145 protein-coding genes and 15 tRNA genes (1 of these 160 only partly in view) are annotated in these 167,645 nt (G+C 43.4%); 69 read left to right on the top strand and 91 right to left on the bottom strand.

Going from position 1 to position 167,645, the window contains the following annotated elements; all coding sequences use genetic code 11:
* Window positions 1-996, top strand: partial view of an EAL domain-containing protein gene (locus ABMY45_RS16945; protein ID WP_349289223.1) — the end only. It extends 3,459 nt beyond the left edge of the window; 996 of the gene's 4,455 nt are visible here — the last part of the coding sequence; its start codon lies off the left edge, out of view; its stop codon occupies window positions 994-996.
* Window positions 997-1,011: 15 nt separating this feature from the next.
* Here the strand turns inward: ABMY45_RS16945 and ABMY45_RS16950 are convergent, their stop codons facing one another.
* Both ABMY45_RS16950 and ABMY45_RS16955 read right to left on the bottom strand, forming a co-directional pair.
* Entirely contained in the window at window positions 1,012-1,959 is a 948-nt protein-coding gene (locus ABMY45_RS16950) for an ion transporter (protein WP_102056235.1), read from the bottom strand.
* Window positions 1,960-1,991: 32 nt separating this feature from the next.
* Window positions 1,992-4,661 (bottom strand): bifunctional acetate--CoA ligase family protein/GNAT family N-acetyltransferase, encoded by a 2,670-nt coding sequence (locus tag ABMY45_RS16955; protein WP_010607382.1) that lies wholly within the window; start codon window positions 4,659-4,661, stop codon window positions 1,992-1,994.
* Window positions 4,662-4,806: 145 nt separating this feature from the next.
* On the opposite strand from ABMY45_RS16955, the gene ABMY45_RS16960 reads away from it, so the two are divergent.
* Entirely contained in the window at window positions 4,807-5,517 is a 711-nt protein-coding gene (locus ABMY45_RS16960; RefSeq protein WP_349289224.1) for an SIMPL domain-containing protein, read from the top strand.
* Between the two features lie 501 nt (window positions 5,518-6,018).
* Here ABMY45_RS16960 and ABMY45_RS16965 read toward each other — a convergent pair.
* Window positions 6,019-7,929, bottom strand: coding sequence for an aminotransferase class V-fold PLP-dependent enzyme (locus ABMY45_RS16965; RefSeq protein ID WP_010607380.1), 1,911 nt, complete (start codon window positions 7,927-7,929; stop codon window positions 6,019-6,021).
* Between the two features lie 300 nt (window positions 7,930-8,229).
* On the opposite strand from ABMY45_RS16965, the gene ABMY45_RS16970 reads away from it, so the two are divergent.
* Window positions 8,230-9,225 (top strand): YncE family protein, encoded by a 996-nt coding sequence (locus ABMY45_RS16970; RefSeq protein WP_349289225.1) that lies wholly within the window; start codon window positions 8,230-8,232, stop codon window positions 9,223-9,225.
* 80 nt (window positions 9,226-9,305) lie between these two features.
* On the opposite strand, the gene nth is transcribed toward ABMY45_RS16970, so the two are convergent.
* The 12 genes from nth to ABMY45_RS17030 form a co-directional block, all read right to left on the bottom strand.
* Window positions 9,306-9,941 (bottom strand): endonuclease III, encoded by a 636-nt coding sequence (gene nth, locus ABMY45_RS16975; protein ID WP_039491909.1) that lies wholly within the window; start codon window positions 9,939-9,941, stop codon window positions 9,306-9,308.
* Window positions 9,942-10,040: 99 nt separating this feature from the next.
* Window positions 10,041-10,739: an electron transport complex subunit E gene (locus tag ABMY45_RS16980; RefSeq protein WP_174170854.1), complete on the bottom strand. Its 699-nt coding sequence runs from the start codon at window positions 10,737-10,739 to the stop codon at window positions 10,041-10,043.
* Window positions 10,736-11,371, bottom strand: coding sequence for an electron transport complex subunit RsxG (gene rsxG / locus ABMY45_RS16985; RefSeq protein WP_174170853.1), 636 nt, complete (start codon window positions 11,369-11,371; stop codon window positions 10,736-10,738). The genes ABMY45_RS16980 and rsxG overlap by 4 nt, the downstream gene beginning before the upstream one ends.
* Window positions 11,368-12,429 (bottom strand): electron transport complex subunit RsxD, encoded by a 1,062-nt coding sequence (gene rsxD / locus ABMY45_RS16990; protein ID WP_010607374.1) that lies wholly within the window; start codon window positions 12,427-12,429, stop codon window positions 11,368-11,370. Before rsxD ends, rsxG begins: the two co-directional genes overlap by 4 nt.
* Window positions 12,426-15,119, bottom strand: a complete 2,694-nt coding sequence (rsxC, locus tag ABMY45_RS16995) for an electron transport complex subunit RsxC (RefSeq protein ID WP_349289226.1) — start codon at window positions 15,117-15,119, stop codon at window positions 12,426-12,428. The genes rsxD and rsxC overlap by 4 nt, the downstream gene beginning before the upstream one ends.
* A 9-nt stretch (window positions 15,120-15,128) precedes the next feature.
* Window positions 15,129-15,683: an electron transport complex subunit RsxB gene (gene rsxB / locus ABMY45_RS17000; protein WP_010370380.1), complete on the bottom strand. Its 555-nt coding sequence runs from the start codon at window positions 15,681-15,683 to the stop codon at window positions 15,129-15,131.
* 2 nt (window positions 15,684-15,685) lie between these two features.
* On the bottom strand, window positions 15,686-16,267 hold the full coding sequence (rsxA, locus tag ABMY45_RS17005) for an electron transport complex subunit RsxA (protein ID WP_010370383.1): 582 nt from the start codon (window positions 16,265-16,267) through the stop codon (window positions 15,686-15,688).
* Window positions 16,268-16,865: 598 nt separating this feature from the next.
* Entirely contained in the window at window positions 16,866-18,809 is a 1,944-nt protein-coding gene (locus ABMY45_RS17010) for a GGDEF domain-containing protein (protein ID WP_102056243.1), read from the bottom strand.
* Between the two features lie 187 nt (window positions 18,810-18,996).
* A tRNA-Asn gene (locus tag ABMY45_RS17015) sits at window positions 18,997-19,073 on the bottom strand.
* 47 nt (window positions 19,074-19,120) lie between these two features.
* Window positions 19,121-19,197 (bottom strand) — tRNA-Asn (locus ABMY45_RS17020).
* Between the two features lie 34 nt (window positions 19,198-19,231).
* Window positions 19,232-19,308 (bottom strand) — tRNA-Asn (locus tag ABMY45_RS17025).
* A gap of 19 nt (window positions 19,309-19,327) precedes the next feature.
* A tRNA-Asn gene (locus ABMY45_RS17030) sits at window positions 19,328-19,404 on the bottom strand.
* 1,261 nt (window positions 19,405-20,665) lie between these two features.
* On the opposite strand from ABMY45_RS17030, the gene ABMY45_RS17035 reads away from it, so the two are divergent.
* Both ABMY45_RS17035 and uvrB read left to right on the top strand, forming a co-directional pair.
* Window positions 20,666-22,042 (top strand): MATE family efflux transporter, encoded by a 1,377-nt coding sequence (locus tag ABMY45_RS17035; protein ID WP_349289227.1) that lies wholly within the window; start codon window positions 20,666-20,668, stop codon window positions 22,040-22,042.
* Window positions 22,042-24,045 (top strand): excinuclease ABC subunit UvrB, encoded by a 2,004-nt coding sequence (gene uvrB / locus ABMY45_RS17040; RefSeq protein WP_102056245.1) that lies wholly within the window; start codon window positions 22,042-22,044, stop codon window positions 24,043-24,045. The genes ABMY45_RS17035 and uvrB overlap by 1 nt, the downstream gene beginning before the upstream one ends.
* 55 nt (window positions 24,046-24,100) lie before the next feature.
* Here uvrB and ABMY45_RS17045 read toward each other — a convergent pair whose 3' ends face one another.
* Window positions 24,101-24,694: a porin family protein gene (locus ABMY45_RS17045; RefSeq protein WP_010607368.1), complete on the bottom strand. Its 594-nt coding sequence runs from the start codon at window positions 24,692-24,694 to the stop codon at window positions 24,101-24,103.
* Window positions 24,695-24,831: 137 nt separating this feature from the next.
* A complete protein-coding gene (locus tag ABMY45_RS17050; protein WP_349289228.1) occupies window positions 24,832-25,203 on the bottom strand; it encodes a hypothetical protein in 372 nt (123 codons plus the stop codon).
* A gap of 261 nt (window positions 25,204-25,464) precedes the next feature.
* Here ABMY45_RS17050 and ABMY45_RS17055 point away from each other — a divergent pair, with 261 nt between their 5' ends.
* Both ABMY45_RS17055 and ABMY45_RS17060 read left to right on the top strand, forming a co-directional pair.
* On the top strand, window positions 25,465-25,971 hold the full coding sequence (locus ABMY45_RS17055) for a winged helix-turn-helix domain-containing protein (protein WP_235368895.1): 507 nt from the start codon (window positions 25,465-25,467) through the stop codon (window positions 25,969-25,971).
* Window positions 25,972-26,000: 29 nt separating this feature from the next.
* Window positions 26,001-26,729 (top strand): Sir2 family NAD-dependent protein deacetylase, encoded by a 729-nt coding sequence (locus tag ABMY45_RS17060; protein WP_235368896.1) that lies wholly within the window; start codon window positions 26,001-26,003, stop codon window positions 26,727-26,729.
* 18 nt (window positions 26,730-26,747) lie between these two features.
* Here the strand turns inward: ABMY45_RS17060 and ABMY45_RS17065 are convergent, their stop codons facing one another.
* Entirely contained in the window at window positions 26,748-27,407 is a 660-nt protein-coding gene (locus ABMY45_RS17065; protein WP_010607364.1) for a hypothetical protein, read from the bottom strand.
* A gap of 101 nt (window positions 27,408-27,508) precedes the next feature.
* Between ABMY45_RS17065 and ABMY45_RS17070 the strand changes: the two genes are divergently transcribed.
* Window positions 27,509-29,665, top strand: coding sequence for a tetratricopeptide repeat protein (locus tag ABMY45_RS17070; RefSeq protein WP_349289229.1), 2,157 nt, complete (start codon window positions 27,509-27,511; stop codon window positions 29,663-29,665).
* Window positions 29,666-30,050: 385 nt separating this feature from the next.
* Here the strand turns inward: ABMY45_RS17070 and lnt are convergent, their stop codons facing one another.
* Genes lnt through miaB form a run of 5 tightly spaced genes read right to left on the bottom strand, consistent with a single transcriptional unit; the run spans window position 30,051 to window position 35,491 of the window.
* Window positions 30,051-31,628, bottom strand: coding sequence for an apolipoprotein N-acyltransferase (gene lnt / locus ABMY45_RS17075; protein WP_010607362.1), 1,578 nt, complete (start codon window positions 31,626-31,628; stop codon window positions 30,051-30,053).
* The gene (gene corC, locus ABMY45_RS17080; protein ID WP_010607361.1) at window positions 31,606-32,484 is read right to left on the bottom strand and encodes a CNNM family magnesium/cobalt transport protein CorC; all 879 of its coding nucleotides are present in this window, start codon (window positions 32,482-32,484) and stop codon (window positions 31,606-31,608) included. Before corC ends, lnt begins: the two co-directional genes overlap by 23 nt.
* 22 nt (window positions 32,485-32,506) lie before the next feature.
* The gene (ybeY, locus tag ABMY45_RS17085) at window positions 32,507-32,965 is read right to left on the bottom strand and encodes an rRNA maturation RNase YbeY (protein WP_010370421.1); all 459 of its coding nucleotides are present in this window, start codon (window positions 32,963-32,965) and stop codon (window positions 32,507-32,509) included.
* 3 nt (window positions 32,966-32,968) lie between these two features.
* Window positions 32,969-34,003, bottom strand: coding sequence for a PhoH family protein (locus tag ABMY45_RS17090; protein ID WP_010370423.1), 1,035 nt, complete (start codon window positions 34,001-34,003; stop codon window positions 32,969-32,971).
* Window positions 34,004-34,057: 54 nt separating this feature from the next.
* Complete coding sequence (gene miaB, locus ABMY45_RS17095) at window positions 34,058-35,491, bottom strand: tRNA (N6-isopentenyl adenosine(37)-C2)-methylthiotransferase MiaB (protein ID WP_010607359.1); 1,434 nt, start codon at window positions 35,489-35,491, stop codon at window positions 34,058-34,060.
* A 230-nt stretch (window positions 35,492-35,721) separates the two neighbouring features.
* Here miaB and ABMY45_RS17100 point away from each other — a divergent pair, with 230 nt between their 5' ends.
* The gene (locus tag ABMY45_RS17100) at window positions 35,722-36,888 is read left to right on the top strand and encodes an FAD-dependent oxidoreductase (protein WP_227387372.1); all 1,167 of its coding nucleotides are present in this window, start codon (window positions 35,722-35,724) and stop codon (window positions 36,886-36,888) included.
* 317 nt (window positions 36,889-37,205) lie between these two features.
* Here the strand turns inward: ABMY45_RS17100 and ABMY45_RS17105 are convergent, their stop codons facing one another.
* The 18 genes from ABMY45_RS17105 to lolB all read right to left on the bottom strand — a co-directional run bounded on the left by ABMY45_RS17105 (window position 37,206) and on the right by lolB (window position 45,092).
* The gene (locus ABMY45_RS17105) at window positions 37,206-37,760 is read right to left on the bottom strand and encodes a hypothetical protein (protein WP_206471296.1); all 555 of its coding nucleotides are present in this window, start codon (window positions 37,758-37,760) and stop codon (window positions 37,206-37,208) included.
* 86 nt (window positions 37,761-37,846) lie between these two features.
* Window positions 37,847-37,931 (bottom strand) — tRNA-Leu (locus tag ABMY45_RS17110).
* Window positions 37,932-37,972: 41 nt separating this feature from the next.
* Window positions 37,973-38,047: transfer RNA gene (locus tag ABMY45_RS17115), tRNA-Gln, on the bottom strand.
* Between the two features lie 217 nt (window positions 38,048-38,264).
* Window positions 38,265-38,349 (bottom strand) — tRNA-Leu (locus tag ABMY45_RS17120).
* 9 nt (window positions 38,350-38,358) lie between these two features.
* Window positions 38,359-38,435 (bottom strand) — tRNA-Met (locus ABMY45_RS17125).
* A 2-nt stretch (window positions 38,436-38,437) separates the two neighbouring features.
* A tRNA-Gln gene (locus tag ABMY45_RS17130) sits at window positions 38,438-38,512 on the bottom strand.
* A 36-nt stretch (window positions 38,513-38,548) separates the two neighbouring features.
* Window positions 38,549-38,633: transfer RNA gene (locus ABMY45_RS17135), tRNA-Leu, on the bottom strand.
* Window positions 38,634-38,712: 79 nt separating this feature from the next.
* Window positions 38,713-38,787 (bottom strand) — tRNA-Gln (locus ABMY45_RS17140).
* A 162-nt stretch (window positions 38,788-38,949) separates the two neighbouring features.
* A tRNA-Leu gene (locus ABMY45_RS17145) sits at window positions 38,950-39,034 on the bottom strand.
* Between the two features lie 41 nt (window positions 39,035-39,075).
* A tRNA-Gln gene (locus ABMY45_RS17150) sits at window positions 39,076-39,150 on the bottom strand.
* 162 nt (window positions 39,151-39,312) lie between these two features.
* A tRNA-Leu gene (locus tag ABMY45_RS17155) sits at window positions 39,313-39,397 on the bottom strand.
* A gap of 276 nt (window positions 39,398-39,673) precedes the next feature.
* Window positions 39,674-39,750 (bottom strand) — tRNA-Met (locus ABMY45_RS17160).
* Window positions 39,751-40,060: 310 nt separating this feature from the next.
* A complete protein-coding gene (ychF, locus tag ABMY45_RS17165) occupies window positions 40,061-41,152 on the bottom strand; it encodes a redox-regulated ATPase YchF (protein WP_010370435.1) in 1,092 nt (363 codons plus the stop codon).
* Window positions 41,153-41,248: 96 nt separating this feature from the next.
* A complete protein-coding gene (gene pth, locus ABMY45_RS17170) occupies window positions 41,249-41,833 on the bottom strand; it encodes an aminoacyl-tRNA hydrolase (protein WP_010607356.1) in 585 nt (194 codons plus the stop codon).
* A gap of 19 nt (window positions 41,834-41,852) precedes the next feature.
* Complete coding sequence (locus ABMY45_RS17175) at window positions 41,853-42,461, bottom strand: 50S ribosomal protein L25/general stress protein Ctc (RefSeq protein ID WP_010607355.1); 609 nt, start codon at window positions 42,459-42,461, stop codon at window positions 41,853-41,855.
* 161 nt (window positions 42,462-42,622) lie between these two features.
* Window positions 42,623-43,570 (bottom strand): ribose-phosphate pyrophosphokinase, encoded by a 948-nt coding sequence (locus ABMY45_RS17180; protein WP_010370444.1) that lies wholly within the window; start codon window positions 43,568-43,570, stop codon window positions 42,623-42,625.
* Window positions 43,571-43,662: 92 nt separating this feature from the next.
* A complete protein-coding gene (gene ispE, locus ABMY45_RS17185; RefSeq protein ID WP_349289230.1) occupies window positions 43,663-44,511 on the bottom strand; it encodes a 4-(cytidine 5'-diphospho)-2-C-methyl-D-erythritol kinase in 849 nt (282 codons plus the stop codon).
* Window positions 44,508-45,092 carry a lipoprotein insertase outer membrane protein LolB gene (gene lolB / locus ABMY45_RS17190; protein WP_158299104.1) on the bottom strand — a complete coding sequence of 195 codons (585 nt, stop codon included), beginning with the start codon at window positions 45,090-45,092 and terminating at the stop codon, window positions 44,508-44,510. Before lolB ends, ispE begins: the two co-directional genes overlap by 4 nt.
* Window positions 45,093-45,175: 83 nt before the next feature.
* On the opposite strand from lolB, the gene hemA reads away from it, so the two are divergent.
* The 12 genes from hemA to rlmM all read left to right on the top strand — a co-directional run bounded on the left by hemA (window position 45,176) and on the right by rlmM (window position 56,595).
* Window positions 45,176-46,432 (top strand): glutamyl-tRNA reductase, encoded by a 1,257-nt coding sequence (gene hemA / locus ABMY45_RS17195; protein ID WP_069022217.1) that lies wholly within the window; start codon window positions 45,176-45,178, stop codon window positions 46,430-46,432.
* A gap of 7 nt (window positions 46,433-46,439) precedes the next feature.
* Window positions 46,440-47,528 carry a peptide chain release factor 1 gene (gene prfA, locus ABMY45_RS17200; protein WP_010607352.1) on the top strand — a complete coding sequence of 363 codons (1,089 nt, stop codon included), beginning with the start codon at window positions 46,440-46,442 and terminating at the stop codon, window positions 47,526-47,528.
* Window positions 47,528-48,370, top strand: a complete 843-nt coding sequence (gene prmC, locus ABMY45_RS17205; protein WP_138583245.1) for a peptide chain release factor N(5)-glutamine methyltransferase — start codon at window positions 47,528-47,530, stop codon at window positions 48,368-48,370. The genes prfA and prmC overlap by 1 nt, the downstream gene beginning before the upstream one ends.
* Window positions 48,371-48,417: 47 nt before the next feature.
* Window positions 48,418-49,959: a response regulator gene (locus ABMY45_RS17210; RefSeq protein WP_102056258.1), complete on the top strand. Its 1,542-nt coding sequence runs from the start codon at window positions 48,418-48,420 to the stop codon at window positions 49,957-49,959.
* 8 nt (window positions 49,960-49,967) lie between these two features.
* On the top strand, window positions 49,968-50,342 hold the full coding sequence (locus ABMY45_RS17215; RefSeq protein WP_029215915.1) for a SirB2 family protein: 375 nt from the start codon (window positions 49,968-49,970) through the stop codon (window positions 50,340-50,342).
* A 149-nt stretch (window positions 50,343-50,491) separates the two neighbouring features.
* Window positions 50,492-51,358, top strand: coding sequence for a tetratricopeptide repeat protein (locus ABMY45_RS17220; protein WP_017217935.1), 867 nt, complete (start codon window positions 50,492-50,494; stop codon window positions 51,356-51,358).
* Between the two features lie 35 nt (window positions 51,359-51,393).
* Window positions 51,394-52,644 carry a DUF819 family protein gene (locus ABMY45_RS17225; RefSeq protein ID WP_102056259.1) on the top strand — a complete coding sequence of 417 codons (1,251 nt, stop codon included), beginning with the start codon at window positions 51,394-51,396 and terminating at the stop codon, window positions 52,642-52,644.
* A gap of 10 nt (window positions 52,645-52,654) precedes the next feature.
* A complete protein-coding gene (gene kdsA, locus ABMY45_RS17230) occupies window positions 52,655-53,509 on the top strand; it encodes a 3-deoxy-8-phosphooctulonate synthase (protein ID WP_239422529.1) in 855 nt (284 codons plus the stop codon).
* 85 nt (window positions 53,510-53,594) lie between these two features.
* Window positions 53,595-54,500 carry a transcriptional regulator GcvA gene (locus ABMY45_RS17235; RefSeq protein ID WP_088531408.1) on the top strand — a complete coding sequence of 302 codons (906 nt, stop codon included), beginning with the start codon at window positions 53,595-53,597 and terminating at the stop codon, window positions 54,498-54,500.
* Entirely contained in the window at window positions 54,497-55,135 is a 639-nt protein-coding gene (locus tag ABMY45_RS17240) for an alpha/beta family hydrolase (RefSeq protein WP_045989837.1), read from the top strand. The genes ABMY45_RS17235 and ABMY45_RS17240 overlap by 4 nt, the downstream gene beginning before the upstream one ends.
* A complete protein-coding gene (locus tag ABMY45_RS17245; RefSeq protein ID WP_239422530.1) occupies window positions 55,128-55,496 on the top strand; it encodes a DUF423 domain-containing protein in 369 nt (122 codons plus the stop codon). The genes ABMY45_RS17240 and ABMY45_RS17245 overlap by 8 nt, the downstream gene beginning before the upstream one ends.
* 13 nt (window positions 55,497-55,509) lie before the next feature.
* A complete protein-coding gene (gene rlmM / locus ABMY45_RS17250) occupies window positions 55,510-56,595 on the top strand; it encodes a 23S rRNA (cytidine(2498)-2'-O)-methyltransferase RlmM (protein WP_239422531.1) in 1,086 nt (361 codons plus the stop codon).
* Between the two features lie 918 nt (window positions 56,596-57,513).
* Here rlmM and pilB read toward each other — a convergent pair.
* The 7 genes from pilB to nadC all read right to left on the bottom strand — a co-directional run bounded on the left by pilB (window position 57,514) and on the right by nadC (window position 64,580).
* Window positions 57,514-59,190 (bottom strand): type IV-A pilus assembly ATPase PilB, encoded by a 1,677-nt coding sequence (gene pilB / locus ABMY45_RS17255; RefSeq protein ID WP_239422532.1) that lies wholly within the window; start codon window positions 59,188-59,190, stop codon window positions 57,514-57,516.
* Between the two features lie 109 nt (window positions 59,191-59,299).
* Window positions 59,300-59,929, bottom strand: a complete 630-nt coding sequence (gene coaE, locus ABMY45_RS17260; RefSeq protein ID WP_239422533.1) for a dephospho-CoA kinase — start codon at window positions 59,927-59,929, stop codon at window positions 59,300-59,302.
* A 9-nt stretch (window positions 59,930-59,938) separates the two neighbouring features.
* Complete coding sequence (locus ABMY45_RS17265) at window positions 59,939-60,817, bottom strand: A24 family peptidase (RefSeq protein WP_239422534.1); 879 nt, start codon at window positions 60,815-60,817, stop codon at window positions 59,939-59,941.
* A 133-nt stretch (window positions 60,818-60,950) separates the two neighbouring features.
* A complete protein-coding gene (locus tag ABMY45_RS17270; protein ID WP_239422535.1) occupies window positions 60,951-62,183 on the bottom strand; it encodes a type II secretion system F family protein in 1,233 nt (410 codons plus the stop codon).
* Window positions 62,184-62,186: 3 nt separating this feature from the next.
* Window positions 62,187-62,660 (bottom strand): prepilin-type N-terminal cleavage/methylation domain-containing protein, encoded by a 474-nt coding sequence (locus tag ABMY45_RS17275; RefSeq protein ID WP_239422536.1) that lies wholly within the window; start codon window positions 62,658-62,660, stop codon window positions 62,187-62,189.
* Window positions 62,647-63,069 (bottom strand): prepilin-type N-terminal cleavage/methylation domain-containing protein, encoded by a 423-nt coding sequence (locus tag ABMY45_RS17280; RefSeq protein ID WP_239422537.1) that lies wholly within the window; start codon window positions 63,067-63,069, stop codon window positions 62,647-62,649. Before ABMY45_RS17280 ends, ABMY45_RS17275 begins: the two co-directional genes overlap by 14 nt.
* Window positions 63,070-63,737: 668 nt before the next feature.
* The gene (nadC, locus tag ABMY45_RS17285) at window positions 63,738-64,580 is read right to left on the bottom strand and encodes a carboxylating nicotinate-nucleotide diphosphorylase (protein ID WP_239422543.1); all 843 of its coding nucleotides are present in this window, start codon (window positions 64,578-64,580) and stop codon (window positions 63,738-63,740) included.
* Between the two features lie 1,027 nt (window positions 64,581-65,607).
* On the opposite strand from nadC, the gene ampD reads away from it, so the two are divergent.
* Together ampD and ampE are read left to right on the top strand one after the other, a co-directional pair.
* The gene (gene ampD / locus ABMY45_RS17290) at window positions 65,608-66,150 is read left to right on the top strand and encodes a 1,6-anhydro-N-acetylmuramyl-L-alanine amidase AmpD (RefSeq protein WP_102056267.1); all 543 of its coding nucleotides are present in this window, start codon (window positions 65,608-65,610) and stop codon (window positions 66,148-66,150) included.
* Between the two features lie 6 nt (window positions 66,151-66,156).
* The gene (gene ampE, locus ABMY45_RS17295; protein WP_095727228.1) at window positions 66,157-67,008 is read left to right on the top strand and encodes a beta-lactamase regulator AmpE; all 852 of its coding nucleotides are present in this window, start codon (window positions 66,157-66,159) and stop codon (window positions 67,006-67,008) included.
* Window positions 67,009-67,080: 72 nt separating this feature from the next.
* Here the strand turns inward: ampE and ABMY45_RS17300 are convergent, their stop codons facing one another.
* Window positions 67,081-69,582 (bottom strand): PilZ domain-containing protein, encoded by a 2,502-nt coding sequence (locus ABMY45_RS17300; protein WP_349289231.1) that lies wholly within the window; start codon window positions 69,580-69,582, stop codon window positions 67,081-67,083.
* A gap of 128 nt (window positions 69,583-69,710) precedes the next feature.
* Between ABMY45_RS17300 and radA the strand changes: the two genes are divergently transcribed.
* From radA to ABMY45_RS17330, 6 genes are all read left to right on the top strand, one after another.
* Window positions 69,711-71,081 carry a DNA repair protein RadA gene (gene radA / locus ABMY45_RS17305; protein WP_010370516.1) on the top strand — a complete coding sequence of 457 codons (1,371 nt, stop codon included), beginning with the start codon at window positions 69,711-69,713 and terminating at the stop codon, window positions 71,079-71,081.
* A gap of 15 nt (window positions 71,082-71,096) precedes the next feature.
* Window positions 71,097-72,020 (top strand): DUF945 family protein, encoded by a 924-nt coding sequence (locus tag ABMY45_RS17310; protein ID WP_349289232.1) that lies wholly within the window; start codon window positions 71,097-71,099, stop codon window positions 72,018-72,020.
* A gap of 196 nt (window positions 72,021-72,216) precedes the next feature.
* Window positions 72,217-72,780: a UPF0149 family protein gene (locus ABMY45_RS17315; protein WP_174170830.1), complete on the top strand. Its 564-nt coding sequence runs from the start codon at window positions 72,217-72,219 to the stop codon at window positions 72,778-72,780.
* 1 nt (window position 72,781) lies between these two features.
* Complete coding sequence (gene pepP, locus ABMY45_RS17320) at window positions 72,782-74,092, top strand: Xaa-Pro aminopeptidase (protein WP_174170829.1); 1,311 nt, start codon at window positions 72,782-72,784, stop codon at window positions 74,090-74,092.
* 12 nt (window positions 74,093-74,104) lie between these two features.
* On the top strand, window positions 74,105-75,277 hold the full coding sequence (gene ubiH, locus ABMY45_RS17325; protein WP_235368615.1) for a 2-octaprenyl-6-methoxyphenyl hydroxylase: 1,173 nt from the start codon (window positions 74,105-74,107) through the stop codon (window positions 75,275-75,277).
* A gap of 10 nt (window positions 75,278-75,287) precedes the next feature.
* Complete coding sequence (locus ABMY45_RS17330; protein WP_174170827.1) at window positions 75,288-76,457, top strand: FAD-dependent monooxygenase; 1,170 nt, start codon at window positions 75,288-75,290, stop codon at window positions 76,455-76,457.
* 413 nt (window positions 76,458-76,870) lie between these two features.
* Here ABMY45_RS17330 and ABMY45_RS17335 read toward each other — a convergent pair whose 3' ends face one another.
* Together ABMY45_RS17335 and ABMY45_RS17340 are read right to left on the bottom strand one after the other, a co-directional pair.
* The gene (locus ABMY45_RS17335; protein WP_349289233.1) at window positions 76,871-77,338 is read right to left on the bottom strand and encodes a transposase; all 468 of its coding nucleotides are present in this window, start codon (window positions 77,336-77,338) and stop codon (window positions 76,871-76,873) included.
* Between the two features lie 430 nt (window positions 77,339-77,768).
* The gene (locus tag ABMY45_RS17340) at window positions 77,769-78,614 is read right to left on the bottom strand and encodes a LysR family transcriptional regulator (RefSeq protein WP_349289234.1); all 846 of its coding nucleotides are present in this window, start codon (window positions 78,612-78,614) and stop codon (window positions 77,769-77,771) included.
* A gap of 129 nt (window positions 78,615-78,743) precedes the next feature.
* Here ABMY45_RS17340 and ABMY45_RS17345 point away from each other — a divergent pair, with 129 nt between their 5' ends.
* The 6 genes from ABMY45_RS17345 (at window position 78,744) to ABMY45_RS17370 (ending at window position 87,195) form a co-directional block, all read left to right on the top strand.
* A complete protein-coding gene (locus tag ABMY45_RS17345; RefSeq protein ID WP_174170825.1) occupies window positions 78,744-79,319 on the top strand; it encodes a hypothetical protein in 576 nt (191 codons plus the stop codon).
* 85 nt (window positions 79,320-79,404) lie between these two features.
* Entirely contained in the window at window positions 79,405-80,487 is a 1,083-nt protein-coding gene (gene gcvT, locus ABMY45_RS17350) for a glycine cleavage system aminomethyltransferase GcvT (RefSeq protein ID WP_174170824.1), read from the top strand.
* A 76-nt stretch (window positions 80,488-80,563) separates the two neighbouring features.
* Complete coding sequence (gcvH, locus tag ABMY45_RS17355) at window positions 80,564-80,953, top strand: glycine cleavage system protein GcvH (RefSeq protein WP_349289235.1); 390 nt, start codon at window positions 80,564-80,566, stop codon at window positions 80,951-80,953.
* Between the two features lie 182 nt (window positions 80,954-81,135).
* Complete coding sequence (gcvP, locus tag ABMY45_RS17360) at window positions 81,136-84,036, top strand: aminomethyl-transferring glycine dehydrogenase (RefSeq protein WP_349289236.1); 2,901 nt, start codon at window positions 81,136-81,138, stop codon at window positions 84,034-84,036.
* Window positions 84,037-84,334: 298 nt separating this feature from the next.
* Window positions 84,335-86,026 carry an AAA family ATPase gene (locus ABMY45_RS17365; protein ID WP_349289237.1) on the top strand — a complete coding sequence of 564 codons (1,692 nt, stop codon included), beginning with the start codon at window positions 84,335-84,337 and terminating at the stop codon, window positions 86,024-86,026.
* Window positions 86,023-87,195 (top strand): hypothetical protein, encoded by a 1,173-nt coding sequence (locus ABMY45_RS17370; RefSeq protein ID WP_349289238.1) that lies wholly within the window; start codon window positions 86,023-86,025, stop codon window positions 87,193-87,195. The genes ABMY45_RS17365 and ABMY45_RS17370 overlap by 4 nt, the downstream gene beginning before the upstream one ends.
* Here ABMY45_RS17370 and ABMY45_RS17375 read toward each other — a convergent pair.
* Genes ABMY45_RS17375 through ABMY45_RS17385 form a run of 3 tightly spaced genes read right to left on the bottom strand, consistent with a single transcriptional unit; the run spans window position 87,148 to window position 93,005 of the window.
* Window positions 87,148-89,379 carry a DEAD/DEAH box helicase gene (locus tag ABMY45_RS17375; protein ID WP_349289239.1) on the bottom strand — a complete coding sequence of 744 codons (2,232 nt, stop codon included), beginning with the start codon at window positions 89,377-89,379 and terminating at the stop codon, window positions 87,148-87,150. The genes ABMY45_RS17370 and ABMY45_RS17375 overlap by 48 nt on opposite strands.
* The gene (locus tag ABMY45_RS17380) at window positions 89,376-90,683 is read right to left on the bottom strand and encodes an ATP-binding protein (RefSeq protein WP_269408919.1); all 1,308 of its coding nucleotides are present in this window, start codon (window positions 90,681-90,683) and stop codon (window positions 89,376-89,378) included. The genes ABMY45_RS17375 and ABMY45_RS17380 overlap by 4 nt, the downstream gene beginning before the upstream one ends.
* 3 nt (window positions 90,684-90,686) lie before the next feature.
* Complete coding sequence (locus ABMY45_RS17385) at window positions 90,687-93,005, bottom strand: TerB N-terminal domain-containing protein (RefSeq protein WP_349289240.1); 2,319 nt, start codon at window positions 93,003-93,005, stop codon at window positions 90,687-90,689.
* 695 nt (window positions 93,006-93,700) lie between these two features.
* On the opposite strand from ABMY45_RS17385, the gene ABMY45_RS17390 reads away from it, so the two are divergent.
* Window positions 93,701-94,681, top strand: a complete 981-nt coding sequence (locus tag ABMY45_RS17390; protein ID WP_349289241.1) for a 5'-nucleotidase — start codon at window positions 93,701-93,703, stop codon at window positions 94,679-94,681.
* On the top strand, window positions 94,681-95,391 hold the full coding sequence (locus ABMY45_RS17395; protein WP_349289242.1) for an amino acid adenylation: 711 nt from the start codon (window positions 94,681-94,683) through the stop codon (window positions 95,389-95,391). Before ABMY45_RS17390 ends, ABMY45_RS17395 begins: the two co-directional genes overlap by 1 nt.
* A gap of 213 nt (window positions 95,392-95,604) precedes the next feature.
* Here ABMY45_RS17395 and ABMY45_RS17400 read toward each other — a convergent pair whose 3' ends face one another.
* A complete protein-coding gene (locus tag ABMY45_RS17400; protein WP_010607301.1) occupies window positions 95,605-95,919 on the bottom strand; it encodes a hypothetical protein in 315 nt (104 codons plus the stop codon).
* A 410-nt stretch (window positions 95,920-96,329) separates the two neighbouring features.
* On the opposite strand from ABMY45_RS17400, the gene ABMY45_RS17405 reads away from it, so the two are divergent.
* Window positions 96,330-96,767: a thioesterase family protein gene (locus ABMY45_RS17405; protein ID WP_349289243.1), complete on the top strand. Its 438-nt coding sequence runs from the start codon at window positions 96,330-96,332 to the stop codon at window positions 96,765-96,767.
* Window positions 96,768-97,365: 598 nt separating this feature from the next.
* Window positions 97,366-98,373 carry a fatty acid desaturase gene (locus ABMY45_RS17410; protein ID WP_349289244.1) on the top strand — a complete coding sequence of 336 codons (1,008 nt, stop codon included), beginning with the start codon at window positions 97,366-97,368 and terminating at the stop codon, window positions 98,371-98,373.
* 21 nt (window positions 98,374-98,394) lie between these two features.
* Here ABMY45_RS17410 and ABMY45_RS17415 read toward each other — a convergent pair whose 3' ends face one another.
* From ABMY45_RS17415 to ABMY45_RS17425, 3 genes are all read right to left on the bottom strand, one after another.
* Window positions 98,395-98,898 carry an RNA methyltransferase gene (locus tag ABMY45_RS17415; protein WP_266071457.1) on the bottom strand — a complete coding sequence of 168 codons (504 nt, stop codon included), beginning with the start codon at window positions 98,896-98,898 and terminating at the stop codon, window positions 98,395-98,397.
* Window positions 98,899-99,136: 238 nt separating this feature from the next.
* Window positions 99,137-99,451: a DUF6172 family protein gene (locus tag ABMY45_RS17420; RefSeq protein WP_349289245.1), complete on the bottom strand. Its 315-nt coding sequence runs from the start codon at window positions 99,449-99,451 to the stop codon at window positions 99,137-99,139.
* A 237-nt stretch (window positions 99,452-99,688) separates the two neighbouring features.
* Window positions 99,689-100,462 (bottom strand): hypothetical protein, encoded by a 774-nt coding sequence (locus ABMY45_RS17425; RefSeq protein WP_349289246.1) that lies wholly within the window; start codon window positions 100,460-100,462, stop codon window positions 99,689-99,691.
* Between the two features lie 63 nt (window positions 100,463-100,525).
* Here ABMY45_RS17425 and ABMY45_RS17430 point away from each other — a divergent pair, with 63 nt between their 5' ends.
* Complete coding sequence (locus ABMY45_RS17430) at window positions 100,526-100,687, top strand: hypothetical protein (RefSeq protein WP_158299106.1); 162 nt, start codon at window positions 100,526-100,528, stop codon at window positions 100,685-100,687.
* A gap of 62 nt (window positions 100,688-100,749) precedes the next feature.
* On the opposite strand, the gene ABMY45_RS17435 is transcribed toward ABMY45_RS17430, so the two are convergent.
* Both ABMY45_RS17435 and ABMY45_RS17440 read right to left on the bottom strand, forming a co-directional pair.
* Complete coding sequence (locus ABMY45_RS17435; protein WP_010607296.1) at window positions 100,750-101,058, bottom strand: hypothetical protein; 309 nt, start codon at window positions 101,056-101,058, stop codon at window positions 100,750-100,752.
* A 280-nt stretch (window positions 101,059-101,338) separates the two neighbouring features.
* Window positions 101,339-102,820 carry an alpha/beta hydrolase gene (locus ABMY45_RS17440; protein WP_349289247.1) on the bottom strand — a complete coding sequence of 494 codons (1,482 nt, stop codon included), beginning with the start codon at window positions 102,818-102,820 and terminating at the stop codon, window positions 101,339-101,341.
* Between the two features lie 146 nt (window positions 102,821-102,966).
* On the opposite strand from ABMY45_RS17440, the gene ABMY45_RS17445 reads away from it, so the two are divergent.
* Entirely contained in the window at window positions 102,967-104,490 is a 1,524-nt protein-coding gene (locus ABMY45_RS17445; protein ID WP_349289248.1) for a LytTR family DNA-binding domain-containing protein, read from the top strand.
* Between the two features lie 14 nt (window positions 104,491-104,504).
* On the opposite strand, the gene ABMY45_RS17450 is transcribed toward ABMY45_RS17445, so the two are convergent.
* Entirely contained in the window at window positions 104,505-104,936 is a 432-nt protein-coding gene (locus tag ABMY45_RS17450; protein ID WP_349289249.1) for a hypothetical protein, read from the bottom strand.
* 147 nt (window positions 104,937-105,083) lie between these two features.
* Here ABMY45_RS17450 and ABMY45_RS17455 point away from each other — a divergent pair, with 147 nt between their 5' ends.
* Entirely contained in the window at window positions 105,084-105,653 is a 570-nt protein-coding gene (locus tag ABMY45_RS17455) for a hypothetical protein (protein ID WP_174170816.1), read from the top strand.
* 24 nt (window positions 105,654-105,677) lie between these two features.
* On the opposite strand, the gene ABMY45_RS17460 is transcribed toward ABMY45_RS17455, so the two are convergent.
* Window positions 105,678-106,583 (bottom strand): LysR family transcriptional regulator, encoded by a 906-nt coding sequence (locus ABMY45_RS17460; protein ID WP_010607291.1) that lies wholly within the window; start codon window positions 106,581-106,583, stop codon window positions 105,678-105,680.
* A 158-nt stretch (window positions 106,584-106,741) separates the two neighbouring features.
* Between ABMY45_RS17460 and ABMY45_RS17465 the strand changes: the two genes are divergently transcribed.
* The 3 genes from ABMY45_RS17465 to ABMY45_RS17475 are packed head-to-tail and all read left to right on the top strand — an operon-like array spanning window position 106,742 to window position 109,152.
* Entirely contained in the window at window positions 106,742-107,434 is a 693-nt protein-coding gene (locus ABMY45_RS17465) for a type 1 glutamine amidotransferase domain-containing protein (RefSeq protein WP_349289250.1), read from the top strand.
* Between the two features lie 24 nt (window positions 107,435-107,458).
* Window positions 107,459-108,520: an NADP-dependent oxidoreductase gene (locus ABMY45_RS17470; protein ID WP_349289251.1), complete on the top strand. Its 1,062-nt coding sequence runs from the start codon at window positions 107,459-107,461 to the stop codon at window positions 108,518-108,520.
* 23 nt (window positions 108,521-108,543) lie between these two features.
* A complete protein-coding gene (locus tag ABMY45_RS17475; RefSeq protein WP_237116811.1) occupies window positions 108,544-109,152 on the top strand; it encodes a glutathione S-transferase family protein in 609 nt (202 codons plus the stop codon).
* A gap of 68 nt (window positions 109,153-109,220) precedes the next feature.
* On the opposite strand, the gene ABMY45_RS17480 is transcribed toward ABMY45_RS17475, so the two are convergent.
* The gene (locus ABMY45_RS17480) at window positions 109,221-110,405 is read right to left on the bottom strand and encodes an acyltransferase family protein (RefSeq protein ID WP_349289252.1); all 1,185 of its coding nucleotides are present in this window, start codon (window positions 110,403-110,405) and stop codon (window positions 109,221-109,223) included.
* Between the two features lie 200 nt (window positions 110,406-110,605).
* Here ABMY45_RS17480 and ABMY45_RS17485 point away from each other — a divergent pair, with 200 nt between their 5' ends.
* Complete coding sequence (locus ABMY45_RS17485) at window positions 110,606-111,271, top strand: hypothetical protein (RefSeq protein ID WP_199539684.1); 666 nt, start codon at window positions 110,606-110,608, stop codon at window positions 111,269-111,271.
* A gap of 267 nt (window positions 111,272-111,538) precedes the next feature.
* Here ABMY45_RS17485 and ABMY45_RS17490 read toward each other — a convergent pair whose 3' ends face one another.
* Entirely contained in the window at window positions 111,539-113,578 is a 2,040-nt protein-coding gene (locus ABMY45_RS17490) for a prolyl oligopeptidase family serine peptidase (protein WP_349289275.1), read from the bottom strand.
* Between the two features lie 1,006 nt (window positions 113,579-114,584).
* On the opposite strand from ABMY45_RS17490, the gene hsdR reads away from it, so the two are divergent.
* The 5 genes from hsdR to ABMY45_RS17515 all read left to right on the top strand — a co-directional run bounded on the left by hsdR (window position 114,585) and on the right by ABMY45_RS17515 (window position 122,557).
* Window positions 114,585-118,103 carry a type I restriction-modification system endonuclease gene (hsdR, locus tag ABMY45_RS17495; RefSeq protein ID WP_349289253.1) on the top strand — a complete coding sequence of 1,173 codons (3,519 nt, stop codon included), beginning with the start codon at window positions 114,585-114,587 and terminating at the stop codon, window positions 118,101-118,103.
* Window positions 118,104-118,237: 134 nt separating this feature from the next.
* On the top strand, window positions 118,238-119,893 hold the full coding sequence (locus ABMY45_RS17500) for an N-6 DNA methylase (RefSeq protein WP_349289254.1): 1,656 nt from the start codon (window positions 118,238-118,240) through the stop codon (window positions 119,891-119,893).
* Complete coding sequence (locus ABMY45_RS17505) at window positions 119,890-121,314, top strand: restriction endonuclease subunit S (protein ID WP_349289255.1); 1,425 nt, start codon at window positions 119,890-119,892, stop codon at window positions 121,312-121,314. Before ABMY45_RS17500 ends, ABMY45_RS17505 begins: the two co-directional genes overlap by 4 nt.
* A gap of 126 nt (window positions 121,315-121,440) precedes the next feature.
* Window positions 121,441-121,824 carry a hypothetical protein gene (locus tag ABMY45_RS17510; RefSeq protein ID WP_349289256.1) on the top strand — a complete coding sequence of 128 codons (384 nt, stop codon included), beginning with the start codon at window positions 121,441-121,443 and terminating at the stop codon, window positions 121,822-121,824.
* Between the two features lie 31 nt (window positions 121,825-121,855).
* Window positions 121,856-122,557 carry a hypothetical protein gene (locus ABMY45_RS17515; RefSeq protein WP_349289257.1) on the top strand — a complete coding sequence of 234 codons (702 nt, stop codon included), beginning with the start codon at window positions 121,856-121,858 and terminating at the stop codon, window positions 122,555-122,557.
* Window positions 122,558-122,694: 137 nt separating this feature from the next.
* Here the strand turns inward: ABMY45_RS17515 and ABMY45_RS17520 are convergent, their stop codons facing one another.
* The 4 genes from ABMY45_RS17520 to ABMY45_RS17535 form a co-directional block, all read right to left on the bottom strand.
* Window positions 122,695-123,711, bottom strand: a complete 1,017-nt coding sequence (locus ABMY45_RS17520; RefSeq protein WP_174170796.1) for a helix-turn-helix transcriptional regulator — start codon at window positions 123,709-123,711, stop codon at window positions 122,695-122,697.
* A 121-nt stretch (window positions 123,712-123,832) separates the two neighbouring features.
* Complete coding sequence (locus ABMY45_RS17525; protein ID WP_349289258.1) at window positions 123,833-125,074, bottom strand: lipase; 1,242 nt, start codon at window positions 125,072-125,074, stop codon at window positions 123,833-123,835.
* A gap of 9 nt (window positions 125,075-125,083) precedes the next feature.
* Window positions 125,084-126,034 (bottom strand): alpha/beta hydrolase, encoded by a 951-nt coding sequence (locus ABMY45_RS17530; RefSeq protein WP_349289259.1) that lies wholly within the window; start codon window positions 126,032-126,034, stop codon window positions 125,084-125,086.
* 2 nt (window positions 126,035-126,036) lie between these two features.
* Entirely contained in the window at window positions 126,037-128,307 is a 2,271-nt protein-coding gene (locus ABMY45_RS17535) for a TonB-dependent receptor (RefSeq protein ID WP_349289260.1), read from the bottom strand.
* Between the two features lie 445 nt (window positions 128,308-128,752).
* Here ABMY45_RS17535 and ABMY45_RS17540 point away from each other — a divergent pair, with 445 nt between their 5' ends.
* Both ABMY45_RS17540 and ABMY45_RS17545 read left to right on the top strand, forming a co-directional pair.
* Complete coding sequence (locus tag ABMY45_RS17540; RefSeq protein WP_349289261.1) at window positions 128,753-131,041, top strand: hypothetical protein; 2,289 nt, start codon at window positions 128,753-128,755, stop codon at window positions 131,039-131,041.
* 212 nt (window positions 131,042-131,253) lie between these two features.
* On the top strand, window positions 131,254-131,436 hold the full coding sequence (locus tag ABMY45_RS17545; protein ID WP_010607278.1) for a hypothetical protein: 183 nt from the start codon (window positions 131,254-131,256) through the stop codon (window positions 131,434-131,436).
* 160 nt (window positions 131,437-131,596) lie between these two features.
* Here ABMY45_RS17545 and ABMY45_RS17550 read toward each other — a convergent pair whose 3' ends face one another.
* Together ABMY45_RS17550 and ABMY45_RS17555 are read right to left on the bottom strand one after the other, a co-directional pair.
* Window positions 131,597-132,211: a response regulator transcription factor gene (locus ABMY45_RS17550; RefSeq protein ID WP_010607277.1), complete on the bottom strand. Its 615-nt coding sequence runs from the start codon at window positions 132,209-132,211 to the stop codon at window positions 131,597-131,599.
* On the bottom strand, window positions 132,208-133,344 hold the full coding sequence (locus ABMY45_RS17555; RefSeq protein WP_349289262.1) for a histidine kinase: 1,137 nt from the start codon (window positions 133,342-133,344) through the stop codon (window positions 132,208-132,210). Before ABMY45_RS17555 ends, ABMY45_RS17550 begins: the two co-directional genes overlap by 4 nt.
* 154 nt (window positions 133,345-133,498) lie before the next feature.
* Here ABMY45_RS17555 and ABMY45_RS17560 point away from each other — a divergent pair, with 154 nt between their 5' ends.
* From ABMY45_RS17560 to ABMY45_RS17570, 3 genes are all read left to right on the top strand, one after another.
* Window positions 133,499-133,807, top strand: coding sequence for a hypothetical protein (locus ABMY45_RS17560; RefSeq protein ID WP_235368635.1), 309 nt, complete (start codon window positions 133,499-133,501; stop codon window positions 133,805-133,807).
* A 232-nt stretch (window positions 133,808-134,039) separates the two neighbouring features.
* On the top strand, window positions 134,040-134,288 hold the full coding sequence (locus ABMY45_RS17565) for a hypothetical protein (protein WP_010370628.1): 249 nt from the start codon (window positions 134,040-134,042) through the stop codon (window positions 134,286-134,288).
* A 128-nt stretch (window positions 134,289-134,416) separates the two neighbouring features.
* Window positions 134,417-134,983 (top strand): hypothetical protein, encoded by a 567-nt coding sequence (locus tag ABMY45_RS17570; protein WP_017217868.1) that lies wholly within the window; start codon window positions 134,417-134,419, stop codon window positions 134,981-134,983.
* Window positions 134,984-135,179: 196 nt separating this feature from the next.
* On the opposite strand, the gene ABMY45_RS17575 is transcribed toward ABMY45_RS17570, so the two are convergent.
* On the bottom strand, window positions 135,180-135,728 hold the full coding sequence (locus tag ABMY45_RS17575; RefSeq protein WP_206473643.1) for a carbohydrate binding domain-containing protein: 549 nt from the start codon (window positions 135,726-135,728) through the stop codon (window positions 135,180-135,182).
* A gap of 242 nt (window positions 135,729-135,970) precedes the next feature.
* Between ABMY45_RS17575 and ABMY45_RS17580 the strand changes: the two genes are divergently transcribed.
* Complete coding sequence (locus ABMY45_RS17580) at window positions 135,971-138,652, top strand: DUF2339 domain-containing protein (RefSeq protein ID WP_349289263.1); 2,682 nt, start codon at window positions 135,971-135,973, stop codon at window positions 138,650-138,652.
* A gap of 11 nt (window positions 138,653-138,663) precedes the next feature.
* Here the strand turns inward: ABMY45_RS17580 and ABMY45_RS17585 are convergent, their stop codons facing one another.
* The gene (locus ABMY45_RS17585; protein ID WP_248298757.1) at window positions 138,664-138,900 is read right to left on the bottom strand and encodes a hypothetical protein; all 237 of its coding nucleotides are present in this window, start codon (window positions 138,898-138,900) and stop codon (window positions 138,664-138,666) included.
* Window positions 138,901-138,990: 90 nt separating this feature from the next.
* Window positions 138,991-139,215: a hypothetical protein gene (locus tag ABMY45_RS17590; RefSeq protein WP_227387340.1), complete on the bottom strand. Its 225-nt coding sequence runs from the start codon at window positions 139,213-139,215 to the stop codon at window positions 138,991-138,993.
* Between the two features lie 52 nt (window positions 139,216-139,267).
* On the opposite strand from ABMY45_RS17590, the gene ABMY45_RS17595 reads away from it, so the two are divergent.
* Window positions 139,268-139,516 carry a hypothetical protein gene (locus ABMY45_RS17595; RefSeq protein ID WP_130126743.1) on the top strand — a complete coding sequence of 83 codons (249 nt, stop codon included), beginning with the start codon at window positions 139,268-139,270 and terminating at the stop codon, window positions 139,514-139,516.
* Window positions 139,517-139,616: 100 nt separating this feature from the next.
* Here the strand turns inward: ABMY45_RS17595 and ABMY45_RS17600 are convergent, their stop codons facing one another.
* Window positions 139,617-141,002, bottom strand: coding sequence for a hypothetical protein (locus tag ABMY45_RS17600; RefSeq protein WP_102056308.1), 1,386 nt, complete (start codon window positions 141,000-141,002; stop codon window positions 139,617-139,619).
* A gap of 133 nt (window positions 141,003-141,135) precedes the next feature.
* Here ABMY45_RS17600 and ABMY45_RS17605 point away from each other — a divergent pair, with 133 nt between their 5' ends.
* Entirely contained in the window at window positions 141,136-142,506 is a 1,371-nt protein-coding gene (locus ABMY45_RS17605) for a hypothetical protein (protein ID WP_130126742.1), read from the top strand.
* Window positions 142,507-142,558: 52 nt separating this feature from the next.
* On the opposite strand, the gene ABMY45_RS17610 is transcribed toward ABMY45_RS17605, so the two are convergent.
* The 7 genes from ABMY45_RS17610 to ABMY45_RS17640 all read right to left on the bottom strand — a co-directional run bounded on the left by ABMY45_RS17610 (window position 142,559) and on the right by ABMY45_RS17640 (window position 150,237).
* Window positions 142,559-143,281: a hypothetical protein gene (locus tag ABMY45_RS17610; RefSeq protein WP_102056310.1), complete on the bottom strand. Its 723-nt coding sequence runs from the start codon at window positions 143,279-143,281 to the stop codon at window positions 142,559-142,561.
* 100 nt (window positions 143,282-143,381) lie between these two features.
* On the bottom strand, window positions 143,382-144,464 hold the full coding sequence (locus tag ABMY45_RS17615) for an MBL fold metallo-hydrolase (RefSeq protein ID WP_227387338.1): 1,083 nt from the start codon (window positions 144,462-144,464) through the stop codon (window positions 143,382-143,384).
* 132 nt (window positions 144,465-144,596) lie between these two features.
* Window positions 144,597-145,295 (bottom strand): response regulator, encoded by a 699-nt coding sequence (locus ABMY45_RS17620; protein WP_010607267.1) that lies wholly within the window; start codon window positions 145,293-145,295, stop codon window positions 144,597-144,599.
* Between the two features lie 12 nt (window positions 145,296-145,307).
* Window positions 145,308-146,780: an ATP-binding protein gene (locus ABMY45_RS17625; protein WP_211868191.1), complete on the bottom strand. Its 1,473-nt coding sequence runs from the start codon at window positions 146,778-146,780 to the stop codon at window positions 145,308-145,310.
* A 20-nt stretch (window positions 146,781-146,800) separates the two neighbouring features.
* A complete protein-coding gene (locus tag ABMY45_RS17630) occupies window positions 146,801-148,297 on the bottom strand; it encodes a cytochrome c peroxidase (protein ID WP_349289264.1) in 1,497 nt (498 codons plus the stop codon).
* Between the two features lie 244 nt (window positions 148,298-148,541).
* Window positions 148,542-149,174: a hypothetical protein gene (locus tag ABMY45_RS17635; RefSeq protein ID WP_227387336.1), complete on the bottom strand. Its 633-nt coding sequence runs from the start codon at window positions 149,172-149,174 to the stop codon at window positions 148,542-148,544.
* A gap of 154 nt (window positions 149,175-149,328) precedes the next feature.
* Window positions 149,329-150,237, bottom strand: a complete 909-nt coding sequence (locus ABMY45_RS17640; RefSeq protein WP_227387335.1) for a hypothetical protein — start codon at window positions 150,235-150,237, stop codon at window positions 149,329-149,331.
* Window positions 150,238-150,405: 168 nt separating this feature from the next.
* Between ABMY45_RS17640 and dctP the strand changes: the two genes are divergently transcribed.
* Entirely contained in the window at window positions 150,406-151,518 is a 1,113-nt protein-coding gene (gene dctP / locus ABMY45_RS17645; protein WP_227387334.1) for a TRAP transporter substrate-binding protein DctP, read from the top strand.
* A gap of 71 nt (window positions 151,519-151,589) precedes the next feature.
* On the opposite strand, the gene ABMY45_RS17650 is transcribed toward dctP, so the two are convergent.
* Window positions 151,590-152,426, bottom strand: coding sequence for an SPFH domain-containing protein (locus ABMY45_RS17650; protein WP_349289276.1), 837 nt, complete (start codon window positions 152,424-152,426; stop codon window positions 151,590-151,592).
* 102 nt (window positions 152,427-152,528) lie between these two features.
* Between ABMY45_RS17650 and ABMY45_RS17655 the strand changes: the two genes are divergently transcribed.
* Complete coding sequence (locus ABMY45_RS17655) at window positions 152,529-152,942, top strand: GNAT family N-acetyltransferase (RefSeq protein ID WP_349289265.1); 414 nt, start codon at window positions 152,529-152,531, stop codon at window positions 152,940-152,942.
* 39 nt (window positions 152,943-152,981) lie between these two features.
* Here the strand turns inward: ABMY45_RS17655 and ABMY45_RS17660 are convergent, their stop codons facing one another.
* On the bottom strand, window positions 152,982-153,167 hold the full coding sequence (locus ABMY45_RS17660; protein ID WP_010607259.1) for a hypothetical protein: 186 nt from the start codon (window positions 153,165-153,167) through the stop codon (window positions 152,982-152,984).
* 204 nt (window positions 153,168-153,371) lie between these two features.
* Between ABMY45_RS17660 and ABMY45_RS17665 the strand changes: the two genes are divergently transcribed.
* From ABMY45_RS17665 to ABMY45_RS17675, 3 genes are all read left to right on the top strand, one after another.
* On the top strand, window positions 153,372-154,010 hold the full coding sequence (locus ABMY45_RS17665) for a TetR/AcrR family transcriptional regulator (protein ID WP_349289266.1): 639 nt from the start codon (window positions 153,372-153,374) through the stop codon (window positions 154,008-154,010).
* Between the two features lie 78 nt (window positions 154,011-154,088).
* Window positions 154,089-155,075 carry an MDR family oxidoreductase gene (locus ABMY45_RS17670; RefSeq protein ID WP_349289267.1) on the top strand — a complete coding sequence of 329 codons (987 nt, stop codon included), beginning with the start codon at window positions 154,089-154,091 and terminating at the stop codon, window positions 155,073-155,075.
* A 91-nt stretch (window positions 155,076-155,166) separates the two neighbouring features.
* Complete coding sequence (locus ABMY45_RS17675) at window positions 155,167-155,415, top strand: DUF3297 family protein (RefSeq protein ID WP_017217850.1); 249 nt, start codon at window positions 155,167-155,169, stop codon at window positions 155,413-155,415.
* A 55-nt stretch (window positions 155,416-155,470) separates the two neighbouring features.
* Here ABMY45_RS17675 and ABMY45_RS17680 read toward each other — a convergent pair whose 3' ends face one another.
* The gene (locus ABMY45_RS17680) at window positions 155,471-156,112 is read right to left on the bottom strand and encodes a response regulator transcription factor (RefSeq protein ID WP_174170781.1); all 642 of its coding nucleotides are present in this window, start codon (window positions 156,110-156,112) and stop codon (window positions 155,471-155,473) included.
* An 11-nt stretch (window positions 156,113-156,123) separates the two neighbouring features.
* Window positions 156,124-157,218 carry a histidine kinase gene (locus tag ABMY45_RS17685; protein WP_349289268.1) on the bottom strand — a complete coding sequence of 365 codons (1,095 nt, stop codon included), beginning with the start codon at window positions 157,216-157,218 and terminating at the stop codon, window positions 156,124-156,126.
* Between the two features lie 192 nt (window positions 157,219-157,410).
* On the opposite strand from ABMY45_RS17685, the gene ABMY45_RS17690 reads away from it, so the two are divergent.
* Entirely contained in the window at window positions 157,411-158,157 is a 747-nt protein-coding gene (locus tag ABMY45_RS17690; RefSeq protein ID WP_349289269.1) for a hypothetical protein, read from the top strand.
* The gene (locus tag ABMY45_RS17695; RefSeq protein ID WP_349289270.1) at window positions 158,157-159,143 is read left to right on the top strand and encodes a tetratricopeptide repeat protein; all 987 of its coding nucleotides are present in this window, start codon (window positions 158,157-158,159) and stop codon (window positions 159,141-159,143) included. Before ABMY45_RS17690 ends, ABMY45_RS17695 begins: the two co-directional genes overlap by 1 nt.
* Window positions 159,144-159,204: 61 nt before the next feature.
* Here the strand turns inward: ABMY45_RS17695 and ABMY45_RS17700 are convergent, their stop codons facing one another.
* The 5 genes from ABMY45_RS17700 to ABMY45_RS17720 all read right to left on the bottom strand — a co-directional run bounded on the left by ABMY45_RS17700 (window position 159,205) and on the right by ABMY45_RS17720 (window position 164,394).
* Window positions 159,205-159,375 (bottom strand): hypothetical protein, encoded by a 171-nt coding sequence (locus tag ABMY45_RS17700; protein ID WP_099642116.1) that lies wholly within the window; start codon window positions 159,373-159,375, stop codon window positions 159,205-159,207.
* A 397-nt stretch (window positions 159,376-159,772) separates the two neighbouring features.
* Window positions 159,773-160,402 (bottom strand): SDR family oxidoreductase, encoded by a 630-nt coding sequence (locus ABMY45_RS17705; RefSeq protein ID WP_239421913.1) that lies wholly within the window; start codon window positions 160,400-160,402, stop codon window positions 159,773-159,775.
* Between the two features lie 179 nt (window positions 160,403-160,581).
* The gene (gene dbpA, locus ABMY45_RS17710) at window positions 160,582-161,970 is read right to left on the bottom strand and encodes an ATP-dependent RNA helicase DbpA (RefSeq protein ID WP_130126731.1); all 1,389 of its coding nucleotides are present in this window, start codon (window positions 161,968-161,970) and stop codon (window positions 160,582-160,584) included.
* A 98-nt stretch (window positions 161,971-162,068) separates the two neighbouring features.
* Window positions 162,069-162,878: a peptidase S8 gene (locus ABMY45_RS17715; RefSeq protein WP_349289271.1), complete on the bottom strand. Its 810-nt coding sequence runs from the start codon at window positions 162,876-162,878 to the stop codon at window positions 162,069-162,071.
* Window positions 162,879-162,972: 94 nt separating this feature from the next.
* On the bottom strand, window positions 162,973-164,394 hold the full coding sequence (locus ABMY45_RS17720; RefSeq protein ID WP_349289272.1) for a DEAD/DEAH box helicase: 1,422 nt from the start codon (window positions 164,392-164,394) through the stop codon (window positions 162,973-162,975).
* Window positions 164,395-164,674: 280 nt separating this feature from the next.
* Between ABMY45_RS17720 and ABMY45_RS17725 the strand changes: the two genes are divergently transcribed.
* Together ABMY45_RS17725 and ABMY45_RS17730 are read left to right on the top strand one after the other, a co-directional pair.
* Window positions 164,675-165,685 (top strand): catalase family peroxidase, encoded by a 1,011-nt coding sequence (locus ABMY45_RS17725; protein ID WP_349289273.1) that lies wholly within the window; start codon window positions 164,675-164,677, stop codon window positions 165,683-165,685.
* On the top strand, window positions 165,678-166,205 hold the full coding sequence (locus ABMY45_RS17730) for a cytochrome b (RefSeq protein WP_227387326.1): 528 nt from the start codon (window positions 165,678-165,680) through the stop codon (window positions 166,203-166,205). The genes ABMY45_RS17725 and ABMY45_RS17730 overlap by 8 nt, the downstream gene beginning before the upstream one ends.
* Before the next feature lie 32 nt (window positions 166,206-166,237).
* Here ABMY45_RS17730 and ABMY45_RS17735 read toward each other — a convergent pair whose 3' ends face one another.
* Window positions 166,238-166,540: a hypothetical protein gene (locus ABMY45_RS17735; RefSeq protein WP_349289274.1), complete on the bottom strand. Its 303-nt coding sequence runs from the start codon at window positions 166,538-166,540 to the stop codon at window positions 166,238-166,240.
* A gap of 361 nt (window positions 166,541-166,901) precedes the next feature.
* Here ABMY45_RS17735 and ABMY45_RS17740 point away from each other — a divergent pair, with 361 nt between their 5' ends.
* Window positions 166,902-167,366 (top strand): hypothetical protein, encoded by a 465-nt coding sequence (locus ABMY45_RS17740; RefSeq protein WP_010607246.1) that lies wholly within the window; start codon window positions 166,902-166,904, stop codon window positions 167,364-167,366.
* The last annotated feature ends 279 nt before the right edge of the window (window positions 167,367-167,645 follow it).

Below are 167,645 nucleotides of genomic sequence, written 5' to 3' on the forward strand. Positions count from 1 at the left end.
AACCCTGAACAGGTTCATCAGTATGTTGAGTGTTTGGTTCACTCATTTAGTACTCCAATTGAAGCCGCAGGGCATACCGTACTTATGCAACCTGCCATTGGTATTGCAATGTATCCCGACGATGCGTCAGACGCTTTTGAGTTAAACCAAGCAGCAAAGGCTGCGCTTGAGCATGTTAATGTACAGCAAATTTCCAGTTATCAGTTTTTTCGCGAAGAAATGAATGGCAAGGTTAGGCGTTCACGAGAAGTCGAGCAAGCACTTATGAGGGCCTTAAAAAATGGTGAATTTAGTAATCATTATCAGCCTATTGTCGATGTAGAAAGCGATACTCTGCTTGGCTTTGAAGCGCTATTACGCTGGCCTGAAAATAGCGAGTTTTGTGCGCAGGAGTATGCGCTTGCTGCTGAACATGCCGGTGTCGTTACCGAGCTTACCTTACAAACCCTTTCTCGGGCATTAGTTGAATTGAGACACTGGCAAACCATGAAGCAAGACCTATATATATCCATTAATCTCTCGGCCATTGATTTTGAATCCTCAAGCTTAGTCGAGGATATTCAACAAGCACTGTGCCGCAGTAAAGTGTCGGGTCATTCTGTGGCCTTTGAGATAACAGAAACAGCTCTGCTTTCTAACGTTGAGAGCGCGGTGAAAGTGATGAAAGAAATAAAAGCACTGGGCTGTCGTATCTATATGGATGACTTTGGGACGGGGTATGCCTCTTTGACCTATCTGCAACAATTGCCTATTGATGTCATCAAGATAGATAAAAGCTTTGTACAGCAAATTGCTGAGGATCCTGAAAGCTATTTAATTATTCGCTCATGTGTAAATTTAGCGCATGGATTGGGATTAAAATGTGTCGCAGAAGGGGTGGAAAACGATCTACAGTATCAACGCATCAAAGCAGAGCAAGTTGATTATTATCAAGGTTACCGTTTCAGCTCGGCGATTAGTGGCGAACAAGTCGCGCAGCTACTCTCTGAAATTTAGCTGTAGTCTCTTTGGCTACAGCTTTTTACCACAGTGACGACAGTACATATGATGGACGCGTTGACTACTCATTAGTTTAATTGCTTGGTTTGCTTCCAATTGACTTAAGCCAAGCTCTATACGAAGAGCTTCTAAATGGGCTTGTTCACTTTTGTCGACATCACCATCGACTAACGCATGCAATACCGCCTCATTGAATGCATCTCGACGTTTGCGCATTTGGTCCGCAAAGCTTGAGGCCAAGAGGCCGGTGGGGATCGCGACCATGCCCATACTGAGTAAAGTGATAAGGCCACCAAAAAATTGTCCAAGCGGGGTGATAGGCACAACATCGCCATAACCCACGGTGGTTAGAGTAGCCATCGCCCACCACATCGCTTTAGGAATGGAGCCAAATTTATCCGGTTGCACATCGTGTTCAATAAGATAAATTCCGCAAGAGGCCATGATTAGCACAACGCTCATGATAAAAAAGGCGGCAAGTAATGAACTCGATTCTTCTTTAAATGCTGCGAGTAGCAACTGCATGGCCCGAGAGTAGCGCGTCAGCTTAAAGATCCTGAGTAATCGAATAACACGTAAAAAACGCAGATCAAAGGTGATAAAGGCCATTAATATGGTTGGCAAAATAGCGATGAGATCAATCACCGCCAGCGGTGATATCAGATACTTTAGGCGCTTTTTCCAATTTGGTATATCCAAATGGCGGTAATCAAGCTTATCGACACAGCACCAAAATCTCAGTAAGTATTCAATGGCGAAGATGGTCACACTGACTAACTCTAGGGTGAGAAAGTAGTGATGGTACACAGTTGCTAAGTCGCGCTCAGATTCCAACACGATGGCAACGACATTGGTTAAAATCAGGGTGATGAGGAAGATATCAACTGCCCGCCCGAGTCGGCGGTATTGCCCTGTAGCCTCGAGCACCGCAGCCGTTTTTTCTCTGATGTGAAGTTGCATCAAGTTGCCAGCATCCCTTATCTTTTTTGTGTTTAGTTTAAGTGTAACACCATCTGAATGGTGCCTTCCTCAAAATCTCGAGATACGGTGAATCCGAGCTTTTTGGCAAGACCTATCATACCGCTATTTTCTGGCAGAGTGATCCCTTCTATACTTTGTACGTTTTGTTTACGACAGTGTTTTATAGCAGCTTCCATGAGTATTCGTCCAAGCCCAAGTCCTTGGCAGTCTGAGCGTACCACTACGGCAAATTCAGCCACTTGGTTATCTGGGTCCATCAATACGCGTGATACCCCAAGCGTTTGGTAGCTAGATTTATTCGGCACAGTGACGATAAACGCCATTTCTCGGTCGTAGTCAATTTGCGTCATTTTGGCGAGTTGCTCATGATTAAATTGCGGCAGCTCGCCAAAAAAGCGGCGGTATCTATCTTCTTTACTTAAAGACTGGTCAAATTCTTGGTGCGCTCTTTCATCCTCAGGACGAATAGGTCTCAAGGTTGCAGGGCGGCCATCTTTTAATGTCACGGTTTTTACCAACTCTCGGGGGTAAGGCCGGATGGCCAAGCGTTTACGGCCTGATACTGGCTCGTATCGTCTTAGCGTAATACTGGCGTCGAGCACTTGGAACTGACCCGAACAGGCCAGAATAGGGTTGAGTTCCATATCAATAATATCGGGTTGGTCGACTACCATTTGAGAGACACGAGTGAGTAGGGCGCACAGACGGTATTTATCGACCTTTTCAGGCAGTGCTCGCTCCTTGATAAAGCCTTTGTCATGGGCGGCTGCAATCAGGTACTTTGCAAGGTTCATATTCAGTGGCGGTAATGCCACCGCAGCTTGCGAGAAATTAAGCCCGGTGCCCGCTTCACCCAGTAAAATAACAGGGCCAACACCAGGTTCGGTTTTTACTGCTATCCGTAATTCTTGTCCTCCTGCGCGTTTTGCCATGCGTTGTAAAGAGAAGCCTTCTATTTCAGCTTCGGGGGCAGCCTCGCGGATCCGTAGTAACATCGAAAATGCGGTTTGCTCTACTTCTTCGGCATCATTGAGGTTGAGCACAACCCCACCCACTTCCGACTTAGAGGGGATGTCATGACTTATCAGCTTAAGTGCAACGGGAAAGCCAAGCTGCTGAGCTTGCTCTTTTGCTTCTGAGGGGGTGAGTGCGATTTGCGTCTCTATACATTCTATATCGTAATTAGCCAGCACTTGAGAAGCTAAATGGGTCGCGAGTTTATTGGCGCCAGAGTTTAAAAAGTCATTGATTAAACGTTTGCTTTGCAGGTGTTGCAGCTGGTCTTCATCACTGTAGGATTCTGGTGTCTGTGTGAGATGTTTTTGGTTTCGGCGGTAGCTCACCAAGTGCATAAAGGCACCAACTGCACCTTCGGGTGTACGATAAGTTGGGATCTTAGCATTTGCGCATACAAGCCTTGCAGCGTAGGCCGCTTCTTCACCCATAAAATTCGTCATCACATAAGGGCGCGCCATTTTTGGAATTTTGGCTAGGGTTTGTGCAATGATCTCGGCATAAGCGGTACTTGGCGCAAGCGCTGAAGGAGTATGAATTATCAATAAGTTTTTGACTTCGTCAGCTTTTAACAGAACTTCTAGTGCTTGTTGGTAACGTTTTGGCGAGGAATCACCAAAAATATCTATAGGGTTACAAGCATGATCCGTTTGTGGGATCAGGGCGCTGAGCGCTTGCTTGGTCTGCTCGCTTAGTACCGCCAGTTTGCCTGAGTTCTGTAGTAAGGTATCGACCGCCATAATGCCAGGGCCGCCACCATTGGTTAAAATGGTCAGCTGTTCTACTTGCAGCAATTTGGGGTGTAAAGCAAGGGTTTGAGTGGCAGCAAATAGCTCCCTAAGATCGTTTACCCTCAGCATACCTGCACGTTGGAACATGGCATCATAAACTGCGTCATCGGAGGTATTGCCGCCGGTGTGATTCAGCGCAGCGATTGCGCCAGCCTTGGTTTTACCGGTTTTTATGGCGATGACGGGCTTACTAAATGCAGCGGCTCGAGCTGCGGAAATAAAGCGCCTAACATCGTCGATATTATCAATATAAAGCAAAATAGCTTGGGTTTTTGGATCCCGTCCGAGGAAATCGAGTAGTTCGTCGAAATCGATATCAAGGCAATCCCCAACGGAAACAAAGTAAGAAAAGCCGATTTTTTTATGTTGTGCCCAGTCCAGTATGGTTGAACATACCGCCGCCGATTGTGAAATAAAAGCAAGCTTACCGGGTGCTGCAACCGTATGAGAAAAACTAGCATTAATACCCAAGTGAGGAATGAGTAAACCGAGGCAATTAGGACCAAGCAAGGTGACTTTGGCTATTTTGGCGGCTTCTTTTAATAGTTGTTTATGCTGATTATCGAGACCTGCTGCGATGATGATTGCATGCTGACAACCAATTTCGCCAAGCTCATTGATGATTTGCACTAGGGTTTGTTTGTTGGTACAAATAACAGCGAGATCAGGGACTTTGGGTAACTGTCTAATAGTATTGTAAGCAAGTACTCCATGCACTGCGGTATGTTTTGGGCTGACGGGCATAATGGGCCCTTTAAAGCCGCCTTGCAGCAAGTTACGCATTACAATAAAGCCGGCGCGATCTGGATTGTTAGAAGCACCAATCACCGCAATAGATTGGGGGTTAAAAAATTGGCTAATACGCTTTACGCTCATACTGTTTCCTAGTTCAGCCGCAGCTCATAAGCACCACTCTACCATTTTGCTCGCAGTTTTCGAGTGCAATTAAGGTAGACTTTGATCTATCCCTATAATAATTGTACGAAAACCATGACTGAGGCGTAACGTTGAGGACAAAGATATGTCTACTATGAATAAATATTTAGCTCCTGCGGCTTTGCTATCACTGGCGGTGATAGTGAGTGGCTGGATGGTAAAATCGACCATTCTAGAAGTAAAAGGAATGGAGCGAACGGTAAGTGTAAAGGGGTTATCGGAAAAGGAAGTAACGGCAGATACGGTGATTTGGCCTGTATTTTATCGTGATGCAGATAACGATCTGGAAGCGTTGGTTGAGCGCACTGAAAAGAAAAACGCAGCTATCCGCGCGTTCTTAACCTTACATGGCTTTGATGCTTCCGAGCTTTCGATATCAGCGCCTTCTATTACAGATAAATACGCCCAAGAGTACGGACAAAACAATCAGGGATTTCGGTATGTGGCAAAAGCTGGTGTGACAGTGTACTCCAATAATCCAGATAAGGTATCGCAAGCGCTAGGGCAGTTAAGTGAGCTGGCCAAACAAGGTATTGCCATCACCAAAGATGATTATCAAAATCGAGTTGAATATTTGTTTACTGGCCTTAATGATATTAAGCCTGAAATGGTGCAAGAAGCCACACAAAAAGCACGAGAAGTGGCGGTCAAATTTGCTAAAGATTCCGACTCTGTACTTGGCAAAATAAAATCAGCAAGACAAGGGCAATTTAGCATTCGCGATAGAGACAGTAATACACCGCAGATCAAAATTGTACGTGTGGTCACGAGCGTAGAATACTATTTATCGGATTAGTATTAGCGCTAACTGCATTGAATTCACTCCCTATGCCAGCTATTGGTGCGTAAATTTGCCTTGCCTACAGGAAGCAGTGTTACCACTAAAACTCTCTGGCTGGACAAGGGGGAAATTAAGGTGAACTTTAAAAACAATAAGTTAGCTTATTCCTTATCCAAGACTCAGGTTGATTACTTTGTATCATCAGTGGAATATCTTAAGCTGAGCCAAAGATAGTGCCTTTCTATCAGCGTGTATTGATTAGATGGGTAGAGCTAGTCAATTTAGGCTAAAGGGTAATAATACAGGACTTGATGGTAACGATTTGATTTTTAAATTTTTATGTGTTCTCAGGTGGATCATAATTCTTAGTAGTAATTAGCCTGATAAACAAATTGTTTCTCAGTTAAGGCTATACTCAGTGAGTTAACAGCTCTTTATAATCTTTTATGTAATGCTGGTGCAGCAATGTCTAATGACATCGCTGCTCAGTGAGTCAACTAACGATAGTGGCTCGCTTTATTTTTCCTCTTGCTCCTTAAGCACGTAGATCTCACCATCGAAACTACCTTGAATGGTCAATCCTTGGCCTGCCAGTTCCTTGAGATATTCAATATGCTCTTGGGTAATATGTTGACCCGGCACCAAAAGCGGAATACCCGGAGGATACGGGGTGACTAAACCTGCACAAATACGGTTGTTGCTCTTGCTAATAGGTACAGATTCACGTTCACCGTAGAAGGCATCACTAGGAATACAAGCAAGGTCAATAGCGGGTAAATTCTCAGGCAAGCGCGAGCGTCGCGTTGACTTCGATAGTTTTACCTTGCCGCCATCGAGCTTTTTTAAGGCATTGTATAAACGAATGATCTTTGAGCGTGTACCACCCAAGGTTAGTAAGACTAAGATGGTACTGTGCGTGTATTTCTCAATCTCCAGCCCAATTTCGTCTAGCAGAAACTTATGAATATCCTTTAATGAGTATGGCAGTTCACTAATATCGATGAGGATTTTAAGCGGATCATGACCCATATTATCGCCACTAAAATGTGGGAATATGTTCATAAAATCTTGCTTATCAAGCACTTTTATATGTTTGAGCGAGGCCATCTGCTGTTTGAATTCTGCAACATGGTTCAGCAGTGCATTGAGTAATTTATAGCCTTCCATCTCCAACTGCTTTTGGCACACATCCAAAGACGCTATAAGTTGGTATTTGGGCGAGGTGCTGGCGTAGATACTGTAAATCTCACGGAAGAAATCAGCATCAAAATCAGGGTCATTAATATGGATATAAGACGCCTGCGAAAATGCCGATACGACTTTATGCGCCGAATGAGTAACATAATCGGCACCTGCATGAATGGCGGAATAATGGCGCAAACTGGGATGAAATAGCGAGTAAGCAAACCAAGCTTCATCAATAAAGACTTTGATGCCATGCTGATGGGCGAATTCTACGACTTGTTTCAGATCGCTCAGCAAACCATCATAGGTACAGCCTGTGAGCACCAGTAGTTTTGCATCGGTATTTTGTTCAATCGCTTGCTTGATGTCAGCCAGTGAAGGCGGTGCGAATATGCCATATTTGGGATTTAAGATACTCGATAAATAGATAGGGAAACTGGCCGATTGCAAAATGCCATAGTGCACAGACTTATGACAGTTGCGGTCGATGATCACCTTATCACCTTTGCGAAGTAGGGTTTGCAAAATAATTTTATTCGAGGTGGACGAACCGTTGGTCACGAAGTAGGTGCGTTTAACCTCAAACGTTGCTGCTGCGGATTCCTGAGCGCGGCCAATGGTATTGGTGCTGTCTGACAGTGAACCTAACGAATCAACCGATACAGACAAGTCTCCGACAAATACATTACGGCCATAGAATTGATAAAAATCTTTGATATAAGGAGAGTTTCTAAAGCTTGAACCGCCGCTGTGACCTGGAGTATGCCAAGAGTCGTTCGCTTCGCCGACATAACTGCGATACGCCGTCCAAAATGGCGTCTCGGCTCTGTCATCAAAGTCGTTGATCATATAACCTAAAATGGCTTCAGGATCTGAGATAACTTCATCTTTAAAGAAGAAAGACTCGATTTCCTCGGATTCGTTGACTATCTCAAGCCCTTTAGTGTCATCACCAATAACATAAACCGGTAATTCTAGACGAATACTTTTTAATTGCTCGATAAAGCGACTATAGGTTTGTTCGCCACTTTTCTGTTGCACATCCCAACTCAGCACGACAGCTTGAATATCACCATCTTCAGTGACATGCTCCAAGGCTTTTGAAAGTTCGAGACATTCAATAATATCGATTTGAACATCCTCTCGCTCAAAATTAGGGATCGTTTTTGACAGATTGCTTGAGAGCGCTTGCAATACGGCTGGCTCTTGTTCTATTAACAAGATACGAAGGACAGGTAGCATAATGATATTCGCATTAAAATTTAAAGACTTTCATTAGCATAAAGAAAGCGTAGTGATTTGTGAAATCAATACTTTGAAAATGCTCTAGAAATTGTAAAACGGATGTAGGCGAGGGAGTTGTTGCGAGTGATGGAAAGTGTGCTATTCAACATAGGAAACAGGAAGGTTTCGAGTATCAGGCGTGTCTGAGTTAAATTTGGGATAGGGTGTTTTTGACGGCTGTATTACGATTGCTTTTCAATGATAAATACAGTAGTGATAAAAACAACAGTACTAGCTAACAGATCAATAGGAGTCAAAATGAGATTGGTTAATTATGTTGTGTATGTGTTCTTATTTGGGTGTTTAATCAGCTTCCCTTCATGGGCTGATACAAATAACTTGTCGGGAACATTGGTTGTTGTAAATAAAAAGGGGGACTCGGTTGATTTCATCGATCTTAGTAGCCGAAAAATTAAGCTGACGCTCGCAACCGGCAGAGGACCACATGAATTAGCAATGAGTGCCGACGGGCATACGGCTGTTGTCACTAATTATGCACGTGGCAATAGTCTAAGTGTTTTTGACGTTCGGCAAGCAAAAAAAGTTAAAACCATTGATTTTTCTCGTTATCCAAGGCCACATGGCGTGTTGTTTTTAAAAGACCAAAAACGCGTTGCAGTATCGTCTGAAGGCTCCGACAGTGTGGTAATCGTTGATATAGAGTCGGGGAAAATTGATAAAGTAATAGCAACAGAGCAAAGAGGCTCTCATATGGTGGCGCTGCCGGCGTCTAGCGAGCGTGTTTACACCACAAATATGCGCGCAGATTCAGTGTCTGAATTAGATGTAAAGTCAGGTGCCTTACTTCGCAAAATTTCAATGCCAAAAGTACCAGAGGCTATCACCATAAATAAAAGTGGCTCAGAGCTCTGGGTTGGTAGCAACGATGATGGCTTAGTTACCGTGTTTGATGTAGCAAATGAGCGTATAATTAAGCAATGGAAAGGCTATAGCTTTCCATACCGTGTGTTACTTACCCGCGATGAGCAGTTTGCTGTGATCTCAGACTATTGGAATCACACCCTTGATGTGATCGATGCAATGCACAAAGAAAAGCTGCGTCAAATAAAGTTTGAGCCGGGAACAGGACCAAAAGGCGTGATCCTCCATCCAGACGATCGCACTTTATTTTTATCCGCTTACCAAAAAAATAAGGTCCTTGTTATAGATATTGTATCTGGCAAAACCTTATTTGAACTCCCTACTGGTAACGGACCAGATGGAATAGGGTATTCAGCAGTGGTATTGCCTTAGGCTAACCATCACGTCGATACGAATGTGGCGTGAAGTAGGAGCTGCTACAAATAAAAGTTGTGCTTATGCTAAAACAAAGATTAGCTATCAGTCTTCTCTTTAAACTCACACAAATCTTCAATCAAACAGCTGCCACATTTAGGTTTACGCGCGGTGCACACATAGCGGCCATGGAGAATAAGCCAGTGGTGGACATCTACCTTAAACTCTTTTGGTACCACCTTTTCTAGCTTTTGCTCGACTGCCACTACATCTTTACCCATAGCAAATTTGGTGCGATTGGAGACGCGGAATATATGGGTGTCTACAGCAATAGTCGGCCAGCCAAAAGCGCAGTTTAAAACTACGTTTGCGGTTTTACGACCAACGCCTGGCAGTGCCTCTAGCGCTTCACGGTTTTCAGGAACTTCGGAGCCGTGTTTGTCGACGAGGATCTGACACATTTTATAGACGTTATTGGCTTTTGAATTAAATAAACCAATGGTTTTGATATAGTCTCTTAAGCCCTCAAGGCCAAGCTCCAGAATTTTCTCAGGTGTGTTGGCAACAGGGAAGAGTTTGCGCGTTGCTTTGTTCACCCCAACATCAGTGGCTTGTGCTGAGAGGGTAACGGCAACTAAAAGCTCGAATGGTGACGAGTATTCTAGTTCGGTTTCAGGGTGCGGATTTTCGTCCCTAAGTCGCGTGAGTATTTCTATACGTTTTTGTTTATTCATAAGATTTACTTGCTAAATTCGATGACGGTAGCATGCAGTTACTTTCATTAAGCAGCGATAGTGACGGTATCGCTGCAAATTGGCATTATTATTACCGCATTAGTTTAAGTTAGTGACCCGTGCTCTAGGACCTTTTACTTCTTCGGCTGTTGGCGCTGCTTTGGCTTTGAGCTGAGCGTCGATAATGTTTTTAGCGGCAATCAAAAAACCAAGGCCCAAAAAGGCGCCTGGTGGCAGGATTGCAACTAAAAATTGATGATCGAATGAGAAGATCTCAATACGCAATACACTTGCCCAGTTGCCAAGGAGTAGCTCGGCACCATCAAATAGTGTTCCTTGACCAATCAATTCGCGCATTGCACCCAGTACAAATAGCACCAGTGCAAAACCCAGCCCCATCATTAAACCATCCCAAACCGATAACAACGGACTATTCTTCGAAGCGAATGCCTCGGCACGACCAATAATGGCGCAGTTGGTCACGATCAACGGTATAAATATGCCAAGGGACTGATACAGACCAAAGGTATAAGCGTTCATGAGTAGTTGAATAACCGTAACAAAGGCGGCGATGATCATCACAAACACGGGAATACGAATGTCTTTTGGCACCCAGTTTCTCACCACCGATACGGTAAAGTTAGAACCAACCAGTACCAGTAATGTGGCAATACCAAGCCCCAAGGCATTGGTTACCGTTGAAGTTACTGCAAGGAGTGGACACAGCCCTAAAAGCTGTACCAGTGCAGGGTTATTTTGCCATGTACCTTCTTGAAAGAGCGATTTAAACTGACTCATTGCGACACCTCGCAAGTATTAGGCGCGTTAAATAGCGCATCAAAATGCGTTTTGGCAAACCATGCGGCCTGATTTACCGAGGTTACCACGGCACGTGGGGTAATGGTTGCGCCAGTAAATGAATCAAATTGACCGCCGTCTTTTTTCACATTCATTTTAGGATCTGCTTCACCTTCAACTTGAACACCGTTGAAAGTCGTTACCCAAGCCGATTTTGCCAGCTCGACCTTATCACCAAGGCCTGGGGTTTCTTCATGGCGCGTTACACGCACACCTGAGATCAGACCTTGTCTATCGATAGCGGTTAAGACATCAATATTGCCACTGTAGCCTTTGGGGGTGATGTGTCTCACTAACAGGGCTGAGGGTTCGCCATTGAGTCTGGCTCTGTAAATGGTGTGCGGGCCGCCAGGGCCGAGTTCTAGTGCGTTGCTGGTGGTGCAATCCAAATACAGTGTATTGTCGTACTTACCTGCTGCAATCACCTGAGAAAGCAGTTGCATCAGGTGCTGCTGCTCTTGGCTGGCAATTTTATCTTTGGTGAGGTCATTAATCAGTGCGACCGCCCCTGTTGTTGCCAGTGCAAATGCCGCGAGGATGAGGCCATTTTTCTGCATCGATTGAATTATCATGATTTTGCTCCATGACCATAAGTACGAGGCTGAGTGTAATGATCGATAAGTGGTACGGCCATATTCATGATCACAACTGCAAATGCAACGGCGTCTGGATAGCCACCAAATTGACGAATAACATAGACTGTTAAGCCGATTGCCGCGCCGTAAATCAGGCGACCTAAGTTAGTGGTAGAGGCCGACACCGGATCGGTGGCTATAAAAAAGGCACCAAGCATAGCGCCGCCACTTAACAAATGGAATAGGGTGCCCGGCTCTGATTCAGGGGCAATGATATAGCCAATTGCGCTAGCAAGGCCAAGACTGGCAATAAAGGCTACAGGAATATGCCAGTTGATCACTTTGGCTTTTAGCAGATAAAGACCACCTAGCAAAAAGGCCAGGTTAACATATTGCCAACCAAGTCCCGCAAGTGCTCCAAAACCCTGCTTATTCATCGCCTCATTCACGGTTAAGCCTTGCGAGACTGCGGTTTTTACCGAGTCTAATGGCGTGGCACCAGTCGCACCGTCAATCACCCCTGCACGCCATACGTCAAGTGAGACACCTTGGCTGGTGGACTCGGTAAAGATCATCGCGAGTTGGTCGACAAAGCTTAGCGACTCTAGCGTGAGCGCTTGAATAGGTGACCATGAAGTCATTTGTACAGGGAAGGAGATCAGCAATAATACATAGGCCGCCATGGCCGGGTTGAAAAGGTTAAAGCCTAGGCCACCGTATAGCTGTTTTACAATTGCGATGGCAAAAAATGCGCCAATGACAGTTATCCACCAAGGGGCTAGTGGCGGAATACTGATGGCCAGTAGCACAGCAGTGAGCCAAGCACTACCGTCGCTGAGGCTGTGCCATATCGCTCGACCTCTTAGCTTTAGCACTAGCGCTTCAGCAAGGCTTGCGGTAATAAGCGCCAAAGCCAACTGGATCAATACACCAAAACCAAAATAGTAGGTTTGGACTAAGATCCCGGGAATACAGGCTGCCATGACGGTCATCATGATTTTGTTGACCGACTTATGGCTATGATTGTGCGGGGATGAGGCCATGGTTAGTTTCATGACGGTTCATTTCCTTCTTGTTCTTTCGCTTGCTTCTTCGCTTTTGCTCTTGCAATTGCGGCTTTAACGGCGGCTTTTTTACGTGCTTCAGGGCTGGCTTGTTGCTGCTCAGATGTGCCCTCAGCACCTTGCTCTGTACCGCTGGAGTCTGTTTCTGATCCCGCCGTTGGCTCATTTGTTTCTTCGCCTTGCTCACTCACGCTTTCGCCAGCTTCTTGTGCCTCTTTAGCGGCTTTTTTGGCCTTAGCTCTGGCAATTGCGGCGGCAACGGCAGCTTTGCGTGGATCTTCCTCGGCGCTTGCCGTTGGAGCGGCTTCTGCTTGTTCGCTCACGCTTGCGCCAGCTTCTTCCGCCTCTTTAGCAGCTTTCTTGGCCTTAGCTCTGGCAATTGCGGCAGCAACGGCGGCTTTACGTGGATCTTCCTCAGCGCTTTCCGTTGGAGCAGCTTCTGCTTGTTCGACTGTGCTCTCGCCAGCTTCTTCAGCCTCTTTAGCTGCTTTCTTGGCCTTAGCTCTGGCAATTGCGGCAGCAACGGCGGCTTTACGTGGATCTTCCTCAGCGCTTTCCGTTGGAGCAGCTTCTGCTTGTTCGACTGTGCTCTCGCCAGCTTCTTCAGCCTCTTTAGCTGCTTTCTTGGCCTTAGCTCTGGCAATTGCGGCAGCAACGGCGGCTTTACGTGGATCTTCCTCGGCGCTTTCTGTTGGGGCGGCTTCTGCTTGTTCGCTCACGCTTGCGCCAGCTTCTTCCGCCTCTTTAGCAGCTTTCTTGGCCTTAGCTCTGGCAATTGCGGCAGCAACGGCAGCCTTTTTATCGCTTGGCGCTGCATTGGCTTCAGGCTCAGCTGTGTCTTCTGCGGCTGCTTTTTTGGCTTTAGCCCGGGCGATTGCAGCAGCTACGGCTGCCTTTTTATCATCTGTTGCTGCTGGCTCAGACTCAGATGATGCTTGGGCTGCGGCCTTTTTCGCCTTTGCACGGGCAATGGCGGCGGCTACTGCGTCTTTTTTATCTGTGCTTTCAGGCTGATCAGTTTTTTCTTCTTTATATTTACGCGCCTGCGCTTTGCGTTTTTCACGCTCTTCTGCAATGGCGCTGTTATCCGGCTCTAATTCGCCGTTCTCACCTCGTTTGGCTTTGGCGCGTGCAATCGCAGCTTGGACTGCGGATTTATCTGACTGCTTATCCTTAACGCGTGAGAGTGCTTCTTGCACTTTTTCTTTATCTGCGGCTCTCGGCGCAGCACCTGCCGAACGGCGTTTATGTTTATTTTGGCGTTCTTCTTGTTCGCGCTCTAAGCGCTCTTTTCTTGCCTCAAAACGCTCTTTAGCACGCTCTGCTTTGACTTGTTCGAGCTTTTGTTCGCGAATGTCGGCTTTGGCTACACGATAGTATTGCACTAAGGGGATTTCGCTTGGACAAACATAAGAGCACGCACCACATTCGATACAGTCAAAGAGGTTGTATTCCTCTAACTTTTGGTACTCTTTGCCTTTAGCAAACCATTGTAACTGCTGTGGTAATAAGCTTTGAGGGCAGGCATCTGCACAGGCACTACAGCGAATGCATGCCTTTTCGTCCCCCGGGATCGCAAGTTCTTGGTTGTCTGGCGCGAGTATACAGTTGGTGGTTTTGACCACTGGGATCCTAACCGATGGCAAGGTAAAGCCCATCATTGGACCGCCCATGACTACGCGCTGCGCCTCTACTGGTGAAAAGCCTTGTGAGTCTAGCAGGTGCTTTATTTCAGTGCCGAGTAAAGCCCACACGTTGCTTGGCTGACCAATGGTATTACCGGTCACGGTAACTACACGCTCAATAAGTGGTTTACCCTCAAAAATGGCTTGCCAAATTGCGAACAGTGTTCCAACGTTCTGCACTAGAACGCCGATATCCGCTGGTATTCCAGCACTTGGTACTTCTTTGGAAGTTAATAGCTTGACCAGTTGCTTTTCACCACCTGAGGGGTATTTGGTTGGCACACTACGGACTAAGATATCCTGATTATGCTGAGCCGCTGCGGTGATCGCCACAATGGCTTCTGGTTTATTATCTTCAATGCCAAACAACACTTTTTGTGGCTTCAATATACCTTGTAGCACTTCGACGCCTGCGATGATTTCTTTGGCGTGCTCACGCATCAAACGATCATCGGCTGTAATATATGGTTCGCACTCAATGCCATTGACGACTAAAAACTCAATGGGCTTTGGGCTGTCTGCTTTGACATAGGTTGGGAATCCCGCACCGCCCATACCGGCAATACCAGCTTGGTGGATAATATCGATAAGCTGTTTGTTATCCAGCGTGCTAATGTCGCTAATTGGGTTCAGTGGTGTCCACTTATCTTCACCGTCTGGGCGCAAAATAATACTGAGCTCAGGTAGCGCGGATGGATGCGCCGACGGCATCGGTTTTATCGCTTCAATGGTGCCAGATGTGGGGGCGTGAATGGGCAGCGACCAGTTCGTGCCTGGAGCCGTCAATGCTTGACCCTTAAGGACGTGATCGCCAGAGTTAACTAACAGGCTACCATTGGCACCAATGTGCTGCTTTAGTGGCAGGATTAGTTTATCAGGCAAAGGTAAACGAGCAATCGGTTGTTGGTTGGATAATGTCTTTTGCTCTGGTGGATGGATGCCACCTGGGAACTGCCACAGTTTTCCGCTTTCTATTTGTTCAAGTAATGTTTCCACTTAAACCTCTTAATCAATCTGTGTCACAGGAATGGCGTCTAGCTGCCACTTCCACGTTTGCTTGGTCTGTGCAACCGGGATCATATCAATACAATCGACCGGGCAGGGCTCGACACACAGATCGCAGCCTGTGCACTCGTCGATGAGCACGGTGTGCATTTGTCTGGTTGCACCAACGATAGCATCCACGGGGCAAGCTTGAATGCATTTGGTACAGCCAATACATTCGTCTTCACGAATGTAAGCCACTTTCTTGACCGGCTCTGCGTCTTCTCCGCCAGCCAGTGGCTTTGCTTCTACGCCCATTAAGTCCGCCAGTTTTTTCACTGTAGCTTCACCGCCGGGAGGGCATTTATTTACGTCATCGCCATTCGCAATCGCTTCAGCGTAAGGTCGACAGCCGGGATAGCCACACTGGCCGCATTGAGTTTGTGGCAGAATAGCGTCTATTTGTTCAACAATTGGGTTGCTTTCAACTCGGTATTTCACTGCTGCATAGCCAAGCACAATACCAAAAATAAGCGCCAGCGCACCCAGTGCAAGTAATGCGTAAAGTAATGTCATATCTAAAACTTAACCAATCCAGAAAAGCCCATAAACGCAAGCGACATAAGTCCTGCGGTGATCATCGCTATCGATGCGCCTTTAAAGGGTGTCGGCACGTCAGCGACAGCCAAACGCTCACGCAAAGCGGCGAATAGCACCAAAACCATAGAAAAGCCAACCGCAGCGCCAAAACCATAGACTGCAGACTCTAAAAAGGTGTGGTCTTTTTTGATATTAAGTAGTGCGACGCCTAGTACAGCGCAGTTGGTGGTGATCAAAGGTAAGAAAATTCCCAGTAACCGATACAAGGTTGGACTGGTTTTACGTACCACCATCTCTGTAAATTGCACAACCACAGCGATAACCAAAATAAAGCTCATCGTTCTTAAAAAAGTGAGATCGAGCGGCAATAAAATATACTGATTGACCAAATAGCTGGTGACTGAGGCTAGCGTAAGAACAAAGGTGGTCGCTAACGACATTCCCACTGCGGTATCCAATTTTCCAGATACCCCCATAAATGGACATAAGCCCAAAAATTGGACTAAAACGAAGTTATTCACCAGCACGGTGCCAATGAGCAACAAAATGTATTCGGTCATTCCTGCCTCTATAACTTATTCACTTTATGCGGGTTTTCCCGTCAAATCGAGGTGATAGTTAACTGTATTAAAGAACTTACTAGGTGCAAGTTTTGACTGGATTTAATTCTGCTAAAAATACTTTTTAGTAGAATTAAACCGATAGCACCGTTCCGCTTTGAATTTTTTAAGTGAAAACATGTGCCTTGCTATCATTTAAGCTAGCGTCTCACATTTTATGAGGCTGTAGCTTGTCATGTAATGCTGACAGTTTTCATTCAGTTATTAGCAAGTAATCCTAATTCAGAGTTTGCTTATCAGGCTAAATATATGATTCTTTAGCAATAAAATCATAGTGATAGAGTGATTTTATTGCTAGATATTGGATTACCGCTAGCGCCGAAATAATCTTCAAGCTTATCTTTGTGAACTTCTTAAGATCCCATGGACAAACTTGAATGATAATTCCTGCCAATAGTAACACAGATTGTAACTGGTGTGGCAAATGATAGTGTGTGAAAGTCAGCGCAATGGCAGCGGGAAAGGGAAGGGCAAATACGTTGCCCTTGGAACTTTCGTTAAACTTGGATAAGGGGAGAATTATCCAAGCTCAGGTTACTTAGATTTCTTTTGGTTTTTCGATGTAATAGCCTTGTACACCGTCCAAACAAAGCGTTTCGACTATGTGTTTTTCTTCTTGGCTCTCGATACCTTCGGCAAATACGTTGACACCGATACGGTGCGCAAGGTCAACCATTAAGCGCATAAAATATTGATTATTCTTGTCTTCTTCAAGACCACGAGTATAGCTTGCATCCATTTTGATATAGTCAGGCTTTAAGTCTCTAAAAAACTTAAACGACGTTAAACCCACACCAAAACGCTCAACGGTGATACGAGCGCCGGCACGATGCACCATATCAATAAAGCGCTTACTGGCTTTAATATTTTGCTGTAAGCCAAACTCGCTAACTTCAAATACCAGTTTAGAGGCGAGATTGGTTTCTTTTAACAAACGACGCTCTAACCAGATCACAAATTGATCGTTATGAGCGCTCGATGCGGTGACATTGATCCCAAAATACTTTTCATTAAAGTTACGCGTTTTGATAAGTTCTAGCGAGGTGTCGATGATCAGCTGATCAATCTCGATGGCCATTTCCAGCTTTTCCGCCATGGCAAGGAAAGAAGCCGTTGGTAGCATCTGTCCTTCTTCAGTTTTGAAGCGAGACTGGATCTCAGCATAGGCCTTAGAATTTTTACCAATTGGCATGATATTTTGCATCATCAAGCTAACACGTTTGCTGTTGATCACATCGCGGATCACGCGACGCCAGTTTTGGTTGCCAAATCCAGCACTAACATTATTCACTAGGTCAGATTCACGCTGAATATGCCAAGCATTGGCTTGCTTGCTTTGTGCCATACTCATGGCATTATCAACAACCGAGAGTAGCTCTCCAAGTGGTTTACCGTTCTCGTAAGGTACAATCCCAGTGTTTGCAACCGATGATAGTTCTTGGTTTTGCTGGAACTGAGTAAAACGCGCTTGCAGTGTTTCACCAAACTCTTCCGCTTCTTTACTTGGCACATTGGGTAAGATCACTGCAAAATCGGAACTATTTAAACGGAACACCTGGCTGCCGGCATAAGTACCTGTAACGTGTTTGATGATATCCGATACCGACTTAATGTATTCATCACCTTTTTGATAACCACGAGTTTGGTTAATGACCTGCAATTCAGAACAGCGGATCATCGCCAACGAGCCAAATGCCTTTTTAGCTGATGACTCGATATACTGCTCGTAATGTTCAACGAACATATTGCGGTTGCCAAGATCGGTGACTACATCTTTATACGCTTCTTGCTTGATAGTGTGAGCGGCATTTTTAATGTCTTCTTGCTTTGACTTTAAAAAGCTAGCTAATCGTTTAAAAGAGGGGACTAAATCATGCCCGAGTTCCGCCACTTTGCCATCATTAAAATCAAACTCAATATTGTCGGTAACTTGGTTTTGTGTGATGTATGAATCTACCGCACTGGCCACGGTCATACTGACGTTGCGATTGAGCTTCTTATAGACGCCTTGCATAAAGAAAACAGGAATAAAGGCAACTAGCGCTGAAATAACGATAAGTAGCAGTAGGGCTTGTTGTAGTAATTGCGCCTGACTTTGTGCATTGATCAAGAATTCAATTTTGATGTCTTTGGTATCGTTAACAGCAAATTGGGGGCGAATAGCATTGATATTTGATTCTATGAGTTCGGCGATAAAGGGGAGGTTGCTTGGTGTGTTGACTTGCAAAACAGTTTGGCCGTCAAAGTCTCGTACGATAAAAGTTGAGAAAACATCCCCGCTATTTAAGGCCTGACGGATATGTTCAGGAGTAACTTCAGTGAGTTTCTTATCCTTTATATACTCTGTCACCATGGTATGGGCACTTTGTTGTGCTTTGTTGATTGCAGAGTCAAAACTTGTTGCGAAAAAAAAGCTACCAATCAAGGAGAATAATAGCCAAGAGGTGACTTGGAGTACGATAAGTTTTTTAAAACCAGCCATAGTACGCTTCTTAAAGAGAGTTATTCCATAGTATCGGGTGCATTGCCAATTTCTTTATCAAATTCATCGGTTTGATTTTTGTCTGGTCGATAAATTGCAGAGAAGGTTGTTATTTGGGCAAATGCAGTGAGAATATTGCTTGTAGAGTAGTGTAAATGCTGGAAAAAGTCTAATGCTTTCGTGGAATTGGCTCCCCCTCCCCGACTCGAACGGGGGACCTGCGGATTAACAGTCCGTCGCTCTAACCAACTGAGCTAAGGGGGAACAATTTGGAACTTTAGGAATGCTCTTTTGAGCACTATCTTATTGATTGGCTCCCCCTCCCCGACTCGAACGGGGGACCTGCGGATTAACAGTCCGTCGCTCTAACCAACTGAGCTAAGGGGGAACTACAATAAAATGTTGACTTTCCGGTGAAGGAGTGGCTCCCCCTCCCCGACTCGAACGGGGGACCTGCGGATTAACAGTCCGTCGCTCTAACCAACTGAGCTAAGGGGGAATAGTCAAGTGTGAGAATTTGGCTCCCCCTCCCCGACTCGAACGGGGGACCTGCGGATTAACAGTCCGTCGCTCTAACCAACTGAGCTAAGGGGGAAGCGTATCTCTCAACGGGGCGAAATATTAATGACGACATTGCAAGGTGTCAACCACTAAAATCACAGAAACGTAAAAAACTCTACTAAGCGATGAATTAATGCGCTATTTGTTGGCTTTTTAGCTTGTTTAGTATTATTGATATAGGTCCTGTTGACCTTTGCGGTTTGATTTTTGTTCCCCTGAGTGGGTTTTGAGCGCGGCGCTCGACTTGCCGCCTAGTAATCTAAGCAAAAGTTGAGTGATAGGTAATTTATCATCGTTAATATAATGACTCTTAGCGAGTTTCGGTTTCAAAAACCTCATATCATGAAGAGCTGCAAAATATGAAATAGAAGCTGTTGTATAAAATTCCTAAATCATCATGTAGGGGGATGTCGAATAAAATTAACATATACAGTGTTTACTGTTTATCTATACAGTGATATATTCTGTTTAATGTATTTTTTGAACGTTTTGTTTGAATTATATCCCTAACTGCTCATTTTATGATGTTTTCTTGAGATCTTTAAATCATTGCAATTGTCACGTGAATGAGATCAATGAGCATGAATAGTGTGATATTGATAATCTCTATTTAAACGCGGTGTAGCAAACAGTAAGTAGTTACTATCGTCAAAGTGAGAATCAATAAATTAATAAAAAGTTCAATTAAAACAGTTGTATATGTGATCCTCGTTATTTTTAGTAGCTAGATGCTTTTTACTTCCAGAAGCAAGGTTAGTCTAGAGATCTAAATTGATCCAGTTGTTGTTTTAAGAATGATCACACTAAACTCGCCGTTGATCAAAATTACTCCAAGCTGAAAACCTTTATTCTATTGGCTTGGAGCGACTTATCCACGGAATCTGTGGATAACATTGTTTATTATTATTTGAGAAGTATTGCAAGACTATGAAATTAGGGCGCTGCAGCCGTTTCAAGTAAAATTCGATAAATATTTAATTTCAACAATATCAATAGGTTATATTTGATTGGTTATTTTTGTTTATTTGTTGCTCAGTGTGAAGCTTTTATGAACTTTTTACCTTTTTGGTTGTGCAAAAAACATGCTACTTTGCAAGCGAGGTTGTAACTTTTTTGTCAAAACTTACTGAATCGTTATTTTCAACACTAAACCTTAATCCTGTGACGTAACACAAGCTTTTTATAGGTAACTGTTGCTAATTTAGACTTTATAACGACTCTTAACGTTTCCCGCATAGCGTCAACATCTTGAATAGCATACAATGAGCCGCTTAAAGTATCAGAAATAGGTTGTTATGACTCAAGCTAAGTCAAATTCCAATGGCAACGATATCCTTTTTGGTGATATTGGGGCGACTTTAAAGCGAATGACGATCCCCATGATATTCGGGATGATCACGCTGATGATGTTTAATCTCGTTGATACTTTCTTTATTAGTATGCTTGGCACCGAGCCGCTCGCAGCAATCAGCTTCACCTTTCCTGTTACCTTTACTGTAATTAGCTTAGCCATCGGGCTAGGTATTGGCACATCCGCCGTTATCGCGAAGGCTTTGGGTAGCAATTTGCTCGACGAAGCTAAGTTTGATGCCGCAGTGGCTATTATTATCTCTGCCATTTTTGTTTCGCTGCTTTCTATTCTTGGTTTTATTTTTGTCGATGAGATCTTTATTCTCCTCGGGGCAGGTGAAGCGGTTATGCCATTTATACACGACTATATGTCGGTGTGGTTCATTGGCTCGATTTTATTGATAACGCCGATGATTGGTAATTCAGTACTGCGTGCCAGTGGTGATACCAAAACGCCAAGTTTAGTCATGGGACTCGGGGGATTAGTAAATGCGGTGCTGGACCCGATATTAATCTTCGGATTTGGGCCAATTGATGCAATGGGTGTAAAAGGGGCTGCAGTGGCCAGTGTGTTATCTTGGAGTCTTGGGGTAACTATTATTTTATATTTGCTGATAGTTAAAAAACGTCTTATCTCACTGTCTGCAAAATACACCAGCTTCACAAATGCGGCAAAAAAAATTCTCACCATCGGCCTGCCTGCAGCTGGCGCAAATATGCTGACGCCGTTGGCAATGGCGGTAATGACCGCACTTATTGCCAGTTATGGACCAGAAGCTGTGGCCGCATTTGGCGTTGGGAGTCGTATCGAGTCTATCGCAAGTCTCGTGGTTTTGGCGCTTTCTATGACTTTGCCTCCTTTTGTAAGTCAGAACCTTGGTGCAAAACAATACCAGCGTGTGTCTGATGCCTATACCCAAACACTTAAATTTGTGCTTGCTTTTCAATTTGCGGTCTATCTATTACTGGTATTGAGCGCTTACTACATCAGTCATACTTTTGGTAATGAACCTGCTGTCGTTGAAACCATACAGTTATTTATTTATATCATGCCGCTAGGATACGGCCTTCAAGGCGTGATCATATTAACCAATTCGTCATTTAATGCGTTGCATAAACCGATGAATGCGCTCATTCTAAGTGTGATCCGGTTGTTCATATTTTATGTACCTATTGCTTATATAGGCTCACAGTTGGCAGGATTACCAGGGCTATTTGCAGGCGCTGCTTTGGGGAATTTATTTACCGCAGCCATAGCCTACAATTGGTTTAAGAAAGTAATTAATGAAATTGCAGCAAGCGAGGTTCAAAAGGAGGCGTAATGGAAGATAAGTTTCAGCTAGTTTCTGAGTTTCAGCCAAACGGAGATCAACCAACTGCGATTGCTCAGCTGTGTGATGGTTTAGAATCGGGCCTTGCACATCAAACCTTGCTGGGGGCTACGGGGACAGGTAAAACCTTTACCATGGCCAACATCATTAATAATCTTAACCGTCCTACAATCATTATGGCGCATAACAAAACACTAGCGGCGCAATTGTACGGCGAAATGAAAGAGTTTTTCCCTCATAATGCGGTTGAGTATTTCGTCTCTTATTACGATTATTATCAACCCGAAGCCTATGTCGTTGCCAGCGACACTTTCATTGAGAAAGACGCGTCTATCAATGATCACATTGAGCAAATGCGTTTATCTGCGACCAAAGCCTTGCTTGAGCGCAGAGACACTATCATCGTCGCCTCAGTTTCAGCTATTTACGGCCTTGGCGATCCCGACTCTTATATGAAGATGATGCTGTTGCTGAAAGTCGGTGAAACTATCGATCAGCGCGACATGTTAAGGCGTTTGGCAGAACTACAATACACGCGTAATGACATGGATTTTAGCCGTGGTACCTATCGAGTTCGCGGTGAAGTTATTGATATTTTTCCTGCCGAATCGGAAACCATTGCGGTACGGGTTGAGATGTTTGACGATGAGATAGAGCGGATCAGTTTGTTTGATCCCTTGACTGGTGCCGTTGAGAAACACCTAGTTCGCGCAACTATCTATCCAAAAACCCACTATGTGACGCCAAGAGAAAAGATCCTTGATGCCATTGAGCGTATCAAGGTGGAATTAAAAGACCGCCGTACTCAATTATTGGATAAAAATCGCCTAGTCGAAGAGCAGCGCATTGCTCAACGTACACAGTACGACATTGAAATGATGACCGAGCTTGGCTATTGCTCTGGTATTGAGAATTACAGCCGATATTTATCGGGACGTGCACCAGGCGAGCCACCACCAACTTTGTTAGATTATTTGCCGGATGATGCGCTTATGATCATCGACGAGTCTCACGTTACTGTTTCGCAGGTTGGTGCGATGTACAAAGGCGATCGCAGTCGTAAAGAAAACTTGGTTGAATATGGTTTTAGATTGCCGTCTGCGCTAGATAATAGGCCACTAAAGTTTGAAGAGTTCGAAGCGATTTCGCCGCAAACTATTTATGTTTCGGCGACTCCTGGTGATTATGAATTGAACAAATCTGCGGGTGATGTTGCCGAGCAAGTGATCCGTCCAACAGGACTATTAGATCCAGAAGTAGAAGTGCGTCCAGTTGCAACTCAAGTTGACGATTTGCTCTCTGAGATCTACAAACGGGTGGAAGTGAATGAGCGTGTACTGGTTACTACGCTAACAAAACGCATGTCAGAAGATCTGACCGATTATCTTAACGATCATAATGTTAAGGTACGTTACTTACATTCTGACATCGATACCGTTGAACGTATGGAGATCATTAGAGACCTGCGCAAAGGTGTCTTTGATGTACTCGTTGGCATCAACTTATTACGAGAGGGCTTGGATATGCCCGAAGTTTCTTTGGTTGCCATTCTTGATGCTGATAAAGAAGGCTTCTTACGCTCGACACGCTCTCTTATTCAGACAATTGGCCGCGCGGCACGTCACTTACATGGTAAAGCGATTTTATATGGTGATAGGGTGACGAACTCAATGCGCCAAGCTATAGATGAAACGCAAAGACGTAGAGAAAAGCAAGAGGCGTACAATGAGACCAATGGCATTACCCCAACGGCACTCAATAAGAAGATCACGGATGTGATGGATCTCGGTGAGGAAGTGGCTGATGACAAAGTGGTTGATATCGATGCCAAATTTAAACCAGGTATGCCTGCAATGGATGCGAAAGAGATCGCTAAAGAAATAGACCGACTCGAAGCACAAATGATGAAGTTTGCTAAAGAGCTTGAGTTTGAAAAAGCAGCTCAAGCGCGCGATCAAGTTCAAATCTTACAAAAGCGTTTGATTAAAGCCTAGGTTTTAAAGAATAAAAAAGCATGTGAGACTCACATGCTTTTTTATTGGTTGGGTATTAGAAGCGGTAGCTGACACCTAGAGATAGGCTCGATGTATCCAAGTCACCCATATCAAGGTACTTATAGCCAAGGTTAACTGCCATGCCGTTATCCCAGTCATATTGCCAACCCGCTTCAGCGACAAAACCGATGCCATCGTCGGTAACTAATTTAGTGCGGCCACGAGTGATTTCGTAATCGTAGTAGTTCGCACCTAATTTGCCGTAAAAATAGCTGTTGTCAGAAATTTGATAGTAGCCTTTTGCGGCAACAACAAAGTTATCAAATTCTAAATTGTTAGCGCCAAGGCCAAACAAAGTTTTGTTGTTTTGCGTACAGGTAAACTTGCGATCATTTTCGTCCTCACACTTCCAATCATCTAAGTCTTCACCGCTGTTATAACCTAATTCAAGCGCCAAAATTGGCGTAAAGTGATAGTTGTAATACAGGTATGCTTGGCCTACACCATCACCATCTTTGCTTGAGCTTTTATAAGAAGCGCCGCCGCCAGAGATGTCTAAACCAACGCGATGCGTCTCGTTATTTTGTTCTGCAAAAGACGATAAACTTGTTGTGAGTAATGCAAGAGATAAAAGCGCTTTAATTTTCATAATCAATGTCCGTTGTGGTTAACTTGAGGACAGTATAAATAGCGGGGGTGTCAAGGTCTGTTGGGGGGCTGTCATAAAGTGTAAGAAGGCGTCTAGTTTGGTTCTCTTTATTTTACAAATATAAATAGTTGCACTTGTTAAGTGCTTTTAGTTGCCTTAGATTTTGCAATGAGCGTTTGATATTTTAGTAAGGTCGTCAATGTCAAAATCGCAGCAATAAGTCCGCTCCATATATGATGCATGATCAAGTGACTTGCAATGAACATAGGTACGTCTTGCCAGCCATCAATAAACAAAAGTTTACTCAATAACAACAAGTAACCGAGCAGGTGCGAGAAGGTCACAAACCTAAAGGATTTAGTAAATTCGCTTTTTGCATTGGCTGAGAGGGTGGGTATATTGAGATGTAGCGCGAGAATAAAGATTGTTGAGAGCACAATACTGACAAATCCCAGCCCGAGTAATGAGGTTTTTATCAACACGATGGAGTAGATAAAAGCAAGTAACATGAGTCAGCCTAACAATTACAGAAAATGCAGTTTATATATGCTTAGGTTTTGAGTCTATTCGAATTATTCTAAGGATTAGGTAGTGATTTTCTGAGTGATCGCTCTATACTAAAGCCGATTTTATCAATAGTTTGTAAACCGATGTAACATTGCCCTATATTTTCGCGGCATGTTTCGTTATAAATGCAATGTTAAGTTGTAGTAAATTCGAATAAAACAATAACTATTACAGTAATTAAGACCAAGTTGGGAACTAGGGAAATGAAATTCGCTTTTAAGGATTTTTTGTTTGATAGCAAAGAACTGAAGCTTTATAAAGACGACAGAAAGCTCAATTTAAAACAAAAACCTGCTCAGATATTGGAGCTATTTTTATCTGCTCCTCAAACCATCCACAGTAAAGAAGACATCTTAGAGAAGGTATGGCCAGATAGAAAAGTAACCGATCAGGTCGTATTTCAAAATATTGGCCATTTACGTGCTTTGTTTGGTGATGATGCCATCAAAACCTTTTCACGAAAAGGGTATCAATGGCAGATCCCTTGTACGGCCTTTGAAGGGACTGCGGAAGCTCAGGCTTCACCTCAGACTACTCCCCATGAGTCGACTAAACAGGATGTAAAATCGGTGGAAGAAGAAACTGTAGTGACTGAATCACCTTCTGAAGTGTTCGAAAGACCAGAATCTATTGGTAGCAAACTGCCTATGTTTGGGCTTGCGGGTGCACTTGTGTTGCTAGCCTTGGGTATCTACTTTACGTTATCGTGAGCCAAATTTACTTGAGTTGAGGTTGTGTCATGTTGCAAACGTTGTATATCACAGGTGCAGGGGTGAGTGCCGAAAGTGGTATTCCGACTTTTCGAGGAGATGATGGTTTTTGGACGGTAGGTTCGGCTAATTACACTCCTCAAGAAATGGCAACGCGAGCAATGTATAAATCGCAACCGGCGGAATTCTTAAAATGGTACTACCATCGTTTTGTGGTTTACCGTAATCACGGCCCCAATCAGGTTCATCAATGGCTTAGTGATAAAAATGTGATCACGCAAAATATCGACGGTTTAGATGGTAAAGCGGGAAATAATCATTTTATTGCGATCCATGGACGCGTTGATCAGGTGACTCCCTTTCATACCCAAGGTGAGCCCACAGCGTGTTTTACTGCCCCTTGGGATGAGGTAGACGAAAGTCGATTGGCCGAGTCGTTGTTAGCACTTTTCAAGATCGCGCGACAAGGCCCAGAAAAAGGCGTGTCACTTAAACCCTATGTATTGTTATTCGACGAATACTACACCGATCTGTATCGTATTAGCGAAGCACAGTCACGAATGTATGCTGCGGATAGAATCATTTTTATGGGCACTTCCTTTAGTGTCAATATCACTCAAATGGCCTTGGAAATAGCAAGGCACAAAGCAATTCCAATTGAAGTGGTTGACCCAAACCCTGCGCACTTACTTTACAAACAAGTCACCTATCACCGCATGACAGCAAGTGAATACATCGCCAGTTTGCCTGCCTCTTAATTTAAAGCCTGAGGAAAGTTAGCCTGCATTGCTTTGATAGTAAGTGGCTAGCAGAAATTGTTTATATTCACTGAGCCGGTGTTGTTGTTGGAGGTGTGATTCAATCACTTTAGCGTTGTGGGGTTCCACTGCGCTTATATGTCGCCTTTCGATTTCCATCAAGCCAAGTAACGCACTTAATTCTTGAATGCTCAGTGGCGCAGTATGGCTATTAAAAGCTAAGTAGCATTCTAGAGGTGTTAACTTTTTTGCATTTCTTTGACTCAGCGCATTTTGAAGTAGCTCTTTGCTTTCAAAGTGCAATAAGGTTCTAAGGTAATTTAGACCGTTATCTTTCGCGGACATTTGCGATAAAAGGATATGTAGTATGTTATTTCCTTGCGGGTTAAGGTTATTGATTTGCTCAGCTTGGATCAATGGTGTTGAAAAAAAGGCAAACTTCTCCAAGGAGTTAATCGCAGCTATCATCGCCTCTGGAAAGCGTGCTGCTTGTAAGCAAACACTCGCTATATCTTGATAGTGGCCATAGAGTACAGTGTTACTCTGCGCACTTTGAAAAAGAAACTTGAGGACCTCAATCTGCTCGTCTTTGGTCACCTGTGCATACACGGCTTTTATTTTTTCTATATCCGCGCTTTTTAACGCTAACAAAAACTGAGTTAGACAATTATTCGACATACATAGAACCACAATTTATTATTTAATGCTCACGCAATATGATAGCCTATTCGCCTGCTGTTTTGCTCAATTTATAATGATAATAAAAAAGAGACGATAACGTGTTGCACTTTAAGATAATCCTGCTTACTTGTTGCCTACTACTAAGCCCACTAGTTCACGCTAATGAGCGTTTATATGATGCTTTTATAAAAGAAATTCAGCAACAAGAAACACGTGATAGCGCGCTTCAAAAAGTCGACCAAGTATTAGAGTCAGGCTTAACGCCGGAAGAAATTGCAGACGTTCACCATAAGACCACGGTTGCATTAAAAAACGGTTTCCAGCTCGAAGAAGCATATAAATGGGCGGAGCGCTTTAAACAGGTATTACTCTCGCATCATTTACCCGAATATGAAGCTAAATACTCTTTAACGTATGGTGACCTCATGCTCAAAGAGGGGAGATTTAGCGACGCGATTAGTTATTTAAACCTAGCCGTGTCTCAGCTATCGGCGCTTGATATGCATCGATTGTTAAGCCACGCTTATCGCTTTCGGGCTGCTGCTTACAAAAGCAATGGCAGTTATAAAGACTCGATAGAGAGTTACGAACTCTCAATTGAAGTAGCAAAGAAGTATGAACTCCCAGATTTGCAAGTGTCTGCGATCACTCAGTTAGCAGATGTTTACTCGGATCTTTCATTACCGGACAAGGCACTTGAATTACTGCAGCAATCGATAGCGGTACTAAAAAGCCAAAAACAGGAAAATACGGTTTTACTTGGACAAGTTTACTATAACCTAGGTGGTGCGCATCAAGTGATTGGCGACCATGCAAAGTCGCTTGAAGCTTATCAAACCGCATATGACTATGACATTAAAGCGGGCAATGTCGTTTATTCAGCTTACACGTTGATCCGCATTGGTCGTGAACAAATGAAACTCAGCCAATATGACAATGCACAAGCGTCATTTGAAAAAGCATTTACGATTTTCGAGGAGAATGACCACACCAGAAATCAGGGCTGGGCCCTGAGCAATTTGGCTGAAGTTAAATTAAAAGCAAATGAAAAAGCTAAGGCTCAAGAGTATGTTGAACAGGCGCTAGAGTTAATTGATCCGGTACAAAGTAAAGTGCTTTATCAAGAGACGATGACTACCTATGCGCAAATTGTTTTACCTGAACGAGCTGATTTTTTTATTCAAAGTATGGAGCAAATTATTGCTCAAGATGAGGTTTATCTTGGCCTCAAGGAAACCGCATTACGAGTGTTAAAGGACGCCTACAGCGCGAAAGGTGATTTTGAGTCTGCGCTTAATTATCACTTACAATATGCGGAATCTAAGGTTTCTCAGCTTGAAAAAGAAGCCAGTCAAAAAGCCTTGGCCTATCAGATGGATACCGAGTACCAGAAAAATCAATATGAGCTACAAAGTCTAAAAACACAGCGTGATGTAGAGCTGGCCGAACAGCGCGTAGAACAAATAGTAACGGCAGCAGTGGTGGGAGTTTTGGTCGTTCTACTGAGCGCATTTTTACTACTTGCGAGAAACAAACGTCGCTCACTGGAACTCGAGAAGCAGCTTCTCAACAAAACCTTGGACTTAAAGCAGCAACTTCTTGCAGATATTTCTCATGAATTAAGAACACCACTTACCGTACTTAAGCTACATATTGAATCTCTTGAACATAATTTGGTGGAAAATCCCCAGCAGAGCTACAAAGTGCTTAACCGCCGTCTTGATACTCTTAACACATTAATTAAAGATATCTACGAACTCGCGCAGGCAGATACCGGCAGCCTTAACTTGGCGTTAGAGCGCGTCAATGCCAAACAAGCCTTTATTGGTCTTGTTGAAGATATTGATGACTTTGTGACGGATGAAGGGCTTGAGTTTAATGCCCATATTGAACTACCTGATGAGCTGGAAATCGACATTGACGTAACTCGGTTCGCTCAGGTATTTAATAACTTGGCTCGTAATAGTGTGAATTATACTGACAAGCCGGGAGAAGTCTGTGTGGATATTAGCTATCAAAGCCAGCAAATCCAATGTGTTATTGAAGATTCAAGCCCAGGCGTGGGCGATGAAGCTTTGGGGAGATTGTTTGAACGTTTGTTCCGCTGTGATAAGTCCCGTAGCCGAGATCTTGGTGGCTCCGGCTTAGGTTTATCTATTTGTCAAAAACTGGTTGAATTGCATGGTGGCAGCATTGCCGTCGCGCATAGCGAATTAGGTGGGTTGAAAGTGAGTGTTATTATACCTTGTGAGTAATAACACAAACCTGCTTTTAGCTGAGGTAATATATTCAGTGCGATTTCACATTGTGATATAGCAAAAGCTCGCCGCGTAAAGCGGCTCTGGCCAGAGTTATATATTGCATGTAGGAGCGATTTTACATCGCGATATGGCATTAGATATCGCCGCGTAAAGCGGCTCCTACGAGACGTTATATATTTTGTGTAGGAGTGATTTCACATCACGATATGGCATTAGATATCGCCGCGTAAAGCGGCTCCTACCAGAGTTATATATTGTGTGTAGGAGTGATTTCACATCGCGATATGGCATTAGATATCGCCGCGTAAAGCGGCTCCCACCAGAGGTTATATATTACGTGTAGGGGCGATTTTACATCGCGACAGGTACAACACCGCAACTACAAAAAGTTGCGTTCAAATCGCTTAAGCACTATGGACTTTGCCTTTGCGGCGGTGAGTATCAGCAAAATAAAAGCGACAATAAACCAGATGGGGCGATTACCATGCTCTGCATACCAGCTCACTCCACTAATGAGTTTTACATCACTTTTCAGTATATTGGCTTCGAATTGTGGAATGGCATGCTGAACTTTGCTAAGTGGATCGTAAACACCAGTGATACCATTATTCGTTACTCGAATTAATGGGCGCTGTAATTCTAAGGCACGCATGCGAGCGATCTGCATATGTTGATGCGGGCCGTGGGAATCTCCAAACCAAGCGTCGTTGCTCACAGTAAAAAGAATATCTGACTCAGAGGTAAAGTTACCTCTGACAAGCTCGCTAAACGCGATTTCGTAGCAAATAGCGGGTAACACATGCAAACCGTTCGCAAGTAGGTTTGGTTGTACCGCATCACCTCGAGTAAATGACGACATCGCTAAGTTAAAAAGAGGGGCTATAGGACGCAATAGGTCTTCGAACGGTACAAACTCACCAATAGGTAACAATTGGTGCTTCTGGTAGCGGTTTTTGTGCAGATAGTGATATTGCCCTTCGCTATCTTCTTTTTCTTTTTTACCAAGGGTGATCAGCGTGTTGTACGCGGTTCTGGTATCAAACTGATAATCGGGAATACCCGTTATTAGCGCCGTGCCATTAAACGCGGCGGCTTTGTCCAGCCCTTCTAAAAATGGGTAGGCGATATCTTCAAATTCTGGAATAGCCGCTTCTGGCCACACCACTAAATCAACGCCTTGCCAGTTAGGTCTGGTCATATCTCGATATTTAGACATGGTAGGCCAAAACTGTTCAGGCTCCCAGCGCAGACTCTGTTTGATATTACCTTGTACAAGTAAGGTGGTAATTTCATCACCCGAGTATTTCAGTGGGCCTTGAATGATTGGCACACTGTATAGACCGGCAATGCCAGCAAAGCTGACTATGGTGAGATAAATCGCACGTTGTTTAAGTAGATAGTAAAGGCTTGTTGTCGCTAAAATAACTAACAATGTTAAGCCAAATTCACCGATCCAAGGGGCTAAACTGCCCAATGGCGAGTCAGTTAATGTGTAACCGAAGCTAAGCCAAGGGAAGCCCGTGAGCATATGGCCTCGCAGCCACTCGGTAATGGCAAAACCCGCAACAAGTGCCAGCACCCGTTGCCAAGGTGTGCGAGTAAAGTAGCTGGCAAAAGCAAATGCCAATGTCGGGTAGATGGCAAGATAAGCACATAGTAATGCCATCAACAGCACTGAGACAGGTAAGGGTAAACCACCAAATTCAGCGATAGAGACATGCACCCAGCTTATGCCAAGGGCAAACCAGCCAAAGCCAAATAAAAAGCCATATTTAGCCGCGAGCTTTGGACTGGGTTTATCGGTAAGCCAAGTCGCTATAATCAAGCTGACAAACGCGATGGGCCAAAAACCAAAAGGGGAATAAGCAAAAGTAAGTGCACAGCCAGAAATGAGTGCCAGCCATGCAAACTTATCTTTTGCGAGGTTACTCAGGTTAGATACTAGAGTCTTCAACATGTTCAGATTTAGGTACACTTACTTGAATTTGTAAGATCCTCCGGTTATCGGAGTTAGTTACCTTAAACTGAAGGGGATCTATGTCTATGGTTTCACCACGGCTTGGCATATGGCCAAATGCATGAAGAATAATACCGCCAATGGTATCGGCTTCTTGGGTGTCGTAGTTGGTTTTGAAAAATTCGTTAAATTCATCCAAGGGCGTGAGTGCTTGCACGGTATAAACATGTTTAGACAGCTGACGAATATCTTGTTGTTCTTCGTCGTCATCATGTTCATCTTCGATTTCACCAACAATGGTTTCGAGAATATCTTCGATAGTAACCAGTCCAGATACACCGCCGTATTCATCAATCACGATAGCCATATGGTAACGTTTTTGACGGAATTCGTTGAGCAGGGTATCGACACGCTTACTTTCAGGCACGACCACAGCGGGACGAAGATATTCGCGGATACTTGGCAAATCGCGCTCTTCGCGCAAAATCAAAGGTAAGAGATCTTTGGCAAGTAAGATGCCTTCTACGTGGTCTTTGTCTTCACAAATCACAGGAAAACGCGAGTGTGAAGATTCTACCATCATAGGGAGTTGAGCACTGAGCGGCTCATCTACATCAAGTGTAATCATTTGCGAACGTGGGATCATGATGTCACGTACTTTCAGCTCTGAAACGCTGAGTACACCTTCCATCATGTCTTTGGTTTCAGGGTCAATCAGCTGGCGCTCTTGCGCATCAGCGATGACTTCAGCCAATTCTTCTTTATTTTGGGGTTCCCCTTGCAGCATCTGTGTGATGCGTCCCAGCCAGGTCTTGCTAGAAGAACCCTGACTACTTTGCGAGTTATCGTCGCTCATTAGTTGTGTCTGCTCCGTTAATTTAACAATCGTCTCTGTAAGGATCTGCGATATTCAAAGAAGCGAGAATTTGCTTCTCTATTGTTTCCATTTCTACCGCGTCTTGTTCATTTATATGGTCAAATCCAAGTAAATGCAAGCAACCATGGATAACCATATGGGCGAAGTGGTCATGAAAGGTCTTTTCTTGCTCTATGGATTCTTGGTATACCACTTGGGGACAGATAATTAAATCACCAATAAGTGGCAACTCAATTCCCGGTGGCGCATCAAATGGGAAAGACAACACGTTGGTTGGCTTATCTTTGCCCCTGTATTGGCTATTGAGCTCTTGGCTTTCGTGCTCGTCAGCGATGCGAATCGTTAATTCTGCTTCTTCGCGAAATTGCGTTAATGCATGTTCTGCCCATAATTGAAATTGTGCTTCGGATGGTAAGTTTTCAAACTCACAAGCCAATTGCAAATCTAGCATTAAGTCCATGGTTTATTCCTCAGAAGGTTGCTGTTTCGCCTGATGCTTTTCAGCTTTAGCGAGACGCTCTTGTTCTTCTTTCTTCTCGTATGCTTCGACGATACGAGCAACCACAGGGTGTCTAACTACATCGTGAGATTTAAAGAAGTTAAATGAAATCTCTTCTACATCATTGAGTACTTCTATCGCATGACGAAGTCCAGAGCGCGCACCACGAGGTAAATCGATTTGGGTGATATCACCGGTGATCACCGCTTTTGAATTAAAGCCAATCCGCGTTAGAAACATCTTCATTTGTTCAGTCGTGGTATTTTGGCTTTCGTCCAAGATAATAAACGCGTCATTGAGTGTTCGACCGCGCATATACGCCAAAGGTGCAACTTCGATGACATTTTTTTCGATTAAGCGCTCAACTTTTTCAAAACCAAGCATCTCGAATAGGGCGTCATAAAGAGGGCGAAGGTAAGGGTCGATTTTTTGTGTTAAATCACCCGGCAAGAAGCCCAGCTTTTCACCAGCTTCAACCGCTGGACGAGTGAGGAGGATGCGACGTATTTCTTGACGTTCTAGCGCATCAACCGCTGCCGCAACAGCAAGATAGGTTTTACCAGTACCTGCAGGACCAACACCAAAGGTAATATCGTGAGTTAAGATATTAGCGACATATTGGCTCTGATTTGGGTTACGAGGCTTAACTACACCGCGACGAGTCTTAATATAGACTTCTTTGTCCCATACGGTTGGGGCGTCTTGTTCGAGTACGTTCGCTTCTGTGATGGCCAGATGAACCTGATCCGGTTCAATTTCTGTCATTTTTCCTTTCACAGGCTGAGTATCAACATATAGAGACTTTAGAATATCCACAGCTGCTTTTGCCGTTACCGCTTGTCCGGTCACTTTAAACCAATTGTCACGGTGTGCGATTTCAACTCCAAGGCGACGTTCTATTTGTTTTAGATTTTCGTCGAACGGACCACAAAGTGAAGAAAGGCGGTGATTATCTGCGGGTTCTAAGTAAATTTCTATATTCTTTATCTGATTACTCAAAATGTCTTCCTATAAAAATGACGCTAGCCGAAGCTAGCGCACAATTTAAAAATGCTAGGGGGTAAAAGTACCAACACCTAATTCATTAATTTCAGGTTCTTGTGGTGCTTTATTTAGGATATCCGACGGTTTTACGTCACGACGTAAATCCATTTCTGCTTCAGTACGGATAAGCTCACCACGTAACGAGTTCGGTAACGCCTCAGTAATACGTACATCGACGAATTGGCCGATCACTGAGTGTGGACCTTCAAAGTTTACAACGCGGTTATTTTCGGTTCTACCACGCAGTTCCATTGGGTTTTTCTTCGATGGGCCTTCAACCAAAATACGCTGCTCGGTATCGTGCATCTTGCGGCTGATATCCTGCGCCATTTGGTTGATACGGTTCTGTAGAAGATACAGACGTTCTTTCTTTTCTGATTCTGCAACATCATCAGGTAAGTCGGCTGCTGGTGTACCAGGTCGCGCTGAGTAGATGAAACTAAAGCTCATATCAAAGCCGATATCATTAATCAGGTTCATCGTTGCTTCAAAGTCTGCGTTTGATTCGCCTGGGAAACCAATGATGAAATCTGAAGACATGCTTAGGTTCGGGCGGATCTTACGTAGCTTGCGGATCGTTGACTTGTACTCAAGCGCAGTATGACCGCGTTTCATCAGGTTTAGAATACGGTCTGAACCACTTTGTACCGGTAGGTGTAAATGGTCAACAAGCTCTGGCACATCCGCATAGGCTTCAATAATATCTGGTGTAAATTCAACCGGGTGAGATGTTGTATAACGAATACGGTCAATACCGTCAATTGCTGCAACGTAGCGAATTAAATCAGAGAAGTAACAAATTTCACCATCGTGCATTTCACCACGGTAAGCATTTACGTTTTGACCGAGTAAGTTCACTTCACGTACACCTTGCTCCGCAAGCTGAGCAACTTCAAGGATCACATCATCTAAAGGACGGCTTACTTCTTCGCCACGCGTGTACGGTACAACACAGAAAGTACAGTACTTAGAGCAACCTTCCATAATTGAAACAAATGCACTCGGGCCTTCAGCCTTTGGCTCAGGGAGGCGGTCAAATTTTTCAATTTCAGGGAATGAAATATCAACGACAGCACCTTCTTTGCTTTGCACCTGTTTGATCATCTCTGGCAGGCGGTGCAATGTTTGTGGGCCAAACACGATATCAACAAATGGAGCGCGCTGACGAATGGTGTCGCCTTCTTGTGATGCTACGCAGCCACCAACACCGATAACAAGATCAGGGTTTGTGTCTTTTAGTAGTTTCCAACGACCAAGTTGGTGGAATACTTTTTCCTGTGCCTTCTCACGAATCGAGCAAGTATTGAGTAGGATCACATCAGCTTGCTCAGCTTCTTCTGTAAGCTGATAGCCATTTGTTGAATCCAAAAGATCCGCCATTTTCTGGGAGTCATACTCGTTCATCTGACAACCCCAGGTTTTAATATGCAGTTTTTTACTCATTTAAATATTGCCTCGTTTACAACTCGGTGTTTAGCACTACGCGTTTCTCGTGCAGGCGATGCTGAATTGATATCATTATGCCTAAAGGACGCGTATTTTATATGACCTATCTTGTCTAGCCAAGTATAGATTTTAACTTTCAAAATGTGGATCAATACAGAGTGTTTTAAGCAAACATCTGTTTTTATATGCGTTACAATGCGCAAAGACTCAATTAAGTGGAATATGGCATGAAAAACAAGGCTCTGATAGTCGGTGGTGGCATGGTTGGTGCAGCGTGTGCTGTTAAGCTAGCGAAGCAAGGTGTTGACGTAACCATTATTGAACATTCTCCCATCTCAGCTGATGAAATACTCGCAAGTGATAAGGTAGATATTCGCGTTTCTGCTATCAATCGCTTTTCCGAGCAGTTACTAGATGAGCTTGGTGCTATGCCTGTGTTAAGGAGCACCAGAGCCGCGGTTTACAAGCAGCTAGAAGCCTATGAGGATAAGCCAGGGCAATTGATATTTGATTGTGAAGCGCTAAACGCCTCGCACTTAGGACACTTAATTGAGAATAACCTCATTCAAGCAGCATTGTGGCAACAGTTTGAGGAATTTGATATCAAAGTGGTTTCACCTGAGGGGATCCCAAAGCGCATTGTTCATAATGAGGATTCCGTGACGATTGAGTATCAAGCAGCATCCTTTACCACCGATTTGTTAATTGCAGCTGATGGTGGCCGTTCTATCGTCAGACAAATGAGTGGCATAGGCGTGACGGGGTGGCAATATGAGCAACATTGTATGGGGCTGCTGATTAAACTCGACGCGCCGCAGCAAGAAAAAACATGGCAGCAATTTAAGCCATCAGGTCCCATTGCCTTTTTACCTATGCAGTATCCGTATGCCAATCTGATTTGGTATGACAACGGCAATAAACTCAATTTACTTAAGCAACTAGATAAGCAGGCGCTAAAACAAGAAGTAAAAGCTGCATTTTTTGAGCTACCCGGTGACTTTGAGATTGAAGAAGTGGCGGTTTTTCCTTTAGCAAGGCAACATGCTAACCAATACGTGAGCGAACGAGTGGTATTAGTTGGAGATGCAGCTCATACCATTAATCCGTTAGCAGGGCAGGGAGTAAATCTTGGCTTTAAAGACGTAGCGGCACTTGCCGAAGCGATTGAGGCAAAAGAAGATATTGGTGACAGCAGTGCACTACATCATTACGAGTCAAAGCGTAGGAAAGACAACCTCTTGATGATGAGTATGATGGATGCGTGTTATTTTGGCTTTTCGAATCAAGTAACACCGTTAAAGCATTTGAGAAATCTGGCGCTGAATGTGGCGAATAAAGCAGGGCCGATAAAAACAGAAGTGCTTAAGCACGCCATGGGAGGAGTTGGTTTTTAATCTTTGTTCTCTACACTGAGCGTGTTACACCAATTTACTTAACCTGAGGTTTGGATAAGGAATGTTCCAACTCATTGTTGCTAAAGCACAACTTAGTTTTTTCCTTGTCTAGCCAGAGAGTTTTAGGGAAAACAAGGCGAATTTACGCACCAATAGCTGGCTATTGGAAGTGAATTCAACGCAGTTAGCGCTAAAACTGGCTGCTAGAAAGGCATTAATTATCCGCAGCTCAGGTTACTTAATTAAGTGATCTTTTTGAAGGGGCAAGTATTAAGATAAATTGGTATTACTGCACGCTTCATTATTTAGTGCCGAGATCATCTCATCAGTGTTAGCTTATCGACGACATACATCAAGGTATTAATATCAAATTTGCCATCTAGCCTTAATAACCAATCACTGTTGGGCTGCAAAATGTAAGCAGTTTGAACCCCTGAAGGTCTGATAGAAGAAAAAATATGTTTTGCTCCGTGAGTAGCGGTAAATACATTTGCTTCGTCTATAACGCCAAGCTCAGCACTGACTTTCTGCATGTCTTCACTCTGTATATCAAACGTACCATTGAAAGCTCGTGTCATAAACTCAAGAGGTGTTAAATCGTACTTGTTAGGTAGACCAGCAAGCGCGGTAGCGCCAGTTATCCAGCTTAACGTTAGTTCAGAAGAGTTGTCGCGAATCACAACTGAGTAGGTATCGTTAATAAAAGTTTGAAATGAAACTTTATTTGCCTGCTCCGAGGGCTGACAGTAGCTAAAATGCTTGAGTGCTATTTCTATGTGTGATGGAGAGCAAATTGAGCTAGCCCTCGCTTCTACAAAGCTAGGTATACTGAAAATGATTAATGAAAATAAAAGAAATAAAGACTTTAGCACTTTCTTTCCTAACATGAAGAAAGTTTAAAAGTAACATTATAAAAATGAGCTAGGAATGAATAAAGAGGAAAGAAATTGTTACTAAATGGTGCGGAAAGAGAGACTTGAACTCTCACATCCGAAGATACTGGAACCTAAATCCAGCGCGTCTACCAATTCCGCCACTTCCGCACAGTAGAAATTTTATTTTTAGCTAACATCTCAAAAAGAGATGGCTGGAGTACCAGGATTTGAACCTGGGAATGGCGGGATCAAAACCCGCTGCCTTACCGCTTGGCGATACTCCAGCAATAGAGGTAAGTTCAAATCTTATTTAGCCCAGATTTGAGTTAGGCTACCTTACCGCTTCCACTTCGTGTCGAGGCAATACCCAGCAACAGAGGTAAGTTCAAATCTTATTTAGCCCAGATTTGAGTTAGGCTACCTTACCGCTTCCACTTCGTGTCGAGGCAATACCCAGCAATAGAGGTAAGTTCAAGCGTTTGAGTTCTACTTGAAAGAACATGGTGCGGAAAGAGAGACTTGAACTCTCACATCCGAAGATACTGGAACCTAAATCCAGCGCGTCTACCAATTCCGCCACTTCCGCATTTGTAAATGGTGGCTATGCCCTGATTTGAACAGGGGACCCCATCATTATGAGTGATGTGCTCTAACCAGCTGAGCTACATAGCCATTGGCTGGAGTACCAGGATTTGAACCTGGGAATGGCGGGATCAAAACCCGCTGCCTTACCGCTTGGCGATACTCCAACGAAAATTCGATTGTTTTAGTTCCAATCGAGAACGTGGTGCGGAAAGAGAGACTTGAACTCTCACATCCGAAGATACTGGAACCTAAATCCAGCGCGTCTACCAATTCCGCCACTTCCGCATTTATTATCTAGAGTATATTGGAACCTAAATCCAGCGTCTATTTCAAGACATCTGCCAATTCCAAAACTTTAGAAATGTGGCTGGAGTACCAGGATTTGAACCTGGGAATGGCGGGATCAAAACCCGCTGCCTTACCGCTTGGCGATACTCCAACGAAAACTCAAATCTAACTTAAATTGTTGAACCCAGGATTTGAATCTGGGGGTGGATGAGTGAGGGATCAAAACCTCTCTCTTCTCTGCCTTACCGCTTCCACTTCGTGTCGAGGCGATACTCCAACGAAAATTTGATTGTTTTAGTTCCAATCGAGAACATGGTGCGGAAAGAGAGACTTGAACTCTCACATCCGAAGATACTGGAACCTAAATCCAGCGCGTCTACCAATTCCGCCACTTCCGCACAGTAGATATTTTATTTGTAGCTAACATCTCAAAAAGAGATGGCTGGAGTACCAGGATTTGAACCTGGGAATGGCGGGATCAAAACCCGCTGCCTTACCGCTTGGCGATACTCCAACGAAAACTCAAATCTAACTTAAATTGTTGAACCCAGGATTTGAATCTGGGGGTGGATGAGTGAGGGTTCAAAACCTCTCTCTTCTCTGCCTTACCGCTTCCACTTCGTGTCGAGGCGATACTCCAACGAAAATTTGATTGTTTTAGTTCCAATCGAGAACATGGTGCGGAAAGAGAGACTTGAACTCTCACATCCGAAGATACTGGAACCTAAATCCAGCGCGTCTACCAATTCCGCCACTTCCGCACATCTTTTAGCATTAGTTATTGGAACCTAAATCCAGCGTCTATATTAAGACAACTGCCAATTCCGCCACTTCCGCACATCTTTTGGCATTAGTTATTGGAACCTAAATCCAGCGTCTATATTAAGACAACTGCCAATTCCGCCACTTCCGCACATCTTTTAGCATTAGTTATTGGAACCTAAATCCAGCGTCTATATTAAGACAACTGCCAATTCCATTACTTACGCATATTTTTTGCGACAACAAATCGATGAGTTTTGGTAGTAGTTAAAGCATGGTGGCTATGCCCTGATTTGAACAGGGGACCCCATCATTATGAGTGATGTGCTCTAACCAGCTGAGCTACATAGCCATCTCTTTAACTTCTCATCATCGCTGATGCGGGGCGTATTATGCGTATATGCCCCCAAGCCGTCAACACCTTTTTTGCAAAAAATCTGCTAACACAGTTTGTTTGCAGATAAATTAAGCGAAACGGCTTGTTTTTATATCAAATCATGCGGGGCAATTGCAAATTTTTAACAAAACCTGTGAATTTTTATTCCTTTGAAGTCTATAACTTACTCTGAAGAGCAAGGTACTTATTTGATTAAAAAGCAAAGTTGATAAAACTAAAAAGGAGCCGAAGCTCCTTTTATTGAAATAGCGTGTAGTAACTATAGTTACACATTAAATAAGAAGTTCATCACATCGCCATCTTTTACGATGTATTCTTTACCTTCTTGACGCATTTTACCTGCGTCTTTCGCACCAGATTCACCACGGAACTCGATATAATCATCAAAGCCGATAGTCTGTGCACGAATAAAACCACGCTCAAAGTCTGTGTGGATTTTACCTGCAGCTTGAGGTGCTGTCGCGCCAACAGGGATAGTCCATGCACGTACTTCTTTTACGCCAGCTGTAAAGTAAGTTTGCAGTTTCAACAACTCATAACCACCACGGATCACACGGTTCAGGCCCGGCTCTTCTAAGCCTAAGTCATCCATAAACTCTTTCTTATCTTCTTCTTCAAGTTCAGAAAGTTCAGCCTCAATTGCTGCACATACAGGGATCACAACCGCGTCTTCTGCTGCTGCAATTTCACGTACTTTGTCTAGGAATGGGTTGTTTTCAAAGCCATCTTCGTTAACATTGGCGATGTACATAGTTGGCTTGATCGTTAAAAAGTTTAGGTAGCTTATTGCTGCCGCTTCTTCTTTATTTAGCTCAAGTGAGCGAAGCGTTAAGCCTTCGTCCAAGTGCGCTTTTACTTTTTCAAGTACAACAAGTTCAAATTTCGCGTCTTTATCGCCGCCTTTCGCTTTCTTCGCGTTACGTAAAACCGCGCGATCAGCAGTATCCATGTCTGCAAGTACCAGCTCAGTGTTGATAACATCAATGTCTTCAGCAGGATCGATTTGACCAGCAACGTGAACGATATTTTCATTTTCAAAACAGCGAACTACGTGACCGATAGCATCCGTTTCACGGATGTTTGCCAAAAATTGGTTACCTAAACCTTCGCCTTTTGAAGCGCCTTTTACCAAACCGGCAATATCCACAAACTCCATTGAAGTTGGGATAGTACGCTGAGGATTTACAATTTCAGCTAGCTGGTCAAGACGAGCATCTGGTACTGGTACTACACCGGTATTCGGTTCGATAGTACAGAAAGGAAAGTTTGCGGCCTCAATGCCCGCTTTAGTCAACGCATTAAATAAAGTAGATTTACCTACGTTAGGTAAACCAACAATGCCACATTTAAAACCCATAGTGTTTATTCCTAAATTTCTACCGTATTATCTCAAGCACGCATCATGGCGAACGAGAAGCTTAGGTATTACTCAATCAATCGCAGCAGTGAACTGTTACGGTTTAAATGAATGTAGTCGATTTTGCGCTTTTAACACACCGTCTTTTGCGAGTATTTCCATACATCGGACTGCTTCATCCACAGCGGCATCAATTTTCTCTTGATCAGCTTGTGGTGCTTTGCCTAAAACCCACCCCGTGACTTTGTCTCTATGTCCTGGGTGACCAATACCAACGCGCAATCGCATAAATTCTTTGTTATTTGCCATTTTAGCGATTATGTCTTTTAAGCCATTGTGACCGCCGTGACCACCACCTTTTTTGAGTTTGGCGATACCGGGTTCTAAATCCATTTCATCGTGAGCAACAAGAATACTCTCGACGGGGATCTTATAAAAATTGGCAAGACTCGCGACCGCTTTACCACTTAAGTTCATATAAGTCGTAGGGATCAGCAATTTAAACTCTTGATTATTGATGAGCACTTTGCCGGTGAGGCCGTGATGTTTAGCGTCTGGTTTTAGGAGGCAGTTGTATCTTCTGGCTAGTTCTTCGATAAACCAAGCGCCAGCGTTATGACGGGTGTTTGCGTATTCGGGGCCTGGATTTGCCAGGCCCACAAGCATTTGAATATTATTCAAGGTGTTAACACCTGAACAATTACTCAGCTGCGTCTTCAGCAGACTCTTCAGCAGGAGCTGCTTTAGGAGCGTTTACTGAAACAACCGCTTGGTCGTGATCTGCACCTTTAGCAAGTTCAACTGAAACAACGCCAGCTGGAAGCTTGATATCAGATAGGTGTAGAGTTTCGCCAACAGCTAGAGTCGCTACGTCAACTTCGATGAACTCAGGAAGTCTTGCTGGAAGACAAGTGATTTCAATTTCAGTTAGTTGGTGAACGATAGTGTTGCCACCTTTAGTTGCTTTCTCTTCGTTGATGAAGTGAACAGGAACTTTAGTGTGAAGCTTTTGAGAAGCATCAACGCGTTGGAAGTCTAAGTGAGTGATCTTAGGCTTGTACGGGTGACGTTGCATATCTTTAAGAATTGCTTCAACAGACTCACCGCCAATGTTTAGCGTTAGGATGTGAGTGTAGAAACCTTCGTCTTCTTGCGCTTTCAATACTTTGTTGTGATCAAGAGTTAGTGAAACTGCATCTTTACCAGCACCGTATAGGATTGCAGGAACTTTGTCAGCGCGACGTAGGCGGCGGCTCGCACCAGTACCTAGGTCAGAACGTACTTCAGCGTCTAATTTGTATACAGACATGGATGTCTCCAAAATAATTTAAGTTAATGTGTCAGAGAGCTCGCGACCAAGCTCCCTGCCTAAAAAAGGCGCGCTAATATACCACTAACGCACCTGCAATGAAACCTATAAAACAAAAAAAGCACCAGAGGTGCTTTTTGGCTAATCAGTTTTGGTGCCGATTAGTGTTGAAACATCGCAGAGATTGACTCTTCGTTGCTGATACGGCGGATAGTTTCGGCCATCATATCTGCAAGTGTTAGTACTTTGATGTTATCAAGCGCTTTCAATTCATCAGAAAGTGGAATTGAATCAGTCACGATAACTTCATCGATAACTGAGTTGCGTAGATTTTCCGCAGCATTGCCCGAAAGTACTGGGTGGGTTGCGTAAGCGAATACGCGTTTTGCACCATGCTCTTTAAGTGCTGCTGCTGCTTTACATAAAGTACCGCCTGTATCTATCATGTCATCGACAATGATACAGTCACGACCAGCAACATCACCAATGATGTGCATAACTTGAGAAACGTTAGCCTGTGGACGACGCTTATCAATGATCGCTAGGTCTTTATCATCTAACAGTTTTGCAATCGCACGAGCACGAACCACACCACCGATATCAGGTGAAACTACTACTACATCTTCGAACTTACGCTCTTTCATGTCTTCGATTAGCACTGGGCTACCGAATACATTGTCAACAGGTACGTCGAAGAAGCCTTGGATTTGTTCTGCGTGTAGGTCAACGGTAAGAACACGGTCAACACCTACGCTTGAAAGGAAGTCTGCAACAACTTTAGCAGTAATTGGAACACGAGCAGAGCGCACACGGCGGTCTTGACGTGCGTAACCGAAATAAGGAATAACGGCTGTGATACGACCAGCAGATGCACGACGTAGCGCATCAACCATGACGATTAACTCCATTAAATTATCATTTGTAGGAGCACATGTTGATTGGATGATGAATACATCTGAACCACGAACGTTTTCGTTGATTTGAACGCTAATTTCACCGTCGCTAAAACGGCCAACAACGGCATCACCTAACTCAATAAACAAACGTTTTGCAACTTTTTGAGCTAGCTCAGGTGTTGCGTTACCAGCGAAGAGCTTCATGTCGGGCACGGTAGGGTTCCTCAGGCACTGAATTTTTTGGACTAACATGCAATGACCATGAAATAAAAAAGTCAAAACAAGCTAACTTAAACAATTTACTTCTAGTTTTGCCAAGCGCGCAATTGTCGATGACAAATTGACTCACTTGTATTTTGGGCAATAAAGCCCTGCCAAGATGAAGGTAGAGTTTCGAGCACACGCAGCGCTGCCTCACGATTTTCAAACTCCGCGAAACAACAAGCTCCAGTACCAGTCATTTTGGTTGGTGCATATTTTAGCAACCACGCGAGGGTCTTTTCAACCTCGGGGTAAAGCTTTTTGACAAGAGTTTGACAGTCGTTGCCCGTATCCGAGAGTTTCCAACCGCTTTTTAGCTTAGGCGTATTGCGTGGTAAATCTGGGTGAGTAAAGACTAACGCGGTGCTGACATGAACGGGTGGGGCAACCACCAAATACCATTTTTGCGCGATGTCAATTGGCTCAAGTTGCTCGCCAACGCCGTGGGCTACAGCTGTTTTACCTTCAACAAAAACAGGCACATCGGCACCTAGTTGGAGGCCGAGTTTTGCAAGTTCTGGAATAGTAAGCTGACATTGCCACAGCGTATTGAGTGCCAATAAAGTTGTCGCGGCATCGGAGGAGCCACCACCAACACCTCCACCCATGGGAAGCCGTTTATTTAACTGAATATCGACACCAGCAGTTATTTTTTTATAGGGCTCAAGAATTTTGGCGGCTTTATAAATGAGGTTATCTTCAAGTGGAATACTTGCGGTGTCACCACAAATGACGATTTCCTGCTGGTTACTGGTTAGCGTAAATGCTAATTCATCACCAAAATCTAAGAAAGTAAATAAAGTTTCTAGTTCATGGTAGCCGTCTTCTCGACGGCCATTGATATGCAAAAAAAGATTTAATTTTGCCGGAGCGCTTAGCGTCAATGTCTTCATTTAAACTGCCATGAAGTGATTAATACTTTGACCTCAATATTGGTCGACGAGAGTTTCATGCGGCTAGGCAGCCACATTCCGTCTTGCATTTTATATTGTTGATAGGTGATTTGCCACACTCGGCCAGATGGGCTTTGCCACTGTGCATTGCTTATTCTGCCAAGATCATCAAGTTCACTGGCTGGTGCTTCAACTAAGCCCGTTAGCCATTGAGGGGCTTGATTGACCGGAAGAGAGAGACCACTTAAACGCTTAACCAAATCGCTACTGTCCATGCCTTTATGGACATTGTCTTCAAAGGTCAGCTCCGAATGTGTGTCTAATTCTTCTAGCTCGAATATGCGGGTGCCCACAAAACTGGTTAAAATCAGATTTTGTTTCTCTTCTTTTAAATACCAATTAAAGTTAGCTGATTGACGATTGTCTGGGGCAATAAATGCAAGTTTACCTCTCGCTTGCCAATTTTTTTGTTGTTTTAGCCTAGATTGCCAGTCTTGTGCTACGTTTTGCTGAGGTAATTGTTGCGCACAACCGGTTAAAATTAATAAAAATATGAGTAAAATCAAATGAAGTTGTCTCAAAGGCCTTTCCTTACTTTCCATATTCGATTGATTTTTGGTAAAATTGCCGGCTTTAAAGCAGGGCTCGAGCAATACTGGCATCTATGACCATCATCGCACTTGGTATCAATCACAAAACCGCGTCTGTAGAATTACGTGAAAAAGTGGCGTTTTCTCCAGAACAGCTTACAGAAGCATTGCACCAACTCCAACATTCTTCGCAGTTTAAAGAATCTGTGATTGTGTCGACCTGCAATCGAACCGAGATCTATTGTAGCCTTGAGTCTGCTGATCCCCAAGCACTACTCGGTTGGTTGTCAGATTTTCATAACATAGAGCAACGAGACTTAACAGAAAATGTCTATGTGCATATGAATCAGGATGCGGTGAACCATTTAATGCGAGTTGCCTGCGGTCTTGATTCATTGGTGTTAGGTGAGCCACAAATTCTTGGCCAAATTAAACAAGCTTTTAGTACGGCCAAACAGCACCATGCAATTCAGCCAACATTTGAGCGCTTATTCCAAAAGACTTTTTCGGTGGCGAAGCAAGTGCGCACCGAAACCGATATTGGTGCAAGTGCTGTCTCAGTGGCGTATGCCGCTGTTAATTTAGCAAAGCATATTTATGGTCAATTGGATAAAACTCAGGTCTTGTTAATTGGTGCCGGTGAAACAATTGAGTTAGTTGCTAAACACTTATCGCAGCATAATCCAAAGTCAATCACAGTCGCGAACCGCACAATTGAGCGCGCACAAAACCTAGCAAAAGAAGTTGGCGGTAGTGTTATTTCACTGGCACAGTTACCAGATGCGCTACCAAGTGCAGACATTGTTATTAGTTCAACTGCGAGCACCTTACCAATTATCGGTAAAGGAGTGGTCGAGCAAGCGCTTAAAAAACGTCGCCATAAACCAATGTTATTTATTGATATCGCGGTGCCTCGCGATATCGAAAGCCAAGTGTCAGAGTTGGATGCTGCATATCTTTATTCAGTTGATGACCTGCAGGCGATAGTCAATGAAAACTTAGCCAGTCGAGAACAAGCGGCCATTGAAGCGCAGCAGATCATCGATGTACGCACGCAAGAGTTTTCCGAGTGGCAACGTTCGCTGCATTCAGTGGATGTGATTAGGCAGTATCGCCAAAGCGCACAAGAAATTAAAAATGAGCTCGTGGACAAAGCAATAAATCAGCTACAATCGGGCAAAGAAGCAGATAAAATTATTATTGAATTAGCAAATAAGCTGAGTAATCGACTAACACACGCACCAACACGCGCCATTCAAGAGGCTGCGAAAGAAGGCGATATAGATAAGTTAGCGCAACTCAAGCAAACATTAGGTATTGAGCAGGAATAACGTGTAAATGAAAGAGTCTGTATATCGTAAGTTAGAAACCTTAGTAGAGCGCTATGAAGAAGTTCAAGCGATGCTAAGCTCGCCTGAGGTGATTAGCGATCAGAACCGCTTTCGCGCCTTGTCAAAAGAGTTTTCAGAATTGGAAGACGTAGTTAAAGCGTTTACAGCCTACCAACAGGCTCAGGAAGACGTCGCAACTGCTGAAGAAATGCTAAAAGACTCAGATCCAGACATGCGTGAAATGGCACAGGAAGAGTATAAAGAAGCAAAAGCTGCCATTGCTGCGCTTGAAGATGACCTTCAAGTATTGATGTTACCCAAAGATCCAAAAGACAATAACAACGTATTCTTGGAAGTGCGTGCGGGAACCGGTGGTGATGAAGCCGCGATTTTCGCTGGTGATTTATTCCGTATGTATAGCCGCTATGCAGAAACGCAAAAGTGGCGCGTTGAAATCGTGAGCGCTAACGAAGGCGAGCACGGTGGCTATAAAGAAGTTATCGCTAACATTAGTGGCGACGGTGTCTATGGCAAGCTTAAGTTTGAATCTGGCGCTCACCGTGTACAGCGTGTGCCTGAAACTGAATCTCAAGGCCGTGTTCACACCTCTGCATGTACGGTTGCCGTGATGGCAGAGATCCCAGAGGCAGAAGCAATTGAAATTAATCCATCTGACCTAAAAGTGGATACTTTCCGTGCTTCGGGCGCAGGTGGTCAGCACGTAAACAAAACCGATTCTGCTATTCGTATCACTCACTTGCCGACAGGCGTTGTGGTTGAATGTCAGGACGAACGTTCACAACATAAAAACAGAGCGAAAGCGCTGTCTGTACTAAGTGCGCGCTTACAGCAAGCAGAAGATGAAAAACGTGCAGCGGCAGAAGCTTCTGAACGTCGTAATCTAGTAGGTAGCGGTGACCGCTCTGAGCGTATTCGTACTTACAACTTCCCGCAGGGCCGTATTACCGATCACCGTATCAACTTGACGCTATATCGCCTAAATGAAGTGATCTCCGGTGAGCTGGGTGCTGTTATCGATCCGCTGGTTATTGAATATCAGGCTGATCTACTGGCAGCTATGAGCGAAAGCGATTAATGCCAACACTTAACATTGCCCAAGCCGTTGCTTGGGCAACCTCTGAACTGTTACCACACTCCGAGTCAGCAAAGCTCGATAGCGAAGTGTTGCTACTCCATGTTATCGATAAAAACCGCACTTATCTCTTTACTTGGCCCGAAGCTGAGCTTTCTACACTAGAGCAGCAGCGATTCGAAGAATGTATCGCACGCCGTGTTACGGGAGAGCCCGTGGCACACATCACAGGTCAAAGAGAATTCTGGAGCTTGCCTTTAAAAGTGAACAACAGCACGCTTATTCCAAGGCCTGATACTGAGACTCTGGTTGAGCATGTTTTAACTCTCAGCATGCCAAATGACGCTCAGGTGCTAGACTTAGGCACAGGTACTGGCGCGATTGCACTGGCGTTGGCGAGTGAATATCCGGCTTGGCAAATCACCGCAGTAGATGCTTCAGCAGACGCCGTGGCGCTTGCAAAGTCTAATCAATCTCAGTTGGGCTTTAGAAACGTGTCGATTTTGCAAAGTGATTGGTTTAGTGCAGTTGCAGAGCAACAGTTTGATTTGATTGTAAGTAATCCACCTTATATTGATGAAGCCGATCACCACTTATCACAAGGGGATGTGAGATTTGAACCGCTCAGTGCGCTGGTCGCGGATGACCATGGCTATGCGGATATTTTTCATATCATCAGGACGGCTAAGCTATATCTGAACTCGGGGGGATATTTGCTACTTGAACATGGCTTTGAGCAAGCAGATAAGATCCAACAGTTTTTTGCAGAAATGGCGTATATTAATATACTTACAATAAAAGATATGGCAGGGTGTGATAGAGTGACGTTGGCAATGTTGCCGTAAAGTCACGAACTCACACGAAAGTTAGGCGCTTCAATAGGATCCGCAATATGGATGATTTTTTGTTTTCAGACGAACCCGCTGACGTAGTTGAACCTGAAAAAGTAGGCACTTGGAAGGTTATTATTGTCGATGATGAGCCCGAAGTGCATGCAGTGACAAAATTAGCACTGAGTGACTTTGAGTTTCAAAAAAAGCGTCTGGAATTTATTAGCGCTTATTCGGGTGAAGAAGCAAAGAAAATCGTCGATGCCAATCCCGATGCTGCGGTGGTATTGCTGGATGTTGTCATGGAAACCGACGATGCTGGCTTGCAGGTCGCAAAATACATTCGTGAAACCGCCAAAAACAATCATATCCGTATCATTTTAAGAACTGGTCAGCCGGGCCAAGCGCCTGAGCGCCAAGTTATCGTGAACTACGATATCAACGACTATAAGTCAAAAACAGAACTCACCGCGCAAAAGCTCTTTACTGTCGTCATGTCGAGTTTACGTTCATATCGTGACATTCTCGCCATCGATCAATCAAGACAAGGGCTTGAGAAAATCATTAAAGCCTCCCGTGATATTTTTGCTACTCATTCAATTGAGAGTTTTATTGAGGGGGTGTTACAGCAACTTACGTCGCTGATAGGTACGGTCGACCAAGCTATGTATGCAACGTCACTTGCAGCGGGTAAAGAAGCTGGCCAAACGAACGATCAGCTGGTTGTATTTGCAGGGCGTGGAGAGTTTGAAAGTAGTGAAGGTAAGCCGATTTCTGAAGTGCTTAGCAGCGATCAAATGGATGCCTGCTTAAAAGCACTACAAGATAAAGATATTGTATATAAAGACAATTATCTATTTGCCTATTGCTCCAGTGACTATAACCACGCCTCAATGCTATTTGTGTCTGGTATTCCTGAATTCTTAACCGAAACTCAGCGTCATTTAATCGATATTTTTGCCCAGAATATGCAATTGGCGTACGAAAATGTACAGCTACAAGCCGAGATTGAAGATACCCAGCAAGAACTGGTGATCCGTTTAAGTGAAGCGCTTGAGCTTCATTCCACCAATACCGGCAATCATGTTAAGCGCGTTGCATATCTTTGTCATACGCTTGCCAAAGAAATGGGTCTTTCTGATAAAGAAGCTGAGCTGGTGAAAATGGCGTCACCACTGCACGACGTGGGTAAAGTTGGTATTCCTGACGCGATTTTAAATAAGCCTAGCAAGCTGGATGACGAAGAGTGGAAAGTCATGCAAACCCATACAGACAAAGGCTTTGACTTGTTAAAAGACTCTCGCCGTGAGATTGTCAGTGCGGGCGCACTAATCGCTCGTGACCACCATGAAAAATGGGATGGCAGCGGTTATCCGAAAGGTAAAAAAGGCGATGAAATACACCTTTATGGTCGCATCGTAGCACTAGCTGATGTGTATGATGCGTTACGCCATAAACGTTGCTACAAAGAGGCATGGAGCCAAGAAGATGCACAAAAAGAGATTACTGCGCAAAAGGGAAAACACTTTGACCCCAAACTCGTGGATGTATTCAACCGTTGTATTAATGAGTTAGAATTGATCCTACAACGTTTCCCTGATTAGAGAATAATATGGATTACATGGCGTTAAAACATACGCACTTACTATTTGTGGTATTGAGCATAGTGCTTTTTTACACTCGCGCGTTTTCGCGTTTGGGTTCAGGTAAATTAGCAACAAACAAAGGCGTGTTTATTACCAGCCACAGCGTAGACACTTTGTTGTTAGTTACAGCGGTCATTTTGGCGGTAACGGCGGGGCTCAATCCTGCACAACAACCTTGGCTACTACAAAAAATCGTATTGGTGTTTGGTTATATCGCATTGGGCTTTGTAATTGCAAAAGCAAGTGTTAAAAAGACCAAATATTTGGCGCTAGGCGCTGCAACATTGGTACTAATGGCCATCGCGCACCTTGCCGTGAGCAAACAAGGCTTCTTTGCTTAACCATTTCAATTGGCGCTTGGTTTATCACCGAGCGCTTCAATATCTCCATAATAAGTAAACATTTTTACTATTTCAGCGAACGATAGATTGGTATTACTAAATTTCCCCCCTTGGGAATATGACAAAAAGTGGTAAACTAGTCGTTCTAAATGAAAGCAATTCAAGAGAAACCGAATTCTATGAAGAATGATATCTGGTTAGATGAGAATGACTTATCTCTCGATGACAATTCAGATGCATTTTCCTATCCGCCGTTGATCCGCTGTATCAAGGCTGAGCAAAGTTGGGATGCACAAGCTGACACCAATGAAACTTTGTGTCAGTTAGCAGAGCTTGAATTTGCCGTGGATGAAATTCGCCATAAGCATACAAACAATCATAAATGTTTGGATGAAATCTTAGACGCTTTTTATACCTTGTGGCTATTCAGTGGTAGCAGTCAAAAGGTGCCTGAATATAAGCTCAATAGCGTTTGTTACGCACTTTCTATGCGCAGTGGTACCAATACCGCACTGGGTCTTGTTTTAGTGCATCTGCTTGAACGAGCGAAATTAGAGGCCAGTCTTGCCCTAAGCCAAGGAGAGATTGTCGTACACGTCGCTTTTAGCGAAGAAGAAGGTTACGTCATTGAGCCAAGCTCAGGCCATCAGAGCTGGTACATAATTCCAGAAAACGAAAACAACCAAGACAAAGAGCAAGAAAAAGACCAAGAGCCGATGGAGCTTATTTTTAACGAAGAGTCGTTAAAGCTTTATTTGTCTCAGCAAAAGTGGGCGTTTATTGCGGCAGAAAAGTTTGGTCACGCGCTAAGTTGCGTCGAGCAATTGATGGATATCTTAGGCGATGATCCTTATGAACGTCGTGATAGAGGCTATCTACTCAACCAATTAAATTGTCCGAAGATGGCAAAAGACGACTTACAATTTTTTGTTGATGAATGTCCGGACGACCCAACCATTGAAGTGATCCAGCATCAGATCAAAGAGTTGGCCGATCATAATAATATTTTGCATTAAAAATAGTATATAAAAAATAATAACAGCGAGGATTTATGGAGCAAAGCGCTGCGCTCGTTACCAATAACGCGGTAATTATGGGCCTGTTGGCCGTTATTCTGGGGTTTGTTTTTTACACATCGAGTCAAAAAAGCGGAGTTTGGGCAAAGTTTTACAAGTACGTGCCAGCGCTGTTGATGTGTTATTTCTTACCATCTCTGTTAAATACCTTTGGTATCGTTGATGGCAACAATAACGATGTTTACACGGTAGCAAAGTATTATCTGTTACCCGCTTGTTTGGTGCTATTGACACTGAGTATTGACCTAAAATCGATAGCGGCTTTGGGTAAAAAGGCGATTATCATGTTCCTAACGGGAACGGTGGGTGTGGTGATTGGTGGCCCAATTGCGCTTTTACTTACTGCTACCTTTATGCCTGAGCTACTAGGTGTAACTGGCCCAGAAGCCGTATGGCGTGGTATGGCCGCGCTGGCAGGAAGCTGGATTGGTGGCGGTGCCAATATGGTGGCGATGAAAGAGATTTACGGCGCGGGCGGAGAAATCTTCACCATCATGGTAACGGTTGATATTGTTGTCGCAAACTTGTGGATGGCGTGCTTGCTCTATATGGCGGCGCGCAATAAAGAAATTGATGCGCGAACAGGGGCGGATACTTCTTCAATCAACCGCCTAATTGACAAAGTACAAGCATTTGAAGCTGAGCACGCAAGAAAGCCCGAACTTAAAGATTTGATGATCCTAGTTGGTTTTGCTTTTGGTGCAACGGGGTTTGCGCATTTTGCTGCAGACTTACTGGTGCCATTTTTTAGTAGTAATTACCCAGAGCTGAAGAAGTTTTCTCTTCATAGCAAACTATTTTGGATCATTGTTCTCGTTACGACCATAGGTCTGGCACTCTCGTTTACCAAAGCACGTCAATATGAAGCGGTTGGCGCGTCAAAAATTGGCTCAAGCTTTTTATATATTTTAGTAGCAACCATTGGTCTACACATGGATATCACCAAAATTGTTGAGGCGCCTAAATACGTCGTTATTGGTGTTATTTGGATGGCCGTACATGTTGGTTTGTTATTTATTGTTGCTAAATTAATTAAAGCACCTGTGTTTTATGTTGCCGTTGGCAGTAAAGCAAACATTGGTGGTGCGGCATCTGCGCCGGTGGTGGCCTCGGCATTCCACCCTGCGCTTGCTCCGGTCGGTGTGTTACTGGCGGTGCTTGGTTATGCCCTTGGTACTTATATGGCTTGGTTATGCGGACAATTGCTTCGTGTAATAGGCAGCTAAAGGATAAAAAATGAATACAGATATTATTAACGTTGCGGGACGAGAAGTCGCAAACGATAAGCCGTTTGTACTGTTCGGTGGAATGAATGTGCTTGAGTCTCGTGACTTAGCAATGCAAATCGCAGAGCATTACGTTGAGGTCACAAGTAAACTTGGGATCCCATACGTATTTAAAGCGTCATTTGATAAGGCTAATCGCTCGTCAATTAATTCTTACCGTGGCCCTGGCGTGGAAGAAGGCTTAAAGATTTTTGAAGAAATCAAAAAGACCTTTAATGTACCGGTTATCACCGATGTGCATGAGCCATTCCAAGCAAAACCCGTTGCGGAAGTTGCTGATGTGATCCAGTTACCTGCGTTTCTTGCCCGTCAAACTGACTTAGTTGTCGCTATGGCAGAAACTGGCGCGGTGATCAACGTGAAAAAACCACAGTTTTTAGCGCCACATGAAATGCGTCATATCATTAAGAAAATCAATGAAGCGGGTAATGACAAAGTTATCCTCTGTGAACGCGGCAGCAGCTTTGGTTATAACAACCTGATCGTGGACATGCTGGGCATGGATGACATGAAGCATATGGCTCCTGTTATTTTTGATGCGACACATGCGCTACAGCGTCCAGGTGGTCGTAGCGACTCTGCCGATGGCCGCCGTGCTCAGGCTGCTGAGCTTGCTCGGAGCGGTATGGCACTTGGGTTAGCTGGACTCTTTATTGAAGCGCATCCGAATCCAAATGAAGCTAAGTGTGATGGTCCTTGTGCATTGCCATTGGCTAAACTTGAAGGCTACCTACAGCAGATGAAAGCGGTAGATGAACTAGTTAAGAGTTTTGCGCCACTGGACACCAGCGCAGCTGATTTATAATCTATACCCAAGCGACCTCATTATTAGATGTTGTTTGGGGATTTTACTTGCCCGCGGTTAGCGGGTTTTTTATAGGCATGAATGAATGTCACGACGAGTTCCACCATTAAATGCATTAAAAGCCTTTGAGGCGGCGGCACGACACCTGAGCTTTACCAAAGCAGCAGAGGAGTTGTACGTCACTCAAGCTGCGGTTAGTCATCAAATTAAAATCTTAGAAGAACATCTAGGTTTAAAACTGTTTTTGCGAAAAAATCGCTCCTTACTGTTAACTGAGGAAGGGCAGGGCTATTACCTCGATATTAAAGATATTTTTTCACAATTAATCGATGCGACTGAAAAGCTCCTAGCACGAGGCGCAAAAGGGTCGCTAACGGTGAGTTTGACGCCAAGCTTTGCAATTCAATGGTTGGTACCAAGGCTGAGTAACTTTAATGAGTTGCACCCTGAAATCGACGTACGGATCAAAGCCCAAGATCACGACGACAACTCGTTAACGGATGACGTTGATGTCGCGATTTACTATGGCCGTGGTAATTGGAATGGGGTGCAAACCCATAAGCTACATACTGAGTATTTAGTGCCGTTATGTAGTCCATTTTTATTAACCGGCCCAAAACCGTTAAATCAGCCAAGCGACCTAGCGCAACATACTTTACTCCATGACACCACGCGTCGCGCTTGGAAGGCATGGATGAAAACCGCTGGGGTCAGAAATGTGGCGGTCAATACCGGGCCTATCTTCAGTCACTCTTCTATGGTGTTACAGGCAGCAATTCACGGCCAAGGTGTGGCGCTGGGAAATAGCGTACTGGCAAGACCGGATATAGATGCAGGGCGACTGGTTATTCCGTTTAGTCACCACCTCGAAAGTAAAAATGCCTATTATTTGGTATTTAGAGAGTCGCAGTCAGAGCTGGGTAAAATAGTTTCATTCAAAGAATGGATGCTCGGTATGGTAGAACACGAACAAGAGTTAAATAGTTTATGAGCGCAGTAAATATTGAATGGCACTATGCTGAAAACCCAGTTGCACAGTTTATTTTTGCCCATGGTGCAGGCGCAGGAAGCGATAGCGATTTTATGCAAGAAATGGCTAAATTGCTTGCTTCTAAGGGCGTTCAAGTTGGGCTCTTTGATTTTGAATATATGCAGCAAGCCAAACAAGAAGGGAAAAAACGCCCACCAGAGCGTGCCCCTAAGCTACTCGCGTATTTTCAACAAGTACTGGCCGCAGTAGAACCAAGTCTACCGCTCTTTATTGGTGGTAAGTCAATGGGCGGGCGTATGGCATCTATGCTGGCCTGTGAAACCACTGTAAAGGTGGAAGGAGTACTTGCGTTTGGCTACCCATTCCACCCGCCTGGTAAGCCGGAAAAGCTCAGAGTGGACCATTTTCCTGAGCTGAAATGCCCGCTGCTCATTTTACAAGGCGAACGTGATACCTTTGGCAACCGCACAGAGGTTGATGCCATGTGCTTTCCAGAGCAAGTCATGGTGAAATGGCTCAAAGATGGCGACCATTCACTCAAGCCACGTAAGGTGAGTGGTGTAAGCGAGTCAGAGAGCCGCGCGAATGCTGCCGTGATTGCGGCGAATTTTATTAAGGAGCGCTGTCATGGCTAAGCTCTACTTGATTATTGGCAGCGTGTTTTGTTTATTGTCTGTGGCTCTAGGCGCGTTTGCCGCTCACGGTCTCAAAGGACGTTTGAGCGACTATGCCATTGGTATTTTTAATACGGCGGCGCAATACCAAATGACTCATGGTCTTGCCATTATTGCCACCGCGTTTTTAATCAAATGGGGCCTCAAGGTGCAAGTTGCTGGTGGCTTTTTTATTACGGGTGTATTGCTATTTAGTGGTAGTCTGTACTTACTAGCCTTAACGGGCATAAAATGGCTAGGGCCAATCACCCCAATCGGTGGTACCTGTTTTTTAATTGCTTGGATTTTATTGATAGTTCAAGCTGCTAAATCTTCCTTTTAATCTAGAGAATCTAATGTCGAGTATCGTTATCTATTGTCGCGGTGGTTTTGAAAGTGACGCCGCAGCCGAAATTAATCATTATGCTGCAAAGCATGGAATTGCTGGCTACGTAAAAGCTAAGCCGAATACTGCTTTTGTAACATTTGAGTGCTTTTCGCCAAATGATGCTGAGACCTTAGCGAAGAAAATCGACTTTAAGAAACTGGTGTTTGCAAGGCAGTGGTTTGTTGGCACTTTACATACCCATATGCCGATTGAAGACAGAGTGAGCGTGATAAAAGCGGCTGTGGAAGGTTTTCCTTTGTGTGGTGAGCTGCGCGTTGAAACGCCAGATACTAACGAAGGAAAAGAGCTTTCTAAATTCTGCAAAAAGTTTTCAACCCCTTTGTCTAAGGCGCTCGAGAAGCAAAACAAGCTGACTCGTGAGCTAAAACCTGCCAAGCCTGTATTACATGTATTGTTCCTTGCCAATAACACCGCTTATGTTGGTTATTCGTTTAGTGATAACAATTCGCCATTCTTTATGGGGATCCCGCGTCTGAGAATGCCGTCCGACGCACCAAGTCGCTCGACGCTAAAATTAGACGAGGCATTTCACGTCTTTGTACCTAAAGATCAGCAAGAGACACGTGTGCGCGCGGGGATGCGAGCCGTTGATTTAGGTGCTTGTCCTGGCGGTTGGACATACCAACTCGTACGTCGAGGCATGTTCGTCGCCTCAATCGATAATGGCCCGATGAATGATGACCTGATGGAAACGGGGCAAGTGAAGCACTATCGTGAAGATGGATTCAAATATCGCCCAGAAAAACGCAATATTGATTGGCTGGTGTGTGATATGGTCGAAAAGCCAACGCGTGTTGCTGATTTGATGGTGGACTGGGTGGTGAATGCGTTTGCTCGAGAGCTGATCTTTAACTTAAAGCTACCGATGAAAAAACGGTTCGATAGCGTGTATGAATGTCTTACGCTTATCCATGAAGAGCTGCAAAAGTACAATGTGGATTATGAGATCCAAGCAAAGCACCTATATCATGACCGTGAGGAAGTCACGGTACATATTAATGTGCTTAAAGTACCGCAAAATTTGTATAGCTGATTTGTAGGAGCGATTTCACATCGCGATATTTTACATAAAGATCGCCGCATAAAGCGGCTCCCACACGGGGGTTAGCTTATTTGTAGGAGCGATTTTACATCGCGATCTTTTTCATAAAGCTCGCCGCGTAAAGCGCCTCCCACACCGATATTAGCTTAGTTGTAGGAGCGATTTCACATCGCGATATTTTTCATCAATCTCGCCGCGTAAAGCGGCTCCCACACCTATGTTACCTTATTTGTAGGAGCGATTTCACATCGCGATATTTTTCATCAGGCTCGCCACGTAAAGCGGTTCCCACACCGATGTCAGCTTATTTGTAGGAGCGATTTTACATCGCGATATTTTTCATCAAGCTCGCCGCGTAAAGCAGCTCCCACACGGGTGTTAGCTTAGTTGTAGGAGCGGTTTCACATCGCGAACTTTTTTATCAACCTCGCCGCATAAAGCGGCTCCCACACGGGTATTTGCTTATTTGTGGGTGCGATTTTACATCGCGAACTTTTTTATCAATCTCGCCGCACAAAGCGGCTCCCACATCAATGTTATCTTATTGGTGAGAACGATTTTACATCGCGATATTTTTATCAATCTCGCCGCGTAAAGCGGCTCCCACACGGGTGTTAGCTTAGTTGTAGGAGCGATTTCACATCGCGAGCTTTTTCATCAGGCTCGCCGCGTAAAGCGGCTCCCACACGGGTATTATCTTATTTGTAGGAGCGATTTCACATCGCGATATTTTTCATCAAGCTCGCCGCATAAAGCGGCTCCCACACAGATGTTGCCTTATTTGTAGGAGCGATTTTACATCGCGAACTTTTTTATCAAGCTCGCCGCGTAAAGCGGCTCCCACACGGATGTTATCTTATTTGTAGGAGCGATTTTACATCGCGATCTTTTTGTCTTAATCAATCAGTCTTAATAACTCGTTACGCGGTTGATTTCTGTAAGCGATGTCACCCCTGCGGCGGCTTTTTTCAGGCCAGATTTACGTAAGTTATCAAAACCTAACTGCTCTGCTTTTTCGGCAATCTCAAGAGAATTGCCCCCTTCCATGATCAGGTGCGAAAGCTCTGGCGTGATTTTTACCACCTCATAAATACCCACACGGCCTTTGTAACCGTCGGTACAGTTTTCACAGCCTTTAGGCGCGAAAAGGGTAATCTCTTTAATTTGCTCGGCAGTAAAGCCTTGCCCTAACAAGGCTTCTTCCGGCAGCGTTTCAGGTGTTTTACACTTAGGGCAAAGGCGTCTTGCGAGACGCTGAGCAATAATCAAACTCACCGAGCTTGCTACGTTGTATGCCGGCACGCCCATGTTTAATAGACGGGTGAGCGTTTCAGGCGCAGAATTGGTGTGCAGCGTACTCAATACTAAGTGACCGGTTTGGGCGGCTTTTATCGAGATCTCAGCGGTTTCAAGGTCACGGATCTCACCAACCATCACCACATCCGGATCCTGACGCAAAAATGCTCTCAAGGCATTGGCGAAAGTCATATCCGCTTTGGTATTGATTTGTACTTGGTTAATACCCTCAAGGTTTATTTCGACAGGGTCTTCTGCTGTGCTGATATTTCGCTCTGGCTGATTAAGAATATTCAGGCCAGTGTAAAGTGACACGGTTTTACCAGAACCCGTTGGGCCGGTTACCAAAATCATGCCCTGAGGCTGCTCTAGTGCGTCGAGGTAGAGCTTTTTCTGTTCCGGTTCATAACCTAGCACATCGATACCGAGCATGGCGCTGGATGAGTCTAGAATACGCATTACGATTTTCTCGCCCCACATGGTAGGCAGTGTACTCACACGAAAATCGATACTTTTGCGCTCGGAGATCTTTAATTTAATGCGGCCATCTTGCGGTTTGCGTTTTTCTGCTATGTCTAAGTGTGCCATCACTTTGATACGGGCGGCGAGGCGAGTCGCTAGTGTGTTTGGTGGACTTGCCATCTCATGCAGCAGGCCATCGATACGAAAACGCACGCGGTATTTTTTTTCGTAGGGCTCAAAGTGCAGATCCGACGCGCCTTTTTTTATCGCGTCCATTAAGATTTTATTGATATAAACGATGATTGGCGCATCGTCTTTATCTTCGTTGGTGTTTTGCTGTTTAGGCTCGTCATCAACTTCTAAGTCGGCAAATTCTTTAAATTCTTCTTCAGAGATCGAGAGACCGCCCGTTGCATCAAACAGCTGCTCAATCTTTGCTTCGAGCTTTTTGTAGTCGGCGACTAAGACTTCACACTGTAATCCAGTACTAAACTCAAAGTTCTCAAATGCGCCAAAATCAGTAGGGTCGGAGGCCGCTACATAGAGTTTTCTACCTTTTTGTACCAGCGGTAAAATATGGTGCTTACGGATCAGTTTTTCTTTGACTAGCGCCGGTGGAATTTCACTAACGTTAAAGTGATCAAGATTAAAAAAGGGCACTTTGAATAAGTCTAGGCATTCTTCAGCTAGCTCTTTGGAGCTCATTCCTGAACTTAGGCAAATCAACTCGGCGGTGGTGTTTGCTTCTGACTGGCGAGACTTTATTTGCTCAGCAGTAACTCGCCCTAAGGTAATAAATTTACGCAGTAGCGGGGAATGATGTTCCATAGTACCTCTTTGCCTTCACATTGAATGCATATTCAATATTTATCATTAAGTTGGAAAAATGCCAAGTTATCACTGTGAGTGTAGATTAAGTTTTACAGCCAAGTCTAGCCTAATTATTTAGTCTTACTTTCACTTTTGCTAGATTGATAAACTCATTGTGTAATCTATCTGTCTCTTGCAGGCTTTCAAGTAGCGGTCGGTCGTTGTCTAGTATGTAGTCCGCTTTTGCTTGTTTATCTGAGCGCGGTAACTGCGACTCGATAATACGGTTTACTTGCGCTGCATCTACCGCATCACGGCTGATTGTTCTCGCGATTTGCGTATCAACCGCGACATCAACAAGCAAAGTAGCATCGCAGTAGCGCTCTAAGCCATTTTCGAACAGCAGGGGCGCCGCTAAAACCACGTAATCGCTTTGCGCTGCGTTTAACTGCGTGAGTATTTCATTACGGATAAGTGGGTGAAGTAGCTCATTAAGCCACTGTTTTTTGTCGGCATCAGCAAAAATAATGGCTCTTAACTTGGCCCTGTCTAAGTTGCCGTCAGGCTGTAAAATGGCACTGCCAAACTCATCAGCAATTGCTTGTAGCCCTGTACTGCCTAGCGCGACTACTTCTCGTGCGACGATATCGGCGTCAACAATCTCTATCCCTTTTTGCTGCAAGTGGTTAGTGATGGCCGTTTTACCCGCACCAATACCGCCCGTCACCCCTAAAATCCAATTATTCATTTTTAGCATTGTCTTACTTTACATTATTAAGTTTACGTACCACAGCTGCAGCTGCTCGCCGTACATTAAGGTGATCCAGCCTGCGATGGCTAAGTAAGGGCCAAATGGGATTGGGGTGGCTTTATCTCTGCCTTGAACACTTAATTGGATGCTACCAATAATTGCCCCGACCAGGCTTGAAAGTAGCACTATGGTTAGAATTGCTTGCCAGCCCATCAATGCCCCAAAGATGGCTAGCAGTTTAAAGTCGCCATAGCCCATGCCTTCTTTACCTGTGAGTAATTTAAAGAGCCAATACACGCTCCATAAACTCAAATAACCAACCGCTGCACCGATAATGGCACTATTAGGTTCGATGCCAACACCAAAACAACTGGCAACCAGTACTAACCATAAGGTTGGTAGCGTTAACTGATCTGGCAGCAACATTTCGTCGATATCGATAACCGTAAGTGCGACTAACACCCAAGTAATCAAAATGTACAGAGTGGCTTCTAAAGTGGCACCAAAATGCCACGCAACCCATATGGAGAGTAGGGCGGTTGTTAGCTCTATCAAAGGATAGCGTACAGAGATTGACGCGTCGCAGTGGTTGCATTTGCCTTTTAATAATAGCCAGCTGATCAGTGGAATGTTTTGCCACGCTTTAATCGGCGTTTTGCAGCTGGGGCAATGAGAATTTGGTTTAATTAAATTAAATACGGGTGCTTCAGTGGTTTGTTTAGGTAGCTCATCGGCAAGCAACACGCGACATTCTGATTGCCAGCTCTGCTTCATCATTTTAGGTAAGCGAAGAATTACCACATTGAGGAAGCTGCCGATGCAAAGGCTAACGAGTCCTACGGTGAGTAACCAATACCATAACTGGGTTTGCATCAAGTTGATAATATCTTGCATAAGTTGGGCGCTTGCTTATATTTTTTGTTTAAATTACCGAGGCATGCTCGGTATAGGTTTTTGCAGTTTACCACACAGCACTATTGAGAGGCACAGCACTGTACCTCTAAATAGTGTAATTTTGTGAACAAAATTAAATAACTGAACCTAGTTGGAATATCGGTAAGTACATGGCAATAATAAGGCCACCGATCAGTACGCCGAGTACCACCATAATGAGTGGTTCTAATAGGCTAGATAGGCCATCCACCGCATCATCGACTTCTTGTTCGTAGATGTTAGCAACCTTTGCTAACATACCATCTAAAGAGCCTGATTCTTCACCAATAGACACCATTTGCACCACCATATCTGGGAAGACTTTGGTGTTATGCATTGCCCAGTGCATTTGGTTACCCGAGTTAACCTCTGCTTTTATTTCTTTAATTGCGTTTTTGTAGATAATATTGCCTGACGCACCTGCGGCAGAATCGAGCGCATCGCCAAGGGGAACACCCGCTGCAAAGGTAGTCGAAAGCGTACGAGCATAACGCGCTACGGCTGCCTTTTTAAGGATCTCGCCAATCACCGGGATACGTAACATCATACGGTCATTAAAATGCTTTACCGCAGGGCTGCGAATAAGCATTTCTTTATAGGTGTAACTAAAAAGGCCAATACCAAGTACAAATACCCACCAATATTCCTGCATAAATTCGGAAATCGCGATAACCATTAGCGTAAAAGCTGGGAGTTCGGCGCCAAAACCGTTAAATATATCCTGAAACTGAGGTACAACGAAAATAAGCAAAATACCAGTAACAATTAGGGCTACAGCAATAACAGCGACTGGATAAAATAATGCTTTTTTAATTTTGGACTTTAGTGCTTCTGATTTTTCTTTATATAGAGCTACTCGATCAAAAATAGTATCTAGTGCTCCCGATTGTTCGCCTGAGTGGACAAGATCGCAATAAAGTTCATCGAAATATCTTGGATGAGCACGCAGTGATCTAGCAAGAGGTTGTCCTGCTTTAACTTCATCGCAAATGTGGCCAATTAACTTTGATAGGCTTTTATTTTTTATTCCTTTTGAGAGCATTTCTAAGGTCTGTACCAAAGAAACACCAGCCATCAACATGGTGGCAATTTGTCTGGTGGTAGTCGCAATATCTGCGGCGGTTATTTTCTTTGCGCCACCAAAACCAAATAAGGGTTTGGGTTTTCGCTTTACTTTTGACGGAATAACGCCTTGCTTGCGAAGTTGAGCTTTCACCAAAGCGACACTCTGACCTGTCATTTCACCTTGAAGCTTTTTTCCTCGATTATTGACACCGGACCATATAAAAGTGTCTAAGTTATTAGCATTATTCTTATCTGATTTCATGGCTTAGCAGGTGCCTTCTGCGATGCAAGTACTAGATGAATTAAGAGACCAAATGATAGTGTTATTGCTTTCAGAGCCTTCAAGAATATAGTTATCGTTGTCTCCATTCGATGCGCTTGGGTTTGCTACCCCTGTTATTTTAATCGTTTTGTCAAAGCTCAATTGAACAGACTTAACATGTGTCGGAGTATTAATCGATTCAGGTGAAATGCCAAGTTTAATGAGGGTATTACAGTTTTCTAGTTGATAGCCACCCCTAGTGATAAAGCAAGTTTCTACGCCTTTTTTAATGGCTTCTACTGCAAGGATAACTTCCACGAATCTAGCTTTCTTAAACTTGTTATCATATTGTGGGATAGCGATACTCGCCAAGAGAGCAATAATTGCTATTGTGATCATAACTTCCAGCAACGAATAACCAAGGCTATTAGAATAGCCTTGGTATTTATTACTATTTGCTTTGTTAGCAAAGTCCATCAGCTATACAGTCGCCTGTTTGAGCCCATGTTAATGAACCATTTGAAACAGTTGGAGTTAAGATAAAGGTGCTATCGTCAACACTATTTTGGCCTGTTGCAGTAATTTGAGCTGGAGGATCATCAGCAATTACTACTGATAATACATGGGAGCCTGCAGCAGCACCATCAGCATCCAGGCCGATTTCGGCAGCAGTATCACAATTAGCTAAAACACCAGCGCCACGAGTTTGGAAGCAAATATCAACGAGCTGTTTTACCGATTCAGCCGCCAACACTACTTCTGTAAAACGAGCCTTCTTGGTGTAGTTTTGATAAGCAGGCAGAGCTACTGCTGCAAGGATACCGATGATCGCGATAACAATCATTAGTTCGATTAGGGTAAAACCACCCTGTTGTTTTTGAGTCATGATGTGTCTCCTAAATTTTAAGTGACTTAACCGTACAATGTTTAAGTTAAGCGTTTATTAAAACCTTTGCAATAATTACCAATCCATCGAATCAACAAACTGGTGTGCTCAAATTGACTTAACGGCGACCAAGAAGATGCAACAAGTTCATCATTCAAAAATCTTAAAAGCTAAACCCGTTAAGTTTGTGACCGTTCCCTAATCAACTAGAAGTGTAGCACCGATTTAGTTTCAGCGATCACAATTAACATTTACTTTAATAGTAAACGCTGAGCTCAGCAATTGAATTTTAATAATAAATTATTGATTCTCTTGCGGTAGCTCAAGCTTTCCTAATATCGGTTCAAAAAACGAACGGAATTAATCGTTACTGAACATTAAGATCTTGTTACACTCTAGTTCTTTTGTCGTATTTAACGGGTTTTAAGTAGGTTTGTCAACGAAATAGAAAACTTTCTCTATTACGTGGGATTACGGGAAAGTACAGAACACTCCGTTTATGGTAGCGATTTTGTTATTCAATAAGACTAGCTACAGAAAATTGAACTATTACTGGCAGTGTCGCATTGATAGCTTGAATGCCACATTAAGTAAGAAAGAAAAACAAAAGGGCTCAATCAAGGCCCTTTTTGCATGTATAAAAGAGAGGAGGTTGTTAAAGCTTTACATTATTCAAAGCGCATCGACAGGTCGATGCTTTGTAGATGCTTGGTCAGTGCGCCGCTTGAAATAAAATCAACACCAGCTTGTGCGTAAGTCGTCAAAATTTCAATGGTCATATTACCAGAGACTTCTAGCTTAGCTTTACCTTGCGTGATTTCAACCGCTTGTTGAATTTCACTTACGCTGAAGTTGTCCAGCATAATAATATCGCTGCCAGCATCTAAGGCTTGTTGTAATTCGCCTAGGTTTTCTACTTCAACTTCTACCGGCTTGTCTGGGTGGTTATTACGCGCAGTCGCAACGGCTTTGGCGATACTGCCACAGGCGGCAATGTGGTTTTCTTTAATAAGATACGCGTCGAAGAGGCCAATTCTATGATTTTTACCACCGCCACATTTAACGGCGTATTTTTGTAGTGCTCTTAATCCAGGGATGGTTTTACGTGTATCTAGCAGTTTAGTTTGCGTACCACTTAAAACCTCAACATATTTTGCTGTGGTGGTTGCCGTGCCCGATAGCGTTTGTACAAAATTAAGCGCCGTGCGCTCTGCGGTCAGAATCGCTCTGGCTGAGCCGCTTGCGGTAAACAAGCGAGTGTTGGCGGCAACAAAGTCGCCGTCGTTCACAAGTACGTTGACGCTAACACTTGGGTCGACCTGCTGAAAAACTTCTTCGATTAACGCCTTGCCAACGAATACACAATCTTCCCTTGTGATCACATAGGCATTTGCGTGCTGCGTCTCTGGGATAAGGGCTGCGGTAATATCACCTTCGTTTGGTGTTTGATAATTAAGGTCTTCGTCTAGCGCCTGCTTTACCATTTGGCTGATAAGGTTTTGGTCAATCATAGGTTGTCTTTTCATTTTTTCTGCAATGGCCGAATTTTACGCGCGTTTGCCTAGGAGTACAATTGATGGAGAAAAATTCACGATATTTGGCGGGGTGGCTTTTATTTCGCGGGGTAAACCCGCTGCTACGGTTAGGTGTTGTTTGCTGTGATTTGATGTTGAGCCCTTGTGTGTTTTGTAGCAGCGACTTTATGTCGCGATAGAATATTTGAAATACAAAGCCGTGTTTGTAGAGAATGAGTTGACTGCCAAAATGGAGGTCGCGGGGTAAACCCGCTGCTACGGTTATGTGTTGCTTGCTGCGACTTCCGTCGAAACCAATGTGTATTTTCGTAGCAGCGACTTTATGTCGCGACAGCGTGTTTGAAATACAAAGCTTTGTTTGTAGAGAATGAGTTGACTGCCAAAACGGAGGTCGCGGGGTAAACCCGCTGCTACGATTATGCATTGCTTGCTGTGACTTTATGTCGAAACCAATGTGTATTTTTGTAGCAGCGACTTTATGTCGCGACGGAGTATTTGAAATACAAAGTCTTGTTTGTAGGGGATGAGTTGGCGGTTAAAACGGAGGTCGCGGGGTAAACCCGCTGCTACGTGTACATATTGTTTGCTGTGACTTCCGTCGAAACCAATGTGTATTTTTGTAGCAGCGACTTTATGTCGCGATAGAATATTTGAAATACAAAGCTTTGTTTGTAGAGAGTGAGTTGACGGCTAAAACGAAGGTCGCGGGGTAAACACGCTGCTACGTGTATGTGTTGCTTGCAACTGTGATTTGATGTTGAACCCTTGTGTGTTTTGTAGCAGCGACTTTATGTCGCGACAGAGTATTTGAAATGCAAAGCCGTGTTTGTGAAGAATGAGTTGACGGGTAAAACGGAGGTCGCGGGGTAAACCCGCTGCTACGGTTATGTGTTGTTTGTTGTGATTTGATGTCGCGACACTATTGTTATACTAAACCCATCCCTACCTTTTGTCTTATTTTGTCTTTATAATCGAATGCAAACCAAGGCTTGGAACTAATACTTTGAATTGGCTACCTTTTGCTAAACACAAGCAATCCCCGCATTACGATGAAAGACCACAAGCGTGTGAGATAGATTTACTGGTGATCCACAATATCTCGCTGCCTGCAGGGTGCTTTGGCACGCCGTACGTGGAAGACTTATTTATGGGCACGCTGGACTGCGGCGCACATCCAACTTTTTCTGACTTAGAGGGAGTAAGGGTGTCGGCGCACTGCGTTATACGTCGTGACGGTAGCATCACCCAATACGTTCCCTTCATTGAACGGGCTTGGCATGCTGGAGTGTCGCAGTGGCAAGGTCGAACGCGTTGTAATGACTTTGCAATTGGTATTGAAATGGAGGGCACAGACACCACGCCATATACCGAAGCACAATATGCGAGTTTAGTAAAAACAACGCGTTGGCTGCAGCAGCACTATCCAAAGCTGACGAATGATCGTATTGTAGGGCACAATGATATTGCTCCTGGAAGAAAGACAGATCCGGGGGCTGCATTTGATTGGCAGCATTATTTTACCTTGTTAAATAACCAAGAGAGCTAGGCAAGCATGATCTTAATTTCTATCATCATCGCGCTTATTATTGAACGACTTGGCGCGCGGGCGAATTACTGGCAAGTCGATTATTACCTGCAAAGTTACTATGCGAAAACCAAATCTTGGACCCAGCCAAATGCCATGTTGGGCTCGCATTTCGGTGTGATGCTTTGGTTAGTTATTCCTGCATTGGTCGTTGCTTTTATTTACAGTCTAAGTGACTTTGTATTTTGGCAGTTTGCAATCAATATCTGTGTGCTCTTAGTCTGTTTTGGTTGTGCAAAATATCGCAAGCTTTATAAAGGCTATTTAAATGCGCTGACCAGAGGTGATAACGAAGCGGCTACGCTTTATGCGTTACAAATGGGGCAAGACAAATTAGAAGATGAGCCGGGCGGCGAGACGTTTGGTCAGACGCTTTCGTGGATCAACTTTCAACATTACTGCGGAGTTATTTTTTGGTTTGTGGCGTTGGGCGCACCGGGTGCTGTGCTATATGCGATGGTAAGGCAAATTGTGCATTGGCATCATGAGCAAGAAAACCCGCCGCTACAGCATGTGTTTGAGCAGTTTTGCCGGTTATTTTATTGGCTAAATTGGCTTCCGGCACGGATCGCAAGCTTTGGTTTTTTGATCATTGGTAACTTTAGTAAAGGTACATCAAGTTGGTTGAAGTATGTGCTAGATTTTAAAACCACAAATCGTCAAATCGTCACAAGCACTGCACTTGCGGCTGAGCAAATTGAACAGCAGTTTTTAGGTTGTACCTTTGAAGCAAGCTGTATGATGCGCCTCGTGAAGCGCAATATTTTGTTTTATCTCGTGATTATTGCTGTATTAACCTTATTTGGTTGGGTGGAGTAGCCCTAGCTGCAAATCACACCTACCTTTATAACAATGCTCCATATACCGTAAGCGTATAGGGAGCATTTGAAATCAGTGTTTAAAGTTGGTCTCTAACCAGCGTTTTTTCTGCTCTTCCATTTTGGTAACAAGCGGCGCATCAAAGCCCATGTTTCGAACCACATATTCCGTAACATCTATCAAATCACACACCCCAGTTACTGACCAAAGCGCTTCTTCCAGGTCTTTTGCTTTGTGGATTGCATAGTGGCTTACATAGCGCAGCTCATTAGCAAGGTAATCCATATCTGGGCGGCCGGTTTTTGATACATAAAGCTGATAGACAAAGAGTAGGTCATTGCGCAGTGCTTTTTTAGCATACAAGTACAAACTGTCAATAGACTCATCATGAGCGATAACTTGCGCACCAACCGCCTCATGTTGATTGGTTTGGCTTGGATTGAACTTAATAAACACCAAGTATTTAAGCGGTTTATCTTGTCGCGATTTCGCCTTTAGAATTTCTGTTAGCTTTTCTTCGACGAAACGCTCGGGGAAAATCGCCTTGGCGTCCAAAGTGTTATCGTCATTATCACTAAACGAATGCAATAAGTGGTGAAGGGATGTCGGGTAAAGCCCCTGTCCAATTGCTCCCACCGCATTATGTGAGGTCTCTTTGTGTAAATAAAGTGGAAACTGACAAACGGATTTAGTCACCATGTTACGCAGTGCAAGTGATAGCCCCGGCACCTTTGGTGCTTCATCACAAGCAACTAGCTTGTCTTTATTGCTCTCAATAAGGGCTTTAAAGAACCCCATGGCAGAATGGTCGAGTTGACCTATTTTCTGCACTTTCAAGTTAATGATAGTTTTAGTTTTATTGACCATCATCACTTCATAACGCAAATTCGTTAAATTATGCTGCTTCGTCAATTTTTGTAAATCAACTAAGTCCAAGTGTATCGAGTCACCTTTATTAAGCGGCATTTCTTGACCGCACTCTATTTGTAAACCCATGACAGAAAAATCACGGGTAACGCAGTTGAAAGTGCCTTGACCATCAATATGAACGACGACATTGGTTTTATAAAGATAGCGCCTGTGTGCACGCAAGTTAACGTATTCTAACGCAACCACCTCAAGTGGAGGAGGAGTGGCTGATTTGCCGTGACCGAACTTCTTTAATTGATTAACTAAGCTTTGTTCATAACTCAGACGTTGGAATCGCTCAGTGATAGACGGGTTTCCGATATCTGTCAGTAACATGAGATATTTTACGTCTTGGATAAAGCCTTGCACCCTTGGCGTGGGGCGTTTATTTAGCTTTTCGACATTTTTGCCTGCACTTGCAGGAAGCGAAAGTGGGATAAAGGCGTCTTCATGGTGACTTGGCATCAACTGAACTTTAAACGTGCGCCAGCTGTCTTTTTGGCTGCCAAAGGCAAAAAACAGATCGTTTAGCTGCTGCATTTCTTCCAGCTCAAAGTCAAAGGCTGAGTAAAAGTACATTTTACCTTGACTAGAGTGAGTAAACACATGGCATACCGCTTCTTTTACCGCGCCACAAAGCGTTAGCAGTCGCTGCATTCGTTTTTGGTTGAAGACGGAATATAGGCTTGATTGCTTTCTTTCGTCTTCAAAGTAGTAATTGATGTAAGCGTTATTTTCGTTGGTAAGCACCATGCTTGGATAAAGTTGTTTTTGTTTCTCACTGATGAAAACAAACAAAGAGCAGACCCGTGGTAGATAGTATTGCTCATAGCCCTTACAAACAACGGCGTCCAGAGTGTTGTCGAGATTTATTTTATAACGGCGCTTATTACCGTGAATAAAGCTATTTAAAAAGTCATCAAACCCTTGGTTTTTCTCGATAAATGTACGTTTTAAGCGAACTTGATTATATTCAATCGTACCCGGTTCTACGGCGACGACTTCATACTGAATACCTTCTTTCAAGCCAAGTTCAAAGTCTTGCTCGAGACCCACCAAGCGGATCGAAATGATTTGTCCGGGGTCTACTTGCTGATTGGTCGGTAATTTTATTTTAGCGCCGCTGAGGGAAATATCGGAGGTAGTAGCGGAAACCTTAGGACGATTTTTTGCCAGTTCCACTGTGATCTTAATGGAGTAATTCATGCGCTCTTCAGAGCGACTTTCGTATGACGCGAAACGAACGAGTTTAGTGTAGTTATGATTGACCGCGTCCTTTTCTACCTCTTCTTCGCGTGCTTGGGCCTGCTTTTGCATGACCTTATAATTATTGTCGGTACTCATTACGGATTCGTAAACTGCAAGGGTATAACCCCCGTGTTTAGCGACTTCTCGCTCGAATACCTCAATGGCCAAGTCATCCATAAAATGCTGTTTGCCTTCATATTCATAAGGCTTAACTTGACCTGCGACTTGTCCTCTGAGGTCAATAAATCGTGCCACGGGCTGAGATAGCCGCGACATTTCCATTTTTAATAGAAATTGGTCCGGCTTGGACAGGTCCGCAGTACGTTGCTTAAATATGCGATCAAAAGCCGGATCGCCAAGATCCAGTTTTAAATCCTCAATTAAGCTTTGATATTTTTGTAATCTATCTTCAGGCATAAACAGTTTTACACGCGCTCATTTTATGTGACCAGTTGGGTCACCGCCAATATTATGTCAACATTGGCGCTTTATTAGTTTATTCTTAACCTATTATTGTGTTTAAGCAAGATATATACCTGTAATTTATGGCAAAAAAGAAAACAGCATTTGTATGTAGCGATTGTGGTGCCGAATTCGCGCGTTGGCAAGGCCAATGCTCGGAGTGTAAGGCATGGAATACCGTAACGGAGTTTCGCGTTCCGTCAGCAAAATCGGTCCCTCAAGGCGGTTCAACGTCAGGCTATGCCGGCCTTGTTGAAGCTAAAGTACAAACCTTAGATGAAGTTAACCTAGAGCAGTTACCGCGATTTTCAACTGGCTTTAAAGAGTTTGACCGTGTCCTTGGTGGTGGAGTTGTACCGGGAAGTGCAATATTAATCGGTGGTAGCCCCGGCGCTGGTAAGAGTACGGTGCTGCTGCAAACCATGTGTCGCCTTGCCGAAACCATGAACACTTTGTATGTCACCGGTGAAGAGTCGCTGCAACAAGTTGCCATGCGTGCGACACGATTGGGGCTGCCTACAAATAAGTTAAAAACACTCGCAGAAACCAATGTTGAGACGATTTGCCAGCTCGCACTTCGTGAAAAACCAAGCATTATGGTCATCGATTCGATTCAAGTAATGCATATGAGTGATATTCAATCTGCACCGGGGTCGGTTTCTCAAGTACGTGAAAGCGCGGCCTATTTGACGCGTTTTGCCAAAACCAATCAGGTCGCCATTATCATGGTGGGGCACGTAACTAAAGACGGCACACTTGCCGGCCCTAAGGTGCTGGAGCATTGTATTGACTGCTCTATTTTACTGGAAGGCAGTGCCGACAGCCGCTTTAGAACATTGCGTGGCAATAAAAACCGTTTTGGTGCTGTAAACGAGTTGGGTGTGTTTGCGATGACAAGCCAAGGTCTAAAGGAAGTAAACAATCCTTCGGCCATTTTCTTAAACCGTGGCGAAGCGCAAACACCAGGCTCATTAGTTATGGTCATTTGGGAAGGCACACGGCCACTCCTTGTGGAAGTTCAAGCGCTAGTCGACTATTCACAGCTCGCCAACCCGCGTCGCGTCACTGTTGGTTTGGAACAAAATCGCCTAGCCATGCTACTTGCGGTACTGCATCGTCACGGTGGTTTGCAGGTGTCGGATCAAGATGTGTTTGTAAACGTCGTAGGCGGTGTCAAAGTGACCGAAACCAGTGCTGATTTAGCCTTGATAGCCGCACTGGTTTCAAGCTTTAAAAACCAAACCTTAGACAGGCAGCTGGTGGTATTTGGTGAGGTGGGGTTAGGAGGTGAGATCCGCCCGGTGCCAAGTGGGCAAGAGCGATTGCGTGAAGCATCTAAGCATGGATTTACAAGAGCAATTGTACCAAAAGCAAATAAACCAAAAGAAAATATTGAAGGGATGGAAATTGTTGCCGTCTCTAGCCTCAGCGAAGCGCTTGAGGCACTTTTTTAAATAATGGAGTGAAATATGAATAAGTCCACATTAGCAGTTGCCGTTGTGGTACTAGCGGGCGCAGGGTATGTTGGCGCCAACTATTATGTAAATGAGCAAGTGAAGCAAGAAATCACCAAGCAAATAGAAAACTTCGAACAAGACAGTGGCCTTACGGTGAGTTTTGCAAACAGCTCTGTTGATTTGTTTACCCGTGGTGTAGAAATTACCGACCTAACAATTTCACAAGTCGATGAAAATATTCCCATATTTACCATTGAGAAGTTAAATGTTGTGGGTTACGAGCAAGACAAAATCAGCCCCTATACCGAGCTTGACCTAGTCGGTTTAAAATTAGCAAAAGAAGCTGAAGAGTTTACCCAAGGGATGTCGCCGGAGCTGGTGAATGCAACGTACCATTTGAATACAAGTCTCGCTTATGATGAAGCATCTGGCGCCAGCGAGTTTACATTCGCATCTTCTGCAGAAGGCATTGCAAAGAGCTCTTTTAATGCTGCGTTTGGAAACAGTAAGGCCCTTATGGATGCTTCATTAGCGGCATCAAAAATTCAAAGTGATACACCAAACCTTGAACAAGAGCTTCAAGTGCAGTCGCAAATGATGGCGGCAATGCAATCGCTCGAATTAAAATCGCTGGCTGTTAATATTGACAATGCAGGCAGCTTACCTCAGTTACTTGAGTCTGAAATTGCTCAGCAGGGTATGAGCAAGGCTGACTTTCAGGCGATTGTTGCCCAGCAACTACAAATGATGATGCTACCTGCTGAAATTCAAACGGCTGTGAATGACTTTGCCAATGGAATGGAGTCACTTTCTATATCTGTTTCGATACCACAAAGTCAAAGTATGATGGCTCTGGGGCAGCAATTATCTATGTCTATGGCGCAAAATCCAGAAACACTGTCGGAACTTATCGAGATCAACGCGAGCGGTAAGTAAAGCTAATCCAGCATGGTTAAAGGGATTTTGGGCTTGCTCCTAAATCCCTTCATCTCTCATAAGTCCACTCATTCGCAATATTAGTTTTACCAAATTGGTGAAATCTAAAGCAGCCTTGAGGTTGATCATACAATTCGTTGGAGTTGCAAAGGCTGCGGTGGTAGCATTGGAGTATCAATTGCTTGGGAATGTATTTATGAGCGAATTCAAAGACTACCAGCAAGCTCAATTGCTATTAGAAAAACACGAATTATTTATTGCCCCCGCCGAAGTTCACGGCACCATTTCTGGGCTATTGGCCTGTGGTCTGAATATCGAAGATTCAGAGTATTTAGGGCTATTGAGTGACGTATTTAACGACGGTCAAAAATTTTCAGCGCCAATTAGAGAGTTTTGCATCGATTTATATAAGCAAGTTGCCGAGCACTTCAATGACGGCGAGTTTCAGTTTGAACTGTATTTGCCGCTAGAAGATGAGTCATTACATGACCAAGCTAACGCACTGATTGCTTGGGTATCAGGCTTTTTACTTGGCTTTGGTTTAAAGCAAAAAGATTACGGTAAGTTATCTGCTGATGTTAAAGAAGTGATTAACGATTTTAGCGAAATAACTAAGCTTGATACTGGTTTTGAAGACAGCAATGACGATAAAGAAGCACTGCTCGAAGTGGTAGAATATGTGCGTGTTTCTACACTGCTATGCTTTGCCGAGATGGGTAAAGAACCCCAGTCCGTTAGCACATCAAAGACGATACATTAATATGATAAAAAACAGCGAGTTTGTAGCACGCCGTGCGCGTCTTATTGCGGCATTAGATAACAACGCCGTAGCGATTATTCCTGCGGCCGTAGAGTTAACCCGTAGCCGCGACACTGAATTTCCATTTCGCCAAGATAGCGACTTTTTTTACCTGACTGGATTTAAAGAGCCGGATGCGGTTTTGGTGCTTACGAAAGACAGAGACGGCAATGCGCAGTCTACGCTGTTTTGTCGTAATAAAGATAAGGTTGCTGAGATTTGGCATGGTCGCCGTATGGGCTATGAGCAAGCTAAATCGCAACTTGAACTTGACCAAACCTTTGCGCTGAGTGACTTAGACGACGAGCTATTAAATCTTGTGAATGGTCGCAAGGTATTATTCTACGGACAAGGCACATATAGCGCCTTTGATGATAAGGTTTGGCAGCTACTAAGCACATTGCGTGGTGCACCGAAAAAGGGCTATCGCGCACCTGAGATCATCAAAGATATTCGTCCACTCGTCCATGAAATGCGCTTATTTAAGTCGGATGCTGAAATCGCCATCATGCGCGAAGCGGGCAGGATCAGTGCTGAGGCGCACAAACGCGCCATGCAGTTTGCCAAGCCGGGCGCAACGGAATACCAGCTTGAAGCCGAAATTCATCATCATTACGCAATGAATGGGGCGCGTCACCCAGCCTATGGCACCATTGTTGGCAGCGGCATCAATGCGACGATTTTACACTACACCGACAACTGTGATGCGCTACTGGACGGCGACTTAGTACTGATTGATTCGGGTTGTGAACTTGAAGGCTATGCGGCTGATATAACTCGCACTTTCCCTGTAAACGGCCAGTTTACTGATGCGCAGCGTAAGATTTATGAGTTGGTATTGGCGGCGCAAAAAGCGGCCTTTGGTGAAGTAAAACCGGGTGGTACATTAGTCAAAGCCAATCAAGTGGCGATGACTGTATTGACTCAAGGACTAGTAGATTTAGGTATTCTTGCGGGCGACGTTAATGAACTCGTAGAAGCGCAGGCATGCAAAGCATTCTACATGCATGGTTTAGGTCATTGGCTAGGTCTTGATGTTCACGATGTCGGTGAATACAAGTTAGATGAAGCGGATCGTCCATTCGAACCTGGCATGGTACTTACCATTGAGCCGGGTCTGTATTTTGACGAAGATGCGCAAGTTCCTGATGAGTATAAAGGAATTGGCATTCGTATCGAAGATGATTTGTTGGTCACTGAGTCAGGCTATGAAAACTTAACCGTACTGGTGCCAAAAACCATCGCAGAAATAGAAGCATTAATGAATAACTAGTGGACACTTTGCGTGCAACAGTTTGATGTCGTCGTGGTTGGTGGTGGTATGGCAGGAGCCAGCGCCGCCATCGCCATAAAAAAAGTCTCTCCGCAGGCAAAGATTGCGGTTATTGAAGCCTTTGCGCCCAAAGGTAAGCAGCATCCAAGTTTTGACGACCGTAGTATTGCGCTTGCTGCGCAATCGGTCGCATTTTTGGGCGAGCTAAATCTATTTAATCCCGAGTGGCAGTACGTTGAGCCAATCACACAAGTGAATGTTTCAGACAGAGGTCACTTCGGTAAAGCGTGGATAAACCCTGAAGACTACAACCAAAAAGCGTTAGGCTATGTAGTTGAAGTCAATCCCTATGGTAGCTTTTTACACGAGCAGTTGAGCAATCTTGATATTGCACTGTTTTGCCCAAACCAAGTGGCGCATATACATCAACAACCAGAACAGGTTGAACTGACCCTCGATAATGGTGAGCAATTACAAAGCCGATTATTGGTTGTTGCGGATGGCGCGCAATCTCCCACGCGGGCTAAGCTCAATATTGGCTTTGATAGCATAGGCTACGAGCAAGGCGCATTGATTGCCAATGTGCAAATCGACACGGCTCATGGTGGTCAGGCATTTGAACGCTTTACCGAACATGGCCCGATGGCGCTGCTGCCAATGAGTGATAATCGTTATTCGCTGGTGTGGTGTATGCCAAATGAACACCTTAGCGAGTTTGAAGCGATGACAGCACACGAGTTTTTAGCTGCATTGCAGCAAGCCTTTGGTTATCGCGCCGGGCGCTTTGTGCAAGTGGGTATGAGAGCAAGCTATCCGCTAGTGCTTGGGCGAGTAGAGCAACTCACTCATCATCGCGTGGTGGTGATTGGCAATGCGGCGCATGCCATTCATCCCATTGCAGGACAGGGCTTTAATTTAGGTCTACGAGATATTCAAGTCCTAACCTCACAATGTCAGGCGAACGTGCTTGATGAGTGGGGAAGTTTTCAATTTACGCGTGCTTATCAACTGGCGCGAGCGCAAGATATTAATACGGTGATGACATTAACCGATGCGCTCGTTCGACTATTTTCAAACTCATCAAGAACCTTAGCCTTAGGCCGTAGTTTAGGTCTACTCACCATGGCGCTGTCCAAAACAGCAAGGGCGCCGCTGGCCAAGCAATTGATGGGATATAAAGGATAAAGGAGTTGGCATGCAACAAGTTCAAGTTTGTATTGTTGGTGGTGGATGTGTTGGTTTAACGCTGGCGCTAGGGCTTGCGCAGCAAAATATCTCGGTACTAGTGTTAGACAGTGGTGAAAAGCCAACACCATTGGCACAAGAATACAGCGCACGCGTGAGTGCGATAAGCGCTGCAAGTCAGGCTTTATTTGAGCGCTTGGGCGTGTGGCCTGATATTAAAGCGCAGCGCGCCGCGGCATATACTCGTATGGATGTACGCGATAAAGACAGCTTTGGTAAAATCGCCTTTGATAATGTCTCGTTAGACTTACCTGAGCTTGGTCACATCATTGAAAACGACGCCATTCGCTATGCCTTGTTAACAGCACTTGAAGCACAGCAATCGGCCAAGCTGATGTGGAACACAAAATACCAAAGCTTGCACCAAACAGACACCGATGTGCTGTTAACCTTAGCGACTGGTGAACCTGTGATGGCGAAACTAGTGGTGGCAGCTGATGGCGCACGTTCGGCTATTCGCCAGCAGTTTAATATGCCAATCACGTATTGGGATTATGATCACCATGCGCTGGTTGCAACGATAAAAACCGCAGCGCCACACGATGCAACAGCAAGACAAGTGTTCCTTCCTGATGGGCCGCTGGCCTTTTTGCCGCTTGATGATCCACATACTCATTCAATTGTATGGTCTACCGCACCGGATAAAGCAAAGCAGCTACAAGCCATGCCGGTCGAGGCGTTTAATAAAGCGTTGAGTGCTGCAATTGATATGCAGTGCGGTGTGTGTGAATTGATTAGCGAAAGACATGTTTTTCCATTGACCATGCGTTATGCAAAACAATGGGTGCAAGGGCGGATCGTTTTAATGGGCGACGCGGCACATACCATTCACCCGCTTGCAGGTCTTGGCATGAATTTAGGGCTAAAAGACGCTGCCTATTTGATCACCTTGTTATCAGCACCGCAAGAGCAATTTGCCAGCACACGGATACTGCGCCAATATGAGCGCAGCAGAAAAGCAGATGCTCAAAAGCATATTGCCATGATGCAAGGACTTAAAGAGCTGTTTGAAGGCAATCACCCGTTGAAAAAGCTAGTACGTGGCGTAGGCCTGAGTTTGGTCGACAACCTCGGCCCAATCAAACACCTGTTCGCCAAAGAAGCGATAGGCGGTAAATAAAAAGATCGCCGCGCAAAGCGCCTCCCACAAAGGTTTTATATTGCTGGTGGGAGCGATTTTACATCGCGATCTTTTCCTAAATCAGTATCGCCGCGTAAAGCGGCCCCCACAGAGGTTTTATGCTGCTGGTGGGAGCGGGTTCACCCCGCGATCATTTCAACAATCTCGCCGCGTAAAGCGTCTCCCACAGAGGTTTTATGCTGCTGGTGGGAGCGATTTTACATCGCGATCATTTCAACAATCTCGCCGCGTAAAGCGGCTCCAACAGAGATTTTGTGTTGCTGGTAGGAGCGATTTTACATCGCGATCATTTCAACAATCTCGCCGCGTAAAGCGGCTCCCACAGAGATTTTGTGTTGCTGGTAGGAGCGATTTTACATCGCGATCTTTTCCTAAAACAGGTATCACCAACTTTATAAATCCCCAATCCCATTGCTTAAATAAATACAATTCCAATAAGGATAATCACCAATCTGTTTTACCAACCCTGCCCGAAGCGGGTTTGCAACTATGTATCTTGCTTGGTTTCTTAACATAGTGTTATGCAAAATACAGGTGTCATAAAAACCCTTTTGCCATAGCTGCCGAATATTCATTGTTCTTAGCTTAGTTGCCGTTCTTCCTTTTAAAGACCGAATGGCATCAGACAAAGAACACACATCCATTAGTTGAAACAGGAGATGTAAATGATCTGGCATCAGTGTGTAGGCAATTAATTTGATAAAGTTATCCTGCTCAAGGTGATAAATTTCGCGAATAACAACTTGATTGACTGCGAGGTTATTAAAAACAGCTATTTTGTTTTTACAGCAAATGGTGATTGCATAATATTGACCGGCTGATGAAACTCGGCCTTTCCTTAAACGGCAGCTATGTGGCATGACTCTCTCCTTGAGTTCATTGATAAGTGTTCACGTAAATATAGGACAAGATCGCCGCATAAAGCGGCTCCCACAGAGGTTTTGTGTTGTTGGTAGGAGCGGGCTTACCCGCGATCATTTCAACAATCTCGCCGCGTAAAGCGGCTCCCACAGAGATTTTATGCTGCTGGTAGGAGCGGGTTCACCCCGCGATCATTGCAACAATCTCGCCGCGTAAAGCGGTTCCCACAGAGGTTTTGTGTTGCTGGTGGGAGCGGCTTCACCCCGCGATCATTGCAACAATCTCGCCGCGTAAAGCGGCTCCCACAGAGATTTTATATTGCTGGTAGGAGCGGGTTCACCCCGCGATCATTGCAACAATCTCGCCGCATAAAGCGGCTCCCACAAGGGTTTTGTGTTGTTGGTAGGAGCGGGCTTACCCCGCGATATTTTAACCTAACCTCAATGCAATAAACTCTGCGAGTTTATCTACGGCGTGGGCGGATTCTTGGGTGTTTTTGACAAGGCTGATACCGATTTGGCCGAGTTCGGGTAATATTTGGGTTTGGGTCTGATAAGGCAGCTCTGCTGGCACGGTGCTTTTGGCTAGCACAGTGATCCCGAGTCCCTCTTTTATAGCGGCGGTAAGGCCAGTTAAGTCGGCGTTGCTATATACGATACGGTATTGTAATCCAGCTTGTTGCAACGCCTCGATAGCGCGGCGGCGATAAATACAGCCCTCCGGCGCGGTGACTAAAGTGACAACCGAATGCTGCGCAAGCGATAAATCGCCAACCCAGACCAGTTGGTCTTGCATAAACACCGGGTACTTGGATGAGCTAAGCTCTTCATTGAGCGCTAGCACCAAATCAAACTGGTCTTGCCTTACTACAGAAAGTAAGTGTTTACTCAATCTTGATTTAACTTCCAGCGCCACATCAGGATATAAAGAAACGAAATCGCCAATAATCGAGGGTAAGATCCTCGCTGCAAATTCGCTGGGAATGCCCAAACGCACTCGGCCTGTCACACTCTCAGAGGTAAATTGTTGAATAATTGCATCGTTCTGCTGCAACATTTGTTTGGCTAGGGGCAAAAGTAGCTCACCATATTGATTCAATACCTGTCTTTGGCCCTGCTTTTTAAACAGCTTGCAACCTAGCATGTCTTCTAAACGTTTGATTTGCAAGCTAACAGCTGGCTGAGATAAGCCAAGCAACTCACCGGCCTTGGCAAAGCCACCGACATCAACCACAGTGACCAACGTTCTTAATCCATCAATTGATAAGTTTTTCATATAAGGAAATGCAATTTATAAAACCCAAGTACATTAATATTATTTATCAATTGATAAGTAAATACAATTTGTTGTTGAGTTTGCGCATCCTTATACTTTTGCTCATCGAAATTTCACTAAGGTAGTGCCATGAGCGTCACGCCAATTATCTTTGCAAAGCACCGTCAGGGCAGTGTTCCGGCGCAAAACCATTACATGCCAACTGATGCTGTTGTTGTACTCGATTTCAGCGGCTTTGAGACCACGCCTTTCTTAAGCCAAATTCTTGCACTTAACTTGAATAAGTTAATGGCACCTGGCTTAGGTTTTCAAGGCAAACTAGACAGTGGCGAAAATTTCGCCGTGTACTATTTTAGTGAAACGGCTTACCGTTTTGTTGCAAGTGAAAGTGCAGCCGCTGAGCTGGCAACACTGATTGATAGCCATGCCGACGAGTTTGATATTGAACTGGTTCGCCGTCATGATTTAGTTGCCGCCACCATAAGCGGTGAGCTTGCGTTTGAGCGTTTAGTCAGTGACTTTACGTTAACGCCAGGCCTTAGGATCTCAGATAAAAATGCCTGCTATGGCAAGCAAAGCGGTGAAGTATTTATTACGACCTTGCTGGTGGACGAACAGCAACAGTATCAGTTGATTGCGCAAGCTGCTGTGTTAGATAAGTGGCAAACGACGCTCACTGACGCTGGTTTTAAACTCGTTTCATAAATTCCGTGCAGTTATCGTAAGCGCGATAACAATAACCCCCTCAGCGCCAATCGATGGCGGCTGAGTAAAAAAGTGAAGGATAAGTATGACTTCTAAAACAGTACTACACGCGAAGCACCTAGAAGCTGGCGCGAAAATGGTAGACTTCCACGGTTGGGAAATGCCAATCAATTATGGCTCACAAATTGAGGAGCACCACGCGGTGCGTACTGACGCGGGCATGTTTGACGTTTCACACATGACGATTGTTGATATCGAAGGTGTAGACGCAAAGGCATTTTTACAAAAGCTTGTTGCAAACGATGTAGCTAAGCTTACTGTGGCTGGTAAGGCGCTATACACAGGCATGCTAAACGAGCAGGGCGGTGTAATTGATGACCTTATCATTTACTTCTTCACTGAAACGCAATATCGCCTAGTAGTTAACTCTGCAACACGCGAAAAAGACCTTGCACATATCGGTGCGGTAGCAGCAGATTTTGAAGTGACAGTTACTGAGCGTCCTGAGTACGCGATGATTGCGGTACAAGGTCCAAACGCAAAAGCAAAAACAGCAACTATCCTAGACGAACAACAACAAGCGGCTGTTGAAGGCATGAAGCCATTCTTTGGTGTGCAAGCTGGCGACCTATTTATCGCAACAACGGGCTACACTGGTGAAGAGGGTTATGAGATCGTAGTACACAACGATGGTGCGGCGGACTTATGGCAAAAATTATTAGACGCAGGTGTGCGTCCAGCTGGCCTAGGTGCACGTGATACGCTACGTTTAGAAGCGGGCATGAACCTTTACGGCTCAGACATGGACGAGACGGTGTCTCCACTTGCAGCGAACATGGCATGGACAATTGCATGGGAGCCAGAGGAGCGTGACTTTATCGGTCGTGCAGCTATCACTAAACAACGTGCTGAGCAAAGCACTGATAAGCTGGTAGGTTTAGTCCTAGAAAGCAAAGGCGTATTACGTGGTGGTTCTAAAGTTATCGTAGAAGGTGGCGAAGGTGTTATTACTTCTGGTACATTCTCACCAACTTTAGGCTTCAGTGTAGCGCTTGCGCGTGTACCTCGTTCAATTGGCGAGACTGCACAAGTTGAAATGCGTAAGAAGCTAGTTGATGTTAAAGTAGTTAAGCCAAGCTTCGTTCGTAACGGCAAGTCAATTATCTAGTTTTTATAGGTAATAAATAGAATAACATTGATGTCGCTCACGGGGTGACATCGCAACCGACCAAAGGAACAAAAAAATGAGCAACATTCCTAGCGAGTTAAAGTACGCTACTTCACACGAGTGGGTTCGCGCTGAAGGCAATGGCGAGTACACAGTAGGTATCACTGAGCACGCACAAGAACTTCTAGGCGACATGGTATTCGTTGAATTACCAGAAGTAGACGATGAAGTTGACGCGGGTGAAGATTGCGCAGTTGCTGAGTCTGTAAAAGCAGCATCAGACATCTACGCACCAATCGGCGGTACTATCATTGCGGTAAACGAAGACCTAGAAGATGCGCCTGAAACTGTAAACAACGATGCTTACGGCGACGGTTGGTTGTTCAAAATTAAAGCGTCTGATGAGTCTGAGCTAGATAACCTACTAGACGCTGAAGGCTACGCAAATTCAATCGACGAAGACTAATTTGTTGATAGTAATAAAAGCCCCTTTTTAGGGGCTTTTATTGTTGCTTTTTGGGCAAGGGTACTTGCTCAAGGTATGACGAGATCATGCCAACGTTTTTAGAATACTGCCGTTACCAAGGTATCTCATTTAGATAAAAACAGTATTCACCTTTTTCATTTGGATCATAGGAACCTGGACTAATGTCAAACGCCAAATCTCTTGAACAGTTAGAGCAAAAGCAAGATTTTATCCGCCGCCATATCGGGCCAAGCCCAGCACAGGTGAGCGAGATGCTAAGCGCTCTTGGAGTATCTAGTGTTGAAGAGCTGATCGGTCAAACTGTACCTGCTTCAATTCGTTTAGAAGAGGGCTTACAGATCGGTGAAAGCCGCACAGAAGTGGAAACCCTAAGTTACCTGAAATCAGTAGCAAGCAAAAACAAGGTTTTCAAATCTTATATCGGTCAAGGCTACCACCCAACTCACGTACCTCACGTTATCCTACGTAACGTACTTGAGAATCCGGGTTGGTACACTGCTTACACCCCTTATCAGCCAGAGATTGCGCAAGGTCGCTTGGAATCACTACTTAACTTCCAAACGCTGACTATGGACATTACCGGCCTAGACTTAGCCAGTGCATCACTACTTGACGAATCCACTGCAGCGGCAGAAGCAATGGCGCTTGCAAAACGTGTATCTAAAGCGAAAAAAGCAAACATCTTCTTTATTGCCGACGACGTACACGTACAAACTATCGACGTGGTATCTACACGTGCTGAGCAGTTTGGCTTTGAAGTAGTAGTAGGCCCTGCTAGCGACGCTGCTAACCACGAGATTTTTGGTGCGTTATTCCAGTATCCTTCAACATCAGGTGAAGTGGTTGACGTTACTGACCTAATCGCACAAGTACAAGACAAAAAAGCGATTGCCTGTGTTGCCGCAGACATCATGAGTTTAATGCTACTTAAAGCACCAGGTAAACTAGGCGCAGACGTAGTGCTTGGTTCTGCACAGCGTTTTGGTGTACCTATGGGTTACGGCGGTCCACACGCGGCATTCTTTGCCACGCGTGATGCTTACAAGCGTTCACTACCAGGCCGTATTATTGGTGTGTCTAAAGACCGTTTAGGTAACGACGCGCTACGTATGGCGATGCAAACACGTGAACAGCATATCCGCCGTGAAAAAGCCAACTCAAACATTTGTACTGCACAGGTGCTACTTGCGAATATGGCTGCGTTTTACGCGGTTTACCATGGTCCTCAAGGTCTTAAGATCATCGCTGAACGCATTAATCGCCTTGCAAGCATTCTTGCAACGGGTCTTAAAGCAAAAGGCGTGGCACTTAAGCACGATACATGGTTTGACACTATTACTGTTAAAGCGGACGACGCTGACAAGCAAGCGGTTGTGGCGCGTGCAGTAGCAAAAGGCGTAAACTTTGCCCTTAACCACAACGGCGAATACTCAATTGCCGTAAACGAAACTACTACGCGTGCAGACGTAGCTGAGCTATTTGACATCATTTTAGGTGACGACCACGGCCTAAATGTAGATGCGCTAGACGCACAAGTATCAGGCGAGAACATCACAGGTATTCCTGCAAGCCTAGTGCGCGACGACGAAATTTTAACGCACGCAAACTTCAACAGCTATCACAGCGAAACCGAGATGCTGCGTTATATCAAGCGTCTTGAAAACAAAGATTTAGCACTAAACCACTCAATGATCTCATTGGGCTCGTGTACCATGAAGCTAAACGCAACCGCTGAAATGATCCCAGTGACTTGGCCTGAGTTTGCAGAGCTACACCCGTTCTGCCCAATCGACCAAGCACAAGGTTACAAGATCATGATGACTGAGCTGCACGACTGGCTTGTGAACATCACAGGTTACGACGCAGTATCACTACAGCCTAACTCAGGTGCACAAGGTGAATACGCAGGTCTTATCGCGATCCGTAAGTACCATGAGTCTCGCGGTGAAGGTCACCGTAATATCTGTTTGATCCCAAGTTCAGCGCACGGTACAAACCCAGCGTCTGCACAAATGGCAAGCATGAAAGTGGTTGTGGTTGACTGTGATAAAAACGGTAACATCGATATGGAAGACCTACGCGCGAAAGCCGCAGACGTAGCTGAAAACCTATCGTGCATCATGGTCACTTACCCGTCTACACACGGTGTGTACGAAGAATCTATCCGTGAAGTATGCGACATCGTGCACCAGCACGGCGGCCAAGTATACATGGACGGCGCAAATATGAACGCGCAGGTTGGGGTAACTAGCCCAGGTTCAATCGGCTCTGATGTATCACACTTAAACCTACACAAAACATTCTGTATTCCACATGGTGGCGGTGGCCCAGGCGTTGGTCCTATCGGTGTTAAATCGCACCTAGCGCCATTTATGCCTAACCACAGCGTGATCAACGTAGAAGGTACAAACGTAGGTAACGGCGCGGTTTCTGCGGCACCTTACGGCTCTGCTGCTATTCTACCTATCTCGTGGGCATACATCGCGATGATGGGCAGCGAAGGCCTAAAACAAGCAACAGAAATGGCAATCGTGAACGCTAACTACCTAACGGCTAAGTTGAGCGAGCACTTCCCAATTCTATACCGTGGCCGTAACGACCGTGTTGCTCACGAATGTATTGTTGACCTTCGCCCACTGAAAGAAGCTACAGGTATTACCGAAATGGATGTTGCTAAGCGTCTACAAGACTACGGCTTCCACTCACCAACGATGTCGTTCCCAGTAGCGGGCACACTAATGGTTGAGCCAACGGAATCTGAGTCTAAAGTAGAAATCGACCGCTTTATCGAAGCCATGGTTTCTATTAAAGGTGAAATCGACAAGATTGCATCAGGCGAGTGGTCTATCGAAGACAACCCATTAGTATTTGCACCACACACGCAAGCAGACGTACTAAGCAACGACTGGAACCGTGCATATGACCGCCTCGCAGCTGCATTCCCAGTACCAAGCGTAGCAAAAGACAAATTCTGGCCAACGGTAACCCGTATCGACGACGTATACGGCGACCGTAACCTAATCTGTTCTTGCCCAGCGGTTGATACTTACCGCGATGCGTAAGGGGTTTGATAACGACAATTGAAGTTGGAAACCACGTAATCGAAGTTGGAAACTGCAATTGAAGTTGGAAACTAACTAAGTATAGAAGGCGAACCAGAAATGGTTCGCCTTTTTTTTGAGAGAGAAGGGTGAAGAATGATGCAATTGCAGCATTGGAGAAGTTTTTGTACTCTTGATGAATGAATTTGTAGAGTGTTTAAATTTAAAAAGTATACATTGAGTACTAAAAACTTCTTATCGCTACAAAGTAGGATTAGATAAATATATCTGTAATGTAGACTTAGGTTAAATAAGAATAATGATGAAATTAGTTTATGTTTTTGTTGAGCGTCATAATGTACTTGAAAGCATTGGTGTGAGTTTCTCAAATGATGAACAGATATATTATGAAAATAATAAGTTGAGTATAAATAGCTTAGAAAGTGACTTTGAATATTATGAAGGTATAAAAAGCTCTGCAATTGTTGGTAAAAATGGGACTGGGAAGAGCACTTTACTCGATTTTATAGAATCTTGTTACGGTGAAACAGATTCCTCAGGATTCTTTGTCTGGCAGAACGTTAAAGAGAGTAGTTTCCATCTTTGCCCTATAAACTTTGATGTGGATTCAATAGATGTTGAATCTGAATATACGGTTAAAGTGAATAATAACTATAGAAATTTTCTAAATTATAATAAAGTAAGACTGGTTAAATCCAACAACTTATTCAGTGGTGAATCCAACTCTATCTCAAAAAAAGTAAGAAAGAATGTTTTTTCACATGACTTATCATTAGCAAAGTACAAATCAGGTTCTCCTACGAAAGTAGCTCAGAGAATTTCAAGGCTTATGAAGTTTTTCTCACATAGCTCTTGGATGGCTAACGAAAAAAATATAAAGGTAGAGTTTGAATTTTTCTTTAAATCGTCTTCTGTTACTTACCTGAAAAATCTTATCAGTAGAGATAATGCTCAAGATGAATTTTCTATCGACTCAGAGACTGTAAAAGATTTAAAAAATATGGTTAAAACTCGACGTGGTTTTATATCTGATACAATCTTCGACAATAGTATATCCCCATTTCCAGAGTTGTTTCGTTTAAATCTCCTATCTATTCTTCGATACGCAACTAAATACTCCGGTTTCAAATCTAAATTACAAGATTTTATGTTTGTGAAGCTTTTATGCGGCTTCGTGAAAGGACGGTTGGATGTTTTACAACTAGATAATATTAAAGAGATTTTAATTGGCAGCAGCTTGTACGAATATTCATCTCAGGAAGTACTTTCTGAAGCTGATGCATTGATAATATCTAAGCGGATTCATAATGTTGTAAGTATTATACAAGATATCTCAGACGTAATTACTGAATACCAAAGATATATTGAAGTGAAAGATAAAGATAGGTTTATTACTTATCAAGCAGAGCTTGTGATTGATTTGATGATGTTAATAACTAAGCTCCCTAGTAATATTGTCACTAATTTTCATTATGGCTGGAAAGGTTTTAGTACAGGAGAATTTGCAAAGTTAAATTTATTCGCTGAGCTCTATTATTATATTAACGATGAAAAACGCTCATCTTTGGAAAGTCATTTGATTGTTATGGATGAAGCTGATCTGTATCTGCATCCTGATTGGCAAAGAGAGTTTTTAGCAGATACTTTAGGCTTCTTAAAAGCTGAATTCCCAAAGGGCAGTGTTCAGTTAGTTCTCACATCACATTCACCCATAATCATAGGTGACTTTTTACCCGAAGATATTATTTCTATTTACAGGGAGGAGAACGAACCTCCAAAAATTGGCGAGTCATTTGGGTTTGGAACTCAGATTTTACAATTGTACATGGATGGAATGCATTTAAGCTCAACTTTTGGTAGCCACTCAAAGTTTCATATTGATAGGATCATGAAGAATAAAGTAAATGGATGTCAAACAGCATTTGACAAAAGGCTGATAAGTAAAATAAAAAACTCAAATATTAGGAGAATGTTAGGAGTTGAAGAATGATAAATTTGGATGCCTTATATTCTGATGATCTAGTGCAACGATACTCTGATTTCTGCAAGCAGTACGTACGTTCAAATTTAAATGAAGTTTTTGAGACGCTCGAAGGTGAATTGAGAGATAACCTTGAAAGTTATTTTTGTGATGTAAGTCTTCAAAGGCTTTTATCGTCAGAAGTACAGAGTTTAGAGCTTGCATTCAGAGAAATATTTGACAATGTTCCTATTATTGCTGAGCGATTTAACCCTAAATATTTTTTTAGAGATTTCAATCCCAATACACAGTGCGCCCATTTAAATTTAAGGACTAACGACGGTAAAAGAAACCTAAATTTGATTAAAGAAGGTGTTATAGAAGAGATAAATTATTTTGTTGGAAATAATGAATCAATCTTGCTTAGTGAAGTTCTAGAGGAGTTGGAAGTCGCAACTAGCGCATCTGAAATAAAAAAGAAACTTACGAGATTAGATAAAATAATAAATGGTGATATTAAGGCTGATGATTCTTTAAAGAGAAAGTTTCCAGATTGGCTAGAAGGTTTTTCTTCCTCATTCAATTATGACTACATTATAGGGCATTTTGGACTTGAAATTATTAGGGAAATAAATTTGCACTATTGTCCTTATTGTGCAGAAGAGCCTATAGAATCATTTCAAAACTTCAGAGCAGCTATAGATCATTACTTTCCTAAATCTAAATTTCCATTTTTAGCTTTATCACTTTATAACTTTGTTCCAGCGGGAGAAAGGTGCAATAGTCGATATAAAAGAAATAATGATATGACTGGTTACTTTAATCCAGCTAGAGATCTATTGCCAAATGAGGCACTATTTGACTTTGAATTCCCTTTGGGGCGTGAATTTGAATATACAGAGATAGAAGTAATAGTAAATGATATAAATGAACAATTGAGAGCAAACTCATCGATGTTCAAGCTTGACGGGGTTTATAACAAGTCAGAAGTAAAAAGAGAATTTAAGAACTTATACGATAGAGTAAATATGTTGGAGGCATTAGGTCGTGATGATGTCTTGAATGACCCCCAAAAAACTAGAATATTACTAAATGTGGATCTGACCATAAGTAATAAAAGAGTTAGGTTTCAGAAATTTCTTGTTGATTCACTAAACTTTTTGGCGGGTAGCAATTTGCTCATTAACACTGAAAGCTAAACTCTTAAAAAAACTTTTTGCATTTTTTATATCAAACGCTTTTGCTCCATACCCTATGAATAGAATACTTTCCGGCAAGAACTCATCGAACTTCTCGATACGTTTTTCCTGTACTTGTTGTGCTAGTTCTGTTTCTGTTGGGAGTTCAGTTGAAGCAAGTTTGAGCAATGTTGAGCGAACACTTTCAAATGACGCTTTTTCTACTTCTATGACTCCTGCATATGCTCCAGCTTCAAACCCATGTTGGATTAGCAAGGCGACAATTGTATTTACCACTTTGTCGCCAAGCCATGGGAATATATAAGTAGTATTGCCAACCTGGAGCAGTGGTTCTCTAGAGAGCTTTGCATTTTCGAAATATCGTACGCTCTCTCCAAACAGTTCTCGTGCAGCTGTATCAGCGAAGTCGACTTTCTGATCCCCCACAGAAATTCTGTAGTCACCGTCTTTTAATATTTGAAACATCTCTTGCCGGACAACATCATGTATGTTCAAGCCAGCACCACCAAATTTAGGCGGCTTGCCACCTTTTGCATGCACCACATAAATAACTTTCTTTTCGCTATCTATGTCGTTTACTTTCCAACGCTTTCCACCGAAAACAATATGCTGACCTTCCAATATCAATGAATCTACAGGCAGCGTTCCGAGTGATTTTGTTCCACATACAATCCGAAACTCTTCAGGCGTTTTGAAAACAGCATAGAACGAGTAATGGCTTGTCAGCTTTTCTCCCAAAAGGCCAAGCACCAATTCACCACTTCCTAACTGAGTTATGAGTTCTGTTTTGCCCATGTGGACAAGTAGTGCTTTGAAGTTTTCAACATTAACGTTTTGAAAAGGGCCATCTTTACAGAGCAAACTAAATAATTGCTCGGCTCTAATTCCTCCCCATTGTGCAGTAACTGCAAGTACTTGGTGAAGGAGTGTTGAGAAGTGGTAAAGTGATGTATCAGCTGGTTCATACCATTTACTGCCGATAAGAAGTCTGATCATGGCCAGAGATTGAATAAGCTCCAATCTCAGCTTGTCGATGACGCTAGAGTCTTTTGTCAATTCAGCTTCAGCGATGAGCATTCGCAATATTGAGGCTCCACCGCGTCTTCCTGAACGTCCCATTCTTTGACGTAAACTTGAAATAGAATGGGGGGCTGTTACTTGAATTACTGAGTTTACCTTGCCGATATCAATGCCTAGTTCAAGAGTCATTGTGCAAATCGCTGTGGTAGGATAATGCTCCTGTTGCAATCGCTTTTCTAAGCTTTCTCGAAGATCTTTAGATAGCGAACCATGGTGAGGAAAAAATTCATTCGGTACAATTTTCTCTTCACAGAAGTCAGATAATGTAGCCGCAATGCTTTCTGTACGGCTTCTACTATTTGCAAACACAAGGTGATTTCCGCCTCGACAAAATTTAAATAAATCTTGGCAGATCGTATATTCGGCATCATTGGAAGACTCAGCTTCTAAGTTAGCAGGGTTGACATACCCCTTTACCTGAACCTTCAAGGTGGATGTCGAATGTGTATCTTTGATGATCTTGCAAGGTAAAGAGCGATTAGGGCGAAGTGATAGAGGTACTTTCTCTAACTCACCAAGCGTAGCACTCAAAGCGACTCTCGGGATTGGTGTTTCTAGTCTTCCGAGAAGGTGTTCAAGTCTATGAAGTAAAGAGAGTAAGTGATGGCCGCGCTCAGAACCAATAAAGGCATGAAACTCGTCAATAACGATATATTTCAAATTAGAGAATGCAGTTTTTATCCAGCCTGAGTCTCTGATGAGTAATGACTCCAATGACTCAGGTGTTATTAACACGACACCAGATGGCGATGCTTTTAATTTCTTCTTTCGGCCCTGTGAGCTATCACCATGCCAGGGAGTAACCGGTATTTCTAACAGGTCAGACAGACTTTCTAAGCGCCTATCTTGGTCATTTATAAGGGCTTTTAGAGGGCTAACGTAAAGGATCCCTACACCCGTTTCTTGATGTGCGATAGTGCTAAGCGCAGGCAAGAAAAATGCTTCTGTCTTTCCTGCTGCGGTTGAAGCGCTGATCAGTACATCTGTCTTTTCAGACAATATAGGTTCAATAGCAAGGCATTGTATTTCTCGTAAGCCAGTCCAGCCTTGTTTGAATATCCAGCGCTGAATCCGATGGTCTAATTTTTCATGTTCATCAATCATAGTTTGAAGTCAGCAAATCCATCTTCATTGTCCTCTGTTTCGAGTTCAACATCGGAAGGCTTATCTTCATTAATTGCTACTGATGAGATCAGACTATGCCACGCAATTTGCGGGTTTTGGTCGATTACCGCGAGCATGTCTAAAAATGCTTTAATGGTGTTACGTGGCGTTCTAAAATACGCATCCCCTATAGTTTGGCTGCAATGCTGTAAGAACGCTTTGAGAGATTCGTCTGGAACCAAGTACTTCGCTTCATCACCTTCAGCATAAACATGGCGCAAGTTTTTAAGCAAAATATAAAGTTCTTCAGGGGTTAAGCTAGCGAGGTGTAGTGCCGGTGACGAATAATCAATCACGCCCGCTTGTTTAGCAAAACTGTTATCTGCCAATCTAGATTGTAGTGCTTCATAGCTATACAAGCCTTTACGTGGATCTAGCAGAAACTCAGGGGTTCCGCCGAGAAGGAACCCCAAATGCTCAGCGCTTCCTTGCAAGCAATCGTTTAGAATTCGGAGTATCTGTTCATAGTTAGAAGTTCTCGCTGTGGTGTTGTTCAACTTATACAGATTAACCATCTCGTCTAAGTTAACTAGAAGCCCTTGGTAGCCAGCTTGTCTGACAAATAAACTCATTAATTTCAGCGCATCATAAAAAGATGTATCCGAAATAATTGTTCGAACTCCTAGGTCATTTCGGGCATCGGTTTTAGTTGAATACTCTGCTCGTAACCATTTTATGGCGTTAGCTTTTAATATCTCATCATCTTTCTCATGACCTATCCAATAAGCCTCAATAACTTTAGCAAAATCATAACCGCCAACGAGTTCAGAAAGTGATGCTAATTTTTCATGGATAATTGAATTTATACTTTTTCCTGAAGTATCAGCTTCTTTCATTGCTTCTGTAATGAACTTCTCAACTACACTGGTTAAAGCATTACCATCAGGTTTGTTGCGAGTCGCCATGTTACGCATTAGCTCAGAGTAAAGGTTTCTAGCTTGACCAGCCGATGCATGAATACGTCTATCAGGAGATAAGTCTGCATTGACGGTTACAAGCTTATTCTCTAGAGCAATAGCACGTACAACACTTAAAAAGAATGTTTTACCAGAACCATAATCGCCGATAATGAGCCTGAAAGCTGAACCTCCATCTGAGATCCGATCAATGTCTTGGATCAGAGCTTTTAATTCATTTACTCGACCAACTTGGATATGCTGGATTCCAATCTTAGGGGTCACACCTGACTTCAGAGATTGGATAATTGCATCCCTTTCTTTAGCTCGTATTCTTTTTGCAACCATTGTTTATCCCTTCAATTCTTCTACGATTTCTAGATCGACATAGATATCACCATCGTCATCTAGAACTGGCGCATCGACTTTGTCATAAGCCCAGTCATTAATAGTTTCTAATGCGCCATCAACCATTATGTTTAGTTTGCTGCACAGCTCATGAACTTCTTTACGTGGCCACGACTCTTTAGCTATCAAAGTTTCAAAAAGTTCTTTGTAAGGGCTATCTAAGCCTTCTTCATTGACATCAGCTGTGGGGCTCACTCCCAGTTCAGCTTCTTCATCAACGGCAAATATACTCTCCAGCATACTCTTTGCATCGTTGGTGTCACTTTCATGCATAGCCAGAATACCTTCATCCAACTGAAAGGTACTTTTATCAATTGAAGCGTCTTTAGATGTGGCAGAAATAAGTTGTTTACTGGAGGCAAACGCATGAATGTCACTTGTAACGAGTGATTTATCTAAGCCTAACGAGGTATATAACTTTTCAATTTGCTTAATTTCAGAAGCATCGATTTTTCCATCAGCAAGAGCAATGGAAAGCATGAATCTTTTCAAGAATTCCACCTGTGGAATGCCGAGTTTTTCAATCCTAGCTTTCAAGCCGGTATTATTTACAGGGGCATTTAGACGCCAAGTTAAATATGCATTTAACGAGTTCTTTTCAGAAGGTGAGAGTTTGTCATCGTGGTTTATCAACGTTTGCAAGGCGATTTTCTCATGCTGATCTACAGTACCGTCTATCGTTGCGACCATTGCCCCTAACCTAATTGCTAAACTTACTTGGTTGAATGCCGAGCTTGGCTCAAAAAACTCTCCATGGCCCGGTGAGAAGAGCACAATATTGTCATCGATTTTCAATTTTGCATGGTGAAAACGTTGGTCTGGCGCAATACCTATTTCAGCCTTAGCAGCCAAGTTAGCGACTAGTTCATTTTCTTTTTTGTTAAACGCCTTAGGGAGAGGTGTACCTGTATGGGTCCAGAAATCCTTGACAGTGGTTAGTCCATCATTTGAACTAATTATCTGATTTGCCCAAGACTTAAATGTTTCTATAACTGGTGAATTTGCTTCGTTTGCTAGTTCTTTAGGTAATAACATTAACGCTGCAATATCACTCCTTGAGGTATCAGCTTTTCCTAAGTAACGGCTATAGCTGTTCAACTCTTCCGTACATTGTTCGGCAATTGGAATGAGCTTTTTAATTGGGCCTTTGAGAATACTTGGATCTGGTAAGTCACCCAACTCCAAATCAACCCCATGCACACCATTACTTGCCGCATGGTATGAAAGTCGCAGTTTAGTTTTATTGGGTTTTACGGAAATTCCTTCGCCAAACTTGTCAGAAAATCTAATTTGGAAAAGCTGGCTAAACTCTTCTTCACATCTACGGGCGGGGGTTTTTAGGGAATACTCGAATGTATTTTTTAGCCACTCTAAAGCTAAGGGAGCTGTTACAGGGTTTCCATTGGCTATAGTTGTTGCAAGGTTAACTTTAAATGACAATGCATTATTAGTTTCAGGTATATCTGCCAGCCTATCTTCAAGTAAGATGGGTCTTTGAAGTGCCATTAGTTCGAGGAAATTAGCAGAGTATCCTCTGAACGAACGATTCGCGTTGAAAACGCTATTGAGACGCAACACTTCTTCAAATATTGCTATGTACTCCTCATCAGTTATTTGATTATTGGATTTGTTTTCAATGACTCTTCTCTCAAACCCGTAGAAATAGATGAAGACATAACCAATTGGCGTATTGGGGTTTGAGCGATCAGAGGCGAGCCAATCTAGGTAAGCGCCTCTACAGCCTTTAGATAAAGATGCGTAAGTTGGCCAGTACCCTAAGGATTCATCAGTGTATATATCTGAATCTACCGAGGGACTTAAAGCCGGGCGTTTATCATCCACTAGAGATGGCTCTATACCGTACCCATCTAGTGAATTCATTACTCCACCAAAGTAGAAAAAGCCTTTTGTTAACTGTCTTCCATTAACAGAAAGTTGTTCATCTTCACTTATCCACCGACCTTTTTGTTTGTTAGTTGTTTTTTCTGGTTCTCGACCAAAGCTTGTATGAATAGTAAAAGTAGCAAAGTCATCATCATCGTCTAAATAAGTATGATTAGATGTACTGGATACACTTATGCTGGAAGATCCTACAGCAATACTGGGGGATGAGGTTCTATTTTCAGGGACTTTTGCTTTTTCAGAGAAAGACAGGGGAGTGCTCTTGGAGGGCTGGTTTTGCGGAGCCGACCTAGAATTGCTCTTACCCTTAAATATCTTGTAAATTAAATAAATTACAAATAACCCAATAATAAACTCCATTTTACTCCCTCTTTTTAAGGTTCTAAAGTAGGTACTTTGATCCTTGATTTTCATATAGTTATAGAATTTTATATCAGATTAAAATTATTTAAGCAAAACTCGAGAGGAAGGTGACGGGTTGTACATCAATCCTTCCCTATTTAAATCTTAGGGTAAATGATCAAGGTTCTTAGCCATTCGATGTTATCTCAAATGGCTAAAGTAAAGTGTTAGAATAGGTAAGCTGTGACCTTGCAGTGCAAAGCCATAAAGAAGCTACCTCTCCTTGTCCGTTACTGTTAACTGCACTACGTTTTGTACTTTTGATGGTAATATGAGCCGTAGTCACTTTGATAAAGGTATTCAGCCACAGTTTGAATTTTGCGTAGCCTTTGCTTCTCACCATCAATTAAATCAATGGACTGGTTGGCCGTTGGGAATTACGAAGCGTGTTAAAGGTGTTGCTGGTGCCCCATATGGGTTTCTAACTTCTTAGGCTTTGGCAATCAAAGATGCTGACAGCCAACCCTATACGTTTTGAAACATTGGCTAAAGAGCGGTGGGAAAGGCAACAATAATAAGTCCCTATATGCTATGTTGTTTATGTTCTATTACACGAGCTGCATGGGGCTGGGGTTGCCTAAAAAGAGTAACCCAGATAGTCAAAGTCGTTCACAGGTTTTAGGCCAGTATGAAGAGAGTAATAAGGGGCGGTAATGGCACTTGATTTACGTAATACCTTAGTGGTGGGTATTTCAGCAACGGCACTTTTTGATATGAGTGCATCAGACAAAATATTTCGCGAAACCTATGCTGAAGACCCAGATACAGCGATTGAAGCGTATCGGGATTATATGCTGAAGCATGAAGACGAACCGCTAAAACCGGGTACGGGTTATTACTTAATTAAAGCCTTGCTTGCTCTAAATAAATACCAAGACGCAGATGATAGATCGCCGCTTGTTGAAGTGGTGGTTATGTCGCGCAATAGCCCTGATACTGGTTTACAGGTACTTAATACTATTCGCCACGATAAACTCAATATTACGCGCTCAGCGTTTACCGCAGGTGAGTCAGTTGCAGACTATCTTGACGCCTTCGACGTAGATTTGTTTCTTACCACTAATATTGATGATGCGCAGCGAGTTATTGATTCAACCCAGTGCGCCGCGGCTGTTTTAAAAAATCCGCCAATAAATGCTCCTAAAATACCTGAAGGTCAGGTAAGAATTGCTTTTGATGGTGATGCAGTATTATTTTCTGACGAAAGTGAGCTGGTGTATAAAACTCAAGGCATGGCAGCTTTTCATGCTCAAGAAGATGAAAAACAAGATATTCCCATGCAAGACGGGCCGTATGCCAATTTATTAAGAAAATTGTCAAAACTGCAAGACAGACTTCCGATAAGAGTTGAGTATTCGCCCATACGGATCGCTATTGTTACTGCCAGAAATAGCCCATCAGAAATGCGCGTAATCAAAACGCTGCGGGAGTGGGGTGTTTATGTTGATGAAGCGTTCTTTTTAGGTGGGGTAAGTAAAGATAAAGTATTAAAAGCCTTTAATCCTCACATATTTTTTGATGATCAAGACGTGCATTTGGAGGCGGCTGCTAATATAGTGCCTTCAGGTAAGGTTCCTTACCTCAGTAGTTCAGAAATGGCGGTAAAACACCCTAAACCGGAAACGAAAGTCTGATGAAGTTACTATTCTCTGCCAGCAATGCATTAAATAAATGGCTTAAAACCGATCTGCCGAGATTACCAACGCGTGAAGGTAAACAGGCGGGGGTTAATACACTGAAATCAGATAGCACAGCTATGTGCTGGCAAGCTCATGTGATTGATAATCGATACAAGTCATATGAAAAGACCATTATTGTTTGTGAAGCCAATAGTCGCTTTGTCTTCTTTATACCAGTTACTGTACGACTAACTCTTGGTGAGTTAACTAAGTTACTCACTATGGAGTGGCAGGTAATGTTGGCAGAAACATTGGAGAGCTATCAAAGCGCGAATGGAAGAATGCCTAGAAGTGAAATAGCCTTGTTATTGAGTGAGTTATCAGACATAACATTTAACGTTGAGTGGGTTAAAAATACTGATTTAAGTATAAATGGGCATATTTGCGATGCAGGGATTTGGGTTGAACAAATTTTAAGAGAGCAAGGTGCATCCCAGTTATCAGCCCATCAAGCGACTGAATTAGCGATTTACCTAAATACGTCCGTAAAACGAATAACAAACAAAGAAACTAAGCGTAAAGAGAAGGTTATTCCGATAAATAAGTTACTGGCTTATTGCCAGGCTTTGGTTAAAAGTGAGTGCCTTGGGGATGTGAACGAAGTTACTTCAGATGATGATCGTGATTCATCCAACGTAGTGTATTTAAAGCATTATAGAAAGTAGAGTTGCTTATCAAAAGGTAAAGTTGCAGGTTGGACTCCAAAAACAAGTCGCGACATAAAGTCGCTGCTACGAATTGTTCGTAGCCGCTGGCAAGCATCTAAAGATCGCGGCGTGAAGCCGCTCCTACCCGATCAACTTCAGCTTGGTGTAGAGTTACGTAGTGCTTTTGCCGCCATTGCTTACAGTCAGGCCTTGTAGTGTGCATTTACCGCCTTAATGGACGGTAATAGGGAGATCGTTTACTACTAACGATTGGCCATTTTGCTGAGCTCGAAGAAAACTGGATACCAAAACGTCGTTGGATAGGGTGCTGATGTCGTTAACGGTTTCGACCATGCAAAACGTAATAGACTCCCAACCTAAATCTTTAATAAAGGCCTCAAGTTTATTGATGTTATCTTCATAGTTTTCGTCTGTGGTTAGCAGGCCGATGGAGTGTTTGTTACCGGGTTTGTATTTCCCTTGCTGAGTGATGGCGCATTTAGCGTAACCGCTCAACACATAAACTGTATTTGTGCTTTTGTTCATATTGGTGACATGCTTAAGTTTAATTCTGATTTTGATTTCAGATGCATTTTTTAAACCAAGCTTATAAATATTGCTCTGCTGTTTGCTTATATATTGAAAGTATTGAGAAAAATCATTGGTGATTTATCTTAGGTGTTGATCCTATAAAAGGCGTCAATTTTTTGTGAGATGGAATGATAGGGATTGCGCTTGAATTGTGTTTGTATCTAAAGCTACGCTGAAAACGAAGGGAGCTGAGGCATTATTTTTCGCCATAAATGGCGACCTACGGGGGGCGTAAGGTTGCACTGCGAAATGCTGGCTTTGCTTTCTTTGTTTTGACAAGTTGCCTTAAACTATCTCGTTAACCTTGTTGCTGGTACGATGAGTTGTTACTCTCGAGTTCAATAGACAAAATTAAAGGCAACATCATGCAGGAATTTTTAGAAAAGTTTGCAATCACCACCAAAGTGAATGTGGTGTGGGGAGAAATGGATGCGTTGGGGCATGTGAATAACGTGTCGTATTTTCGCTATTTTGAAACCGCGCGAATCGATTTTTTGACTCAAACGGGCTTACTTTCTGTGTTATCAGAACCTACCCATAGTCCGGTTTTACGTGATACGTACGCGCAATATAAACGACCAGTTACGTTTCCAGATACCTTGCATATTGGTTCATATATCACTGATATCAAAGAAGAACGCTTTACCATGCGCTATGAGGCGTTTAGCGAATCGCAACAAGCAGTATGCACAACGGGGTATGCGAATGTGGTGATGTTTAATATGAAAACAGGGAAAAAATCGCCAATTCCAGAGAGCATGTTGGCCATTTTGAAGCAATACGAGATGGACGATAATCAATAGAAGTGTAGAGTTTAGGTATTGCTTTGTATCGATGTTTGAAAAACTGTCGCGGCATAAAGCCGCTGCTACGACAATATGAGATGGACGATAATCAATAGAAGCGCGGAGTTTGGGTGTCGCGTTGCTGTTTTAGAGTTGTCCCGGCGTAAAGCCGCTGCTACGACAATATGAGATGGACGATAGTCAATAGAAGCGCGGAGTTTGGGTGTTTCGTTGCGTTGCTGTTTTAAAGTTGTCGCGGCTTAAAGCCGCTGCTACGACAATGTGAGATGGACGATAGTCAATAGAAGCGCGGAGTTTAGGTGTTGCGTTGCTGTTTTAAAGTTGTCGCGGCGTAAAGCCGCTGCTACGACAATGTGAGATGGACTATAGTCAATAGAAGCGCGGAGTTTGGGTGTTTCGTTGCGTTGCTGTTTTAAAGTTGTCGCGGCGTAAAGCCGCTGCTACGACAATATGAGATGGACGATAGTCAATAGAAGCGCGGAGTTTGGGTGTTTCGTTGCGTTGCTGTTTTAAAGTTGTCGCGGCGTAAAGCCGCTGCTACGGTAGTAGGAGTTTTCGTTATGATCTTGATATCAAAAGGTGAATTAAGTTATCTATGCCAACATTAACGGCGAGGCAGAATATCAAAGCGATAGTGACTGCTATCCAAGCTGAAGAGCAGTCGCTTCGAACGCGTTATCCTATTTTAAATCAGCAAAACGGTATTGCTATGGTGATTTTGCTGTTGTCGTTAAGTGCGCTAATTGGCGTTGCCTTGCTTTACTATTTTGCCGTTATTCCTGCATGGCTGTGTATTATCTTGGCGGCTTTTATTACCTCTATTTCTCATGAACTTGAGCACGATTTGATCCACAAGCAGTATTTTAGTGACCGCCCATTTGTATATCATTTTATGATGTTGACGGTGTGGCTAATGCGGCCAAATACGGTGAACCCTTGGTATCGCAGGCAAATTCATTTACATCACCATAAAGTGTCTGGTACTGAACAAGACTTAGAGGAGCGCTTGGTGGGTAATGGTATCCAATCTCCTTGGTTGCGAGCTGTGGTGGTTACAGATGGATTGCTAGGTTTATTATTGAATGCCAAGCGGTTTAGTCGAGAAATCAAGGGTTTTAAGTTTTTGCAGGTCTTTAATGCTGGTTTTCCGCTTGCCACGGCTTATTTTGCGACTTTATATGGTGTGATTACTTATTACGTACTGCAATTTATACAACCATTTGAATTACCTAGGTGGGGAGCAGAGTTACTAGCGGTTGCTGAGTTCTTAATGGTGGTGCTGATTGTGCCTAATATGATCCGCTCAGCATCTTTAAACCTCGTCACATCTTCAATGCATTACTATGGCGGCGTGAGTAATGTGTTAGAGCAGACCCATGTGATTACCAGTCGCTGGTTTTTACCGTTTCAGTTATTTTGTTTTGATTTTGGCCGTACGCACACGATCCATCACTTTGTACCTAATCAACCGTTTTATATTCGGCAATTGATAAGTAAAAAAGTACGCCCAGTTATGGCTCAGCACGGAGTATGTTTTGATGACTTACAAAGCCTAAAAAATGCAAATCACTACCCGGACAAAGAGCGGGTTAGTCAAAAATAAAAAGATGCTTAAAGCAAAAACTTATCCAACTGTTAGGCGGTTATTGATATCACGGCTGGTGAGTATCTGACTAACATCAAATCCCGTTGAGCGTTTTGCCATACGGTCGTATAACAACACGTTGACTGTCGCGGCTAAGTTCATGCAGCCTGTGGTTGGTACATACACCACGGCATCAGCGGCATCCACGATTTCTTGTGGCAGGCTGCCATCTTCAGGACCAAAAATGTATAACGCGTTGTCGGGGTGAGCAAACTGTGGCAGTGGGGTTGCGCCCTCTACCAGCTCAACGCAGACAAGTGCACGGCCTGCTACTTTTAAACTGATGAAATCATCAACTTGTTTGATGGGAATGTTGTCGGCAACGTTTTTTGTATCCGTATGATATTTTGCAGCCCTTGCGTAACGATTGCCGCTAAAGTAGATGGCTTGCGCATCATAACAACCTGCGGCCCGTAATACGCCACCCACATTGGTTGGTGATTTAGGGTTTACTAATCCGATTGCTACAAATGACTCGCTCATACTTTTTAATTCTCACTATACCGGCAGTAGCGCCACCAAAAATTCGACGAGCGATTGTATCATGCGCGTGATTTTGTGCCAGTTGGTATTGCTGGGGGAGAGCTGGTGATGTTGTCGAGCTAAAGCTGGTGATGCTGTCTAGCTAAAGCTCGACCTACGCTTTTGCTGGGACGAGCAATCTGCGTTTTTGGGAAGGGCAGATGTTGTCGAGCTAAAGCCCGACCTACAGAAGTTGAGCTTAGTAGTCTTCTAACTCATCGTCAGATAAATCGTTTGATTTTCTATAGCCTGGCTTTGCTAAAATCTCAACATAAAAGGAAGTGAGGTTTTCAGTTTGCGTTTTATCAATCAACTTGTTTAGTTGTGATAGGTGCACCGGCTCGGCTTCAGCTTCTGTGTTACCAAACTTACAATCAAAATCCCAATAATCAGCGCCCGCTGGTAAAGTTTTGTTGCGCTCGCGCTTTATGTATTTTTTAAGCTCATGCTTAACCGCGTCAACGCGTCTTTCAAGTTTGATTTTAGGGTGAATTAGTTCAAATGTCTTTTTCATAGTTGCCTTCAAGCAAGAAATACTCAATCGGCAAAACAGTATGCCTGAGTAGATAATGTGTATTGATTTAAGCGTAAAGCTTACGCGCGAATAAATACAGGAATGTAATAGGATATTTTACGTTATATTTTGTGAACTGGCGAGGGACTTTGTGAATGCCGAAGAGAATAAAAGCTGAGTTGGTTGCGCGAGTTCGCTACCAACTCATATTGCTAATGTACCATTGATAATGGCGGATTAATTCGCTTTTGGTTGCGTTTGAGTTGTGGGGGCTGCTGCCAATTTACGCTCCAAACGCTCTAATTTTTCTGCCAGTGCGGTTTGTGTCATCTCTATTTGGGTAAGGCTTGCGCCGATCTCTATCTGTTTAGAGTCTCTGCTTTGCGCTTGAGACTTTAACTGATCAACATCGCCATTAATGGCTGCAATTTGATTTTTTAGCACACTAGCGGCTTGCTGTTGTTCTTCTAATAGCGATAGTTTTAAAGCAAGCTCTGTTTGACTCTGCGATAGTGTTTCTACTTTGGTAGTCGTACTGGTCTGGTTTTTAGCGTTATTACTTGCTTGCTCTTCGAGCTTTTTGATGTCTGATTGGTTTCTTCGCCACGCTGACGCCCATAGTTTATCCATCTGTGACCAAAGCTCGTCTGTGCGCTCGGTTAGTGTGTTCAATTTTGCTTGCATTGCACCCGCGGACAAGTCCATCTCTTCATCTGTGGCGGTGAGGGTATGTTCAAGCTCGGCAATGCGATTTGTTGACTCGAGTAATTGTGCCTGGGTTGTTAAGGTTTGTTGGTAGAGCGCAAACGCCGCAGCAGCCAACGCAATAATCGAGATTGCACCCAACCAATTCATCATCCCCATACCTTTGGCGGGTTGGCTTGTTTGTTTGGTACTTTCTTTTGGTGCTGAGGTTTTATGGCTCGCTTGGGTGGTGGAGTTTTTATAGGCTTCAACCTGATCTAAATCTGGCGTAATACTGGGAAGCTCAGGTTCAATTCTCTTATCCAACGTACTTTCCTCTTTTTTGAGATTTATAAGGAGCTTTAGCAGCTTACTTGAAAATAACGCAATATGGAATTTGCAATCGATAAGAACCTTTGGAGCTGGAGGATTGCAGTCAATAAGCTGAAAAAATCCAATCCAAATGCAAAAGCATTTTTTGCTTTAAAGCAAGAACTCATTCCCAATCATCGTTTTAGCAATCAATTGTGGCGTCAACACTATGGCGAATGAGAGCTGTTAATATCGACTAGCCGAATAGCGTTCAGTTGTCCGGCTAGATTTTATCGGCAGTTTTAATCCTCGGGACCAAGCAAAGTAAAGGTTAAATGTTTACGCATATCTTTTAAAATCACCCCTTTTTTCAGCATGGCAGCGCTTAAACGCTTTTGCCATTTAAGGAGATCTGGCTTTGCGGCTTCTAATGCTTGTTCATTCTCAAATTGGAAAAAGAGTATTAATGAGCCGGGGAACAAGTGATATTCCACATCAAACCAACATTGCGCCATGCCGGGAATTTCTGCACGAGCTTGTTCTTCGAGTTTGTCTGCAATGGTTAGTACCAAGGCTTGTTGTTTTTCTTGTACTTTTGAGAGCTTTTTCATAATGCTATGGATGTAAGAGGCCAAAAGCCTAATTATACTCAAGCTTGTGGGCTATCAACAACTTTGTCGATGATTGCACGCTCAAAGCGAATTGCTTTTTCAATTCACTTAGAGTCGTTTTTGGGGTTAATACCAGTTGTATTAAGTAAATGATCTATTTTGAAGCGGGGAAACAGCTTTAGTAGCAAGGCAAAAATTTTGCTATTTAGTTGTTCTAAATGAGAAATTTTTAACGAAGCTAATATGCTATTTCACCTTTCAAATTGATTGGAGAATTAATTCAATTGGTATAAGGTGCTGACAGCGCAAGTTTTGGTAGCGGTAGTTGGATTGCTTCTGCGCTGACGGGTTGTCCGCTTAAGAATGTTTGCATTCTGGCGAGCACCAAGGGTGAGCTTGTATAAAGGTTGTGGCCCGCATTGTTCACCATAATCTGGGTCAAATTTGTAAGTCCTCTCACAGCTTCAAGTTGCTCTTCCGGATACGTTCTACCGTCTAGACTACCTGTAAACAATAAAGTTGGGATGTTGGATAGGGGAGCGGTTCTAAAATCATCACCTAAGTCTAGTTTTTTATCTATCAAGTGAAGTGTTGGCATTGGAAAGTTAAGCTTGTCGCCAAGCAAGGCTGTTGGCGATTGGTTTGTCACTTTTGTAAGGCGTTTAGCGGTGATCCCTGAAGCTACATCCATCGCCAGTGGCATCAATTTGAATGTAATGGGCTCATCGGTAAACATTCCACGCTGCAAAACATGCTTTAACAGCTCAGTATTGCCGTTATCTAAACCTAAATAAACATGAATTAGCATGGCAAGATATTGGTTAGGATCGGCAATCATCATGCTAGCTAACGACTGAATATGATGCTTTTGAAATAACATGGGTGTTTTTGAGCCGTCTTTTTGTGTAATTTGAAGTGCAATAGGCTGTTGCTCAAGTTTACTGTGCACTCGGCGCATCAAAGCGGGTAGATCCGACACTTGTTGTTTAAGCGCTTGCTGATTGATAATTCCTTGAACTCTTTCAAAGTATTGATCGGTTTGGTGAGGTAGTTTAACGGTCTGATTGAGCCCTTCAGCACTGGCGATAATTACTTTGTCAAGATACGCTGGCATTGCTTTTATGGCACTGAGTGCCAGATGGCTGCCGTAAGAGATCCCCCAAAGTGATACTTTGTCAGCTTTTAGGTGTTTTCGTAAGTCGTTTATATCTAGCGCGTTCTGAGCGGTATTATAACCATATATATCAATATCTTGAGACTTCCATTGAGTAAAGCATTCTAATGCGGCTTTGCGGTAACGGTCTGCAATTTGCGCTTCAGTGGTAACAGCATTAAGCGCAATGTGTTCACTAGACACGCAAGGAGCAGCTTGCTCTGACTGCCCCGTGCCTCTTTGGTCTAGCGCAATAACATCACCAAACTCTCTTAGCGCTTGAAATAACGGAAATCTTCGCCACTTGGCAGTCGCGATCCCTGAACCGCCTGGGCCACCAGATAAATACACGATAGGGGAACCTTTATTGCTGCCGGTTGCAGGAAAGCGCACATAGTTGATTCTAATTTTGTTGCTGTTGGGGTTATTCCTGTTTTCAGGCACCCAGAGGTGCCCAGCTATGGCATCCGTTGTTTCTCCGCTGTTGGCTTGAAACTCGATTTGTTGCTCATTGCTGTACAGCACTTGCTTATCGCCGCCGTTCTCAGCGTTTACGTATAAGCAAGTGAATAAGCTTAACGCGGCTATTAATGTGTGTGTTGATCGCATAGTATTACTCCTTAATAGTTTGCTTTTATTGAATACCATGGCAACTTAATGGGGTAGCGAATTTCTATGAGAGGCCGATATTTACTGGCTTTTAGGCTCAGCGGTAGTAAAAGGCCGACGAACGGTAAAAGGAAAAGCGGTAGAGTGTGAATATTAATCTTGTACTTTATTTAGTGATGGCTGTGTGTTGCTCGGGCGCTCTAGGTAAGGCTTATGCCAGTCAACCTTTGTTGTCATTTTCTTATGATCAAGCCGTGACGGTTTGCCCATGGTCAGTCTCGCCAAAAGAAATTCCACAGTTTACTGAGCCGCAATGTCACCGAGCGAAGTTATCTGAGGTTGATCCGCAAAATAAGGCTGTTTGGGTGTTAATCGAATTTGAGCGAGCGAAATTAGCCTCAATACCAAGGCCCGTAGGGTTGTATTTATTTGCTAAAACATCAAGCGAAGTCTTTTTAAATGGTAGTAAGGTGGGGAGCAGCGGTTTTCCTGCCGTAGATAAAACTGAGCAAATAGGCAAAATGGACAGCGTATTTTATTTGCCAGACTCACTTATAAAGAAAAGCAATCAACTGGTGTTTGGTCTGTCTGCACAGCATAGCCTTATTTCATTAGGATACCCAATTCATTTTGTTGGGCTAGGGCAATTTGGCGATCCTAAGCAGTATATTCAATCATTTAGTGGCTTGGGCCTGATTTTGGTTGGTGCCTTTTTGTTGGGCGCGTTGTACTTTATAAGTCTGAGCTTTGGTCGTTATGGCAATACAAGCGTTCGGATATTTGCCGCACTGTGCCTGCTCGCGGCAATGCAGCTCAGTGCTGAAATATCGCGAGGGTTAGTTGACTATGGCTATGTGTGGCATGATATTCGACTGTTGACCGTGACGGCGTTGTCGTTTTTATTTGGCACTTTGTTGCTTGTATATAGCTCCTTAAAAGTTGCAAAAAAGCACGCGCTTCACTGGATTTATATTGGTACTATTGTCACGCTTATTGTTATTATTTTTGCGCCAGGCTTTGACTCTAAAACCACTGCCGGAGTCTTTGTGCCATTACTCGTTAGCTTAGTTCAGCTAGGCTATTGTTGGCGACGCGCCAAAAACAATAATTTAGCGGTTTGGTTTGTGGTGCAGTTATTGGTGGCTGCAACCGTACTCTTTGTTGCATCAAGCTTCCACGAAATTACTCACTTTGTGATCATTGCCGTCTTGCTAGTCTACCTTTTTATTCGTCAAGCTAAAGAGTATCGTGCTCAGCAAGTACAATTGAGTAGTGATCAAGCTCATATCGCCAAGCTTGAGTTTAAACTCGCGCAGAACAAACAACTTCAGTCTCCTTCTAAGCTGGAAGTCAGTATTGCAGGCAAAACTGACTATGTTGTGCTCACGGATATTGCGTTTTGCAAAGCCGCAGGGGACTACGTTGAGCTGCATATGAAAGACACCACGCAGAAGCTGTTTACAGGCTCATTAAAACAACTCGAACTTACTTTGCCCTCTATTTTTGTAAAAACACATCGCTCTTATTTAACTAATCTAAATGAAGTGGTGTCATTAGAAAGTGATAATAATCAAAGCAACTTGAAATTAACCAATGGAGCAAGTGTTCCCGTCAGTCGTCGGCTTGTCTCGTCGGTTAGGGCAACGCTTAAAGCGTCTACTAAACCTTAAACGCTGCAGGTCTTTTAAATTGGGTTTTGCAGAGCTGAAATTAAATACATCGCTCCGTTTGGCTCTATATGGCCGTCGCAGTTGCCGCTTTCTATTTGAGTGGTGCTCAATGCGGCATGACCATCGGTCGGTAAATAAAGTGCCTTTGATACACGTCTGCAGCTCTTTTGTTGGATAGTTTGCTGTTCGACGATAAGAATATGTCCACCGCCTATCACATAAGCGTTGGGAATGTTGGTTTGGGCTAGATAGGCGACTTTGCAGGCTTTATCGTTATTGAAACCGTTTGTTATTATCTCCTTCGAAGCAGGGGTTGAAACGGTAATAACACATTTTTCACCAATGGATACAGCGTATTGCCCCAGTTGCCACTCTGCTACTACTTCGCCTTGTGCAGCCGCTAAATTACTTATGCCTAGCGTTGCTACAAGTGCTAAATATTTCATGAAAGCCTCCTTGCATATCCCTATTCATCATTGTGTGGTCACTTTACATTAGTATCTCATCCTGCAGCTGAGGTACTGCTCGACCAAAAGGGCTAAATATTTTATTATCGTGGCAGTATAAATCTTATGCAAGGAGCATAGTCTGTTATGACCAAGGAAAAATCGTTATCACTCTCTACAAAGCTGAAGTTTTTGTTTGCTGCAATTGGTAAGCATTTGGGTTTTATCTCCGTTGGCATTCCGTTTTATATTGTTGGTGGATTCATTATTTACATTGGGGTAACTGAGCAATACGGTGCAGGTATTGGGGCTGTTATTTTTGGCGCTATATTTATCTTGATACCTCTTGGAATGTACGCTTTTTCCCTGCCATCAAGTATTCGCTACTACTACGAAAAAGAATTGACGAAAGAGTTTGGTAAACACCTTTTCGGCACCATTACTAACAAAAGAATTGAATCTAATACGTATGTTCACCGGGACGAGTATGACCGAGAAGTGGAGCATCAGGAGACTTTCTATTTCGTTGAGTACAGCTATCAATTTCAGGGCAGTCGTGAAGGTGAGTTTATTCTGGATAACAAAGATTTTTATGACAAGTTGCAGGTTGGAGATGATTTACCTATCCAAGTATTGACGGTAAAACCAAGCGTAGCAGAGCCCAGACTTATCAAATTGGGAAAGCGCTACGGACTTAAACCCGCTGAAAGTTACTAGGCTAAATATGCAATTGGTTGAGGCTTACGCTTCAACCAATTGGCGCTGAAAATACCCTTTTAGAAAATCGAGCAGTAGTCGCACTTTTTTAGAGTTAGCATTGCCTTCTGGGAAAACGCCATAAACATGTATGTCTGGCAGTGTGTAATCTTCTAATACGGGAACCAAGGTACCGGCCTGTATTTTTGGTAACGCATCGTAAGTCGGAATTCGTCCAAGACCGTGACCTCCCTCAACAAAAGCGGTGCGAGCGGCAGCATTGTTGGTGCTTATATCGCCTTTCATCGTGATGCTATAAGCTCGAGCCCCTTTACTCAATGTGAGCGCCCCCGATGTCAGCTTGTAAATCACCCATTGATGCTGGTAGAGATCGGTAGGGTGTTTGGGGACACCATACTTTTGCAAATAGTCGGGCGATGCGCACAGACAGGTTTTTAGCACTGAAAGTTTACTGGCTTGCAAACCTGAATCGGGAAGTGGGGCGCCTCGAATGGCCAGATCAATCCCTTCTTTGATGATATTGACGACTTCATCTGTAAGCATGATATCGAGCTGAATTTTTGGATACATAGCTCTAAATTCATTGAGTGCAGGCACTATGGTTTGCAGGCCAACATTCACAGGGCAGGTAAGCTTTATTAGACCGATTGGTTCTTTCTTTAAATTCTCAATTTGCTGGTTTGCAGCAAAGGCTTGCTCTGCAATCACACGGCAGCGCTGATAATATTCGCGGCCTGCCTCTGTAAGTGAAATGGTACGGGTCGAGCGATTGAGCAATTTTATGCCTAACTGTGACTCCAGTTTTTTGACATGATAACTCACCACTGCACGAGACAAGTTTAAATGCCTGGCGGCGCCGCTTAAGGTGCCTTGCTCAATAACTTGGGCAAAAACGACCATGCTTTTAAGTTGCTCAAACGAAATGTCCACGCATTACTCCACTGGCTGAGATAAATTGATTGTATCAATTGTTTGAACAAAGAGTTAGCTTTTGTCTGCATTGTTTAACTTGTCTTAAGCTCATACTTTTATATTTATCCGCAGGCTAAATAGCCTGAAGTTTTAAGAAAGAATGAGAGGTAACTTTGATGGCAGCAAAGAAGATTTTAATGGTGCTAACGTCACATGCAGAACTTGGCAACACAGGTGAGAAAACAGGGTTTTGGATTGAAGAGTTTGCCGCACCTTACTATGCCTTTGTAGATGCAGGGGTAGAAGTAACGCTTGCTTCACCAAAAGGTGGTCAGCCGCCAATTGACCCAAAAAGTGAACAGCCTGATTTCCAAACCGACAGTACTAAACGCTATTTTGATGATCAAAAAACGCAGGAACTGGTGGCAAATACGCTGCCACTAGCAGAGGTGAATGCGGCAGATTTTGACGCTGTGTTTTATCCTGGCGGTCACGGACCATTATGGGATGTAGCAACAGATACCAATTCAATCCAATTGATAAGCGCCTTTTTAGCTGCAGATAAACCGGTTGGTACGGTATGCCATGCAACCGCTGTGCTGATGGATGTAAAAACCACGTCGGGTGAGTATCTGGTAAAAGGCAAAGTGGTGTCTGGCTTTACGAATAGTGAAGAGGCGGCAGTTGGGCTGACTGATGTTGTGCCATTTTTATTAGAAGATGAGCTGGTTAAACGAGGTGCTGATTTCCAGAAAGTCGATGATTGGAATGTGTTTGCTGTTAGAGATGGCTTAATTTTTACAGGGCAGAATCCAGCAAGCTCTGAACTTGTCGCTGAGAAAATGCTGACGTACCTAAACCAGCTGTAACCTGCTTATTAAAAGGAATAAATCATGAGTAACGCAATAAACCAAGCTCAAAACGCACAAACGAATCGTCGCATTACCTTGGCGTCACGCCCACATGGTGCACCAACGCAAGAAAATTTCAATTATGAAGAAGCACAGATCCCAACGCCAAAAGAGGGTGAAGTGCTCCTTCGTACCGTCTTTTTGTCGTTAGATCCATACATGCGTGGCCGTATGAGCGATGCAAAATCTTATGCTGAGCCGGTTGCTATTGGTGAAGCGATGATAGGTGGCACAGTATGCCGAGTTGAAGCGTCAAATAACCCTAAATTTACCAAAGGTGACTGGGTACTCGCGATGAGTGGCTGGCAAGACTATAGCGTCTCGGATGGCACTGGCTTACTTAAGTTAGACAACAATCTACCTAACCCATCATATAGCTTGGGCGTGTTAGGGATGCCAGGCCTTACCGCTTACATGGGACTGATGGATATCGGTCAGCCAAAAGCTGGAGAAACGGTAGTCGTTGCCGCAGCAACCGGTGCTGTAGGCAGCCTTGTTGGACAAATAGCAAAACTGCAAGGCTGTAGAGTAATAGGCATTGCTGGTGGCGCCGAAAAATGCAGTTACGCTACCGAGGCGCTTGGCTTTGATGCCTGTCTTGATCACCGCAAGGATGATCTCGCTGAGCAGTTAGCGCAGGCATGCCCATCGGGAATTGACGTCTATTTTGAAAATGTGGGTGGCAAGGTGTTCGATGCAGTTATGCCATTGCTTAACTCAAGTGCTCGGGTTCCACTTTGTGGGTTGATCTCTCAATATAATGCCACTGAGTTGCCATCGGGACCTGATCGTATGTCGATGCTGATGGCGACACTGCTGATTAAGCGAGTGAAAATGCAAGGCTTTATTGTATTCGACGATTATGGACATAGATACAACGAGTTCAGTGAAGCGATGCTGCCATGGTTAAACGCGGGCAAGATTAAGTACAAAGAGCACTTAGTCGAGGGGATGGATAACACAGTGGAGGCATTTATTGGCTTATTGGAAGGTAAAAACTTCGGCAAACTTGTCGTGCGCTTAGGTCCAGACGAACTCGTATAATTAGATTTATCAGGAAAAATTAGATGTTAACTGTTCACCACTTAAACGAATCACGCTCGACAAGAGTACTTTGGCTTTTACATGAACTCGACATGCCTTATGACCTTGTGGAGCACGAGCGAAACTCTGAAACGCGTCTTGCACCCGAAAGCCTAAAACAGGTGCATCCGCTTGGAAAAGCCCCCGTGTTGGTCGATGATAGCCTAGTCTTATGTGAGTCTGGAGCCATCATGGAATATCTGCTAGATAAGGCAGAAGACAGTAGTTTGCGACCAAGTGCGGGGACTCCTGAGTACTATCAATATCAAGAATGGTTGCACTTTGCTGAGGGATCATTGGCACTGCCGGTGATCGCATCTTTGATGATGAAGATGGAGCAGCGTACAGGCGATAAACCAATGGATGGTTACATTGCTAAAGAAGTCAATGTCGACTTTTCTTATATAGATACCACACTCGCCAAGCAAAGCTATTTCGCAGGCAACGACTTTACCGCCGCCGATATTATGATGACGGTGATGCTAGAAATCGCAGACAAAGTCGGTTTGCTCACAGCGCATGTCAATATCAAGGCTTATCTTGAAAAAGTGCAAGCTCGCGCCGCATATCAAGCTGCACGCAGCTACGGTTAGGCTGTTTAAAAGCCAGAGGTTTGCTCTGGCTTTTGCGAAAGTAACTTTCGCACGCCGACTTCCTCTACCTAAGATCGCGCCGTCAACATGCCTGCTTTTTCATTTTTTTGCTTGGCTTTTCGGCCGTTTAATAAGATACCAATCACCGTATTTCTAACCAAATAATGGTAGCTAATAATGCCTATCGTCACCGTCAGAGATAGAGCAATAATAAACTTGACGAAGGCAGGTACTTCAAGGTTCGTAAGAGGAAGTTGAATATACATAAGTACGGGAATATGGATGAGATAAATCCAATAGGATGCGTCTGAAATATAGCGACTTTGTTTGTTAAATTGATTTAACCATTTGAACCCAGCTAAATAAGCGACAGCAGTCCAACTGAGAATGGCGATGGTTTGAACTACAACGCTGATCAAATTGATTTTTTCAGGCGTTGCGTCGCCTGTTTTGACCGCGATGATGACTTTTTCAAGCGACGGTGATGGCGGCAAAAAGTAAAAGTATGCAACCAATGAAGTGCAGGCAGTAATTAATAACCAATTGAATTGTTTTGAGTAGCGAGTTACCACTTCATGATGATGAAATAGTCCTGCTCCCAACAAAAATAAAGAGCCATAAAACCCGTAAGCCCACCAATGAGGTTGCAGTTTATCAGGAGCTGGAAATGGCACCATCAAATTGGACATAGATGCCGTGATGATAACCGGCAATATAACGCATAAAAAGACTGGTTTAACAACGATAGCGAGAGTGTGTTGATAAAACTTTGGAAACTTGTGTAACAGCCAAAATAACACACAGAACTGGCTTAAATACCATAAGAACCATAAATGCATGCTTGTCACCTGTGGCTCTTTTATCTGCTGCATAACACCAAATAACGGTGGTGGGGTGCTGGCAACGCTGCTGCCCCAATGCATCGCATGTAATAACACCAGTAAGGTGAGCGGTAGGAAAATAATAAAGGGAATGAGTAGTCGTTTTAACCTGTTTTGAATATAAGCTTTACCACCACGTTTTTGAATAAGCAGGGCGGCACAAAAGCCGGCGATGATAAAAAATAGTGGCATCCTGAATAGGTGCGTCCACATGGCGAGGTAGTTAAAAAAGACATTTTTGTCTGGATCGACACTGATCCAAAGGTTATGAAAATAAGGGCCGTATGCTAAGGCCGCGTGAAAAACAACACCAAGCAATAGTGCCAAGCCTCGCATATTATCAATATAATGAAACCGCGCGTTATTGTGCATTCTGTTATCCCTACATTGGATGCTTTATCAGGTGGTTATACTATATTTTCTGCCTACTAAAATATTGAAGAAAAGCGACTCTTCAGGCTGAATCGTTGTTACGAGAACATTTAATAACAAATAAAGTGGCTGACCGACTTTATTTTTATCCTGTCTTGGACTCAAAATAGAGACTTTATCTTGCTGGAAACGGAGCCAGAATGAAAGCAAAATTGATATTTGCAAGCGCAGCATTAGCAGTAGGGTTAGTGGGGTGTAATAGCGACAGTAGTGGTCCTGATGATGGTCAATGTGGTGGTGTTGGTAACTCAAGGTTTGATATAACCGGCTTTAACCTCGGTGAGTTTAGCGCTGATCAGGTAGATGAGTGGGTGAACACTGAATATGATGGCGTTGAACCTATTTCGTATCAAACGCTCGTATTTCAGCTTAAAGCTGACACGCAGTCTGTAGCGCAGTTAAGTGCACCGAGTTTTAAGTTTTCTTTAATTAGCACCGCTTATGCCTGCTCACCTGTTCCCCCGTATACCAATGAAAAAATCACGGATATAAATATTACCTCTAGCGCTGCGTTTAGTGACGAGTTACCTGCAGGTTCAAGCTTAAATGAGGTGTTCGACATCGTGTATATCGGTTCCGATTACTCTAATCAGGTTGATTATCGTAGGCTGGATAATGGTGAAAATGACTACTTTTCAATATCCGAGTTTTTAGATATGGAAGATAAAAATGCGAGCGAATTTATCCAGTTTGCACTGAACAGTGAACCTACTTACAAACAGAACCATGTATTTTATATTGAAATTTCACTGGATACCGGCGAGCAATTTTCGCTTGAATCTCAGGAGCTTAGTTTTGCCGAGTAGGTGAAATGAGAAAAGCGCTCAATATGAAGTTGAGCGCTTTTAACGTACTAGATAACCTGAGCTGCGGATAATTAATGCCTTTCTAGCAGCCAGTTTTAGCGCTAACTGCGTTGAATTCACTTCCAATAGCCAGCTATTGGTGCGTAAATTCGCCTTGCTTTCCCTAAAACTCTCTGGCTAGACAAGGAAAAAACTAAGTTGTGCTTTAGAAACAATGAGTTGGAACATTCTTTATCCAAACCTCAGGTTAGATAGTAAAATTTAAAGCTATTTGAGTCTGTCCATGAGGTAAACAAACTCAAGGCTATTTACCATCGCTCGCTGTTCATTGTTTGCAGCGCCTGCATGGCCACCTTCGGTATTCTCAAAATACAGAACTTCAAATCCCATATCTTTCATTTTAGCAACCATTTTACGTGCATGGCCGGGGTGAACGCGGTCATCTCGGGTTGAGGTTGTGAAAAATACTTTCGGATATTGTTTGTCTTTACTTAGGTTATGGTAAGGCGAGTACGTTTTAATGTATTCCCACTCTTCAGGAACATCTGGATTACCATATTCGCCCATCCAACTTGCGCCAGCGAGTAGCTTATTAAAACGCTTCATATCGAGTAATGGCACTTGGCAAATAACGGCGTTGTAAAGTTCAGGCCTGCGAGTGAAAGCGGCGCCCACTAGCAATCCGCCGTTACTACCACCTTTAATACCTAAATGTTGAGGCTTGGTTACTTTATCTGCTATCAGCTGCTCTGCCACGGCTTCAAAGTCTTCATACGCCTTGTGGCGATTTTCTTTTAGTGCTGCTTGGTGCCAGCTTGGTCCATACTCACCGCCGCCACGAATATTCGCAAGCACATAAACACCGCCTTGTTCTAACCAGTTTTTACCAGTTGATGCCGAGTAGTACGGCTGCATAGAAACTTCAAAGCCACCATAGGCATATAATAAAGTAGGATTGCTACCATCTAACTTGATATCTTTCTTATGAACAATAAAGTAAGGCACTTTTGTACCGTCTTTTGATGTCGCAAATTTTTGCTGGGTAACAAACTTATCTGCGTCGAAATGTGATTTATTACCTTTGAGTTTTGTTGTTCCAAGTGATTTACCATCGACTAAGTAAAGACTGGTCGGCGATAAAAAGTCCGTGTAGGTGACAAAAAAGTCATCTCTATTGGGATCAGTGTCAAAAACGGATAATGAACCGGTATCAGGAAAGTTCACTGGGTCTATTTTCCACAGCCCATTAGCTTTAGGCATATAGCGGAAAACCTTATTCTTTACATCATCTAACACGGTAACTAGTATGGCTGATTTGGTAAAACTCAAATTTTCTATTGAACGATTTGCTGTTGGCTTGATTAAGCTTGTAAACTGGATATTTTTAGAATCCAAATCGTTAATGTTGGCATATATTACTTCTGCTTGTGAAAAGTGCTTCCAAGCAGATTTTAGCTGGATAAAGAGCATGCCATTGTTTAATCCGAGGAGGCTTGCATCGCTAGGCACTGGAATTTTTATCTGCTTATCACCTTCGAGTTTATAGACGTCGCGAGTATAAAAGCTTGTAGAATCGTATAGAAAGTGATTTGTGTTGCCTTGATCGTATACCGTAAAGCCTCCGGCACTGATAGAACTTTTATTTGCCTGATAGACCGTTTTAGCGTCGTCCAGCAGCGTACCGCGTTGCCACACTTTAACCGTTCCAGCATAACCTGAGTCAGTTAATGAGCCTTCTCCAAAATCTGTTGCAACAAATATTGAATTCTCGTTGAACCAAGATACTGAGGTTTTTGCTTCAGGTAAATAAAACCCATTTTTTACAAAAGATTTGCTTGGAATGTCGAACTCTCTCACGACTTTTGCATCAGCACCACCGCGGGATAAGTACACCAAACAGCGTTCATACTTTGGATAGTGACAGTTCATTCCGCCATAAACCCAGTTTTCGTCTTCAGCTTTTGCTAGCGCATCTAAGTCGAGAATGGTTTCCCACTTAGGATCCGCTTTTTTATACTCTTCAAGAGTTGTTCTGCGGTATATGCCTCTTACATGCTCCGCATCTCTCCAGAAATTATAGTAATAACCTGCACGTTCAGTTGCGTACGGAATACGAGACCGATCATTGATAATATCTAATGTATTTTGAAAGATATGATTATATTGGCTGTGGCTTTTGAGTTGTTTTAGTGAGCTATCGTTTTGTGCCGTTACCCACTCTAGCGCTTGTTTGCCTTCAATCTCTTCAAGCCATAGGTATGGATCTTTTTCTAATGCTATCGATTTACCAGCAAAGGTGGTGAGCATACATAGTGTCGCAATATTTGTAATTTTTTTTCTCAAAACTTAGTCCCTATTTTATAGTTATTTATTACGTTTTATCATCAAGTCGTCAAAATAGGAATGTGTGCTGATTAAAAAAACGTGATCTGCTTACATCGATTCACACTTAATCTGCTTGCGATGGAGAGAGTTGTGCTTCAATGGCGTGGATCAGCAACATCGCTTTATGCCACTGCTGTGAAAGTTGCCACATCTCCGCCAGTGTATTGATATTGCTTACCATCTAATCGTTCCATTAACTGTTCTACACAGTGGCTACAAGTAAACAAATACTGCTCAATACGCATGAGTTTAGCGAGTAGTGAGGTGGTCTGTGATGATAATGCTGATTGCTCTACCGACACAATAAAAAGGTTAATTTGCTGACATAGAGTTTATTGGCATTATCAAGAGGGAAGTAACTTATGCGCGACAACAGCTTTGTAACAACACGCACCAAGTTCAAGCAGCCTGATCGAAAAAAGCGAAAACAAGCTCAAAAGAAATAAATAATAGTTTTGGACCCAAAAAGGTTATAACAACATGAATCTTAAGCTCTGTTGTTATAACGTGTTATTTATTCAATAATTTTTATAAGGTAATATGTGTTTCAAAGTATGACAAAGATGGCCTATGAATCAGGCTGCGAAACACACTTTAGTCAACATGGCAGTGACTAAAGTGTTTACACCAAATATGGGCTAGAACCTGAAGAGCTTCGTGATGGTGAACATACTAGTTTGAAAGTAATGAAACGTGATTTTGCGTAACAAGCACGTAGCCAAATTAATCAAAAATAAGTAGCCGACTGACAATGGCGTTTGCTGAAAAATTGGCATCGAATCAGTCAAGCAAGACAATAACATACATTATTTTGCCGCTGCACTGCTTAATCATATAAAAATAACTGAAATAGGCTAGCCAGTTAGTAAAAAACAAATGGCGTTAGCAGCATCTAAAATAAGCTAGGTGCTCAGCAAAGGAATACAGAATGAAACAGTCTAACTTCTTATTTCTAAAAGAAATAGATAACCAACTATATACAATTGCACTGGCAGCAGAGCGAAATTACCCTAGCGATCCAAACACCACCATGGCAAAGCTACGTATTTTTGCAGAAACGATAGCAAAAAAATTAGCCCACGCACTCAAATTTGATCAAAAAGAAACGCAAATTGAGATCGTCCGTGAACTCGCCCGAGTACCAGGAATAAAAGACGATATCATTCAAGTATTTCACGTGCTGCGAAAAGTCGGCAATAAAGCGGTTCACGATTATCATAATGACTTAGAAGACGCAGAAATGACGCTGCGATTCGCGCATCGCCTAGCTGCGTGGTACTACTCATTAGTAACACAAAATCTAGATTACAAAGCGCCTGTATTTGTACTACCAAAAGGCGAACTCGCGACTGTGATGGATGCAGAAGTCTTCAAGCTTAAAACTAAGCTTGATGAAGTCATCAACAAAAAATTCAAAACAGATAAAGAGCTTAAAGAGAAGCAAAGCACTGTAATAAGCCTTGAGGGCTATATTTCAGTTTTAGAATCTAAACAGCAGGAAACACAGGCACAAAATGAGGCGCGCATTAAAGCGCTAGAAGCTGAGCTAAAAGCAAAAGAACAAGAGCTTGCAGCAAAAACCAAAGACGAGCGTCAAGCTTACCATGCGGAGCTACGAAAATCGGCAGCCAAGCGCAGCTTAAACTTGTCCGAAAAAGAGACCCGTTATCTAATCGATACCCAACTGCGTAAAGCAGGGTGGGATGCCGATACACAAGCACTTAATTATGCTAAAGGTACGCGCCCACAAGTTGGCCGTAATATGGCAATTGCAGAATGGCCTACGGGCATTGACGAAACAGGCAAGCAAGGCTTTGCAGACTACGTATTGTTTGTCGGTCTTCGTCCCATTGGTGTGATTGAAGCGAAAAAAACGAATACCGATGTAAGCGCTAAATTGAATGAAGCGTATCGCTATTCAAAAACATTTGATCATGGCTTGCTGCGTCAAACACTCTCACACTTAGACGGCGACCTAGTTAACGAAGCTTTGCCACAGTATTTACCAACATGGCAGGACGAAAATAGCTCACCTTATAAAATTCCATTCTGCTTCTCGGCTAATGGACGTGAATATCGCGCTGCATCCAAAACAAAAAGTGGTATTTGGTATCGCGATGTTCGTCATAATACCAATATGCCCAAAGCGCTGCCAGAGTGGCATCGACCAGAAGAGCTTATTGCCAAACTTGAAGCCGACAACCAAGTTTACAACGATTGGTTTAAGCAAAATCCAATCACCGATGATTTAGGCCTGCGTTATTATCAAAAAGAGGCCATCCAAGCGGTAGAGCAAGCAGTTACTCGTGGCGAACAAGACATCTTATTGGCAATGGCCACAGGCACGGGTAAAACCCGTACCGCTATTGGCTTAATGTTCCGTTTAATTCAATCGAAGCGCTTTAATCGCGTATTATTTTTAGTCGATAGAACGTCGCTTGGTGAGCAAGCGCTTGATTCATTTGAAGATACCATCATTAAAGGTGATACCTTTAAAACTATATATAACGTCAGCGATTTAACTGAGCGCTTCCCTGATGACGAGACGCAAATCCACGTAGCAACCGTGCAATCATTAGTAAAACGCACCCTGCAAAGTGAAGAAGTTATGCCAGTTGGGCGTTACGATTGCATCATAGTTGATGAAGCACACCGCGGATATATTCTCGATAAAGAACAAACCGAAGGTGAAGAAAAATTCCGCGATGCAAAAGACTTTATTTCGTCTTACCGCCGGATAATAGACCACTTCGATGCTGTTAAAATTGCCCTAACAGCAACTCCAGCCCTGCATACAGTAGATATTTTTGGTGGCACGCAAAAACAGCCTGTCTATCGTTACAGCTATCGCAAAGCAGTAATTGATGGTCACTTAGTTGACCAAGAGCCACCGGTCAAAATTCTCACTAAACAGTCACGAGATGGCGTAGTTATGGGTGCAGGTACTGAAGTAATGCGTTTGTCATCACAAGGTGAGTTGCTAAACGATACTTTAGAAGATGAGCAAAACTTTGAGGTTGCGGACTTTAACCGTAGCTTAATCTCGACAGGCTTTAATAAGGCTGTATGCGAAGAGTTGGTAAATCATATTGATCCAACCAGCAAACAAAAAACGCTAGTTTTTTGCGTTAACAATGAACATGCCGATATGGTAGTAGAAGAGCTGCGTAGCGCATTTAAAACAAAGTACCCAAAGCTTGAGCACAACGCCATTATTAAAATAACAGGTGACTCAGACAAAGACAGTAAAAAAGTACAGTCGCTTATTAACCGCTTAAAAAAAGACCGCTTACCTAACATTGTAGTAACGGTTGACTTACTCACCACGGGTATTGATATACCAAGTATTTGCAATCTGGTCTTTATGCGAAAAGTGCGCAGTCGTATTTTGTATGAGCAAATGAAAGGCCGCGCAACTCGCCTTTGCCCTGAAGTGGGCAAAACCAGTTTTAAGATATTTGATGCTGTTAACTTATACAGCACCTTACAAAGTGTCGATACCATGCGTCCAGTCGTGGTGCGCCCAGAGGTTGATATTAAAACCTTAGTGAACGAAATTACGGCGGATGAAACCTACCACACCAAAGAGGCAGATGGCCGAAGCTTTGCAGAGCATAGCCACGAGCAATTAGTAGCTAAGCTGCAACGTATTACCAGCCATGCAAAGTGTAACCGCGACCGCTCAAAAGAAATCGACAGCCACATTAAGCGCTTTGATGAAATACTGGCTGATAAAGCAGGTTGTGACTTTTTAAGCTTGCCAAACACCTTAAAAGAAAAGGGGCCAAGGCTAAGTGCTGAGATTATTAACAGCTTACCTAACTTTGTTAGTCGCCTAGAGCAGCTAAAAAACGATATTAACGCATTGCGTGATATGCCTATTTTTACCGATATGCCAGACGAAGTCATCTCAGTGACCCATGTATGGGGCGATCACGAAAAGCCTGAGGACTTCCTTGAGTCGTTTGATAAACTGGTCGATAACTCGGTAAATAAACAAGCTGCCCTTGAAGTGATCATCAATCGCCCGCGCGATCTCACTCGTAAAGCCCTGCTTGACTTACAAGAATGGTTTGACGCGCAAAATTACGATGAATCAACCTTACGTAAAGCCTGGCAAGCCACTAAAAATGAAGACATAGCCGCGCGTTTAATCGGCCATATTCGCCGTGCTGCTATGGGCGATGCCTTGTTACCGTTTGACACCCGAGTCGATAAAGCGCTTAACAAAATAAAAGCCAGTAAAAACTGGAATGAGGCGCAACTCAGTTGGCTTGAACGTTTAGCTGTGAGCATTAAACAGCAAGTGGTACTGGATGACACCACCTTTAAAACCGGCAATTACCGCCGCAGTGGCGGAAAGCGCAAGCTTGAGCGCATCTTTGAAGACGAATTATCAAGCATACTGCAACAGTTTTACGAATATATGTGGGATGAACCTGCTTAAAGCGGTTTATCAAAAGTAAAAATCACGTACAATTTAGCCCATTAATTTTTATGGTTAAGCACAGCCCTACTGTGCTTAACACAAAAATGCTGCTACTTGCCAAAAACAGCCAAACGCAGTAACAAAGAGAACCAATGAACAATTCTGATTTAGTCAATAAACTCTGGAAGCTATGCGATAACCTGCGCGATGGCGGTGTGTCGTACCAAAACTACGTAAACGAGCTGGCCTCATTGCTATTTTTAAAAATGTGTGAAGAGACAGGCCAAGAAGGCGACCTACTGCCAGAGGGCTTTCGCTGGCATGACCTTAAAAACAAATTAGGTCAAGAGCAGCACCAGTTTTATCGTAACTTGTTAGTACAACTGGGCGCAGATGAGCACGCCATTGTGCGCGCTATTTTCCAAAATGTGAATACCAGCATTACCCAGCCTGCTCAGCTAAATCAGCTGATCACGAGCATGGACAAATTGCAGTGGATAGATAATTCTGGTGATGGCACTGGCAGTAAAACCCGCGATGATTTTGGCGATATGTACGAAGGCTTATTGCAAAAAAATGCCAACGAAACCAAATCGGGCGCTGGGCAATACTTTACCCCAAGGGCGCTTATTAACACTATAGTTAAGTTAATGCAGCCACAAGCCCGTGAAGTGATCCAAGACCCAGCCGCAGGCACCGCAGGCTTTTTAATCGAAGCTGACAAATACATTAAAAGTAAAACCAACAACTTGTTTGACTTAAGCGACGAAGATCAAGGCTTTCAAATGCAAAAAGCCTTTGTTGGCCTTGAGTTAGTACCAGAAACCCGCCGTTTAGCACTGATGAACTGCTTATTGCACGATATTGAAGGCGATGAAAACGAAGGCGCTATTCGCTTAGGTAATACCTTAGGTGCAGCCGGTGAAAACTTACCAAAAGCCGACGTTATTTTAACAAACCCACCCTTTGGAGCAGCATCAGGCACCAACATTACCCGTACTTTTGTTTACCCAACGTCAAACAAACAGCTGTGCTTTATGCAACATATTGTTGAGGCACTTGAACCAGGCGGCCGTGCTGCGGTAGTCATTCCCGATAATGTATTATTTGAAGGCGGTAAAGGCACAGATATTCGCCGTGATTTAATGGAAAAGTGTCGCTTACACACCATTTTGCGCCTGCCAACGGGTATTTTTTACGCCCAAGGCGTAAAAACCAATGTGCTGTTTCTCCAAAAAGGCGCAGTAGATAATATCCACCAAGACACAGCCTGTACCACAGAGACTTGGGTATTCGATATGCGTACCAATATGAATACTTTTGGTAAACGCCGCCCACTCACCGAACAACACTTTGATACCTTTGTTACCGCCTATGGTGAAGATAAAAACGGTTTATCGCCACGCACTGAAGGTGTTTACGACACCCTAGGCGCAATCCACCCCGACGAAAATGAAACAAACAGCCTTGAGCCAAATAAAGAGCAAGGCGAGAAAGACAGCCTTGAGCTAAATAAAAAGTTAGAGAGCGCAAGGTGGCGCAAATTCTCCCGTGAGTATATTCGCGAGCAAAAAGGCGATAGCTTAGATATTACTTGGTTAAAAGATAACGATGCCACCAGTGCTGAAAACCTACCGGAACCAGAAGTGCTGGCAGGTGAGGCCATGGCAGAACTGACAACCGCTATGGGTGAAATTTACCAATTGATGAAAGCCCTCGGTGCAGATAATGAAGCCGAAGCACAAAAGCAACTGTTAGAGGCCGAGTTTGGTTTAGTTGAACCAGTGGCGCAGGACGGTGAAGCATGAACGAATTGCCGAAAGGGTGGGTAGAGACCTCAATTGAGAGTTTTTGCTTGAAACCAGAGCAACGAACGCCGTCTGAAGATGAATTTTTTAACTATGTGGATATTGGCAGTGTATGTCGAGAAAGTAAAGAGATTGAAATAACTGATAAAATACTAGGTTGTGACGCACCAAGCCGAGCTCGTAAAGTAATTAATGAGAACGACATAATTGTTTCTATGACGCGCCCAAATCTAAACGCAGTAGCAAAAGTAGGTAAAGTGCTAAATAATCAAATTGCTTCTACAGGTTTTGATGTATTAAAACCAGTCATGGTTGAGCCAAATTGGCTGTTTTCAATTGTAAAAAGCAAAAAGTTTATTTCGGCCATTTCTGAAGAAACAATAGGTGCACTATATCCGGCCTGTAAAACAAGTGACATTAGATCTTATGCTGCGCCTTTGCCGCCTCTCAAGGAACAAAAACGAATAGTTGAAAAGTTAGATGATGTGTTGGCGCAGGTTGATGCCATTAAAGGGCGTTTAGACAGCATCCCAGCCATTATCAAACGCTTCCGCCAATCCGTACTTGCCAGCGCCGTAAGCGGCAAGCTAACGGAAGAGTGGCGAAAGGAAACAAAATATGAAAAATATGACCTAAAGCTCTCTAAGAGAAATTCTAGTTTGAATATTCCAAAAAACTGGGCTGTTAAAAGGATTGGAGACGCTTGTAAAATAATATCTGGCAACGCATTCAAGAGTAAAGAACTAAAAGATGAAGGTGAAGTTCCAGTAATTAAAATATCAAATGTTCAGTATGGAAAGTTTGAAGTAAAAAACCAACAGTATTTGGCACTATCGTACCTTTCTAATTATGAAAGTTACTCTGTAAAAGAAGATGACCTTCTTATGGCCTTAACCCGTCCAATTACAAATGGGTCACTTAAAGTATGCAGGTATCCTGAGAAAAGTAATACAGGTTTATTAAATCAGCGGGTTTGCAAGTTTGAATTCAATAATGAAGATGAAAAAGATTTTTATGAGTTATTGTTTCAATCTTCATATTTTAAAGAACAGGTAGAAGATAATTTATCCGAAACTTTACAGCCTAATTTATCGCCAAAAGACTTAAAGCAATTAATTGTGTATATCCCATCAACTCAAGAGCAAAAAGAAATTGTTCGCCTGGTTGATGAGTACTTTGCCTTTGCCGATACCATTGAAGCGCAAGTGAATAAAGCCCGCACGCGGGTGGATAATTTAACCCAAAGTATTTTAGCGAAAGCGTTTCGCGGCGAGTTGGTGCCACAAGATGACAACGACGAACCAGCAGAAAAACTGCTTGAACGCATAGCGCAAGCAAAAGCAGAGGCAGAAGCCCTCGCTAAAGCCGTTAAAAAAGCCGAGGCCGGCAAAAAACGCGCAGCAAAAACCATCAGTAAGTAACTAACTCATTAATTTGGTGGCGAGAGGCGTTTTTGGCATTTAATTATGCAGGTTTTAATATTCGTGAGGGAGCAAGCTGTGCCTTGCTGAGCATAGCGGCATAGCCATATTAATAAGGTTGATAAAATGTCAGATAACACTTCAGATAACAATAAACAAGCAATGAAGGCCAAGCTTGAAGAGATTAAGTCTTCAACGTGGCTGAAAAAAGAAAATGTGAGGATCGTGACCGATGAAAATCGCAATGCCGAGCCAGAGCAGGAATTACTCTTTGTTCCTACTTTAGATGAGGCTATTGAGTTATATAAAAAACTGAAGCAAACGCATTATGCTGTTCAGATTTATTACACGGAGCAGTGCGGCAACATACCAGCAGGGTGGCACCTAACGACTCACGTTTCATACACCCCTAAAAATTCATTAGATGAAATGCAAAGAGATAGCTTAAATGCCCTGATTGAAGCTGGCATGACTGAAGTCGAGGCGAAAGAATTAACGCACTTAGATTAGAATAATAATTTATTATTAAAGAGGCTGAATTATGGCTGATAATAGCAATAACAAACAAGCAGCATTAGACGCCGCTTTACAACAAATTGGAAGTCAGTTTGGTAAGGGAGCAATGAATGGGGGCGCGAGTGATACAAATTCTAATACAAGTGCTACTAACTCTCATGCCAGCGCTACGAATGCGCTAAGTACCCAACAAAATCATAAAAAATCCAATAAATTGAATTTTATTTGGGGGCGTTTTCCTGCAAATTCAATGAGGGTGTGGGTGAGTGAACACCCGCAAGAGACCAATCAGCAATTAGTCAAAGAAGCTGCCAATGCTAATATCCAGCTTAAACTTATTGATTTTTCAACGGAATTGAAGAAGCAAGGCAGTGGTTTTTTAAGGGGTGAAATACAGCAAAGTGACGAAGGCAACGATTATAATTCACGCCCTAGTTGGATAAGTGGCGAAGAATTTTACTTATTCGATAATGTTTCTTCTGCTTTTAAAAATAAACACTTAATAGAAGAATTTGTAAGAAGCGCTTACGTATCGCGAGCGGTTCTTGTTGATCAACACGCGAGAACCAAAGCACACTTTGTTGATTGTTACTCATATTACGAGGAAAAAATAAGAGTAGCGCTGACATGCACTCACTCAGAGTATAAAGTTCTTAATAGCCTACAACGGCAGCTTCCTCAGCTGGATTTTACTTTGTTTGAATTCCATTTTGTGGCCTCAAAATAGATCTCTTAATTAAGCTAATCGGTATTACATTTTTACTCTGTTTGCTTGTTGCACAATATCACTTTTGTTGTGCTTTGCTTTGTTTAACGTCAACTTTTACATGAGTTGTATTAGCAGCTCTAAACAAAATTAAATAGTTAGGACTTTGAACTCAAACCCTGCAGAAATTGCATAGGCGTTACGCCGTTCCACGACTTAAACGCACGGATAAAGCTACGCTCATCTGAAAACTGCAGTGTGTGCGCCACTTCATACAAACTACTGCCTTGAGTCAGTCGCAGTTTGGCCTGCTTGTTCTGTACGTTGTTTTTTAGTTGTCTAAAACTGGTTTGATACTCAGCGAGCCTTCGTCTTAATGTTGCCGGACTGATATTGAGCTTGTCAGCCATTTGTTCTTGGCACAGTGTTCCTGCGTTAAGCTCACTATAGACTTTATCGAGCAAGTTAGCATGGTCGTTGATCGACTGCTGGTGATGGAGTGTACGTGCGAGCGAATGATAAATGGTATTGAGCGTTAAGTGCTCTAGCTTCGCCAAATCCAATGATTGATTCGTTTCTTGGTATTGATAGGTGAGTAAGTAGCGATTGCTTACGGGTTTAATGGGAATGTGGGTGATAACCGAATTTAGCAGCGAGCTTGAGTCACTTTTGGTCTGCACTTGTGTGAGTTGAACTTGGGTGGTTTCGGCGCACACATATTTTACGAGGCCATGGATCAATATCAGCATGCTATCTAACATACAGCGAGAAAATTGCGCATCGGCGGCCGTGGCGTAGTCAAAGGCTGCATCATCAATTATGTAACTCACTTGAGAGTGTGACACCTCGCAGAAATTGTAAGTTCCCGCGTGGATAAAGTTATAGCCACGGGCAAGCTCCTGTAATAGCTGAGTAATGGTGCGGCAATGGCGCAGACTATTGAATACAAATTCGTTGGTGCCAGGCAGAAGCTTTTTGCGGTTGAGGTTTAGGCTTTCGTCATTGAGCTCGACAGCACAGTGTTCCATCACGCGCATAAACTCAATGGCATCTAGGGCGTCAATAGCTTTATTGATAGCCAAATACTGCGCGACCGCAGCAAATTCCAGTTTTGCTGCGGTGAGTGTGTGCTGCATCAATTGCACGTAGCAAGGTGCAATGGCGGTGTTTGACATAAATACGTAAGCTCATCCTGTCACTCTCAACAATTCAGTTAATCAACATCAACTCAAGATAGCAATAGTTTTGCGTTGCAACTTTAGTGCAGTATTTTGTCACCACCCGCCGAGGGGGCTGCTAGGGTGCACTTAACCAATTTTTGATTTGGTTGATTGCACTGGGCTCCCAGCCAAGCTCTAGGTGGTTGGTGGCCACAACCGCTGAGCCCGCCAAGTTACTTATTCCTGTGCTGTCGATGCAGCTACTGATAAATACAACGCCATCGGAAGGGCCGGTATGTTCATTGTGAATAAATGCCATATCGGCCTGATCGCCACAAAGATTATAAACTTGAACGCTGCTGTCGGTGCCAGCGCTACGAACTTGGTCTACCAGTGAGTTGACCGTAAACGCTGCGATACCTCGGCCTTTGCTCACAAACCCTAAGCCACCGTAGTAAGTGGTGTACCAATCTTGCTCTGTGGTGGGCAGTGCATATTTATCATCTAGTGCTTTTAGCATCTGCGCGGAGCCGGGAAAATAAGGCGAGTCGTAAACCCACTCAGAACTTGAATACCATAAGCCAAAACATAATATCTGATCATGCGCAGTAGGCCCATTTATGCTGCCGCCACATTGCGAATAAGCACCATAGGTATGATTAACGCCGTGACGAAATGACCAATCAATGCCGTTGTTGGGGGCACCGAGCATCACCAGTTTGCGCACGTCACTGTTGAATTTAGTGCTCCAAGCATTGGTCAAAGAAGAAATATACATGCGGGCATTAAACGCGCTTTTTGACCAAGTGACTAAATCGACTTGCGTTGCCCCCGTCTTATTTTTAACCTGAGCGATGGCATTGGCTATCTGCTCCGCCCAGATAAAGCCATCGCCATTTTTATGCGCCAGATTTAAGGCAAAAACCTTGTAATCATCATTGGCAAGCGCTTGCATTAAGCCTTGCGAAGGGCAGTTTTGTCGACCACAGCCGTAACTACCTGCCTCGTTTGGATTTGCCCAAGCCAAATCGGCATCTTGATTGGCACCGTGGATCAGCAACACCGGTGTTTGGCGGCTGTTACTATCCCAACCCGGCGCATGATAAAGCAGAAACTGCGCAGAGCTTGGTTGGCTAGATGCAAAGAAAGTAGCACGCTGACCTGATTGATCGCCACGGCCGTCGGCAGGAAAGCTTTCATTGCCGATATGCCCTGAGCTATCTCGCCACCTTTCGATCTTTTGCCAGCCATTGTTAATACCCGTGGTATAGGTGGCTTCAAGTATCGCTGATGCGTGCGCTAAACCACTTGCTGCGAGTGAGATAGAAACGAGCAACCCATAAGTGTGAGCGCGCAACGCTGTGTTTGTGATTTTCATATTTTTATCCTAGGTCAAGTCATGTTTTAACTGATTGGCGATATTACTGCGCGCGAGCTTGCAGACGTCGAGCACGGCAAAGGAGAAAAACGCATGTATGGTATTTTCAAAGCAAGTTAGGGTATTAAGCACACCCGCTTGCTTTAGTTTTTTGGCGAGCAGTATTCCCTCATCGTAAAGTGGATCGCAGCCGGCAAGCAACACACTGGTGGCAGGAAGATGCGTCATGTCTTCGATAAATAATGGCGAGACATTGACGTCCGCCGCGCTTTGCTCGGGTGCGAGATACCAGTTGCAGGTGTCTTTAATTGCCTCTCTGGTTAGCAACAAGTTTCCATCGCCATACTGCATGCGCGACGGGTAGGTTTCATGGGGAGAAAAAGAGTCAACCACAGGGTAAACTAGGTATAAGTTACTTAGGGTGTTTGGCTGTTGTTGATGTAAGTTATGCGCTGCAACAAGCGCTAAGTTACCACCTGCACTGTCGCCCATCAGTGAAATCTTAGTGGGGTCTAGCTCCAACTGCTGGTGGTTTTCTTGCAGCCAATCTACTACGGCGAGCACTTGCTGCAGGGCGCATGGAAACTTATGCTCAGGCGCGAGGCTGTATTCGACACTGAAAAAAACGACACCGGATTGCTGGCATAAGTCTTTTACCAGTCCGTCATAGCAGTCGACATCTCCTAAAGACCAGCCGCCGCCGTGGACAAACACCACCGCGGGACTGGGGCTTGCCAAAGGCTGCCCTGGGCGGTAACAGCGAACGCTCACGTGAATACCATTGTGTTCAATGTGTAGGTCTTGGCTACTTACTTGTGCTTCAATCTCTCCCGCGAGTCCTAAAAACATCGCTCTTGCGCCTTGTCGAGAGGTCTCAATGGAGATTTCTATGTCATGAATGTCGCCAGCTTGAGCCGCGAGGTCGTCTAACAGTGCTTGTGTTTGTTTGTCTAATTTCATAATTAAAACTTATATTTAAGGTTGATACCGTACGTTCTAGGCGCGCCGTAATAACCAAGTTGAACCCCAGGTGCTGCGCTAAGATCGAAGCCGTGTTGACGATAGCGTTTATCGCCTAAGTTTTTGCCGTATAAACTGGCTTCCCAACTGTCGTCCGCGGAGCGGTAGTGTAGTGACATATCAAAGAGGGTGTAGCCTGACTGTGCGAGTACCTCAGAGCTGCTCACGGTGAGATAGGTTTTACTGCGATAGGCGGCACTACCACGTAGCGAAAATTCGCCTTGCGTAAAAGCGCTAAAGAAGTATTCAAAGCCTGCACGGCCATTCCATTTGGGTGAATTAACCAGCTCTCTTTCATCGCTGACTTCTTTCCCAAAGTCGCCGATGAGCTCATCATAACCGCCCCCTAAATAGCCTAGGTTGAGGTTCAGAGTGAGGTTATCGGAAGCCACGGCTTCGAGCTCCATTTCAGCGCCATAAATGGTGGCTTTACCTGCATTTTCAAACAGTGATAAAAACGCGCCGGTGTCGGGGTCGATAGAAAAGCGGCTGAGCTGAAAGTTCTTGTAGTCATTGAAAAAAGCCGCGGTATTTAAGCGAATATTCTGCTTATTCAATAAGGACTTAGAGCCAATTTCATAGCTCCACAAGGTTTCTGGTTCAAAAGGTTGCGCAAATGAGGTGATCCGGCCGTTAAAACCGCCACTTTTAAACCCTTTTCCGGCGCTCAGGTAAACCATGCTGTCGTCAGATATGGTGTAATCGAACACCACTTTTGGGGTAAACTCTTTCCACTCCTTGGATGCGCTGTAGCCTGTCGGGCTATAGCCAATGCCTGTGCCGAATACCGCTTCCATTTCCTCAGCCGTTGTTACACCGGTGCCAAAAAACTCCTCGCCTTTGGACGTGACTTCTTTTTTCTCTATGGTGTAGCGTGCGCCAAGCGTGACGTCGAGCTTTTCAGTCAAAGACCAAGAGAGGTTAGCGTAGAGGGCTGAGCTGGTATTTTCTTGATCGCGTTCTCCTGCGTTAATTACAGGCCAAGGCAGGTAAACGTCTGGCGCCACCATAACGAAAAAGTCCGGAGCGACGGAGCCGCCAAAACTCAGATCGTCCTCATTAAAGTAATAGAGCCCAGATACCAAGGAGAACTGGTCGTCTTTGTATAACCATTGAAATTCTTGGCTTATCTGCTGTTGATCTTCGAAGTTAAAAATACCAAACGATGCATCAGGGGTGGCATCTAAGTCTAAGTGCGTGCGGTATTCCATTTCGCGCCGAGCAGTGATGGATTTAAATACCGAGTGGCCCGTGAAATATTCAAGCGTTAAGCCCGCTCCCAAGGTATCGAGCTCTTCTAAATCGTTGTAGTTAACGTCAACGAGAAAAGGGTCTTCCTCGGGCGCATAGTAGCCTTCTTTTACCACCGAATAGATAGGCGTTTCTCTATGTGGGGTGCGTGAGCTTGAGGGGGATGCGTTCGAGCCGTCGACGACTAAATAGGCCGAAAAATTCTCACTTGGTTGATAAAGTAAACTGCCTCGCCACGCTAAGGTGTCTTTGTCGTGGTCGTCACTATTGTTATAGCGATTCTCACTAAAACCATCTCGACTACTTTTGGCAATCGCAAAACGTCCAGAGAGCGTGTCTTCAATCAATGCGCCGTTGACGCTAGCTTTTATCGTCCGAGCATTATAATTTCCAAGTGCCACGCTGACATATCCTTCGTTGTCTTGCGAAGGTTTGGCACTACTGAAACGCACCGCGCCACCTATGGTGTTGCGACCGTAAAGGGTGCCTTGTGGACCGCGTAATACTTCGATTTGTTCCGGGTCGACAACATCTAAAAAGGCACCTTGAACGCGCCCAAGATATACGTCGTCGAGATACACACCAACGCCAGGGTCATTAAAGGAGATAGAGTCAATTTGGCCAATTCCGCGAATATAAATGACGGCGTTGGAAGCATCACCTGAGTGCAGGTTAAGGTTCGGAACGTGAGAGGCCAGATCACCGAGATCTTGTACATTCATCTTCTCAAGCTCTGAGGCGGAGAGGGCGGTCACCGCAAGCGCGACATCTTGTAGGTTTTCGGTTTGCCGCGTTGCGGTAACGCTGATCCGCTCAATTTTTTTGCTTTGCTGAGTGCTTAGCGTGGACTCCGCTTCGGCATAGCTATGGCCTGATAATACAGCCGCTATCAGAAGTGATAGTGTATGCCGTGGTATACCTTTGGTTGAACTGACTCTGTGCGATTGAGTTGCTGCAATCATGCTGAGTAACCTTTCGTCGTTATTATTATGTTCTCCAGTATAGGAATGAAGAAAATTCAATAGCTAGGACAAAAACAGTCAACTTGATGAGCAAATTAGCTCATTACGAACATGGATATCTTATTCATCCATTCAACTCAAACCTGTTCTACGGCTCAATGGGTATTCCATTTTAGGACCACATTATGATGCTGGTTAATGAGGGGGAATGGCAAGCCAGAATATGACAACAGTAGCCGCACTTGTAGTCAATCATTTCCTCATTAGTAGCTGAGATTGCTTACGCCTTTCTGCATGAAAAGCAACCATATTATTGTGACTTAAAGTAATTTATATGAAGTATATTGCAATAATCTATTTACTAAAAAAGCGATTTTGATATTCTTCCGTTCCAAAAATAAACACATGAGTTTGGTATGCCAGCTTAATTAGGAGCCTACATCGTATGGTAAATGTAAAAATAATTATAACAATAATAGTTGGACTACTTTTAGCTGCTTGTGGTGGAGGCAGTGAGAGTGAGGAGAGTAAAGCGACGTCGCCGCAACAAAATAAGAGTGAAAACAACTTTACGATATCAACTCAAATAGATAAGCACGTTCGCATTCACCCTCAAACCGCAATTGTGAAACCTGGTGCAATAGCGACCTTTGAGGTAACGGCTGATGCTGGGTATCAAATTAACCTGATAGAAGGATGCAGTGGTGCACTAACAAACACCACCTATAAAACAGCTCCTATAAATGCTAACTGTACAATTAGTGTTACGACCGTGGCTTCTTTAGTGGCTCCAGAGAAGAAAGAGCAGTTATCTGTAGTTCGGTTAGGTTACCCTGGAAGAATTAAGCTCGATCTTGCGGAACACGATCAAACTGCAATCTATAATCTTTATTATGCAAAGGAGTCTGGAGTTACTAATGAAAACTATCAACACTTGAGGAAAGGTAACGTGCTCAAAAACGTGAATTTTCCAATTGAGTTACCTGCAGCTTGGAACGACTTTCAAAATACCTACTTTATTGCAGAAAAAGTGGTTGGTCATGTAAAAAGTTTAAGTAATGAAGTCACCACAACACACCAACATATTGCGGGCAACTGGGGCCGGCTATGTGCAGTTGAGGGGAGCAGTATTAGCTGTTGGGGTGATACTAGATACCGAAGCCATAAAATTATTGCACAACAGCCTGAAATAGTTGATGAAATTAAGCAGCTAGCAGTTGGTACAGTGCATCAGTGTAGTTTAAGCAAGGTTGGAGTCACATGCTGGGGAAATAGTGAAGATGAACGATTAGCTGTTCCTGAATTATCAGACCCCAGCTTCATCGCGATAGATGGTTCAACATCGTGCGCTATAGATAGTAAAGGAATGAAGTGCTGGGGTGAAAACGCATCTGCTCACAATAGGGTCGTATTACAAAACCCTAAAGAAGTTAAATTGAACGACTTCTCTCAAAATTGTGCGATAGACGATAGCGGTATAGTTTGTTGGGACAATTACGGTAATGTAAAACTTAAATTACCAGAGCTGAAAGCTTCGCACTCTTTGACGATTAGTAACCGCTTTGCTTGTGCGATTAGTGACAATAAAGTTGCTTGTTGGACGAAAAACGGTACACCTGTTGAGTTAGAGAGCATATTCAAAAACCCGAGTCAAGTTACAGTAAACAATGCAAGTATCTGCGTGCTAGATGATACGGGTGTAAAATGTATTGGTGACCAACAACATCCGGGCCAAAATGTTCCTCACCTAACAAATCCTCGTTCAATATTTAGCGATGATCAATACAATTGTGCAATTGATGACAATGGTTCACATTGTTGGGGAAGAACAGAGTATATATACAATGAGTTACCTCGTTTGACTAATCCAACACAAGTCGCATTTGATAGCTTTACGGGCGAGAATCCTCTTAGCTGCTTTGCTGATGAAAGTGGCTTAGAGTGTTCAAGTAATTCTTACGGTCAGGTTTTGTTTGATAAACAATACTATCCTGATGACATTTCTTTGAGAGATGACAACTTATGTATCGTTGAAAATGGTAAGTTGGAGTGTTTCGAGTTGGTAAAAGAATGGAGCCAAGAAGACCCTAAAATTCGACTGCAAGCGCGTCCAACAAATTTAGATTCTATTAGTAATGGAAGCGCAGCAAGAAAATCTTACCTTAGTTGGGAAGGTATTAGCGTATGCGCTTTATACACAGGCGGCTTTTTGTGTGACAGCGACAACTCTGGGGCTGATTGGAGTTATCCTAGTATGTATTTTGATAACATATTATCTCTGGATTTAAGTGAGGACCGTATTTGCATGGTTAGAGGTTATCAGCAGATTAATTCTCGCTTTGTGCAATGTATCAAGGAGGGAACTCATGAAGAACTGTTTGTTCCTGGTGACTTATTAACTACAAAAAGTGTCTCAGTTGGTGCTATAGAAACATGTGTTTTAGAACTTGATAGAGCGGTGTGCTGGAATCGCGCTAATGATGTATATAGCAAACCACTCGTTAATCCGACGCAACTCAAAGTATACACTTACCAAGCTTGTGCAGTAGATGATAACGGTCTATCTTGCTGGCCCTTAGGGAGTAATGAAGGAAAGGGGATAACGCTTCCTTCGATTCAAAATGTGACGAAATTAATGGAAGACTCAACCTGTGCGGTGGGAGAAGATGGTTTATTTTGCTGGGATATTTTTCCATATTATGGGTATGGGCAAAGAGACCGAGCACTATACTAGTTTAAAGGCATTGGACTGGGTTGAGCTCAGTCCATTGCACGCAACAAATTATCCGATATGTAAAGATTGCATGCTAAGCCCTTAGTTAAAACTGAGCGAAAGAATTATTTACAATTTTAGTATTTGCTGAATTATTGTTCTTTATCTCTAAAGGTGATACTTTGGGGTACTCTTGTAAAAAGGGTACAAATTATCAATAAGGAAAATAAAGAATGAAATTGAAATTACAAAAAAAACCACTTAAATCTCTATCTAATAATACCGAACTCAATGCGCAAGCGACTCCTCAAGTTGCAGGTGGCGTGAAGCAAACTGAGTGGTGCAGCATGGGTCCAAAATGTTTAGTTACCGGCACTTGCTATCCTACGGATAAAGTTGCCTGTACGGAAATGTAATATTGATTCGTGATGCGGACCTAGTTCGTATCACGTTTTATGCTTTTTTGTATAAATAACCTTAGCTTCGGATAGTTAATGCCATCCTAGCCGTCAGCTTTGGCGCTAACCGGATTGAGCTCACTTTCAATAACCAGCTATCGTCACGGTTAAGCTTCATTTAAATCAAACTCTGGTTAATCGCCTTTATGACCGCTTGGGTTCTGTCTTTAACTTCAAGTTTTGCGAGTATTTGAGAGACATGGTTGCGAATGGTGCCTTCGGAATTGTGTAAGGTGTTGGCGATGATTTTGTTTGACATGCCGAGAGATAAACAGCGCAACACTGCTTGTTCTTTTTCAGTCAATTTTTCTTGTGGTGCTAATTGCTGATCTAGAAGGTAAGTTGTCAAAGCGCTTTGTAGCACTTTTTTCCCTGCAATCACTTGTTGGATGGCGTCGATTAATGCCTCTAGTTCAATATTTTTAAGTACATAGCCCCGTGCACCAAGATTAATGGCCTTTACCAATACATCGCAATCTTCAAAGGTAGTGATAATCAAAACTGGAGTGGGTATTGCGTTAGTGCGCAATGCATTAAGTACACCTAGTCCATCTAAATTAGGCATGCGCATATCCAGTAAGATGATGTCAAATTGTTGTGAAGCGAGTAACTCAAGTGCCTGTATACCGTCTTCAGCTTGCCCTTTTATACAAATGTTTTCGTCAAGGTTAAGCAAGTTGGCTAGGCCTAACCTCACCAAGGTTTGGTCTTCCACGAGTAGGCAATTGATCATGTAATATTCTCGGATAAAAGGTTAAGTTCGGGTACAGGTATGGTTATCGAGCTGATGAGCTTTTGATTTTTAATTTTTTGTGTGAATGAGCCGTTAAGTAGTGCTAGTCGCTCATGTAGCCCAGATAAGCCATTGCCTTGTTTTGGCAAGCTAGACTCGCTTTGGTTGTGAAAGGCGCTAGCTTTTAGATTATGGTTTGCTGTGTCAATTACGACCTCAAAATTGATATGATTTGCTTTGGTATGTTTGAGCGTATTGCTTACCATTTCTTGACAAAAACGGATCACGCAGAGTGAATGCGCTTGCGAGATTTGTTCTGAACCACGGTCTAGCTCTAAGGTGTAGCGCAAATTGGGTGTAGCCGTGAAAATTGCTTCTAGTGCTTGTTTCAAGAGTGTTTTATTGTGGCGCTGAGTGGATACGATACTTCTTACTTCCTCAAGCAAAGTTTGGCTTAGTTGATGGCAACTCGCTAGGGTTGGCTCCATATCTTCGTTTGCTGTTCTTTTTGCGAAATCAAGATTAATACTCAGTGCTGTGAGTTTATGGCCTAGTGAATCATGCAATTCTCGGGAAATATTGAGTCTTTCTTGCGCTGCTGACATGGCTCCCATCATGTGTTGCGCGGCTTTAAGCTCTTTGTAATTTTGCCGAGATTGGTAGTGCATATTGAGGCTCTCAACTATGCGTCTGCTGACAAACCAGTTCATTGCACAAAAAAATAGCCAAACAGCAAAGGTGATCCAAGGTACGCTACCCTCCCACCTTGTATAGTGTGTAAATCCGTATACCAGCATAGCAAGTAACACGGCAGACAGAACTTTAGGGAATGAAAAGTGCGGACTAAAAATTGCAGAAAACATGACCAAATGAATAAAAACTAATGAAGTTGTTGATACCTGCATAAGTAGCGCTATCAATACTAGGTAGGTACAGGCTGCCGCATGGACTCGCTTATTTGGGTTGTGAATGATAAAAAACAGCAATGTCAAAATGGCACCGCTAATGATTAGCTGGCCGACCAATGCGAGCTGAGAGTTACGGTAATACATACATGCAAGTGTGACACCTAACCAAGAAGCAAGTGTTGAAAAACGCCAGTCTGTTGTATGGCGGATAGGAGAGTCCATCATTTCTGCGCAAAGTTTTTATTTTTGATTATTACAGAATCGCTATGGTGAGAACAGTGATAATTGTCATAGTCAAAATATGAGATTTATCACTGGTGACGTGACATCACTTTACTAAGATAGTGATGGATATCGGTAATTCATATGAGGCTTATTTATGACGGATATGGCAACGATTTCTTCAATGGCTACTGTTCAATGTGGCGTCGCTCGTGCTGATGGAAGATTATGGGCGACGGCAGATACACTGCATTTTACTCCTTTCAATACCTTGCTGGGGCTAGGTCCATATCAAATTGATGTCGCTGATGTGATTAAGGTTGAACAGTGCCTTGGCAAAGGCGCAGGACTGCTTCCTCTTACAACTCAAGCGATCCAAATTACATTAAAGAGTAATCAAACGTTCAAATTTATTTTATCAGAACCTGAATCATGGGTAAGGTGGTTCAATTCTATTGACTGTTGATTAAATGAAAAGGATTTAAACCCCATAATTTATAGATGGCTTTCTTTAAGTTGTTGTAAATTTTTAATTTTAATTTTAATTTTCCTGGTTGGTTTTATTTGGTAACTAGTTTGAAAAAAGGGATTGTTCAGTTTGATAATTAACCTATAATTAATTTGGCAGGTAGAAATAAAGCTGATAACCTATTGCCCGTCTCAAAATAATCTCACTTAAACACAAGGATTATAGTGTTATGAATGCTCAAAGATTGGAGCGCATATTAAGTGCGTTTTTACCTTCTTTTATTGCCAAGCAACTAGCTAAATCACCAAAACTTTTGCTGTTTGTTGTGCTATTTATCACCTTGCTCGTCATTTTTATTATTAAAGTCGCCTCTTTTGCTATTTACTCTTTGGTCGTGGGAGCTGTGTTATTCGGCTGTTGGATGGCGTGGAGTGGTACTAAACGCATCATGTCGAAGCGCAAGAAACGAGTGTCTTAAAGTTAAATCAAGATACTCTGGGCTTGATAATTATTACGTAATTAATCTGAAATATATTTTTTCGGTTTGTCTGCCGTATTAGATATTACATAAATTGAAAATCTCAATCTATTTAAGGAAAAATAACCATGAGTCTATTAAATAAATTCAAAACTCAAGCGCAATCTATTGGCAGTAGTATTGGTGAATCTACCAGTAAACTAAGCGGTGATATTGTGTCTTCAACGAAAGACAATGCAAAGCTTGCAGGTTTGAAATCAGATATCGCGTCAATCGATGGTCAACTTAATATTGCATACCAAGATATTGGCCGCAAATATATTGAAAACCTAATCAAAAACGATGGTGCAAATCTTGAAGCTGTATTGCAAGACACTATCGAGCGTATCGATCCGTTAATTAAGCGTAAAGACGATCTGGAAGCGGAAGTTATCGCTATCGAGAAGCAACTAAAAGATCAGATAGTTATCCAGGAAAAAGCGGTTTTCCAAAAAGAATTTGATGGTGAAAAAGAGAAACTAGAAAAAGCGCTAAAGCTTGATGTTATCTCACAAGACGAGTTTGATACTAAGCTGGCTAAAGCACGTTTGAAACTAGACAATTTCGATGAAATTCGTAAAACCAAAAAGCAGCACGAAATGGGTCTAATCAATAAAGAAGAATTAAAAGAAAAGCTAACTGCGTTAGGTGCGTAATCTAACGCTTAATGACTCCCTGATTAGCCAGCGCTATTAATTTAACAATTATATGAGCTGGCTACACTATGCTTTATTGAAAAATCACATTCAAATCATTGCGTTTACGTTATTCGCTTTAACCTTAAATTGGCAGCGATTGTTTAGTAAAGTGGAATACCCCACATGTAGATGCACATCAATTTAATTGGCTAAATTACTCAATTCGAAGACTCTTTATTGCAAGGCTTGCTTCGCCACCTTCTGTGTCTGTCAAGTCTGGTACAAAGTAAAGTGCGGAAACATGCTTGAGTATGACCCCTTTGTCTTTTGACCAAGCAGGTGTCCAGTTGGGTCTGGCAAAATCATTCAGAGCTACGTTGATTGTTTGCCAAGTATCTGATGCTGGTAATTTAGATTGGTAGTGCGCATAGCTTTTATCACCTGAGCCGCCATACTCCTGCTGCGATAACTTAACTATCAAAGCGTTATCACTTTTATACGTCAATGCAATGTTGAATTGAGAGGGGAGCTGTTTAGTGGGCAAGTCGTAAATAAGCTCTACCCAAGAGTTGTTTTGTTTATCGACTCGCGGCACGCGTTTAAACTGAATAGCAACTTGCTCTTCATTAACAAGCGGGCCGTTCAGAATTGCTTGGCTGCCATGCGGATCGGTCGCATAACGCCATTGTTTTGGCTTTAAGTTCGGCTGAGTATAGCTACAGCCAGAAACCGCAATAACGAATAAAAGTGATAAAAAACGCATAGAAAAATCCTTAGAACAACGTCCCTAAAATATAATTTTTTAGTTTATTTACAAGAAGGTAATATGACAACGGGGCTCATGTGCATTTTTGGCCAATGTTAGAAAATTTCAAGTCATCATACTTCAATGTGGCTTGCTAAAGTTATGGCACCTATCATGAGAGATTGATTTATTGGTGTGGTTGATCTCATACTGTTTCTAATACAGGTTAGCTAGGGTCTAGCAAACAAATAAGGAATCGTATGGAAACGGAGTTTATCTCTTTTATTTTTTATCTTTTTGTATTTATTGGCGCTGTTTTTGCTCTACAAGATAGACAAAGGCTTAAGCAACTTGTCAAAAAAGTACATCAGTTACAAAATACGATAGAGCAGCAAAGTCGCCGGATCTCGACACTTGAAGGTCGTGAATTCTCAGATCAAGCACGTTCAGAGAAGAAGCTTTCTGTGCGTGGACAAAGGAATGACGAAACAGCTGATAGCACATCATTAACTGCACGAACAGCATTGGGTGGCTCCATTGCAACAGCCAATCCTACACAACCTCAGCAGCCTGAAAGCGACAGTATGGTGACTATCGCAAGAGCCAAGCCTAGTAAGAGTAAACCAGCCTTTGAATTTGACTTTACTTTAGATTCTTTATTAAAAGGGAATGGACTTTTTTGGATAGGTGCCGTAGTGCTAGCCTTGGGCGGCGTTTTTCTAGCTAAGTACTCTATTGAAGCCGGACTTCTTCCCCCTAGTGTGCGAGTGATACTGGGGGCCCTTTTTGGAGTTAGCTTGGTTACTGCCGCTGAAGTTGTAAATCGCTACAAAGAAAAGCTAAAAATTAATACGCCATACATTTCTGCAGCACTTGCCAGTGGTGGCGTGATCACTGGCTTTGCCATGACATTGGTTGCTTTTGATTTCTATCATTTTATACCGGCTAATATGGCCTTTGTTTTACTCGCCATTATTTCATTGGCTGCGACCTCTTTGGCACTGAGATTTGGCCCTGTGCTCGCAGGTATCGGCATCGTTGGTGCGTATGTCGTGCCTGCTTTGGTATCGACCGGTTCTAATAATATCGGTGCGTTACTGCTGTATATCAGCTTTGTTTCACTCTCTGCGATTTGGGTTGCGGATTATGTGAAGCGCAAATGGCTGTGGTGGCAAAGCTTTGTTGGGCATTTCTTATGGTTTTGCACCGCGGTTGCGGTTGGTGGAAGCGGCGACTTTTGGGTGCTGCTGATTTTTGCGCTTATCTCTATGTACTTATATGTGTTGGTAGACGTACTGGGTTGGCGGCTGACGAATTCAATGATAAGTCCGTTGCCGGTCAAAGATCTATTAATGCCAAGAAAAGAGCAATTGGGAATTTTACTCCCACTGTTACTTATCGCATGTGCGCTAATAATAAAAACCCAAATCGATACGCTTATTTGGGCTAATGTCTTATTTGCTAGCGTGGTTTTGTGCGCGGCTTATAGACATAGTGCATTGGATAGTTGGCCATTTTATTTACTATTGTTTGTACTTCTCTCATTCTACTTGATGCCCAAAGTGGGCACTTACGGCGACGTACTTTTTCCTTTCACCGGTAAGTATTTGTTTATCCAAGTAGCAGTGGTCATCACGATGTTATTTAGCATGATGATGATTAAGCGATATCCATCAAGACTCGCTTATTTGATGCTGTTGAACGTGGCACCACTTGCGCTTTACGGTGTAAGCTACGCTATTTCTCCTAGAGTCGCAGAAGCAATTTTATATCCTGTATGGGCGGTTGAGATGTTGGCCATCGGGCTCTTCGCTTCGTATTGTGCGATGAAAACGGATACTAATATTCAGCAGGTCACTTACCTTATTTTGGCGAATGCCATGCTGAGTTTGTGTTTTACGATGTTACTCTCGGCAAGCTCGTTGACTTTAGCGATTGCGGCACAGGTAGCGTCTATGAATTATTTGAGCTGGAAGTACAAAGTGCGTATACCTGATTGGTTGTATAAGGCTGCACTTATTGCCGTTGTTACCCGTCTTACTTTTGCGCCTTGGCTTGCAGATTACAAGCACGAAACGATTTTAACTATACATTGGACACTTGTGGTCTATCCGCTAGTGCTGGGCATCATTTGGTTTGCTACCAAATACAACCCTTCAAAGGCCCTGAACACTTGGTTTATGGGCGTCGCAATGCATATTGTGGCGCTTCTGGTTACGACCGAAACAAGTTATCTCTTGATTGGTGACTACCCTGATTTTACTAATCTCGGTTTCCAAGAATCCGTGTTGCTTGCTTTGAATTGGCTGGTGCTTGGCGCTGTATATCTGTGGCGAGGGCAGCTCAGCGACAAGGGCAACAGACTTTATCCGCTTGCCGCGAGCTTGCTATTACTTGGAAGCGTGTCGCTCCACTTTGATATTTCGTTTGCCAATAATCCGTTTTTTGACAGGCAATATATTGGAGACGGCGTGTTTAATTGGTTACTTTTGCAGTGGTTGGTACCAGCATGCGTATTCGCTTTCATGCTCCAGTTTAAGTTAATACCACCGCAATTTAAGCGGTTGGTATACGGGCTGATAGCCTTGCTAGGGGTCTTGTTTATCAATGGTGAAATTCGGGCGTTATTTCATGAGGGTTTCCTTGTGCTGTCGATGCCGATGGAGCAATCCGAGTTATATACCTATTCGATTGTTTGGCTATTGATTTCAACCGTATTAATTTTTGTTGCCAAGCGGATAGAGCATAAAGTGCTGATTAACGCCGGTTTTGCAGGGCTAGCCATTGTTATTTTAAAAGCTTTTGTGGTCGATATGGCAAACCTCGAAGGCTTGCTGCGCGCCTTGTCTTTTATCGGTTTAGGCTTATGTCTGGTGGGAATTGGTTGGCTGTTTCAAAAAATGCAGGATCAGCCCAGAGAGGTAAAACCAACGGCGGACTGATCCTTACATTTTTACAAGCAGTAACCACCGTCAACAGTGATGTGCGCGCCGCGCATTGCTGTTGACCCTTCACCAGTTAAAAAGTCTAAGCTTGCTAGGGCCTGTTGACCTTTGCTGTTTGATTTTTGTTCTTCTGAGTGTGTTTTGGTCGCGACGCTCGACTTGCCGCCTAGTAATCTAGGCAAAAGTTGAGCAACAATGAACAAAGCGCACTCAGATGAACCCAAAGGGCAGCGCTTGATTAGCATTTCTTCTGTGTTGCCCCACAAGGATGTGGGGTAAGGTGACTTTGCAGGAGCACAAAGTCTTTATCGCCAGACTTACATAGAATGACTATGCTACGCTGGCTCTGCCTTGTATAAATACCAATCAAACTGCTGCAAAAACAAACTTGAAAGATCAACAGGCCCTAGTATTTCTGTGGCTTGTAACATGCGCCCTAATGGAATCGACGACAACCCTACATTTAGCTCGGCTATTTGTTGCTCGCTCATTCCCGCTTCGTTTTGGATTTCAGTATGGGTCAAACTGGTTAAACGCCATTTGGTGTTGGGTTCAATCATTTCAGCAGAACTGGTATTCTACGCGGCATACTGAGTAAGTGAGAGTGAAGAGATGATCAACGATAAAGATATCATTGAAACCTTGGATGAGCTGGAAGCTTTTTTGTTGCTAATTGATAACGGTGGCTTAGGGTTACAAAACGTGGCTGGTGTGGCGCTGGCAACGAACAACAGCGATGGTAGACCATTTATTGCGATTTTGGATGATAAACACCAATTGTTGTTGGGTCGTTGGGTATCTCAAGACGTGTTCGAAAACGGCAAAGACATGGTTCGTTACGGACCAAAGAAAGCACATTAATATCTTTTGAGTAGCCGCATGGCTGGATTTGGGATTGGAGTGCAGGATAAACCTGCTTCCAACCCGTTTTGTCGGTGGTTATACGAAGCTGCGTCAGTGCTTAAGCGTCGTTTTCAATATAGACGGAATCGCTTGCCATAAGCTCTATGGCGACGATTTCAGAGCGGTTCATGGTGAGTTTATACCTTTCTAACTGTATTCCTTGAGAAGATTTAAACCGCATTACCAAGTTGATTTGATAGCGACGTTCAACTGACTTTTTCGAGACCTTTTTCCCTTCAAGGCTATAAAGCTTTCCTGCGCCTTTTTTTAGATAGCGTACAAACGAACTCATGTTAAAGGTGATACGTTGCTGTACTTCTTCGTAACCGGGTAAAAACTCATCAATATGTACTTGGTTTTTACAGCAAAAATGCAGTAGATGCGCAGCTTGTTTATTTTGCTGTCGACGTTTTTTTAGCAGCTTATCAACGTCTTCTGGTAGGTCTTTTTTGCGAATATGTTCCAGCCATATCGTTTGTGTACAAACGATGGCGTCCGTTACTGAATTTTTAAACTTGTTGCGCCACTTTGGCCGGCCGCGTTGAATATGACGCCATGCCCACTGGGTTAAGTCTTCTTTGAACGTTTCTCTAAGGCCATAAATTACGCCAAGCAAAGCAATAAGGGCGACGGTGACTTCTTGAAAGTTAGAGCGGGCGTTGAGCACAATAAACATCACAAAGGCCATGATAATACCAGTAACCACTCCGCGAACTAAACGCTTTAGGTTGGTACTTAAGTCGATGGTTTGTTTGTTAAAAACAACACCATATTCAATGAGTCTTTCAAGCAACTTCATTTTATTGGTAATGCGGTTTGGGTCATCCAACGTGACTTGCGAGTTGTAGCTCTGCTCCTCGCGGTATTGGCTCTCTCGTTGACAGAAACTAACAATACAGCTTCGCTCATGACTAAAGTCGCTTGACTTAGGCCCGCTAGCGATGAGTTTTAAAAACGCTTGCTCAGTATGCCAACTGAGGTAGTTATCTGCGTTTTGATAGTAAGGCTTAAGCTTATTGTCTGGTGGCGTGTAACGCCTGAGTTTTTTCAATAGGCGTTCGGTTTCTTCCACTAATAATTGTGCGGCTGGATAAAACTCATCAGCCTCTTTTAGCTTCAATGTCTGTTTTACATCGGCATCTAGCGCAATGCGGATCTGGTAGCAAAATAGGTTTAGATTAACGCGGTAATCGGTTTTTTGACCTTTGCTTTGGCTGATAAAGCGGCTACGTACCAAGGGGAGATGAAGCTGCTCCGAGTAATATGCACTGTGACTTTTTATATTGGCATTAAAGTAGTCTACTTCGTTCAATGTGTTGGTATTAATCCCCATATCGGTTGGGATTGAAAAATACAGGTCGAGTTGGTTTGTCTCTTTGGGAAGGAGTTGATAGTTGATTTTAAAAGATAAGCTTTCGTCTTGACTTAGTTTGGCTCTGCTCACTCGGGTATGGTGCCTCCTGATATTGTGCGCTTAAATATTACCATAAAATATTAGATAAAATGAGTGTAATTAAATTGTAATTACCTGTTCTTTTGTTTATTTTATGTAATCTTATATTTAAAAGGAAAGTTAAATGAAATTATCATATCATCTAGTTGGTCTCTTGGCTTTTGGTGTGGGTTTTAATTGTGTCGCTGCTGCGCATGAACTCCCATCAATGGGAGAGATTGGACAGTTTAATGTAGATGAAAGAATGCGAACTCTATTTACAAATCCATCAAACGTTAAGCCGCTTCAGAAAGTATCATTTGCGATTAAAGAGAGTGTGGCGCAAATAACACCAGCATGTCCAACATTACATACTGGAAACCTATATACGTTAACAAATTCTCAGGCTGGGAATATAAATTGCTACCATTTTGAAATTACGGAACGAAGTAAGACCACTGCTATTTTAGTGGATCAAGTTGGTGCTACTAATGTAGATCTTTCTATTCTACGCCATAACAATGACGATACATATACGTTACTGGGTTCTTCGAAAAATCCCGGAAATCAGGATGAATCAGTTGTTATATTGACGGAACCTGGGCATTATTACTGGTATATCGAAGTTGTGGAATCAGATGGTACACCATTTAACTTCGGTGCTGCAGTTGCGACTGAGCTTGATGCAAATGAATTCAATGATACAGTCGCTTCATCAACGATTTTACCTGATAGACAAAATAATATTGTCGGGAACATGGATAGTATTACGGACATAGATTATTTTCAGTTTACAGCTGTTCGAGGACAAGATCTTTCTTTGAAGCTTGAAAGTACAAACATTAATGAATATATTTTCGAGATTTACAATAATGGGTGGATGCCAATAGATAAAGGTAAATATATCCCAGTTACAGGTCTGCAGGAAAATCAACCAATCAACATCAGGGTTAGGGCTAACACAGCTATTTCGGCTAACCCGAGTAACACCTACAGTTTGCAAGTTGCTTCTATCATCACCTCATTTAGCAATCACGTTGTTTCTGGGGAAAATGGTGTAATTCGCATCCCTTATTCCGCATTTAGTAACCCATACCTCACAACTCAAGCTTATCACAAACTGAATTGGTCATTAGTGCTTCAAGATTCTACAGGAGCACCGGTTCAGGGAGCTACGGCTACATTGAAGTTTGTAAAGGATTGGTACAACCCAGTTGACAGTATGGTAGGTTATCAGCAAACCTCTAATTCGGATGGTATAATTTCCGGGCTAGTTGATCTGAATCTCTGCGATGAAAACGAAGCGCGAGTTAGGCATGTCGACTATAGTATGGGCTATAAAAATACTTGGGAGTCGCAATTTGAACGAGGTGCATGGCGAATCGAGATACCTACCAATGTTGACTTAAATGATGATGAAGAAGTGGATTTGATAGGTGTTGGCGGTGATAACTTTCCATGGGTACATTTCGCACATATATGTTACCAAAGGTTAGTTTCCAGTACGCCTTCATAGACCAAAGGTATATTAGAGGCTTTAACGGATATTAGAGCCTCTTGATTAAAGATTAAGAATACCTAACCGTTGCATTTTGTCCCAGCTGCTCAGCAATATTTTGAATAAACCCATGCCCAGTCAATTGTCTTCCTAATGCTAGAGTCGTTTGTTGTGTTTCTCTAGGACCATCCATCAGTGCTTTGAAGTCGATTATATCTGCGAAATTTTCGCTAGTAACATCATACTTTCCCCAGAGTTTACTGGTGCCGCCATTATCGTCTCGTTCCATCTGCGTATATTGTAAGAAGTTGGCTTTTACTTCATTTGCAAGGTTGACTAGTGCCTTATTGCTATTGAGCTTTCCTTCTAAATAAGTAATATCTTCAGCCGAGATATTACCTGTCACCTTCAATTCGCCCTGTTCGTTGACTGAAAACCCCCACTCATTTTCAGTCAGTTCAGGTCGTTCAGTGGCAATATCCGAGAGTGTTTTGTCATATTCTTTAGACATGCTGTCCGCCGATTTAAACATGCTGCCACCCAGATAAAGCTCGGCGATTGCTTCACCAGTCATAACGCTTGCACTTTTTATCGTTTGCTCGACCTCTTTTGATACACCTATCGTTATTGGTCGCTCATAAACTGGTGGGGTCACATGCTTAGCTGTTTGAGAAAATGTATCATTTTTCAGTGCGTCTCCGGATCTCTCGACTTTAGTCTGAGCAACTGTATCTGAGCTTACAGTTGATAGACTGTTTACCAACGTTTCTCTTGGTTGATTTATAATCTTCATATATTTCCTTATCTACGTATAGGTAACGATCTTTTATCGACAACTTAGAATTATAGTTTAATGTTATTTTTATGTAATCTGACTATGGTGCCTTTTTGGATTAGAGATGGACTTTTTCGCCTTCATTTAAAATATACAGTGGCGTTTTGGCTTTTAGCACTTGTTGCATATGCAGTAAGCGGAAAAGCGCTGAATGTGAGGTTTTATCTCCCATTTTCCAACTAGCATTGCCATAGCCCCACGGCACCATAACCTTACAACCGAGCTCTTTTGCGGCAGTCAGTGCATCTTCTGGTGTGGTGTGTACTTTACGATACCAATCAGGATGTTCTTCGCTGTAGTATGAGGCAATTGGAAGTAGGCACACATCAATATCACCATATTTTTCTTGAATATCTTTGAAATGTGGTGAATATCCCGTATCTCCAGCAAAAAATAGAGTCTTGCCTTGGTGTTCTAATATCCAGCCACCCCATAGTGCAGCGCCATGATCTTCGTATAAAAACGGCACCCAAATACGGCTGCTAAAGTGATTTGCAGGCACAAAGTGTGCGGTTACTTCACCAAGTTGTTTGCTTGAATACCACTCCATTTCAGAAACCTTGTATCCATCTTCAGGAAAGTGCTCAGCAAATCCTAGTGGAGTAAGATAATTAGGCCTAGTACCAATCGCTTCGATATCGTTCTTGTTAAAATGATCGTAATGAATATGGGAGTACATTACGGCATTGGTTTGTTGTAACTCTGTTTGACTGAGCTGTGCAGGTTGCTTGCGATTAAACCCTTCTGAGAGGCGAAATGCCCAGTTTACAGGCCAGTCAAATTGAGCCGTGACGGGGTCAAACAAAAACTGTTGCCCATCTTTGGTGTTGACTTTAAAACTCGCATGTCCGAGCCACTGGATAGCAAAGCCGGTATTGAGCGAGAGAGTGGGGTTGTTGCCAACGTAAGTACAATCTTGCATCTCGGACTGACATTGAATTTGTTGGGTGACTGGATAGCAGTTTTCTTCGCAGGTTACGGGATAATCTTTAAACTTATTGTAGATGTTGGAATATCTATCTTCATACCCTTCTACAGAGCTATGTTTTACCACGGAAGACTCAGATTTTATTCGCTCTACAACATTACTATTACTGCAGCCTGTTAATGTGATTATGACTGCCAAAGCAAGCCTTTTCATGCCCATTCCTTTTTATAATTATTAGTTATTTTTTGGAGTTTACCAATAAAAGGGAATGGGGTGTAGCGGTGAATTAAGCCTTAGGTGAGAGTTGGATTAGTGTGTAACCCAACTCTCATTGTAGGTTAGAGACTAGGAATTACGTTCCTGCGCCTCAAACTTATATCCCGCTCCGTAAATAGAGTGGATAAAGTCGTATTTAGGCGCGATGCTTTGCAGCTTTTTACGAATATTTTTAATATGGCTATCTATGGTTCTGTCGCTAACAATGTGGCTGTCATCGTAGATGTGATCCATCAATAAGTCGCGGCTATAAATTCGGCACGGGTGTCCGTACATTGCCTTTAAGAGCATAAACTCGACATAAGTGAACGTCGCTCTCGCGTCGAGGAAGGAGACAAACAAGCTCTCTTCGTCTAGTTTAAGTTTGCTCTCTGTTTCTGACACTGTGCCGCGCTCGTTTAGCGTCACGCGTCTTAAAATCGCCTTCACTCTTGCGACGACTTCTTTTGGACTATAGGGTTTGCACACGTAATCATCAGCACCCACTTCAAGACCAAGAAGACGATCGATTTCTTCTACTTTGGCAGTGATCATGACAATTGGCACGTTTGAATAAGCTCTGATCCGCTTGCAAATTTCGATACCGTCAAGATTAGGCAGCATGAGGTCGAGTAAGATAAGGGCAGGTTGCTGTTGTTTAAAAGCCTCTTCAGCCAAAGCGCCATCGTGAACACAATGGCTGGTATACTCGGCTTGAGCCAAATACTTACTTAAAATATCGGCAAGTTTTGGTTCATCTTCGACGATTAAAATATGTTTGTTTGGCACGGGAGAAACTCATTATCTTTTCAGTTCAATAATAATAGCGAGACCACCCAGTTCGCTCAAGTCCGCAGTGATTTTTCCGTTGTGGGCAGCAACAATACTTTGGCAAATGGCTAAACCAAGGCCAGAGCCACCCGTTTTTCTACTCCGCGCTTCCTCTACTCGATAGAGCCTATCAAAGAGTTTGTTTAGCTGTTCTTGTGGTACAGAAGGTGCGCTGTCCTGCCAGTAAATTATCGTTTTATCTTGTCGTTGTATGACTTTTACATCGAGATTTCCCGGCTGTTCAACTGAGGAGTCTGTGTAACGCAAGGTGTTCTGTAGTAAGTTGTCGAATAGCTGCCCAAGGCGCTGCTCGTCACATTCTAAGGTAATATGCTCATCGCATTGCAAGGAATAAGCAAGATGGTGCTTTTCAATTTGGTGACTACTTTTTGCAAATGTGCGTGAGAGCAGGTCGTAAAGATTTTCTTTATCCATGTTGTAAGTAAGTGCACCGCGGTCTGACAGCGATAGTTGATGTAAATCGTCCACCAGCCGAGTCAATCGTTGGATCTCTTCGTTAAGCGACATCAGTTGTTCGGGATTGCTTGCGATAATGCCATCAATCATGCCCTCAAGTTCCGCGCGGATCACAGCAATCGGCGTGCGTAGCTCGTGTGAAATATCCGCTATCCATTGCTGCCTAGCTATTTGGTTCTGCGCTAATGTGTCTGCCAAACGGTTCATATCTCTGGCAAGCAAACCGAGTTCGTCTTTACTCGCGATATCGACGCGAGCATCGTAATTTCCTTGTGTCAGTGTTTTTGCATTGCGGCGCAACAAAACGATTGGGTTGACCATATATTTACTAAAAGGCACGGCAATCACTAAAGTAACCAACAGGGCGACGAGCGCAATGATGATGAACTGTTTACGTTGTTGCTCTGCAAACAGTTGGTCGAAGTCATTGCGTACCAAGCCACTTTGCTCGACACCTAAGTAGGCGATAATCTGTTCGCGTTTAGGCTGCGCCAAGTGGTCGCTTTGATAGACTGGGAACCACAGCGAAGTCTGCTTACTTTTCGGTGTGCCCATAATAATATTGCCTTGTGTGTCTTTGATCAGCAGGCGTTTTTTATTGTCCAAACGCGGTGGAGGGCCATCACGTCTTCGTGGCCCTCCTTCGCCTCTTTCACGATGTCTTGGTGGTGGACGAGAATGTAGCCTATCTCGTGGGCGCTCATCCTCAGAAAGACCATAGAAGCTACGTACTATGCTATCCCAATCCTCTGAGCCTCGATACACCCAGTCCAATGAACCATGGCGTGCGTAAGTCTCGGCAACTTGCGTTACCACCTCTTTGAGTTGCGCCCGAGAGGTATTTTCAAGATAGGCCGTAAAGCTTTTTTCAAACGCTAATTTATTGGCGGCATAGATAGCCAGCACCAATGTGGTGTTGGCTATCAAAATTATCAGCAATAGTTTGACGCGAATGGTCATTTTCATGGTTGTTGTTATTCCACCGGTTAACGTTGTGCACGCAAGCGTAAATTATCAGGGTCTGGTGTGCGACGGTTTGGCATCCACTTTCTTACGCACCGTTGGTCTTTTGCACACTTGTCTGTCAAGGCATGTAAAAACGCAACGAGATCCTGCTTTTGTTGTGGCGCTAAATTGGCGGCAACAAAGGGAGATTGGCGCAGTAACGTTAACGCCGCTTCACTATTTTCTCTCGCTTGTAGGTTTAGTGTGTCACACTGAGCGGTTAAGGAAAACTGCTTTAATCCACAAGCACCACCACGTTGAAAAAATTGCTCGACGGTTTGCTCAGGGTTTGAGTAATGATTGACCACCTGTTCTAACGACTCGTAGGCTCCTGCGTGACCATATGGCGCAGTCAGGGCAACATTGATTAAGCTCGGGACTCTAAACGCAAATTGATTGCGAGGCGAGGGGTCAATTGCAGCGCGTCCGATATCGGCCTGATTATCTTGTGTGCCAATACCATACTGTGGAAAGGCGAGGTTAAAGAAACCATCGTTAGTGAAACGTTCACCACTGTGGCACCCAACACATCCTGCACCGCCTTCAGCTATAGGAGTAAAAAAGAGTTTAGCACCACGTTTTTGTTGAACACTAAGTGCGCCACGGTCACCACGGGCATAGCGATGCCAATCGGTATCCACCATCACAAATGACGCTTGATACTGGCCGAGCGCAAAGGCAATACTATCAAAGGTAATTAAGGTTTGCGCGTCAGCTTGCGAGTTGAATGCTTCTCTAAAGGCCTGAAGCCAATCATTGGTGGCCAAGCCTCCGGCTTCATCACCGTAATCGCCAATGCGCTGGGCTAAATGTGAGCGGACTTGTTCATTGGTTTCGGCACTTTCGAATGCCTCTCCACGCATTTCTTCACGAGAGGTGACAGGAAAGCGAGACAGGGTTGCAACTAGTGAATCTGCCGCGTTTACATCTGGTTGGTTAAAACCTGAATCAGGCGTACTGATAAAACTGCTTTCATTGCCTTGGTCGTCAGTGATCGTCACACGTTGAACACGGCCGTCCCAAAATAAAGCGTTGTTGGCAAATCCGGTATTAAAAATGGTGGGAGAGTTACGTGGAATATTGATGTCATCGTCGACTGCTTGGCGACCAGGGCCTATCACATCACTTTCTACTGCGTTTGTACCTATTGGCAACGAAAGGCCATCGGCACCACCGAGCCTTGGATCGTGACAGCTCGCACAGGCGACTGATTTTTCTCCCCCAAGGGCTTTGCTAAAAAATAACTGCATGCCGAGCTGAGCAATGGGATCTGAGATCCTCGGCAGTTGTTGCGCACCTGCGACTCTGCCAGTAATACCGCGAGCGCGCATAATTTGTGAGAGTTCATCATCCAGTGCTGAGTTTGGTTGTGGCTGGCCTGGAGGCGGAGGTGGTAGAGGCTTATGTTGTGCTGCTATTGGTAAACTTGCCACAGCGGTAACAAGTGCCATTGCATGTAGAAAGTTCGCGTTGTTCATCGTTATTCCAAACCTTATTGTGATTCGAGTTTTTAAATTGGCAGGCAAAAGTGCAGAGAATGTGAAAATGGAAATTTTTGTTTTGGATGAAGGGTTATCGAACGTAAAATATTTAGAAGTGATTTGTATTTTAGTTTTTATTTTAGCTAAAACATGGTGTTAGCATAAGCCACGAACGCTTTATGATGATTAACTTTGTTCGTGGCGTGAAGATCTTATGCAATCAGCAAAGAATTACACTGTATTATCTGTTTACATAGTTTCCGCGATATAGCCACATTGAATCCATGTTTTCATTGTGATTAACAAGGCCAACACCTGTAACAACAGAGTTATTACCTGATGCTGGTGGGAAATATGAAACTTCAATACCGCCACTTCCTGGGTCATAGCAGGTTTTTGATTGGTTCGTTGATTTAACTCCCGTTCCGTAGAATATCTCAGAGCCTAGATTTCCTTGACTATCAAATTTTCGGTAACTCACCCGCAGCGCTGCAATATCATCTGAACCATTGATGCGCCACTCCATACCTGTAATTGCGATATTGTCGGATGTATTTACGTACTGACATTCAAGCTCGTGACTTGGTTTGCTGCCGTAATTTTTGCTGTAAATCTGACCAAATTCACCATTGCCTAATATTTGACGATACCACAAGGTGACGGTAGTTACCGTTGTGTTTCCAGCTCGAGCACCAATACCAACTAAAACGTGATCAGGAATTAACATTGGGATTGGGTTTTGCTCAGGAACCATAGTTGCACGTTCACCATACTTATATACATCGACATCAGTAATATAGTAACCCGAGTTATTTGCTTGTACTAACGGTGAGAGTATTAAAGCCGCGACCGGCAAGATATGTTTATTTTTCATAGTATAAGTCCTTTAATTAAAATATGAACAAAGAAGTTTGGCATCATTTCATGTTTATTTACATATGTAAATAAAGTGAATATTATTTGTTTTTTAGATCTTGTTCATATTTCCTATTTAAAGCTAAAGAAGTCCCACCACGTATTTTATTGAGTCATTCGCTTAACCGATATTTAGCTCGTGTAAGTGGGATTTGTATGCGACGTATTGAGCTTGGGAAGGCTGATAGAATCATCGGCTCAACAGCGCTAATATCAAATGCGTATGCTGGCGCATTGTCATATTCGCCGAATAAGGCGGTAACCTGAGAAAAAGACGTAGGTACAAGCTTGTATGGCGCTAGCGATTGCGGTATATCAAGTTGATATTGATATGCTTTCACGAGTTGTAATGCGTGATCAAAGTGGCAAATATTCCAACTTTGATTTTCATTGTTTAGCTGCAAAGCCCACACCCCATTTTTATCGGTAGCAACAGAGTATGGGTTTTCACAAGGCGCAGGTAGTGACTGTGTGTTACTGCGCTGCCAAATACCCTGATGATTCAGACAGAGATTCTCTTTGCTATTAAGCGTCACGACTCGTGTGCTGAGCCTTGCTTTACAAGCATCTTCCACTGGTAACCAATAAGCGGGTTTGGTGGTGGATAATACCATAAATCCGGCAGGTCTTTCTGGGTCGTGCGAGGTCCATCCAATAAAATAGTGGTTGTCTACGCGCCACTGATCATAGCTTAACCGACCTCGTTGGTATTGACTAGCTAAAGGCAAAGCGCCTTGTCGGTCAGCAAACTGGCAATGGATGGTGTCACTCTTCAGTTTACAGGCTGACTGAACCTTATCGAAATTGAGAGGTATTGCAGCATCTGGATAGTTTGGCGTTAGAGGTTCTACATATTGTCGCACTGGGCGCAGGTTTGCATTTTTATCCTGTGAAAAATAGCAATCAGGTTTTGAAACAGAAGGGATGACGGCAATCGTTTTTGCTACAACAGCTAATTCACATCCCAGCACACTGAAGCTCAGAGCACAATGAACAGCAAAAAAGCAAAGAGGCATACGCATAGATAAGGCTCCATTCTCCATAAATTAGAAGATAGACTGGCGCTGTTAGCAATTGCAAGAGGAGCATGAATTTTGTGATAGGTGCGGCTAAAGCTATGTAACTATAGGTTGAAACAGCAAAGCAAACAGCTATCTTTAATTGAGGTATGGAATTTAGGTTGTACTGCCATGTCCAAGAGTAGACGTCAATTTCTTGAAGCTTCACTAGCGGCATGTTTGAGTGCTTCATTTCCGGTTAGCCAAGTACTTGCACTAAATTTACTCTCAGAAGATGAACGAGAACAAGAAATGGCTAAGCGCAGTGCTGCCCTCCATATTTTAAGATTAGCTTCCCCATACCCTGCGGATCAAAGTGACTTTATCCCGCACATGCATCAAGTGTTTAAGAAGAATGTTGAGTCTATGACTCGCGGTAAAATCTATGTTGATGTTCACCATAGTGGCGCGCTTGGAAGTGGCCGCGAGTTAATGGCGGCAGTGACTCGTGGACATGTGGAGGCCGCACTTATCTCTGTGTCAAATCTGTCTCGGGCGTTACCTGTGCTAGATATCCTTAATATCCCATTTTGGGCGAGCTCAAATCGCGCGTTTCTCAATCTAATTTGTTCGCCACAATGGCAGTCACTTGTTATTAAGCCTATTAGTGAACAAGGAAAACTGAATATCTTAATGCATCATCTCGTTGGGGGTCGCACATTAACAAGCACAAAACAGTTCAACCGCTTAATTAACTTGCCTGAAAAACTCAAAGGAGTGGTGCTAAGAGTACCTGCTTCTAGGGTTTTGAGTCATTTTTACAGTATGACGTCGGCAAATGTTATTGATGTGCCTTGGGCGCAAGTGGCCAAAATGGCAAGAACAAAACATATAGAGGTTATTGACCCTAGCGTTATTGGTTTGTTCGCAGGTCCTGATCTGCTTAAAAACGAGATAGGGCAGGTAGCTTTACTCGAAAGTGTCCCCGATGCTTGGGTGACCGTCGCAAATCAGCATTGGTTAGATAGTTTGCCACTGCGCTTAAAAGGGGAAATCGAGGACGCGAGTAAGCAAACATTTCATACTCATATTGCCCAGATTGAGCAACTGCAAAAACGCTGTGAGCGCGAGCTCATGGCCTTGGGCGCAAAGCTGCACCCTTTAAGTGTGGACGAAAAGCGCGAATGGCAATTAAAGTTTGGTCATCACAATGCACAGTGGAACAAGGTAAAGCGAGAGCTACTTGGCAGTACTCGCGCATTTCAACAGCTGGTAAATGCGACAGAAAAAGAGTTTACTCAATAACTCTGGTTGAGAGCAACAACTGACCTTCTCGCTATTGTTACTCCCAACTCAAACGAATTATTGGTACTTTGTTATCGACTCTCTTTAACCAGTGGAATGCCGTTGGTGCCAACCGGAATATAAACCGTTGTATGGTTAGGAGATTCTGCCATTTTTAGCTGCGCATTTATCGCTTCATGTTGTAAGTAGTTTGCAGTAAGTGTGGCGTTGATGATCTTTTGCGCTTCAGCGATACCTTTTGCTTCTTCAATCCGAATTTCCGCATCTTTTTTCGCAATGGCCTTTTGAGTTTCTTTTTCTGCTAGCAGCTGTTGCGCAGCAAGTTTCTTTTCTACAGCATTGGCTACGATATCTGGATAATTAATGTTACCGATCACCACTTGCTTGATATCAAATGGCACTAACTGTAGGTAGCCTTTTAAACGTTTTGTGACGATTTCAGCAATTTGTTCGCGTTTGCTTTTTAATGCGCCGCTGTCGTATTGTTGGACTTCGTCGCGAACATAGGTTCTGAAAGTTTCGCGAACAAAACGCTGATACCAGTTCTCTGCACCATAATTTTCGACGACATCTTTTACTGTACCTGGTTTAATTGCAATAACGGCATGAAAATCAAAACTGATATTCAAGTCATCTTTGGCTAAGATCTCAAAGCGTTCTGTATACGTGTTTGGACGCATATCGATATTGACGACTTGGTTTCTAAGCGGGGAAAAACCATAGTTGCTCGGACCTACTAAGCTACCTTGGTAACCACCAGAACCAAAAAATCTCGGTTGCTCAAAAACATAGCCTTCATGTCCTGCGGGTGTGCTGGGGTTAGTGCAAGATGTGATGGAAAAAAGTAACACAATGCCAATCACGATAATAGATATAATTGAGCTTCCAATGCTAGATTTTGATTTCATCATAGATGATTCCTTTATAGGTACTTTATTCGCTATGATAGGTGACAATACTAAAGCGAACAACAATTACCTTAGTTCAACGATATCAACCGGAGCGCAGTAGTGAAAATATCCGTGGTAGAAAATCCTGAGCAACAATTTGTCGATTTTTTAAGTAGTAAAATTAGCGAGTTTAACTGGGCTAATTGGGAGGTCACAGAGCGTCTTCCATTGGCGGTTGAAGTAAAGGGTGAGCCTGGAGAGGTTGTTGCAGGTGCAGCCGCGCGTACTTTTGGCAACTGGTTGTTGCTTGATACTTTGTGGGTTTCTGAGACACTAAGGGGTCAAAATATCGGCTCACAGATACTAGAAAGCCTAGAAGCGGCAGCCAAACAAAGAGGGTGCGTGAAATGCTTACTCGATACCTTAAATTTTCAGGCAATGCCATTTTATGAAAAGCATGGCTATGAGACCCAATGGATCCAAGAACATTACCCTAAAGATGGCTGTAAGTATTTTATGGTAAAGGTGTTATAACAAGTTTAGTGGGTAAGAGTACTTACCCACAATGGCGCATTAATACGGATTTGGACAAGTTCGCACCTGAAAGTGTGTAAACCAAGGACAGCCTTGATCGAACTTGCTTTCTGGGTATAAAGGTGGATTGCCAGCACCTGCAATATTTGGGGTTTGCGCCATTGGTAGGTCTTGTAAATCTTTTGAAAGGGACTTAATTGCCTTTTTGTTTAATTTAAGTTTCATACTTGTTTCCTTGTGTTAAATTCATTGTTTATCTTATCGAGAAAAGTGGAGAGTGCAAGGGGGGATGGGTATTTTATTTATAGGAAGCATATATTGATGAAAAATGTAGAAAACACAGAGCAGTTGGCTGCAGTAAATCAAAAGGTAGTAAGAGAAGGTGAGCGCTATTTACATTTGTAGACGACCGGTCTAATATTTATCACTATGAGTGAGCATACTGTAAAGCGGCGTAAAGGCCGACCAAAAAAAGAGCAAACAGGTTTTAGTGAAACCAAGGCTGCATTGATCCGAACTGGAATGGAAATTCTCACAGAAAAAGGGTTTGCTGCGACCGGTATTGATGCCATTTTACGCTCGGTGAATGTACCAAAAGGGTCGTTTTACCACTACTTTTCAAGTAAAGAAGCGTATGGTTTAGTGCTGATTGAAAACTATTCCTCTTTTTTAAAAGCAAAGTTAGTGAAAGCATTATCGGTCGAATATCTTGATCCGTTAGCGCGACTTGCGTTGTTTATGGATCAAGCTGAGGTGTCGATGAGAAAGTACAGCTATTCGCGAGGTTGCTTAGTTGGTAATCTAAGCCAAGAAGTTGCGCAGTTACCAGAGTCGTTCAGAGATAAATTAGACGATGTGCTTAATGAGTGGCAAGCGCTGGTCGCTGAGTGTTTTGAACAAGCAAAGCTGCTTGGACATATTGCCAGAGAAACAAACTGCGACGAGCTAGCCTACACGTTTTGGAATGGTTGGGAAGGCGCGGTAATGAGAGCTAAACTTGAACAAAGTGCAGTGCCACTAAAGCTATTCTCTGAGTTTTTTATTCGTTCAATACAAGTGTCTGGTTAACCATTTTGCAGTTAAGTGGGTTAAACCACACTCTTTTTATAATTTAATAGACGGTCGGTCTAATTAATGGGGGGAGATATGTTTAAAGCAATAATAATCGATAAGAAAGATGGCAATTATACTGCGACACTCGATGAGGTTAGCGAACAGGAGTTAATGCCGGGAGATGTTGATATTGAGGTATTATACTCGACACTCAATTACAAAGACGCGCTAGCGATCACAGGAAAGTCACCTGTGGTGAGAAGCTTTCCCATGATCCCTGGTATTGATTTTGTCGGTAAAGTATCGGCTTCGAATCACTCTGACTATGAGCGAGGGCAATTGGTAATACTCAATGGTTGGGGAGTTGGAGAAAAACACTGGGGCGGTCTGGCACAAAAAGCACGAGTTAACGGCGAATGGCTCGTCCCTGTGCCAGCCAACTTCGAGCCAAAAGACGCAATGGCTATCGGCACCGCAGGCTATACCGCGATGTTGTGTATTATGGCACTTGAACGGCATGGCGTAACGCCCGAGCAAGGTGAAATATTGGTGACCGGTGCAGCGGGTGGTGTGGGTAGCGTGGCGATTGCTATTCTGTCAAAGCTTGGATTTAGCGTTACAGCGCTAAGTGGCAGAGTTGAGCAAGAATCTCAATTTCTCAAGCAGCTTGGCGCACAAAATGTGATTCATCGCAGCGAGTTAGAAGGAGTGGGTAAGCCGCTTGCAAAAGAACGTTGGGTTGGAGTCGTTGACGTGGTTGGTTCACATGTTTTAGCAAATGCATGTGCTGGCACTAAATATGGTGGTGTCGTTACTGCGTGTGGCTTAGCAGGTGGTATGGATTTCCCTGCCACTGTAGCACCTTTTATTTTACGAGGGGTGACGTTGGCCGGAATTGATAGTGTGATGAGCCCCAAAGCGTTAAGGCTTGAAGCATGGCAACGGTTAGCGAGTGATCTTGATTTAAATAAACTTGGCGTCATCGCTCATGAAATCCCCTTAGCCGAAGCTATATCTACAGCTGCGGATTTGCTTAATGGCAAGGTGAGAGGTCGTATAATTGTGGACATTAACGCCTAGCATAGATTTCTCAAAATTTAGGCATGTGACTATTGAGCAGATTGGTGTGATTACCTACAATACAGCATGCTTAAATAATTGAAGACAAACGATGACAGATTCAACTGAAAAACCAGCACTACCAGATAGACTTTCAATCAACCCTCGCAGCCCACATTATGCTAAAGAAATACTAGAGCACCACATTGGCATTCGTTTTAATGGAAAAGAACGTACCGATGTTGAAGAGTATTGCATTAGTGAAGGCTGGATCAAAGTCGCTGCGCCAAAAGCGCTAGATCGCCGAGGTCAGCCTTTGCTAATTAAATCAAAAGGAACGGTTGAAGCTTACTATTGCTAAGCGCCGTGATGATGCACCAATCTGCTCAGGAGTAAATTGGTGCACTTTGTTTAAGCTACTGTAATATTCCCATCTCGATTGCTAATAGCACCGCACGGGTTCTATCCCTCACACCCAGTTTAGAAAGTAAATTGGAGACATGATTTTTGATTGTGCCTTCTGACTTGTGTAAGGCTTCGGCTATTTCCTTGTTGGAATAACCATTTGCAACCAGTCTCAATACCTCTATTTCTCGTACGCTAAGCGTCTCTGTGGCTTTGAACTCAGAAAAATCATTGTCGAGTTTTGGTGCATACTTTAATAGGGTTTCTGTAATCGCCGGTTGAAAGTAGGTTTCACCATTGAGGATGGTTTTCATTGCATTCACCAACGAATCTAGAGCGATATCTTTGAGTACAAAGCCTTTGGCTCCATTACTTAAGCTGTCCAGAACGAGTTTGGGGTCATCAAAGGTTGTTAGCACTAATACTGGGATCGTTATACCTCGACTATTTAGCTGTTTCAAGGTAGCGATACCGTTCATAACTGGCATGGATAGATCCAGTAGAATAATATCAGGTGCAACCTCTGATAGCCCATCAAGCAACGTCTGGCCATTGTCGTACTGGGCAATCACTTCAACTTCTTCGTTAAATTGTAATAAAGTGACAATGCCTTCTCTTACGAGTTTCTGGTCGTCAACCACGACTACTTTCATCAATATCGTCCTTACTGTGGAGTTAACGAGAGTTCAATTTTATAGTGTAGGGCACGATTGTGCTCATAGAGATGCAAGTGGCCACCACACTCAAATACGCGTTCAGACATCCCCGTTAAACCATTCCCTTTTTGCCATTGTTCACTGATATAGCCATCATCATGCATATCGACGAAAAGCTTTTCTTCATCTTGCGTCATGACAATCCAAAATTGCTTCGCATGACTATGCCTTAGGCTGTTGGTTATTGCTTCTTGAACACAGCGCAGCAGCACTTGTGCTATATGGCTATCGTCAACAGCAATATGTTGTGGAATGGTTGCATGCACTTTTAGCTCAGGAGTATGTTGGAGTAGTAAGGTAAGCGATTGATGAAAATCAATATCTCTGTGCTGTCTGAGCATATCCACGGCATCTCGCACATCATTCAGAAGTAACTTAGCTACGCTTTGACATTCTTGGATTTGCTGTTGGGCTGGTGTCTCGGCAGTCATTCTTTGCGCTATTTGCAATTTAATACTGAGTGCCGTGAGGTGATGGCCTAGCAGGTCGTGTAAGTCCCGCGCGATACGGGTGCGCTCAGAATGCTTCGATAGCTCAGAAAGTAAGTGTTGCGTGGATTGCAACTGAGCATGTTGATTTTGGATCTCGACCCTGGCTTGCTGTTCTCGTTGATGGGTGGTGGCTAATAGCAAGGCGAATAGGTGAAACAGGCCATACAGTAATCCCTCAATCCAAAGCAGGTGTTGTTGTTTTACACTCTGCATTGTAAACCAGGCCAATACGATGATGAGGGTGGAGCAAGCAGATACGCGAATGGGGAGCAGATAAGCAACAACGGCAACCCAGATAATGGTAAGAATGGATAGGTATCCAAATTGCAGGATCCAGCCACAGGCAAAAGCTGAAAATAGCATAAGGACTAGCGCAAGCCATTGTAATTTGTGTTCACATTGCTCACAGGTGCCAATGAGATAGCCAAGCGCATAAAAACAGAAGAAGCTGCTAAAGAGAGATATTTCTGGCGCTTCAGGCTGTTGATTCGTTATGTAAACTGAAATAGCGAAAAGGGCAACCCAAGTCATCAGCGCCAGTAGGTCTCTCATATCTCGATTTGCGATTAATTTTCCGAATATCAACGCCAATGTCCTCGTGCCGTTTTCTTCACTAAGTATGACAAAGTACCAAGGTTGTGCCTATAGGCCAAAAGTCATGGTTTTACATCATGACGTTTGGGACAGGTGCTCCTGATGTGGTAGCGCTAGGCTAAAGGTCGAAATCATAAAAGAGAGATTGTTATGCTTCTTGTTCATCAGTTTGCTTTGTATTTGCACATAATTATTGGTGCTATTGCGCTAATTGTATTTTGGGTTCCAGTTGTGACCGTAAAAGGCAGCCCACAGCATAGACTATGGGGAAAAATATTTACTTGGTGTATGTGGTTGGTTTCCGTCAGTGGCATTGTCATGTGTCTAATTGTGATCTACGACCCATTGGCAATCCGTTATCCCTCTCAACACATTGATCAGGCGCTAGGGCAACAGCTGGAATTAAAGCAACGTCAATTAAGTGAATTTTTACTGATGCTGTCAGTATTGGTGTTGGCAAATATTCGTCATTCGAGCTTGGTTTTAGCGGCTAAACAGCACCGTGAGCGATTAAAAAGCGGGTCTCATTTATTGCTGATTGGGCTCTTAGCGGCAACAGGTTGGCGAGTGTTGTACACTGCGCTTACATTTGGCAGTACGCTCTATCTAATATTTTCACTTATTGTGCTCTCTACTGTCGCTACTATGTTGTTCTACATATTTAAGCCAACACTCAAACCACGAGAGTGGGTGCTGGAGCATATGAGTACCATTTTAGGCGCTGGAATTGCGGTATATACGGCATTTTTTGCGGTGGGTGGACGTCATTGGTTAGCGCAGCTATTGCCTGGGGCTTGGCAGCTAGTGCCATGGTTGTTACCCGCAGTGGTTGGCACCTTGGGCATCCTGTTTTACAAAAAACAGCTTAATCACCGCCAAGCAAGGGGGAGCAAATAATGTTTCGGATGAATAAAGTACTTTGCTTAATGATGATACTAGTGGTAACGCCAAAAGTGTTTGCGATGCCGAACATTACCGATGCATTGGAGCATGCCAAAATACTATTTGAGCAACAGGCGATAGTGGATGCTGAGCAAGCTTTTCTGGCACTGCAAGAAACGCATCCAAATGAGTCGTTCTATTATCTTGGCAGAGTTAAGTTGGCGTCGAATCAATTTGATGAAGCAGAAGAGTACCTTGAAAAAGCACTGCGTCTCGAGCCTAACAGTGCGGATGAGTATTATTGGTACGCCAAGGTAAATGCAGAGCAGATAAAGCATGCCTCTATATTTTCAAAACTGAGTTATGCCAGCAACACAGAAGATGCGTTTTTAGCGGCAATAGACAAAGACGCAACGCATATCAAAGCGCTGCAAGGGTTGTTCTATTTCTACCTTTCAGCACCAAGCATTGCAGGTGGCTCTGAGGCCAAGGCGGTGCGACAGATAAGGGCGATAGAAGCCTTATCTTCCCATGCCGCAATGAAGCTATGGATCGACTTTTATTTGCTGACTGGCAATGATGAAGCGTTGATAACCTATACTAACACCTTGCTTGAACGCAAAACTATTGATGAAGCAGTGTTGTTTAAAGCTGGAATAGCGCTGCAGAGTATCAAACATTACGATGGTGCATTTGCGTTTTTTAGAACTTTAATAGTAATTAAGGAAGCAAAGCATTACGCTGCGGGGCTTTACCAAATTGGTCGGACGGCGGTGTTTTCAGAGGTTAATGTAGACGAGGGGATCGCAGCATTACAAACGTATTTAACACTTGAGATCAGTACAGATGGTCCAGATAAAAACTGGGCACGGTTACGTTTAAGCCAGCTCTATATGCTCCAAGGAAATACCCTAGGTGCTAAAAAGTTAATCGGCAAATTAAAGTCAACGCGAATCAGCGACAAAGACCTAATCAAAGCGATTAGACAGCTGCGAATCTGAGTATTTAGTTCATTTGTTTTATTAGGATGGCAAACGTCGAGCAAGCTCGACGTTTTAGCGATTACTGAGCTGAAGTTAACCAGCTCAGAAATTGACGTGCTTCGCCGCCATTGGCGAATTGTGTGATCTTACGGCCTGTGCCGTCAGCAAAGATCACTTTAGATTTGTTCACCGAAATTGAGCGAATTGGTTGCTCAACACGGATCTCTGTTCCGTTATATGTATATGACATAATAAAACTCACTTTTATAATGCACAGCAAATTAGCTGATGCTTTTGATAGTAGATGAGCTTCATTACAGTTTAGCGAACAGAAGACACTGTCCTCGCAACGACCCGAGACGGGTATGACAGCTTATACCAATTTTCTTAATTGGCTTGATTTCGCCTGACTATATTAAGCTCTACTTGTATTTTTTATGCGGACTTACTGGATCAAGGCAAGGAGGCATTACTTGAGGTTTGCTTTATTTTGAGAGGAAGTTAAAGCAAGAGAGGGATGATATAGAATTGCATTTTTTAAAGCAAGATTTTTATGTCAGTGAAGCGATAAATATTTTCAACACTTAGCCAAATTAAAGCACCTAAGTTTGCCCCGAGGCGTTAAACCCCGAGACATAGCTGCCCTATTAGCGCAGCGTTTGTTCGACTGACTGCTTGCCATTAAATAGCTCAAATGTGAGGTTCTGAGGATGTTGAGTGGCAAGGTAAGCTAGCGCGTCTGCGACATTCTCTCGACTTATTACGGCATCTTCTCTATTTGCAGGGCGTGCGGTCGAGAATCCCCCAGTTGCAGGCTCATTTTGTAACGCACCCGGTCGGACGATAGTGTAGTTTACAATATTTCTCTGTAGGTGTTGATCGGCCATGTGTTTGGCTACCAAGTACGGTTTGATTTCACTTTCAATGTTATCAGGATCGTCAGCACCAATAGAGCTGACCATAATAAAATGTTTAACGTTTGCTTTCACAGCATAGTTAATGGCTTTAATGGCGGCCCACAAATCAATAAGTAGGGTTTTATCCGCTCCAGTCTCTCCACCAGAGCCTGCGCTAAATATTACCTGCTCGACGTTGTCAAAGGCTGAACTAAAATCGCCTTCGAGGTCTTGCTCTATGATAGTGAGTTGCTCAGACTGAATATCAGCTAGTTTACTTTTATTGCGCACTAACGCCACGACGTCATGGCCTTGTTCCAGCATTTTCTTTGTCGTCATTTTTCCAATTTGACCACTGGCACCAATAATTAAGGTCTTCATAGATAAACTCCTTTAAAGTGTTTGCTCAATTAAGACCTTGGGGTCATGGTGCAGATTTAAACCCCTATGGTGGAAATAGGTTACAAATAGGTTATTAATAGGCGAGTAATTGCTTGGATAATCTAAAGTCGTGGTGGTCAGGGAAAAGTTGACCACCATAGAGAGGGGAGAGTGACCTGTTACTTTGTTACTTTGCGAGCTCTAAAATTTCGGCCTTTCATTTTTCCTTCTGAGATTGTTTTAAGCGCCACGTTGGCAATACTACGCTCAACCGCAACGTATGAAGACATCGCAGTGACTTTGATTTTGCCGATTTGATCACCTTTTAACGCTTGATTTGAGGTCAGTGCACCCAAGATATCACCCGGTCTTAATTTCGCTTTCTTACCGCCGTCGATTTGAATGGTTACCATCGGCGCTCGGTTAATTTTGTTATTTAACACTTGGTCGCTTGGCAGGGTATTGGGCTCAATTGTCTTACCTAAATAGTCTTCGAGGGCATTTACTTTATGCGATTCTTTATAACTCATTAAAGAGCATGCCACGCCTTTATTGCCTGCACGTCCGGTTCTGCCAACGCGGTGAACATGCACTTCTGGGTCATGGGCGATATGGTAGTTGATCACCATATCTACATGGTCGACGTCGATACCCCGGGCTGCGACATCCGTTGCCAACAAAATGGTCACGCTCTTATTCGCAAAACGAACCAATGTGCGGTCACGGTCTTTTTGCTCTAAATCACCGTGAAGTGCTGCTGCATCAAAACCTAGGCTATATAGGCTGTCGCATACGTTCTGGCATTCTGCCTTGGTGTTGCAGAAGATAACCGCTGAGTTTGGTTGAAATTGCATTAACAGCTTTTGTACCGCAGGCAATCTCGCATCGTTATTGTCGACTTCGTAAAAGTACTGTTCAATTGAGCTATCGTCATGTGTTGCTTCAACTGTGACTTTGGCTGCATCTTTCATGATGTGCTGCGCGAGCTGCTCTATTTTTGGCGGGTAGGTAGCACTAAATAACAGGTTTTGGCGTGCTGTAGGGCAGTGATCTATGATGCACTGTAGTGACTCTTCAAAGCCCATCTCCAACATGCGATCCGCTTCATCCAGTACAAAGGTATTCACTTCATCTAGCGACAAACGGCCTTTGCGCAGGTGCTCTTCAATACGCCCAGGCGTGCCCACAATGATGTGCGCACCGTGTTCAAGAGAGCCAATCTGCGGACCCATAGGTGCACCACCGCACAGCGCTAACACTTTGATGTTATGGACTGCACGGGCAAGCTTGCGAATTTCAACTGCAACCTGATCGGCAAGCTCTCGAGTTGGGCATACCACAAGCGCCTGCACGCGAAAGCGTTTCACGTTTAAATTATGTAATAGTCCTAAAGAGAAAGCGGCGGTTTTACCTGAGCCTGTTTTACCTTGGCCAATGACATCTTTACCCGCTAAGATAAGCGGTAAGGTTTGTGCTTGAATGTCAGTCATGGTGTGATACCCCAATGACGCGAGGTTATCGAGTAAGGCGCTGGAAAGTGAGGTACTTGAAAAAAGTGGCTGAGTCAAAGTCGCTGTCTCTGTAGTTCTAAAACAGCAATTATAACATGGCTCGAACGGATAGCGCGTGTAAGGCCGTGATAAAATTTTTACCACGGCCAAGTGCGTTAAAAAATAATCTTAAACATTTCCCATGAACAGGGATAAGTGGCATTACAGCCTATGACGGTAGGATGCACATTGGCTCCCGCGCCACCATTACCTGCGGCTTGGATATAGTGACCATTGATTGACTTAAGCGCCACTTTATCGCCATTTTGGATCAAAGCACCGGGGTTATTCGGCAACTCAATCGTGAAGGTTTCCCAAATAGAAGCCACCGTTCGATTGGCATTTAACTCAGCGCCACCACCTTGCTCTGCAACAAAGTAATAGCCAGTGGCTGTTTGAATGTGGACGGTGTCGCCATCAAACAGGTTACCGCCGTTGACATCGATAAGATTAAATCGCTCCCAAGGGCCAATCGCAATACGATTGGCGTTTACTGTATTACCGCCATTGTTTTCTGCAACGAAGTAGTATTGTCCGCCGGTTTCAAACGACACATTAGTAAAAATCGTCGGGCCACATGGGGCTGTAGTGAAGGTTAAGTCTTCCCCTTGAATGGTGGTGCGAGGTGGCTTTGGATCTCCTCGAAAACGAAAATGATATTCGCTGCCGCAATCTAGGTTCGCTATTTGTGCGCTAACCGGGCCATTAATGCCAGCCGGTGTTGCGAGTACGCTGTAGCCGTAGTTAGTAGCTGGGCCATAATCAAACGTTTCTCCACTTAAACCAATAGTAGAGGCGGAATAGCCGTTTAATTGAGCGGAGGTTTCTGTGATATTGCTCGCAGCTTGGGTCACATATTGCGTACCAGCGTGCGCTAAAAATGTACTACCAAACAATGTGAACAGTATCAATTTCAAGATATTCATTGTCTAGCTCCTTTGACTAAAAAAGCTGTTACGATTAACAGCCCTTTTAGCTTAGGAGAAAGAGCTGCAAATGCTATTACACCTGCTTACACCATTAATTGCCAGAAGTGGGCTTCTGACGTGGTGTACGCTTTTCTCCAGCGTGTTGGCTCTTTGGCTTGTTTGCAGACGATGATGGACGGCGTCTACGGTTGCCATTGTTATTACCAGCAGGTTTACCGTTGCCACTTGGCTTATTGTTGCGAGGACCTGAATTTTGCTTAGGTTTGTTTTTCGGCTGAGCGGAAGGTGTTTGCTCAGCGTCTGTCGCCTTTGGCTTTTTAGGTTTCTTTGGCTTTTTCGGTTTGATTGGGCGTGTATCTAATTTTGACTCAGGTACGGCAAGTTGCGGCTCAAACCCTGGCTCCACTTTACGTGGCACCAGCTGTTGAATTAATCGTTCAATGCCAAATAAGTCGCTTGCGGTCTCTTGGGTAACAAACGAGATAGCTTCACCTGTCGCACCAGCGCGGCCTGTTCTGCCGATACGGTGAACATAATCTTCGTAAACATTTGGCAGGTCAAAGTTCACGACATGAGGCAGCTCTTGAATATCCAAGCCCCTTGCTACAATATCAGTGGCAACAAGTACACGCACTTCACCATTTTTAAAGCCAGCAAGGGCTTTCATGCGAGCGCTTTGGCTTTTATTACCATGGATTGCTGCGGCATTGATCTTGTCTTTTTCTAGATCCTTTACCAAGCGGTTGGCACCGTGTTTTGTGCGGGTGAATACCAACACTTGTTGCCAATTATGCGTTTGCACTAAATGCTTGAGTAAGTTGGTGCGTTTACTTTTGTCTACCGGGTACACCCACTGAGTCACGCTTTTTGCGGTGCTGTTTGCTGGTGCCACAGAAATCTCTACCGGATCATGAATTAGCCCTTTCGCCAAGGCTCTAATCTCTTCAGAGAATGTTGCAGAGAACATCAAGTTTTGTCTGCGGCTTGGCAATACTTTGATGATGCGTTTGATATCGTGAATAAAGCCCATATCTAGCATACGGTCGGCTTCATCCAATACCAGTACTTCAAGGTCATCAAATTTGACAGCATTCTGCTGGTAAAGGTCGAGTAATCGCCCAGGTGTTGCCACTAAAACATCAATGCCTTTACGCAGCTTCATCATTTGCGGATTGATCTTCACACCGCCGTAAACGACTTCAGAGCTGATAGGCAGGTGTTTACTGTACAGCGCAACACTTTGCCATACTTGGTCAGCAAGCTCTCTGGTTGGTGTTAGAATTAACGCGCGTACATTATTCGCACGTGGTTTAGTACCGGCAATCAGCTTTTGCAACAAAGGTAATGTAAAGCCCGCTGTTTTGCCCGTTCCCGTTTGCGCTGCAGCCATCACGTCTCTACCTTCTAAAATGGCAGGAATGGCTTGTTCTTGAATGGGAGTCGGTTTGTCGTAACCTTGTTCGACAACGGCTTGATTTATTTCTGGGGCTAAACCTAGGTGGCTAAAGCTCATGATTTTGTACTCTGTATTGGGCGGCGGGCAAGAGTACAGTATTTACTCCGCTTAAGCAATTTCGCCGTGTTGTTAAATAGCCTCAGGTTAAATAACGATAGGCGGGTAGATAACAAGGCATAGCGTTAAAAGCAGAATGTAAACATCAGGATTACAATCAAAATAAGTGAAAGGAAACGTTCGTACTAGAGGTCTATTGATGGCATTAGTTATTCACGACCAGTTTGCTCTGTATCTGAGTCACTAATTTGGCAAACTGGGTTAACTTAGGAGCCGTTTTGTGAAATACACATCTGTATCCTTGTTAGAAAAGGGGTTTTATGTTGCGAGCCTTGCTGTTGCGTTGTTACTTTCACCATTAACACAAGCGCAAACCGAGCAAGTCACCGCCCAGCAATTTGTCGATTTGCAACAAGGACAAAACCACTTCCCTGGGTTTCGTAGGGCACACGCAAAAGGGATTTGTGTGTCAGGAGAGTTTAAATCGAATGGGCGGCTATCTCAGTACTCAGACGCAACCGTTTTTAAAGCCGGCACGCATCCATTTATTGGTCGATTGTCCATTGCTGGAAATAATCCGCACGCTGCGGAGTTGACTGCACCAGTAAGGAGCTTTGCGCTGAGCTTCGTAACAGGTGCTCAGCGTTGGAATATTGCGATGAATACGCCTCCAGTGATGGCGGTAACGAATCCGCATGATTTTTATCAGCAAATTGTTGCTCTGAAGCAGGGCAAAGAGGCAGTAAAAGACTTTTTTGCTGGGCACCCTGAGAGTGCGGATTTTTTGGCATGGAAAGCGAGTTACACGCCAAGCTCGAGTTTTGCCCTTGAGACTTATCATAGTATTAATGCGTTTTATTTGGTTGATGAAAAAGCGCAGCGTCAGGCTATTCGCTGGAAAATGCTGCCATTAAATGAAGAAAGTAAAAATCCTTACACAGGCAAAGACGCGCTACAGCAAGAATTTGCAACTCGATTAGAGAAAGGAGCTGTACGCTTCAATTGGCAGTTTATATTTGCCAAGCAAGAAGATGATGAAAATAATCCAGCCAAACTTTGGCCCAGTAACCGCGCGAAGGTAGATGCAGGAGAGATCTTCATAACGCATTGGCAACCGCAATTATCGGGGAACTGCCATGCGCTCAATTTTGATCCCTTGATATTACCTAGCGGTGTTAAAGCAACCGAAGATCCAATTCTAAGAGCGCGCTCTGCTGCCTATGCAGAGTCTTATCGCCGTAGGGCTAAGGAGCAATTGATGGGCGCACTTGAGGAGACAGTGAATGATTGATCAAATAACACGATTTAATCTCGCGATGAGAGTGCTTCACTGGTCTATGGCATTACTTATCTTTGCCATGATTTTTGCAGGACTTGCGATGGTACGTGCGCTTGAGCCTTGGCAGCTTACCTTACTTGGGCTACATAAATCATTTGGTGTGCTGGCACTTTTGCTACTTTTATTGCGCTTTCTTATTAGAATAAAGTCATCGACACCTAGCTTGCCATCTGGGATGTCGACAATACAAGTCAAACTGGCCAAATTCAGCCACTGGCTGCTTTACGCATTGATGTTAATCATACCGACTAGCGGCCTGTTGATGCAGTATTATGCAGCGCGACCAATAGTGGTGTTCGACTTTTTCACCATTCCAGCCGCAATGGTGCCTTACATCGAATACTTTGCTGTATTTCGCGAAGGACATGGTTTTGCTGTATTGCTACTGATTGCAGTACTTGCAGTTCATATTGGAGCGGCGCTTTATCATCACTTTATAAGAAAAGATGGCGTGCTAAAAAGCATGTTGTAATGACCCAAGGCCTGCTTACTGGCAGGCCGTTATTATAAGTATGCTTGCAGTGCTGTTAAGTCTACCTTAGCTTGTAATTTTACTGCGATTAAATATAACCCCGCCAGTTTGCGGTGAATAAACAACGCATCTACAGGTGGAGTATGCCACTCGTTAGAGCTGCCATTCAACGCTAGCCCTTTTTCACTGAGCCCTTTACTCAGTTGGCTATTAGCGAAATCAAATGGGCCGTCACATCGAAGTGGAGTCGTCGCAAGTAAAAACAGCTCAATAACTGCGTCACAATAGTCAGGTGCAATATCTGTGTCGAAAAAACAAGAAAAAACATGTGACACCCACTACGATTCATCAGGGAAAAAACAAGGGAAAAACAAGAAAAAACATGTGACACCCACTACTATTTGCATCAAAAACAGAAAACAAGAAAGAATAAATCAATGACACCCATTACTATAAATCGGCTGCATGTTTGACTAGCCTTAATTATCAATTGCAGAAAAAAAACATGTGACACCCACTACTATTCATCAGGAGTACGAAAAACAAGGGACACCCACTACTATTTGCATCAAAAACAGAAAACAAGAAAGAATAAATCAATGACACCCATCACTATAAATCGGCTGCATGTTTGACTAGCCTTAATTATCAATTGCTGCAGGAGTAGGCTTTCTACTCTTTTTATTAAGAGGTTTTATGAATAATACAGAAACACAATCAATCGAAAGTATATGGCAAGAGCAGCTTTCAGGTTATGGCTGTGATCCCGATTTAGCTTATGCCAAAAATACGTTTTTTAACCAGTCTAACGAGTCTATTTCAGCAGCATTTTCTCGCAGCGTAATTGAAAGGGCAAATGAACTAAGAGTTATGCCTAATGTGTTATTTAATACGTACTTTTACTTCTTCATTGACTTCCTAATGAAAACAGATCATGAACCATTCGACGCTTCTGAGATAGCGAGCTGTTTTGCATCCCTTCTCAAAGAGAAGCTGGATTCAAACTCGATTGCTAGCTCAGAACTCGTCAAGCAATCCAAAGGCGCGGTGGACTATTTAACGCGTAACACTATTTTTTTTAATGAGGATGCGGATATCTACGGTGATCTAGAAGCAAAGTTGAAGGCTTTAAAAAGCCAGTTAAAGACTTATCAAATTTAGGCTGCATCTGAGGTTAAAAATAGTGGTCAAATTGAGTTGGCCAATGAAAGCTAATAAATAGATAAAAGAAATAAGTAAGAAATAAGTGACATCCATCACTATTAATATCCAAGCTGAGGAAGTGAAGTAAAAAAGTATAAAAATACTTCAACCACTTTGGTCAAAAACGTTTATAGATAGGCTAATTTTTAGCGCTCAGGCGTATCTATTCAACAAAACAGGTTTATCGCGCACGACAAGGCGCTGTAAATACAACAGTAAGAAATTCTAGAGTTGAAA

This window comes from Pseudoalteromonas sp. XMcav11-Q, assembly GCF_040104525.1.
Lineage (GTDB): Bacteria > Pseudomonadota > Gammaproteobacteria > Enterobacterales > Alteromonadaceae > Pseudoalteromonas.

Coding starts and splice junctions, on each gene's coding strand:
- ABMY45_RS16950 (WP_102056235.1), bottom strand. CDS start 1,959: ATGCAACTTCACATCAGAGAAAAAACGGCTGCGGTGCTCGAGGCTACA.
- ABMY45_RS16955 (WP_010607382.1), bottom strand. CDS start 4,661: ATGAGCGTAAAGCGTATTAGCCAATTTTTTAACCCCCAATCTATTGCG.
- ABMY45_RS16960 (WP_349289224.1), top strand. CDS start 4,807: ATGTCTACTATGAATAAATATTTAGCTCCTGCGGCTTTGCTATCACTG.
- ABMY45_RS16965 (WP_010607380.1), bottom strand. CDS start 7,929: ATGCTACCTGTCCTTCGTATCTTGTTAATAGAACAAGAGCCAGCCGTA.
- ABMY45_RS16970 (WP_349289225.1), top strand. CDS start 8,230: ATGAGATTGGTTAATTATGTTGTGTATGTGTTCTTATTTGGGTGTTTA.
- nth (WP_039491909.1), bottom strand. CDS start 9,941: ATGAATAAACAAAAACGTATAGAAATACTCACGCGACTTAGGGACGAA.
- ABMY45_RS16980 (WP_174170854.1), bottom strand. CDS start 10,739: ATGAGTCAGTTTAAATCGCTCTTTCAAGAAGGTACATGGCAAAATAAC.
- rsxG (WP_174170853.1), bottom strand. CDS start 11,371: ATGATAATTCAATCGATGCAGAAAAATGGCCTCATCCTCGCGGCATTT.
- rsxD (WP_010607374.1), bottom strand. CDS start 12,429: ATGAAACTAACCATGGCCTCATCCCCGCACAATCATAGCCATAAGTCG.
- rsxB (WP_010370380.1), bottom strand. CDS start 15,683: ATGACATTACTTTACGCATTACTTGCACTGGGTGCGCTGGCGCTTATT.
- rsxA (WP_010370383.1), bottom strand. CDS start 16,267: ATGACCGAATACATTTTGTTGCTCATTGGCACCGTGCTGGTGAATAAC.
- ABMY45_RS17010 (WP_102056243.1), bottom strand. CDS start 18,809: ATGGCTGGTTTTAAAAAACTTATCGTACTCCAAGTCACCTCTTGGCTA.
- ABMY45_RS17035 (WP_349289227.1), top strand. CDS start 20,666: ATGACTCAAGCTAAGTCAAATTCCAATGGCAACGATATCCTTTTTGGT.
- uvrB (WP_102056245.1), top strand. CDS start 22,042: ATGGAAGATAAGTTTCAGCTAGTTTCTGAGTTTCAGCCAAACGGAGAT.
- ABMY45_RS17045 (WP_010607368.1), bottom strand. CDS start 24,694: ATGAAAATTAAAGCGCTTTTATCTCTTGCATTACTCACAACAAGTTTA.
- ABMY45_RS17050 (WP_349289228.1), bottom strand. CDS start 25,203: ATGTTACTTGCTTTTATCTACTCCATCGTGTTGATAAAAACCTCATTA.
- ABMY45_RS17055 (WP_235368895.1), top strand. CDS start 25,465: ATGAAATTCGCTTTTAAGGATTTTTTGTTTGATAGCAAAGAACTGAAG.
- ABMY45_RS17060 (WP_235368896.1), top strand. CDS start 26,001: ATGTTGCAAACGTTGTATATCACAGGTGCAGGGGTGAGTGCCGAAAGT.
- ABMY45_RS17065 (WP_010607364.1), bottom strand. CDS start 27,407: ATGTCGAATAATTGTCTAACTCAGTTTTTGTTAGCGTTAAAAAGCGCG.
- lnt (WP_010607362.1), bottom strand. CDS start 31,628: ATGTTGAAGACTCTAGTATCTAACCTGAGTAACCTCGCAAAAGATAAG.
- corC (WP_010607361.1), bottom strand. CDS start 32,484: ATGAGCGACGATAACTCGCAAAGTAGTCAGGGTTCTTCTAGCAAGACC.
- ybeY (WP_010370421.1), bottom strand. CDS start 32,965: ATGGACTTAATGCTAGATTTGCAATTGGCTTGTGAGTTTGAAAACTTA.
- miaB (WP_010607359.1), bottom strand. CDS start 35,491: ATGAGTAAAAAACTGCATATTAAAACCTGGGGTTGTCAGATGAACGAG.
- ABMY45_RS17100 (WP_227387372.1), top strand. CDS start 35,722: ATGAAAAACAAGGCTCTGATAGTCGGTGGTGGCATGGTTGGTGCAGCG.
- ychF (WP_010370435.1), bottom strand. CDS start 41,152: ATGGGTTTTAAATGTGGCATTGTTGGTTTACCTAACGTAGGTAAATCT.
- ABMY45_RS17175 (WP_010607355.1), bottom strand. CDS start 42,461: ATGTCTGTATACAAATTAGACGCTGAAGTACGTTCTGACCTAGGTACT.
- ispE (WP_349289230.1), bottom strand. CDS start 44,511: ATGAAGACATTGACGCTAAGCGCTCCGGCAAAATTAAATCTTTTTTTG.
- hemA (WP_069022217.1), top strand. CDS start 45,176: ATGACCATCATCGCACTTGGTATCAATCACAAAACCGCGTCTGTAGAA.
- prfA (WP_010607352.1), top strand. CDS start 46,440: ATGAAAGAGTCTGTATATCGTAAGTTAGAAACCTTAGTAGAGCGCTAT.
- prmC (WP_138583245.1), top strand. CDS start 47,528: ATGCCAACACTTAACATTGCCCAAGCCGTTGCTTGGGCAACCTCTGAA.
- ABMY45_RS17210 (WP_102056258.1), top strand. CDS start 48,418: ATGGATGATTTTTTGTTTTCAGACGAACCCGCTGACGTAGTTGAACCT.
- ABMY45_RS17215 (WP_029215915.1), top strand. CDS start 49,968: ATGGATTACATGGCGTTAAAACATACGCACTTACTATTTGTGGTATTG.
- ABMY45_RS17220 (WP_017217935.1), top strand. CDS start 50,492: ATGAAAGCAATTCAAGAGAAACCGAATTCTATGAAGAATGATATCTGG.
- ABMY45_RS17225 (WP_102056259.1), top strand. CDS start 51,394: ATGGAGCAAAGCGCTGCGCTCGTTACCAATAACGCGGTAATTATGGGC.
- kdsA (WP_239422529.1), top strand. CDS start 52,655: ATGAATACAGATATTATTAACGTTGCGGGACGAGAAGTCGCAAACGAT.
- ABMY45_RS17235 (WP_088531408.1), top strand. CDS start 53,595: ATGTCACGACGAGTTCCACCATTAAATGCATTAAAAGCCTTTGAGGCG.
- ABMY45_RS17240 (WP_045989837.1), top strand. CDS start 54,497: ATGAGCGCAGTAAATATTGAATGGCACTATGCTGAAAACCCAGTTGCA.
- ABMY45_RS17245 (WP_239422530.1), top strand. CDS start 55,128: ATGGCTAAGCTCTACTTGATTATTGGCAGCGTGTTTTGTTTATTGTCT.
- rlmM (WP_239422531.1), top strand. CDS start 55,510: ATGTCGAGTATCGTTATCTATTGTCGCGGTGGTTTTGAAAGTGACGCC.
- pilB (WP_239422532.1), bottom strand. CDS start 59,190: ATGGAACATCATTCCCCGCTACTGCGTAAATTTATTACCTTAGGGCGA.
- coaE (WP_239422533.1), bottom strand. CDS start 59,929: ATGCTAAAAATGAATAATTGGATTTTAGGGGTGACGGGCGGTATTGGT.
- ABMY45_RS17265 (WP_239422534.1), bottom strand. CDS start 60,817: ATGCAAGATATTATCAACTTGATGCAAACCCAGTTATGGTATTGGTTA.
- ABMY45_RS17270 (WP_239422535.1), bottom strand. CDS start 62,183: ATGAAATCAGATAAGAATAATGCTAATAACTTAGACACTTTTATATGG.
- ABMY45_RS17275 (WP_239422536.1), bottom strand. CDS start 62,660: ATGGACTTTGCTAACAAAGCAAATAGTAATAAATACCAAGGCTATTCT.
- ABMY45_RS17280 (WP_239422537.1), bottom strand. CDS start 63,069: ATGACTCAAAAACAACAGGGTGGTTTTACCCTAATCGAACTAATGATT.
- nadC (WP_239422543.1), bottom strand. CDS start 64,580: ATGATTGACCAAAACCTTATCAGCCAAATGGTAAAGCAGGCGCTAGAC.
- ampE (WP_095727228.1), top strand. CDS start 66,157: ATGATCTTAATTTCTATCATCATCGCGCTTATTATTGAACGACTTGGC.
- ABMY45_RS17300 (WP_349289231.1), bottom strand. CDS start 69,582: ATGCCTGAAGATAGATTACAAAAATATCAAAGCTTAATTGAGGATTTA.
- radA (WP_010370516.1), top strand. CDS start 69,711: ATGGCAAAAAAGAAAACAGCATTTGTATGTAGCGATTGTGGTGCCGAA.
- ABMY45_RS17310 (WP_349289232.1), top strand. CDS start 71,097: ATGAATAAGTCCACATTAGCAGTTGCCGTTGTGGTACTAGCGGGCGCA.
- ABMY45_RS17315 (WP_174170830.1), top strand. CDS start 72,217: ATGAGCGAATTCAAAGACTACCAGCAAGCTCAATTGCTATTAGAAAAA.
- pepP (WP_174170829.1), top strand. CDS start 72,782: ATGATAAAAAACAGCGAGTTTGTAGCACGCCGTGCGCGTCTTATTGCG.
- ABMY45_RS17330 (WP_174170827.1), top strand. CDS start 75,288: ATGCAACAAGTTCAAGTTTGTATTGTTGGTGGTGGATGTGTTGGTTTA.
- ABMY45_RS17335 (WP_349289233.1), bottom strand. CDS start 77,338: ATGCCACATAGCTGCCGTTTAAGGAAAGGCCGAGTTTCATCAGCCGGT.
- ABMY45_RS17340 (WP_349289234.1), bottom strand. CDS start 78,614: ATGAAAAACTTATCAATTGATGGATTAAGAACGTTGGTCACTGTGGTT.
- ABMY45_RS17345 (WP_174170825.1), top strand. CDS start 78,744: ATGAGCGTCACGCCAATTATCTTTGCAAAGCACCGTCAGGGCAGTGTT.
- gcvT (WP_174170824.1), top strand. CDS start 79,405: ATGACTTCTAAAACAGTACTACACGCGAAGCACCTAGAAGCTGGCGCG.
- gcvH (WP_349289235.1), top strand. CDS start 80,564: ATGAGCAACATTCCTAGCGAGTTAAAGTACGCTACTTCACACGAGTGG.
- gcvP (WP_349289236.1), top strand. CDS start 81,136: ATGTCAAACGCCAAATCTCTTGAACAGTTAGAGCAAAAGCAAGATTTT.
- ABMY45_RS17365 (WP_349289237.1), top strand. CDS start 84,335: ATGATGAAATTAGTTTATGTTTTTGTTGAGCGTCATAATGTACTTGAA.
- ABMY45_RS17370 (WP_349289238.1), top strand. CDS start 86,023: ATGATAAATTTGGATGCCTTATATTCTGATGATCTAGTGCAACGATAC.
- ABMY45_RS17375 (WP_349289239.1), bottom strand. CDS start 89,379: ATGATTGATGAACATGAAAAATTAGACCATCGGATTCAGCGCTGGATA.
- ABMY45_RS17380 (WP_269408919.1), bottom strand. CDS start 90,683: ATGGTTGCAAAAAGAATACGAGCTAAAGAAAGGGATGCAATTATCCAA.
- ABMY45_RS17385 (WP_349289240.1), bottom strand. CDS start 93,005: ATGGAGTTTATTATTGGGTTATTTGTAATTTATTTAATTTACAAGATA.
- ABMY45_RS17390 (WP_349289241.1), top strand. CDS start 93,701: ATGGCACTTGATTTACGTAATACCTTAGTGGTGGGTATTTCAGCAACG.
- ABMY45_RS17395 (WP_349289242.1), top strand. CDS start 94,681: ATGAAGTTACTATTCTCTGCCAGCAATGCATTAAATAAATGGCTTAAA.
- ABMY45_RS17400 (WP_010607301.1), bottom strand. CDS start 95,919: ATGAACAAAAGCACAAATACAGTTTATGTGTTGAGCGGTTACGCTAAA.
- ABMY45_RS17405 (WP_349289243.1), top strand. CDS start 96,330: ATGCAGGAATTTTTAGAAAAGTTTGCAATCACCACCAAAGTGAATGTG.
- ABMY45_RS17410 (WP_349289244.1), top strand. CDS start 97,366: ATGCCAACATTAACGGCGAGGCAGAATATCAAAGCGATAGTGACTGCT.
- ABMY45_RS17415 (WP_266071457.1), bottom strand. CDS start 98,898: ATGAGCGAGTCATTTGTAGCAATCGGATTAGTAAACCCTAAATCACCA.
- ABMY45_RS17420 (WP_349289245.1), bottom strand. CDS start 99,451: ATGAAAAAGACATTTGAACTAATTCACCCTAAAATCAAACTTGAAAGA.
- ABMY45_RS17430 (WP_158299106.1), top strand. CDS start 100,526: ATGGAATTTGCAATCGATAAGAACCTTTGGAGCTGGAGGATTGCAGTC.
- ABMY45_RS17435 (WP_010607296.1), bottom strand. CDS start 101,058: ATGAAAAAGCTCTCAAAAGTACAAGAAAAACAACAAGCCTTGGTACTA.
- ABMY45_RS17440 (WP_349289247.1), bottom strand. CDS start 102,820: ATGCGATCAACACACACATTAATAGCCGCGTTAAGCTTATTCACTTGC.
- ABMY45_RS17450 (WP_349289249.1), bottom strand. CDS start 104,936: ATGAAATATTTAGCACTTGTAGCAACGCTAGGCATAAGTAATTTAGCG.
- ABMY45_RS17455 (WP_174170816.1), top strand. CDS start 105,084: ATGACCAAGGAAAAATCGTTATCACTCTCTACAAAGCTGAAGTTTTTG.
- ABMY45_RS17465 (WP_349289250.1), top strand. CDS start 106,742: ATGGCAGCAAAGAAGATTTTAATGGTGCTAACGTCACATGCAGAACTT.
- ABMY45_RS17470 (WP_349289251.1), top strand. CDS start 107,459: ATGAGTAACGCAATAAACCAAGCTCAAAACGCACAAACGAATCGTCGC.
- ABMY45_RS17475 (WP_237116811.1), top strand. CDS start 108,544: ATGTTAACTGTTCACCACTTAAACGAATCACGCTCGACAAGAGTACTT.
- ABMY45_RS17480 (WP_349289252.1), bottom strand. CDS start 110,405: ATGCACAATAACGCGCGGTTTCATTATATTGATAATATGCGAGGCTTG.
- ABMY45_RS17485 (WP_199539684.1), top strand. CDS start 110,606: ATGAAAGCAAAATTGATATTTGCAAGCGCAGCATTAGCAGTAGGGTTA.
- ABMY45_RS17490 (WP_349289275.1), bottom strand. CDS start 113,578: ATGCTCACCACCTTTGCTGGTAAATCGATAGCATTAGAAAAAGATCCA.
- hsdR (WP_349289253.1), top strand. CDS start 114,585: ATGAAACAGTCTAACTTCTTATTTCTAAAAGAAATAGATAACCAACTA.
- ABMY45_RS17500 (WP_349289254.1), top strand. CDS start 118,238: ATGAACAATTCTGATTTAGTCAATAAACTCTGGAAGCTATGCGATAAC.
- ABMY45_RS17505 (WP_349289255.1), top strand. CDS start 119,890: ATGAACGAATTGCCGAAAGGGTGGGTAGAGACCTCAATTGAGAGTTTT.
- ABMY45_RS17510 (WP_349289256.1), top strand. CDS start 121,441: ATGTCAGATAACACTTCAGATAACAATAAACAAGCAATGAAGGCCAAG.
- ABMY45_RS17515 (WP_349289257.1), top strand. CDS start 121,856: ATGGCTGATAATAGCAATAACAAACAAGCAGCATTAGACGCCGCTTTA.
- ABMY45_RS17520 (WP_174170796.1), bottom strand. CDS start 123,711: ATGTCAAACACCGCCATTGCACCTTGCTACGTGCAATTGATGCAGCAC.
- ABMY45_RS17525 (WP_349289258.1), bottom strand. CDS start 125,074: ATGAAAATCACAAACACAGCGTTGCGCGCTCACACTTATGGGTTGCTC.
- ABMY45_RS17530 (WP_349289259.1), bottom strand. CDS start 126,034: ATGAAATTAGACAAACAAACACAAGCACTGTTAGACGACCTCGCGGCT.
- ABMY45_RS17535 (WP_349289260.1), bottom strand. CDS start 128,307: ATGATTGCAGCAACTCAATCGCACAGAGTCAGTTCAACCAAAGGTATA.
- ABMY45_RS17540 (WP_349289261.1), top strand. CDS start 128,753: ATGGTAAATGTAAAAATAATTATAACAATAATAGTTGGACTACTTTTA.
- ABMY45_RS17545 (WP_010607278.1), top strand. CDS start 131,254: ATGAAATTGAAATTACAAAAAAAACCACTTAAATCTCTATCTAATAAT.
- ABMY45_RS17550 (WP_010607277.1), bottom strand. CDS start 132,211: ATGATCAATTGCCTACTCGTGGAAGACCAAACCTTGGTGAGGTTAGGC.
- ABMY45_RS17555 (WP_349289262.1), bottom strand. CDS start 133,344: ATGATGGACTCTCCTATCCGCCATACAACAGACTGGCGTTTTTCAACA.
- ABMY45_RS17560 (WP_235368635.1), top strand. CDS start 133,499: ATGACGGATATGGCAACGATTTCTTCAATGGCTACTGTTCAATGTGGC.
- ABMY45_RS17565 (WP_010370628.1), top strand. CDS start 134,040: ATGAATGCTCAAAGATTGGAGCGCATATTAAGTGCGTTTTTACCTTCT.
- ABMY45_RS17570 (WP_017217868.1), top strand. CDS start 134,417: ATGAGTCTATTAAATAAATTCAAAACTCAAGCGCAATCTATTGGCAGT.
- ABMY45_RS17575 (WP_206473643.1), bottom strand. CDS start 135,728: ATGCGTTTTTTATCACTTTTATTCGTTATTGCGGTTTCTGGCTGTAGC.
- ABMY45_RS17580 (WP_349289263.1), top strand. CDS start 135,971: ATGGAAACGGAGTTTATCTCTTTTATTTTTTATCTTTTTGTATTTATT.
- ABMY45_RS17585 (WP_248298757.1), bottom strand. CDS start 138,900: ATGCTAATCAAGCGCTGCCCTTTGGGTTCATCTGAGTGCGCTTTGTTC.
- ABMY45_RS17590 (WP_227387340.1), bottom strand. CDS start 139,215: ATGATTGAACCCAACACCAAATGGCGTTTAACCAGTTTGACCCATACT.
- ABMY45_RS17595 (WP_130126743.1), top strand. CDS start 139,268: ATGATCAACGATAAAGATATCATTGAAACCTTGGATGAGCTGGAAGCT.
- ABMY45_RS17605 (WP_130126742.1), top strand. CDS start 141,136: ATGAAATTATCATATCATCTAGTTGGTCTCTTGGCTTTTGGTGTGGGT.
- ABMY45_RS17610 (WP_102056310.1), bottom strand. CDS start 143,281: ATGAAGATTATAAATCAACCAAGAGAAACGTTGGTAAACAGTCTATCA.
- ABMY45_RS17615 (WP_227387338.1), bottom strand. CDS start 144,464: ATGAAAAGGCTTGCTTTGGCAGTCATAATCACATTAACAGGCTGCAGT.
- ABMY45_RS17625 (WP_211868191.1), bottom strand. CDS start 146,780: ATGAAAATGACCATTCGCGTCAAACTATTGCTGATAATTTTGATAGCC.
- ABMY45_RS17630 (WP_349289264.1), bottom strand. CDS start 148,297: ATGAACAACGCGAACTTTCTACATGCAATGGCACTTGTTACCGCTGTG.
- ABMY45_RS17635 (WP_227387336.1), bottom strand. CDS start 149,174: ATGAAAAATAAACATATCTTGCCGGTCGCGGCTTTAATACTCTCACCG.
- ABMY45_RS17640 (WP_227387335.1), bottom strand. CDS start 150,237: ATGCGTATGCCTCTTTGCTTTTTTGCTGTTCATTGTGCTCTGAGCTTC.
- dctP (WP_227387334.1), top strand. CDS start 150,406: ATGTCCAAGAGTAGACGTCAATTTCTTGAAGCTTCACTAGCGGCATGT.
- ABMY45_RS17650 (WP_349289276.1), bottom strand. CDS start 152,426: ATGAAATCAAAATCTAGCATTGGAAGCTCAATTATATCTATTATCGTG.
- ABMY45_RS17660 (WP_010607259.1), bottom strand. CDS start 153,167: ATGAAACTTAAATTAAACAAAAAGGCAATTAAGTCCCTTTCAAAAGAT.
- ABMY45_RS17665 (WP_349289266.1), top strand. CDS start 153,372: ATGAGTGAGCATACTGTAAAGCGGCGTAAAGGCCGACCAAAAAAAGAG.
- ABMY45_RS17670 (WP_349289267.1), top strand. CDS start 154,089: ATGTTTAAAGCAATAATAATCGATAAGAAAGATGGCAATTATACTGCG.
- ABMY45_RS17675 (WP_017217850.1), top strand. CDS start 155,167: ATGACAGATTCAACTGAAAAACCAGCACTACCAGATAGACTTTCAATC.
- ABMY45_RS17680 (WP_174170781.1), bottom strand. CDS start 156,112: ATGAAAGTAGTCGTGGTTGACGACCAGAAACTCGTAAGAGAAGGCATT.
- ABMY45_RS17685 (WP_349289268.1), bottom strand. CDS start 157,218: ATGAGAGACCTACTGGCGCTGATGACTTGGGTTGCCCTTTTCGCTATT.
- ABMY45_RS17690 (WP_349289269.1), top strand. CDS start 157,411: ATGCTTCTTGTTCATCAGTTTGCTTTGTATTTGCACATAATTATTGGT.
- ABMY45_RS17695 (WP_349289270.1), top strand. CDS start 158,157: ATGTTTCGGATGAATAAAGTACTTTGCTTAATGATGATACTAGTGGTA.
- ABMY45_RS17700 (WP_099642116.1), bottom strand. CDS start 159,375: ATGTCATATACATATAACGGAACAGAGATCCGTGTTGAGCAACCAATT.
- ABMY45_RS17705 (WP_239421913.1), bottom strand. CDS start 160,402: ATGAAGACCTTAATTATTGGTGCCAGTGGTCAAATTGGAAAAATGACG.
- ABMY45_RS17715 (WP_349289271.1), bottom strand. CDS start 162,878: ATGAATATCTTGAAATTGATACTGTTCACATTGTTTGGTAGTACATTT.
- ABMY45_RS17720 (WP_349289272.1), bottom strand. CDS start 164,394: ATGAGCTTTAGCCACCTAGGTTTAGCCCCAGAAATAAATCAAGCCGTT.
- ABMY45_RS17730 (WP_227387326.1), top strand. CDS start 165,678: ATGATTGATCAAATAACACGATTTAATCTCGCGATGAGAGTGCTTCAC.
- ABMY45_RS17740 (WP_010607246.1), top strand. CDS start 166,902: ATGAATAATACAGAAACACAATCAATCGAAAGTATATGGCAAGAGCAG.